Here is a 230,686-nt window from a genome sequence, read left to right as displayed (position 1 = left end):
GCATGATCAGGACGATCTCGCGGGCATATTCACCGAGGTCAAAGTATTTGACGCGGCTGCGGATTTGCGGTGGCAGATTGTGCAGAAGCGAGATCGGCGCGTGGCAGGTCGCAAGGCCGGCCGCAACGAGATCCACCGAAGCCTGATGCGACATGCAGGTGAAAAATGGCGAGGCAAAGGGCAAGCGGTGACGATACCAGTCATCGCTCCAGGCGCTCCAGGTCAGAGCGCTGTTGACCTTCACATAACGCGTCAGCGCCTCAAACTTGGGCGTCTTGAACTGTGCTCCGGCGAGGATGCGGCCAACCGCATCGTCGGGAGCATCCGCTGGAACGAGCCAGACGAGGCGATCGCACCACAGGTTTTCGACATGCAGCGACGAGCGTGAGCCTTCGATACTGGAAGCGCTGACGACGCCACAGTTCAACCGATGGGTGCTGACCATCTCGGCGACTTCGTCTGACGTTGCACCCCAGATATATTCAACGCGCGAAATCTGTCCGGTATCCAGCGCGGCCCTTGCCGTCAGTTCAGTGAAATGGCTGCGCAAAGACGGCGTGGTGCCGAAGCGCAGGCTGAGGTTCTTGTCATCGAAAAGAACCTTGTGCTGCTCGAAAGCTCCGCCAAGATCGCCCAGGACGTCGTTTGCGATGCGAAACCAGAATTCGCCGGCAGCAGTGAGCCGGATGGCGGTCGATTTTCCACGGACGATCAGCTGGGTGCCAAGCTCTTCTTCCAGCTTGGCCAGATGCTGGGACAGGGTCGGTTGAGATAAGCCGACGCTGCGCGTCGCCTGGCTGATGGAGCCTGCAACGACAACTGCCTGCAATATCTGCAACTGCTTGATGGTTAAATTCAATGTAGTTCACCTGGCCCGCCAGCGGCAATCGCTGGTCATCCTGAAACGTTCGTCAAAAATGTTTGAAAAATCAACTTGCAATGTAGGGCAAGGGGTTGAAAAATAAAAGGACTTTCAAAATGGCCTTGCCGGGCCATATTGGATCGCGATTGTTTTCTGCCGAACTGCTGGCGGGGGATATGGCATTGCGAATCCCAATGACTCGTATTGCCCTGATGCGCTGCCATATCGGTTGAAACTGCGAGCCGTTTGTCTGAAGCTTCCCAATGGGCTCGCATACAGAGATGCGGCTCCGAGAATAGTGTCACCTGCTCAGGCGGGGCCCGTGGTTGTGTGTCGTTGAAGTACCCACCGTTAGAACACAACCATGGCAGGTGTTACGCAGCGCAAAACGGGAGGAAGTGGATGGCGATCTCACTTAATATCAATGGCAAGGACATCTCGATCGACGCCGATCCGCAGATGCCTCTGCTGTGGGCAATCCGGGAAAAAGCCGGGCTCAACGGAACCAAATTCGGCTGCGGCATTGCGCAGTGTGGTGCCTGCATGGTGATCGTTGACGGCGCCGCCGTCCGCTCCTGCAACACACCCGTCGCTTCTGCCGTCGGCAAAGCGATCCGGACCATCGAAGGTATTTCGGAAAACAACGATCACCCGGTGCAGGTTGCCTGGCAGGAACTGACGGTGCCGCAGTGCGGCTATTGCCAGTCGGGCCAGATCATGTCGGCTGTCGCGCTTCTGGAGCGCACGCCGAATCCGTCGGACACCGAAATCGACAAATCCATGGCCGGCAACATCTGCCGTTGCGGCACCTATCCGCGCATCCGCGCGGCAATCCACCAGGCCGCCGAAGCGTCCAAAGACTAAGTGGGGGAGGTCATGAACGATATGAAATTCACACGTCGCAACTTCCTCAAGGTCAGCGCCACCGCAGCGGGCGGGCTGGTTATTGGCTTCCACATGCCGTCCAAGGCGCAGGCCGAGGGTCTGGCTTCGTCGACGGAAATCAACGCCTGGCTGAGCATTGATGCCGACAACATCGTCAGCATCGCCACCCCGCAGACCGAAATGGGCCAGGGCGCATTCACCGCGGTGCCGATGATGGTTGCCGAAGAGCTGGATGTTCCGTGGGAAAATGTGCGTCACGTGTTCGCCGACGCGAACCGTCACGTCAACAATGGTGATCTGTACACCACCACCATGACTGGTGGGTCGATGACGGTGTCGCGCCGCCATCCCTATATCATGCAGGCCGGTGCTTCGGCGCGTGAGCGTCTGCGGCAGGCTGCTGCGACTCGCTGGAACGTGTCGCTGGACCAGGTGGTCGCAAAGCAGGGCATGCTGTCGGCAGGCGACAAGCAGGGCACGTATGGCGAGTTTGCGGCTGATGCAGCTGCGGTCACGCTGGAAGAAGAGCCGAAGATCAAGCCATATGGCGATTGGTGGCTGCTGGGCACCGACGTAAAGCGCCTCGATGTAGCGCTGAAGACCAACGGCACCGCCGTGTTCCCGATCGACGTTGAAGTCCCCGGCATGGTCTATGCTGCGGTCGCCGCATGTCCGGTGCCCGAGGGCAAGCTGGTCAGCTTCGACTTCGACGCAATCAAGGACATGCCCGGCGTGATCCAGGCTGTCGAGTTGAAGCAGACGAAGGACACGCCGTCGTTCACCGATCTGCGCAGCGCGGTCGCAGTGGTTGCCGAGAGCTGGTATCAGGCCAAGAACGCCCTGTCGGCCATGCCGATCGTCTGGGATTTCGGTCGCGGCGCGTCGATCAGCTACGAAAGCCAGACGGCCGAGGCGCTCAGCCTGTTGGCCGGAACCGGCACAGTGCTGCGCGACGAAGAAGGCAACCCTGGCAAGGGCATCGACAAGGGTGTGAACCAGGACGACGTGCCGGGCCTGCTTGAAGCTGCCACCAAGCTCGTCGTTGGCGAAGTCTACTCGCGGCCCTTCGAGGCACATGCGACGATGATGCCGCCTGCAGCTGTGGCCGACGTCAAGGAAGACCGCGTCGACATCTGGACCTTTACGCAGGACATCGGTCGTTCGCTGCACGAAGTGGCCGATCAGCTGGGCCGCGACACTGCGAATGTGCACCTGCACCAGACCTATCTGGGCGGTGGCTTTGGCGGTGGCTTCAACATGGACGTGCACCGTCAGGCTGCGGCGATTTCCGCTGCGATCGGCAAGCCGGTGAAGGTGATCCGCAGCCGCGAGGAAGACATTGCGGGTGACTCGCAGCGTCCACCAGTCTGGGGCACCTACAAGGCAGCGCTGGGCGAAGACGGCCTGCCGACGGCTCTGATGACCCACTTCGTCGGCGAAGAGAAAATGCCGAACTTCGCGCGTTCCAGCGTCGCGAACATGCCTTATCTGGTACCAAACCTCCGGCATGAGCTGAGCATCATCCAGAACCACGTTCCGATCGGCTACCATCGTGCGCCGGGAGCCAACTCGAACGGCTTCATCATCGAGCAGATGGTTGACGAACTGGCGCAGGCCGGCGATTGGGATCCACTGGAGTGGCGCCTGAAGCTGACCGAGGGCAATGAGCCCTGGCAGCGCGTCCTTCTGGCAATGAAGGAAAAGTCGGGCTGGACGACGGATATGGGCAAGGGCGAAGGCATGGGCCTTGCTGTGGTCGAGTCACACGGCACGGTTGCCGGGTGCGTGGCCACCGTTTCCGTCAGCCGTCGTGGGCAGATCTATGTCGATAGGCTGCAGTACTTCCTGAACAGCGGCTATGTGATCAACCCGCTCAACGCCATCGAACAGGCGGAAAGCTCCGCGATCTGGGAGTTGAGCCATGCCATGTTCGGTGGGCTCGATCTGCGTGACGGACGTTTCGTCAACACCAACTTCGACTCCTATCCGATGCTGCGGATGCCCGACACACCGCCGGTCATCGAAGTCGAGCTGGTGAACTCCGAGGATCAGTGGTGGGGTGGTCTGGGCGAGCCAGCTGGTCCGCCAACGCCGCCGGCGATTGCCAATGCGATCTTCTACGCCACCGGAACGCGTGTTCGCACGACGCCGTTCACCAAGGCGGCGCTGTAAAGCACGCGAAGCCGTCTGGCTTCAATGAGATTTGGGAAAAGGCGCCTTCGGGCGCCTTTTTCATTTGTCGTCCGCGTCGCGGCCGCAGCTTGTCGTGCAAATGAGACGCCAGCGCAAAAAAAAGCGAAGCCCTTTCGGTCTTCGCTCAAGTCTGGATGAGATTGTGCCTTGGGCGCGTCGTTAGTGCATTGCGCTCCGTGCTGCCTCTGCCTTGGCGGACAGACCTTCCCAGGCGGGGAGATCGGTGAACTGCCAGCGCACAAAGGCTGCGAGAGCTGCCAGCTCTTCAGATGGCAGCTGCACCGGCTCCATCTTCCGATTGGGTGAACCGGAGCTCGGCGCAACACCCTGCAGCACCGCGTTGAAAAGGTTGGTCGGCTCGTGGGCGTTGACGGCATAGGTCAGCCCCAACGACAAAGGCTGGTTTTCGGCTGTCCGGTCCTTGTGGCATTTCACGCAGCTGTCGCGGAACACGGCTGCACCCTGTTGGATCAGGTCGGTGACGCCGTCGCCTTCGACCTTGCCATCGAAATTAGCGGGCACGTCCAGCGCCGCTACTGCCTTGAACTGCGCATCGCGCGTCGCCTGGTCCACTTCCGGCGTGATGCGAGCGAGCCATGCGGCAATCGCGAAAACATCATCCTCATCCGCTTCGAAGAGATGGTCAACGACCGGAGTCATCGGGCCGGCTGCGACGGCATGCTGTTCGCTCCAACCGTCGAATAGGTAGTTGGCGTAGGAATCAAGATCCCATGCCACTGGCGAGATTGAATGCGCGCCCAGCGGCGGCACGAGCCAGCCTTCGGCCTCGCCGCCCGCCATACCCTTGCTCCATTCGACCGCACCCAATGCGTTGCGAGGGCTGTGGCACGCCGAGCAGTGACCGAGCGTCTGGGCCAGATAGGCGCCACGGTTTTCCTCGTCGGTGAAGTCTGGGTTCGGTTCGAACGGCGCGGGAGAATGGAAGAGGAACTTCCAGCCGGCAAGGATCGGCCGCATCGAAAAGGGGAACGGCAGATCGTTGGCCTTGGCCTCGGCCTGCACTGCAGGTTCGGACATTAGGAAGGCATAGAGCGCTGCCATATCGGGTTCGGTAATGCCGGCGAAGTGATCGTAGGGGAACGCCGGATAGAGGTGGTTGCCGGCGCGGTCGATACCGTCGCGCATCGCGCGGTCGAACGCCTCAAGCGACCACGTACCGATGCCAGTCTCCACGTCGGGAGTGATGTTGGTGGAATAGATCGTGCCGAACGGTGTTGGCAGCGGAAAACCACCTGACAGGCCCTGTGCGCCGGGCACTGTGTGGCAGGCCGAACAATCCCCGAGCAGGGCAAGGTTCCTGCCCGTCTCGATGTCGTCGGCAGAGAAGCTGCTTGTATCGATTGCGGCGATCGGATCGAGTGCCCGTGGGAACAGGTTCACCGCCCAGGCTCCAGCGCCCCCAGCGACAACCGCCACAGCCACACCAGCCAACAGCCAATTTCTTAATCTCATAATTTCGTCCCTTAAAATTGTCGCATCGATGGCGTCACCGGCGCACGCCAGGTGACTCGATGGTTAGTCCTCTCCCGCGATCGGCAAGATAGAGTTCGAGTGCCAGATATTCCTCTGAACCGTATTCATAAGGTTCGGCGCGGACCGCTTCCATGCACCATGAGAACATGCGGTGAAGCGAACCGACCTCATCCCATATCAGACGGAAAATTGGAAACGCGTTGCTGTGACCCTGGCTGATCGTGTCTCCCCGCAGTTTTTGTCCCCAATGCTCGCCATGGCAATTCTGGCAGGAGAGGTTCAACTGCCCGCGGCGGGTTGTATAGATTTCCTCGCCTTGCGCCAGCCAGCCGGCGACCTTCTCCCCGGTTGGAACATCCAGCGGCATGCCGCGCGACTGGAATGCGATGAGCGCGGTCAACGCCAGCAGGTCGGCAGACTCATATTGTGGCGGTTCTGCCGAGAGCTTGCGCGCAATCTCGCTCTGGATTTTCAGCTCCAGATTGACCAGCTTGCCCGTCGCCGGATCCAGCGCCGGGTAGCGAGCTGACACACCGCGCATCGAACTTTCCGGCGCGCCATGGCAGGACTGGCAGGAGGCTGCGCCCTCCGGCGCACCAGGCCATGCTCCATCCCACAGCTGGCGGCCGCGTTCCACAAGAAAGAATGCCGGATTGAGGAAGTCGTCGTCCTGCAACTGGCGCGTCGACGGCTCCATGAATTGATAGCCCGATATCGGCTCCGAAAGTGCGGCAGCGGGAAACAGCAAGGCAAGGACCAGCACAAGACGTTGCATCTCAGTCCCCGAGCGTCATCAGAAACGCGACGACGTCCTCGACATCCTGCGCAGAATAGATCGTGCTTTGTGCCCAGCGGCTGCCGATACGCACCAGACCTTCATTCGAATAATAGGGCGGCATGATCGTGTCGGGCGCCAAGGTGCGGGCATCAACGATCCGTTGACGCAACTCTGCCTCGGTATAGCGCGTGGCAATGGCGTCGAGCGATGGCCCGAGCGTGCCCTGGTCGCGGTCCGGCATTGCCGAAATGGCGTGGCAGATCAGGCAACTGGCGCGGCCGGTATCGCGGACAATGTCCTGCCCGCGCGCCGGATCGCCTGGTGTCGAAGTCAAAGGAACGGACGAAACGTCCCCCGCATTTGCCGCCAGAGGCAGGAGACACATCAACAACACCGCCAATATCCGGGAAAGTGTCGTCATGGGATCAACGAAAAAGCCGGGAGGTCTGCGTTGCATACCAGTCGCGGGCATGGTCCGCTTCTGCCTGACGGAAGCCGTCAGCCACCTCAAGCGGGCTGTTGCCGCCTGAGCCTTCGACCGACTTGAGTAACCGCTCGTCATTCAAACGGTAGACGCCTGCGACAGAAATGCCGTAGTCGGGCGACACCAGACTATAGCAGGTGTTGAGCAAAACGCCCTGGGGCGGCTCTTCACCGCGCAATAGCGCCGCAACGACATGCGCGCAGACGCCACCCTGGACCGAGGCGGAGAAGCCGCTTTTCGGCATGTCCCCGACGATCGCCGCGTCGCCCAGGACATGAACATGCGGCACAATCAACGATTCAAAAGTGGCCTGGTCGATCTGGCACCATTCGCCGGTTCCCGTCAGTCCCGAGTTTGCGGCGACCGCAGCAGCCCTTTGCGGCGGGATGAAGTTGACCACGTCGCCTTTGAAGGTTTCGAACGGCGTGCGCACCTCGAGCGTTGCCGGATCGACCTCAGTGACCCCGCCGCTCTCAGCAAAAGGCACGTGGGTGATCATGCCGGGGTAGCGCTCTTTCCATGCCTGCTGGAACAGCGACTGCTTGGAGAATGTGTCCTTGCCGTCGACGATGACGATCTTCGCGGTGGGGTTGTGGCGGCTGAGATACCACGCCACCAGACTGGCGCGTTCATAAGGGCCGGGTGGGCAGCGATAGGGATTGTCCGGCACCGACATCACAAAGGTGCCGCCGGGGCGCATGGCGGCCAGCTGGTCGCGCAGCAACTCGGTCTGCGCTCCGGCCTTCCAGGCATGTGGCATGCGTGTTGCTGCCGCTTCATCATAACCCGGCACCGTGCCGTATTTCAGCTCGATGCCGGGCGAGACGATAGCCCGGTCGAAGGCAAGCTCATCGCCGTCTTCGAGCACAACCACTCGGCGGTCGGCGTCGATGCGCGTTGCCATACCTTGGCGGATCACCACCCCCACCGCCGCCAAGCCGTCATAGCCGAAGGTGATCGCGGACATCGGCTTTTCGCCGGCGATAACGAGGTTGGAGAACGGGCAGGTAGAATAGCTGTCGCTGTCCACGACCAGCGTCACTTCGATGGATGGGTCGATAGCCCTGAGTTCTCGCGCCGCTGAAACACCGCCGAAGCCGCCGCCGACAACCACCACTTTAGCCCTGCCGGTGGCCAAAGCTGGAGCAGCCAGCATTCCGCCGACGAAGGTCGAGGACAGCACGATAGCTTGGCGTCTGGTCACTGTGCTCACTGTCCATCTCCTTCAAGACCAGAGATGTAATGGGCCAGCGCGGTCAACTCATCCGCCGTGAGCCCAGTAGTGAACCTGTGCATGATGACGGTGTCGTGGGAATCCTGCGCGATATGGGAGAGGGCAGCGGAGAGCTCCGCTGATGGACGACCGGCTATCGCCGGGATCGTCGTGTCGCTGCCCGGGCCGGCATGGCAGGCCCGGCATGAAATGTAGATGATTTCCTCAGGCGAGGATCCGGCATGGGCTGGGACAGCCATGCAGGCGAGACCGAATATCGTCAGTATCCTGTACACGTAGGCCCGTTAGTCTTAGGTTTCTTGCACCGTATCCGCTGTAAGGTCGCACAGAGTGGTATTGGAAATACAAATCACTGATATTTATCGAAGCAATACGCCGGGCAGCTATATTCACCCAGGACTGGCTACGCAATTTCGTGGCATTTACCGTGGGCAGGCTGCCCGCACTGACGGGACTTGAACGCATGATCCTTACGCGGCGCTCATTGTGCCTCGGCGCGATTTCACTTGCCGCGCTGGCTGCGGCCAGCCCCGCTCTGGCAACCGAAGATCAGGTGCGCGCGGCAATCGCCGAGGATTTTGGGCAGGTTCCCGATCTCGCAGCACTATCTGATGGCGGGATTCGGACTGAGCTGCCGGAATTCTCGGACTCGGGAAAATCAGTACCTTTGACGGTTATAATCCCCGCCACGATGGAGGGGCAGGATTATCCTGAACTCGTCGCGGTCTATGCCGCGCGCAATCCCCGGCCGCGTGTCTGTCGCGTTTCCTTCACGCCAGCTTGCGCTGAGGCGAGCTTTTCGACCCGCATCCGCATCGATTCCTATCAGGACATCATCATCATGGTGCGGATGGCCAGCGGGATGATCTTTCGTGCCGTGCGCAAGGTGGATGTGACCTATGGCGCCTGCGAAGAGCCGATCGCCTATGACCAGTTTCCGCCGGGCTGGAAGCCGAATATCCGCGTCTCGGTGCCGGAAAGCGTTGCGCCGGGAGCGGCCGCTGAAATCCGCACCATCATAGGACACCCGATGGAAACCGGTTTCCGGCACGATGTCCACGGTCTGCTGATCCCGGTTCGGATCGCCGAGACGTTCCGCTGCATGGTCAACGGAGAGACAGCTTTCTCGGTTCAGCTCGAGCCGGCCGTAGCAGCGAATCCCTATTTCGCATTCAAGCTGCGCGGGGAGAAAAGTTCCGAGCTGCGGTTTGAATGGGTCGACACTTCCGGCGAGGTTTATTCCGCAGACTCCGAGCTTGTCGTTGGCTAGTCAGGGAGGCCGGTGATGAGTCAAGCCGCGGCGCCCTTAAGGGGCGGGGGGAGCCATCCTTCGGCGTTCTCTTGGGTCAAGGCTCTTGCTGGCGCAATATTCGCCTCTGTGATCGCTGCCGGCCCCGCTCTGGCCTGGGATAGCGGCGATCTTAACCAGTTGCGCAGATCCAATTCCTGTCCGGGTTGTGACCTGTCGGGCAGTTATCTGGCATGGTCCGATCTGCGAGCCGCAGATTTGTCGCGGGCGAACCTGAGCAAGGCAAGACTGGACCACACGATCCTGATCGGCGCGCAATTGTCCGGAGCTCAGCTTGCAGGATCGGATCTGCGCGGTAGCAATCTGTTCTATGCCGATCTGAGCGGGGTGGATCTGACGGGAGCTCGGCTGACCGGGGCAAACCTGACCGGAGCGATTCTGGCGGGGGCAAACCTGACGCAGGCCGACCTTGGCGGTGCCAACCTTTTCCGCGCCGATCTCACAAGTGCGAACCTGACCGGCAGCGACCTTGCAAATGCGAGCCTTGACGGCGCGGATTTGTCCGATGCCGGGATGGATGGCACGAAACTGGACGGAGCCGTTCTTTGCCGGGCCACAATGCCAGATCGCCAGGTGTTCGACGATGCGCAGTGTTGAGCGGCATGGTTGGCGTGGCTTTCACGCCATGATGGCAGGCACTATGCGGCTTGTGTTGTTGGCGGTGACGCTGTGGCTGTCGCTTCCTTTCCTCGCATATGCACAGTCCGATGGTTCAGGCGGTCCATTGCTGGATCGACTGACGACTGAAGTCATTAAAGCCGTTTTTCCAGGCATCACCCGCGTTGAAATGGTCGAGGACGAAGGCCCGACCGCGGCGGCTGCCTTCCGAAACGAGGAGATGGCCGGCTATATCTTTTCCACCCTCGATGTGTTGCGAGCGCCGGGCTATTCCAGCACGCCTTTTGATGTGGTGGCCGGGGTTGGGCTCGATGGTCGCATTACCGGCGCTGTCGTTCTGTTTCACCGCGAGCCTTATCTCCTGAACGATGACCGGCGCACGGGCCAACTAGTGACGTTTCTCGATGCTTTGTCTGGGCTGGAGGGTCGGCTGGGTGCTGCTGGCGGGATCGACCCCAGTTTTGTCGCCGGCGCGACGATCTCGGCCCGCGCCATGCGCAATGCAGTGCTGGAAAGCGCGGGAATGGTGCTTGGGTTCCGCACCGAACTCGTGGTCGTCACCGAGCCCACCATTGATACGGTCAATTTCAAGCCGATGAGTGCGGAAGAACTGGCCGCGATGGGCGCACTGGCGCGGGCGCGCATTACCAATGCCGATCTGGCAGTCGCTATGGAACGGGCCGGCCTTGGCGACTACCTGCCCGAAATTCCGACCGTTGGCGGACCTGCCGATCTCTATGCCGATATCGTTTTCGGCTATGCCAATCCGCCGAAGATCGGGCGCAACGGCGTCGCCGGCGAGACCTTCGACCAGCTGGTGAACGGCACCCCGGATGGAACCATGGCCATCTATGCCGGCTCGCTTGGCGGTCTGTTCGACCATCGCGGTGCGCGGTTTAACAATCTGTCGGCGGGGTTGTTGCTTGAACGGATCAGCGTTGCGCAAGGCGGGCAGACCTGGCGCTTTCACAAGCCGGACGTGATCTTTTCGCGCGGGCGCATTGCCGATCTGTTGCTGCTTCCCAGCGACGCGCAGTTTGATCCGATGCAGCCCTGGAGTGCGCAAATCCATGCGTCGGCGCGGCTTCCCGACGGTAGCCTGAAGCAATTTGTGCTCGCCGACCTCGATTATTCTCTGCCGCATCAACTGATCCTCATGCCACCGCCGGACCTGTCCTATGTCTGGGCGGAGCCTTGGATCGAGAGCAAAACCGAGATCGCTATTCTCTGTCTCGCGCTCTTGACGCTGACGGGCATTCTGTTCTTCCAAGGGGCGCTCTCCCGTCGTCGCAAACTGCACCGCTGGGTGCGCGACGGGTTCTTGCTGTTCACCCTGGTCTGGATCGGCTGGATCGCCAGCGCCCAGTTGTCGATCGTCCACGTGATCAACTACATCAAAGCGCCATTTTCGAATCTAGGGCTGGGCTTCTATCTGGCCGAGCCGCTGATCGTGATCCTCTCCGTCTATACCGCGATCTCTCTGATCCTGTTGGGACGCGGTGTGTTTTGCGGCTGGCTGTGCCCCTTTGGCGCGTTGCAGGAACTGCTTGCCCGTGTTGGCCGCGCGTTGCGCCTGCCGCAATGGAACCCGCCAGAGCGGCTGCAGCGTCACATGTGGCTGGGCAAATACGCCTCGCTGAGTCTGATTCTCGTGCTGGTTTTCACCGCACCGGATGCCGCTGCCGTCGCCCAGGAGATCGAGCCGTTCAAGACCGCGATCACGGCTATGTTCGTACGCGGATTGCCCTATGTTCTCTACGCGATGCTGCTGCTGGCCATCGGGCTGTTCACCGAGCGCGCATTCTGCCGCTTCCTGTGCCCGCTGGGCGCTACCCTTGCTATCCTCGACCGGCTGCATCTGATCGACATGCTGAAGCGCCGTCCTGAATGCGGCAATCCCTGCCATCTGTGCGAACGTTCCTGCCCGGTCCGCGCCATCGAGTCGTCGGGAAAAATCATCATGGCCGAGTGCTTCCAGTGTCTCGATTGCCAGGTTGAATATTATGACGACCGCCGCTGCCCGCCGCTGGCCAAGATGCGCAAGCAGCTCGAGCGCGCGAAAAAGGGTCCGGCTCCGGTGCGCCCGGCGGTGGTGACCGCAAAGGCGGCGCCATGAGGATAACGCGGCGTCATGCTTTGCGCATTCTTGGCGCTGGAGCCGCGCTGGGGGCAGGGGTCGTCGGCTTGCGTTCGATGCGCGACGCGCCGGCACCGGTGCAGTGGCAGGGCGAGGTGCTGGGCGCGCTGTCGGCCATGACGCTGTGGCATCCGAACCGCCGCGTTGCCGAACGCACCATCGCACGGATGCTTGTGGAAATTGACAGGCTTGACCGCATCTTCAGTCTCTACCGCGACGACAGTGAACTGGTGCGGCTCAACCGCGAGGGCGAGATCGCGTGGCCGTCGGACGATCTCGTACAAGTGTTTGACGAGAGCCTGCGCATCGCCGGGATCAGCGGCGGCGCTTTTGACCCGACGATCCAGCCACTGTGGCGGCTGACGGCGCAGGGCGGTGGCAGCGTAGCTGACCTGGAGCAGGCATTGGGCCTTGTCGACTTCGCTGCATTGGATGTCGGAACGCGCGCGATCGGCTTCAGCCGACCGGGCATGGCGGCAAGCCTGAACGGCATTGCGCAAGGATATATCACTGACCGGATTACCGATCTGCTGGCCAATGACGGGTTCGAGCAGGCGATGATCGAGCTCGGCGAGACCCGCGCGCTCGGTTCGGGGCCGAACGGGACGCCGTTCAGCGTCGGCCTTGTCGACCCGTTCGCACCGGCAACAATTGCGCGCAACCTACCGCTTTCCAGTGCGGCGCTCGCAGTCTCGGGCGGTTATGGTCTGAGCCTCGACGCGTCGGGAGGCAACCATATTCTCGACCCGACCACGGGGACCAGCCCGGATGGTCTGCGTCAGGTCGCGGTGATCGCACCACGTGCGGTCTGGGCCGATGCGCTATCGACCGCGATCAGCGTTGCCGGGGAAGCGGCCGCGCCCGGTCTTTTGAAGCACTACAAGGGCAGCCGCGCTATCCTTTGGCGCGCCGATGGTTCGGTGCACGAGGTCTGACGCGGAAGGCAACTGGCCCGAACACCGGCTATCCGGCAAACGGCGCAATGGTGGCGAGCGCGATGGCGCGAAAAAGGTCGTCCTCAATGGCGCGTGCGGTTGCTGCAGCGCCGTGCACATCGCCCGCCTTGGCCCGTTCCACTGCTATTGCGACCGCAAGGTCACCCCGGTCGCGCGGGCGGGCATGCTCATCTGCAACACTCAGAGCGCGCCCGACATCGCCTAGAACGGCGATCCGAATGGCAACGTCGCGGACGGCCAGCCCTCTGTCTTCATTGTCGTAGATCATGGCGGTGACGCGTAGCGCCTCGTCTGCACGCCCTGCGTCGACCATTGCAACGGCAAGCCCTGTCAGGGCCCGCGTGCGGTTGCCCGGATTGGGGATCAGGGCGATGGTTTCCAATGCATCGTCAAACAGGCCATGTTCCGCCCGGCGAAGCGCCACGGCCGCCAGTCCTCCCGTATCCGCATAAGCGGCGGCGATTTGTTGTGCCAGGTCCAGAGCCGCTTCGAAATTGCCTGCGTGGGCCCTGGAATCGACGATTGCGATCAGAACGTCGAGATCGCCATAGGCCATTTCAATGCGCGAAGCGGTGTTGAACGCGGCCTCGATGTTGCCTGCTGCCGCCTGCAAGGCACCGATCCGGGCCATGGCGCGCGAGCGCCCCGCAATGTCGGGGATCGCGGCAGCGGTTTGCAGCGCGCTGGCTGCGTCGCCCTCCAGCGCTTGCAAACGGGCGATATGGGCCAGCGCTTCATAGAACCAGAACTGGTCAAATTCGCCGGCGCGAGACACCAGACCGGAGGCGATCTTCAACTGGTGCTGGTCGGGGCTGAACCAATAATCGGTGGCGATGCGACTGGCAGCGCCGATAGCCAGCCGAAAATTACCGGTTTGTGCCACCGCGAGCGCGATCTCGGCCTGTGCCTGCGACCGCCGGAAAGGGTTGTCGATGGCCATGACCTGATCAAAAGCAGCATCGATATTGCCGCCTGCAGCGGTGGCGGCGGCGACGGCTTCTACTGTGCGCACCCGGATCCAGTCCTCGCGGGCATCGGGGATATCCAATGCGATCTCGTGCGCGCGTGCATAGGCGCCGGCCTTGGCCATGCCCATGGCGATCTCGCCGAGCACATCGGCGGCCACTCTCGTGTCCGAAATTTCCTTTGCTTTCACCAGTGCGTCGTCAAACCGGCCCATCCTGGAAAGCGCGGTTGCGATGGCAAAGGCGGCCTCGTCGCGGTCTCCCGCCCTCGACAGCGTCTCGGCGACCTGTCCGGCGTCTTCCAGCAAGCACGATGCCGTTGCCACCGCGCAGTCCGCGCCGGTGTCTTCGGCCTGTCCCGGCAAGCTCGAGGTCAGAAGAGCCGTGAACAGTGCGGCCGCGCGCAACGCAATCTTGCTTCTCATTCGATCACATCCAGCACTGGGGCATCAAATGTCTCTCGGTCGCGACCAATCGAAGCTGCAACCCTCGTTGTTGGTCTATGACAAGGTACGCTGGCGGGCAACGCACCAAGCCCGACAAGTTGTTGACCAGATGCACGGATCGGCAGCGCGAGTTGGGAAGTGAGGTGGAAGGATAAATGACGAATGCTGAGTTCGCCCAGAACTCATCGCCACATTCGGCGGGTGAACTGCATGAAAAGAGTCCGGTATAAGGTAAGTTCCATAACAATCCTTATGCGACTTTTACCCAGCAAAATGCTCCTCAACTCGGATCGAGATCGTCGCGGAATTCGTTGAGCCCTGCGTCTACTGAAGATGGCGCATCGATCCATTCCTGCATCGATTGGCCTGTCGCAGGATCGCGGGCCGGGATGGGAAGCGTCATGATACGCTTGGCCGCCGCGCGACGCATTTCTTCCGACAGGAATCTTTCCTGAACATTGTCCCAGTCCCGCCCCTCCGGGTAGCCGCCGACCATCATGATATCATCGGAGTTGGCGACCATGCAGTGCGATACGCCAGCCGGGATGACGAGGATGTCGCCGGTTTCCAAGCGGATGCGGGTGCCACCCTCGCCGAACATATCCACTTCCATCCACCCGGCGGCAACGCCAAGGCATTCATGGGTGGTCGAGTGAAAATGCGGATAAGTGTAGACGCCGGGATAGCGCCAATTGTTGAACCAGCCATTGGCGCGGAAGCGCGACATCACAGCTTCGACACCCCCGCCGGGTACTGCGTTGCGATGTATCAGCAGCGGAAATCGGCTGTTGGGCAGCATCCCATTTGGCTTTGACCAATGTAGCTCAGCAGGCATTTGTCGTTCTCCATCGCCATGAAGAATTTCCACGCATCAGCCTATATTACATCAAGCAGGTTCCGCTAGAAGGCCGAGATTGCACGATTGAAGATTTTTGCGTTGCAGATGATCCCTGCCATCAGCAGTCGGGCTTCTGAGCCGTTGCAGAGTTTTCCTCTGCTAGAGGTGGCGGAGGAGCCTGAGGCCCTGTGACAGCGGTTTCGCCGCTGATCGGGTCAAGGCCGCTGGCGACAGCTGGATGGTCCTGTTGTGGCGAGGTAGGCAGTTCTTTTGACTGGCTGGTGCCGATATCCGAGCCACCGGTTCCACCGGTCCATCCGCTCGATCCTGCGCCGCCGGGGGCGGTTCCGGCATCCGCGCCCTGGACAGGTTGTGTTTCGGAGGCAGACTTTCCATCGGCGGCAGCCACCTCACCAGATCCTTCGCTGCCGCCGGTCTTGGCGTCGTCCATCGACGCTGCCAGTTCTTCTGTGGTGCCGCTCCGGGTTTCGCTCGCGTCGATACAGTCAGCCGAGGTGTTGCCAACTGCGGCGGGCGCGGGCGTTTCCTGTACAGCGGGCGGAGCCACCTGAGCATAGGCGACGCCTGCCGTCATCATTGCTCCGGCCAGTGGCAGGACGAAAAACATGCGTGACATATCCAACCTCCATGATTGCTGATGGTTAGAACTGTTGGAACGCTGTTTCGTTGCGTCGATCCGCTAGCTCATTCAACGATCACCCGCGCAGGGCCGTTTTCGACCTGCCCTACCACGGCTGCAAGAGGATAGCCGCTGGCACGAATATGACGGACGAGTTCTTCAGCAGAATCCGGCGCGACAGCGACGAGAAGACCGCCGGAGGTTTGCGGATCTGTCAGCACATGCCGGCTTGCATCCTCAAGTCCTTCTGGAAGAACGACGCCGTCGCCATAGCTTTTCCAGTTGCGGTGCGAGGCGCCGGTGACGTGGCCCGCCTGTGCAAGCGCGCTTGCCTGCGACAGCAGCGGCAGAGCGTGAAGGTTGAGCCGGATGGTTGTCCCGGCACCTCTCGCCATTTCGAGCGCATGGCCGAGAATGCCGAAGCCGGTCACGTCAGTGAGCGCGCTGACTGCCGGATTCGCTCCAAGCTCGGTTCCGATGCGGTTGAGCAGCGTCGTGGAAGCGACCATTTCGGCGTAGGCGTCTTCGGATAGTTGCTCCTTCTTGATCGCGGCGGAGTAGATTCCGATGCCAAGCCCTTTGGTGAGGATGAGCATGTCCCCTGCCCGCGCCTGTGAGTTGCGCTTGATCTGCGCAGTTGCACATGTGCCGATGACAGCAAGGCCATAGACGGGTTCGGGGCAGTCGATCGAATGGCCGCCAGCGACCGGGATTCCGGCTTCCGCGCAGACCGATGCGCCGCCGGCGAGGATCTTGCGGATGTCGGCCGGGTCCATCTTGTCGATCGGCATCCCCACGATTGCCAGCGCGAAGATCGGCGTCCCACCCATTGCGTAAACGTCCGAGATCGCATTGGCGGCGGCGATGCGTCCGAAGGTGTGGGGGTCATCGACCATCGGCATGAAGAAATCGGTCGTCGCGATGATCGACGTCGTGCTGTCGAGATCCCAAACAGCCGCGTCATCGGCGGTCTCGGTTCCCACCAGAAGATTGGCGTAGGGGCCGGCCTTCGGCATTTCGCTCAACAGGTTCTGAAGCACTGAAGGCGCCAGTTTGCACCCGCAGCCTCCGCCGTGGGCAAGACTCGTCAATCGTGGTTTGATTGCCAGATCGCTCATTCCAACTCCCTCAGGCTTGTGTTATCGCTCACGCCTCCCGCAAAGGAATGAGCGCCTATTACCTCGCTTCAATAAAACATGACCAAAGCAATCATATTTATAAACTTCAAATGCTTGGATCAGTTCTTTGACAGTGGCGTTAAGCGACTGTAGCATCAACTTCAGGTCTGGTCATATCCGACTAAAACCCAAGCTGGGGAGGTTCTTATGAACATGGAAATCTCTCGGCGTAGCTTCCTGAAAGGGGCCGGCGCGGGCGTTGCTGCAACAACGATCGGCGCATTTGGCTTTGGGGAAGCGGAAGCCGCTTTCGTAGCAGAATTAAGACCTTACAAACTCGCCGGAACGACCGAGACGCGCAACACCTGCCCGTACTGCTCGGTTGCCTGCGGCGTCATCATCTATTCGAAGGGTGACATTGCGCAGGGCAACGCCGTTGCGATGCATCTTGAAGGCGATGTCGATCATCCGACGAATCGCGGGACGCTTTGCCCCAAGGGCGCTGCCCTTCTGGATTTCATCAAGTCGGAAACCCGCCTGACCAAGCCGAAGGTTCGCCGCGCCGGTTCTGACAAGTTCGAGGAGATTTCCTGGAACGAGGCTCTGGATAACATCGCCCGTCTGATGAAGGACGACCGCGATGCGAACTTCATCGAGCGCAATATGGATGGCGTCCAGGTTAACCGCTGGACGACAACTGGCTTCCTCGCTGCGTCGGCAACGACCAACGAAACAGCATTTCTGACTTACAAGGCCGTTCGTTCGACCGGCATCGTGGCTTTCGACAACCAAGCGAGAGTCTGACACGGCCCCACGGTGTCCAGTCTGGGCCCAACTTTCGGTCGTGGTGCAATGACAAATTCGTGGACGGATATCCGTAACACGGATCTGGTTGTGATTATGGGCGGCAATGCCGCCGAAGCGCATCCCTGTGGTTTCAAATGGGTCACGGAGGCCAAGGCCAATCGTGGTGCAAAGCTTATCGTCGTCGATCCGCGGTTCACGCGCTCGGCGTCCGTAGCCGATTTCTACGCACCGATCCGCCAGGGCTCGGACATCGCGTTTCTGCTTGGCGTCATCAAATATTGCATCGACAACGACAAGGTGCAGTGGGATTACGTCAAGGCGTTCACCAACGCTGCCTATATCCTCAAGGAAGGTTTCGCCTACAGCGACGGCCTCTTCACGGGATATGATGCTGAAAAGCGCGAATACGACCGCTCCACCTGGGACTACGAAATCGGTGAAGACGGTTACGTTCTCGTCGATGAGACGCTGCAGAACCCGCGCTGCGTCTGGAACATGCTGAAAGAGCACATCGCGGTCTACACACCCGAAATGGTCGAGCGCATCTGCGGCACACCCAAGGACAAGTTCCTGAAGGTTGCCGAGATGATCTCCGAATGTTCGGCCCGCGACAAGACGATGACGTCGATGTATGCCCTGGGCTGGACCCAGCATTCCAAGGGTTCGCAAAACATTCGCTCGATGGCGATGTTGCAGCTGATCCTCGGCAATATCGGCGTGCGCGGTGGCGGGATGAACGCGCTTCGCGGTCACTCCAACATTCAGGGACTGACAGACATCGGTCTGATGTCGAACCTGATCCCCGGATATCTCAACATTCCGACAGAGCGGGAAGTCGACTACGCCACCTATATCAGCTCGCGCGGGTTCAAGCCGCTCCGGCCGAACCAGATGAGTTACTGGCAGAATTATTCGAAGTTCTTCGTCTCGTTCCAGAAGGCGATGTGGGGGTCGGCAGCGACACCTGAAAACGACTTCGCATATCACTATCTGCCAAAGCTCGACCTGCCAGCCTATGACATTCTTCGGGCGTTCGAGATGATGGATCAGGGGCAGATGCATGGCTATTTCTGCCAGGGCTTCAACCCGCTCCTGTCCTTCCCTGATCGTGGCAAGATCACAAGATCGCTGGGCAAGCTGAAATTCCTCGTCGTGATCGATCCGCTGGAAACGGAAACCTCACGGTTCTGGGAAAATCACGGCACGTTCAACGACGTCGACACCGCTTCCATCCAGACCGAGGTCTACCAGCTTCCGTCCACCTGCTTTGCAGAGGACGAAGGCGCGTTGGTCAACTCCGGTCGCTGGTTGCAGTGGCATTGGGCGGCGCAGAATCCGCCCGGTGAAGCCAAGCACGACACCTGGATCATGGCGCAATTGTACCTGCGCCTGAAGAAGCTGTACCAGGAAGAAGGGGGCAAGTTCCCCGATGCAATCCTGAACCTGCATTGGCCCTATGCCGATCCTGAAGACCCCAAGCCGGACGAGCTTGCGCGGGAGATGAACGGCTATGCCGTGACCGATCTGCGCGATCCGAACGATCCGACAAAGGTTCTTCTGGAAGCAGGCAAGCAAGTCGCTGGCTTTGGCGTCTTGCGTGACGACGGCTCCACCGCGTGCGGTTGCTGGATCTATTCCGGCTGCTTCAACGAGAACGGCAACAACATGGCCCGCCGGGACAATACCGACCCCGACGCGACCGGTGCTTATCCGAACTGGACGTTCTCGTGGCCGGCCAATCGCCGTATCCTCTACAATCGCGCCTCCGCCGACCTTGATGGCAAGGCGTGGGATCCCACCCGCAAGCTCATCGAGTGGAACGGGGAGAAATGGGAAGGCTACGACGTGCCGGATATCGCGGTCACGGCCAAGCCGCGCGAGGTCGGACCGTTCATCATGAACCCGGAGGGGCAGTCGCGACTGTTCACCCGCGGCATGATGCGCGACGGGCCGTTCCCGGCTCACTACGAGCCGTTCGAGTCACCGGTGGTCAACGTTGTCGCTCCGGCGGTACGCGGCAATCCGGTGGCGCGGGTGTTCGAAAGCGATCGCCAGTCTTTCGGCGACGCGGAGGAGTTCCCGTATGCGGCGACGTCGTACCGTCTCACGGAGCACTTCCACTACTGGACGAAACACGTCTGGGTGAACGCTGTTCTCCAGCCAGAATTCTTCGTCGAGATTTCGGAAGAGCTCGCATCCGAGAAGGGCATCGACAAGGGTGGCTGGTGCCGGGTCTGGAACAAGCGTGGGTCGGTCCACGCCAAGGCCGTGGTCACCAAGCGTATCCAGCCTCTCATCTGTGACGGGAAGCCGGTCCACATCGTCGGCATCCCGCTGCACTGGGGCTTCACCGGAGCTGCCAAGAACGGCATGGGCCCGAATTCGCTGACCCCCTTTGTGGGTGACGCGAATATCGAGACCCCTGAGTTCAAGGCGTTTCTTGTCAACATCGAGCGGTCCGATGGACCGGCGTCGGCTTAAGGAGAGGATTGAACCATGACAATCAACGTCAATCCCCCCGTTGCCCCGGATACGCAGCAGCTGATGGGCCCGCAGGATTATATCCGGCGGTCTGCATCCTCTGTGCCGGAGCCGTCACGCAAGCTCGAGCAGGTTGCCAAGCTCATCGACGTGTCGAAGTGCATCGGCTGCAAGGCCTGCCAGTCGGCCTGTCTTGAGTGGAACGATCTGCGCGAGGAGGTCGGCATCAATGTGGGGGTGTATGACAACCCCCACGATCTGACCCCGAACACCCTGACGCTGATGCGCTTTACCGAGTGGGTGAACACCGAAAACAACAATCTCGAATGGCTCATCCGCAAGGACGGTTGCATGCACTGTGCCGATCCGGGCTGTCTCAAGGCTTGCCCCGCGCCCGGCGCAATCGTTCAGTACTCAAACGGGGTCGTCGACTTCGTCAAGGAGAACTGCATCGGCTGCGGCTATTGCGTGCAGGGTTGTCCGTTCAACATCCCGCGCATCTCGAAGGTCGACAATCGCGCCTACAAGTGCACGCTCTGTTCGGACCGCATCGCGGTTGGCCAGGGACCGGCTTGCGCCAAGGCCTGCCCGACCAAGGCAATCGTCTTCGGCACCAAGGAGGAGATGAAGGCTCACGCTGCTGAACGCATCGAGGACCTGAAATCGCGTGGCTTCAGCAATGCCGGTCTTTATGACCCGCCGGGCGTTGGCGGCACGCATGTGATGTACGTTCTGCATCATGCCGACAAGCCGTCGATCTATGCCGGTCTGCCGGACAATCCGCGCATCTCGCCGCTGGTCGAAGCCTGGAAAGGCGTGACCAAATATGCCGGTCTTGCGCTGATGGGCTTTGCGGCAGCTGCCGGTGTCGTCCACATGGCTGTCTCCGGTCGTAACCGGGTGACTGTCGAGGATGACGAGGAAGCAAGGCGTCTTGCCGCCCGCGCGCCGGGTGCCGAGCCGCTTGATCCGGGTAAGGAGCCGCTGGCATGACAGACAGCACGCTTCATCGCCATCGGTCCGAGCTGCCGATCAGCCGCAAGGACATCGATCGAGGCGACCGGCTTCTGGTCGGTCGCGATGTAGTGGTCAACCGCTACACGCGTTTGGCCCGCATCAATCACTGGATCACGGCGATCAGCCTGATCCTGCTGGCCCTCACCGGCCTCGCGCTTTTCCATCCATCGCTCTACTGGCTCACCGGCCTGTTTGGCGGCGGGCAGTTCACGCGGATGATCCATCCATGGATTGGCGTCGTGCTGTTCTTCTCTTTCGCGGGCCTGTTCATCCGGTTTTTCCGGTTGAACCTTCCGGCACGGGAAGACGCGCAATGGACAGCGCAGATTGGTGATGTCCTGAAAGGCAATGAGGACAAACTGCCGGAAGTTGGCAAATATAATGCTGGTCAGAAATTCGTCTTCTGGGCGATGTCGCTTCTGATCATCACGCTGATCGTGTCCGGTATTGGCGTCTGGGAGGGATATTTCTCGCAGATGCTGACGATCCCGCAACGCCGCATCGCTGTGCTCATCCATTCGATGGCAGCGGTGGCGATCATTTGCGTCTGGATCATCCATGTCTATGCTGCCTTCTGGGTCCAGGGTACGATCGGAGCCATGACCCGTGGAACGGTCAGCGGTGGTTGGGCATGGCGCCACCATCGCAAGTGGTTGAGAGCACTCGCGGCCTACGGAAAGCGTGGCGACGGCGACAACGTCGAACCTCGCTAGCAGGACTGATCTTCTTGATCCGGCGAATGGTTCGCCGGATCATCCATCGGAGAATGCCGCGTGGCCCGTGCGGCTCGTGGAGGTACGAATGTCTCGCAACATTCCCGTCAAGGGAGACATCACGGCGATCGGTGAAGTCAGGACGCCCCCGGTTGCGCGGGTGCCTGATCCTGCTGCCCTTTTTGATCGTCGCGCGCGGCGCTTCAGGGCGCTTTCAGGTCCAGATGGCATTGGTCCGTATCTGAGCTTTCTTGCCGATATTGCCGAAGCCCAGCACCAGCTGGCCAGCGAATTGGGTGAGCCGGAAGCACTTGAACCGGCGGGCGTCGAGCGCGCGCTTGCCTACGGGATGCCGCCGCTCGATCGCAACGCCTTCGCACCCGATGACGCCTTCATGTCGCTGAGCGAAAGGCTGTTCGGCGCGCTGGAGCCGATTGCAAAGCCGGATGCCGCGCAGGAAGCGCTGACTACGATCCGCAGTGCCGCGCCATCGGATATCGCTGCGATGGTTGCCGATTTGATGGCCGATTCCGTACCGGTCGAATACATGGCGCATTACGCCTATGTGGCAGCGGCGTTACAGTTGCATTTCGTGCGGCAAGCCTCGACGCTGCCTGAGAAGCAGCTGAAACATGTCGGCGATGGCGCCTGCCCCGCTTGTGGCGGACCGCCGGTCAGTTCGGTGATCGTGAACTGGCCGCAGGCCAACGGCTCGCGCTTCTGCTCTTGTGCATTGTGTGCCACGCTCTGGCATCACGTCCGCATCAAATGTGCCATATGCTCGTCGACCAAGGGCATCCGTTATCAGGAGATTGAGGACGGTCCAGGCTCGATCAAGGCGGAAACCTGCGACGAATGCGGGTGCTATGTGAAGATCTTCAACCAGCAGAAGGACGCATCTCTCGATCCGTTCGCCGACGATGTCGCAAGTCTGGGGATCGATCTTCTGATGAAGGACACGAATTTCCGCCGTGGTTCCTTCAATCCGTTTCTGCTCGGCTATTGACGGTTCACTGCCCATGAATGCCAGTTTTCGTGCGATTCCGTCTGTTGATGCCATTCTCCGTTCGCAGGCCGGCACGAAGCTGGTTGCCCGTTTCGGGCGCGTCGAGGCAATTTCGGCCATCCGCCATCAGCTTGAAGCCCAACGAGAGGCGGTACGTGTGGGCGCTGACATCGCGGATGCGGACAGCATCGGCCTGGCCGCTTTGGCGGAACTCGAAGCGAGCAGCGTCAACTCGTTGCGTCCGGTCTTCAACCTGACTGGCACTGTGCTGCATACGAATCTTGGTCGCGCCGTGCTGGCAGAGGCCGCGATTGACGCTGCTGCGGCGGCAATGCGCAGTGCCATCGCGCTCGAATTTGATGTGACCAGCGGCAAGCGTGGCGAACGCGACGACCATCTGCGCGCGCTGATCTGCGAGTTGACCGGCGCGGAAGACGCCACGCTGGTCAACAACAACGCCGCCGCCGTTTTGCTCGTCCTCAACACTCTTGCAGGACATGGCGGGGGTGCAATCGTCTCGCGCGGCGAACTGATCGAGATCGGCGGTGCGTTTCGTATGCCGGATATCATGGCGCGCGCCGGCGCGCGGCTGATCGAGGTCGGAACCACCAATCGCACCCATGAGAAGGACTATCAATCGGCTTTGGCCGAGGATGGGGTCGCGCTCATTCTCAAGGTGCATACATCGAACTACCGCATCGAAGGCTTCACCAGCGAGGTTGAGGCCCCTGCCCTCTCGCGGATCGCGAAAGCTGCCGGGGTCGCACTGGTCAACGATCTTGGCTCCGGCACGCTGGTCGACCTCGCCCAGTTTGGGTTGCGTCGTGAGCCGACCGTGCGCGAGGCGGTGGCGGAGGGCGCGGACATCGTCACGTTCTCCGGCGACAAGCTGCTTGGCGGTCCCCAGGCCGGGATCATCGTCGGTCGCAAGGAGTTGATCGCTGCGATCAACAACAACCCGATGAAGCGTGCGCTGCGCGTCGACAAGCTTCGGCTGGCAGCGCTGGAAGCCACCTTGAAACTCTATCGCGACCCCGACCGGCTGATGGAAAAACTGCCAACCTTGCGCCTGCTCGCCCGCACCCGCGACGACATTGCGGCGCAAGCCGATATGCTCTTGCCGCTGGCACGCCAGTCCGTCGGCGAGGAATTCACTGTCGAAGTCGTCGAGTGTTCCAGCCAGATCGGCTCGGGCGCATTGCCGCTCGACACCCTTCCTTCTGCGGGGCTCGGCTTTCGCGCGCGTTCCGGCAGTGGCCGCGCACTTGAGGCGCTTGCGGGCGCCTTGCGCGCCCTTCCCGCTCCGGTCATCGGGCGGATCTCTGATGGCACGCTGATCCTTGACCTTCGCTGCCTCGAAGACGTTGACGGCTTTGCGACCAATCTGGGTGGACTGCGCAATGCGATGGCTTGAACGCTTCCGCCCTACCCGCAAGGCTGACAGCGACATGGCGAGCGCCCTCGCCGCCGCGAGGTCTGGCGACTACGCCGTCGCTTTGGCAATCTGGGAGCCGTTGGCTCGCGCTGGCAATGCAAGGGCGCAAAACAATATCGCGGCGTGTTTTTCGGCTGGTCACGGCGTCGAAGCCGATCCGGCGCTCGCGGCAAAGTGGCTGCGATTATCGGCAGAGTCCGGTGATCCAGTTGGCCAGCGCAATCTGGCGACGCTGCATTTTCGTGGCGAAGGCGTGGCGCAGGATGATGCCGAAGCGATGCGCCTCTATCACCTCGCTGCCGATCAGGATGACGCGGTGGCGCTGGACATGTTGTCGTGGATGTTCGCCGAGCAAGGCGACTACGACGAAGCGCGCCATTTGGCCGAACGGGCTGCCGGGCACGGCGTTGCCGCCTCGATGACACGGCTTGGCAACCTTTATCACGATGCTCTTGGTGTTGAACGCGACCCCATCAGCGCTGTGGAGTGGTGGCAGAAGGCGGCGCAACTGGGCGACGCCGACGCGCAGGCGATGCTTGGTGCTGCCCATCACACGGGTTCCGGCGTTGCTCGCAATCCGGTCCTTGCACTGGCCTGGTTGCTTCGTGCTCGCGATGGCGGATCGAAGCTTGCCGGCAATTTCATTCCGGCAGTGCGTGAAGCGCTCACCGCCGAGGAGCGCGCCGAAGCCGAGCGACGTTCTTTGGCACAGCTCACCGAGCTCGCCTTGCCATGATTGTCGGGACGGCGGGCCATATCGACCACGGTAAGAGCTCGCTGGTTCGCGCACTGACAGGTGTCGAGACAGACCGCCTCAAGGAAGAAAAGGCGCGCGGCATCTCGATCGATCTCGGCTTTGCCTATCGCACCTTTCCAAACGGCGAGCGCATCGGTTTCATCGACGTGCCCGGACATGAGCGTTTTATCCATACGATGCTGGCCGGCGCCGGCGGTATCGATTTTGCATTGCTGGTGGTTGCCGCAGACGATGGTGTGATGCCGCAGACCCGCGAGCATCTGGCCATTCTCGATCTGCTTGCCGTGCGGCGCGGTGTGGTGGTGATCACCAAGGCGGATCTGGCAACCGATGAGCGTCTGCTTGCTGTCGAGATTGAAATCGAGGCACTCCTGTCCGGCAGCGCTCTGGCTGGATCGCCGGTCATTCCGGTTTCCAGCGCTACCGGCCTTGGCGTCGACACACTCGAAGCGCTGCTGTCGCAGGCCGCGCGGGAAATCGGCAAGCGGAGTGCGAAAGGGCGTTTTCGGCTTGCCGTCGATCGCGCCTTCGCGCTGCAGGGGGCCGGCACTGTCGTCACCGGTACGGTGCTGGGTGGAGAGGTTCGGATTGGCGACACGGTAAGGGTCAGCCCCTCTGGTCTTGTTGCACGAGTGCGCTCCATTCATGCCCAGAATGAAAAGGCACAGATCGGCAAAGCGGGCGACCGCTGCGCCCTGAACCTGACGGGCGAGCGTATCGGCAGGGACGCGATCAGCCGTGGCGATATGATCGTTGACGAGCATCTTCACGCGCCGACCGCGCGTATTGATGCGCAATTGTCTGTGCTGCCGTCGGAACCCCGTCCTCTCGGGCAGTGGTTTCCTGTTCACCTTCACCATGGCGCCGCCGAAGTTGCCGCGCGAATCGTGCTGCTGGATGACGTTCAGATCGCGCCCGGCACCAGTTCAGTGGTCCAACTGGTTGTCGACCGGCCGATTGCGGCGATGTCGGGAGATCGTTTCGTCATCCGCGACACTTCTGCCCAGCGAACCATCGGCGGCGGGCGGTTGCTCGACCTGCGCGCCCCTGCACGCAAGCGGCGTTCGCCGGAGCGCCGGGCCCTGCTTCAGGCGCTGGCGCTGGATACGCCACGAGCCATGCTGGCGGCACTCCTTGAAACCCCACCCTATTACGTCAATCTTGAGCAGCTTGCCCGCGATCTCGGCCTGGGATCAGAGGAAACGAGCACGCTCTACGACGATGTGATCCGCATTCCGCCTGACAGCGGCGATAATGTGATGGCGCCTTCGCGCTGGCTGCGGCTGCGTCAGGGCCTGCTTGCCGATCTTGAAAGCTACCACGCCGAGAATCCCGACCAGCCTGGCATAGGTCTTGAGCGCTTGCGGCTGATGGGCGAGATCCGGCCACCCGCGCCGCTCTTTCGCCTCATCCTGCAGGGGTTGCAACGTCAGGGCGTCCTGTCGCTCGATGGCGCATGGGTGAAGCTTGCAAGCCATGTCGTGCGATTTTCTCCCAAGGACGAGGTCCTTTGGGGGCAGGTGGAGCCGCATCTTCTGGGCGAGGAACGGTTCCGGCCACCACGAACCCGCGATTTTGCAAACATGCTCGAGGTGGATGAACCGCGCATGCGTTCGCTGCTGAAGCGGGCAAGCCGGATGGGGCTGGTCCATGAGGTCGCGCATGACAGTTTTTTTGCGCGGGTTGTCGTCGCCACGATCATTGAGATCTTGCAGGATGTGGCAGGCACGAAAGCGAAAGGCGAGTTTACCGCCGCTGACCTTCGCGACCGTCTGGACAATGGCCGCAAGGTCGCAATCGAGATTCTCGAATTTCTGGATCGGCACGGCGTGACCCTGCGTCGCGGCGATCTCCGACGTCTGAACCCACACAGGCTCGATCTGTTCGGCAACGCTGCTGGCGATGAACGAGAAGCGTCCCAGACGGACTTTCAGGAGGTCAATGCAGAACGCCGCGATCCCGTGCAGGCCCGTCCTGTCTCATAAGGCTCAGCAGTAGCAGTAGCGTGCGCTACCGGGCCGGCTATTTGTATGGTAGCCGTGGCGCTCGCCGATCGTACCTGACCAAGCCAATCCCGCAGACGACAGATTCAGCATTCATGACCATTGATCCGACCCAATTTGTCCTCGTTTTCATCTGTCTCGCGCTTGGAGGTGTCCTCAAGGGGGCAACCGGGGCCGGCGCACCGATTCTGGCAATCCCGGCGCTTGCCGCCATGTTCGACGTCAAGCTGGCGGTGGTAATCATGATGATGCCGAATCTGCTGACAAATCTGTGGCAGGGCTGGCGACATCGCGAGCACCGCCTCGCGGGGCATCTGGGCTGGATTTTCGCTGTGACCGGTGCGCTCGGCGCGCTTGCAGGAACCATCATGCTCGCCTGGTTGCCGCATGAAGCGCTGGCAATGATCGTCGCGTTCGCGGTGATCTGTTACGTGATCCTGCGCCTATGCCGGCCCGATTGGAGCCTGAGCCTTCAGGCTGGTGAGCGTCTTTCGGCCCCGGCAGGCCTTGTCGCGGGCATCCTTCAGGGGTCCTCCGGCATTTCGGCCCCCGTCTCGATAACGTTCCTCAGCGCGATGCGACTAGACCGTCAGGCCTACATCTTCACCATTTCGGTTTTCTTCGTCGCGATGACGGCGGTGCAGATCCCGACGCTTGGTATGGTTGGCCTGTTGTCAGCGCCGCTGCTCGCGATCAGCCTTGCCGCCGTGGTGCCGATCCTTCTTTTCATGCCCGTCGGCACGGCGCTCGCACAACGTCTCTCGCCAGCCGCTTTCGACCGGGCGATCCTGCTCCTGCTGATCGGCCTGGCGCTGAAGCTCGTCTTCGAAGCTGCCCCTTCAGTATTCGGGTGGTGAACGGATCGGGCGGTCTGTTTCGCCCTAGAGTATTTCCGATTTTCTTCGTATCGCGGAATCTTTTTAAGCAAGGTTACCTCATACTTTTACTGGAATTACTCGTGTCGGGAATGCTGGTGTGGTGCATTCGACTGCGACTGCCGGAGCAAGAGCCACAGCTTGTTACTGACTGACAGGGAGCCCTCCCTGTCGTTTTGGGTCGCTGTCGAAAAACAGTGTAGCTGAGACATTTTCCGAACAATTCTCGTCTCCGTGGCTTGCTATTGTTCAATGTCCAATGTGTAATCCTTGCCCTAAGGGTAAGCGATTTGAGCATTGGGGGTATGATGAAAGTCGCAGTGGTAGGCGCTGGAATTGCCGGGCTGTCAGTGGCTTGGGCGTTGCGCAAACGGGGGGTGGCGGTCGACGTGTTCGATCAGGGGCCGATCCCCAATCCCGGTGGGACATCGTTTGATGAGCACCGAATCACGCGCCACACCTATGCGGACCTGCCTGGCTACGCCGCGCTGATGCCAGCTGCTTTCGACGCCTATGACCGGCTCTGGAAGGACTTGGGCAAGAGCCATTATCTGCCGTTGCCGATCCTCTATATGATCCGCGGTGGGGTCGATCACTACGAACCGACCGTGACGGAACTCGACGCCGCTCGCATCGGCCATCGCCGGGTCAGCATTGCGGAAATCGAGCAGCGATTGCCGATGATTTCAGTCGACGGGGTTGAAGGTGCCTTCGAGGCCGAGGGCGCCGGCATCCTGTTTGCCGAGCGGATCGTCACCGATCTTGCTCGCTGGCTGACCGAGCATGGCGTTACGCTGCATCCGGGATGCCATATCTCCTCGATCGATACACGCAATGGCACGATCGTCGGCGATGGAAACGTCCATGACTTTGATATGGTAATTGTGGCTGCGGGGGCGTGGGTGTCCGAACTGCTCCCCGATTATGCCGCGCAGCTCGTCCCATCCCGCCAGTTGGTTCTCTACCTGAAGCCGCCTGCGGTTTTCGAGAAGGCTTGGGCGACTGCACCTGTGCTGACCGATGTCGGGCCGACCCATGGCGCTTACATCCTGCCGCCACGGCTCGGAACCCGCCTGAAGATCGGCGACCATCGCTTTACCAGGATTGGGCATGGCCGCGACGATCGCATTGCGACCGAGTTCGACGTCACACCAGTGCTCGCCGCGGCACAGACTGCATTTCGAGATTTCGACACCTATGAAATCACCGAGCGCAAGGTCTGCTATTACACGGTGACCGCCGACGAACGTTTCATGACACGGCCCGTCGATTCCTGCACGTGGCTTCTCAGTGCCTGTTCCGGTCATGGGTTCAAGCTGGGACCACTAGTCGGCGAACTGGTCGCCCGTGCCATCACAGGCAATATCACCCCACAGCAAGCGACGGAAATCACCGCCGGTCGCAACGCCTACATTTCCGAAAAAGCCTGATCACCCCGCACGAAGAGTGTCTTGACGAGTCAATCAGCATACGCAGCAAGGAACCCGACTAATGCAAGTTTCCAGAAATGTCTTTAAATCCATCAACGCCGCTGCGCTGGCGGGATTACTTGCTCTTTCTACGCCAGCATCGGCCGAAACCCTACGCTGGGTTCGCTCTGCCGACGCGGCCTCGCTCGATGTTCATTCGCGCAACGAAGGTACGACGCTTGCCTTTCTGAAGCATCTCTATGAACCGTTGGTAGATCGCGCCGTCGATGGCTCTCTGGTGCCGCTGCTGGCGACTTCGTGGCGCATGATTCCCGATGACAGCCGCACCTGGGAATTCAAGATCCGTGAGGGTGTGGTGTTCCATGACGGTAGCCCACTGACCGCTGAGGATGTTGCATTTTCACTGGAAAGAGCGCGCGCACAGGCCTCGGGAATGCGTTCGTTTCTATCCGGCGTCGAGGAAATCTCGGCCGTTGATGACCATACTGTTCACGTTCGACTGGTCGGAACCTCGCCAATCTTTCCGACCAACCTGACACCAATTCTCATCATGAGCAAAGCCTGGTCGCAAAAGCATGGCAGTGAGCAGCCACAAGACTATACGGCTGGCTCAAGCAATTATGCCACGCTCAACGAAAACGGCACCGGACGCTATCGGCTCGTTTCGCGTGATGTCGACGTCCTGTCAGTGATGGAGCATTTTCCAGACCACTGGTCCGACGAAACCCCTGACATCACCCAGATCCAGTACCGTACCATCACCGATGGCGCCACGCGTCTGGCTGCGCTTCTTTCCGGCGAAGTCGATCTCGTTCAGGACGTGCCGGTGCAAGATGTGGAACGTCTGCGCAGCGCCGCCAATATCCGGGTCGTCAACGGACCTGAAAACCGCATCATTTATTTTGGCTACGATCTGTCGTCAGAAAATCTGAAATCGTCCAATGTCGAGGGTAACCCGTTTCTCGATGCGCGGGTTCGCGAGGCAATGGCTCTGGCTACCAATCGCGATGCAATCCGCGATGTCGTGATGCGGGGTCTCTCGATCCCGACCGGAGTTCCGGTGCCGCCCTTCGTGGCAGGATGGACCGCCGAACTGGACGCCTATCGCCAGCCTGACATCGCGCGCGCCAAGGAACTGATGGCCGAGGCCGGGTATGAAAACGGCTTCTCCGTCCAACTCGACTGCCCGAACGACCGCTATGTCAACGATGAGGCCATCTGCCTCGCGCTGACCGGCATGCTGGCGCAGATCAACATCAAGATCGATCTGCACTCGGCTTCGCGCAACATTATCTTCCCCAAGGTGCAGGCCGACGAAAGCGACTTCTTCTTGTTCGGCGCCGGCGTGCCGACATTCGATTCTGCCTATCTGTTCGACGTCCTCTATCACTCCAAGGAAGGCCCTTACGGTGCCTATAACGGCTCGAAGCTCAAGGACGACGCAATCGATGCCCGCATCGAGGCGCTGGCCAGCGAAACCGATGTCGACAAGCGGCTGCAGGATTTGGTGGGAATCTGGAAGACGATCAAAGACGACTATCTCGTACTGCCGATCCACAACCAGACGCTGAGCTATGCAATGAACGACCGTTTCGACATTGCCGTTCATCCGGAAGACATGCCGAATATGGGCAGCCTCAAGGTTGTCAAATAACGCAGCGCTTCGTTACTTCCTCTTCGGCGGTGCCGGCTTGCAGCCGCCCGCCTCCCCCATTGCAGTTGATGGTAGAACATATGAAATTCGACGATCTCGAGATTGCTCATGAAGCGCAGAACGTTCATGTCGTTGTCGTTGGTGCCGGCATTGCAGGCTGCGCGGCAGCGTTTCATTTGCTGCGTTCCGGTGTCGGCAAGGTAACCATTATCGACCCGGTTGAACCTGGTGGCTCAACCACCAGCGCTGGTGCAGGCTTTGTGTCGCACTGGTCGGCAGGCATGATCGACATGGGGCCAGAAGGGCTGACGCTGCAGCAATACGGGCTCGACTTCTATCGCGCCCTCGCCGAGTTGGGCCAGGATATCGGCTATCGGGCACGCGGCACGCTGATGCTCTCGCTGACGCCGGAAGGACACGAGCAGCATGTGCGTCCCGTGCTTGAATCCGTGCATGCACCAAAGGAGATGCAGGCTCTTGACCCCGCCGGGATCGAGAAGCTGACCCAAGGTCTGGTTGACACCAGTCGCCTCTACTCTGCGGCCTACAATCCTCATGGCATCCAGCTTGAAACCGGCAAGGCTATTGCTGTCCTGGGAGATTTGATCCGGGAGGCAGGTGCAAACATGCTGATTGGCAGTTCGGTCACCGGCGTTGAAGAGCATGCCAGCGGTGTGCGTGTGACCCTGAGTGAAGGCGATGTCATTGAGGCGGATGCCGTGATCTTGGCGGCGGGAGCTTGGAACAATAGTGTTCTGGAGCAGACAGGCTGGAAATTGCCGTTGCTCCGTGTGGTTGCAACGCGGATTCTCACTGATAATCGCGGACTGCCCGGCGTTTCTCCCACCATCCAGTGCCGCGAGCTTCGGTTGTGGCTGCGCGAAAGCTATGGCTCGGTGTTATGGGGCACCGCCATGGGCTACCGGCCCTTCTACCAGCTTGTAGGGGATATCAAGCGGGAGCCACCAGCTGGGCATCAAAACTTTCCCGAGCTCGTGGAGGCGCTTCACGCGCACCAGAGAGATGTTCTGGAAGATTATTTCCCTTCTCTCGTGGGCTCGTCGGTACAGGAATGCGTTCAGGGAATCGCCTGCTATACACCGGATAATGCACTGCTGGTCGGGAGAGTCCCGGGCACGAAGCGCATCGTCGTAGCGGGCGGAGACAACGAGTCGGGCGTTACTCACGGGCCCGGTATGGGGCGCCTCGCGGCAGAGATTGCGACGGGGAGGAAGGTCATCGCCGACCCACATCGTTTCCGTCTCGATAGGTTCGAGCCAGCCGCTTTCCCGGATGAAGCTGCAGTCGCGGCGGCGTTGGAACAGCATCGTGTCCTGCGTTTTAGAGAGGAAGCTTGATCCTGCAGCAGGTAGGCGAGCGAGTTTTTCAATGGCGCGGTAAGTATCGCTCCTGAAAAGAAACGAGGCCGTATGCGCCAGCGATGCAAGGCTGGTGCAGCCGTCCAAGTTGACGCAGCGCTCAAACGCACGTTAGGTAAAGAATAAGGGTAGCAGAGTGGTAGCATAAGGATCATTCAGCATTGAGTGGATTGGACGATTGCCCAATGAGTTCAGCCCTTGGAGGAGAGGCAGGTCCGGTGATCTGTCCGGACTTCAAATCCGGGTGGGGCCGTGAGACGGTCCCAGGTGGGTTCGACCCCCACTCTCCTCCGCCAGCTTGTGGAAGCGCGAAGTGACCGACAGCCATCCGTTCATCACAGCGCTTGCCGATGATGCGAAATGTTGCGAGCAGGCCGAGCAGGAATTCCGGGCAACGATGAATGCACGGGTTGCCGAACTCGCTCAGTCGCGTGCGTTTGCCTATCGCCGGATGAACGTGATGCGCTCGCTGTTCGATACCGTGTCGTCCGGTCAGGAAAGGGATGCTACGGTGGCGCGTGCGGTCGTCATGCTGCGCGATCGTCTTGGCTGGCGCGAAGACAGCGACGCGCGTCAGGAAGTGCTCGTGGAATACGAAAAGGTCGCGCAGACGGCCTTTGATGCCGTACACCCGTCGGAGGATAATGCGTTAGAGCCCGACATCGGGGAAGCGCTTGCCGTGTTTGAAGCCTGGTATGCCGAGGCGCGGGGCAAGCCATTCTGGGTGCTTTTCGAGCATTACATGCCGGAGACGCAGCTTGTCGACTTCTGATCCCCGCCCTGCCCTCTTCGATCAGTGGCTGCCGGCAGAATACCGCCGTCGTGGCGACTTCACCGTCCTCGTGGTTCTGGTGGGGATCGATACGCGTTCGATCGAGCTGTTGAGCTCCACCTTCATGAACGTCATCGGCGATGAGACGCGTTGGCGCGAAGTGCGCCAACTGTTTCAAAGTTCCGAAACCGACTGGAACGGTGCTGCCTTCTTCCCCGTCGACAGCGTCATCGGGCCGGTCCCCAACGACATGGCGCGTACACAGCTACGTGCTCTTGAAGAAAAGGTACGTGCTGACCGACGTGTCCTGAATGGTGGGCATTTCTTCGACAGAAAAGGTCGTCGGTTGAAGGTCGAAGAAATAGTCCACTGATGTTGTATGCGGTCGGTTGACTTGGTCCTGATCGCGTCTAGACTTCGATCAAGCGCTTGTACCTGATACCTGTGATGCGCCGTGCGCGCTCCGGCCTTCGGGCCGACATTGGGTTGCTGCCAACGCTTTCGCTCCACTCATATCTATCGGGAGGATAGACATGCTTCGCCTTATCGGTGGGGCGGTCACTGCGGTTGGCCTTGTGCTGGCGACCGCTGCGACTGCCGTTGCGCAGGACAAACCAACCCTCTACTTCTCGGCCATTCCCGACGATGATGAAACGCGGCTGATGCAGCGATTTGCCAATGTCGCAGAATATCTGTCCAAGGAGCTTGGCGTGCCGGTGCAGTATGTGCCGGTCAAGAACTATGCCGCATCCGTGGTCGCGTTCCGCAATGACCAAATCCAGCTTGCCTGGTTCGGCGGCCTGTCAGGGGTGCAGGCACGTCTTGCGGTTCCCGGCTCCCAGGCGCTGGCGCAGGGCGATGAAGACATGAAGTTCATCTCCTATTTCATCGCTCATGAAAGCACCGGACTGGAGGAAGGCGAAGTCTTTCCGAAGGCTGCTGAAGGCATGACGTTCACCTTCGGGGCGCAAACATCGACCTCCGGTCGCCTGTTCCCGGACTATTACATCCGCGAGGAGACCGGGAAGGCTCCGGACGAATTCTTCTCGCAGGTCGGCTTTTCAGGCGACCATGGCCAGACGCTGAAGGTCGTCTCCACCGGCGCCTATCAGATCGGCGCGCTGAACTACACAGTTTACGATACTGCGGTGAAGGAGAACGCGCCCGAAGTCGCCACCACGCGGGTTATCTGGAAAACGCCGCCCTATCCGGATTACAACTGGACTATCCGGGGCGATGCCGACGCACGGTTTGGCGAGGGCTTTTCCGACAAGGTCAAGGCCGCGCTGATCGGCATGACCGATCCGGAATTGCTGGCGTCGTTCCCGCGCAAGGCCTTCGTTGCCGCGAGCAATGACGATTACGGCCCGATCCTCGACGTCGGACAGAAACTGGACCTGCTCGACTAAGGCGATCTGCATGTCGACCGACACCGCTATGTCCGGCGTGACACAGCCGCACGAAACGCTGCGCTTCTCGGGCGAGACGTTTTCCTATGGCCGCAAGGTCGTTTTGGTCGATGTCGATTTCAGCCTGCGTCCGGGGGAGCGTGTCGTTCTTCTTGGGCGTTCCGGCGCGGGCAAGTCCACCTTGCTCAATGCGGTCTACAAGAAGCTGGCGGAGGGCGGCGCACGCGTCTCCCTCGTGCCACAGGAGCACGGGCTGGTTCCGCAGCTCTCCATTTTTCACAACGTCTATATGGGTCGCCTCGATGACCGCGGGGCGGTCTACAATCTGGCAAATCTTGTCTGGCCGATGGGGTCGGAGCGGCGGCGCGTCGCCGAGCCGTTGAAGATCGTCGGGCTTGACGGTCTGGAGCGGCAATCGGTGGAAAGCCTCTCTGGTGGGCAGAAGCAGCGCACCGCCCTGGCGCGTGCGATCCATCGCGGCGGCAGCATGCTGATCGGCGACGAGCCGGTGTCGGCAGTTGACGTGCAGCAGGCAGCCGGGCTCATCGGCGAGGTCGCCCGGCGCTTCGACACGCTCCTGCTGGCGCTGCACGACGTCGAACTGGCGCGCTCGGTCGCCACGCGCATTGTCGGCATCGCCGATGGTCGCATCACGTTCGACCGATCTACCGATGTGGTATCTGATGAGGACATCGATGTCCTATATCGCGGTCGCTGAGCGCTCCCTGCCCCGTCTTGGCCGTGTCGGCACAGCGGCGGCCTTCGTTGCGCTCGCGATCGCTCTCATGCCCGTCGCGGATTTCCGCATTGCGTCGCACGATCCCTGGGCCGAGTTGGCCCGGATGGGGCGCGGATTGCTCTCGCCCGACTTTTCCGCCATCGGCAGCCTCTCCTACGCTGCGGCACTGACGATCTCGTTCGCCATTTGCGGTGTTGCCGCTGGCGCCACCGTCGGCTTTGCTCTCGCTCCATTCTACCACTACCGCCCCGTTCGCCTCTTCTGCATCTGCATTCGCTCGATCCATGAGCTGTTCTGGGCCATATTGCTGATGCAGATCACCGGCCTATCCGCCGCGACTGGCGTGCTCGCCATCGCGATTTCCTATTCCGGTATTTTCGCCAAGGTGTTTTCTGAATATCTTGACGAAGCCGACCCCCGCCCTGTCGCGGCGGTGCCTCCGAAGGCTGATCCGATCTCGATCCATTTCTTTGCGCGCCTGCCGCTGGCGTTGCGCGAAATCAGGATCTACGTGCTTTATCGCCTGGAATGCGGTCTGCGCTCGTCCGCCGTCTTGGGCTTTGTCGGCCTGCCAACGCTCGGATTCGAGCTCGACAGTTTCCTCAAGCAGGGCATGTATGGCGCGGTCGCGGCGGTGCTGATCATCTATTATGTGCTCATCGCAACGATGCGCTGGTGGATGCGCGGCGCGCTGGCGCCTGCTTACATTGCCGCGTCCATCGCCTTTCTGGCGACGCTTCAGACGCCGCCGATGGCGTCCGGCGCACTGAGCAGGTTTTTGACCCACGACATCGTCCCGGCTCCGCTGCGCAATGGCGACATTTCCGAGTTGGCGACCTGGGGGCGGTTCTGGAGCTGGCTTGAGAAACTGATGCTCAATCAGGCTCTGCCCGGACTTGCGGCAACGATGATCGTGGCGCAGATCGCGCTAGTCGTGGCGGGAATCGTCGCATTGCTGGGCTTTCCGCTGATCGTGCGCTCGCTCACCGGTCGAATCGGAGCCGTTTTCGGCCATATCGGGCTGGTGGTCGGGCGCTCGACGCCCGAATACATGCTCGCCTACATTCTGCTTCAGGTGTTCGGTCCATCGATGCTGCCAGCGGTGCTGGCGCTTGGCTTGCACAATGGCACGATCATCGCGCATCTTCTCGGACGACAGTCGACGGGTATTCATCAAGGTCTGCGGGCGGACGCGCCACGAGGGGCAAACCTTTATTTCTTCGAACTTCTGCCGCGCGTCTACGGTTCGTTCCTCGCGCTCTGTTTCTATCGCTGGGAGATCATCGTGCGTGAGTCCGCGCTTGTCGGCTTGCTTGGCATCAGCACGCTCGGTTTCTACGTCGGTGCGGCCATTCAGGAAATCCGCATAGATCGCGCCGTGGTCCTCTTGCTTGTCACCATGCTGGCCACAGTCGTCATCGATATCATCTCGCGGCGGTTGCGTGCTGCGCTGGGAATCGAGTCACTTGGCGCGCGCACGCCTGCTGGGCGGGAAGTTTGAAATTAGCTGAGAAGTGACTTGGTTAGCTACGCAATTTCCTTGCGGTATTGAGCGTTTTTCAGTGCGCAACCGTAGTTTGACAGTCTGATGACGTAATTTATCTTCCATTGTGCAGCCGGCGACGCTAGACTGTGGCAAATATTTGGCATCCGAGCCCCGTTTCGATCGCGTTTCCGCGCGAGTCGGCGCGGGGTTTTTCATATTGAGTGATCGATGAAGCGGGTCGTTGAAATAGGTGTTCTTCTCTCGCGCAGTGGCATGTACGCAGCCCTGTCGCGCGCCAGCCGCGATGGCGTGCTGCGTGGCGTAGAAGAAGTGAATGCCGACGACAGCCTCGACATCACTTTTCGTGTTCACGAGTCCGATCCCGAGGGCCGGCTTGATCGTTACGCCGCGCTCTGCCGCGAGATCCTGCGGGACACGCCTGCGCGTCACATCTTCGGGTGCACCACGTCGGCCAGCCGCAAGGAAGTAATCCCGGAGCTGGAGCGTTTCGACGGCGTCCTGTGGTATCCCGTGCCTTATGAGGGGTTCGAAGCTTCGGAGCGTGTTGCCTACACCCATTCGTGCCCCAACCAGCATTTGTTGCCATTGCTCGATTGGGCGCTTCCGACGCTTGGCACGCGGGCCTATTTCATCGGCTCCAACTACATCTGGGGCTGGGAGCTGGCGCAGATCGCGCGTGAGCGTGTGCTTGGCGCTGGCGGAAGTGTGCTCGGCGACCGCTATCTGCCCATCGGCGACACCGAAATCGACCACATCATTCATGATATCCGCGCCCTGAAGCCGGATTTCATCCTCAACTCTCTCGTCGGAGAAAGCTCCTACGCGTTTCTGCGCCGTCTGTCGGCGCTGAAGCAGGAGCCCGGTTTCGACAAGGGTTTCACCGTGCTTTCGTGCAATTTCACTGAAAGCGAGATTGAGGCTACCGGAGGCGCGGCGGAAGGGCTCGTTGCTGCGGGGCCATGGTTTGAGCCGAATGGCGGTTTTGGCGGTTCGTTCCATGAAGTCGCCCGCCAGTCGGTGCATGAACTCGCGCAGCTTCTCAATGGGCGTCCTGGTGCTGAGAAGATGCCGCTTTCGGAGCTCCTGAATACCGCGATCCGGGCAGGTCAGAAGCCGCGCCTTGATGCCACGCACCTTCATGCCCGTCAGCCCGCCATCATTGCCCGACTTGAAAATGGTAGATTCAACGAGATCAAGTGCGTGGCGCCGGTCCGTGCTGACCCGTACCTGACGCACCGTTCACGCGCGCCGAAGGGTGATGTTTTCCTCAAGGTGGTGCCATGAGTCATTTCCGAACGGAAAATGTCGGGGGCTCGGTCGCGTGGATTCTCCACCGCCCTCATCCCTCGATTCAGGGGCTGGTACGACAGCTTGAAGTCATTGGGCTGGTGGTTCGCGAGGCATGGCCGGAACTGCCCGCCGAGGCGCTTGGTGCCGACTTCATCTTTTATGATGCCGATACTGGCCATAACGAGCAGTTCCCCTGGGCTCCCGGTGCATCGCCGATGCCGATGATCGCGCTGATCGCCTCTGAAGCGCCCGGCAGGCTGCGCTGGGCGATGGAAATGGGCGCGCATGCGCAGCTTCTGAAGCCGCTGAGCGACAAGGGCGTCTATGCCGCGCTGCTGGTTGCGCGCAGCAATTTCGACCTCGCCAAATCATCGGCGGCGTTGATCGCCGATCTGCAGAATCGCCTGTCGTCGCGCCAGACAATTGTCCGCGCCGTCATGATCTTCGTCATGAAAGGCAAGACCGAGGCCGAGGCCTATGACCTTTTGCGCCAGACCGCGATGGCGTGGCGCGTGACGATCGAAACCGCCGCCGAGCGGCTGGTTGCAAACCACTCGAACGAAAGGGGCACCGACGATGGCAGACATTTCGATCTCGCCTGAGCCATTGGCTGCGCCGGAAAGCGGACCCTCCGTCCTGCGGCGTCTGGTGCAGCGCAAACTCGCGTTGCTCGGCCTGCTGATCATCGCGATCTGTGTCGGCGGCGCGGTCTTTGCCAGCTGGATTGCTCCGTTCAATCCCTACGAGCAGTTTTTCGATGGCCTCACCATCGAGGGTGCGCCGCTGCCGCCGGGCGATCAGTTCTGGTTCGGCACCGACCTTCTGGGTCGCGACCTGTTTTCGCGCATTCTCTATGGCGCGCAGACCTCGCTGGTGATCGGTCTTGTTGCCAATGGCGCGGCGCTGCTGATCGGAACGCTGGTTGGCGTTACCGCTGGCTATTTCCGTGGTGTCATCGGCGGCATTTTGATGCGTTTCACCGACCTGATGATGGCTTTTCCGGCGCTGTTGCTGGCGATCTGCCTTGCCGCGATCTTCGCGCCGTCGCTGTGGATCGTGGCCATGGTCATCGCCTTCGTGAACTGGGTGCAGACCGCGCGCGTGATCTTCACGCAGACCTCATCGCTTGCCGAGCGCGACTACATCGCCGCCGAAAAGACGCTGGGCGCGGGCCATGGCCGGATCCTGTTCAAGCACATCCTGCCGCATCTGATCCCGACGCTGATCGTCTGGGGCACGCTGGGGATCTCCACCACCGTGCTGCTGGAAGCGACGCTGTCGTTCCTCGGCATCGGCGTTCAGCCGCCGATCCCGTCCTGGGGCAATATCATCTTCGAGAACCAGACCTACTTCCAGTCGGCACCCTGGCTCGTCTTCATTCCGGGCGCGGCGATCCTGCTGCTTGCCCTTGCCTTCAACCTCGTGGGGGACGCCTTGCGCGACATCCTCGACCCGACGCAACAGGGGCGTGACTGATGGCCGCCTATATCCTGCGACGCCTGTTCCAATCGGCACTGATCCTGCTCGGCGTCTCCTTCATCACTTTCGTGCTGCTCTACGTGCTGCCGGCCGACCCGGTGCGCCAGATCGCCGGTCGTTCGGCAACGGCTGCGACGGTTGAAAGCATCCGCCAGCAGCTTGGGCTCGACCAGCCGTTCCTCGTCCAGTACGGCAATTATCTCTGGAACCTCGTGCAGGGCGATCTGGGGCGGTCCTACCTGCAAAAGACCGAGGTTGCCGAACTCATCGCCTCGCGCCTTCCGGCCACGCTGCTGCTGCTGGTCGCGGCGATCTCCTGCGAGCTTCTGATCGGCTTGCCACTGGGCATCGTCGCCGCGCTCAACCGCGGCAAGGCCATCGACAATGGCCTGATGCTGACCAGTTTCATGACCGTCTCGGCGCCGCAATTCGTGGTCGCGTTGCTGCTGCTCTTCATCTTTGCGGTCAAGCTCGGCTGGTTTCCGATCGGCGGTTACGGCACCTTCGCGCACCTGGTCTTGCCAGCAGTCACGCTCGGCATCCTTGGTTCGGGCTGGTATTCGCGCATCATGCGCTCGTCGATGATCGACGTGTTGCGCGCCGATTTTATCCGCACCGCGCGCGCCAAGGGGCTGGGTCGCGGCAAGGTGATCCTCGGACATGCCTTGCCAAACGCGATCCTGCCGATCATCGCCATGATCGGCATCGACATCGGCCTGTTCATGTCCGGCATCGTCGTCGTCGAAAGTGTCTTCGGCTGGCCCGGCATCGGGCAGCTGGCATGGCAGGCAATTCAGCGTGTCGACATCCCGATCATCATGGGCGTCACGCTCGTCTCAGCTTGCGGCATCGTTATCGGCAACCTGATTGCCGACCTGATTTCGCCGCTTATCGATCCGCGCATCAAGTTGCGCTGACCAATCAACCAACAGGAGGACTGTAATGAGAAAGCTAATCCTATCGACAGCACTGGCAGCCATTTTCGCTCTGCCTGCCTTTGCCCCGGCATCGGCAACCGAGCCGAGCTATGGCGGCAACATGGTGCTGACCTACAAGGATGACGTCGCGACGCTCGACCCGGCCATCGGCTATGACTGGCAGAACTGGTCGATGATCAAGTCGCTGTTCGACGGCCTGATGGATTACGATCCGGGCACCACGACCTTGCGTCCGGGCCTGGCCGAAAGCTACGAGATTTCCGAAGACGGCCTGACCTACACGTTCAAGCTGCGCAAGGGCGTCAAGTTCCACAATGGCCGCGAGCTGGTTGCCGACGACGTCGTCTACTCGATCAACCGCGTCGTCAATCCGACCACCCAGTCGCCGGGTCAGGGCTTCTTCGCCTCGATCGAAGGCTATGACGAAGCAGCCGAAGGCAAGGCGGACGCCGTGGCCGGCATTTCGGCGCCGGACGCCGAAACTGTCGTCATCAAGCTTTCGCGTCCCGACGCTACGTTCCTGCACATCATGGCGCTGAACTTCTCGTTTATCGTGCCGCAGGAAGCTGTCGAAGCTGCCGGCGCGGATTTCGGCAAGAAGCCGGTCGGCACCGGTGCATTCAAGCTCGCCGAATGGTCGCTGGGCCAGCGTCTCGTGTTCGAAAAGAACGCAGATTACTGGATTTCGGGCGTGCCTTACCTCGACAGCTTCACGGTTGAAGTTGGTCAGGAGCCGGTCGTCGCCTTGCTGCGTGCGCAGAATGGCGAAGTCGACATTCCGGGCGACGGCATTCCGCCGGCAAAGTTCGTCGAAGTGATGAAGGACGAAGCCCAGGCGAGCCTCGTCGTCGAGGGTGGCCAGCTCCACACCGGATACATCACCATGAATGTCACGCAGGCTCCGTTCGACAAGGTCGAAGTGCGCCGTGCCGTCAACATGGCGATCAACAAGGACCGCATCATCCAGGTCATCAACGGCCGTGCAGTTCCTGCAACCCAGCCGTTGCCGCCGTCAATGCCGGGCTACACCGAAGGCTATGAAGGCTACAAGTTCGACCAGGAAGGCGCCAAGAAGCTGCTGGCCGAGGCTGGCTATGCCGACGGTTTCGACACCGAAATGTTCGTCATGAACACCGACCCGAACCCGCGTATCGCCCAGGCGATCCAGCAGGATCTGAAGGCCATCGGTATCAATGTCTCGATCAAGTCGCTGGCGCAGGCCAACGTCATCGAGGCTGGCGGTGCTGGCACTGCGCCGATGATCTGGTCGGGCGGCATGGCGTGGATCGCCGACTTCCCGGATCCGGCAAACTTCTACGGTCCGATCCTCGGCTGCGGTGGCGCGGTTGAAGGCGGCTGGAACTGGTCCAAGTACTGCAACCCGGCGCTCGACGAGATGGCCGCGGCAGCAGACTCGATCGTCGATCCAGCCAAGGAAGGCGAGCGTCTGGCCAAATGGTCGGAAATCTACATGAAGGTCATGGAAGACGCTCCATGGGCACCGGTGTTCAACGAACAGCGCTTCACCATGAAGTCCGCCCGCATGGGTGGGGCTGACGAGCTGTACGTCGATCCGGTCTCCATCCCGGTCAATTACGACTACGTCTTCATCAAGGAGTAACATCCGGCATGTGCAAGCACTGTAATCACACGATCCACGCCCATCAGCACCATTTCGGCTGGGACAACTCGTTTGCCCCTGCCCTGACGGCTGCACCGGGCGAGACGATCCTGTTCCAGTGCCTTGACAGTTCTGGGGGCCAGCTTGGCCCCCAGTCCACCGTCGAGGACGTGAAGGCGCTGGACTTCGGCAAGATCAATCCGGTCTCCGGACCGATCTACGTTGACGGCGCCAAGCCGGGCGACGTGCTCAAGGTCACGATCGACAGCTTCACGCCGCAGCTGCGCGATGGTGCGGGCTTCGGCTGGACCGCCAACATTCCCGGTTTCGGGCTGTTGACCGACCAGTTCCCTGAGCCGGCCCTCAATGTGTGGAAATTCGACGCCAGCAGCATGGAGCCGGCCCTGTTCGGCAAGAATGGCCGCGTGCCGCTCAAGCCATTTGCCGGCACCATCGGCAATGCGCTGGCCGAAAACGGACTTCACTCGGTGGTTCCGCCGCGCCGTGTCGGCGGCAATCTCGACATTCGCGACCTTGCCGCGGGCACGACGCTCTACCTGCCGGTAGAAGTTGACGGCGCGCTGTTCTCGGTTGGCGATACCCACGCCGCACAGGGCGATGGCGAGGTTTGCGGCACCGCAATCGAAAGCCCGTTCGATGTCGTCCTGACGCTCGACCTGATCAAGGACCAGCCGCTGAAGACGCCGCGCTTCACGACGCCGGGACCGGTTACGCGCCACCTCGACGCGAAGGGCTATGAAGTCACCACCGGCATCGGTCCGGACCTGTGGGCTGCGGCCAAGGATGCCGTTGCCAACATGATCGATCTTCTTTGCGCAACGCAAAAGCTCGATCCGGTCGACGCCTACATGCTCGTCTCGACCTGCGGCGATCTTCGCATTTCCGAAATCGTCGACATGCCGAACGTCGTGGTCAGCTTCTACTTCCCGAGGGCCGTCTTCGAATGACCTCCGCTATGCTTTCTCCCGTGGTCGATACAGCTTCCGACGTCGTTTTGTCGGTTCGCGACCTGCAGGTTTCAGCCCGTTCGGATCAGGGGCTCATCCCCCTGGTCGAAGGGCTCAGCTTCGATCTTCATCGCGGCCAGACACTTGCGATCGCGGGGGAAAGCGGCTCGGGCAAGTCGATCACCTCGCTTGCCTGCATGGGGCTTTTACCAGCCCCGGCAGTGCGCGTGACCGGCGGTTCCATTCGCTTCGGCGAAACCGAACTGACCACCTTGCCTGAGAAAAAACTCCAGGAGATGCGCGGCGCGCGCATCGCCATGATCTTCCAGGAGCCGATGACAGCGCTCAATCCGGTGATGACAATCGGCCGTCAGCTGGTTGAAGCGATCCGGGCCCATGAACCGCTGTCGGTTGCGCAGGCTCGTGCGCGTGCGCTTGAGGCCGTGCGCTCGGTTCGCCTGTCACAGCCGGAAAAGCGCCTCGAACAATATCCGCATGAACTGTCCGGGGGCATGCGCCAGCGCGTCATGATCGCCATGGCGATTGCGCTACGCCCGGATGTGCTGATTGCCGACGAGCCGACCACTGCGCTCGACGTCACGGTCCAGCGCGAAGTGCTCGATCTGCTGCGCGATCTTCAGAAAGAACTCGGCACCGCCATCGTCCTCATTACCCATGACATGGGCGTCGTCGCCGAAATGGCTGACCGTGTCATTGTCATGCGCAAGGGCAAGATGGTCGAGACGGCCTCGACCATCGACCTGTTCGACGCCCCGCAGGAGCAATATACGCGTGACCTGCTCGCCGCTGTGCCGCGCCTTGGCGCAGGGGCGTCGCGTCCGCTGCATGAGGGGCGTGACGTGCTAGTGCGTTACGACGATGTTTCGGTGAATTTCCCGATCCGTCAGGGGCTGTTGAGCCGTGTCGCCGCGCGCGTGCACGCCGTCGAGCATGTCTCGCTGGAAATCTATCGCGGCGAAACGCTCTCTCTCGTCGGCGAATCCGGCTGTGGCAAGTCGACCATGGCCAAGGCACTGGTCGGCCTCGTGCCGCATACCGGCCGCATCGAAATCAACGGCAAGGCGTTCGACGATCTCAACACCGCCGGACGCAAGGAATTGCGCCGTGACCTGCAGATCGTGTTCCAGGACCCGATGGCGGCGCTGGATGCGCGCATGACAATTGGCGAACTCATCCGCGAGCCGCTCGTCATCCACGGCATCGGCACCGCGCAGGAACAGCGGGCGCGGGTGCATGAATTGCTGGAGCGGGTGGAAATGTCGCCCAGCGTCTACAATCGCTATCCGCATCAGTTCTCTGGCGGCCAGCGTCAGCGTATCTGCATTGCGCGCGCCCTTGCGCTGAAGCCGAAGCTGATCGTCTGTGATGAAAGTGTGGCCGCGCTTGACGTTTCGATCCAGGCCAAGGTGCTCGACCTGCTGCGCGATCTGCAGAAGGAAAGCGGCGTCACCTACCTCTTCATCAGTCACGACATGGCAGTGGTGGAAAACATCTCCGACCGCGTTGCCGTGATGTATCTGGGCCAGATCGTCGAGATGGGCACCCGCGCGCAACTGTTCGGCAATCCCCAGCACGACTACACCAAGCGCCTGCTGGCCGCGGTGCCGGTTCCCGATCCACGCCGCGAGCGCGCACCGGTGCTGCGTCTTTCCGGCGAGATTCCAAGCCCGGTGTGGAAGGTCGGGGAAGAGCCGGAGCGCGTGCGTCTGGTCGATATCGGCGACGGACACCTCGTCGCCCAATAAGTCGTCGCTGCGAGAGCGGTGGCTGAACCATCGCTTCCATCAATTGCGTGAATCGATACCGGCGGATTGATTCATCGAACTCGTTGGACGATTGTCCCATGGCGCGAGAGAATCGCGCCATGAAAACGCCCTCCCCCTCCCCCGTTTACCTTCACCGCGTTGACAGTGCCCGCAACATGGCACGGTTCTATCTGCTGTCGGTTCAGCCAACGCTGTTCGGTCAGCTCTCGCTGGTTCGCAATTGGGGTCGCATCGGCTCTTGTGGGCAGGCAAAAATAGAGACATTCGACACGCCGGACGATGTCCAGAACGCCCTTGCGCGCCTTGAGCGATCAAAACGCAATCGCGGCTATGTCGACCCTGGCAAACCTGCCACCTCGAACCCTACATAAGTGCATGGGTCGACCGGCGCGGTGCCGGCCGGCAGGAGCGTGATCGACCATGACATTCTTGCTGCGCGAACAGTTTGGCTTCACAACCATCCGGGCCATCGGCGACTATTTGCGAGCGCATGGCTCGGGGCACCATTGGATCGAGAAAGATCACGGTCAGTTGTTGATCCATGTCTGCGACCCGCGAGACGAGGCGTTCCTGCGGTCCCGCTACAGCGATCTGCTCGACCCGCTCCCACCGACGCCCGTCACGAAGATTGAAGCGAGCCCAGTCGCTGGGCAATGAGGTCGAACACCGCGACGCTGTCGGCCTGCGTGATGATCTTGCAGTTGATGTCGCGTCCGGCGCGATGCTTTTCGGTCATGTAGGCCAGCGAGCGGCCAAAGCTGATGCCTGCGCTGTGGTCGACCTCGACATAGGCGTCGACGCCGGAAAATAGTGAACTGTCGATCAGCCATGCGATGACGCACGGGTCGTGCATGCACGGATCGCCCTTTGCATAGACCTGCATCATGCGCGCCATGGTCGGCGGGATTTCGCCTCGCATCGCCTCGAGTTGCGCATACCAGCTTTGGTCCGCAGTCACGTTGCGTGTCACGTCGAGGCCGAACATCGTCAGCTTTGCCCCGCTCGAAACCATGATCTGTGCCGCGTGCGGGTCGACATAGAAGTTGAACTCCGCCGCCGGCGTGCTGTTGCCGGGGCTGAATGCAGCGCCGCCCATGAAGACGATCTCGCGCAAATTTTCGGCAAGGCGGGGTTCCTTCACCATCGCCAGCGCCACATTGGTCATCGGGCCAATCGGGCAAAGCGTGATCTCACCCGGATTTGCCATCACCGTCTCGATGATGAAATCCACGGCGTGCTTGTCACCCAGCGGTACCGCTGTGGGATCGAGCCTGACATTGCCGAGCCCGCCCTCGCCATGAACCGAGGCGCGAGGACCGGTTGCTTTCATCAGCGGTCGGGAACATCCCTGATAGACTGGAATGTCCGTGCGCCCGGCCAGCGCCAGCAACCCGCGCGCATTGCGCGTCACGTCGTCAATCGAGACATTTCCGGCGACTGTGGTGACGCCCACAAGCTCGATGGACTCAGGCGCTCCCAGTGCCAGCATCAGCGCCACGGCATCGTCGACGCCGGGATCGCAATCCAGAATGATCTTGTGTTTCATGAGATTTCTCCATCTGCGGGCGGCGACACATAGCTCTTTGCGAAGCGGATTTCATCCTCCCGGCAAGGTGAATACGGATCGAGGCATAGCTGCGAAACGATCTTTGGAGCCCTTGAAGATGTGTCGCGGACGATTACGAAAGCTGAAGTGCCCGCTCCGGTTCGATCGCGTATTTGGCAATCATGCCGCGCAGATAGTCGGCGGCATCGGTACCCTTGAGCGCGCTGTTCCACAGCCGGTCGGCAATCTCTTCATGCAGATCCATCGCCTCCGGAGCGGAGGTGATCAGGGCAACGCCAAGGCTGACATTCGGCTGTTCGCCAAGCCGGAACGGACTGATGGCCAGGACCGATCGGTCGGCTTGACGGAAAATCTGGAAGCTCGTCGCCGGCACTGCTTCACGGACGATTCCAATCTGGATGCCGATCGGCTGGTCTTCGAGGAGATGCAGGATATGCTCCGCCTCGCGGCGAGCAGCCAGCCGCCTTTCGGCTGCCACTGCCGTCGGCAGGTCGTGCCGCCCGATCATGCCGTGAAGCAGGAACCGCTCCAGGTCGACCGACGAGATCAGGCTGACGATTAGCGGCCGACGAAGCCGGAAGGCCGATTTTCGCGCGTGCAGGATCTCCAGCAGCGCATCGACGGCGCGAATGCCTTCGGCGTCGATTCCATCAGGTACTGATTCCTTGAGTACGCGTGAGAGCAGATCGTCATATCGATCTGAGGTCAGCAGATAGGAAACCGGACTGAAAAGCCCGACAATCTGGTTACAATCCTCTTCCAGTTGACGCATCCGTTCAAAGAAAGTGATTGCTGTATTGACGTATTCGACGCCGACGCCCATCAGGCTTGGCAGTGACACGCCCAGTTCTCCGGCAATGCTGGTCAGTGTCTCGATCTTGCGGATTTCGCCCTTTTCAGCGCGATAGAGTGCGGCGCGCGAGATGCCGAGTTTTGCGGCTAGCTGTTCTGCCGATAGGGACTTTCCCAACCTGTGAGCACGCAGACGGGCGCCGATATCGCTGAAACGTATTCCATCGGCTGTCTGATTGGTCACGTCGCGCCTCACTGATGCTGTTGAATGCGTCGTCAACGCATCCGGTTTGGTCGGATCATGTCAATGAAATTTTTAGCACGCGGATCAGTTGTGAGACAACCTGCCAATCTGTCTCATTTTTGAGAAACAAGATTGACAAGTTGAGAGATTGTCCGATACGAATTTTTCTCCGGATTCAACTAGCACCAAGTGGAGGTGGGGAATGAACAGCGTTGTTCGCGGGCTTAAGTCAATTGCAATGGCAGGTGTCGTCAGTGTGGCGGCAGTTTCCTCCGTCTGGGCAGCAGACTTCGTAGCGAAGATTGGTCACCTGGAGGCTGCACAGCAGTCGCGCCATGTGCACCTTGAAAAGGTTGCGGCTCTCGTCGCAGAGCGCACCAATGGCGCTGTCGAATTCCAGATCTTCCCGCAGGGCCAGCTCGGCCAGCAGCGCGAGATGACCGAAGGTGTCCAGCTTGGGACGCTTGAGGCAACGGTTGCCCCGGCGGCATTCCTCGGCGGCTTCAACCCGGTCGTTTCCATTCTCGACATTCCTTTCCTGCTGCCGGACAATGATGAGCAGGCTCAGAAAATTCGCAGTGGTGCGTTTGGCAAGGCGCTTTGTGATACGTTCACGAGCCGTGGTGTTCATTGCGTAACGCTGTGGCCGAATGGCAAGAAGCACTTCACGTCGAACCGCCCGCTGGCAAATGTTGGCGATTTCGCCGGACAGAAGTTCCGCGTCATGGATTCAAATATCCTGATCGAGCAGTTCAACGCACTTGGTGCGTCGGCTATTGCGATGCCGTTCGGTGAGTTGTACACCGCACTGCAGACTGGCGTCATCGACGCGCAGGAAAACCCGATGGATACCATCCAGCGCATGAAGTACTACGAAGTGCAGAAGCATCTCGTGGTCTCCGATCATGGCGCAATGGAAGACGTTGTCCTGTTCAACCCGACGTTCTGGAACAGCCTGCCGGCTGAGTACCAGACCGTTATTACCGACGCATTCGTCGAGGTGGTCCCGGAACTGATTGCTCATAAGGCTGAGTCGGTGAAGGCTGCCCTTGAAGAGATCAAGGCGTCGGGTATCGACGTTCGCGAAATGGAAGCTGCTGAGAAGGCAGAGTTTCGCGAGAAGATGTATCCGGCCACCCGCGCGGCATTTCTCAGCCGTACCGGTGATGAAGGCCAGAGCCTGATCTCGATCTACGAAGAAGAATACGCTTCCGTCACGAAGTAATGACGAATTGAACGGGCGACGTCTGCTTATGTAGACGTCGCCTTTTTTGTTTCAGGCCTCTGAAGATGTTGCAGGGCCTTGGGGGGAAAGCCGTATGAAGGCGCTCAATGCTTTGCGGATCATGGAAAGAGTCACTGTTGTGACGATCTTTCTGGTCATGGTCACTCTCTATTTCGTCAACGTGATGTCGCGCCAGGTTGGGGGCACTTTCGCCACCAATTTCGCCTGGATCGAGGAGGCCGTCCGTCTGATGAGCCTGTTCCTGGTGTTCTTTGGCCTTGGGCTTGCGCTCGAACAGGGCCGCCAGGTTGGCGTCTACAGCTGGCGTGACCGTATCGCCAAGCGCCTTGGGTTGCCAATTCGCAAGCTTATTGACGTCGTCGCTGTTCTGTTCTGCGTGTATCTCGCGTGGCTTGGCTATGGGATGACCGTTTTCGTCTATTCGACCGGCCAGATCAGCCCGACGCTGAACATGCCTATTTTCTGGATCTATCTGGCTCCGACCATCGGGTTTTTGTTGCTGGCGCTGCGCTATGCCCTGAGCCTTTTTGGCGTGATCGACCGCTATTCCGCACAGGACGGGGGACACTGATGCTTCTTTTGGTCGTTGCAGTCACAGCAGTGGCTATGCTGGTGCTGGGCTTCGAGATGCTTCTCGTGCTCGGCGTGCCGGCTCTCATGGTCAAGGAATTCTTCTACGGCTCGCTGCCGGACCCGGTAATCGTGCAGAAGATCGTTGGTGGCATCAACCACTCGACCCTTCTGGCCATCCCGTTCTTCATTCTTGCTGCCGAATTGATGGGCGATGGCCAGATCGCGCGTCGCTTGACCTCAACTGCTGACGCGTTTCTGCGCCATTTCCGCGGCGGTTCGGGCTACACTGCCATTGGCGGCTCGCTTGCATTTGGCTCCGTCTCGGGTTCTGCCCCGGCAACAGTTGCAGCAATGGGACGTATGGTGTTCCCGGAAATGCAGAAGGCCGGCTTCAAGGATAAGTTCAGCCTTGGTCTGATCGCGTCGAGCGCGGAAACCTCGCTGCTGTTGCCGCCGTCGATTACCTTCATCATCTATGGCTGGATGACCGGTACGTCCGTGGCTCGGCTGTTTCTTGCAGGTATCGTGCCAGGGCTGGTGCTCGCTCTCTCATTTGCCCTTCTCGTGTGGTGGGAAGCGCGCAAGCACGGCGTGGCTCGCGGCGAAAAGGCCAGCTGGCGCGAGCGGCTGCAGTCGATCTCCCGCGCCAAGTGGGCGCTCGGGATGCCTGTGATCATCCTTGGTGGCATCTACACCGGTTATTTCACGCCGACTGAAGCTGCTGCTGCTAGCGTTGTCTATGCAATCTTCGTGGAAAGCGTGATCTTCCGTACTCTGACGTTGAAGAAGCTGTTTGCCATTACGGAGCGTGCTGCTCTTTCGACCGCAATCATCTTCATCCTCCTCGCACTGGGCGGTCTGCTTTCCTATTTTGTGACGCTGGCGCAGGTTCCGCAGGCGATTCTGACGTTCATCAGCTACATTGACGCCGGTCCTTTTGTCTTCCTGATCGTGATCAACGTGATTTTCCTGGTTTTCGGAATGTTCGTTGACCCGAATTCGGCATTGCTGATCCTCGTTCCGCCGCTTTATCCGGTCGCGATGGCGCTTGGCATCGACCCGGTCCACTTTGGCGTCATCGTGACACTGAACATTACCGTCGGCATGATCACGCCGCCGTTTGGACTGGACCTGTTTGTCGCTTCGTCGACGCTGTCCAAGCCGGTGATGCTGATTATTTCCGGCATCGGACCGTTCATCGTCGCCAATCTCGCGACGCTGATGATCATCACCTACATCCCGCCGGTATCCACCTTCCTGCCAAATCTCGTAATGGGTTGATGGAAATATGAATGCTGTAGTGAGAAGCAGCGCGCTCGAACCAACCAACCCGGTTGCCTTCGAGCGTGATCTGCCCGTTATTTCCAATGAGCCGGTCAACGGCGAGTACCGACTGATGATCCTTTCGGCTCCGGTTGAACTGCTCGAACAGTGCCATGCCGGCCAGTTCTTTCATCTGCTTTGCCCGCAGATCGGCGGCGAGACGCCATATCTGCGCCGTCCGATGAGCATTTACGGCTTCTACCCCGAGAAGGGTGAACTGCACTTTCTCTACAAGGTGACGGGCGAAGGCACGCGCGCTCTGTCGCATTTGAAGACAGGCGACACGCTGAACGTTCTCGGTCCGCTGGGGCGCGGATTTACCATTGAAGATGACTGGGACCATTTGGTGTTGGTGGCGCGTGGCGTTGGCCTTGCAACGCTTGCCCCCCTGGCGCTCGAAGCCAAGCGGCTTGGTCGCAAGCTGACGGCAATCTGCAGCGCGCGTAGCGCTGACGTTCTGATGTCAGTGGAGTATTTCGAGGCGCTCGGCGCACGCGTCATTACGGTTACCGACACGGATGGCACGTCGAGCATCGAAAACCTAGAAGCGGTAATCGAGCAGCTCGTCGCGCTGGATGGCGTCGATGCGTTTTATACCTGTGGATCAAACCGCATCCTGCGCCTCTTGCAGAAAATCGGCGAGCGCCACGATATTCCCGGTGAAATCGCGCTGGAACAGCAAATGGCCTGCGGCCTTGGCATGTGCCACTGCTGCGTCCGCCCGTTCCGCAAGGATGGCGGCCAGGTCAATCTTCGCGTTTGCCGCGAAGGCCCGGTCTTTGACATGCAGGAGGCCATGCCATGGTAGATCTTGGTGTCGACGTCGGCTCGCTGAAGCTGAAAAATCCGATCATGCCTGCCTCGGGAACGTTCTCTGAGGAGTTGGCGGACGTGTTCGATCTCGATCTGATCGGCGCGCATGTGACCAAGACCATCACGCGCGGTCTGCGAGATGGCAACCCGACGCCGCGCGTGTGCGAAGTGTCGGGCTCGATGCTCAATTCCATCGGCATCCCCAGCAAGGGCGTCGGTTACTTCATCGAGAAGGTTGTCCCCTTCTACCAGCAGTACAAGACACCGTTGGTCGTCAGCATCTCCGGCAACACCGCCGATGAGTTTGCGACCTTGTGCTCGGAAGTCACTGTCGAGGGTGTTGACGCCATCGAAGTCAACATTTCCTGCCCGAATATCGAGGAAGACGGCAAGGCGTTCGCGATACGCCCCTCCTCCACTTACGATGTGATGTGCAAGCTGCGCCAGGCGACGCATCTCCCGCTCTGGGCCAAGCTGACGCCAAACACTGGCGAGACGCCAGAAGTCGCGCGTGCTGCGGAAGAAGGTGGTGCTGATGCATTGGTGGTGGCCAACACCATTCTGGCCATGGCCATCGACATTCGCACGCGCAAGCCGAAACTCGGCAATCTGATGGGTGGCCTGTCCGGCCCGTCGCTGAAGCCGATCGCTCTGCGTATGGCCTATCAATGTGCCCGCGCCACCAATATTCCAGTGATCGGCTGCGGTGGCATTTCCAATGCCGAGGACGTGCTGGAATTCCTGATTGCCGGGGCCACAGCTGTGCAGGTAGGGACCGCCACCTTCATCGATCCGGCAATCATGCCCAAGATCGTCACCGATCTTGAGGCTCTGCTGGCGAGCGGCGGCTACAGTTCGGTCCGCGACGTCATCGGCAGTGTCATCGACGAGGAACAGGACCCCGGGGTCGTCTTCATGGAGGCTGCTCCATGACAGCCCTGCGCGAGCGCCTCGACGAAACGTCCGACATCGAAATCGCGCGTTACCTCTTCGAGGAGATCGCCGCGCAGACACGCGATGTCGAGGGGGTCAGCCGTCCGGCCTTCTCGTCCATCGAAACTGCGACGCTGCAGTTTCTGGAGAGTTTCGCGCGCAAGGAAGGTCTGGCCGTCTGGTATGACGCCGGTCTGAACGCAAGGTTCAGCCTTCCCCATGACAAGGACGCCGAGCGTTACGTGCTCGTTGGTTCCCACGTCGACAGTGTGCCGTTCGGCGGCAATTTCGACGGGCTGGCTGGTATTGTCGCCGGGCTCGTCTGCCTCCTGCGCGCCCATCGCGCGGGCGAGCGTTTTGCGCGACCGGTTCATGTGCTGGCGATGCGCGGCGAGGAAAGCGCCTGGTTCGGCCCCTGCTATATCGGCTCGAAGGCTCTGACCGGGACGCTGGCCGAAGGCGAACTGAAAGCGACCCACAAGGGTGATGGGCGCTCGCTCGACGATCATATGGCCGATACCGGTCTGCCGATGGACCGGATCCGCTCCGCTGTTCCTCTCATGGATCTCTCGCAGGTCGAGGCCTATATCGAGCTTCACATCGAGCAAGGCCCCCTCCTCGTCGGCAAGGGAATTCCTGCAGCGGTAGTTTCCGGTATTCGTGGCAATTTCCGCCACCGTCACGTGCGTTGCATTGGTGAAGCAGGTCATTCCGGCGCCGTTCCGCGCGCGTTCCGCCGCGATCCGGTTTTTGCCATGGCCGACCTCTTGGGGCGACTCGACGAAAGCTGGTCGACCATCCTCAACATGGGTGATGACCTGGTGCTGACCAGCGGCATGGTGGGAACCGATCCTGCCCAGCACGCCATGTCGCGTATCCCGGATGAAATCACCTTCAGCCTCGATGTGCGCAGCCAGAGCCCCAAGACGCTGAACGACATGCGCCGCCTTCTGCATGCCGAGATGCAGCAGGTCGAGAAGGAGCGTCGCATTCGCTTTGAGCTTGACGAAGAGATGAGCGTCGAGCCGGCCTTATGCGCGCCGCATCTTGTAGAAGGGCTCAAGGCTGCTATGGAACGTGTGGGGCAAGAGCCCTTCGTGATGCCGTCGGGTGGCGGCCACGACGCCGCTGTCTTTGCTGCCGCTGGCGTTCCTTCGGGAATGGTCTTCGTGCGCAACGCCAATGGCTCGCACAATCCGCAGGAAGCGATGGAACTGGACGATTTCATCGCCGCCACAGATATCGTTCACGAGTTTCTCAAGAGGCACGAATGACGACCCTGACGATCCGCCGACCGGATGACTGGCACCTTCACCTTCGCGATGGCGCGGTGTTGAATGCGGTCCTGCCGCATACGTCTGAACATTTTGGGCGTGCGATCGTCATGCCCAACCTGGTGCCGCCCGTGGTCACGACGGCGCAGGCCAACGCCTACCGCGAGCGGATCATGGCCGCCCTCCCCGCGGGCCACGATTTCACGCCCCTGATGACCCTCTATCTGACGGAAGCGACCGACGCCGCCGATGTCGTGGCCGGTTTTGAGAGCGGCGCAATCACCGCAGTGAAACTCTATCCGGCAGGTGCGACCACGAACTCGCAAAGCGGCGTTCGCAACTTCGAGAATGTGCTGCCGGTTCTGGAGCGCATGGCCGAAGCTGGCGTGCCACTCTGCGTCCATGGCGAAGTCACCGATCCTTCCGTGGACATCTTCGATCGTGAGGCGGTGTTCATCGAGAAGGTTCTCGAGCCGCTGCGCCAGCGCATCCCGCAATTGCGCGTGATCATGGAACACGTCACCACCAAGGACGGCGTTGATTATGTCAGTGGCGGCGGTGACAATATCGGCGCGACGATCACCACGCATCATTTGATCATCAACCGCAACGCGCTGTTCATGGGCGGCATCCGTCCACATTATTACTGTCTGCCGATCGCAAAGCGCGAAGTCCACCGGCTGGCCCTGCGCAAAGCTGCCACCTCCGGAAACTCCCGTTTCTTCCTTGGCACCGATTCGGCACCGCATGTTGATCCGCTGAAGGAAAGCGCGTGTGGGTGTGCCGGCGTCTTTTCGTCGACCAATACGCTGGGTTGCCTTGCGCATGTCTTCGAAGAGGAAAACGCGCTCGACAAGCTGGAAGCCTTTGTTTCGTTGAACGGGCCGGCGTTCTACCGGCTTCCGGTGAGCGAACAGATGGTGACGCTTCGGCGTTATGATGAGCCGGTAGCCTTCCCTGCGAAGATCGAAACTGGCGATGGTCAAGTCACACTGTTCGATCCAATGTTCGCGATCCACTGGAATCTCGAACACTAGGCTGGCGAGAAAGCGGCTAAGTTGATAGCGAGAGGCGCGGTCAACAGAAGGATGCAGCCATGTTCTCAAACACATTCCCGGATCGCGCGGTAATTTCTGAGACAGTAGCCAAGATGCTGCTCGAAATTAATGCCGTGCACTTCCGTACCGATCAGCCCTATACGTTCACTTCCGGCCTTGCGAGCCCGGTCTATATCGACTGCCGGAAGCTGATCTCCTACCCGCGCATCCGCTCGGCCATCATGGACTTCGCCGCGTCGGTGATCTTCCGCAACGTTGGCTTCGAACAGTTCGACGCTGTCGCCGGTGGCGAAACGGCGGGGATCCCCTTTGCAGCATGGCTGTCCGATCGTCTCGGCTTGCCGATGGTGTATGTGCGCAAGAAGCCTAAGGGCTTTGGACGTGACGCGCAGATTGAAGGTTCGCTCGCCGAAGGCGCGCGGGTTCTTCTCGTGGAAGACCTGACCACCGATGGCGGCAGCAAGATCAAGTTTGCCGAAGCGGTTGCCAAGACAGGCGCGACGGTCACCGATACCTTTGCCGTGTTCTATTACGACATCTTCCCCGACACGCCGCAGAAGCTCGAGGCTGCGGGGATCCGTCTTCATTATCTTGCGACTTGGTGGGACATCCTCAAGGTTGCCAAGGAACAAAAGCGTTTCTCGAACGAAACCATTGAACAGGTGGAAAGCTTCCTTTCTGCACCCGTGCAGTGGTCGGCCAACAATGGCGGTATTTCGGAGTTGCCGCGCTAGCATGTAAGGAATGCATGATGTTTGACGTTTTCATGAAGGACCTGAACGAGCATGGTGGTGGCGTTCGTGCCTACGATGCGGTCGTTCGTGCTGCTCGTGCCCGTGTTGCCGGTGAACCCGACAATGCGGCGGCACTTCTGATGATCTCATACGCTGCCCAGCATTTCGTGGACGCTTACGACGATCAGCCGCTGACGGCCGACGAAGCTGCCGAGGAGTTCCAGCTTTTCAGCACGTTGCTGACTTCGCTCGACAAGGCATATGCCGGTGGCGCTTCGGCTGAAGAAAAGCTGGCTGTGCTCAACGCGGCCGCTGCAAAGCTGGTCGACCCGAGCTGATTGTTCGGCTGGCTTCTTGGGCCGGTCCGTAAAATTCCTGTTGCCGTCACGAACCGGTACCCGCAAGGGTCCGGTTCGTTGTCCGGCGGGGGGATGGAAATCAAAAAATTGCGAGGCGATCAGTGTCGCCTTTTTTCATGTCCGCGCCCCTGGTCGCGGACATGTCTTTTTGCGAGCCGGAGCTCTGAAAGCCGAGGCGTGGTCAGCGCACATCAGCCGATAGGGATGGCCTAGCGATTATGCCAGGCCTTCGGCCTTGAGGCTCTTCTGCACGGCCGGACGTGCAGCCACTGTGCCCATGAACTTCTGGATGTTCGTAAAGGGCGACAGGTCGAAACCTGTAAATCTGGTCCAGCCGAGGATCGTCCACAAATACGCATCTGCCGCTGTGAAGGTGTCACCGGTCAGATAGGTCTTGCCGGCCAGCTGTGCGTCAACATGGGTGAAGCGTTTGGTGAGGTGCGCGCTCGCAGCTGCCTTGGCCTCGTCCGTGGCGCCCGGCTTGAAGAAGACTCCGAAGCTCTTGTGCAGTTCCGATGAAATGAATGCCAGCCACTGCTGGACACGGTAACGGGCCATATTGCCTCCCGCCGGCATCAGGCCACTCTCCGGCTTTTGATCGGCAAGGTACTGCACGACCAGCTGCGCTTCGGTCAGGACGTCACCGTCTTGAGTAACCAGCGCCGGGACATAGCCATGAGGATTGATGGCGAGGAAGTCGTCGTTGTTGTCCGTCTGCTTGGTCTTCCCGTCAACCTTGACGAGTTCCGGCGAAAGCCCTGCTTCGTTGGCAACGATATGCGCTGCGAGCGAGCAAGCGCCCGGCATGTAATACAATTTCATAAGGTGAGCTCCATTCGAAATAAGGGCTGGCGGGGTCACCGATTGAAGAGACGGTGGAGACGCAGCCGCCTGATAGATGTTTATCCTCTGTCGATTCTTCAAGAGGTACATCGCGGATGTCGAAGCCTAGGCAATTGATATTGCGGGTGAAATTCTTTAGGGCCATCGACCCTCCCCTCCCCCTTTGCTTTCTCTTCGCAGGAAAGAGAGTGGAGGAGTGACTGTAGGGGTATCGATCTGCCATTCATTGTGGGCGTTGGACCCGACGACGCCGCGAAGTGAAGGTATCAAACTTAATTCGCATTTTCGTAGTTGACTGCGGTCAACCTCAGCGTAAACACTTGTGACTGTTAACCTCTCGTTAACTTTAAAATCCTTGCTGCAAACTGAGAATCAGAGCTAGATGCGGTTGTACGGCTAAAATAGCCTTCAAAACGCATGTGCGAGATTTTTCAGTGAATATGCAAGTGAAAGCCCAGAGGGAAATTGATGACGTTGATCTGCTTGTAACACAGCAGGCCAGCGACCTCTCTGCGATGTTGCACGAGCATCGGCTGGAGATGTTTCCCCCCAACGCGCACAAGACGCTGCGCCCGTTCCAGATCGCCGAAGTCGCCTCCTATCTTGGTGTCAGCGCCGGTTATCTGAAGAACCTGTCGCTTGAGGGCAAAGGGCCCCTCCCCGCTGTGACGCCGACCGGTCGCCGGTCCTATACGGCTGAGCAGATGCTGGAGATGCGTCATTTCCTCGACAAGAGCGCGCGCATTCCTAAATATGTGCCGCACCGTCGCGGAGCCGAACACCTGCAGATCTTGTCGGTGGTCAACTTCAAGGGCGGCAGCGCCAAGACGACGACCACCGCTCACCTCGCCCAGCATTTAGCGCTTGAGGGCTACCGGGTGTTGGCGATCGACCTTGATCCGCAGGCGTCATTGTCTGCGCTGCACGGCTTCCAGCCCGAGATCGACCACAATGAGTCGTTGTACGAAGCGCTGCGTTATGACGATCAACGCAAGTCGCTCAAGGATCTGGTGCGTCCGACCAATTTCCCCGGCCTGCACATTGTTCCGGCCAATCTGGAACTGCAGGAATACGAATACGATACGCCGCTGGCGCTCGCTCGCAATGACGGGTCGATGGGGCGGATCTTCTTCGGTCGTCTCGATGACGCGCTCGCCGATGTCGCGGACGATTACGACGTGGTGGTTATCGATTGCCCACCGCAGCTGGGGTATCTGACGCTGACGGCGCTATCGTCGTCGACGAGCGTTCTGATTACCGTCCACCCGCAGATGCTCGACGTCATGTCGATGTGCCAGTTCCTGATGATGATGGGCGAGGTGATGGGCACGCTCAAACGCGCCGGCGCAAATATGCAACTTGACTGGCTGCGCTATCTGGTGACGCGTTACGAGCCCACCGACGGGCCGCAAAGCCAGATGGTCGCGTTCATGCGTGCGATCTTCAAGAGTCACGTGCTTGTCAATGAAATGCTCAAGAGCACAGCGATTTCGGACGCGGGCATCACAAAGCAGACGCTTTACGAGGTCGACCGTTCCCAGTTCACCCGGGCGACCTATGACCGTGCGATGGAATCACTACGGCTCGTCAATGGGGAGATTGCTGACCTGATTAATGCTGCATGGGGACGTCGGTGATGGCTCGGAAGAACCTCCTTGTTTCGTTGACCGAGAGAAAGTTGACTGCGGTCAACCCGGCCGAAGAAGCGCCGGAGGCTTCGCTGTCCCCCGCAATGGAGCGCAACCGCGGACGCGGTGCGTTCGGTGCAATCACGCGCTCGATCGACGAACTCGCCGAGAAGGCGCAAGCGGTCAAGGAATTTGAAGCCAGGCTCCTCGACGGCGAAACAGTGATCGATCTCGACCCGGGATTGATCGACGTGTCGTTCATCGCCGACCGATTGGATGATGACAGCGAGGCGTTCGAGGAGCTGCTCGCCGCCATCCGGGAGAGGGGGCAGGACAGTCCCGTTCTGGTGCGTCCGCATCCGCAAGCCGAAGGTCGCTACATGACCGTTTTCGGCCACCGTCGCGTCCGGGCTGCCAAGGCACTTGACCGCAAGGTTCGCGCGGTCATCAAGCAGCTCGACGACCGGGCGCACGTCATCGCCCAGGGCCAGGAAAACAGCGCACGCGCGGACCTCTCCTTCATCGAGAAGGCTGTCTTTGCCCATAGCCTGGAAACGCGCGGCTACGATCGAGACGTTATCATGTCTGCGCTTTCCGTCGACAAGACGGTGGTGTCAAAGATGTTGTCGGTCGCAAAGGATATGCCGACTGACCTCGTGGCGTCGATCGGCGCCGCGCGCGCCAGTGGTCGCGACCGGTGGTACAGGCTGGCAGTGAAACTGCGCGACGATGATGTTGCATCCCGCGCGCGCAAGATTGCCCAGACTTCCGATTTCGTGGCGCTCGATAGTGATCGCAGGTTGGAGTTTCTTGCTGCCGAGCTTGATCGCGCCGAGGTGAAGCCAGGACGGCGGGCGCAGGACGCTCACACGTGGCGTGCGGCTGACAAGACCGTGGCGGTGGCAACCAAGGTTGGCCGTCAGGGGATGACGCTGCAGCTCACAGACAGGGATGCGAAGCCGTTTGGTACGTGGCTGTCCGACAATCTGGACAACCTCTACGACGCCTTCCGCAAATCAAACCAGTAAGTCTAACGGAGAACTGAACCGCAAAAGAAAAAGGCCCCCGAAACAGTATCCCGGAAGCCCTTCTCGTAGTGTGGTAGCTAGAGAATCGCATTTCCTGGAATCAGCGTCAAGAGTCTTTTTGGCTCCATCGCGCCGTTTTGGCGAGCGGATTTCTTTTGCCTGAAAGAAGGTGGGAGAAAAATGCAGACGCATTTCGTAGCGACGCCCTTTGGGCGGCGAGCGATGTCGCTTGGCATGATCGCAAGTCAGGCAGCTGCGCGGGATATCCCGGCCGGCACGCGTGCGAACAAATGGGAAGTGTTTCGTCACATCCGCGAGGCAAGGGATCTCATCGGCGCGACCGATCGGGGCCTGGCAATCCTCAACGCGTTGCTTTCTTTCCATCCAGAGCCCGAGTTGGCCGGAGACGGCGAGCTTGTCGTATGGCCGTCCAACGAACAATTGATGGCACGCGCCAATGGCATGCCGGCGACGACCTTGCGCCGCCATCTCGCCATTCTTGTTGATTGCGGTCTCATCATCCGCCGCGACAGCCCCAATGGAAAACGATTTGCCCGCAAGGGACGTGATGGCGAGATCCAGCAGGCCTATGGCTTCGATCTGTCGCCGGTGCTCGCCCGTGCGGCCGAGTTCGGGGCGCTCGCAGAAAGCGTTCAGGCTGAAAAGAAAGCGCTGCGTGTTGCCAGGGAACGGCTGACGCTTCTGCGTCGTGATATCGTCAAGATGATCGACACGGCGATCGAGGAGAAGGTGCCCGGGAATTGGGGGAGGGTGCTGCTCACCTACCAGGAGATCATCAGCAGGCTGCCGCGCAACGCTGGAAGGCTGGTTGCCGAGGACGTAGCCACTGATCTCCACGGACTTTGGACGGAACTGCGTGAGGTGTTGGAATCATTTGCAAAAACTCAGATTTCGGTTGCCAATGAGTCCCATTCCGGTCGCCACATACAGAATTCAAAACCAGACTCTAATCTTGAATCTATAGACTCAGAAAAAAAGAAGTCGGCCGCAGCGGTAGATCCCACGACCAACAACGTACACGTTCTGCCAGAGCGAGAGCTTCCGTTAACCATAGTTTTGGACGCTTGCCCCACTATCGGTTGGCTCGCAAAGGGCGGTGAGCCAATCCGGAGCTGGCGGGAATTGCTGGCGGCGGCGGGAATAGCGCGTTCAACGCTCGGCGTGAGCCCCAGCGCGTGGGAAGAAGCGCGCACGGCCATGGGCGACAAGCAGGCTGCGATCACGATTGCCGGGATTTATCAACGTTCAGAGCAGATCAGCAGCGCGGGCGGTTATTTGCGCAGCCTCACCGACAAGGCGCGTGAGGGCAAATATTCTGCGCTGCCGATGATCATGGCGCTGCTGCGGGCACGGTTAGACGATGCCCGGAAACCAGACGGCGGGGGAGGGGAGGGGGCTTCACCAAAAAATGAAGTCCCGCAATCATCGTCGCGGCCGCTCGAGATCAGCGAAGCTCTGAAGCGAAGCTTCGGCAAGCCTAAGGGTAGCGCCTGATGGGCAGGGAGACTGGCACGGCCATGCAGATGCGGACGACCGTGCCAGTCGCGTCACAGATTATATTGCTCGCGGGCGTAGCCACCCAGTCCAACGGCATCAAGCTTTGCCAGCGGCGCAAGGAACGTCACCTGGATGACGCCTGGCGCACGCCCAATCTCGATCGCGCCATTGATCGTTGCGCGGTTGCGCACTTCTGGCACGCTGATGCCAAGCAGTTTTGCGGCGCGCTCCAGCCCATTATCGATGGCAGCGTTCATGTTGGGTGCGGTGCCGATGACCGAGATCGGGGCCAGTTCCTCGACGGCAGCGAGGCCCCAGCTGCGCGCAAGCTTTTCAGCTCGCGCCCGCTCATCCGCCGAGAATGGTCGGGCCAGTGGCGGCAGGTCTTCCAGCAGCGGGAACAGGACGGGCCCATCGATCGGGTAGTTCTTGACCACCTCTACTTGCAACGTGACGCTGCCGGCGACGTCCATCGTGTGGCCGGCGATCTCGCCGTCTCCCTGCGCCGCGTGCATGTCGCCCATATAGACGCCGCCGCCCTTTACCTTCACGGGTGCAATGAGGATGGCGCCGGGCCTGACAGCATCGATGTCGAGATGTCCGTCGGTCTTGTGCTCAAGCAGTTCCTCCGGCGTCAGCCCGTAGGCATGGGGTGCGCCGACAAGAAATGCGCCGAAATCACCCGCATTGTGCGAATCTGGCATTGCGCGGGAAGGGGTGGTGCCGAGTTGGCCAAGGAACGGGCGCATGCGCACCATCACGCCGGGCATGTCAGAGGGCGCAAAGGCGAGGATCGGATGCTGCACGGAACCGTCCGGCAGCGCGGCGTAGTGGTAGGGATCGCGCGCAATTGTCTCGGCGGCGGCGCGTGGAACGGTCACACCGACACGTCGCGTCTCATCGAAGACGACCGTGTAACCGTGGACGATTTCGAACGGCGTGACCGCGTTCCCGCATTTGTTGCATTTGACTGCATCCTGCCCGATGCCCTCGAGATGCGTCTCCGGCCAGACTTCGTCACAGGAGGGGCACCTCGCGGCTACATATGGATCGCCGAGGCAGAAACCTTCCGGCGAGGAATCGTGTCCCGAGGCCGTCGCAATCGCCGTCACGGTCACGTCGCGGATCCTGATCGCAATGCCGTCGCCCGGTTCCGCACCATCGACATAGACAGGTTGTGTGACTTCATGCCCGCCGCGCAGACTTGGCGTGATCATCGGGCCCCAGCATCCCGGCGCCGTATTGGCGATGATCGTGCCGCCGTTTTCGACCGGACCCAACATCGGGGCGTCAGGGTCCAGAACGGCGTTGGTGTAACGGTCGACAATCACACTGCGCCTCGGCGCAGTCGAAGCAATCCCTGGCTTGTTCATGGTGTTTCCTCCCTTGATTCAACGTGTGCGCTGAATGCCTGAATTGAGCCTACTTCCCACTACGCCTGCGCTATCGCAGTGCCCGCACACCCGCACGGCGCCACCATGCATGCACGAGGCATGACCGTAAAGCCGTCATGAGAGCGCGCCAATTGTTTCAGACGAGGCCAAGCTGCGCAGTGGATTGCCTTGACTGACGCCAAGCGATGTCATGGCCGACGCTGTTGGCCGATTTTAATGAGACGACGGGCGGTGCGCTTTTGCTTCTCAAAGCGCAATAATTCGCACTTGATGCTATTCAATTTCGGCCTGCAACGTCTGGGCGATTTGCAATGCCTGATCGTGTTTCACGCTGCAGTTAGGGAATATGGGCGCGCTTCAGACCTTCGCGCCACGATACGACAAGTAGATAGTGGAGCGGCTGTGCGCCAGATGACGGCACGGTTGAATGTTTCTTGGAACTGGCAATGCAGCGCAGGTACTTCTCTCCAGCGAGTTGTCACTTGTGAGCTGATGATGCGGGAGTCGGCGAATCTGCTATGAGACCGCTTCCCTTTGTTTTTTCCATGCAGGCAAGATTGACCGCAGATCCAGTTCATATTCTCAAGACGGTCTATGGTTATGATGCGTTTCGCGGCCCACAGGCTGAGATCGTCAATCATGTCATGACTGGGAACAACGCCTTCGTTCTGATGCCTACCGGCGGAGGCAAGTCGTTGTGCTATCAGATCCCGGCATTGGCGCGTTCCGGTGTGGGGCTGGTGATCTCGCCGCTGATCGCCCTGATGGCAGATCAGGTCGAGGCGCTTCGTCAGGCCGGCGTTCGCGCCGCCGCCCTTAACTCCGACCTCGCATTAGAAGAGCGACGTGCTCTGTGGAACGAGATTTTTTCGGGACGGCTCGATCTGTTGTATGTTGCGCCTGAAACGCTCCTTAGAGCGGATGTCGTGGAGCGCCTGCGATCCGTGCCTCTGTCGTTGATCGCCATTGATGAGGCGCATTGTCTGTCACAATGGGGGCATGATTTTCGGCCGTCTTATCGTCAACTTAATATTCTGGCCGCGCAATTTCCTGACACTCCACGCATGGCTTTGACGGCCACCGCTGACGAGCCGACTCGCACAGAGATTCTGGAGCTTCTGCAGATCTCGCCACGCGACGCTTTCATCGCGGGCTTTGATCGTCCCAATATTCGCTACGCCATTGAGGAGAAGGATAATCCGAGGGCGCAGCTGAGCCGCTTTCTCAAGCGGCACCCGGGCGAAAGTGGCATCGTCTATTGCCTGTCGAAGCGCAAAACGGAAGAGACAGCAGAGTGGTTGTGCGCACAGGGCTATGACGCACTGGCCTACCATGGGGGAATGGACAAGGATCAACGCGCCTCGAACCAGGCACGTTTCCAGCATGGCGAAGCGGTCATCATGGTGGCGACCATCGCGTTCGGGATGGGGATCGACAAGCCGGATGTGAGGTTTGTCGCGCATCTCGATCTGCCGGGCAGTATTGAAGCCTATTATCAGGAAACGGGGCGAGCGGGGAGGGACGGGCTGCCATCCGATACGTTGATGCTCTACGGCACCGACGATATCGCGCTACGCGCCAGGTTCATCGAGGACTCAGATGCGCCGGACTTGCGTAAACGCACAGAGCGGCAAAAGCTGGATGCGTTACTTGGCTTGGCGGAGACGGCCGAGTGTCGGCGCAGGGTACTGCTGTCCTATTTCGGCGACGATTGCGATCCCTGCGGCAATTGCGACACGTGCATTGAGCCACCGCTTTTGTTCGATGGCACTGTCGCGGCGCAAAAGGCACTGTCCTGCATCCACCGTACCGGCGAGAGGTTCGGACAGGGCTATATTGTCGACGTTCTTCTGGGCGTTGAGGATGACCGCATCACCCGCATGGGGCACCATCAGATTTCGACCTATGGCATCGGACAGGAACATGACAGTCGAAGCTGGCGTGCGATCCTTCGCCAGTTGATTGCGTTGAGGCTGATTGATGTAGACCTTGGCGGCCATGGCGGGCTGTCGATCTCGGAGAGCGGCCGTCAGTTTCTCCGCGACAAGGCGACACTCCAGCTTCGCAAGCCTGCAAAGCGGGCTTCGCGGGGGAGAGTTGCGGGCACCGTTGCAATCGAGTTGCCGGAAGCCGATCAGGCACTGTTTCAGGCATTGCGCGAAAAGCGCTCGCAAATCGCCCGAACGCAAAATCTGCCGCCTTACGTGATCTTCCACGACAAGACGCTGATCGAACTGGCGTCTGCGCGCCCGGCGTCGCGGGCTGAAATGGCAAATGTACCCGGTGTTGGCGAAACCAAGCTCGAGCGCTACGGGCCGGCATTTCTTGCAGTTATCGCGGGGCACTCCACCTGACGCCAACCGGCTCGCGTGTCTGGTGGCCTGCCTTCACGATGCAAGTGATTTCAGGGTATCGATCAATTCCTCCACCGCCGTGCTGCGCGGTCGAAAACGACACCAGTAAAGATATGCTGGAATTTCAACGCTGTCTTCCACCGGCACGGCGACCAACCCCATCCGTTCGCAATCCATCGCCGAAAACTCATCGACGATAGATACGCCGATCTCCTCGGCAACAAAGGAGATCGCTGCCTCGACGAAATGCACGAAGACATCGATTTTTCGTTCGAAACCTGCGCGTGCATAGGTGGCGTCGATATACTTGCCGTGCGGCGTCTCCGGGGCAAACGAGATGAGCGTTTCACCCGCCAGCATTTTGGGCGAAATGGACGGTAGTCTGGCAAGCGCATGCGTTTGAGGCATGAGACAGACCAGTTTTCCGCGTGCGACGATCGTCGTTTCCAGTGTCGGGTCATCAGCCTTGGCGATGGTCGTGACACAGGCGCCCTGTCCGAACAAAAGATAGTCGCGGACGTCCTTCTGGGCGAGGAAGTCGCAATAGAAAACCCGAGCGGGATGATTGTCGCGCATACGCTTGAGCGCCTTGGGTATCAGGCGCATTCCGATGCTTGGCGTCGTTCCGAACCGGAACCTTGCGCCGTCGCCAGCGACGATGGATGAGATCGCCTCGGATAACCGGTCGAACTGGCCATACACCCGCTCGACCTCAACAAGGATCAGCTTGGCTTCCTCGGTTGGAACGAGGCGACCCCCTATGCGTTCGAACAGCGTCGTGCCCAACTCGTCTTCGAAGCGCTTGATAGTCATGGTCACACTGGGTTGCGAAACGCCCAGTTGCTGCGACGCGGAAGTGAGCGAGCCGGTCGCCATCACGGCCCGAAATACCTCGATTTGCCGATCCTTCAGTCGCGGCCTAGCCATTACCTGTCCACTTGAAATGCTTCATCTGCATAACTTTCAGTTATGATGTGTCGTGCTTAAACTATTGGTGTCCCCATTGGAAGCGCGCCATGCTTCGCTCAGGTGGCAGTTGCTGCCGGTGGTGGAGACATAGAATGATCAAGGGCAGCACCCGCCTCGTTGCGATTATTGGTTCCCCTGTTGTGCAGGTGAAGTCGCCCGAGAATTTCAACAACGCTTTTGCGCAGGCTGGCAGCGATGTTGCGATGATCGCGATGGACATTCCCAGCGATGGCATCGACGCGTTCCTTTCTTTGGCCCGAACCTGGCAAAACCTTGATGGTTTCGTGGTCACGATCCCTCATAAGCAGGCCATCGCCTCCGGGATTGATAGTGTCACACAGCGTGCGGCTTTGCTTGGCGCGGTCAATGTGGTGCGACGCGGTGCCGACGGGCAGCTGATCGGCGACATGGTGGACGGGTTGGGTTTTGTGCGCGCTGCGGAAAGCCACGGCTTCACGCCCAATGGCCGCGAGGCGCTCGTCATCGGCTGCGGTGGTGCCGGCAGTGCAATCGCTCATGCGTTGTGTGAAGCAGGCGTCTCGGTTCTGGCGATCTGCGATCCGGATGCGCAGCGTGTAGGCCGGCTGGCGTCCGCGTTGGCGGCGGAATTTCCTCAAATTTCGATCGCGACCGAGATCGGGGATCACTCGCGCTACGATCTTGTCGCCAACGCCACGCCACTTGGGATGCAGGCTGGCGATCCCCTCCCGCTGTCTGCGCCGGCAATCGCACTGCTAAAGCCGACGGCTCATGTCGCTGATGTCGTCACCTCACCGGAGGTGACGCCGTTCCTTGCAGCAGCACGCGCGCGCGGTTTGTCCATTCAAACCGGACCGGAGATGGCCAGAGCGCAGCTTGGACTGCTGGGAGCTTTCATGGGCGTGCTGTCGCCAGGCGATTGAAACAATCACGGTTTGAAGAAGACGGAAAGCGGTATGGACAGGGCAGTGGAGAAGTATGACGTCGTGGTCGTCGGCGCTGGCGCGGGTGGTATAGCCGCTGCCGTCGGTGCTGCGCGTACCGGCGCGCGCACACTTTTGATCGAGCGCTATGGCTTCATGGGCGGCGCGGCGACCAATTCGCAGGTACTGGCATATTGCGGCTTTTATGCCTGTGGAGATACCGCGCGGCAGATGGTGTATGGCGTCGGGCAGGAGCTTCTTCAGCAGCTGAAGAGCCTCGGCGTCGACATTCAGCCGATCGTCTCAAAAAGTGGTTACTGGATCATCATGCTCGATCCGGAAGCGACGAAGCTCGCCTTTGATCGGCTCGCGCTTCAGAACAACGTTGAAATTGCGCTGCACAGCCGCGTTGTCAGCGCGCAGGTTTGCGACAACCGCATTCGTTCTGTGACCTTGGCCGATCATGCCGGACTGGTCACTGTTGAAGCCGGGGCGTTCGTGGATGCCAGCGGCGAAGCGACATTGTCGGTCTTGGCCGGTGTGCCGTTGACGCTTGAAGGCGGGGCCGACGCGCATCTGCAGCCGTCGTCATTTCCTGTGCGGATTGGCGGTGTGCCGGATGGCGTCGAGTTTGACCGCGAAATCATGGCCGGGCTGATCGCCCAACATAATGAGACGGCTGAAATGCCGATCCTGCGTGCGGATGGAGGCGTTATGTCTCGTCTGCCGTTGACGGACCAGTTCTGGTGGATGGCAATCGACCTTGAAACTGACGGGATTACCAATAAGAGCCTCAGCGCGGTCGAGACAACTGCGCGAGAACTGGCTTGGCGTAATCTTGAAGTGTTGCGCCGCCATCCCGGATTTGAGCGTGCATATCTCGTTTCCACCGGTCCACAGATCGGTGTGCGTGAAACAAGGCGGCCACTCTCGCGCGCCGATGTCCAGGAAGTCGATGTGATTGAAGGCAGGCGTTACGATGACGGCATTGGCCGGGGCAGTTGGCCAGCTGAAGTTCACGAAGCTCCAGGCCGCGCGCGTTTCGTCGATATTGGCGGCGATGGCTTCTTCGACATTCGCGCAGGTGCGCTCGAAGCTGCACAGGTGGACAATCTGCGTCTTGCTGGCCGTGTGATCGGTGCCGACAGCCGCGCTTATGGCTCTGTGCGCGTCATGGGCACTGCATTTGCCTCTGGCCACGCAGCCGGTGTGTCTGCGGCCCTGGCCTCGCAAGACGGCGCAGCCGAAATAGGGCTGTTGAGGAAAACGCTTTTGGAGCAAGGCGCACTTGTCTGACCGCTTTGGAGAGAAAACGATGGAGCCTGCGGCTGCGGTTTCAGACAATTACGATTTAATCGTGCTGGGAAGTGGAGCCGCAGGCCTGGCCGCTGCAGCTACCGCCGCCAGCCACGGATTCAGGGTTCTTGTTGCAGAAAAAGACCGGCACTTCGGTGGCGCTTCGGCAATTTCAGGTGGAACAATCTGGATTCCGGGCACGGCCCAAGCCATCGAAGCGCAACTGGATAGCTCGCTTGAGACAGCGCGTAAATTTCTGATGAAGCTCGCTGGCGACGGTGCCCACACCCATTTGATTGACGCATTTCTTGCGCGCGGTGCAGAGGCGCTGGCCTATCTGGAACAAAACACCGAGCTGGAATTTCGAGTGAGACCAGTTTCGCCTGACTACCATATGGAGATCGATGGTGCGTCGGAGGGTGGTCGGGCACTCGAGATTGTCGAATATGACGGCAGTTGGCTGGGCGCGCGTTTCGCTGAACTTCGCAAGCCGCCGGAAGGAATGCTGCTCTTCGGCGGCATGATGGTCAACCGTGTCGATATTCAGCATTTTCTCAACATGCGTCGCTCATTCACGTCGTTGGCGCACTGTACCAGACTGATCCTCGGCTATCTCAAAGACCGGATCTCCCATTCTCGCGGCACGCGACTTGTTGTCGGCAACGCACTGATGGCGAGGCTGGCGCGTTCAGTGATGGACCTTGGAGTGGATCTGCGCACGAATGTGTCGACACACAGGTTGATCGTCGACGATGGCGTGGTGCGGGGCATCGTCATTGCCTCCGAAAATGGTGAGCGCGAGATCCGCGCTCGGGCGGGTGTGGTGTTGGCGACTGGTGGATTTGGTGCTTCCGGCGATGCTGGGAAATGGCGCCCGGCGACCAGCAATGATCATCGCTCGATGTCACCGCAGGCGAATGTCGGGGAAGGGCTTCGTTTCGCGGCGCAGGCCGGGGCGGCCATGGGCGAGGGGCTGGTCTCGAATTTCTATTGGGCGCCCATCTCGGTGATGGTCAAACCCGACGGGACTGAGGAAAAGTTTCCGCATCTGGTGACGGATCGCGCCAAGCCGGGCCTCATTGCCGTGAACAAGGAGGGACGCCGTTTCGTGAACGAGGCGGATTCCTATCATCGTTTTGTGATGGCAATGCAGAGTGATCCGCAACGAAACTCGCCTTGCTACCTGATTTGTGATGCCAAGGCGCTGGCGGCATATGGAATGGGGCTGGCTCGACCGGCTCCCGGGTCGAACACTGCGCTGGTCAGGAACGGCTATCTCATCAAGGCCGATACCATCGAAGAACTGGCGAGACATATCGGCGTTCCAGCCGCCGCGCTTGCGGACACGGTTACCCGTTACAATTCTGCGGCGGAAACAGGCGTCGATGGCGAGTTCGGCAAGGGCAGCAGTTCGTACAACCGCTCGATGGGCGATGCAGGCCATCGGCCCAACCCGTGCCTTGCACCGGTTGCACAGGCGCCGTTTTATGCCGTGAAATTGATGACAGGAGATCTTGGGTCGGCGCGCGGAATCTGTACAGACAGTGCGGCACGCGCGATTGATCTCGAAGGTCGGCCGATTCCCGGGCTTTACGCTGCAGGCAACGACATGAATTCCATCATGAATGGAACCTATCCTGGCCCCGGCATTACGCTCGGGCCTGCACTCACATTCGGTTACATCGCCGCGAAGGACGCAGTCGCGCGGCTACAAGATCAAGTTCAGGAGGGATGATCAGATGATCTACGAAATGAGAACCTACACGCTGCGGCCGACCCGGATGCCCGACTGGCTGGCGCTCTACAAGAACCATGCTCTGGCGGTGCAACAGGAATATCTTGGCAATCTGGTCGGATTTTTCACCACAGAGTTTGGAACAGCCAATCAGGTGGTCCATATCTGGGCATATGAAAGCCTTGATGACCGTGCAGAGCGTCGCGCGCGCATGGCTGCAGACCCACGCTGGGCCGAGTTTGGCGCAAAGAACAAGGAACTCGACGCAGTTGTCGAGCTGAAATCAACAATTCTCAAGCCAACCGATTTTTCGCCCTTGGCGTGAAGCAACTTGAAACGGACAGCATGAACGCCGCAGAAACTCTCTTCCCGAATTTTCGCTCTGTCGAGGTCGAGACCTCCGGTGCACGCCTGTCCGCGGTCGTGGGTGGGGCGGGCGCACCGGTGCTGCTGCTTCATGGCTATCCACAAACCAAGGCGGCATGGCATCGTGTCGCCGGGCCGCTCGCTGAAAAATTCACGGTCATTGCACCGGATCTTCCGGGCTATGGTGACAGCCGCGTTATCGACCCTCCGCAGGATTGGGGCAGCAAACGCTGGATGGGTGCCCAGCTCCACGAGCTGATGATGTCGCTGGGATATCAGAATTACGCAGTGGTCGGGCACGACCGTGGTGGCCGGGTGGGCTATCGCATGGCGTTGGACTTGCCCGATTCCGTGCGCGCATTCGCTTCCCTTGCGGTTGTTCCCACCTCAGAGATGTGGAGGGGGGCCGACAAGAATTTCGGCATGGGTGCATTCCATTGGTACATGCTCGCGCAGCCTCACGACCTGCCAGAAAGGCTGTTGTCTGCCGACCCGGACTATTTCCTCGACCTTACGCTGGAAAAAATGAGCGGTGGCCTCGAACGGCTGCATCCTGTCGCGCTTGCCGAATATCGGCGGGCATTTCGGGAGCCGTCAGTGCGCCATGCAATGTGTGAGGACTATCGGTCCGGTGCGGGTAGTGACGAGCGCCTGGATCTGGATGACCGCAGCAGCGGCAGAATGCTGGCTCAGCCGGTGCTGGTGCTGTGGGAAGAAGGCAGAACGTTCGGCGGCGGCCGAATCCCGATTGATATCTGGCGACAGTGGGCTGCCGATGTCTCGGGGCGTGGTTTGGCAGGGGGCCACCTGCTAGCCGAAAATGCCGCCGCCGACGTTCTTGCTGACCTCATTCCGTTTCTGGAGCGAAACTGAGATGAAGCAGGAAGCTCGGGACGAACCATCTTCAAATGGGGCCGAACCGGCACTGAGCCTGCGACAAATCGAGGTGTTTCACGCGGTTGTTCTGGCCCGCTCGATCACGGCGGCGTCCAAGGTTCTCAATGTATCTCAGCCTTCGCTGAGCCGCACCATTCGAAGAATGGAGGATCTTCTTGGGATCGAACTGTTTGCACGAGAACGAGGCGGGTTGATCCCAACCTCGGAAGCGCTGCTGATTTTCGCTGAGATTGACGGGATCGTACGACAGATTTCTGGTCTTTCGGGACAGATTTCGCGCATTATCGGCGGAGAAGCGGCGGTTTTTCGCGTCGGTGCAACGGCAAGTCCCGCCCGTGCGCTGGTGCCCCAGGCGTTGAAGGCGCTTTCCGTCAGAGTTCCCTCGCTGGAGCTGTTTTTCGATGTTCTGTCGGTGGACCAGATGGATGACTATCTGGTGAGCGGACGCGGCGAAGCGATTGTCACGATCGCTGAGGTCGACCATCCCCTGATCGGCAGCGAGCGGGTCGGAACAGCACGGCTTGTTGCGGTCGTACCAAGCTCGCATCCTCTTGCAGATCGCGAGACGCTTTCAGCGGCCGATCTGGAAGGTGTTGATTTTATTGCTTTTCCCGATTTTGGCGCGCATCACGCCGTGATCGACAAATATCTCAAGACGACCTCGGTTAACGTGAACATCAAGGCCGTGGTACGCTTTTCTGACACGGCACTGGCGCTGGCCAATCAGGGGATGGGTATCGCCCTTGTCGATGCGCTCGCCGTGATGGGGCCGATCGGCGACGGGGTCGTCGTCAGGCCCCTGCTGGATCCGCCATCTTTTCAGGTTTCTGTTCTCTGGAACCGCATGCGTCCGCGTTCCAATAATTTGAAGAACCTGATTCATATTCTGCGAAAAAGGCTGGAGGAGAAGACACCGGGAGATGAATGCCAAAGCTATGCCTTGAGGGCATGACAAGTAAGCAATTCGGTTATTGATGGTGCGCGTTGTAACTGGCAACAACGCCGTCTAATGACCCAAAGAGGTTAAACTTAGGAAGGAAAGTTACATGAACAAGTTCACATTGACTCGTCGTCAGGCTCTTCTGAGCGCCGGTGCTGCCGCTGCGGTGGTCGGGTTTGGCGTGCCTGCCCGTGCAGAGATGAAAGTCAATCTGGGCGTGATCCGGCTGGCCAGCCATGCGCCCAGCTTCATTGCGTTCGAGCGCGGATACTACAAGGACGAAGGTCTGGATGTTGAGCTGAAGTACTTTGAAGCAGCTCAGCCGATGGCCGTTGCCATCGCCTCGGGCGATGCTGACTATGGCGTGACCGCGATGAGCGGCGGCCTGATCAGCCTCGCTGAAAAAGAGGTCATCAAGGTTATCGGCGGCGCTCTGACCGAAGAGAAGGGTCTCGTCGGTGCGATTATTCTCGCCTCGAACAAGGCTTATGAAGCCGGTCTGACCTCGCCTAAGGAGCTGGCAGGCAAGTCCTTCGGCATCACCACGACCGGTTCGTCCTTCCATTTCATGGCGCACAAGATCGCACAGGCCAACAACATTCCGTTGTCCGAGATCAGCCTGCGTCCGTTGCAGAAGGTCGGCGCAGTTGTTGGTGCACTGTCGTCGGGTCAGATCGACGCCTGGGCGATCCAGCCGAGCATCGCCAAGAAGCTCATTGCTGACGGCGCAGCCAAGCAGATTGGTCTGGTTTCCGATTACGCACCTGACTACCAGGTGACGACGGTGTTCACGTCGACCAACAACGCGGCCAATGAGCGTGAGAAGACCGAGGCCTTCATCCGCGCTTATTCGAAGGCCGTCGCCGACTACAACGCGGCGTTCGTCGACAAGACCGCTTCAGCCGAAGACGTCGATGCACTCGCCAAGATCGTTCACAAATATGTCGAGGCGGATCTCCCATTCGAGCAGGCCAAGACAAATCTGGTTGAAGGCTCGATGCGCATCAACAACAACCTGGCAATGTCGCTAGGCTCGGTCACCGAGCAGCTGGACTGGTTCAAGTCGGAAGGCATGGTCAAGGACACCATTACGCCAGAGATGCTTTTCGACACTTCCTACGTCGAAATTCTCTGATCTTTCGACATTATTGAAAATCGCGGGAGGCCCGTAACGGGCCTCCGCTGGAGTTCGCCATGGATTTGCGGATCGACAAAGTCAGCCATACTTATGGTTCAGTAGAGGTCTTGCGTGATATTTCGCTCGACATCCCTCAGGGGCAGATTGTCTGTCTCATCGGCCCTTCCGGTTGCGGAAAGTCGACGCTGTTGCGGTTTCTCGGGGGGCTCGAACAGCCAACATCCGGTTCCGTCCTTCAGATTGGTGAGCCCGATAGCGACTCGCTCAATCCTTTGACCTATGTCTTCCAGCACTTCGCTTTGCTGCCCTGGCGTACGGTTGAGGGCAATATCAAGCTGGTGCTGGAAGACCATGGCATCAGCGGCAGCGAGATGGACAAGATTGTGACGGATGTGCTTGCCCGCACAAGGCTGTCTGATTTCCGCACGGCGCTGCCAAAACAGCTGTCCGGCGGCATGAAACAGCGCGTGGCGATTGCCCGCGCTCTTGCCGTGCGCCCGGCTGTCATGTTGATGGACGAGCCCCTGTCGGCGCTGGATAGCCAGACGCGCGAATTGCTGATGGATGATCTTGTCGGGTTGTGGACGCGCCAGCCATTCACTGCCGTCTATGTCACGCACAATCTTGCCGAAGCTGTCCGCCTTGGCCATCGCATTGTTGTTCTGTCGCGCCGTCCGGGCCGTATCCGCGCTATTGTCGATATCGACATGCCGCTCGATGAACGAGCGCTTGCGAATGTCGAGCTTGAAGCCAAGCAGCAGGAACTGTGGGAGCTGATGCGCGAAGAGGCTGCGGCTGCAGATCAGGAGTTGCTCAATGTCTGATGCCGTGGTGCGTAAGGTTAAATTCCGGGGCCGTGGCTTCGAGCCGACGCATGTGCGCGGCGTGGGCCTTGTTGTGTTCATCATGCTGATTGCCATCGCAGAGCTTGGAACCCGCAGCGGTTTCATCTCTTCCCTGACACTGCCGCATCCGTCGGCGGTTCTGGAGACGCTGGTCCAGCTTTACAACACCGGTCTGCTCTGGAAGCATCTGTTGCCGTCGCTGAATCGTCTGGTTGTTGGCGCGTCTCTGGGGATTGCCGCCGGCATTGGCCTGGGTGTGCTGATTGGCTTGTTCAGTCTCGTGCGCGCTGGGCTTGTCCCGCTGGTCGCCGCGCTGTTCCCGATCCCGAAGATCGCGCTGCTGCCGCTGTTCGTCATCTGGTTTGGCATCGACGAAACGTCCAAATATGCGCTGATCGCATTTGGAACCTTTACGCCGACCGTCGTGGCGACCTATGGCGCGGTCGACAATGTGGATCGCAGCCTCATCCGCATGGGGCAGAGTTTCGGCCTGTCGTGGTGGTCGATCGTACGCAAGATCGTGCTCCCCGGTGCGTTTCCGGCAATCTTGTCCGGTCTGCGCGTTTCGATCTCCATTGCGATCATCCTGCTCGTGGCCGCCGAGATGCTTGGCGCGGAATATGGCGTCGGCTCCTACATTCTGGAGGCGGGGGCGCTGTATGATCTTGAGCGCCTGTTTGCCGGCGTGACGATCCTGTCCGTGATGGGTCTGGTCACGAACTGGCTTATCGGATTGATCGAGAAACGTTTCCTGGGCTGGCGCTGATCCGCGGTAGTCCCGGACACCTGTCGGGCGGCTCCTTGCCAGTCGAAGAGCCGTCCGCTTAACAAACCGAAAGTACCAAGATGCTGGCCTTGCAGAAAATGCAGCCTGGCGCTGGCTTTGAATTGCGCCAAATCCCCGAAATTTCCACGCTGTCACCCGACGAAGTTCTGGTGCGTGTTCGGGCGACGGGAATTTGTGGAACGGATCTGCACATCGCGGCCTGGACGCCTGGATATGAATCGATGCAGTCCGCCATGCCGGTGACCCTCGGTCACGAATTTGCCGGTACGATCGTCGCCGTTGGCGCGAATGTTGACCACGGCATGGTTGGCATGAACGTCACCGCGCGCCCTTCCGTTCTGTGCGGAACCTGTGCGGCATGTCGCGCCGGCGATGAGGACAATTGTACCGGCCGGCGTGGGATAGGTATCGGACGCAACGGTGCGTTTGCCTCCCATGTCGCTGTGCCAGAAGCCAACTGCGTGCCACTGCCGTCCGGATTGGATTTTGAGATCGCGGCGCTGACGGAACCAATGACGGTGTGCGCGGAAGCTGTCGATACAGGCGAAGTGGCGACGGGCGACCGGGTACTGGTGCTTGGGCCTGGTTTCATCGGCCAGGGCATCGCGCTGTTTTGTGAGGCGGCGGGAGCCTCCGAGATCGTGATTTGTGGCCACAATGACGGGCCGCGCTTGGCAACGCTCAACGCGATAGGTTTCAAGAATACCGTCGACACTGCCGGATCGTCTCTTCGCGATGCGCTGGCTTCATATCTGGAGCGTGGCGGCTTTGATGTTGTGATCGAGGCGACCGGAGCGCCGCACGTGGTGCCCGAAGCCCTTTCATGTCTGAAAAAGCGCGGCATCATGGTGATTGCCGGGATTCATCCCCGCCCGGCTTCCGTCGACCTGACAGTCCTTGTCCGTAACCACCAGCAGTTGCGTGGCTCCTATCGCTCGCCATTGGCAACTTGGGGTCGCGTGGTCGATTACTTGGCTGCCAATCAGCAGCGCGTTCGAGGTTTGATCACCCACCGGTTTGATCTTGGGGATGCAGCAAAGGGGTTTGATCTGGCGCAGTCCAAGACAGCCTCGAAAGTCGTCATTCAACATCCGCAGGATTGATACGAATGACTGCATTTCTTCCATTGTGGAATAAATTCGATCCATCACTGCTTGACGAGTATGAGTGCTGGCACACATTTGAGCATGTGCCCGAGCGGGTCAGTGTTCCCGGATTTCTGGGTGCCAGACGCTACGCGCGCGGGGAGGGAGGAGAGCGTGTCTTTTTCACGCTCTACGAAATCGAGTCGCTGCAGGTGCTTGAGACAACCGCCTACAGGGAGCTTGTCGATCAGCCGAGCGACTGGTCGGCGCGCATGCGCCAGTATTTCAGCGATTTTCGTCGCTATCCGTGCGAGCTTGTGGCCTCTGGCGGACGAGGTATTGCGGGTAAGATCGCAACGTTGATCCTGCCGCTGGAACGGGCTTCCGATGCCGAACAGATAGTCGAGCCGCTTCAGGACCAATTAAAGCGAGGCGCCCTGACATCGTTCAGGCTCGGACTGTCGACGCCCAGGCCGCAATACAAGGTTTTTCACCAGAATTCAGTCGGCGGCGATGCTTGTGCGGTTGCTGTTGTCGTCGTCGAGGCGACCACGGTCCAGCAATTGAACGATGTGGTGCGAGCGCTGGGCGCGCCGATATTGCGGCTTGCTCCGAAAGTGAAGGCCGAATGGGAGGTCTTCGACCTGCTTTGTGCCATCACCAGTGAAGACCTGCCGCAGCGGGAAGGGTGGAGAATGCCTCCGCGCGCCGATCTACAAGCATCATACCTGTGACATTGACCGCTCAGGCGCGGTCGAGCGCTTGGTTGCTTCCGTCCGAATTCGCACTTTGGGCAGGCGTGAAACGCGCCACCAGCGTGTGAAGCTCGCCGGGGTAGGTGAAGCGCACAAAGGTTACCGCACCCGTCATACTCCAGGTTCTGCGTTCAATGACGAGACAACTGGTTCCCGCCGGCTTGTCGAGCAGCCTTGCAGTTTCTCTTGAGGCACTGATGGCGCTGATGCGATGCTCAGCCGTTGTCCATGGCACTTGGGCGATCAGCCATGGGCCGGGCGGTGTTTGCTCAAAATCGACATCGGCAGCTTCGGCCACAACGGTCGTGTTGATCAGCCGCTCTTCCAGACAGAAGGGTTTTCCGCCGCCCATATGTACGGCGACGATCCTGCGCAGGAGAGTGCCGCGCGCGATTTCCATCTGCAGTCGCTCGTCGGCAGTCGTTTTGCCTTGCGACTGAGCTTTCAGGACATAGGCATAGGGCAGGCCGAGAGATCGGACCTCGCCCTCGACATCGTGAATTTCCAGGATCGCGGATTGCGCGCGAGGTGCCGTGACAAAGCTTCCTGCCTTGCGATGACGTTCGATCAGGCCAGCTTTGGCCAATTGGGTCATCACCTTGTTCACAGTCATGCGCGAGCAGCCATATTGCTCGGCAAGATTGACCTCGAACGGCAAGCGATGTCCGGGAGGCCATTCGCCGGACACGATCTTTCCTTCGATCTCTCGCAGTATCGTCTGGTGAAGCGTCGTCGTCTGGCCGGGTCTAGTCACAGATTTCTCATCGCGCATCGGCGACTTATGTCCTGCGCAGCGCTAGTCGGCAAGGTGTGACATTGTCTTGCGGAAACGCGCGGAGATCCGATCATGGTCGCGGTGTCGCCCGCTTTCGACCAGTTTCCTGCCGCGCACCCAGACACAATCAACGCCGATATCGCGGGCAAAGACGAAATGGTCGAGCACCTTGTGTGCGGGAAGATATGCAGCCGGTGAGGTGTCGAGTGCCAGGAGGTCGGCGGGTGCGCCCGCGAGGATGCCGCCGACCGCGCCTGTGGCCTGCGCGCCCCCTGCCAGCGCATGTTGATAGAGCGAGACGCCAGTCGACTGGCCGGGCTCGGCGACGACATTGCGCGAGCGGCGCAAGAGACGCTGCGAATATTCCAGCGTCCGCAGCTCTTCCGGCAAAGAGATCAGAATATTGCTGTCCGATCCCACGCCAAAGCGACCGCCATTGGCGATGAAGCCAGGCGCATTGAAGACACCGTCGCCAAGATTCGCTTCCGTGATCGGACAGAGACCGGCGATGGCACCGCTTCGCGCCATCCCTGTTGTTTCATCGTCGCTCATATGCGTGGCGTGGATCAGGCACCAGTGCTCGTTGACGTCAGCGTTGTCGAGCAGCCATTCCACCGGGCGCTTGCCCGACCATGCAACGCAGTCCTCAACTTCCTTGATCTGCTCGGCGACATGAATATGCACCGGCTTGTTCGGAAGCAGCTGCGTTACGGTATCCAGTTCCTGCGGCGTCACCGCACGAAGGCTGTGCGGAGCGACGCCCAATACCGAGCCTGAAACATCGGAGAAAATCTCGGAGGAGCGCTCGATCAGCCGCGCAAACCCGTCGAGATCATGAATGAAACGCCGCTGTCCTTCGATCGGTGCAGCCCCGCCAAAACCCGAATGCGCGTAAAACACTGGAAGCAAGGTCAGCGAGATGCCGGTTTCAACGCTCGCAGCCGCGATGCGCACCGCCATCTCGGCAGGATCGGCGTAAGGCGCGCCGTCCTTGTCGTGGTGGAGATAGTGAAACTCGCCGACGCGGCAAAATCCTGCTTCCAGCATCTCCATGTAGAGCTGCGCCGCGACCGCCTGCACATCGTCTGGGCTCATCGACAGCGCCAGACGATACATCTCAGTGCGCCAGCTCCAGAAACTGTCTTCCGCAGGGCCGCGGGTTTCGGCGAGCCCCGCCATCGCCCTTTGAAATGCATGGCTGTGCAAGTTCGCCATTGTCGGCACCACGAAAGAATGGCGCTCGTCGCCCGCCTGCGCCGTCGCTCCCGGCGTGACGCTTTCGATGCCTGTCGCTGAAAAAACGATGCGCACATCACGGGCCAGCCCCTCGGGCAACAGCGCGTTTTCAGCGTGAATCGCAGCCATCAGCAAATCTCCTCCGCAATCGGGCTTGACATTTTGGCCCGCGAGCCATTTGATTAAGTATATACATATTAACGTCGCAGACGCAACGGCTTGTCGGGAGGTAGCAGTGGCAAAGGGCGATCAGATCTGGACCAACGCGCGTCTCATGACGCTCGATCCTGCCTCGCAGGGCCTTGGGCTTGTCGAGAGCGCTGCGATTGCCGTGCGTGAGGGAAAGATCGTCTTCGCGGGCCCTGCCGCTGATCTGCCGTCATCAGAACTGTCCGGCGCGACGACGACGGATTGCGAGGGGCGCTGGATCACGCCCGGTCTCGTCGACTGCCACACCCATCTCGTCCATGCCGGCAACCGCGCCCGTGAATTCGAGATGCGGCTCGCAGGCGCTTCCTATGAGGAGATTGCGCGTGCTGGCGGTGGCATCGTCTCGTCCGTTCGCAATGTTCGTGAAGCCTCCGAAGCCGATCTTGTGGCAGAAACCCTGCCACGGCTGGATGCGCTGATCGGCGAGGGCGTCACCACGGTTGAGATCAAGTCCGGCTACGGCCTCACTGTCGCGGACGAGTTGAAGATGTTGCGCGCGGCACGCCAGCTGGCCGATGCACGCGATGTCGCGATCACCACCACCTATCTTGGCGCCCACGCAACGCCCGCCGAGTACAAGGGCCGCAATGTCGATTTCATCCGCGAGGTTGTGCTGCCCGGTCTTGAAGCCGGTCACGCCGAAGGCCTTATTGATGCGGTAGACGGCTTTTGCGAGGGCATCGCCTTTTCGCCCGACGAGATGAAGCTCGTCTTCGACGCCGCGCAGCGTCTAGGCTTGCCTGTCAAGCTGCACGCCGACCAGCTTTCCAACCTCCACGGCGCAGCGCTTGCCGCCGGCTACGGCGCTCTGTCCGCCGATCATCTCGAATATACCGACGATGCTGGCGCTGCGGCGATGGCCAAGGCAGGCACGGTCGCCGTGCTGCTTCCGGGCGCATTCTACTTCATCCGCGAGACGAAGAAGCCGCCGGTCGAGCTCTTCCGCAAGCACGGCACGCATATGGCGCTTGCCACCGACAACAATCCCGGCACCTCGCCGCTGACCTCGCTGCTCCTGACCATGAATATGGGCGCGACGCTGTTTGCCATGACGGTCGAGGAGTGCATCGCCGGGACTACCCGCGAGGCCGCCCGGGCGCTGGGCAAGCTCGACCGCATCGGCACGTTGGAAGCCGGCAAGGACGCCGATTTCGCTCTCTGGTCGATCAGCGAACCCGCCGAACTCGTCTACCGCTTCGGATTCAATCCGCTGCACGCGCGCGTTCGCGCCGGCCGCACCCATATCACCGCCTAGTCTGGAACATTCTCATGACCATTACGCTCCATCCCGGTTCTGTCCCGCTTTCGCAGCTCGCCGACATCTATTGGAACGGCACCAATGCCGTGCTCGACCGCAGCTTTGATGCTGGCATCGAACGCGCGGCTGCGCGCATCGCCGCCATCGCTGCCGGGAATGCTCCCGTCTATGGCGTCAATACCGGCTTCGGCAAACTCGCCTCGATCAAGATCGACAGTGCCGATACAGCGACGCTGCAGCGCAACCTCATCCTGTCGCATTGCTGCGGCGTTGGCGCACCGATGCCCGACAATGTCGTGCGCCTGATCATGGCGCTGAAGCTCGTTTCGCTCGGCCGCGGCGCGTCCGGCGTGCGGCTCGAACTGGTCCGTCTTATCGAAGCGATGCTGGAAAAGAACGTCCTCCCGGTGATCCCCGAAAAGGGTTCTGTCGGTGCGTCGGGCGACCTTGCCCCACTGGCGCATTTTGCCGCCGTGATGATGGGCGAAGGCGAAGCCTTCTTCAACGGCGAGCGCCTGCCGGGTGCCGATGCGCTTTCCCGCGCCGGTCTGTCGCCAGTCGTGCTCGCTGCCAAGGAAGGCTTGGCGCTGATCAACGGCACGCAGGCATCCACTGCGCTTGCACTGGCCGGTCTCTTCCGTGCCCATAGGGCGGCGCAGGCGGCCCTCATCACTGGCGCGCTTTCGACCGACGCGGCGATGGGCTCGTCCGCGCCGTTCGTGGAAGACATTCACACGCTGCGCGGTCATCGCGGCCAGATCGACACGGCTGCCGCGCTGCGCGCATTGCTTGACGGCTCGGTGATCCGCGAAAGCCATATCGAGGGCGACGAGCGCGTTCAGGATCCGTACTGCATCCGCTGCCAGCCGCAGGTCGACGGCGCCTGTCTCGACCTGCTGCGTCAAGTTGCACGCACGCTGGAGATAGAAGCCAACGCGGTGACCGATAATCCGCTCGTCCTGTCCGATGACAGCGTCGTTTCGGGAGGAAATTTCCACGCGGAGCCAGTCGCCTTTGCCGCTGACCAGATCGCGCTTGCCGTCTGCGAGATCGGTGCCATCGCGCAGCGCCGTATCGCGCTTCTGGTCGACCCGGCGCTGTCCTACGGACTGCCGCCGTTCCTTGCGAAGAAGCCCGGCCTTAACTCCGGCCTGATGATCGCCGAGGTCACGTCTGCCGCGCTGATGAGCGAAAACAAGCAGATGTCGCACCCCGCATCGGTCGATTCGACGCCCACTTCGGCCAATCAGGAAGACCATGTGTCGATGGCCTGCCACGGTGCGCGCCGCCTGTTGCAGATGACCGAAAATCTGTTCGCCATCATCGGCATCGAGGCGCTGGCCGGTGCGCTGGGCGTCGAACTGCGCGCACCGCTGATCACCAGCGCCGAACTGCAGAAGGCGATTGCCTGCGTGCGCAATGTGGTGCCATCGCTTGAGGAAGATCGCTACATGGCCAACGACCTTGAAGCCGCGACCCGTCTCATCGCAGATGGCGCGCTGGTTGGTTCCGTATCCGCCAACATCCTGCCGGCGCTGGAAGCCTGAGGATGAGCGATCTTTACGAAATCTCGCGTGGGTCGTCGCCGGTCATTCTCGCATTTCCGCACACCGGAACCAACGTTCCCGCCGATATCTGGGACCGTCTCAACGACAATGGCCGTCTGCTCGCAGACACCGATTGGCACATTCACCAGCTCTATGCCGGCCTCTTGCCCAATGCGACGACCGTGCGAGCCACGTTTCATCGCTATGTCATCGACGCCAACCGCGACCCATCCGGTGTCAGCCTCTACCCCGGCCAGAACACCACCGGTCTGGTCCCCACCAGCGACTTTGACGGCAATCCGATCTGGAAGGACGGCGAAGAGCCGTCCGAGGCCGACATCGCACTTCGCCGCGACAATTTTCACCGCCCGTATCATGCTACCCTTGAGGCGGAGATCGAGCGTGTGCGCGCCGAACATGGCGTTGCTGTGCTCTATGACTGCCATTCGATCCGCTCGCTGATCCCGTTCCTGTTTGAGGGCCGACTGCCCGATTTCAACATCGGCACCGACGGTGGCATGACCTGCGATCCGGCCATCGAGCAGGCTGTGGTCGATGTCACAGCGGCAGCTGATGGCTATTCGTCGGTGCTCAACGGCCGCTTTCGTGGTGGCTGGACGACGCGGCACTACGGCAAGCCGGGGACCGGCGTCCACGCCATCCAGATGGAACTCGCGCAGATCAACCATCTCGCCACCGAAGCCCCGCCCTTTGCCTATGACGCGGCGAAAGCCGACCGCCTGCGCATCCACCTGAAACAGTTACTTGAGCGCATCGAGACCATCGCGCTCGGCCTGAAACGCTGAGGAGACAGATCGATATGACCAATCCCCGTCACAATGAACGCGAAATTCGCGCCCCACGCGGCAACGAGCTCACCGCCAAGAGCTGGATGACCGAAGCGCCGCTGCGCATGCTGATGAATAATCTCGACCCGGATGTCGCCGAGCGTCCAAACGAGCTGGTCGTCTATGGCGGCATTGGCCGCGCCGCGCGCACCTGGGCAGACTTCGACCAGATCGTCGCGAGCCTGAAGACGCTCACCGAGGAAGAGACCCTGCTGGTCCAGTCCGGCAAGCCGGTCGGCGTTTTCCGCACCCACAAGGACGCCCCGCGCGTCCTGATCGCCAATTCCAATCTCGTGCCGCATTGGGCAACCTGGGACCATTTCAACGAGCTCGATAAGAAGGGTCTGGCCATGTACGGCCAGATGACCGCGGGGTCGTGGATCTATATCGGCGCGCAGGGCATCGTGCAGGGCACCTACGAAACCTTCGTCGAAGCCGGTCGCCAGCACTATGGCGGCAACCTCAAGGGTAAGTGGATCCTGACCGGCGGCCTCGGCGGCATGGGCGGCGCGCAGCCACTTGCTGCGGTCATGGCCGGTGCCTGCTGCCTTGCGGTCGAGTGCGACGAAACCCGCGCCGATTTCCGTCTCCGCACCCGCTATGTCGATGAAAAGACCCACAGCCTCGACGAAGCGCTGGCGCGGATCGAGGAGTGGACCAAGGCTGGCGAAGCAAAGTCCATTGCGCTCATCGCCAATGCCGCCGACATTTTCCCGGAACTCGTTCGCCGTGGCGTCAAGCCTGACATCGTCACCGATCAGACCTCGGCCCATGACCCTGTCCACGGCTATCTGCCGCAGGGTTGGACCGTTGCCGAATGGCGCGCCAAGCAGGAGAGCGATCCGAAGGGCGTCGAGAAGGCCGCGCGCGCATCAATGAAGGTGCATGTGCAGGCGATGGTCGACTTCTGGGACATGGGCGTTCCGACCCTCGATTACGGCAACAACATCCGTCAGGTCGCGCTTGAGGAAGGGCTTGAAAACGCCTTCGCGTTCCCCGGCTTCGTTCCGGCCTATATCCGCCCGCTGTTCTGCCGTGGCATCGGCCCGTTCCGCTGGGCGGCCCTGTCGGGTGATCCGGAGGATATTTACAAGACCGATGCCAAGGTGAAGGAGCTGCTGCCCGACAACAAACACCTGCACAACTGGCTCGACATGGCACGCGAGCGCATCTCGTTCCAGGGCCTGCCGGCGCGCATCTGCTGGGTCGGGCTTGGCGATCGCCACCGCCTCGGCCTTGCCTTCAACGAGATGGTCAGAAACGGCGAGCTCAAGGCGCCAATCGTCATTGGCCGCGACCATCTTGATTCAGGGTCGGTCGCCTCGCCAAATCGCGAGACCGAAGCGATGAAGGACGGTTCGGACGCCGTGTCCGACTGGCCGTTGCTCAACGCGCTTCTCAACACCGCGTCGGGCGCGACATGGGTGTCGTTGCACCATGGCGGCGGTGTCGGCATGGGTTTCTCGCAGCACTCCGGCATGGTGATCTGCTGTGACGGCACCGACGACGCGGCCCGCCGCATTGAGCGCGTCTTGTGGAACGATCCCGCCACCGGCGTCATGCGTCACGCCGATGCCGGCTACGACATCGCGCTCGACGTCGCCAGGGAAAAGGGCCTTCGCTTGCCCGGCATCCTCGGCAACTGAGATGCAGATCCTGCGCCGCGCCGGCTACCGGCAAATGCCATGGAAGAACGGACAGGGCCTCACCGAAGAGGTCCTGACCTTTCCTGAAGGCAGCACTGTTGATGCGTTCGACTGGCGCATCAGCATCGCCCATGTCGGCGCGGATGGTCCGTTTTCGCTCTTTCCGGGCATCGACCGGACCATCGCACTGCTTGAAGGCGCAGGGCTTATCCTTGATCTGCCGGACGAGAGCGAACACCTGCTTTCGCCCGGCGGAACACCTTTCCCGTTTCCGGGCGAATGGCAGATCTCCAGCCGCAATGTGAATGGCGGCACGATGGATCTCAACGTCATGACGCGGCGCGGTCGCTTTGCGCACCGGATGGAGCGCCGTGTGTTTGAGGCGGAGAGCAAAATCACGGCAAAGTCGATCCGGTTTCTCGTTCCGGCATCTGCGGGCAGCATCATGACGCAAACCGAAGAAGTGAGGTTCGGTCCATTCGACTGCCTGATGATCGAGGATGGGGAGAGCTTTACTCTTGGCCCGGTTTCGGTGTCGATGCTTGACATTGAGCTGTGGGCTGTGGCGTAAGCCCGACAGAGCGGCGAAAGTACATTTTCGGATGAAAGCATGACCGCCGCAGATTGCAGCGACCTCTATGGAATCAGCCATGCCCAATCCAAATTTCATCCATCACATCCACATCAAGTGCGACGATCCTCAGGCCGCTGCCGCATGGTATGGGCAGGTGTTCGGCGCTTCGGTCGTGATGGATGCAACGCGCCCGTCGGGAGAGCGGCTCATTCGCTGTGCGCTGGGTGGCAAGGACGGCCCGTTGCTGATCTTCTCAAATCCTGCGCCGGGTTTGAAATTGCCAAAGGGCCAGACCGAACTGACGCTGGGCCTCGAGCATTTCGCTATTGTCACCGACAACCTTGAGAAACTGATCGAGAAGGCTTGCGCTCATGGCGCGACCTTGATCGGCGAGCAGGCCGAGCTCGCCGACGGCACCCTCATCGCATTTGTCGCGACACCCGAGGATGTTCGCATCGAACTGATGCAATTGCCGAGCTGACGGCCTTGCCGTCAACCGTAGCGGCTGACGGCAAGATCTGTCGCGTCGATCTGCGGCTTGCGTCCACTGACGAGATCGCTGATCACGAGCGCGGATCCGGTGCTCATGGTCCAGCCCAGGGTGCCATGGCCGGTGTTGAGATAAAGCCCGTCGATCTTGGTCGGGCCGATCACCGGCGTCCCGTCCGGCGTCATCGGGCGCAGACCTGACCAGAACGTGGCCTGGTCCATATCGCCGCCCGGAAACAGATCTGTCACCGAATGAGCGAGCGTCCGCTTGCGGGCTTGTCCCAGATCGTTCGTATAGCCTGAGATTTCTGCCATTCCGCCCACCCTGATCCGGTCGCCGAGACGGGTGATCGCGATCTTGTAGGTTTCGTCCATGACCGTCGATTCAGGTGCGCGGGAGGCATCGACGATTGGGAGCGTGAGCGAATAGCCCTTCACCGGATAGACCGGCAGAGCGATGCCATAGCGCTTCAGCAGCAGCGGAGTGTAGCTGCCGAGTGCGACAACCACCTTGTCGGCTGCAATCCGTTCCTGTTCGCAGATAACTCCGCGAACCTTGCCGCCCTCGATATCCAGGCCGTTGACGCCGGTATTATAGCGGAACTTTACGCCCAGAGCTGCGGCCTTTTCCGCCAGCGAATTGGTGAACTTGAAGCAGTCGCCGGTCTCGTCTTTCGGCGTCAGAAGACCGCCGACGAATTTATCCGAGACATGGCGCAGAGCTGGCTCGACCGCCAGGCAAGCGTCGCGGTCCAGCACCTCATAGGGGATACCGTCCGCTGCGAGCGCCTTGACGTCCTTGCCTGATGCATCCAGCTGCTGCTGGGTGCGGAACAATTGCAGCGTGCCTTGCATCCGGTGGTCGTAGTCAATCCCGGTCTCGGCCCGCAGATCGGCAAAGGCGGTTCGGCTGTAATCGGCCAGTTGCAGCATTCGGCTCTTGTTGATGGCGTAGCGCGATGACGTGCAGTTGGACAGCATCCGGAGCATCCACGAGATCATCGTCCAGTCGAGCTTTGGACGCAGGATCAGCGGAGCGTGTTCCATGAACACCCATTTCAGCGCCTTCATTGGAATGCCCGGTGCAGCCCAGGGCGAGCAGTAGCCGAACGAGACTTCGCCTGCATTGGCAAAGCTGGTTTCCAGCGCCGGTCCGGGCTGCCGGTCGATGACGGTGACCTCATGTCCCGCCTTTGCAAGCTGATAGGCGGTGGTGACACCGATGATGCCTGCCCCGAGAACGATGACTTTCATGTTGGTTGCCCCTGGGTCCGAATTGTTCAGCAGTAGGTGCGCCGGTAGCGCGTGCCGAGACGTGTTAGGATTTCGTATGAAATGGTATCGGCTGCGCTGGCGATGTCGTCGATCGTCTGGTGTTGCCCGATAACTTCGACCAGACTGCCAAGTTGCAGCGCATCCGGCGCCAGCGCCGAGACATCGACGATGGTGCTGTCCATCGACACTCTGCCGACGATCGGAAGGCGCACGCCCCCATGGTAGAATGCACCGCGGTTGCTGAGGCTTCGGGGCAACCCATCCGCATAGCCAATGGCCAGTGTAGCCAGGCGCATCTGAGATGCCGCAATGAAGCTGCTGCTGTAACCGATGGCCGCGCCGGGCGGGACCGTCCGTGTCTGCACAACCGCGACGTCCAGTTTCACCACGGGCTCCATCGGGTTCTGACGCCCGCCCGTGGGCGCGCCGCCATAAAGGGCAATGCCTGGGCGCACCAGATCTGCGTGGTATTGCGTGCCAAGGAATACGCCGCCGGAATTGGCGAAGCAGACAGACATGCCTGAAAATTCCTCCGAGACCTGCTGCATTTCGACAAGCTGGGCCGGATTCTGATCGCTTTCATTGTCGTCGGCTGAAGCCAGATGGCTCATGACATAAAGAAGGTCGAGACTCTCGCTCTCGGCTGCAAGCGCTTTTGCTTCCGGTCTGTCTTCAGGCGGGATGCCAAGCCTGCTCATGCCGGTGTCGAACTGAAGGATGACAGGGAGTTTCCTGCCGAGTTTAACTGCCGTGGCATGCCAGCGCTTCAACTGTTCGAGCGAATTGGCCACCGGGACAATGTTTGCTTGCGCGCACATCACCTCGTTTCCGGGTTGAAGGCCGTTCAGAACATAAAGCGTTGCGCCGGGCAGGTCAGCGTGAAGCTCCATTGCTTCAACGAATTCTGCGACGAAAAAATCGCGGCATCCTTGGGTAAGAAGCGCACGAGAGATCTGCAATGCGCCCAATCCATACGCATTTGCCTTGACGACGGCGGCGGCGCGCGCCGGTGCTGCCTGCGCAGCAATCCGTTCATAATTGCGCTGAAGCGCTGCAAGGTCGATCGCCAGGTAGCCGGACGCTGCAACCTCGCTCTCGTCAGCGACGATGTGTTTCTGGCGCAGCCCTATGTTCACTTCAATCTCCGTGATCGGCCGGATGTTCCCTCTGGGCAAGATCATATTGAATTTTCGGTGAAATTTCTTACTGTGAGATGAAAGAGACGTGCGCGGAAAGATGATTTTCCGCATATTCAATCAATGGAACGAATATTCTGCCATGCCAACATATGATCGTACGGACCGTGAAATTGTCAGGCTACTTCGGCTCGACGGGCGCATGACGAATGCCAGGCTGGCAGAAGAGGTCGGACTGTCGCCTTCTGCCTGTTTGCGGCGTGTGAAGCTGATGGAAGAAGCCGGTATCATTCGTGGCTACACGGCCATCGTCGATTCCTCCAAGGCGGAAGCGATGATTGCTGTCATCATCAACATCACGCTGGAGCGGCAGACGGAAGAATATCTCGACCGCTTTGAAGCAGCGGTTCGAAAATACCCGGAAATCCGGGAGTGTTTTCTGATGACCGGCGGCGCTGACTATCTTCTGCGTGTCGAGGTCGCGACTGCGGGGGACTTTGAGCGCATTCACAAGGAGATACTCTCCGCGATGCCCGGCGTTCTGCGCATTCACTCAAGCTTCTCGATCCGCAATGTGCTGGCTTCTAGGCGGCGGTGATACCTCTGACATGAAGTTGTGCGGTTTGGTGAGGGTTTGTGGTGGAAGGCGCACCGTTGCACTAGTTTGCCTTCATGGGGAAGAAACCTGATTCGTTGCGTCGGCCGGCTGCGCCTTTGCCCAAGGTGCCTGCCTGGGCGATGCTGCGTGGAACGGACGCATCTGACATTGATGCCGCCTATGCTGCCGGGGCAGCTCTCACTGCCGTTGATCAACTGGTGCGAACCGATGCGATCTGGCTTGGTGCGTGGCGTCATCGCCTTGCGTTGAAGGCTGCGGCGCAAGCGTCAAGACTTGCCGGCCGCCGGGAAGAGGAGCCCGACCTGCGGGACGCCTGGCACCTGCGGCAAGCCAATGATGCGTTGGGGCCTGCCGGAGAAATCTTCCACGCCTGGCGACGGCTGGCAGCGCGCTCGAGCCCCCCTGACGCCCAATTGATGCAGAAGGTAACCGCACAATTGGGCATTTCCTGGCTTGCCGATTTCGGTGAGTTGGGAGAGAGGCTCACTGAATTGGTAGACTTCGGACTGCCGGCGCCGCTGGTTGCGGCCGATGCTGCCGAACTGGTCGTGAAGATCGACCCCAAAGCGGAATTGTTGGCGTGGTGGGTTGCAGATTGCGCATTGTCGATGCGGATGCGCTGGCCGGTCTATGTGCCGTTTTTTGCGACGCAGATCCATGCGCCAATGTTGCGTCTCGGTGAGGAGCGCCAGCGTGCCAGACCGGGCAGTGCGCAGTTCCGCCGCGCGCTTCTTGTTGCATCGGTGCTTGCTGGCGCTCACGCCTGCACGCTTGGAGAGGAGTTGGCGGCACAGGCTGAGAAACTGCTGTCGGCAGAACCGAAATTGCGTTCGAAATCGGCCCCCTTGGTGATCGCGCAGTTGCTGGGCGATGATTCCGTCTCCGGATCGCTCACCACCAGCACATTGTCACGCTGGGCCAGCAGGAGATTGTTTGACCGTCTGCTTCAGCTGGGCGCGGTGCGCGAATTGTCGGGTCGCGACACTTTCAGGCTCTATGGTCTATAGCCATGGCCAAACGTGCGCATATTCCGCAGTCGTCGCTGTTTGATACAGAACTGGCAGACCTTCCCGCGCAGTCACGATGGCGGGAGTGGATGAGCCGGGTCGAGGCCGTCCTGTTTGCTGCCGCCGAGCCGGTTTCGCTTGAAGTCCTGCGGCGGGTGGTCGGTCGTGACTGCAACCTTGATCTTCTGATCGACGATATCAGCGCCGAACTTGCGGCAAGGCCATACGAAATCGTCTTCGTTGGCGGTGGTTGGCAGTTTCGGACGCGACCGCGACATGCAGATGTGCTGCACGCTGCTGCGGCGCGCAAGAAGTCGGCAGCAAAGCTGAGCGCGACGGAAATGCTTGTGCTGGCGGCGATCGCCTATCACCAGCCGGTGACGCGCGCTGCATTGTCTGAAATCACCGGGCGCGATGTCAGCCGGGATATCATTGCCCAATTGCGGGACCAGGCTCTCATCGCGGCGGGTCCGCGTGCCCCGCGGCCGGGCGCACCGTACTCCTATGTCACCACCAGGCGTTTTCTGGAGTATTTCAGCCTCCAGACCCTTGGTGATCTTCCGGCGATCGAGATGATGGAGGATGCCGGCCTGCTGGACGAGCCCGGTCTGCGAAAAGACGATCCTGCTGCCATCCCGCGCATGGGCGACGACCCTGATCTCGACTGATCATTTTCAGAGCGGCAATTGGCTGGTGAGCTTGATGACCTTGAGGACAAGGTTCGTGCGCACATGCGCAATGCCCGGCAGCTTGAACATGAATTCCTCGAGAAACATGTTGTAGGCTTCCTTGTCGCGGCACACCACGCGCAAATGGTAGTCAGCCTCGCCCGTCGTTGAAAAGCACTCGACCACTTCCGGTCGCGAGGCGACTTTTTCGATGAAGGCTTCGACGGGCGTGAGTTCGTGGCGTGCGAGGCTGACATGGACGATTGCCTCGAACTGGAACCCCGCCTTTGCGGTGTCCAGAACCGCCGGATATTCGACGATGACACCGTTTTCCTCGAACGTCTTGATCCTGCGCCAGCAGGCTGACGCCGACATGCCGACGCTCTCCGCAAGCTCCTGATTGGAGATTTGAGAGTTTCTTTGAAGTTGCCGGAGAAGCCGCTTGTCTGCTTCCGTGATGTCCATGGAAAAGATCCGTATTGAATGAAATTGCCACAATAATGCATCTTTTCGGAATGAATCTCCATATGAACTCGAAATATCGGGAATTCTGGTGAGTTTCGCCGGCGAGGCTGACGTAATCTGAACGGACCTGAACAGACGAGGGAGGTTCGTCATGCTTCACGTCGCAAAGAGCCCTGACCTGGCGGATTATCGGCTGGAGGATCGCTACACGCTGGGCGAGGGGCGTGTATTTCTCACTGGCACACAGGCGCTCGTGCGCGCGGTTCTGGATCAGGCGCGTCGCGATCGCTCAAGCGGGTTGAACACGGCGGGTTTCGTGTCGGGTTATCGCGGCTCGCCGCTTGGCTCCGTCGATCTGGAGATGTGGCGCGCGTCAGCCTTGCTGCGCGAGAACAACATCGAATTCTTGCCGGCGGTCAATGAAGATCTGGCAGCCACGGCCGTGCTGGGATCCCAGCAGGTCGAGACCAACCCGGACCGGACGGTGGAGGCTGTTTTCGGTCTCTGGTACGGCAAGGGACCGGGGGTCGACCGGGCCGGGGATGCATTGAAGCATGGCAATGCCTATGGCTCATCTGCGCATGGCGGCGTGCTGGTCGTCGCGGGCGACGATCACGGCTGCGTCTCATCCTCCATGTCTCACCAGTCCGATGTTGCGTTCATGGCCTGGCTCATGCCGACGCTGAGCCCGTCGTCAGTCGCGGAATATCTGCCCTTTGCCGAATTTGGCTACGCATTGTCGCGATATTCGGGGATGTGGATTGGTTTCAAGGCGATTTCCGAGGCGGTGGAATCGGGTGCCTCGGTGAAATTGTCTGCGCCGCGCCAATTCCTCCCGCCAGATTTCACGCCACCGCCCGGCGGATTGCACTATCGCTGGCCGGACCTTCCGGGGCCGCAGATCGAAGAGCGGCTTGAAGCCAAGAAACACGCAGTGCGGGCTTTCGTCGAGGCAAACCCGATTGATCGCAAGATCTACGATCTGCCCGATGCAAGCTATGGCATCGTCACCACCGGAAAGGCTCATCTCGATACGATGGAGGCGCTGCGCCTGCTTGGCCTGGACGAGCGCGAGTGCCGCCGCATCGGCCTTGATATCTACAAGGTCGGCATGGTCTGGCCACTTGCCCGCCGCGATGCGCTCAATTTCGTGCGGGAGAAAGTCGAGGTTCTGGTCGTTGAAGAGAAGCGCGGCATCGTTGAAAGCCAGCTGAAAGAATATTTTTACGACTATCCCGGCCACAAGCCGCGGGTGATGGTCGGCAAGAATGATGAGGCGGGTCAGCGTCTGGTGCCCTGGACGGGCGAATTGTCGCCCCGCTTGCTCGCACCGCTGATCGCGAAAAGGTTGGCACGCCTATTCCCGCAGCTCGATCTGCCAGCGCGCGTGCACGCACTCTTTCCTGATGCTGAACGTCTCATCCAGATTCCCGGCGCGACGCGTACCCCGTATTTTTGTTCTGGCTGTCCGCATAATACGTCGACCAAGGTTCCAGAAGGATCCAAGGCGCTGGCCGGCATCGGTTGCCATTTCATGGCGAGCTGGATGGATCGGGAGACAAGCTCTCTGATCCAGATGGGCGGCGAGGGGGTGAATTGGGCTGCGTCCTCACTTTTCACCGGGCGTGGCCATATTTTCCAGAATCTCGGCGAAGGCACGTGGTATCATTCCGGCTCGATGGCGATCCGCCAGGCGGTCGCGGCCCGAACCAACATAACCTACAAGATTCTCTATAATGACGCGGTGGCGATGACCGGCGGCCAGCCGGTCGACGGACCGGTCAGCGTGCAGGCGATCGCACATGCGGTGCGGGCCGAGGGCGTCGAACGGATTGCGCTCGTTTCAGACGAACCGTCCAAATTCTCGCTTGCGGATTTTCCAGCGGGCACAACGCTCAATCGCCGCGATGATCTGGATGCGGTCCAGCGCGAGTTGCGCGATGTCGCGGGTGTTTCTGTGCTCATCTATGAGCAGACTTGCGCAACGGAGAAGCGTCGTCGACGCAAGCGTGGCACGCTCGAGGATCCGGGCCGTTTTGCGGTCATCAACGATCTGGTCTGCGAGGGGTGCGGCGACTGTTCGGTGGAATCCAATTGTCTTTCGGTCGAGCCGAAGGAAACACCTTTCGGGCGCAAGCGGCAGATCAACTTGTCGAGCTGCAACAAGGACTTTTCTTGCCTGAACGGTTTTTGCCCCTCCTTCGTCACCGTGGAGGGGGCTACGCGTCGCAAGAAAGAGACGCCGACAGCGGCCTTGATCGAACATGCGCGCCAGCTGCCAACGATCCCCTTCAGGGATCTGGAAAGGCCCTACGATCTTCTCGTCACGGGCGTCGGCGGCACCGGCGTCATCACCGTTGGTGCCGTCATTGCAATGGCAGCGCATCTGGAAGGCAAGGGCGTCTCGGTTCTCGACTTTACCGGCTTTGCGCAGAAATTTGGCCCGGTTCTGAGCTATCTGCGGATCGGTGCATCGCCTGACGACATCAATCAGGTGCGTATTGATGAAGGCTCCGCCGATGCCCTGATCGGCTGTGATCTGGTGGTATCCTCTTCCCCCAAGGCATCCTCTGCATATCGGTCAGGCACGAGATGTGTCGTCAATACGGCGGAAATGCCCACGGGTGATCTCGTGCGGCATCGCGATGCCGAGCTTGCCGCGCCGCGGCGCCTCGCGGCCATTGGGCGGGTTGTCGGCGAGCGCGATCTGCAGACACTTGACGCAAATGCACTGTCGGAGCTGCATTTTGGCGATGCCGTCTATGCCAACATGATCATGCTTGGCTTTGCGTGGCAGGCGGGACTGGTGCCTGTCTCGCTCGACGCTCTTCACCGAGCTGTGCAGCTCAATGGGGTGGAAATCGAAAAGAATCTGGCTGCTCTGGCGGTCGGGCGTCTGACGCATGAAAGAGAAATCGGAGGCGAGGCGGATGTGTCCGCAGCGCCTGAAACGCTTGACGAGGTCATCGCGCGGAGAGAGGCGTTTCTGGTCGACTATCAGAACAAGGCGTGGGCCGCACGCTATCGGCGCGCGGTCGACAGGGTGCGCATTGCGGAAAGCGCCTACGGAACGGAAATCGTGACGGATGCCGTGGCCCGTTCGCTCTTCAAGCTGATGTCCTACAAGGATGAATATGAAGTCGCGCGCCTGCATACGCAAACCGGCTTTCACGACGAGCTGAAGCAAAAGTTCGAAGGCGATTTCCGCGTGCGCTACCACCTTGCGCCGCCGCTTCTGTCTGCGGGACAAGATGCAAGAGGACGTCCGCGCAAGCGCGAATTCGGGAGCTGGATCCGCACGCCGTTTCATGTTCTGGCGCGGATGAAGCGACTGCGAGGAACCGCGCTTGACGTCTTCGGCTACACCGCAGAGCGGCGCATGGAGCGGGGCTTGATTGCTTGGTACGAAGGATTGATCGAAGAGATATTGTCGAAGCTGGACATTCAGGATCGTGGCAAACTTGCCGCTATTGCGAACGCGCCGATGCAGATCCGTGGCTATGGTCCGGTGAAGGAGGAAGCGGTTCGCAAAGTGCAGGCCGAAGTTGCGGCGCGTCTGGAAGAGCTCGATTGGGTAAGGGTTACAGCCGCTGCGTGACGCGAACCTTGCCGCTGGTCAGATCGGCGATGAACTGATCCACTTCCACCAGATGCCCTTCATGAACCAATAGATCGAGGGTTGCGCCATTGCCGGTAAATGCCTGATCGATGATCTCGACCGTTGAAAGGGCGGCAAGTCGCGACTGGACGAGTGCAAGATCGCTGAAGCCGCACTCGGCAAAGGCGCTGACTCGGGCGATCAGAGGTTCAGTCTCGGCTTCTCGCAGACATTGAGCGGCGGTGCCCCCATAGGCGCGGATCAGGCCGCCGCTGCCAAGCAGGACGCCGCCGAACCAGCGGGTTACAACGACAGCGACCGCATCCAGCGATTGCCCGTCGATGGCTTGCAAGATTGGCTTGCCGGCGGTTCCGCTTGGTTCACCATCGTCATTGAAACGATAATTCTGCCCGATACGCCAGGCCCAGCAATTGTGGTTGGCTGACGGGTCCGAATGCGAGGCAATGAAGGCTTTCGCTTCCGCCTCGGTGGATACCGCGCCCGCGACAGCAACGAAACGGCTCTTCTTGATTTCCTGTCGAGCGGTTTCGACGTTGATGAGAGTTCTGAGCGCGACCATGCCGTCGTTTACCACGTCCCGGCGCAGTGCCAAGTCTGTGCCCGTTCGTCTCGCAATGTGGTCACCAGAAATAAGCTTCGGACGGCGGTTTTCCGCTTGCATCAAGTGTCAGCCCGGCTTTCGTCCCTGCCCATCCATGATGAGGAACACTGGCCGTGTGGTGCCGTCCAAATTTAGTTTAAGAATAAAATATTATTCGTGCGTCCGTACTTGATGTGCAATAGAAAGGTAAGGCGGCCAATCTGCTGCCGCATTGCCACCGATGTCTGAGGATGACCAATATGTCTGCGATGCTTGACCTTGCCGCGATTGATGCCCGTGACGCGAGTGACCCGCTGCGGCCGTTCCGCCAGCGCTTCATGCTCCCGGAGGGGACAATCTATCTCGACGGCAATTCGCTTGGCGCAGCATCGCCATCGGTGCTTGCCGAACTTGAGCATGCCGCCAAAGTGGAATGGGCGGACGACTTGATCCGAAGCTGGAACACTGCGGGCTGGTTCGACTTGCCGGTCGTGCTTGGCGATCGGATCGGACGGCTGGTAGGAGCGGCGGCAGGTCAGGTGGTGGTTGCGGACACGACATCGATCAATGTCTACAAGGCGCTTCATGCAGCGCTCAGCCTGCGGCCGGACCGCAAGGTGATCGTTGCGGAAAGCAGCAGCTTCCCGACCGATCTGTACATGGCTGAAGGTGTCGTTTCGACCATGCCCGGCGCGTCCCTGCGTCTGGAAGAGGCGGGTGGGCCCGCACTGGAAGAGCTTATCGACCAAAGCGTCGCCGTCGTCCTCGTCAATCATGTGAACTACAAGACCGGCAAGTTACGCGACATGGCGGCGGTGACGCGGCGCGCGCACGAGGCCGGTGCGCTTGTCGTGTGGGATCTTTGTCATACGGCCGGAGCGATGCCGATTGCTCTCGATTCTGCCCAGGCGGATTTCGCTGTCGGCTGTACCTACAAATATCTGAATGGCGGTCCCGGTGCTCCCGCGTTCATCTATGTCGCTCAACGCCATCTCGGCAAGGCCACCCAGCCTCTGAGCGGATGGTGGGCGCATGCACGCCCCTTCGCGATGGAGCCGGGCTTTGCGCCGGACGCCGGCATCCGCCGCTTCCAGTGCGGCACCCAGTGCATCCTGTCGATGCGTGCGCTGAAGGGGGCTCTAGATATCTGGGAAGATGTCGATCTTGAAGCCGTCCGCAAAAAGAGCGTGGAACTGACTGAATTGTTCATCCAGCTTGTCGAGGAAAAATGTGCCGGGCTTGGGCTGACACTGGAAAGTCCTCGCGACAGCGACTGTCGCGGCAGCCAGGTTGCGTTTCGACATGCCAACGCGTTTGAAGTGATGCAGGCGCTGATCGATCGCAAGGTGATCGGTGATTTCCGCGCGCCCTCGACCCTGCGTTTCGGGTTCACACCGCTCTACATTGGATATCGTGATGTCTGGGACGCTGCTTCAGTTCTGGCGGACGTGCTGCGTACCGAGGTCTGGAAGGACCCGCGCTATGCAGTGCGGACTGCGGTCACCTGACGGTGCGGTAACAAAAAGCTGATCCAGTCACGGCCGCCGCTTGGGCGGCCGTTGCTTTTGTTGGTTAATATTTTGCTGATGACAAAAGGTTAACAGAGTGCTTACCTAAGGTTACTTCGGGGTTAAATCTGGGGCGGTAGTAACCGGCGTGACATGGTTCAGCGTGGGGCTGTTTCTGGTATCTCTGCTATTCATCCTTTTGTTCGCGCTGGTGATGGTGCGACAAGGCTGAGCGCGGCACCAGATTTCCGCGTAACGCATCAGTCAGGTCTTTCGCTCGTCCTTTTGGCAGATGTTCCTCTTGTCCCAGAGTTCAGCCACAGCTTCAGGTTGAGATTGGCGCTGAAGCGGATGCTGGATATTGCGGTCAGCCTCTGCGCCTTGCTGCTGCTGGCGCCGTTTTTTCTTTTCATCATGGTGCGCATCAAAGCGGAAAGCGCAGGTCCGGCCCTGTTTTGGCAATGGCGTGAGGGGCTGCGTGGACGGCCGTTTGAAGTGGCCAAATTCCGCTCGATGTATGCGTGCTTTTCAGATCATGGCGGGCGCCAGCAGGCCACTGCGGATGATTTTCGCGTCACGCCGCTTGGTCGCGGATTGCGCCGCAGAAGTATCGATGAATTGCCGCAGCTGCTCTGTGTCTTGAAGGGGGAAATGTCGCTTGTCGGACCACGGCCGCATGCTTTCGGGATGCTGGCGGGCGGCGTGAGTTACGACCAGCTCGTGCCTTACTACAGCAAACGCCATCGCCTGATGAAACCCGGAATAACCGGCTGGGCACAGGTCAATGGCCTGCGGGGGCGCACTGACGATGCGCGCCTGGCGCATATGCGCATCGATCATGACATGGCCTATATCCAGAATTTCTCGCTATGGCTGGACCTGGTCATCCTCGCTCGTACGGTTCGACAGGAGATCCTGTCGGGTTCCGGGATCTGATGATGTCGGGCGGATTGCGCATTGCGATTGTCGGCACGGGATATGTCGGCCTGGTCAGCGGTGTGTGCCTTGCCGAGATGGGGCACTTTGTGACCTGCGTTGATCAAGATGCAGCACGAATTGCATTGCTTGGTGACGGGATCATTCCGATCCATGAGCCGGGTCTTGGCCTGCTTGCCGCGAAAAACAGGGTGGCAGGCCGCTTGCAGTTCTCCAAAGATCTTGCCGGTTCGGTGGCGAACGCCGATGTGGTGTTCATCGCGGTGGGGGACTCCATCGCGTCGTGGCGACGGACATGCCGATCTGGCTTACGTCTATCGTGCTGCTGAGATGATCGCCGCCGCGTTGCGTGGCTTTACCGTCATCGTGACCAAATCGACAGTGCCTGTCGGAACAGGCGATGAGGTCGAGCGCATCGTCGCGCGGGTCAATCCGGGCGCAGAGTTTTGCGTTGTGTCCAATCCCGAATTTCTGCGGGAGGGCGCAGCAGTCGAAGACTTCAGACACCCGGACCGGATCGTGATTGGGGCGGAGGACATGCGCGCGCGCGTGGTGATGGACAAGGTCTACGCGCCGCTTCAGTTGCGCGACGAGCAGGTCTTGTTCACGGGGCGGCGCACCGCCGAGGTGATCAAATGCGCGTCGAACGCATATCTGGCGATGAAGGTCAGCTTCATCAACGAGATTGCCGATCTGTGCGAGAAGGCCGGTGGGGATGTTCTGGATGTAGCCAAAGCTATTGGCCTCGACCCTCGGATCGGCCCGGATTATCTGGAGCCGGGGCCGGGTTTCGGGGGCAGTTGCCTGCCGAAGGATACGCTCGCGCTGTTGAAGACTGCGCAGGACCATGATGTGTCGTTGCGGCTCGTCGAGGCGACGGTTGCGGTAAACGAAGCGCGAAAGCGTGCGATGGGACGGCGGGTGATTGCGGCCTGTGGCGGGTCGGTCCGTGGCAAGACGATTGCCGTGCTGGGACTGACGTTCAAGGCCGGCACCGATGATATGCGTGAAGCACCCTCACTGGCGATCATCCGGACATTACTGGATTTCGGGGCGCGCGTTCGCGTTTACGATCCGGTGGGCATGCCCTCTGCCCGAAAACTTGTCAGCGATGTCGAATTCGCCGCAGATGCCTACGCCGCGGTGAGAGATTCTGACTGTGCGGTGGTGGTGACGGGATGGAACGAGTTCCGTTTGCTCGATCTCGCGCGCCTTGGAGCATCGATGCGCAGCGCCCTACTCGTCGATTTGCGCAACCTTTTTGCCGCCGAAGAGGCGGAGCGGGCGGGATTTGTCTATTCGGGCATCGGGCGTGGTCTTCCGGCAAAAGAACGGCGACAGCTGGACGCGGCCGAATGAGGTTCCTGGTGACCGGGGCGGCGGGCTTCATTGGATTTCATCTGGCGCGCCGCCTGCTCGACGACGGCCATGCCGTTCTCGGCGTTGACGGCATGACGGACTACTATGATGTGGGCCTGAAGCGCCGCCGAAATGCAATGTTGCAGGCCTATGATCGCTACGAGTTTGCGCCGGTGATGTTGCAGGACCGTCCAGAGCTGGAGGCTTTGGTTGCCGCATTCGCTCCGGAGGTTATCTTTCATCTGGCGGCGCAGGCTGGTGTGCGACACAGCCTTGCTCATCCAGATACCTATGTTTCAGCGAACATTCTGGGCACGCATCAACTGTTGGAAATTGCGCGCAAATATCGACCTCAACACCTTTTACTGGCCTCCACTTCGTCCATTTACGGCGGAAATGAAGTCTTTCCTTTCGAAGAAGGGCAACGAAGCGACTTCCCCTTGTCGATCTATGCTGCAACCAAGAAAGCATGTGAGGGGATGAGCCATGCCTATGCTCATCTGTGGGAAATTCCGACGACCTGCATCCGCTTCTTCACCGTTTACGGCCCATGGGGACGCCCGGACATGGCGTTGTACCGGTTCGTTGACGCGGCTGTGCGCGGTCGTACGGTGGAGATTTACGGCATGGGAGGGATGCTGCGTGAAGTGACTTATGTGGGCGACCTTGTCGAGGCGATGACGCGCCTCGTGTCGGTTGTGCCGCGTGCCGGCGCCCCGATGTCCTCACATGGTGTGGTGGATTCGCTGTCGCCGGTGGCACCGTGGCGTGCCGTCAATATTGCCGGTGGAAATCAAGTGAGCGTCCTGGAGATGGTCGACACGGTGGAGCGTCTGACCAGATGCAACATCACTAGACGCTTTCGTTCCGATCATCTTGGCGAAGCGGTTGAAACGCGGGCGTGCTCGAGATTGTTGCACGCACTCACGGGGATCATGCCTGCAACCGGCTTTGAGGAAATCGTGCGCGAATTTGTCAGCTGGTACCATGATGAGGGATATCGGTGGGCACGCAATGCAGTGCCCACCGTTCCGGAGACATGCTGAACTCAGACGAGACCGACAATATGCGCTGCGGTGGTGCCGGTCGCCAATAGCCGACAGGCTCGAAGCGGCAATATTGTCCCGCTGGCCACGCCTTCAAGCGTAACTGTCGTGCCGGAGGCGAGCGTTACGGACAGGCTGCCAGAGCCACCGACATAGATGGCCCGCGTCATTTCTGGCAGATCGGCATCGTCGTCGGGGATGATCTCAAACCCGTCGATCACCGGCGATTCCAGGCCTCTCGCGAATGTCGTGTAGCGGTCATGCATGGCTTTGCTTCCCATAATATCTCAATTCGGCTCAAGCCTAAGTGAGTTGCGGCACAGGTGGATGAAACCAGCTGTGCCGCGGGGAAGAGACGCTTTGCGTTTGCAACTGCGTAGAAACGCGAATCCAAATGCACTACTCGGCGGAAATAACATCCGTTGGGGCGTCGCGACGACCCATCAGGATTTCTCGCTTGCCGACATGGTTTGGTGCGCCAACGAGGCCTTCCTGCTCCATGCGCTCGACCAGCGACGCAGCCCTGTTGTAGCCGACGCCGAGGCGACGCTGGATGTAGGAGGTGGAGCACTTCTTGTCGCGCATGACGACTTTCACCGCTTCCTCGAACAGGCCGTCGCCCTCTTCAGCGCCCATGGAGCTTTTGTCGAAAACCGGGCTTTCGTCGATCTCCTGGACCTCTTCCTCCTCATCGGCGGTGACGTTATCGAGATATTCCGGGCGTCCCTGGGTTTTCAGGAAAGCCACGACCTGCTCGACTTCTTCGTCAGAGACGAAGGGGCCGTGGACGCGTGCAATCCTGCCGCCGCCAGCCGTGTGCAGCATGTCGCCCTGACCCAGCAATTGCTCAGCGCCCTGTTCGCCCAGGATGGTGCGGCTGTCGATCTTGGAAGTGACCGCGAAAGAGATGCGCGTCGGGAAATTGGCCTTGATCGTGCCGGTGATCACGTCGACCGAGGGCCGCTGCGTCGCCATGATCAGGTGGATGCCCGCCGCGCGTGCCATCTGCGCCAGACGCTGGATCGCCCCTTCGATCTCTTTTCCGGCCACCATCATCAGGTCAGCCATCTCGTCGACGATGATGACGATATACGGCATCGGCGACAGGTCGATCTCCTGTTCCTCGAAGGTCGGCTGGCCAGTCGAGCGATCGAAGCCGGTCTCGACCTGCATCACGACCGTTTCGCCCTTCTCACGCGCTGCCGCAGCGCGCTGGTTGTAACCGTCGATGTTGCGCACGCCGAGCCTTGCCATCTTGCGATAGCGGTCTTCCATTTCCCGGACGGCCCATTTGAGCGCTGTTACCGCCTTCTTCGGGTCGGTCACGACCGGGGTGAGAAGGTGTGGAATGCCATCATAGATCGACAATTCTAGCATCTTCGGATCGACCATGATCAGGCGGCACTCTTCCGGCTTCAGCCGATAGAGCAGTGACAGAATCATCGTGTTGATCGCGACGGATTTGCCCGAGCCGGTGGTACCGGCAACCAGCAGATGCGGCATCTTGGCGAGTTCCGCGATGACCGACTCGCCACCGATGGTCTTGCCGAGGCAAAGCGCCAATTTGTAGTTGCTGTCGCGATAGCCGTCAGATTCGATCAGTTCGCGGAAATAGACTGTTTCACGCGTCTCGTTGGGCAGCTCGATGCCGATCACATTGCGACCGGGCACCACGGCGACACGCGCCGAAATGGCCGACATTGAACGCGCGATGTCATCCGCCAGATTGATGACCCGGCTGGATTTGACGCCGGGTGCAGGCTCGAATTCGTAGAGCGTCACCACCGGTCCGGGCCGAACGTGGATGATTTCTCCACGCACGCCGAAATCTTCCAGAACGCCTTCGAGCAGGTCGGCATTCTGCTCCAGTCGCTCCTGCGACATGTAGAAGCCCTGGCTTTCCGGTGGAAGTTGAAGAAACTCCGCCGTGGGCAACTCATAGCAATCGGAGGAAGCAAGCGGCAGTGGCGCTGTCATCGGCAAGGATGGCGCCCGCAGAACGGGTGGGGTGACGTCAATTCGACGGCCCGACGCGGACGGCGACGTCGCGGTCGCTTCAACGGCTGGCGCGGAGGGCGCCTCTGCAACTTGCGGCGCTGCAACGTCCTGCGTCGCCTCTGCCTCGACGGGCTTTTCTTCACTCGGAGCGGCAAAGGGCACCTGAGCGGCGGCGCATTCGATGATCCGGTAGAGTGTCGTTATGTCGACCGGCTGCGGAGCCGGTTTCGCTGCGATCGCCTCTACCGGCGAAGCGACGACCGCTTCCGGCTTGATGTTGGCAGCGGGAGCAATCGGTGTCTGCACGCGAGGCGCGGGCTCGACGCCGTCAAGAATGCCAGGACCGAATTCGAAGAAGGCATGGTCGGACAGGTGGCTCCATTTCCCGATCCGCACAGGCTGCTTGACCTGTTCTGGCGTAGCGACAACGGGTGCCGCAATCACCGGTGCGACGGGACGGACCGGTGCTGGCCGCACGCTTTGCAGCTGCGGAGCCGTCACGGTCGCAGTTGCCGGAACAGTCGGGCGCGCGATGGGGGCTGCAACCGGCGTGATCTTCGGTGCGATCGGCGTTGGTGCGGCCAGGGCTTCGGGGCTTGGCACTGTGTTTGCGGGAGCAGCCGGCGCGGCTGTGATTGCCGGTGTCTGGGGCTTTGCAGGCGGGGTCGCAGGACGTTCGTCCTCACCACGCTGCTTGCGGATATCGGCTTCCGGTGTGCGCGTAAACCGTACATTCGGAGCCATATAGAAATGGTTCTGCCACGCAGGCCGATTCGCTTCGTCATCGTCTGCTGGCGCGCGGGCAGCGGCCTGGGGGGCAGGGCGTGCGAGTGCCGCCTCGGCAGCTCTCACCGCCTCAAGATAGCTGCGCACGGAATGGTCACTACCATGACGGGTGAGAGGCTTCTGCTCTGGTGCAGACGTGTCCGAACCATGATCCTGGGAAGCAGTGCCCTGAAAATTTGTCTGGGAGAGACGCGTGGATGACATACTCAAGACTCACAAATTGACGACCACCCAGCAATAGGAAGCGTTGGTTAACAGGTCCTTCAAATGCGAGACGATGGTAAGTGATTATCCACCATGCCGGGCTGATGCCATGAGATATGCGGCTCTTTCGACACAGGGGCAGCTGGCCGTGTCAGCCGGATCGAAGGCTCTGATTCGACGCTCGCCGCGCGCAGCGCCGGCAAGCGCCGCGATTCGAGGTCATCGGAAAATCGAACCGGAAATCCGTGGCTTAGCCTGTTCACTTTTTATTAATGCCGTCCCTTTGGGGCGTTCGAGGCTGGGTCTGTTAACTACTTGTTAACCATTTCACCCCTAAAGCTGGACAACCAAAAATTAACAAAGATGACCGAAGTGTTAAGTCAACCCCGGCCGATCCGTCTGAAGGGTCGCTCATTCCTTGCCCTGTCACTCACCCCGGAATTGCCCTTCAACGAGTGGCTTGCAGGACTGGATGATCTGGCAGCGCGCTCTGCTGGTTTCTTTCTGCGCAAGCCGGCCGTTCTGAATCTCGAGGGACTGAACATCGACCGTGCGCAACTGCGCGGGTTGGTGGACGAACTGTCAAAGCGCAACGTTCGGATCATGGGCCTGGAAGGCGCAAGGGCATCCTTGCTCGATGCCGATTTGCCGCCTGCGATGTTCGATGGCCGGCCGGCCGCCGATTTCGAAGCGCCAGCGGTGAAGGAAGGGCAGGAGCCTGCTGCCGCGACGGTCGACGAGACGCCCGTGGCAGTCGAACGCGGACAGCCCGTCCCGTCGATGGTTGTGACGCAGCCGGTGCGGTCGGGCCAGTCGCTGATCTTTACGGAGGGCGACGTGACCGTTGTCGGGTCGGTCGCTTCCGGGGCGGAGATCGTGGCGGGCGGTTCGATCCACGTCTATGGCACGCTTCGCGGACGGGTTATGGCGGGCACGATGGGGAATTCTTCGGCCCGGATTTTCTGCAGCAAGCTCGAAGCCGAGCTGATTGCAATCGACGGTTTTTACAAGACTGCTGAGGACCTGGACCCAGGGCTGCGGGGGCGCGCAGTGCAGATGTGGCTTGAGGGCGACAAGATTGAAGCGGAACAACTTGGCTGAGCCGGGCTCACGCGCGCAAACACAGGAGAGAAAGATGGGCAAGGTACTTGTAGTCACATCGGGCAAAGGCGGCGTGGGCAAGACCACGTCCAGCGCCGCTTTGGGAGCTGCTCTGGCGCAGGGCGGTGCCAAGGTGGTCGTCGTCGACTTTGACGTTGGCTTGCGCAACCTTGATCTGGTCATGGGCGCAGAGCGCAGGGTCGTTTACGATCTTGTCAACGTGATCAAGGGCGAGGCCAAGCTGACGCAGGCCCTGATCCGGGACAAGCGTCTCGAGAACCTCTACCTGCTGCCGGCGTCGCAGACGCGCGACAAGGACAATCTCACCGAAGAAGGTGTCGAGACAGTCATCACGGCGCTCAAGAAGGCGTTTGACTGGGTCATCTGCGACAGCCCTGCCGGCATCGAGCGCGGCGCGACCCTTGCCATGCGTCATGCCGATGTTGCGATTGTCGTCACCAATCCGGAAGTCTCTTCGGTCCGTGACTCCGACCGGATCATCGGGTTGCTGGATTCCAAGACGTTGAAGGCGGAAGCCGGCGCGGAAATGGAAAAGCACCTGCTTCTGACCCGTTACGATCCTGCGCGTGCCGATCGTGGCGACATGCTGAAGGTCGATGACGTCCTCGAAATCCTTTCGATCCCGCTTCTGGGGATCATTCCGGAAAGCATGGATGTGCTGCGCGCGTCAAACCTTGGGGCGCCGGTGACATTGGCCGATGGTCAGAGCGCGCCTGCAAAGGCATATTTCGACGCGGCGCGTCGCCTCAACGGCGAAACCGTTTCGGTGTCAGTTCCAGGGGAAAAGCGGGGCTTCTTTGGCAAGCTTTTCGGGAGGAAAGCGGCATGAGCATCTTCCGTTTCTTTACCAGAACACCATCGGCACCCGCAGCGCGCGAGCGCTTGCAGGTTCTGCTCGCCCATGAGCGTACCAATGGTGACGAATCCGATCTCGTGACGGCATTGCGCGACGAGATCATGGCGGTCATCGCCAAGCACATGCAAATCGACAGGGAGAAAGTCAGCGTCAAGATGGAACGCGGGGCTCAGGTCTCCACCCTCGCTGTCGATATCGAGATTCCATTTGATGGAAAAAAGCGGGCCGCCTGACAGCGCCCACCGACAATGCGGTCGAAGAAAGAAAGGAAGGTCTCAATGAGCCGACTCACACTCCTCGAACGTCTCAAGGAACTGCAGCAGACGCCGACCCATAGCCAGCGCGACATCACGACCGTGAGTGCGATGCTGTCTACCGCGGCTCTGGCAAAGCATGTGGAAGTATGCGAGGGCGCCGTTCGCGCCGCCGCAGCCAGGCAAGCAGGTGAAATCGGGCGATAGCTCCGGAAGCGTTCTCTCGTCTCGATCAGGACGCGGTTGTTCGCGGATCGGGTGCTTGTCTTCCGCCTGCGACGATCATGATGTGCTCACCACGGCGTATTCTGCCGTGGTGGCGCAGCGAAGTGAAACCGTCAGGTGTTGCGTTTCGACGCAACCGGCGACGTCGCCATCACGTCTGGCTTCTGTCCGATCTGTAATGCAGGCATTCCCATGCCGAGCGGATCGGGCGTTTCTTTCCGAACCTACACCATCTGACTGACCGCCCGAACGGGAGGCGCATCATCGCAATTTTGCGCTGGCCAAAAAAAGCCCGGCGTTCGATGGCCGGGCTTTCTTCGTCAGATTCGCAATCCGATCAGAACTCGAGCGCGCGGTCGCCGTTCTCGTCCTTGATGCGGGTCGGCAGGCCGATCTTGTTCAGAAGGCCAAGGAAAGGCTGCGCCGGCAGCTCTTCGACGTTGGCCATCTTCTTGACGTCCCACTCGCCGGTTGCAATCAGCATCGCAGCAGCGACGGCCGGGACGCCGGCAGTGTAGGAGATGCCCTGCGAGCCGACTTCCTCGAACGCTTCCTTGTGATCCGCCACGTTGTAGATGAAGACTTCGCGTTCCTTGCCGTCCTTCACGCCCTTCACCAGATCGCCGATGCAGGTCTTGCCGGTATAGTCTGGCGCGAGCGAACCCGGATCGGGCAGCACCGCCTTGACCACTTTCAGCGGGATGACTTCCTGGCCTTCCGCCGTCAGGACCGGCTGCTCGGACAACAGGCCGAGATTTTTCAGAACGGTGAAGACGTTGATGTAGTGATCGCCGAAGCCCATCCAGAAGCGCACGGTCGGAACCTTGAGGATGTGCGACAGCGAATGCACTTCGTCATGGCCGGTCAGGTAGGCCTTGCGCTTGCCGACGACGGGTAGGTCCCATTCCTTGCCAACCTCGAACATCTTGTTGGAGGTCCATTCATTGTTCTGCCACGTCCAGACCTGACCGGTAAATTCGCGGAAATTGATTTCCGGGTCGAAGTTGGTGGCAAAATAGCGGCCATGATCGCCGGCGTTGATATCGACGATGTCGATGGACTCGATCTTGTCGAAATATTCGTCATAGGCGAGCTTGGCATAGGCATTGACGACGCCCGGATCGAAGCCGGCGCCGAGAATGGCGGTGACGCCTGCCTTCTCGCATTCCTCGCGGCGCTTCCACTCGTAGTTCGCGTACCATGGCGGCGTCTCGCAGATCTTCATCGGATCTTCGTGGATCGCCGTGTCGATATAGGCCGCACCGGTTTCGATGCAGGCCGACATCACCGACATGTTGAGAAACGGCGAGCCGACATTGATGACGATCTGCGCGCCGGTCTTGGTGATCAGCGCCTTGGTTGCTTCCACATCCATCGCGTCGAGCGCATGAGCTTCGAGCTTGCCATCGACCTTGAGCGCATTCTTCTCACGGACGGAAGCGACGATTGCCTCGCACTTCTCAAGCGTACGCGACGCGATAGTGATATCGCCGAGCACGTCGTTGTTCTGTGCGCATTTATGCGCGACGACCTGCGCCACACCGCCGGCGCCGATGATGAGGACATTCTTTTTCATTCCGTGGGGATACTCCGTGTCTGTGATGATGGGATGAAACTCAGGAAAGGCTGCTTTCATAGTCGTCGTAACCGAACTCGCGAACCGTGCGGATCGATCCATCAAGTTCGCGAATGGCGATGGCGGGCATCGCGACGCCGTTGAACCAGTTCTTCTTGACCATGGTGTAGCCGGCGGTGTCCTGCACCGAGATGCGGTCGCCGACTTTCAGCGGTTCGGGGAAGCGGAAGGTGCCGAAAATATCGCCGGCGAGGCACGACTTGCCGCAGATCATGATTTCATGGTCGCCGGAATTGGGCAGGATCCGCGCGTTCTCGCGGTAGATCAGCAGGTCCAGCAGATGCGCTTCGATTGACGAGTCGACGACCGCAAGATGCTTGCCGTTGAACAGCGTGTCGAGGACCGTCACTTCCAGCGTCGTCGAATTGGTGATCGAAGCCTCACCCGGCTCCAGATAGACCTGTACGCCGAATTTTTGCGAAAACGCCTTCAGGCGGGCGCAGAAATCGTCGATCGGGTAATTGTCGCCGGTAAAATGGATGCCGCCGCCAAGGCTCACCCATTCGGCGCGCTTGAGCAATTCACCGAAACGCTCTTCGATCTGGCTGAGCATGCGGTCGAACAGCGCAAAATCCGAATTCTCGCAGTTGTTGTGGATCATGAAACCGCTGATCTGGTCCATCACCGGCAGCACCTTTTCCTGATCCCATTCGCCGAGGCGGCTGAAGGGGCGGGCAGGGTCGGCAAGATCGAAGGTCGAGGAGCTGACGCCCGGATTGAGGCGCAGGCCACGCACGATGCCGGACGCATTGTCCCCGAAACGTTCAAGCTGCTGGATCGAGTTGAAGATGATCTTGTCGGCGTAGGACACCGCCTCGTCGATTTCATGGTCGGCCCAGGCAACGGAATAGGCATGCGTTTCCTTGCCGAAGCGCTGGCGACCGAGGCGGACCTCGTTCAGCGACGACGATGTGGTTCCGTCCATGTGCTCGCGCATCAGGTCGAACACCGACCATGTCGCAAAACATTTCAGCGCCAGCAACGCCTTGGCACCGGATTTTTCGCGGACCTGATCGATCTTGCGCATATTGTCGAGCAGCTTGCTCTTGTCGATGAGATAGTAGGGCGTGCGCAGTTCGTTGTGCTGAGACATCGTTGTACCGTGGTTACTGCAGGCCGTGGCCGGCGATAGAGAACAAATCAGTGTTTCGTCGAGCCGATCATGCTCGCAAGCGATGTAAAGCTGATGGCAATTAAAGCGTCATCCTCACAAGGGGATGACAATCAGGCTTCCGCCGAAGTCATCAGCACTTGCGTGCCGTACCGTTTTCGACGTCTGGTGAATGGCGGCATTGTCACGCGCATCAGAACACCCGCGCGGTGATCGCGCGTACGGAAATTGACATCACGTGCCCATAGGGGCCGTGTGCCTGAATGATCTTCCGTTTGGGTGGCGTCCAGTACGACTGGGCCCATCCCCAATTGGAAGAGGCCGTCGCACATCATGGCGTCCTCCCCAACCAGCAGATGAAACCTGCATCAGTAACACAGGCTGGCCTTATACCATCCCGCTCAGGAACCTCAACACCCGCAACATCGTTTTCGTATCGCCAATTTCGCCCTTGGCGGTCGGCAGAAGGCTGGTCGCGTGCATCGGCAAAACGATCTGCTTTTTTGCAGATGGTATCACCGCGGCGTAATCCCCTGATCCAAAAGATGTGATCCATTTGGGCTATCACGTTTGTGTCACGCTCTGAGTGTTAGGGTCGATCGAATACTAAACGATTTATTACCAAGAGGGGTCGGGGCAACGATCTAGACGTGTAAAGTGGGAGTAGTCGCATGAGCGTAGAAGGAGGCGTCCGGGGGGGCATCCAGAGCGAAGGGCGGACATTAAAGGTACTGATTGTGGTGTCAAAAAGCGGGACGCTTTATCAAAGTCTCGCAAACACGCTTGAAGAACGGCTGCGGGGATGCATCGCGCAAGTGCGTGAAAATTCGCGCGGCACAGCCGAAATAGAACCAGACGTTCAACTGGTGCTGTTTCATGAAATGGCGGAAGTCGACGCTCGCGATGAGATCGAAGCGTACCGCGCTGCAAACCCCGAAATCGCGATAGGACTGCTTGTCGACGATTGTGAGTCGATTACCAGCCGCTGCAATGATCTGTTTGCCACCCAGAAGATCCAGGGGATTTTGCCGCTTACCCTCAAGCTGGATATTTGGCTTGCTGCGGTGTCGCTTTTGATCAGTGGAGGCGAATACTATCCGGTCAGCACTCGCAGGCCTTCGCCCGAAGCCTCGGTTTTCAACAGTAACGCCGAGAGCCTGACGCTCTCCGACCATGCGCCTGACAGCGAGTGCCAAGCCTATCTTTCGCTCCTGACTGCTCGGGAACGTGAGACGCTGGAGTTGCTGTCCGAGGGTTATCAAAACAAGCTGATCGCGCACAAAATGGCACTTTCCGAACACACCGTGAAAGTGCATGTGCACAATCTTTTGGCGAAACTGCGTGTCAGCAACCGAACGCAGGCAGCCGCAACCCTGCGTCGGGGAGGGCGATCGCCGTCGCTGCTTCCATCCGGCAACAGGTCACATCTCGCCGCGCCATAAAGGTCGGCTGCTGAGACAGGCTGCGATGCAGTTGAGGGGAAATCCCGACTGACACAATAGACAGCGCTCGTTGCGTAACCGGAAAACTTCGCAACGAGCGCTGCCGTCGCGGCCCAATGTGGCGCTCATCAGGGGAGCAGGCCAATGGATTGATCCATCGCAGCCATGGCTGCGATGGCATATCCGCATTTGTGGCCAGTGCAGCCCTCGCATCGGACATCAGGACGTCTCGAGAGAGCAATGAGTCAGGCTGTCTTCGTCTCGATTGAAGCTGCCATTGAGGGTGGGGTGAGGGGTAGGCATGATCTGTTCTCATGTTGAGTTAAGAAATGAAAATGTTTCACTTGAAGGAACCACTTTGCAAAACGCAGAGAAGATCAAGTATTGTTGGAATTTGTTTCCTGAATTTCACAAAACAAGGTATAGTGGAGAACTAATTATCTACTCGAACGTTTATAGGAGAGGCTGGGGGCAGCGCTGAGTTGGTGACAAGGCATGACAGAGATTGAAGTCGCTCCAGTTGGTGAACGGGTCATCTTCTCGACTTTGGGAGTTTGCAGCGTTGAGGTTCATGGAGGAGTCGCGTCAGCCATTCCATCCAATCTTTTTCGCACGGCAACCTTCATCCTGCTGTCTGGAAATAACGTGACTATTTCCCGGCAACGTCTGGCAGCGCTTTTCTGGCCGGATGCGCATCACGAACAGGCAGCCGCCAATCTGCGCCAGAGCCTTGCTCGTATCCGCCGCTTTCAGGATGAGCATCGATTTCGCCTTGTGGAAGCGAGTTTCACCCTGGTCCGTCTCGATGTGAGCGGTATTGAGTGGGATCTGTATGAGTTGCTCAAGGCGCTCTCCCGGGAGGGGGAGGTGGCGCTTGCAGATGTTTGCAGGCTCTACAATGGAGACCTGCTCGCAGACATTCCGGAATCAGGCGCGGAATTTGAGGATTGGCTGACCGAACAACGGGTTCTTCTGCGCGAAAGTGTCATTGCCAAGCTTGCAGAATCTCTTGGTGCTGGCGGAACATTGTCTTCGCAGCTGCGGAGCAAATGCGCGCGCAAGCTGCTGTCGATTGACCCCGGCAACGAACAGGCTTTCCAGACCTTGATGAGGGAAGCGGCCGATAATGGCGATTACGCCCGATTGCGTCAGATCTACGCCAAATGCGAGCAATATCTGATGAAGGAGTTTGGCGTGGCGATCTCGCACAAGACACGGTCTCTCTACGCGCAATTGCTGGCGGATCAGGCGCGTTCGTGATCGAGGCGACGTAGCGCTGGCCCGATCCAGTGCTGCTGCTTCCAATCCTGCGGCGGCAGCTCGCTGGCGCGTCAGAAGCCTTGTTTTCCAGATCCCGACCGACCGATCCGCATGTCTTTCACCGGGAGAGCCCATCGCGATCGTAAGGGTTTGTTAACTACGAATGCTGTTAGGCAAGAGGGCAGCTACCGTAGTTGAAACGCCATGATTCGGGAATTTTCCTACAACACATCGCCCAGTCTTTTCGGTTTGTCGCCTGCTGGGGCCAAGCCGTCTTCCGTGAAGGCTCAGACCGGGCTAGAAGTTGAGTCGGGGGCCGAAACTGATTTGCGGGGATGGCCAAGACCGATGCCGACGCGATCTGACATATCCATTTGCCGCGCTTTCGCCGGAAAAGTGATAGCGTTGGCGGCTGCTGGTTTGCTACTGACCGCCTGTGCCCAACCGGTCGCCAAGCTTGAGCGATCGTCGCTGTCGTTGGAAACAGATGCACAGGATGCGCTTGCGCTACCGCCTCCCGGTGGACCGTCTGTCGTCAGTGTCGTTGAACGCCGCTTCGCCAACGCAATCCAGCAGGACATCATCCTGTCCACGGTCGCCACCACAGCAGGCCAAAACACGTTGCGGGTTCAGTTTTTCGGGCCGGTCGGTGCGGATGGTGGCGAGACGACGCTTGCCGATCTGCAGCCCACAGAGGGATCGATCGCGCGCGAGATGCGCCGCGTTCTGCCGGGCATCGCAATGGCCCGCTCACCGCTTTTTGCACAAAACAGTTACGGCCCGTTCGGCTATGCCACCGGCAGGAGCGGTACGAACGATCTTTGTCTCTACGCGTGGCAGCGCATCGCACCGATGCGTACCGAGGGCACGTTCCGCGCGCGGGGCTCGGTACAGGTCAGGCTGCGTCTGTGCCAGACAAACGCGACGGAGGAAGGGCTTCTCGCGATCATGTATGGCTATACGATCAACGCGGCGATGGGCGGCTATGGCTGGAACCCTTATGGCGTGTTGCCGGCGGCCGATTCGCGCCTTGGCATGACAGGCCAGCCGATCCATCCATATGGCCTCGCCGGTTCGGCGGTGCTTTCCGCATCGTCCCCCGTTGAGGTTCTGCCAACGGCAAGGCCGGCTGTCCCGCGCCCGACTGTGGCTTCAGCGCCGGAAGTGCGCGTGGCTCCGCCACCTGTTCCCGCTAACGCGCCGATCGTCCCGTTGCCACCTTCTTCTGCCGCATCATCTTCACAGGCGACACCGGTTGTGCCGCCGCCACCGTCGGACTGAGAGCGAGAGGGCGTACGAGATATTTACCAGCCGTTCAGGTTTGAGTGACTTAGGCCATTAGCCAGACGAACTTCGCGGCCGACAAATTATTTAGATAGCGGTCGTTCGGCGATCCAACGCTGCAGGTGAAGAGGCGGAAATGGGAAAACTTTTTGCTGGTGTGATTTGGGCGATTTTGGCGATCGGCACTATCTTGATCGTGTCGCTGCCAATCAACCTGCAGACTCATCTCGTCGTTGGTGGCGTTGTCCTGACGCTCATGATCTTTGTTAAACTCCTGGGGCTGGATGGCGCGTGGCGACTGGTCGGTCTTGCGCTGGGAACCGCACTGGTCCTTCGTTATGTCTACTGGCGCACGACCAGCACCATTCCGCCGGTCACGCAGCTGGAGAATTTCATTCCTGGCCTGCTGCTTTATCTGGCTGAAATGTACAGCGTGTTCATGCTGTTCCTCAGCCTTTTCATCGTCGCAAAGCCGCTCCCGTCTCGCACGCCTGTGATTGTCGGCGATGAAGATCTGCCCCATGTTGACGTGTTCATTCCCAGCTATAACGAGGAAGCATCTCTTCTGGCCGACACGATCGCCGCGGCCCGAGCCATGGACTATCCTTCAGACCGCCTCACGGTCTGGTTGCTCGACGATGGCGGCACGGTCCAGAAGCGCAATTCACAGGATGTTCTGGCAGCGCAGGCCGCTTTGCAGAGGCATGTCGAGTTGCAGCAGCTTTGCGCTGATCTGGGCGCAAATTATCTAACCCGCGAACGCAATGAACATGCAAAGGCCGGAAACCTCAACAACGGGCTTGCCCATTCTTCGGGCGAACTGATCGCCGTTTTTGACGCTGACCATGCTCCAACGCGTAGTTTCCTGCGGGAAACCGTCGGCTATTTCAAGGAAGACCCGAAGCTTTTCCTGGTGCAGACGCCGCACTTCTTCCTCAACCCCGATCCGCTTGAGCGAAATCTGCGCACCTTCGAAACGATGCCCTCCGAGAACGAGATGTTCTACGGCATCATTCAGCGTGGTCTGGACAAATGGAACGCTTCGTTCTTCTGCGGCTCCGCTGCGGTTCTGAGCCGTGAAGCGCTCGGCGACACGAATGGGTTTTCCGGCATCTCGATTACGGAAGACTGTGAGACGGCGCTGGAATTGCATGCGCGCGGCTGGAAGAGCGTTTATGTCGACAAGCCGCTGATCGCGGGTCTGCAGCCGGCATCGTTTGCAAGCTTCATCGGCCAGCGCAGTCGCTGGGCGCAGGGCATGATGCAGATCCTTCGCTTCAGATTTCCGCCACTCAAGCGCGGCCTCACCCTGCCGCAGCGTCTCTGCTACATGTCTTCGACGCTGTTTTGGCTTTTCCCCTTTCCACGCACGATCTTTCTGTTTGCACCGCTTGGTTATCTGTTCTTTGGTCTCCAGATGTTCACGGCATCCGGCGGCGAGTTTTTCGCCTACACGCTGAGCTATATGGCTGTGAACCTGATGATGCAGAACTACCTCTATGGTCGTTTCCGCTGGCCGTGGATTTCTGAGCTTTACGAATATATCCAGTCGGTTCACCTGCTTCCGGCCATCGTTTCGGTGGTGCTCAATCCGCGCAAGCCCACCTTCAAGGTGACTGCCAAGGACGAAACGATGTCGACCAGTCGCCTGTCGGAGCTCAGTCGGCCGTTTTTCGTCATCTTCGCGGTTTTGCTGTTTGCCGTGGGGGTTTCGGTCTGGCGGCTTTATTCGGAGCCGTGGAAGGCCGACGTGACACTTGTCGTTGCGGGCTGGAACCTGCTTAACCTCATTCTTGCCGGCTGTGCGCTGGGCGTCGTGTCGGAGCGGCGCGAATGGTCCAGCACACGGCGTATCCGGATCAACCGGCGTTGCGAATTCGGCGGTGGGGATCGTTGGCTGCCGGCGATGATCGAGGACGTTTCCGTCAACGGGGCGCGGATCCGGGTTTATGGCGGCGAGGCCGACCAGATGATTGCTGACGGCCATTCTTCGATCCGCATCCAGCCGCTATCCGGTGGAGCACCCGGCACGCTCCCGGTGTCGGTGCGAAGCAAGGTCAAGGAAGGCGATTCCCTGACGCTTGGATGCCAGTATGTTCGATCGGCGCCGGAACATCATCGGCTTGTCGCTGATCTGATCTTTGCCAATGCAGATCAGTGGTCGCAGTTTCAGCAGTCGCGTCGACGCAATCCGGGCGTGGTCGTCGGCACCGTCTGGTTCCTGCGGCTGGCATTTTATCAGACATGGCGTGGTCTTGTGTATCTGGTGCGCGATATCCGCACGCCGGAGAAAAAGGCCGGAGCACAGCCAAGCGGGGCGCGGCCATGATCCGCTCCTTGCTTGCGTCCCTTGTGCTGATTTTGTCGCTGACCAATCTATGCGCGCAGTCGATGCCCTTCGATATGGCGCCGGAGCGGCCAGCGCCCGCTGTCGTTCCAGAAGCATCCGAGGGTGTTGCGCAGCCGGCTGCGGAAGCCCCGTCAGCTCTGCCGAAAGAATTCCGTCGGGGCTTGCTTCCCAGTGGAGATCTTTCCTTGCGCGGCGAAAACGCGTCCCGCAGCTGGATCATCCACCTCACTGAACAGCAGGCTGCGGCTCCCGTTCGTCTGCACCTTGGTTACAGCAATGCCGTCGTCGTTGCGCCGGAGGCGTCTCGCCTGCAGGTGCTGCTCAACGATGCGACGGTTATCGAGACGTCCATCCGGTCTGCGGAGGGGGTTACCAATCTTGAAGCGGAGATCCCGTCAGGGCTGCTGCGCGCCGGGCGAAACGAATTTTCCCTGCGCGTGAACCAGCGCCACCGCACTGACTGCACGATCCAGTCAACCTATGAATTGTGGACCACGATCAAGGCGGCACAGACATTTCTGACCAGCACTGACGAGAATTCGCAAAAGCTCTCGACCGTTGATGATCTGCGCACGATTGCGCCTGATCCAACCGGCAAGGCGACGATCGCGATAGTTGCGCCAGGCATGGCGCGGGGCGATATCGGTGCCGACATCATGAAACTTGCGCAGGCGATTGCACTTCATGTCCCATTGCCGGACCTGAACTATGTGGTCGAAGCTGCCCCGTCGTCGGCGCAGGACAACGCCTCCCTTTTTGTTTTCCTGGGTACGAACGAAGAGCTTGAGCCGCTGGGTATCAATCTCCGCACTAAGGGTGAGGACGGGCCGGTCGCCGGGTTCACCGAGCGCCGCGGAGGCGCGCCGACCTTTGTCATCAGTGGACGCAGCCGTTCCGAATGGCTGTCTGCGCTTGATCAGCTATTGGCGCCTGTCGACCGGGTCGCGGGTACGCAGCGTCAGGCTCTCGTCACCGAGACATGGCAGACACCGAACGCGCCGATGATCTATGGCGCGCGCGAATTGACGTTCAGCGAACTGGGTGTGCAGTCGCAACAGTTTTCCGGCCGACGCTTCACGACGGGTTTCCAGTTCGCTATTCCGGCCGACTACTACGCGGACTCCTACGGTGAAGCCAAGATCCTGCTCGACGCTGCGTATGCGCCCAACGTGCTGCCCGGAAGTCTTGTCAACGTCTACATCAACGGTTCCATCGCCGTGTCGATGCCGCTCAACGAGACACGCGGGGCGCTTCTCAAGCAGGTGCCGATCCGTCTGACGACACGTCATTTCAAGCCTGGTCTCAACGAGGTGGCCATCGTTGCCGATCTTGCCAGTGCGGAAGATGAGGCTTGCCTTGCTGTGGCCGGTCCCGGTGATGAGCCGCGCTTTGCAATATTCAGCACGTCGCGTTTTGTGGTGCCGGCCTTCGCCCGTATCGGCCAGCGTCCGAACCTCGCTGCGCTGGGCGGCACCGGCTATCCATTTGGCCAGTCGAAAGATCACGTACCGATCTTCCTGGAGCGCAATGATGCGGCGAGCCTTTCGGTGACGGCTGATCTTCTGGCGCGCATGGCAATCAGCGCCGGGCGCGCCTTCCCGGTTACCTTCACCAACTCGATCGATGCAACGCGCGACCGGGATGCAATCTTTGTCGGTTCGATCAGTGCAATCCCGTCTACAGTGCTGGGGCAGGTGAATGTTTCCGAGGAAAGCCGCAGCTTCTGGGGAACGTCGCACGGACGCGCGCCGGGTGGTGCGGATGCGACCCAGATCGATGCGGAAGCATGGCGACGCCAGATGGAACAAAGCACCTGGATGAGCGAAATCGATGACTGGCTGCAGCGAACGTTCGACCTCAACTTGCGCAGCTTGCGCTTTGCGCCGCTGAGCGAGGCGGCTTTTGTTCCGTCTCAGCCCGCTCAGGTGCTGCTTGCGCAGGGGTCAAATCCGGCGCGCAACGGGGTCTGGACTTTGGTCACCGCTCCGGACAGCGCCATGTTGCGCGATGGCGTCAACGCGTTGACCAGGCTTCCAAACTGGAACCAGCTTTCGGGTCGGCTCGCAACGCTGGACACAGATCTTCAGACGATCAGTGCCCTGCCGGTAACGTCGCAAAGCTTCATCGAGACGCAGCCTTTTTCGGTTGGCAATTTCCGTTTGATCATCGCCAATTGGCTGTCTGCCAATATCCTGTCTTACTCCCTTGTCTTGGTAGGTGCTTGCACCTTGCTGGGCATTGCGACTTCTATGCTGCTGTCGCGTTTGGGGAGGCGGAATTGAGTGTACGGGCAGCTGTAGCAGCGTTCTTTTTGGTGTCGGGTGCAATGGTCTGTGGTGCACAAGCGCAAATCACCGCGAGCGAGTGGTCGGATTATTCCAACCGCTTCGTTTCCGATGAGGGGCGCGTCATCGATGACGGAAATGGGGGGATCTCGCACAGCGAAGGTCAGGGCTATGGGCTGCTATTGGCCTTTCTTGCCAGCAACAAGCCTGATTTCGCGCGTATCTGGTCGTTCACGCAGCGTGAGTTGATGATCCGTGACGATCATCTGGCCGCATGGAAGTGGGATCCGAACGGCACGCCGAAGATCACCGACGTCAATAATGCTTCCGATGGTGATATTCTCATCGCCTACGCGCTGGCGCTTGCGGGCAAGGATTGGGACGAGCCGCGTTTCACCCAAAGCGCCAGATCGATAGCCGACGCGCTCGGAACGTCTGCGCTGTTCTCCCATAAGGGCGAAACCCTTCTTTTGCCGGGGGTGCATGGCTTCGGTGCGGATGATCAGCCCGACTGGCCGGTCGTCAATCCTTCCTACTGGATTTTCGAAGCCGTGCCGGTTCTGGCCGGTCTTGCACCCGATAATCAGTGGACACGGCTTTCGGAAAGCGGAACCGCGCTCATCAGCAAGGCTGCATTCGGCAAGAACCACTTGCCCGCGGACTGGGTGTCGGTCGCTGGAACGACACCGCGTCCGGCCGAAGGATTTCCCGTCGAATTCGGCTACAATTCCGTGCGCATTCCGCTTTATCTGATGCGCAGCATGGATAGCGACATGAACCTGCTGCGGCGCCTGCGAGACGGCATGACAGGCCCCCAAGGTGCCGTGACCCTGATTGATCTCACGACGGATCAGGTGACGGCGGAACTCGAAGATCCCGGCTATCGCATCATTTCCGCGCTGGCGACATGCGTCCTTGATGGCACCAGGATTCCGCAGGATCTTCGTGTTTTCGTTCCGACGCTGTACTATCCCGCCACCCTTCAGCTTCTTGCTTTGGCGCATATCAGGAAGGATCGGCCCGAATGCCTATGACGTCGATCAAGACGGTCGCACTGGGTGCTGGAACGCTGCTTCTGGGAACCTTCGTGGTGGCGCAGGAGCGCTACTTCCCCGCTGCAGGATCGCAGGAGATCTGGCACGAGATCACCGGATCGGCCGAGCCGACGCCGGAGCTGGATGTGCCGCAGCCGATGCCGACGATGCTGGCCCAGACGTCCGAGGTCGAGACGAAGCCGAGTCAGCCAGTCGAAACGCAAAACGGAGTTGACGAATCCGCGTTGCGTTATTTCGCCCGCAAAGGCGATACGCGCAGGCTCGAGATCGAGATTGCCCGTCTTCGCGCACTCTATCCCGGCTGGACACCACCCGCAGATCCCCTTGCGACGCCCCCGGTGACGGATGCGGCGCTGGAAGAAATATGGGAGTTGTACTCACAAGGGCGTCTGAGCGAGGCGCGCCACAAGATCGCCGAGCGACAGGCGAGCGTTCCCGGATGGCAGCCGCCGGCAGATCTGACGGATCGTCTGGCGCTTGCTGAATCGCGCGAGCGGCTGATCAACGCATCGGATCTCGATCAGTATGCGACAGTTATTTCGGTTGCCTCGCAGAACCCGCAGCTTCTGACGTGCAGCGAGGTGGATGTCCTTTGGCGCGTTGCCGAAGCTTTTGCCCGAACCGACCGTGATAGCCGGGCCTATGATGCCTATCGCTATATTCTGAGCACCTGTGACGATGCGGAAGAGCGTTTGGCAACGATGCAGAACGCGCTGCAATTTTTGCCCATGCCTTTGGTTGATGATTTGCTGGCGCTGGAGCGATCGGACGGGGCTGTCGGTGAGTTTGCAGAAATTCGTGACACGCTGGCTCGCAACGCTGTTGCCAAAGCAGGAGAGGACAAGTCCGCAACCGTGCCGGCCACCACCCTTGATCGGCTGAAAAAATTGGCCGAGACGGAGAAATTGCCGACCGATGCGCGGCTGCTTGGCTGGTACTACTACAACCGGCAGGACATCGAGGCAGCGGATAAATGGTTCCGGATGGCGCTCAGCGCCGAGCCGTCCGCCGATGCGGCCGAAGGGCTGGCGCTCGTTCTGATCCAGCGAGAACTGTATGCCGATGCGGAAGAGCTGATGTATCGCTGGCGCGACGACAGCGATGATACGCGTGTGGTCTATCTTGCCGCCGTTGCCAATCTGCTGGGTCTGGAGCCACGTCCGCTCCTGTCTGGCGAGGTTCTGAGCCGGATCGTTGCCGAGGTTGCCCGCAGCCGTAATGTCGAAGCGGCGCGTCAGTTGGGCTGGTATGCCCGCGCCTTTGAGCAGCATGCAACGGCGAAAGCCTGGTTCACGAGCGCGCTGGGCTGGGGACCGGACGACGAGCCATCGGCCTATGGTCTTGCGCTGACCTATCAGCTTCTCGGCGAAACGGCACAGCTTGATCAGCTCAAGCAGCGGTGGACGGGACGTTCGGAACGCATCCAGCTTGTTGGAGTTGCGGAAACCGAACCGGCCCCTGCCGGTGCTGCTGGCCGGAGTGTCGGGACCGCCGCCCCTGTGACCCCGCCTGCGATTGCGCGGATCGTTGAGCCGAATACTGCTCCCGCTGCATCTTCCCGTCGGGCCAACGAAGGCAGCGGCGCGAAACGCGGTACGGGTTCAGCGCGAGGTTGCTCGAACTACACCAATCCGGAACGGTTGCAGCCGTCAGCTGCGCTCAGCCATGGCTGGTGCCTGATGGATGCCGACCGGCCTCTGGAAGCCGCGAAGGCGTTCGAGGTTGCGTTGCGCGGCGGTAACGAGCGTACACGGCGTGATGCGGCCTATGGCCAGAGCTTGGCCTATCTGCGGGCAGGGCTGGTCGACAACGCCGCAGTTGCCGCTATCAAGGCACCACAGAGCGGCAAACGTGCCGTCGAACTGCAAACCAACATCCTTGATGAGCGCGCGCGGGGCGCATTCGAAAGAGGGCGTTATGCCGAGGCGATCATGGCGCTGGATCGACGGGCGCAGATCGCGCCGGAACGCATCGATCTGATGGTTCTGAGAGGCTATTCATATATGCGCCTGAACCGCTTTGGTGATGCGCGTCGGGTTTTTGAGGCGGTGGCCCGAACAGGTAGCCGCGATGGCATCAAGGGTCTTGCAGAGCTGAATAATCTGGAGACCTACTAAAGCATGCCTCCCGACGGTGGGCACCGGTCGGGAGACATGCTTAAAAATAGGCAGCTAATGCGCCGCGAGCGAATCTGAAAGATCGCGACGCGCTTTAGAACGGAAGCGGGTTGATCGCGTGCGTCAGCACGGCGCCCGTCTCGTAGTAGGCGGCACGCGGACCGGCGAGACGCTCGTTATGATTGTCCACCGGCGCTACCGGCAAGTCATCTTCGCGGTTTTCCAGCAATGCGATTGCTGCCAGCTTGCCAAACATCGTGCCGGGCCCGATGCCGCGACCGGAGTAGCCGAAGCAGGCATAGGCCGACGGACCAAGGCTCAGGATCTTCGGAATATGATCGTTGGTCATGGCAATTCGCCCGTGCCAGGCGTGTTCGAACTCCAGACCAGCCAGTTGCGGATAGATCTTTCGCAGTTTGCGTCGCGCCCATCCAGCATGGATGGCAGCGCCCGCGCCGCCGGCATCTCCGATGCCGCCGACGATCATGCGGCCTGCCTTGTCGGTACGAAATGACGACATCACCAATGCGGTGTCCCAGCAACCTTCCCCGCCTGCCAGAATCTGCGAGCGCAGATGCTCGGGGATCGGCGCGGTGGCGAACTGGCAATAGCTCACTCCGACAAATTGCGGGCGAACCGCAATGTCGAGGCCATCGAAATAGGCATTGGTGGCCAGAAGCAGCGATTTGGCAGTGACGGTGTGCCCATTGGCCTTGACCTGCCAGCAATTGCCGTCGTGCATCACGCTGCTTACGCGCGAGCGCTCATGAAGGCTTGCACCTGCCTTGATGGCAGCGCGTGCAAGACCGCGCGCATAGGACAATGGCTGGATCGTCCCGGCGCGCGGATCGAACAGCGCGCCGTGGAACGCGCTGGTTCCGGTTCGCCGTGACGTTTCTTCGGCGTCCAGAAGCAGCAAGGGTGCGCCAAGCTGCACGCCTTGGCGATGACGCTCCTGCAAATCGCGGAAGCCCGAGGCGTTGTGGGCAAGATGCAGGGTGCCGTTCGGTGTCGCCTCGCAGTCAATCTGTTCGCGTTCGATCAGCGACCACACCAGTTCAGGTGCGCCGGCGAGGCGATTGACGAGGCTCAGCCCCGCGGCTTCACCCATTTGCTTCATCACGTCTTGCGGGGGCAGCCACAGGCCTGCATTGACCAGTCCGACATTGCGTCCGGAGCCGCCATGTCCGAACGTTTCTGCTTCCAGCAGCACGACGGAAGCGCCGCGTCGTGCTGCTTCAAGCGCCGCTGAGTTGCCGGTGAAGCCACCGCCGATGATGACGAGATCGGCCGTGACGCTCGACGCCAGTGGCTGTGCCTCTACCATTATCGAGCTTGAAGCCCGCCACAGATTGCCGCTTGCTTTGGATGCCACGTTTTTGGTCCTGCTTTAGAACACCAGATTGGGAAGAAATGTCACCAGCGCCGGCACGTAAGTGAGCAGCAACAGGACAACGATTGAGGAAAACAGGAATGGAACAGAGGCTTTCGCAAAATCCTCGACGGAACAGCGTGTGATCGAGCAGACGGTAAACATGACAGTTCCTACCGGCGGTGTCATCGAGCCGATGGCCGTGTTGAACACCAGGACTACGCCCAGATGAACCGGGTCCACTCCCAGACTTTGCGCTACCTGCACCAGGAGAGGGCCAAGGATCACGATGATCGCGAGCCCCTCGAACACGGTGCCTAAAATCAACAGTGCAATATTGATGATGAGCAACACAACATATTTGTTCTCAGACAAGGTCAGCAGGAAGGTAATCAGCTGCTGGGGCACTTGTTCGAGGCTCAGGATCATCGAAAACACCGAAGCCGACGCGATAATGAACATGACGCCTGCCGTGGTCATCGCCGACTCGGAGAAAAGTGTCATCGTTTCGCTAAGGCTCAGGCCGCGATAGACGAAGACGCCCACCACGAAGGCGTAGACTGCGGCGACAGCGCCGAGTTCTGTCGGCGTGAACCATCCGCTGCGCAGCCCCAGCAACAGCATTGCCGGCATCGCCAGAGCCCACAACGCGGCGCGCCCTGTGCTGAGGATTTCGCGCGGCCCTGCACGCTTCTTGCTTTCTGGTGCAAGGTTCATGCGGATCGCGGTCCAGCGCACCGTCAGCATCAGCGAGATTGCGATGAGAATCGCCGGGATCACACCGCCGACAAACAGCTTGCCGATCGAGGTGTTGGTCAGAAGGCCGTAGATGATGAGCGCGATGCTGGGGGGCATGATCGGGGCGATCAGCGAGGATGCCGCGCTCACGGCCGAGCCGTAGGCATTGCTGTAGCCGCGCTTGCGCATCACCGGCACGATCGTGCGCGCATCAATGGCGGCATCGGCGTTTGCCGATCCCGACATGGCGCCCATGAACACCGAATTCAGCACCGCGATCTGCGCCAGGCCGCCGCGCCAGTGCCCGACCAGGGTTTCGCAGAACGCGTAGAGACGATCCGCGATGCCGCCGCGCGCCATTGCCGCGCCGGCAATCACGAACAGTGGAATCGCCAGCAGCGGGAAGGATTCAAGCGCTGATGACATGCGCTGTGCGACCAGGCTGGCCATCAGCGGATTGAGGGTGAAATAAGCCATGGACGCGCCGAGCATGACAAAGCCGACCGGCAAGCCCAGCACAAGAAGAAGAACGAATACAATGGCGACGATGGTCACGAGCGTACCTTCCTGAAACTCTCAGCCATATCAAGAAGGCGACCGACGATGACGAGCATCATGCCTGTCGCGAGCATTGCGGCGACGATCCATTTCGGCCAGCCGAGGACGAGAAACGTGGTGAAACGCGCCGTTGTTATCTGCGCGAAGGCAGCGCGGATCACTTGCGATGCGATCAGGAGCACCAGCAAGTCGGCGACAAGCCGCGCCAAGATTGCAAGTCGCGCAGGCAGGCGATCGACAAATAGCGAAATGCCGAACAATTGTCCGTGCATTGCAGCGCCTGAAAGACCAAACCAGACAGCGGCTGCCATGAGGATCACGGCAAGTTCTTGTGCCCACATGATCGACATGGCGAAGAAATTGCGCGCCACAACGTCTGCCATGACAATGGTCACAAGTGCGGCCAGCAGAAGTGCCGGGACGGTCACGCCGACAAATTCGAGTATCGTACGCAGAACTTTCATTGCTACGACGTGCCTCCACGATGAACAACGGCCGGGCAAATCAGAAGATTCACCCGGCCACGCTTGGATTATTCGCCGGTTGCTGCTGCCCGGACCTGATCATAAAGCCCCGCAGGCCATGCAGGGAAGCTCGTATAGAAGCTTGCCGTGGCTTCGCGATAGGCATCAAGGTCCGCCTCGTGGAACGTCACGCCCTGTGCCTCGAATTCGGTGCGGATTTCGGTCTCCAGATCCGCCGATACCTTGGTCAGATCCTGGCCGCCCTTGCGGAATTCTTCAAGCAGGATCGCCCGGTCTGCATCGCTCATCTGCTGGAACGCGGCCTCGCTCATCACCCAGCCGGTGAAGAGGTTGAAATGACCCGTGAGGGTGATTTCCTTGGCAACTTCCTGCCAGCCCGAGGCGCGCAGGCCTGTGAGCGGGCTTTCTGCGGCGGTGACGACGCCCTGCGACAGCGCCGAATAGACTTCTGCGGCTTCCACGGTTGTGGCGACTACGCCGAGCGGCTGAAATGTCTTCAGCCAGGTTTCGACCGGCGGCACGCGCATGCGCACGCCCTTCAGGTCAGCTGGCTCAGGATAGCCGGCAGTGCCGATCATGTGACGCGGCCCGTCGAACCAGTTGATCGCGACCACACGAATGCCCGCCGTTTCGGCAAGACGGTCATAATAGCCCTGCAGCAGGTCGGAAAATGCCAGCTTTTCAGCTTCGTCTGTGTTGGAAACGACGAAAGGGCCCTCGACAATCGACAGCTCGGGTACGCCGAACGACGACAGGAACGAGGCCGAGGTGAAGGTCATCACCGGCAGACCCTGGCTGGCCTGCTCGATCGAGTCGGTCGTGCTGCCAAGCTGGCCCGACGGGAAGCCTTCAAACTTCACGCGACCGTCTGTGCGGGCGGTGACGCGCTCTGCGGTGGCCATGACGCCCTTCCAGGATTCGCTGGTCGGCGAATTCACGGTCGCAATGCGGATCGTCAGGTCCTGCGACAGGGCAACCCCGGTCAGCATGGTCGACATTGTTGCGGCAGCAGCCAGCAGGCGAAGTGGTGACGCGAAATAGTTCATTGATAGTCCTCCAGTTTGTCCTCTATCTGCACAATATGTGCAGGGTGCTTCAGACGGACAGCGCATTTTGTGAGAGCGCTTTCCTATCCATTCCTCATGCGTCGACAGGCGATCCGTCGATCTTGGGTGCAGCCACCGGCCGGGTGGTCGCATAAATCTCTTCAAGGCTTTGCATCGTCGAAAGATCGACATCCATCGCGACGCCATGACCAAACGCACCCAGGGCCAGGCAGGTCTCTGCCGCGGCCTTTGCAGCCGCACCCAGAATGGTGCTCGGCGCTTCGCCGCGAAGAAGTCCGACCAGGGTCCGCGCAATAAAAGTATCGCCCGCGCCCAGCGTGTCGACCGGATCGACGGGCACGGCTGGCGCTTCGTGGGTACCGTCACGGCTTGACAGAAGCGCCCCTTCCGCGCCGCGCGTGATCACCACCCACTGCGCACCATAACGGTGGGCCATTGCTGCAAGTTGCATGGCATCTTCGCGGTTCAGATCGCCACCGGAAAATCCGACCAGAAAGCAGTGAGGCGCAATGCTGGCAACGCGTGCCTCGTCGCGAACGGTCGCAAGATCATATGAAACCCGTGTCACGGACGCGAAATGCGGCAACCACGCATCGACATGGCTTGAGCGCCCGGTGTGGATCGCATCGGCGCTCGCAAGCCATTCAAGATCCGCCTCTGACGGTGCGATAATCGACACGCCGAGATTGGCGCCGACAAACACCCGCTCGCCATCTTCGTTGGCGATCACGCAATAGGCGGTTTGTCCCGGCACGGTGCGCAGCAATGAAGTATCGACGCCTTCCTTGATGAAAGCGTCGCGAATGGCGCGCCCTGCTGCATCGTCGGCGACCGCGCCGGCATAGGCTGCGACCGCCCCGAAGCGGCGCGCAAACACCGCATGATTGACGCAATTGCCGCCTGGGTACATGCGGCCCTGATCGCGATAGCAGTCGACGACGTTGTCGCTAAAGGCAAGGATCTTAGGTGCAGTTTGTGACACGTGTATCTCATTTCTGTGGCATTGTGAGAACGTTCGCAATATTTTGCACGACTTGTCAATCCTGCTTGACACCCAGCCAGAGAAATTAATATGTCTTATGTCATCTTATCAGAAAGGTGATAGCAGATGACTCTTCCAGATCGCTTCCACCCGGCCGTTTCGGCCGCTCTTTCCTCCATTGACGCGAGCGCGCTGCGCCATGTGTTTTTCGTCGCTTGCGGCGGTTCGCTGTCGATCATGCACCCGGCGAAGTTCATGCTCGACCAGCATGGCGCGCTGCCGTCCGACGTCTACAACGCCGCAGAATTTGTCGCCCGTGCCCCCAAGCGTCTTGGCGCCGACTCGCTCGTCATCCTGTGCTCGATGACCGGCACCACCAAGGAAACCACCGCTGCCGCCAAATATGCGCGCGAAAAGGGTGCAACCACCATCGGTCTGACCGTCGAGCCAGGCTCGCCGCTCGGCACCGCTGTGGATTTCCCGGTCAAGTTTGAAGCGCCTTACACCACCGGCACGCCGATCGATGCGCGCGACAGCAACTATTCGATCATCTACCAGATCGTGATGGGCCTGGTTGCCGCAACCGGTGGCGAAGACCTGACCCAGCCGCTGATCGACAGCCTGTGCAATTTGCAGGCCGCCATCGACCGCGCCCAGGACACCTATGCGCCGCTGTGGGATCGTTATGCCGAGCATTTTGCCAAGCAGGATGTCGTCTACACGATGGCTTCCGGCGCTGCCTATGGTGCCGCCTATTCCTTCGCCATCTGCGTGCTGATGGAAATGCAGTGGATCAACAGCCAAGCGATCCACTCCAACGAGTTTTTCCACGGCCCATTCGAAGTGCTCGACGAAACGCGCTGCTTCGTGCTGATGAAGGGGCTCGATTCCACGCGCGAGCTGGATGAGCGCGCCGACACCTTCCTGCATCGCTTCGGCAAGGCCGAGAACATTCTCGTGCTCGACGCCGCCAAGCTGGACCTGACCGGCATCGACGAGCGCTTCCAGGGCAATGTCGTGCCGCTGATCTTCTTCGACACGCTGTGGCGCTTCATCTATAAGGTCGCCGCGTTCCGCGAGCAGGTGATGCTGGATGGCCGCCGCTACATGAAGAAGCTTTCCGACTACTGAGGCGATTAATGGCGCAAGACGATCTTCTGCCGCTTTACGAACAGGTCCGCCGCAAGCTCCTGTCCGAGATGGAAGCCGGTCGTCTTGCCGAAGGCAGTTTCCTGCCGCCGGAATTCGAGCTGTGCGCCACTTATGGCGTCAGCCGGATCACCCTGCGGCGCGCAGTTGGTGAATTGTGCGCCGAGGGTCTGCTGGTGCGCCAGCAGGGTAGGGGAACCTACGTTGCGCCGCGCAAGGTGCAGCAGACGATCTCGCTTTCGGGTTTCGCCGACGTTGCCCAGGGCAGCGGCCACAAGGCAGGTCATCGCGTCCTCAGTCGCGATGACCATATCGATGCGCCGGACATTGCCGCGCGACTGGCGGCAGACCGGCTTGTCCGCTTCCTGCGCCTGCTCGAAATCAACGACCGGCCGATCACGCTGGAGACGCTGTTTCTCGATCCCCGGCGCTTTGCAGCTGTCCTTGAACCTGTCGCAGTCGGGAAGAGCTTCTTTGGCGCATTGCGTGAAGCCTATGGCATCGAGCCAGCCGGCGCTGAACGCAGCATTGATGTCGGCTTTGCCCGCGCATCCGAGGCCGAAGTTCTGGGTGTCTCCACTACCGAGCCGGTCTATCGCATCGAAAAATGGATACTCGACGCGCAAGGCGAGCCGCTTGCCTTGTCGCAGACCGTCACTCCCTGTCATCTGGTCACGCTGACCGTTAAGACCTGACCCCTTTGCCGGGTTGCCTTGAGGAACGCCATGAAAGTTTTCGACGCCGCAGCTGTCCACGCCGCCTTGCCCTGGACCTATCTCATCGAGGCCTTGGCGAAAGCCCATCGCGAGGCGATGCCGGTGTCCGATGTCGTCGTCCAGCAGGATCCTGCCGGCAGCGGCAACCAGTTCATCACCTTGCCGGGCTGGGTGCCGAATGGCCCGATTGCCGTAAAGATGGTCGGCGTTTTTCCCGGCAATGAGAAACTGACCCCGCCGCAGCCCAATGTTCAGGGTCTGGTGGCGATGTTCGATGGCACGACCGGCGCTCCGCTTCTGGTTGCCGATGGCGCGGCGATGACGGCGCGCAAGACCGCCGGCGATTCAGCCCTTGGCGCGTCGCTGTTGGCGCGCGATGACGCGCAGGTGCTGCTCGTCGTCGGCGCAGGCGCGCTCGCGCCGCATTTTGCCGCCGCCCATATGGCCGCGCGCCCCTCGCTGAAGCGCGTTCTGATCTGGAACCGCTCTGCTCCGAAGGCTGAAACCGTTGCCGCCGGGCTGCGTGGCGATGGCGTCGACGCACAGGCCGTCGCCGATCTTGACGCCGCGGTGCAGTCGGCCGACGTCATCACCTGCGTGACCATGTCGGACCGCACGCTGGTCAAGGGGGCGCTCCTGAAGCCCGGCACGCATCTCGATCTCGTCGGAGCCTACATGACGAGCCTGCGCGAAACCGACGATGAAGCGTTGCAACGCGCGCGCATCTATGTCGATACAAGGCGCAACATGGAAAACACCGGCGATCTTGGCAGCGCGCTGGCATCAGGGCTGATCGCAGCCGAAGCAATTGTCGGCGATCATTTCGATCTCGCCCAGGGCAGGGTGCAGGGCCGCCAATCTGCCGACGAGATCACCATTTTCAAGAATGTCGGCGGGGCACATCTCGACGTGTTCACCGCCATCGCGCTGAACAACGCACCATGATCTGACATCGGGGCCGCGGGTCGGCCCCAACAGGGGCGGGGAGGATACGTAACGCAGTGGCCAAGAAATCGAACGCCACCATCGCAGATGTCGCACGACTTGCCGGGGTTTCAACCGCGACGGCCGGCCGGGTTCTCGGCCGCTATGGCTATTCGAAGGAAGAAACCCGCGCCCAGGTGATGGAGGCAGCCAAGAAGCTTGGCTATCGCACCAATGCGCTGGCCCGCAGCCTCATCACCGGCAAGACCCGCACGATCGGAGTTGTCGCCGGCGATATCCAGAACCCGTTTTACGCGTCGATCCTGCGCGGCATTGCCGATGTGGTGGAAAGCCATGATTTCGGCTTGCTGATCGTCAATTCCGACGAAAACCTGCAAAAGGAGATCGGCGCCGTCAATCTTCTCCTGGAAAAGCAGGTCGATGGCCTGATCGTCTCGCCCTGCGACACGCGCAACGCGCAGCATTTGCGCGATCTGCACGCCGATGGCCTGCCTCTCGTTTTGTTGGACCGCACCGTCTCCGGCCTCGACGTCGACCGCGTGACGGTTGACAATATCACCGCCGCCGAGCGCGGCGTGCAGGCGCTGATTGCCGCCTCGCACCACCGCATCGGATTTGTCGGCGAATTGCTCGAAGACCTTGAAGGTGGGCTGGACGGTTTCGTTAAGCGCGGTCTTGAAGGTGACGTGTTGTCGACGGACACGCTCTATCCCAGCTGGCAGCGCCTGCTTGGCTATCTTCGCGCCCATCGCCGGGCAGGACTGCCGGTTGATTGCTCGCTGATCTGCCGCGTCGGTGCCTATTCGGCCAAGGCAGCCGAGAAAGTCGTCGGCGAATTCATCAACAAACCGGATCGGCCCACGGCGCTGTTTTCGAATGACGGCACGATGTCTGAAGGCGTCATCCGCGCGGTGTCGGCTGCCGGACTGACAGTGCCCGACCAGCTTTCGCTTGTCTGTTTTGACGACCTCGACTGGATGGACTTTCTTTCGCCCGGCATTTCGACCGTCGCCCAGCCGCGCAGCGCCATGGGCGAATCCGCCGCGACGATGCTCTTGGAGCGCATCAATGGCAGCGAAGTCGCTGCCCGCCCCGTCATGATGCCGGCGGAGTTCATCGAGCGCGGTTCCATCGCCATCTGCCAATAAACTCATGGAAGCAGGACCAGAATGACCATCAGCCAGGCCGATATTTGCGGCATGAACTTTCATTATTTCCGTCACAGCTTCGATCGCTTTCTGGACGACGCCGAAGCGCTGCAATTGCCGTTGGTGGAGATATGGGGCGCCGCCCCGCATTTTTATCTGGGCGACCGCACGCTTGCCGACGCGAGAGAGTTGGGCGCATCGGTCAGCCAGCGCGGCATGAAAATCGCCTGCTTCACGCCGGAACAATGCGTCTATCCGATCAATCTCGGTTCGCCGCAGGCGGCGTTGCGGGATCGCTCGATCCGCTACTTTCTCGAAAGCCTCGAAATGTCGGTGGAGATGGGAAGCCCGGCAGTCTTGGTCACGCCCGGCTCGGGCTTTGCCGATCAGTCGGCGAGAGATGCTTTCGACCGCTGTGCCGATGCGCTCGGGCTGATTGCCGATCGCGCCGACAAGCTCGGCCAGAAGCTCTTTCTGGAAGCGTTGCCGCCGGCCTGGTCCAACATCGCGGCCACCGCCAGGGAACTCGGCGCATTGCTTGATGCCGTTGGCTCGAAGGTGATGTTCGGCATGCTGGATACGGCAGGCGCACTTGGTACGCGCGAAAGCGTCAAGGACTACATTTCAGTTCTTGGAGATCGTCTCGCCCACGTCCATATGATCGATTCCGAACCGTCGGGAAGCCATCTGGCGTGGGGTGACGGTGTCTTGTCGGCTGGCGAAATCATCGCCGAGCTGAATGCGTCGGGCTACACCGGTGCATTGTCGATCGAGATCACCAATGCGCGCTATTATCTCGATCCGAATGCCGCGCTTGCGCAGTCGGTGACAGCCTTGCGCAATGTGCTGCCAGCCAGCTGATACAAAAAGCCAGCTGATACAAAAAAGGGGGCCGCTTGAGCCCCCTTTTTCGTATTGTCAGCTCAGTTTTTCACACGCTGCCGCAATGCGGTCGAGCGCTTCTTTCAGTTCCGCTTCCGAAGTCGCATAGGAAATGCGGAAATAGGGCGACAAGCCGAAAGCCGATCCTGGCACCACGGCGACATGCACCGTTTCCAGCAGATAGTCGGTGAAGTCGGCATCCGTCGCGATGGTCTTGCCAGCCGGCGTCGTCTTGCCGATCAGCCCCTCGCACCCGGCAAAGGTATAGAACGCGCCTTCCGGCGTGCGGCAGTCGATGCCCGAAATGGCGTTCAGCCGTGCAACCACCAGATCGCGCCGCGCCTTGAAGCTCTGCTGCCGTTCCTTCAGGAAATCCTGCGGCCCGTTGAGCGCCTCGACGGCTGCCGCCTGGCTGATCGACGACGGACATGACGTCGCCTGGCTCTGGATCACCGCCATCGCCTTGATCAATGCCTTGGGGCCACCGGCATAGCCGATGCGCCAGCCGGTCATCGCATAGGCTTTCGACACGCCATTGACGGTGAGCGTGCGCGACTTCAGCCGTGGCTCGATGGCAACTGGCGTGACGAACTCGAAGCCGTCATAGACGATGTGCTCATACATGTCGTCGACCATCAGCCAGACATGCGGATGCCGCAGCAAGACGTCGATCAGCGGCTGATAGTCAGCAGCGCTGTAGGCTGCTCCCGACGGGTTGGACGGCGAGTTGAGCAATACCCAGCGTGTCTTTGGGGTGATCGCCGCTTCCAGCTGTTCGGCCTGCAGGCGAAAACCGCTTTCGGCGGGGCAGGCGATCAGCTTCGACACGCCGCCGCAGATCTCGACGATGTCCGAATAGGACGTCCAGTACGGCGTCGGGATAATCACTTCGTCGCCCGCATTGAGCGTCGCCATGAAGGCGTTGAAGAGGATCTGCTTCGCCCCGGTCGCGACTGTCACCTCGTCGGTGGCATAGTCGACATTATTTTCACGGCGAAACTTGGCGACCACGGCAGCCTTCAGATCGGGCGTGCCGTCAAGCGCGGTATATTTGGTGTCGCCACGGTCAATGGCGGCCTTGGCGGCTGCCTTGACATTGTCGGGCGTGTCGAAATCCGGCTCGCCCGCACCCAGAATGATGACCGGCAGGCCATCGCGCTTCATCGCCGCCGCACGCGCGCCGATCTGCAGGATCTTGGAGACCCCGACCGTTGCGATGCGGGAAGCGGGCTCGAAGCCCGCCTCCGTCGTTTGAGAAAGTGCGTTCATGCGATTTACTCGATATCGAACGAGACGCCCTGCGCGAGCGGCAGCGCCTTGGAATAGTTCACGGTGTTGGTGGCGCGGCGCATATAGGCCTTCCACGCATCCGAACCGGATTCACGGCCGCCGCCGGTTTCCTTCTCGCCACCGAACGCACCACCGATTTCTGCACCCGACGTGCCGATATTGACGTTGGCGATGCCGCAGTCGGAGCCATCCGCAGCCAGGAAGCGCTCGGCCTCCTGCACGTTGAGCGTGAAGATCGACGACGACAGACCGGCTGCCACCGCATTGTGCTCTTCCAGAACCGCGTCGAAATCTGAGTATTTCATCACGTAGAGGATCGGCGCGAAGGTCTCTTCCAGAACCGGGCCGGCCTGCTTCGGCATCTCGACCAATGCTGGCTTGACGTAGAAGGCGGTGTCCTTGCCGGCTTCGACCACACGCGCGCCACCGGTGACGGTGCCGCCCTCGACCTTTGCCGCAGCCAGCGCCGCCTGCATGCCGTCGAACGCTGCCTTGTCCACCAGCGGACCGACCAGTGCCGAGGTTTCAAGCGGGTTGCCGACCGAAACGCTCTCATAAGCCTTCTTCAGGCGCGGGACCAGCTGGTCATAGACGCTGTCGTGGACGAACAGGCGACGCAGCGTGGTGCAGCGCTGTCCGGCGGTGCCCATTGCGCCGAAGGCGATGGCGCGCAACGCCATGTCGAGATCGGCGGACGGGCAGACGATGCCGGCATTGTTGCCGCCGAGTTCAAGGATGGCGCGGGCAAAGCGCTTGGCCAGACGCGGACCGACTTCGCGGCCCATGCGGGTCGAACCGGTTGCCGAGACCAGCGCGACCTTCGGATGATCGACCATGGCTTCGCCGATGAACCGGTCGCCGATCAGCACGGTCGACAGGTTTGCCGGGGCATCCGAGCCGAAGCGCGCCAGCGCCTTGTCGAGGATCGCCTGGCAGGCCAGCGCCGTCAGCGGGGTCTTTTCGGATGGCTTCCAGACGATGGAATCGCCAGCCACCAGCGCCAGCGCCGCGTTCCACGACCACACCGCGACCGGGAAGTTGAACGCCGAGATGATGCCGACGACGCCGAGCGGGTGCCAGGTTTCCATCATCCGGTGACCGGGGCGCTCGGTGGCGATGGTCAGGCCGTAAAGCTGGCGCGACAGACCGACAGCGAAATCGCAGATGTCGATCATTTCCTGGACTTCGCCCAGACCTTCCGACGTGATCTTGCCGGCTTCGATCGAGACGAGGCGGCCAAGGTCTGCCTTGGCGGCGCGCAGTTCTTCACCGAGCAGGCGCACCAGTTCGCCACGGCGCGGGGCCGGCACCAGACGCCAAGCCTGGAACGCTTCATGCGCGGCGTCGATTGCCGCGTTTGTATCGGCAGCCGACACGCTCTTCAGCTGACCGATCGCTTCACCCGAAACCGGGCTGTACGATACCATGTCGCCGCCGGTCCATGCGTCGCGAGCAACGCCCAGCTTGTCCAGAAGGGCTGCGGTTTCCTGTTTCACGTCGACGGAATTGCTCATCGTCAGTTCTCCATGGTTCCAAAATCGACCGATCCAAGCGGACCGGGTGAGGTGATTGTTTTCAACGCCGCGCCGAGTTTTCGAAGCTCCTGCGGCGTGTAGCGGTCGTAAAATGCCTGGTTCTTGCGGCCGATGGCATGTTCGGCACTGAAGCTGCCCTGAAACTCGTTGACGCAGACCGCAAAGACCCAGTCGCGCAACGCCAGTTCGAAACGCTCGTCGGCAAGGCGCGGATCGTCGCTGGCGACCACCAGATTGAAGTGCACGCCGCCATCGCCAATATGGCCGAAATCGCAGATCGTCACGCCGGGGAAATGATCCGGCAGCTGCGCCTTCATCTGATCGAGAAAGCGCATGACGTCGCCGCGCCGGAATGCCAGATCGAAGGCGATCAGGCGGCCGGAATGCTTGACGCCTTCCGACAGCGCGTGGCGCAAGGCCCACAATTCATGGGGCGGGCCGACGAACGCATCGTCAAGCAGGCCTTCTTCCTGCTCCCAGATCAGCGCGAGCACTTCTTCCAGCATCGCATCGAGCGGCTGTTCGCCTTCCCGTGGCGCGTTGACCCGCGAAATTTCAAGCAGGATGGCAAATTCCGGCGCTGTGCTGGCCTGAAACGGATTGCGCAGCGACGGGACATGGTCGAGCGCGGCGCGCAACGCATTGCCCGACATGCCTTCCAGTGCCGACAGATAGGAACCAAATGCATCTTCCAGCGCCAGCAGCAGGGCCGGCACCTTCGACGTGTCGGACGGCACCAGCAGCGCCGTCGCGCTCTGGCGCGGCAGCGGTACGACGTTGAGCACGCATTCGGTGATGATGCCGAACGCGCCCGACGTGCCGATGAAGATCTGTTTCCAGTCGACGCCGGTATTGTTCTTGCGCAGCGCATTGGACAGGTCGAGGACCGTCCCCGCCTGATCGGCCAGCACGGCCGTCAGACCCAGCACATTGTGCCGCACGTCGCCATAGCGCAGAAAGCGCGAGCCACCCGTATTGGTGGCCAGCATGCCGCCGATGCGCGGGTCTGCGCCCAGATCAATCGGGAAGAACAGGCCATGCTCTTCCAGCCGGGCGTTGAGGTCCGACAGGCGCATGCCAGCGCCAACCTTGACCGTCCGGTTGACTGGATCGAGCTCGAACAGATCGGCCAGCCGGTCAAGGCTGAGAACCGCTTCATTCCCGCTTGCATCGGGTGTCGAGCCGGACACCAGCCCGGTATTTCCCGACTGCGGGATCAGCGTGATGTCATGCTCAACGCAATAGGCGACCACCGCAGACACCGCGTCGGTCGAAGCCGGGCGCGCGACAAAGGCAGCTTTTCCCTTGTCGTAGCGCGCGCCGGTTTCATAGGCCTCCATGTCGGCACGCGCGGCGAGAAGACCCTTCTCGCCGAGCATCGTCTGCAGCGCCTGTATGTGAGTTGCAAGCATCGAAAAGTGCTACTCAGCTGCGATGGCGTTGTCGATCACTGCAAGGCAGCTTTCAATCGAAGTCTGTTCGATTTGCGCATAATGCGCAAATTCGTCGACGACCTTGGCGCCGAGATCGCGCTCGAACATGACCTGGTTCGGGCTGGCGACAAATTCCTGTGCCGCGTGATCGCCCAGATTCGACTGGAAGATTCCGGCGGCGCTGACCGGCAGGAAGTCTTCATAGACAATAGGGTCGAAGGTCACGAGACCGTCGGCAATCGCCGTCTCCAGTGTGGCGCTGCGGATGCTGGCGTTCTGTCCCTTGGCGGTCAGGCTATAGCGGAAGTAGCCTAGACCGGCCTGACGAATGCCATTCCAGTCGTCGGGAAATGCTGCAAACACTTCGCCCAGCGTGGTGACATAGGCAGCCGCGTTCGAGCCATCGGCGGCCGGGCGCACCAGCGCGCGGGTGTCGTTGAGCAGCTTGTCGTAAAGCGCGCGGCCTTTCGGCGTCAGCGCCACGCCGCGCTGCTCGATCTCGCCAAAACGGGCGGTGTGCGAGCCGGCCTTCCAGCTGCCGTCGCCGGACTGGAACGACACCGGTTCTTCCAGCGCCTTGAACGAGGTCTGGCGCAAGAGGATCGGGCATGCGCGCGTCGGTGGTCCTTCGACCACGGCCTTTGGCGCGATGTTGTGCGCGGGCATCTTGTCCTGCACGGCATCGATATCCAGCGTGCGCGGCGTCAGATGGTTGATGTGCGGTCCCTTGAACGACACCACGTCGGCAATCAGACGGTGGGCGTCGTGCAGACGCGCATACATCTGCGTGTCGACAATGGCCTGGTCGTGCCAGCGGAACGTCTCGAGCAGCTCACGGACAAACTGCTCGGCATCTGCAGTACCCAGACCGCCATCGCGCTCGGCTTTTTCGATCAAGAGCACGGCGTTGTCGGTGAAGATCTTGCGTCCGGCCAGCACGGCTGCGGCCTCGGCGCGCAAGCCTTCGTCGGCGATCAGATCGAGCCGCAGCAGCGAGGTGAACACACGGAACGGGTTGCGCTTGAGGCTTTCATCGGAAATCGGACGGAACGCCGTCGAATGGACCGGCACGCCCGCCGTCGACAGATCGTAATAACCGACCGGGAACATCCCCATCACGGCGAAGGCGCGGCGCATCATTGCCAGTTCCGCCGGTGTGCCGAGACGAATGGCGCCGTGCCGCTCTTCGGAAATACGCGCCAGCGAGTCGGTCGCCTCAAGACGATCCTTCAGCGCCGGATCAGCGGCGAGGGTTGCAGCGTTGACGTCCGCGACCAGCTCCATGAGCGTTCCATAGGCGGGAACCTCGTCGCGATACATGGCGGACATCGCTGCGGAAAAGGCAGAGCGGATATCATCGGGAGATGTAAGGTGAGCTTCGGTCATGAGGGTGGCGTTCCATGCAATATTGCAGCTAATCATTCTGAATTGATATGATATAGCGATCAAAGTGTGATATCTCATGCTTAGTCGGACTATTTTGATGCGGAAGTAGAATGAACCTCAGTCGCACATCGATCCCTGACCTTGCTGTCCTGCAAGCCTTCGAGGCTGCGGCGCGCCATGAGAATTTCACCAAGGCGGCGGTTGAGCTGAACCTGACGCAAAGCGCCATCAGCCGTCAGATCCAGACCCTTGAGGATCAGCTCGGCGTGCCGCTGTTCGAGCGTGTGCGCAAACGGGTCCTGCTATCGACCGCAGGACGGCGCATCCTGCCGGATGCCCGGCGTCTTCTGGCACAATCGGAAGCTCTGGTGATGCGGGCACGGGCGGTGGTTGATGGCGGCGACGTGCTGTCGATTGCCACTTTGCCAACTTTTGGCAATCGCTGGCTGATGCCGCGTTTGCCCGGTTTCATGGATCATTATCCGACGCTGTCCATCGATTTGACGTCGCGTTCGCAGCCCTTCGATCTTGCCCATGAGAATGTCGATCTGGCGATCCACTATGGCCAGCCGGTCTGGGCGCATGCGATCTGCACCTATCTTTGCGGCGAGATCATCCTGCCGGTCGCCGCGCCCAGCCTGCTTGCGCGTCATGAGATCGGTGAGCCGCACGAGATCTGCCGCTTGCCGCTGCTGCATCTTGCGACCCGTCCCAAGCAATGGGCCGAATGGTTGCAGTTGCAGGATGTCGACGATGGCGACGCCTATCGCGGCAGCCGTTTCGACCAGTTTTCGATGGTCATCGAGGCGGCGACGCGGGGAATGGGCGCGGGCCTGCTGCCCCTCTATCTGATCGAAGAAGAACTCGCATCGGGTACGCTTCAGATCATTTTCGACCGCCCGATGTCGACCGACAACAGCTACTATGTCGTCCTGCCAGAAGGAAAGATTGAAAATCCGCTCGCGCAGGACTTTCAGAAATGGTTGATCGGGCAGGTTAGCTAAGGCATGTCCCCCGAAAGTGGGAACCGGTTTCGGGATAAGGACATGCGTGAAAACGAGCAGCCAAAGCGCGCTTTGGGACGGCGATCAGTTTTGATCTGTCGTCGTCCCCCTCTCGCTGCGGTCAGTCGGTGACAGGCTGGCTTTCTCGTGTCCCGGACGGCAATTGCGCCGATGCAGCCGGCCGTGAAGTCCGACGGGCGGCAGGTTGCGCGAAGACATGCTTCAGCCACGCGCCAAATTTCTGCACGTTGACATCTTCGGCAGAGCGGGGCGGAAAGGCGAAATAATAGGCCTCCTCACATTTCATCCTGGTGCCGAGTGGCACGACGAGCTCGCCATTGCGCAGTTCTTTCTGGATCAGCAGATCGGAGATCAGGGCAATCCCGACGCCTGCCATTGCTGCGCCGATGACGTGCGAGAAGAACTCGAAACGTGGCCCGGTTTTGAAGTCAGTCGCTTCGATCTCATGCGCAAGACACCAGTTCTTCCACAGGTTCGGTTGGGTCGTGTGGTGCAGAAGCTGGCATTTCATCACGTCTTTTGCATCGGTGATCGAATTGTTGGCCAGAAATTCCGGCGAACAGACAGGCAGGACATAATCATCGGTGAGGAAGTTGAGATGGGCTCCCGGCCATTTCGCGTGGCCCAGATAGATCGCGACGTCGATTTTCTCCTGTTCGAAATCGAACGGTCTGATCTTCGAAACAAAATTGATATCGATCCCCTGATGCTGTGCGATAAAGTCGTTCAGTTTCGGGATCAGGCACCGCGAGCCGAAGGTGGGCGGCATGGCGACAGTCAGAAGCCCGACATCGTCGCGCTCGGCAATAAACCGGCTGGTTGCGGTCTCCAGTTCGCCAAGAATGCGCTCGACCTCCCTGGCGTATCGAATGGCTGCCGGCTCGGGGATCAGGCGTCGATGCTCTCTTTGAAACAGCGGTTTGCCGAGCAATTCCTCCAGCGAGAGGATGCGGCGGCTGACGGCGCTCTGTGTCAGGTTCAATTCGTCGGCTGCAGCCGAGACGCTGTTCAGGCGAAAAGCGGCCTCGAAGCATGCCAGCGCGCCGGTCGAAGGCAGGGTGCGCCTCATCTCAATCCCTCCTTTGTATGAGTTTTCGGCATGTGTTGTCGCCAAAACAGCATTGTACGTGAATGCGAGAGTTTCCTATAAATGGCTTGATATTGAATGTCATGGTAGGGAACAGGCCAAAAATCGCATAAAATTGAGAGGAAATGAAACGGTATCGGTGCTTTCTTTTGCGGCGCATGCGTCGTCACCGGTTTCAGTGTCTCATCGACGGCGACCTGTTGGAGCGAAAAAGTCATGATAACCGTAAATGGTCTGGCGAAGCATTATGCTTTGCCGGAGCGCTTTTTGAGATTTAACCCCTTTCGCAAGAAAGGGGCGTCGCCGCGTGTTCTGCGTGCCGTGGATGGTGTCGATTTCAGCATTCTGGAAGGGGAGGTTCTTGGCCTCGTCGGAGAGAGTGGCTGCGGCAAGTCCACGATGGCGCGGCTGATGGTCGGCCTGGAAAGGCCGACGGATGGTGACGTCATGTTCGGGTCTGCCAGTGCGCATGACCTCAAGGAACAGGATCGGCGCGCCTTTCACCGTCGTGTGCAGATGGTGTTTCAGGATCCGTATGGTTCCCTGAACCCTCAGCACAAGGTTGGCGAGCTGATCGCGCGGCCTTTGCTCTATCAGCGGATGAAGCTGACCGCAGCGGAGCGACAGGAGGCGGTTGTCCGCGCGCTCACCGAGGCTGGTCTTACGCCGGTTGAGCAATATCTGGACAAATTTCCGCACCAGCTTTCCGGTGGCCAGCGCCAGCGTGTCTGCATTGCGCGTGCAATCGTGCTTCAGCCTGAATTGCTGGTGGCCGACGAGCCGATTTCGATGCTCGACGTCTCGATCAAGTGGGGCATCATCCAGCTGTTGAAGAAGCTGGTGGCGCAGCGTCGGCTGGCGCTGCTCTATATCACGCACGACCTGTCGTCGGCGGGCGCCATCTGCGACAAGCTGGCGATCATGTATCTGGGCAAGATTGTCGAGTACGGACCGGCTGCCGAGATCCTGAAGTCACCACGGCATCCCTATACGCGCGCTCTGTTGGGGGCGACGCCTTCGATAGATCCGAAGGGCAAGCGGCCGTCGATCGAGATCAAGGGTGCGATCCCGAATGCCTCCAATTTGCCTACCGGGTGCCGCTTCCATCCGCGCTGCCCGATCGCGCAGCCGATCTGCGCGGTTTCAGAGCCGCAGGCGGATGCCAGCAATGAGCATCGGGTGATGTGCCATTTCGCCGATGCCGCACCAGTTGAGCAGGAGTGACAGCCGATGCCCTGTTGCGTGAGCCGTCGCGAGACGTTTGACGATTGCCGCCTCGCACGATGTGCGGAGCGTTCTGCAGCGATTTGGGGAGAACGTTGATGTCGTCATTCTGGCTGCGCCGCCTCTGGCATTCGGCGCTGACGCTTTTCACCATGCTGACCCTGATGTTCTTCATGTTCCGGATGCTGCCAGGCGACCCGACGGCGACGGTCATCAGCCCTGCACTTTACCCCAAGGCGCAGGAGGCCCTGAAAATCCAGTTCGGCCTCGACAAGCCTTTGTGGGAGCAATATCTGCGCTATCTGGGAAATCTGGCGACACTTGATTTCGGCCTGTCGTTCCATACCGGAAGGCCGGTCGCCGAAGAGATCGGCGGGCGCTTGCTCAACACGATCCTGCTCGTGTTCCCGTCCATGATCGCGGCCTATGTGCTCGGCAGCTTCGTCGGTGCCATTCTTGGCTGGAAACGCGGCTCCAAGACCGAGGCGATCCTTGTGTTCGTGTCCACCGCGCTTCAGTCCGCGCCGGTTTTCTGGCTGAGCATGATCGCGATCCTGTTTTTCTCAATCAAGCTGGATCTGTTTCCGGTTGGTCATATCGTGACGCCTGGCATGTTCCCGGATGAAGACTGGCGAATGTATTTTTCGCTCGATTTCCTTCATCACCTGGCGCTGCCGTTTCTGATCAACACGATCTACAATTTCTGCTTCCCGTTCCTGCTGATGCGCTCGAGCATTCTTGCCACCGTGGGCGAGGAATATATCGAGCTGGCGCGGATGAAGGGTCTGACGGAGAAGGCGGTCCTCTATCGCCATGCGATGCGCAATTCGCTGCTGCCGATTGCCACCACGCTGCCGATGACGCTGGGCTGGGCGGTTGCCGGATCGGTTGTCATCGAAACCGTGTTCTCGTGGCCGGGCCTCGGCCTGCTGATGGTCGAAGCCGTTGGTCACTCGGACTTTCCGATGGTGCAGGCTGCCTTCTTGCTGATCGCGGCGCTGACCGTGGCGGGCACGCTGATGGCTGACCTTCTCTACAGCATTCTTGACCCACGTATCGTCAACCATTGATGGCTGTCATGGATATTTTGCGAAAATTCTATCAGGCAACATGGGCGACGACAGGTGGCCGCATCAGCCTTCTCGTGTTTGGTTTCTGCGTCATCCTGGCAATCGTCGGTCCGTGGATTGCGCCTTTCGATCCGATGGCGCGTAATTATGATGCAGCCGGCAAGCTGTTGCGCCTTGCGCCGCCAAGCTCCGAGCACTGGCTCGGTACGACGGTCTTTGGTCGTGACGTTTTCAGCCAGATGCTGTGGGGCGCGCGCCCTGCGATGATCATCGGCGTGCTGACTGCCGTCGGCTCGGTCATCATCGGGCTCAACTTCGGGCTGATCGCCGGATATTTTGGCGGACGCATCGACTCGTTGCTGATGCGCATTACCGACATCCTGTTGGGGCTTCCGTTTCTGCCCTTCATCATTGTCGTGTTGTCGCTGAGCGGGCGCAGCATCTGGACGATTGTCCTGGCGATGGTGGTGGTCTTGTGGCGTTCCACGGCACGCATTGTGCGCGCCGAGGTGATGTCCCTGCGTGAACGGCAATTCGTTGCTGCGGCGCGGACCACTGGCGCGAGCGACTTTGACATTCTCTATCGCGAGATCGCGCCGAACGTCCTGCCGCTGGCGATGACGTCGATCACCTTTGCTCTTGCCTGGGCGATCATCACGGAAGCCAGCATCGGCTTTCTCGGCTTCGGTGATCCGGACGTCGTCAGCTGGGGCTCGATCATCTACGAGGCCTACGCATCGCAGATGATGTACCGCGCGCCCTGGTGGGTCGTGCCCCCCGGCGTCGCGATCATGGTTCTGGTGACTTCGGTCTACTTCATCGGCCGCGCCTACGAAGATGTCGTCAACCCGCGTCTACAGGAAGGCAGATAATGCGTGAACAGCAAGAAAACGCCGCTGTGCTGCGTGTGCGCGGCCTGAACGTCGACTACCAGACCAAGAAAGGTGCCGCAAAGGCGCTGAAGGACATCGATTTTGCCATCCATGCCGGTGAGCGTGTCGGTCTGGTGGGTGAGTCCGGATGCGGGAAAAGCACCCTGCTGAAGACGATCATGGGCGTGTTGCCGAAAAACGGTGATGTCACCTCCGGTCGTATCGAGCTGGATGGGGTCAACCTGCTTGAGGTCGACGACGAAACGCGGCGCAAGGCGCGTTGGGCCGAAGTGGCGATGATCACGCAAAGTGCGTTGAACGCGCTCAATCCGGTGCGTCGTGTCGGCGACCAGATCATCGAAGCCGTCCGCGCGCATCGTCCCATCGACAAGCAGGAAGCCAATGCGCTTGTCCATCGCCTGTTCGAAATGGTCGGCGTTGCGCCGGAGCGCGCCCGCGACTATCCGCATCAGTTTTCCGGGGGCATGCGCCAGCGCGCCGTGATCGCAATGGCGCTCGCCCTGTCTCCGAAAATGATCGTGGCCGATGAGCCGACAACGGCACTCGACGTCATCGTTCAGGATCAGATTTTCGCGCGTTTGCGTGAGCTTCAGGCTGAAAATCAGTTCGCTCTGATCCTGGTGACCCATGATCTGGCTCTGGTGGCGGAGAACTGCCAGCGGGTAATGGTGATGTATGCCGGTACGCTGGTTGAATCGGGGCCGACCGAGGAGGTCATTGCGGCGCCGAAGCACCCTTACACGATCGGCCTGATCAACGCCGTTTCGGTTCTGGGAAGCGACAAGCAGCCGATCTCCATTCCGGGCTCCCCGCCTGACCTGATGGAAAAGATCGACGGCTGCCGATTTGCCCAGCGCTGCCCGCTCGCGACGTCGATCTGCAAGGATCAGATGCCCGAAGCCGTCGTCATCGCATCTCCCGGCGGAGAGCGGATGGTGCGCTGCCACCATTGGCAGCAGGCCGAGGATTTCGCGTTGCGCGCAAGCAATCCCGACGTCTGGCAATCGGTGTCAGCCGTCTGAGGTCTGTCGAAAACAACCTGCAATCTGGAAAAAACGCTCCGCGATGCGGGGGTTACAGGAGAATATCATGCACTATTTTGCCTATGGAACATTGCTGGTCGAAGACGCCATGCGTAGCGTTTGCCCGTCAGCGCGCAATGTCGGCTTCATGCGTCTGGAAGGTTTCGAGCTGAGCTTCGGAAAATGCAGCATGGACGGCGTTGCCGGCTGCACCTTGCTGCCGAAGGAAGGCGCCGTCACCTATGGCATCCAGTATGAGCTGACCGACGAAGACATGGCCAAGATGGACGGCGCTGCGCATGTTGAAGAAGCGCAGTGGGTTCATGTCCCGGTGACACTCGTCGATGCAGAAGGCCGCAGCGTTCCTTCGAGCACCTATTTCATCCCCGGTGAATTCCGCCCCTGGGCTCCGACCGACGCCTATGTCGCACCGATCCTGAAGGGCCTCAACGAGTGTGACTTCCCCGAGGAATACAAGACACGCGCGCGTGAGATCATCGCCACCGCGCAGAAGAACCACTGATCGTTGGATGACGAGAACTGGGCACAAGCCGCGCTTTGCGGATTTGTAAATTAGGAGGAATGAATGAAATATCTACGTAGCCTGCTGCTTGCCACGAGCGTACTGGCGGTGCCGCATGTGGCGCTGGCTGAAGGCAAGGTCGTGCCGGAAATCGATTTCCTGACCTGGCCTTCGACCAAGTATCAGCATTATTTCGAGACCACCCGCTATCTGGCGGACTCCTGGGAGGAGCTCGGGATCAAGGTAAAGCTGAACCCGCAGCCATTCCCGGCTCCCATGCTCGGAATGTGGTTCAACGAACACAAGTTCGACGTGGTCCTTTCGGTGCTGTCCGGCTCTTCGGCGCGATTTGAGCCGGAATTCTATTCGAACGGACAGTTCAATTCGGCCAACTCCACGCCGGGCAACATGAATGTCGGCTCGTTCTCGTCTGCAAAGATTGACGAGCTGGGCGACAAGCAGCTTCGCATCTACGATGCCGAAGAACGCCGCAAGGTCATCTACGACCTGCAGGCAGCCATCTATGAAGAGCAGCCGGAAGCGCTGATCGCCTATGTGATCAACACGACGGCCTACAACAAGACGACGACCGAGCTTGAAGATTACATCGACACGCCGGAAGGCCTGCGCTCGATCTGGAACCTGTCGCGCCTGAAGCCGATTGGTGGACAGCCGGCCGTGCGTCTTGGCTGGACCATCGATCAGGAGAGCTGGAATCCCCTGACCTTCAAGATCGGCGAGGATCTGGACCGTCTCGGGCTGGTTTATGACCGTCTGATGCTGGTCGGCCCCGATGGCAGCCCGCAGCTGTCCGCAGCCTCGGCCCTCGACGTCATCGACGAGACCACGCTCGATGTCAGCCTGCGCGATGACCTGAAGTTCAGCGACGGCGAGCCTGTCACGATTGAAGACGTCGTGTTCACCTTCAACTATTTGAAGGAAAACAACGCCATCTACTTCAAGCAGTATCTCGACAATGTCGAGAGCATTGCAGTTGTGGACGGCAAGGCACGCTTCAAGCTGGTCAAGCCATCCGCGCCGTTCGTGGCGACGCTTCTGGCACAGGCACCGATCCTGCCGGAGCATGTCTGGAGCGGTATCCTTGAAGAGACCGGTCTGGAGAAGCCCCAGGACTACAAGAACGTTCCGCTGGTTGGCAGCGGGCCCTACCGTCTGAAGTACTGGAAGGAAGGGCGTGAAATCTCCATGGAGCGCAATCCTGAGCACTTCATGAAGCCTGCCGCAGATCTCCTGTTCATCCAGTTCGGTTCCGCTGAGGTGCTTTCCTCGGCGCTGACCAAGGGCGACATCGACGTGACCTTGCAGCCGCTGGTCCCGACCGTTGTCGAGGAGTTCCGCACATTCGCTGACCTGCAGATTATTCAGGCCCAGTCCAACGGCTACATGTCGGCACGCTACAACATCAACAATGAGTTCCTCGCCAACAAGGCGGTGCGTCAGGCCCTGTCCCACGCCACGCCTTATGAGAGCATCATTGAAGAGGTTCTTGGCGGTGACGCGGCTCCAACCGCATCGTCGATCGTTCCGTCGAACACCTTCTGGCACAATCCGGAGCTCAAGCTGCCGGAATATGACCTCGAGAAGGCGCGCGAAATCCTGAAGAGCGCCGGCTTCACATGGGGCCAGGACGGACGTCTGCGTTTCCCGGAATAAGCAGTTGCATCATGGCCGCCAGTTCGCTGGCGGCCATGACTTTCTCATGAACACTCCCGCCCATCGTCGGCCAAGACCGATGATGTGTCGGATGAAGGACTTGCGACCGACATGAACATCCTTCCCCAGATTCAGGCGTTCCATTCGGACATTGCCGAGATACGCCGTGACCTTCACCGCCATCCGGAGCTGTTATTCGACTTGCATCGCACAGCCGAAATCGTTGCCCGGACTTTGCGTGACTATGGCGTCGATGAGGTTCATGAAGGAATTGGCCGCATCGGCGTCGTCGGCATTATCCGTGGTCAGCAAAAAGCCGAGGGGCATGTTGTCGGATTGCGCGCCGATATGGACGCATTGCCGATGCAGGAAGAGGCGGATCTGCCGCACGCATCCTCCATTTCAGGCAAGATGCATGCCTGCGGTCATGACGGGCATACCGCCATGCTTCTGGCGGCCGCGAGATATCTGACGCAGACGCGCAATTTTCGCGGTTCCGTTGCTGTCATCTTCCAGCCCGCTGAAGAAGGCGGCGGTGGTGGGCGCGAAATGGTCGAGGATGGCCTGATCGAACGCTTTGGCATCACCGAAGTCTTCGGCATGCACACATTTCCCAATGTGCCGGTCGGCGAGTTTCGCATTCGCAGCGGCGCAACGCTCGCCTCCGTCGACAATATTCGCATCACCATCACCGGCAAAGGCGCCCATGCAGCCAAGCCCCAGGTTTCCATCGATCCGCTGATTATCGGTGCCACCGTCATTCAGGCTGTTCAGACCGTCGTGTCGAGGGCGGTTGATCCGATGGAAGCGGCGGTCGTCTCGCTGACCACGTTCAACGCCGGAACGGCCAACAATGTCATTCCGCAGAGCGCGGAGCTGACGGGCACCGTGCGCACATTGTCGCCGGCGGTGCGTGATCTGGCCGAGAAGCGCTTGCGCGAATTGCTGGCGGGAATCGCGTCCATGTACGGCGCGCAGATCGATCTGGACTATGATCGCGCCTATCCGGTGATGATCAACGATGCAGCGATGGCCAAGGTCTGCGCGGATGTTGCCGCGACCATTGTCGGTGAGGACAACGTTGTGCGCGATACGGCGGCAAGTCTTGGCGGCGAGGACTTCGCGTTCATGCTGGAACGCTGCCCCGGTGCGATGATCTATATCGGCCAGGGGCCATCGGCAGAACTGCATCACCCCCAGTTTGATTTCAACGACGAGATTATTCCGCTTGGCGCGACCTATTGGGCTCGCCTTGTCGAAACTCGTTGATCGCCTTCGAATTTCCAGAGCAATTCCAGCAAAAGTGCGAAGCGGTTTTGCGTCTGGAATTTCGTAAAAACAAAGAGTTAGAGAAGTTTCGCGGATGAAGAAGCGCGAAATTGATCTAGGTAAAAAGAACCGACATCCATGAATATTGAACAGCGTCTTTCGAGCCTTGGCATTGAACTGGAATCGATTTCGAAGCCGATGGGAAATTACATTCCCGCAGTGGCGGCGCACGGGCTGGTCTTTTGCGCTGGTGCGTCCTGCACGATCAATGGCGAGATCCAGTATCGCGGCATCATCGGTGCCGATCTCACGCCGGAAGACGGCTATCATGCTGCACGCCTTGCGGCTATTTCCTCATTGGCCAAGCTGAAATACGCGATTGGGGATCTTGATCGCATCGACCGGATCGTCAAGGTCGTCGCCCATATGCGCACCACCGCCGACTTCGTCGATCATGCGTCGGTTACCAATGGCGCATCGGATCTTTTCGTTGAAGTCTTCGGCGATGCTGGCGCGCATGCGCGTCTTTCTCTCGGTTGCGCGACCCTGCCGGTCAACCTTCCGCTGGAGATCGAAGTGGTGGCTTCCCTGAAGCACTGACGGCGCCATACGCAGCGGACATGCGTGAATAGACCAATCCTGAAGCGTGTGATCTGAAAGATCGCGACACGCTTCAGGTAGACGCCTTGTCGTTGCTTCAGAACACAGCGCCGATGTCGCTGCTGCAGCGTGAGAGGGTGGCGATGACCTTCTCATGCAGCTGTTTTTCGTCATATTGTCCCTGTGGGAAGATGATCGAGACTGCGCCGTTGACCTGCGAATCGCGTCCGAATACGGGCAGGGCCAGCGAGCTGACGCCTTCGACATATTCCGATTCCGTGAACGAGAAGCCGCTCAGGCGTATGGCGCTGAGCAGGTCGCCGAAACCGTTGCGCTCCACCAGCGTGTGGGGCGTATAGGGGGCAAGGCCGAGCCGGTCGAGCAGCGCGTCGCGTTCGTTCTTTTCCAGGAATGCCAGAATCGCGCGTCCGATTGCGGTCGGTGCCAGCGGCACGCGGCTGCCGACCGTCACCATGTTGAGCGTGAAGCGGCTCGGAACGAAAGCGTGCGCGACATAGACGGCCTCATCGCCATCGAGCATGGCGAACGAAACCGATTCGCCGATTTCATGCGATGCTGCCCGCAGCACTGGCTGGATAACCTGCGGAATGCTGCGCGTTTCCATGAAGCCACGTGTCAGGCGCAGCACGCGTGGCGTCAGCTGGTAACGCCCCCGGTCGTGCGAAACGAAGCCGAGTTGTTCCAATGTGCGCACCAGACGACGCGTGACGGCACGGTTCAGGCTGACCTTGCTGGCGATTTCCGAGATCGTCAGCTCGCTGTTGCGGCCCTCGAAGGCAAGGAGGACAGAAAGGCCCTTGCCGAAAGTCAGAGAAACTTCCTTGTCTTCCTTGTCTAGCAGGTCATACAAATTCATGTCGTGATCATATCCGGCGGCATCGTTGTGGGCCTGGCGTCATCTTCGCATCGGGTCAGCCCAGTTCGATGCACGCGTTCTGTCGGTCATGATGGCATTTCCGTTGCAGCGATGCCATAGCCTGCGCCGCCGCAACTCTCGACGATCAAACGGTCTCCGGTGTTCAGCACGGGAACCGAGCGGGTGCCGAGGTTTTCCACAGAACCATCGCTGCGAACCACGGTGGCGGCAGAAGGTTGTGGCGAGCCACCGCCCAGAAGGCCGAGCGGCACCGAGCGGAAGCGCTCTCCGCGCAGCGATACCTGGATGCCGTCCTGCAGGGCGAGATAGCTGCGCCTGATCCCGTCGCCACCACGCAATTGTCCCGTGCCGCCGGACCCGCGCCGCACGACGGCTTCGACAAGCCGCACCGGGATTTGCGATTCCAGCGCTTCAGCGGGCATGTTCATGGCGTTCCCGACATCGGTTGAAATCCCCGGCGCTCCGTCGCTGTCCGGCCCGCCGCCAGCGCCGCCGGCGATGATCTCGGTGACGATGAAGCGTTTGCCATCGACGCCGTTGCCGGAGAAGGCGAGGACATAGGACATGCCGGAATTGGCTGCCGGCATCTTGGCTGGCAAGGCTTTGGCCAAAGCCTGCAAGAGGGCGGAGGTGGTGGCGCGCACGATGCCCATGCGCGCATTGACCGCTGCCGGTGGCGAGGCGTTGATCGCGCAGCCCTGTGGCAGTTCGAGATGGATGCGGCGTACGACGCCGCCATTGCGAAATACGGTCGGCCCGAGCGCGCTCAGCAGGCTGTAGAAGGAGGCCGCAAACGGGCCGGAGCGCACGCAGTTGATCGGCGCGGCCACCTGGGGCGAGGTGCCGGTGAAGTCGGCGTGGAGTTTGCCATCGCCGCATGACAGGGCGAGGTTGATCGTCACCTGCGGCAGGCCGGGTGTGGGGTCGAGGTTTTCGCGCGCGGCATGTGGTCCGGGGGCCATGGAAGCGATCGTCTCATGGGCCAGAGCCTCGCCCCGGTCGAGACATTCCCCGATCCCATCCACCAAGACGTCGGTCCCGCATTCTGTGGCCAGGGCGGTCAGCGATTGCGCGGCTTCGGCAGCGGCGCGGACCTGTGAGCTGAGATCGCCGAGCACCGTTGCCGGTGCGCGCGAATTTGCGTGGATGAGGTCGACGATATGCTGGTCGATCTGGCCGTTTCGTCCCATCAGAACCGGCGGCAGCCGCAGCCCTTCCTGAAAGATTTCGACCGCATCCGGCGGCACCGAACCGGCGCGCATGCCGCCAATGTCCTGATGGTGCAGAATACTGGCCGCAAAGGCGATCAGCCGGCCCCCGGAAAAGACCGGGCGGACGACAGTCAGGTCGGGCAGGTGGGTGCCGCCGAGGAACGGATCGTTCATCAGGTAAAGATCGCCCTCGCGCATGTCCTGTGCGGGAAAGCGGGCGAGAATTGCGCGGGTCGATCCGTCGAGCGCTCCCAGCAACAAAGGGATTGCGTCCGAAAGGGCGATCAGCTCACCGTCGGGAGACAGGAGTGCAGCGGCGGCGTCATTGCCTTCCCGCACCACGGCGGAAACTGCGGTCCGAAACAAGGTCTCCTGCATCGACTGGGCAATGGCGTTGAGCCGCATCTGCAGCGTCTCGATGCGCAGTGAGGTCGCTTCGCTGGTGCGCTGGAAGCGAAAGAAGCTGCCGCTGTGCCTTGATTGCCAATGTGCAGGTGCTGCGGGTGCTTGCGATGCCTTGCTCTCGTGGTCATGGCACATAGGTGCCGCACCATAGACCCGCCTTGCGATGGAAAAGACATGGCCGGGCTCGCGTGAGGCGGCGCCAAAGCGGTCGATATGATAGGCGTCGAAGGCGGCGCGCAGGTCTGCGCCGGTAGGAGCTGGCGGAAGTGGCAGTTCCACCGGATGCATGAAGGCGTTGGGGGCAAGCGTTGCGACGAGCTGTGTCTGCGCACCGGACGCCGGGCTGGCACCGGCAAAGCCGCCCAGGTCGGTTTCGTCGATCTGCGCCAGAGGCACGTTGAGGATGCGCACCTCCTCGGCAAGCGTGCGCGCGCTCAGCAAGCCGAGGGCTCCGGCAACCTCGCCATGGTGACCGATCACGACGTCGCGTGCGCCGGTGCGGTCGGCAATATCGCAGGCAAGGATCTTGCCGAGTCCGCCGGAAGCGACCAGCGCTGTGGCGGCAGGGTCGATATTGCGTCCTGCCGCGTAGCGGATGACGGCATCGGCGATGCGGTCAGCGGCGGCGTCGCGGATCGCTTCACACAGTGAAGCGGGCGTCGTGTTGGCGGCGCTGGCTGCTCGCGCGATACGCTCATGGCTGCCTTGTGCCAGCGCACTGTCCAGCAGCCCCAGTCCGATCAGCGCGTCGGTGATGGTCGGGCTGTCTTTGTCGGCATCTGCGGCGAATGTCGTTTGCGGCGACAGGCTTTTGAGTCGCGAACTTCCGCCCAGCGCGATGCTTTCGATGTCCGCCATGGGAATGCGCACCGGCACCCCGGCGACAACGCCATGTGTGGTGGTGCTGGCCCCGGCGCGGGTCAGCGCGACGATGTCGGTGCTGACCGAGCCGGCATCGATGGCAATGGCTTGTTCGATCTGCGCATCGTTCATCAGCTGTGTGGCGGTGAGTGTGGCCGCGGCGGGACCACCCAGAATAGTCGAGGTGACGTGCTTCTTTGCGACTTCAGGATCCTGCAGCGCGCCACGCGATTCTGCAAAAGCAAGGCGCCCGCGAAAGCCTTGGTCGCGCAAACTGTGCTCAAGCGCATCGAGCGAGGCGCGCTGCGAGGGCACCAGCGCCGCTTCCAGACAGGCTGAAACCATGCGCTCATATTCGCGTGCGTAAGGATCGCACTGATGCGAAAGCACAACCGGCAGGTCGGGAACGGCCTTCGCAAGCGCTGCCGCGCAGGCGTTCTCATGTGCCGGGTCGAGATAGGAGAAGAGGAAGCAAACGGCGATTGCCTTTGCGCCAGCGCGCTGCAAGGCGAGCGCGGCGTCGCGAATCTGGTCGAGCGCCAGCGGATCGATTTCGCGTCCGTCCGGGCCGATCCGCCCGTCGATTTCATGGATCGCGGCGCGGTCCACGAGAAAATGCGGCGAGGGGGAACGCGCGACCGGGTCATAAAGGTCGACCCGGTTCTGGCGCGCCAGGGCCAGCGTGTCGGCAAAGCCGCGTGTCGTCAGCAGCCCAATCGGCGAGACGTTGCCCGACAGCACATGGTTCAGCGCGCCTGTCGAGCCGACCCGGATCTCATCGAGCGCCGTCAGCGACACCGACCAATGTTCACTTGCAAAGCCGATGGCCTCGAGGATCGCCGTGCTGGACTCGGTGCCTTTGTGCGGCAGCTTCATCTTCCGCACCGTTCCGCCGGTGCTCAGTGCGAGGTCGATGGTTGAAGCGCCGATGTCGATTCCGAGCAGGTTCATGCGGGCAGTTCCTGCAGCGGGAGTGCGAACGGTTCGGGGATCTGCAGGAATTCGACGTCTGTTCCGCCGCGCGTGCGCCACATGGTCGAGGCGAACAGCCCCTGCCGGTCGAGCGAGATGATGCCATGATGCCAGACACCCGGCTTGTAGATCACAACGTCGTCGGGCGCGCCGACGAAAGCGCGGACCTTGCCTCCGCGCTCCGGGTGGTCGTCCCAGACGATCACCAGATAATGCTGGCCGGACATCGGCACGAACATTTGCGAACTGTGTTCATGGCGCTCGGCGATGCTGATCTGCATCGGGTCGGCTGCGGCTTGCACGTCATAGAAGTCCAGCGCGAGGTCGAGCGCCGTTTCATCGTGGCTCAGCGCCGCCGGTGACTTGCTCAGCAGCACCGATCCGTCGCGGATGGCCTTGGTGATGCCGGCACCGGAACGGCCAACATAGCCGAACTCGCTGAAACTATCTTCGGTGAGGCGCTCGAATTGGATCACGGTCGGGTCTCGCTAATTCGTTTATCGAACAATTGGTCTATTATCATAACAGCACGAGGGTTTGCACTGTCAATTGATGCTGGCTGTCGAAGTTTTGATTGCCGTCACCTGTGTACGCTCCATGTGGAAGGCGTGGGTTTTGCCGCTGGCGGATGACAATAGGTGTTGACCTCGTTCGGCATCCTTGTCATGATTAGCGAACAGTTGCTCGATAATCGGATTTAATATGGCGTGGCACCTTTGGAGCGAATTGCGGGCCGACCAGCTTCCCGCGCTCGTTGACGACGAGACGGTAGCGCTGCTTCCGGTCGGCGCCATCGAGCAGCACGGGCCGCATCTGCCGCTGTCGGTGGACGCGACGCTTGCGGAAGGCATGGCGCTGGAAGCTGCCCGCCGTGTGCGCAATGCGACCGTCCTCGTGCTTCCGACCGTCAGCGTGGCCAAGTCCGACGAACATGCCGGTTTTCCCGGTGTCCTTACCCTGGATGCATCGACGTTGCAGGCCGTTCTGACCCAGATCGGCGAGAGTGTAGCCCAGTCCGGCGTGCGCCGCCTCGTCTTTCTCAATGCGCATGGTGGCAACGTTCCGGTGTTGCAGATCGTGGCGCGTGCGCTGCGCTTGAAGGCGCAGATGTTGTGTGTGTCCGCCGGCTGGATGAGCATGGGCTACCCGGCGGGGCTGCTGCCTGAAAACGAGGCGCGTGACGGCATTCATGGCGGCTTCGTCGAAACCGCTGCAATGCTGCATTTCCGCAGCGATCTGGTCGCGATGGAACGCGCGAAGAATTTTGTCCCGACCTCAGCCGCTGTTGCCGAAACCAATGAAGTATTCCGGATTGTAGGGCCGGTCGGAACCGGCTGGATCATGTCGGATCTCAATGCCGACGGTGCAGCCGGCAATGCGGCGCTGGCGACGCCGGAGGCCGGGCGCGCCATCGTCGAACATGCGGCGGCGCGCTATGCCACGCTGCTTGAAGAAGTCGCACGCCATCCAATTTCCTTCGGTCCCGTCGCCTGATGAGCACCGGGGGGATGCCAAATCAGATGCGGTCGGGCTGGTATGTGGGGGCACGCGTCCCGGTCGAGCTGGTCGAGGGGCTGGCGCTGCGCGACATCGACGCGACGCAGGGCCTTGCACTGGCGGATTTCGGCGTCACGCAGGACGGCCTCATCACCGCAGAGCAGGCAGACGGCCCGGTGGTGGATCTGGATGGGCGTCTGGTTCTGCCGACCTTCACCGATTCTCATGTCCATCTCGACAAGGCGTTCATCGTCCGGCGCACCGGCCTGCCGCAAGGCTGTCTGCTCGATGCTGTCAGGCTTTCGGGGGCGGATGCGGCCAACTGGACCGAGGCCGATCTGGAAATGCGGATGACAAGGGCGCTGGAGCGTGCCTTTGCCAATGGCACCGCAGCGATGCGCACCCATCTCGATACTCCAGATATGCCTTGCGACAGTGCGTCGTGGCGGACCTTTGATCGCATCAGAGCCCGCTGGGCAGGGCGGGTCGAACTGCAGGCCGTCGCGCTGATGGCGCTTGATCGTGTCGAACATGCCGAGTTTGCCGAGCGCTGCCGCCAGATTGCCGGTTTCCGCGGAATTCTGGGAGCTTTCATCGTCCCTGGATCGGCAACGCCAGAGCGGCTGGATGCGCTGTTTGCTCATGCAACACGGGCCGGGCTTGATGTCGATTTCCATGTCGACGAAACGCTTGATCCGGCAGCCAATGCGATAGAGCTGATCTGTGACAGCGTGTTGCGCACCGGGTTTTCCGGCGCGGTGATGGCGGGGCATTGCTGCTCGCTCAGTTCCAAGGCTGACGCGGATCGCGACCGCATCGTCGGAAAGATTGCAGCGGCAGGCGTTCACATCGTGTCGCTGCCACACTCGAACCTCTTCTTGCAGGATCGCTCCGCAGGGGCAACGCCGCGGCGTCGGGGCATCACCCAGGTGCGTGAATTGCGCGCCGCTGGCGCGAAGGTGCACTTCGCCTCGGACAATGTGCAGGACCCGTTCTATCCATATGGTGATTTCGACATGGTCGACGTGCTGCGCTCGGCCATCCGCACGGCGCATCTGGATGTTGATCTTGGCGCTTGGGCGACGATCCAGCTTCGCGATCCGGCGCTGGCCTGTGGTTTCGACACGTCTGGACGCATCGAGGTCGCAGGACCGGCGGATCTCATAATATTTGACGCGCGCGACTGGCATGACCTTGTCAGTCGCCCACAGGTTGACCGCATCGTGCTGCGCGGCGGAGCCCCGCTGCGGGCGACGAACGATTTGCACGAGCTTTTCGGGATGGAAGATTGATGACTTCAAATATTGAGGCTTGCCGTGAGGCGCTGGCGCATCTCGATCTGGACTGCAACGTCAACACGGTGCAGCAGAAGAGCCGCGATTTCTATTGGTACAGCCCGATCCTCAAGGAGCAGCTGGGCCACATCACGGCGGATTTCGTTGTCGCGCCGCGCAATGAAGCCGAGGTCGTCGAAATTCTGGCGACCTGCTACAAGCACAATGTGCCGGTGACGACCCGTGGTGCCGGCACTGGCAATTACGGTCAGGCCATGCCTTTGTTTGGCGGCGTCGTGCTGCACATGAAGCATCTGGGCAATGTGGTGGCGATCAACGACGATCACTTCATCGCCCAGGGTGGCGCTGTCATCGAACATATCGAGACATCGCTGCGTGCGGTCGGCAAGGAAATCCGTCTGTTTCCCTCGACAATGAGTTCTGCGACGATTGGCGGCTTCATTGCCGGCGGTTCGAGCGGGGTCGGGGCCATTCGTTGGGGCGGTCTGCGCAATCCTGCCAACATTCGTCGCCTGCGACTGGTGACAATGGAAGAGACGCCGCGCGTGCTCGATCTCGTCGGCGAAGACATCAGCAAGGCCGCGCACGCTTATGGCGTCAATGGCGTGATCGTCGAAGTCGAGATGCCTGCCGACCCGTCGACCGACTGGGTCGACGTGATGATCGGCGTCGACAGTTTTGACAATTCCTGCCGTCTCGCGCTGCAGATCGGTGAAGATGCGACGATTGACAAGCGGATGCTGTCAAATTTCGAATCCGCGATCCCGATGGCTTATTTCCTGCGCCATCGCCGCTTTTTCGTTGAAGGCGAGGCGTTGCTGGCGGTGACCGTCTCTCGCGCCACTGTTGAGCGTCTGGTCGAGGTTGTCGAAGCTTACGAGGGCGCGCGGATTGCGCTGCGCTACGATCAGCTCGAAGAAGGACTGAAACTGCCGGCGGCGTTCGAACTGGCATGGAACCACACCACCTTGCGTGCATTGCGCGTCGACCCGACCATCACCTATCTTCAGATGCTGGTGCCGCGCCCGGTGATGTTCGAGAAGCAGGCAGAGGTGAAGGCGCGCTTCGGTGATGAGCTTCTTCTGCATTATGAGTTCACGCGCTTTGACGGTGTCGTCGCTCCGGTCGCGCTGCCGATCGTGCGTCACACGACCAATGAGCGGCTGGAAGAGATCATCCAGATCCTTGAGCAGGAGCTCGGCTTGCCGGTCTTCAACCCCCACCGCGTGACGCTCGAGGAAGGCGGTATGAAAAAGACCAATCCGGTGCAGCTTGAGTTCAAGAAGCAGGCCGACCCGAAGGGGCTCCTCAATCCCGGCAAGATGATCGCGTGGGACAATCCCGACTGGGTGCCGGTTGCCGGCAAGACCTATTTGTTTGCCGAGTAGGTTCTGCGCGTCGGTAGCGACGCTGCAAGCCTTTGTTCCACAAGTGGATGAATGACTGAAATGACTGGTCAAAACGGACACGTAACGATCATCGGTGCGGGCATTGTCGGTGTCAGCTGCGCTGCGTTCCTGCAACGCCAGGGCTATGGGGTGACGATCATCGATCGTCTTGAGCCTGGTCTTGGCACGTCGTTCGGCAATGCTGGTTCAGTGTCGCCGAGCGCGATCTTGCCCGTTGCGATGCCGGGGATGATGAAGAAGCTTCCCGGCTGGCTGCTCGATCCGCTGGGACCATTGACCATCCGCTGGTCCTATCTGCCATTTTTGACGCCCTGGCTGCTGCGCTTTTTGCGCCATGCAAGCCGCGACGAGTGTGTGCGGGTGGCGACAGCGATGCGCTCGCTGATGGAAACCGTCTTTGACGATTACAATGAAATCCTCGAAGGTGACACGTTTCGTCAGTTGATCCGTCGCAATGGCTGTCTCTACGTATATGACAGCAAAGAGGAACTTGCGGCGGCGAAATGGTCGCTGGATGTGCGCCGCAACCTTGGCGCCGCCATGGACGAGATCGGCGAAAGCGAAATCCGTCAGCTCGAGCCTGCGCTGAACCGGCGCTTCCAGCACGGCATTTTTGCACCCGACAACGGCTCGACGATCGACCCGCATCTGCTCGTGCGTGCGATTGCGGATCAGGTTCGCGCCAATGGCGGCACGATCCTTCAGGCTGAAGTCAATGACGTCGAGATCGGCCCGGAAGGTCCGGTGGCGCTGCAGACGACACAAGGCAGGGTGCCGGTGGACCGTCTCGTTCTGGCCGCTGGCGCATGGTCTGGAAAGCTTGCCCGCAAGCTTGGCAGCAAGGTGCCGCTGGAAACCCAGCGTGGCTATCATGTCACCTACGCCCAGCCGGATATCGAAGTGCACCGCACGGTGATGTGGAACACCAGAAGCGTGTTCGTGAACCCGATGGATTGTGGCTTGCGCATTGCAGGCACAGTCGAGCTTGCAGGCCTGTCGGCCGCGCCGAACTATGCCCGCGCCGACCGGCTCAACGAGATTGCGCAGGAGCTTTTCCCCGATCTCAACACGGCGACGAAGTCGAAATGGATGGGGCACAGGCCGTGTCTTCCGGACAGTCTGCCGGTGATCGACCGGTCGCCAAAATATTCCAATACAGTGTTCGCCTTCGGGCATCAGCATGTCGGGATTTGCTCGGGCGGGCCCACGGGCCGCCATGTGGCCAATCTTGTGAGTGGCCGTCCGGCAACGATAGATCTGTCGCCATTTTCGGTTAATCGGTTCTAGGCAGCGACGCGTCGTCAGGGCGAAGTGAATTTTCAGGGAGGTGAGTTGATGACGGTTTCAGCAGGAGCGCCAGAACCGGCAGCTATGGAGGATACGCGTCCCGCCGCGTTGACCTTCGACAAGGTCAGCATGCGGTTTCCGGATGGAACGCAGGCAATCGGCGAGGTTTCGCTGACGATCCGTCAGGGCGAGTTCGTCTCGATCGTCGGTCCGTCCGGCTGCGGCAAGTCGACCTTGCTGAAGATTGCCTCGGGGCTTTTCCCTCAGACGACCGGAACGGTGACTGTTGATCGCAGCCATCTTGGCTACACTTTCCAGGACGCGACCTTGCTGCCGTGGCGCAAGGTGCTCGGCAATGTCGAATTGCTGATGGAACTGCGCGGCTATCCCAAGGAAGAGCGTCGCCGCATCGCGCTTGAGCAGATCAGCCTTGTCGGGCTGGACGGCTTTGCCAATCATTATCCCAAGCGTCTGTCCGGCGGCATGCGCATGCGTGCGTCGTTGGCGCGCTCCTTGTCGCTGAACCCGACCGTGTTCATGTTCGACGAGCCGTTCGGTGCGCTCGACGAGATCACGCGTGAGCGGCTCAACGACGAATTGCTCTCCCTCTACATGCGCAAGGGCTTCACCGGGCTGTTCATCACCCACTCGATCTCGGAAGCCGTCTATCTGTCGAGCAAGGTGATCGTGATGTCGCGCCGTCCCGGCACGATCCTCAACGTCTACGATATCCCGTTCGGTTTCCCGCGTTCACCCGAACTGCGTTACGATCCCGTGTTCACTGAGCTGTGCGGCGAGATTTCGGTGTCGTTGCGCGAAGCAACGGAGGGCGGCGCGTGAGCACGATTTCTCCAACCGCCAAGGGTATCAATTCCGGAGCAGGCTCCATGTCCAATAGCACCCCGACCATGAACACCACGACGTATCAGCCGGTCCCGTTCTCCAAGCCTCGCGGTCCGCTGAGCCAGGTCGCGATGGTTGTCATCCCGCCGCTGGTAGTGTTCGCCCTGTTTCTCGTTCTCTACACATGGGTTCGCAGCGGGCTGGAGCCGCATCGCCAGTTCCTGATGCCAAGCGGTTCCGAATTGTGGCACAATGCATTCGCTCTGCCGGAAATCCGCTATGAATTGCTGACGCGCGCGCTGACCACCATCGGCATTGCGCTGACCGGTCTGGCCGTGTCGATTCCGATCGGCATTTTGCTGGCCGTCATCATGTTCCGCGCGATGATCCTGGAACGGGCGCTGTTTCCCAACATCGTTGCGATGCAGTCGATCCCGACCCTCGCCATCATCCCGCTGATTCAGACCGCGCTCGGCTTTGGCATGCTGCCAAAAGTCCTGATCGTGGCGAAGTTCACCCTGTTTGCGATCCCGATCACCCTGCTTCTTGGCCTCAAGAGCGTTGATCGCGGCATCATCGACCTGTTCCGGCTTCAGGGCGCGCGCTGGCACACGATCCTGTTCAAGGCCTGCTTCCCTTCGGCTGCGCCGTCGCTGTTTGCCGGGTTGCGCATTGCCGCCAGCCTTGCGGTCATCAGTGCGATCGTGTCGGAGCTGTTCTTCCTCGCCGGTCGCGGCGGTCTGGGGCAGATGATCATCAACTCCAAGATCGATTTCAAATATGAGCAGATGTATGCCGGGCTCATCACCGCGACGCTGCTGTCGGTGAGCGTCTACATCATCTTCACCTGGCTCGGGAATCGGTTCTTTGCCGGCTGGCATGAATCGGGCGCACCTCAGACCTGAGGACGTCTTCAAGACCAGATCGTGCGGCGGTTCTGCTTGTCAGGGCCGCCGTATTTTTTTAGCTGCATGTCCTTCCGAAAGTGGGAACCGGTTTCGGGATAAAGACATGCGTGAAAACAACGAGCAAAAGCGCAAGGAGCGAATCTGAAAGATCGCGACGCGCTTTAGCTCAGCGTGACCAACACGACCGCGATGGAGGAAACATCATGAACAGGCCGATCAATCCCGTTGCCATGCCGGCGCCGCTCTCGAATTACAGCCACGCCATGGCGGTGCCTGAAGGTGCACGGCTGCTGGTCTGTTCAGGCCAGCTTGGCGCGCGCGCCGATGGCTCGATCCCTGAAGGCGCCGAGGAACAGGCACGGATCTGTTTTGACAATGTGCGCGCCTTGCTGGCTGAAGCCGATATGGATTTCGGCGACGTCGTGCGCATCAATGCGTTCGTCACCGGGCGCGAGCACATGGCGCCCTATATGGAGGTGCGCAACGAGTTGTTCGCAGCGCAGCCCTGGCCGGCTTCGACATTGCTGATCGTCAGCGGCTTCTCGAAGCCAGAATTCGTCGTCGAGGTCGAGGTGATCGCGGCCAAAGTTGGCTGATCAAGACCGACGACAAGAAGTCGATAGCAAAACAGCCGCGCAATGGATTTGCGCGGCTGTCTCTTTTTGCGGGTCTGTCACCACACTTACATGTGTGGCAGCTTCAGCGCGATCTCTTCGGGGACAGGAGCTGCCCATGGCGCCGAGCGGCGACGCTTGACGTCGACTTCCATCCAGTAGATTTCCCAGCCGCGTGTCGGCCCGATGCCATCCATCGTCGCCGGGCCCTGGATCGAGCGGGCATTGGCTTCGTCAAGGAACAGCAGCGGCTTGCCGCCATTGACGGCCTTCTCGATTTCCTGGCGCAGCAGGCGGCGATACTGGACGATTGCCTTGTCGGAGGTGCCCAGGTGCTCTCTGGTGCGATCCTGGATCGCGCCCATCGATTCCACCGCCCACTGGTCGTGGACGTTGATGTCCAGGCCCATGCCGGTATAGGTCGAGGTCGACTGCTCATGCGGGTCGAAACCGTAGTCGTTGGTCTTGTTGCGGCGCGACGTGTAGAGCGGCAGTTCATAGAGCTGCAGGCGCTGCTCACGCATTTTCTTCTTGTCGACCGGCTCGTTGTAGCTGGTGAAGATCGCGTACCAGTAGCAGTTCTCGTCATCCACCGGCACGTGCCACTGGGTGATGGTCATCTCGGCGCTCATCGGAATGACGAAGCCGTGCGGGAACAGCTGGTTGGTGACGCGGACATGGGTGCGCTCGTCGTCGATCTGGCGCAGCGCGATCAGGCGCAGGCCATATTCAGTGCGCTCGACATTGATGATCGGGCGATCATATTCGCGCAGGATCTTGGTCATCGGCAGGTCGCTGTCGGCGGAGGCCGCACGGAACTGCTTGCCATAGGACTCGGACGTGTCCTCGTCTTCGAAGAAGCGATGCAGGAACGAGGCGTGCGCCGGGTCGATGCCGACTTCAAGCGCCTGCAGCCAGTTGCAGTTGATCAGGCCCTTGAACGCGAATGTGTGGGTGCCGGGTGCAACGAAGCAGTCAAGCTCCGGGAATGCAGGGGGCTCGTCACCGCCAAGATAGGCCCACAGGATGCCGCTCTTCTCGACCACCGGATAGGCGCGCTGCTTGATGTTCTTGCACAGGTTCGAGTTTTCCGGCTCGGCGGGCGTTTCAAGGCAGTTGCCCTCGACGTCAAACAGCCAGCCATGGAAGGAGCAGCGCAAGCCGCCATTCTCGAGACGGCCAAATGCCAGGTCGGCGCCGCGATGCGGGCAGTCGCGATCGACCAGGCCGTAGCGGCCCTGCTCATCGCGGAACAGCACGAAATTCTCTCCGAGCAGGCGGACAGGAACGATCGGGCGATCACCTTCCAGCTCGTCGACCAGCGCGGCAGGCTGCCAATATTTGCGCATCAGCTTTCCTGCGGGGGCATCTGGCCCGATCCTCGTGATCAGGTCGTTCTGCTCTTGGCTCATCATGGCATTGTCTCTCCCTATAGCCGCATTCGACGGCTCAGATCACATTGTGTGGCCTTACAGCTCACGCACCCAGGCGCTGTCGCTAGCCACAGACCTGAAACTGCCTTAATCGTGGCTCGATAATCGAGCGCATGTACGATTATAAGTGAAATTTCGCAGCCATCAAGGCCAAACTGTCAGCGGGTGGAATCGCCTTGTGTAATAATATTGTAGGAAACCCCCTTGTTTCTGGCATTCCCGCGATTGACAGGCAGCCCAGTTCGATCAATGCTGTGGTCGATAAGTGAGATAAAGTTCGTTAATCGACCAGTTGGAGCAGCGTGTGAGCGATACGATCACCATCAAGTTCAGGAACGGCAGCGGCGAGCCCGTCGAGGTTCGGGCCCGTGCAGGTGTCAGCGTCATGGAAGCCGCTGTCATGAATAACATACATGGCATTGAGGCTGAATGCGGCGGTGCATGCATCTGTGCGACCTGTCATGTCTATTGCGACGGACTCGACGCGAGCGTGCTGCCGGAGATGTCGTCCGAAGAAGATGACATGCTCGACATGGCAACGGCTGAGCGCCGCCCCGGCAGCCGCCTGTGCTGCCAGTTGCGGGTGAGCGACAATCTGGAAGGTGCCGTGTTCACCATTCCGGAGAGCCAGTTTTGACAGCCGCGGTCATTGTCGGGGCGTCGCATGGCGGCGTGCAGGCGGCTGCGTCGCTGCGGCAGGCTGGCTGGCAGGAGCCTATTGTCCTGCTGTCGGCTGAGGCAGATTATCCCTATCACCGTCCGCCGCTGTCGAAAGCCTATCTGGCCGGTGAGAAGGACGAGGAGCAGCTTTTGCTGCGCGCGCCCGATTTCTACCGCGATCAGGGCATCGATCTGCGCCTGAGCGACGCTGTGTCCGACATCGACCTGCGCCAGCGCACGGTGTCCAGCGCGTCAGGCGTCACCAGCTTTTCAAAGCTGATCCTGGCAACGGGATCACGTGCGCGCGCCTTGCCGCTGGCCGGAGCTGATGCGGCTAATGTCTTCACCCTGCGTTCGATCGGCGATGCGCGTTTGCTGCGCAACGCGATGGCGTCGGCGTCGAGCGTTGTCGTGATCGGTGGGGGCTTCATCGGTCTTGAGTTCGCATCGACGGCGATCAAGAACGGCCTTCCGGTGACCGTGCTGGAAACCCAGTCGCGGCTGTTGTCGCGCTCGCTGCCTGCCGTTCTGGCGGATCATCTGCGCGACTATCATGCCGCCAAGGGTGTCCAGTTTCGCTTCGGCAGCCAGATCGAGGCGCTCGATGTCGAAAATGGCGCGGTGAAGGGCGTCCGGCTTGCCGATGGCACGACCTTGGTCGCCGATCTGGTGCTGGTCGGCATTGGCGGTCAGGCCGAGGCTGGCCTTGCAGGCTCGATCGGTCTCGATCTCGTCGCTGGCGGCATTCATGTCGACGGTCATGGCCAGACCAGCGCGCCGGACATCTACGCGCTGGGGGATGTGGCAACGTTTCACAACGCCTATGCGGATGCGGCGATGCGACTGGAATCGGTTCAGAACGCGGTCGATCAGGCGAAGGCGGCTGCTGCCCACATTGTCGGCGGCAACGCGCCGCTGACATCGGTGCCGTGGTTCTGGACCGATCAGTATGATCTGAAGGTTCAGATGGCAGGTCTTGGCAAGGCCGGTTGCCGGGAGGTCGTGCGCGGCGATCCGTCGAGCGGCGCTTTCAGCGTGCTGCAACTGGATGGTGAGCGTCTGCTTGCGTCCTACACAGTCAACCGCGCAGCCGACCATATGGCGTCGCGCAAATTGATCGGCGAGGGCATCGCCCTCGATCTGGCGCAGGTCACCGACATTTCGGTGCCGCTCTTGCGCGCGGTGAAAGGCTGATCCCGACGTCATGCGCCCGCGATTTTGGGCGCAACCTTGTGCAAATACCAACATGCAGGTTCGGATCGGACCGCTAATGAATGGCCAGAGGGAACTAATGGACAAGTCGTCACACGCGTGGAACCTGCGAAACGGGTTGGTGGAGGCACGCGGTCTGCTCAACGATGACCAGTTTGCGCTTGCCGAAGAGGTCTTGTCGCAGATCAAGGCATCGGGACTGGAAACCGTACGTCTGGCATTTGCCGACCAGCACGGCGTGCTGCGCGGCAAGACCATCGTTGCCGACAAGGTCGATTCCTTGTTCCGCAATGGCATGGCGATCACCTCGACCCTGCTCCTGAAGGACACGTCGCACCGCACGGTGTTTTCGGTGTGGAATGAAGATGGCAAGGGTGGCGCCGGCGAGCTGACCGGGGCCGGCGACGTGCTGCTGGTGCCGGACCCGGCGACGTTCAAGGTGCTGCCATGGTCGGAACATAGTGGCTGGCTGCTCTGCGACGTGTTCTTCAAGGACGGTCGTCCCTATCCGTTCAGTTCGCGTGGTATCCTGCGCGACGCAGTCAACCGCCTCGGCAAGCGTGGGCTGGATCTGGTGTGCGGCCTTGAAGTCGAGTTCTACGTTTTCCAGATGGATCAGGAGAACCTGGCGCACAGCGACGGTGGCATGCCGGCAACCCCGCCGCAGACCAGCCTGTTGTCGCATGGCTACCAGTATCTGACCGAAACCCGTTATGACGCGCTGGAGCCGGTAGCTGATGAACTGCGCCGCGCCTGTCAGCAGCTGGGCATGCCGGTGCGCTCGGTTGAGGCGGAATTCGGCCCGAGCCAGTTCGAGTTCACCTTCGAGCCGGACAGCCCGATGAACCATGCCGACACGATGATGCTGTTCCGCTCGACGGTGAAGCAGATGTGCGCGCGCATGGGACTGCACGCCACGTTCATGTGCCGCCCCAAGGTCGACAATGGCATGGCCAGCGGCTGGCATCTGCATCAGTCGATCGTTGATCGCGCTACCGGTCGCAACATGTTCATGCCGGAGCCGGGACAGGATCTGACGCCAACCGCAAGCGCCTGGATCGCCGGTCTTCTCGACAATGCGGCGGAAAGCTGCCTGCTGACGACGCCGACGGTTAATGGTTACAAGCGCTATCAGCCGTTCCAGCTTGCGCCCGACCGCGTCCAGTGGGGTCGTGACAATAAGGGCGCGATGATCCGTGCGCTGATCGGTGAAGGCGACAAGGCGAGCCGGATCGAAAACCGCATCGCGGAACCTGCCGCCAACCCGTATTACTACTTTGCCTCGCAGATCCTGTCCGGACTGGACGGTCTGGAGCGTGGTGCGGTGGCACCAGCGCCGATCGAGCGGCCTTATGACAACGATTCGCAGATCCTGCCCAAGAGCCTGATTGCCGCCATCGAGCGTTTCGAGGGTGGCCAGTTCTACCGGCGCGCCATCAGTTCCGAATTCGTCGACTATCTGACCCACATCAAGCGTGCGGAATGGGACCGCTATCTGATGACGGTTTCCGAGTGGGAACAGCGGGAATATTTCTCGCTGTTCTAATGCATGTCTCCCGAAAGTGGGCACCGGTTTCGGGATCAAAGACATGCACGAAGACCGCATGTCTCCCGAAAGTGGGCACCGGTTTCGGGATCAAAGACATGCACGAAGACCGCATGTCTCCCGAAAGTGGGCACCGGTTTCGGGATCAAGACATGCACGAAGACCGCATGTCTCCCGAAAGTGGGCACCAGTTTCGGGATGACGATCGCCAGGCGGTTCTGCGTTGGGCGTTGCGCAAGCAAAAAGCGTTGGAGCATTTCCGCAATTCGACGAAAAGCGGAAGTGCTCCAGTCATTTGCACTTGACCTGAGGGCCGAAAAAGGGAGTTTCGGCGCTCCTGGCGGGTGGCCTTGCGCGTCCGGCGGGCAGCTTTCCGGGCGCGGAACTTTCGCTGTCCTGCGTCACGAAGATTTGCGGGGCGGGCGGCGGATTGGTTCTTGACGATGGGGAACAATACTGCAACGATGAACGAACTATTGCTCGATAATCGTACTTTTGGGAGCTTGCAGGATGTTGAGCGGGATCCCGGCCCTTGCCGGTCAGCCAGAACATCATTTGCGCTGCGATTGTCCGCAGGTTTTTCCCGCGTCGATGCCATGACGCAAACCTGCGTTTGCCCAACCCGTTTGCGAAGCTGCAGAACAAGGCGCGTGCCCTAGGCACCGGCGCTGCGCTCGCACGATTTCATCAACTATCTAAAAGGGGAACCACGATGAAATTTCTCAAATACGCTTTGTTGGCAGGAGCCGCTGCCATTGCACCGATTGCGGCCAATGCTGCCGAGCCGGGCGAGCGCGCGCGCCAGGCCTACACCACGCCGTTGGCTGACGTGTGCCCCAATCCGTTCATCATTCAGAAGGACTGGCTGGCGCAGGCGGAGCAGGGCGGCCTCTACAACATGATCGGTGCAGGCGGCACGATGGAAAGCGGCCGCTACACCGGTCCTCTTGGCAGCACCGGCATTGACCTCGTCATCCTTGAAGGTGGCGGCGGCATCGGGCTGGGTGACGGCGAAACCGCTTATTCCGCCTTGCACATGGGCAACTCGAAGGCGGGTCTGCGCCCGCATCTGGGCTATCAGGAACTCGACAACGCCTTCACCTTCTCCAAGCGTTTCCCCGTCGTTGGCGTGATCGCGCCGCTGGACACCGCGCCGCAGGGCCTGTTCTGGGACAAGGGCACCTATCCGGACGGCTTCAAGAGCGTCGATGATCTGAAGGCGTTTGCCGCATCCGGCAAGGGCATGATCTATGTGTCGACCATCCAGCGCACATTCGGTCTGTTCCTTCTGAAGTCAGGCGTACCGCAGGAAGTGTTCGTTGAAGGCTACCGTGGCGATGGCGAGAATTTCGTCACCAATAACGGCACCTGGCTCAACCAGGGCTTCGTGACCTCGGAGCCGCACACCTTTGCCACTGGCAAGAACTGGAACAAGCCGATCGATTCCATCACGGTGGGCGAACTTGGCTATCCCAACTATACGGGCATGCTCTCGGTTGCGACCAATCGCATGGATGAATTGGCCCCGTGCCTGGAGAAGCTTGTGCCGGTGATTCAGCAGTCGATGGTCGACTACATCACCGATGGCACCGAAGTTCTCGAATTGCTGCATGAGTTCAACGAGAAGGGCTATGCCACCTCGTGGTGGAAGACCCCGATGGCTGATCTTGAATATGCCTGGAAGGTCATGGGCGAGCGGATCGTTCACAACGGCACCAATGACACGGTTGCCGATTTCGACATGGAGCGCGTCGCGCGCATGTACGAGATCGTCAAGCCATGGCTCGACGAGCGGGCTGCGGAAGACGTGTCGCCGGAAATGGTCGTGACCAACCGCTTCATCGATCCTTCGATCGGTTTCAAATAATAGTCGGTTGAAGCCCCGCGTCTGTCTTGATCAAATGCCCATCCTGAACAGCGCCAGCGCTGGCTCAGGGTGGGGAAGTTGGACGCGGGGCACTTTTTATTGATGACGACGGATCAGCTTGCAGATGTGAAGTTTAGGCTCAGCGAGGTGTTGCCGCAGATCGCTGCGCATTTGAGCCAACGTTCCGAGCGTGGTCAGGTCGCGCAATATATTCCGCCGCTGGCCAGGATCGATCCCGGAAAATTCGGGATGGCGATCGTTCTCAACGACAACAGCGTGCATGCAATTGGAGATGCGCAGGAAGCGTTCTCCATCCAGAGTATTTCGAAGGTTTTCGCGCTCACCCTGGCGCTCGGCAAGCTGGGCGACGGTCTGTGGCGGCGTGTCGGACGCGAGCCGTCAGGCGATGCGTTCAATTCCATCGTGCTGCTGGAGCACGAGAAGGGAATCCCGCGCAATCCCTTCATCAATGCCGGTGCCATCGTCACGTCCGATGTTCTTCTGGCTTCTCATGAGCCCAGGGAGACCATCGGCGAAATCCTCCGCTTCGTGCAGTTCCTCGCCGAAGATAGCGACATTTCGATTGATCCGTTCGTTGCCCAGGCCGAGACGGCGACCGGGTTCGGAAACTTCGCCCTCGCCAATTTGCTGAAGGCGAATGGCAATCTGCAAAATCTTCCCGAGCAGGTGCTGGGGGTCTATCATCATCAATGCTCGATCGCGATGACGTGCCGGCAACTGGCGCAGGCCGGGGCGTTTCTCGTCTCAGAGGGCAGGAATCCGCTCAATGGGTTTCAGATCGTTGCACCGGAGCGGGCGCGGCGCATCAATGCGCTGATGATGACCTGCGGCCATTACAACGGATCGGGCGACTTTGCCTATCGCGTCGGCGTGCCTGCCAAGAGTGGGGTCGGCGGGGGCGTGCTTGCAATCGTGCCGCGCATTGCCTCGATTGCCGTCTGGTCGCCGGGTCTCAACCAGCACGGCAACTCGCTTCTCGGCACCGAGGCGCTCGAAATGCTCTGCAAGGAAATGCGCTGGTCGGTGTTCTGATCCGCGCGCCGGCGTATCGTATCACTTGGGTTTCGAGATGGTCTGCGGATCGAATTCGGGCTGGCTGGCCTGCGCTACCGGCTGCTTCGTAAAACCCTCGCGTCCCGAAATCTCCTGAAGATCGCGCGAAATCCGGACCGGGCTGGCGGCATAGGCGGCAATCAGCGATGCAACCGAAAACAGCGCATGCGCGTGGATACGCTCATAGCCATGCGAGGCATCGATCCCGAAAGCGGCCAGCGCGGTTCGCACGTCATGTCCGGCTTCGATGGCCGACGCTGAATCCGAGCGGTAATAGCGAAAGATGTCTTTCTGGAACGCGATGTCGTTTTCGCGGCACAGATCGACCAGCTTCTTGGTCAGATGGTAGTCGAATGGCCCGGTCTGATCCGCCATCGCAATGGTCACGCCGAACTCTTTCGAATTCTGCCCCGGCGCGGTGGTGCCATTATCGACCGTCACCATGGCGGCAATGTCTGGCGTGACGATTGCCGCCGCGCCGACCCCGACTTCTTCCGCAATCGTGAACAACCAGTGCGTGTCGACTTCGGTGCGAACTTCATGGCGTTGCAGCGCCTCGATCGCCGCCAGCATGATCGCGACGCCCGCCTTGTCGTCGAGGTGACGGGCGTTGATATAACCATTGTCCAGAAACTCGGCATTGGTGTCGAACGCAACGAAATCGCCGACATCGATGCCCAGCGCCCTTGTCTCCGCCTTTGACTGCGTCAGCGCGTCGATGCGCAGTTCGACATGGTCCCAGCCGACCGGAAGCGTGTCGACGCCCTCGTTGAATGTGTGACCCGAGGCCTTGAGCGGCAGGACGGTGCCGCGAAAACTGCCTTGCTCGCTATAGATCGTCACGCGCCCGCCTTCGGCAAAGCGGGCCGACCAATGGCCGATGGAGACCAGTTCGAGACGGCCACATTCCTTGATCAGTTTGACCTGCGCCCCGAGCGTGTCCAGATGGGAGACGATGGCGCGGGCGCCCATCGGGGTGCCACCCGGCCGCAGCGCCCGGATCGCGCCGCGCCGGGTCAGCTCCGGTGTCAGCCCGAGACGTTCAAGTTCGCGCGAGCAATAATGCACGATCCTGTCGGTATAGCCGGTCGGACTGTCGATCGACAGAAGCTGTTTCAGCTGGGCGGCGAGATAGGCCTGATCGATCCTCATGCCGGCATCTTTCCCGAAGCGTGGGCGCTTGCCCGATGGCCGGAAAGCGGAAACAGAAGGTCGAGAAAGCGTTCCGCGGTTGGCTGTGGCTCGTGATTGGCAAGGCCCGGCCGCTCGTTTGCTTCGATGAAGACATAGTCGCTTTGCGTGGGCGAGCGAACCATCAGGTCGATGCCGACGACCGGGATGTCGATTGCGCGCGCCGCCTTGAGCGCCGCTTCGACAAGGCGTGGATGAGCGATTGCGGTAACGTCATGGATGGATCCGCCGGTGTGCAGATTGGCGGTCTTGCGCACGGTGATCTCCACCCCCTCGTCGGGCACGCTGTCGAGCGTGAAGCCGGCAAGCCCGAGACACCGTTCCGTTTCGGCATCGAGCGGAATGGTGCTTTCGCCGCCCGTGGCGGCGGCGCGTCGACGCGACTGCGCGGCGATCAGGCTGCGCACCTTGCGCCGTCCGTCGCCGACGATGCAGGGCGGGCGGCGCACTGCGGCGGCCACCAGCTCGAAATCGATGACGAGCAGGCGCAGATCTTCTCCCGCGAAACATTCCTCGACAAGCACCCGCTCACACAGGTCATTTGCGGTTGTGATGGCGTTTTGCAGATCGTCCATATTGTCGATATCGACTGCCACGCCACGGCCTTGTTCGCCCCGTGCGGGCTTGACCACCACGCGCTCATGGCGTTGCAGGAAGGCCGCCAGTTGCTCCGGGTCGTCCCCCGCCGTCATTTGCGCGGGTACGGCAAGACCGGCTCGCTCCACCACGCGCCGTGTCACCGCCTTGTCGTCGCAGATCGACATGGCCACGCCTGAGGTCAGGTCGGAAAGGCTCTCCCGGCAGTGAACGGAACGCCCGCCCTGTGACAGCCGGAAAAAGCCGGCCTGCGCGTCGGTCAGTTCGACATGGATGCCGCGCCGATGCGCCTCATCGACGATCAGCCGGGCATAGGGATTAAGCTCGTCATAGGCTGCCAGCGGCGGGGCGAAGAGCTTTTCGTTGATCGGGTTCTTGCACTTCACGGCAAAGACCGGGACGCGCCGGAAACCAAGCTTTTCGTACAATGCAATCGCCTGCTCGTTGTCGTGCAGGACCGACAGGTCCATATGCGCCGCGCCCCTTGCGGAAAAATGTTCCGCCAGGCGACGCACCAGACCTTCGCCGATGCCGGGATGGCGCGCTTGCGGCTCCACGGCAAGGCACCACAGCGATGCGCCGCGTTCCGGGTCGTCGAAAGCGCGGTCGTGATCGATGCCGGTCACGGTGCCGATGATCTCGCCGGTAATCACGTCCTCGGCGACGAAATAGGTGATCGCGCGGTTGTCCCGGTTGGACCAGAAGAAGTCCGGGTTGACCTGGACCATGCCGCGTGATGCGTAGATGCGGTTGACGGCGCGCGCGTCCGCCTCGGAGGAGAGCCGCCTGATGAAATAGCCCTGCGGCTGGCGGCGGCTGGGACGATAGGTCGAAAGTTCGAGCCGGAACGTATGCGACGGGTCGAGGAAGACGTGCTGCGGCGCTGCGGCAAGCAGCACATGCGGGTCTCGGACATAGAGCGCGATGTCGCGTCGTTCCGCGCCCTCATTGCGCAACAGTTCCAGCAAGTCCGCCGGGTCGGAAAATGTCTGCGCGAAGATGAGGCGACCCCAGCCGCAATCGACGAACGCCGCCTCGCGAGCCGGGTTGTGGTCGCCGGTCGAGGCCGACGACGGCTGCATCGCTTCCGCACGCATGCGCTTAAGGCGATGCGCCAGCGCTTTTTCCGACCGCGGCCGAGCCATTGTGTGATCCTTGCTCATGTCGTCAAATTCCGTGCGTTTGCAGCCACATTTCCAGAAGTCCGGCCTGCCAGAGCTCGGACCCTTGCAGGGGCGTGATGTGTTTTGACGGTTCCGCGAACAATGTCTCAAGGTAGCTGTCGCGGAAGATGCCGCGGTCGCGGGCCGCCTGCGACGTCAATGCGTCCCGCACCATTTCCAGATAGGGGCCATCGATATATTTCAGCTCAGGGACCGGGAAATAACCCTTCTTCCGGTCGATCACCTCGTGCGGGATGATCAGGCGGGCTGCGTCCTTGAGAACGCCCTTGCCGTTATCCCGCAGCTTTTCTTCCGGCGGAATCTTCGCCGCCAGTTCAGCCAGTTCATGGTCGAGAAAGGGAACGCGGGCTTCAAGCCCCCACGCCATCGTCATGTTGTCGACGCGTTTGACGGGATCGTCCACAAGCATGACCTGGCTGTCGAGCCGGAGCGCCGCATCAACGGGTGTCTGTGCGCCGGGCTGGGTCAGATGTGCGCTCACCAGTGCCAGGCTCGGGTCTTCCTGCGGCAGCCATTGCGGGTTGATCTGCGTCTTCAGTGTCTCGTGCGAGCGATCGAAGAACACGGTCGCATAGTCATGAACCACATCGGTCGAGCGGCTGAGCGGCGGATACCAGTGGTAACCGGCGAAGATTTCGTCGGCGCCCTGTCCGGATTGAACGACCCTGACCTGTTTGGAGACTTCCTGAGCCAGCAGATAGAAGCCGACATTGTCATAGGACACCATCGGTTCCGACATCGACGCGATGACGCCGGGCAGCGCGTCCATCAGACGATCCGACGGCACGAAAATCTGGTGATGATCCGTGCCATAGTGACGGGCGATCAGGTCAGAATAGACGAACTCGTCGCCTTTTTCGCCGTTCGCTTCCTGAAAGCCGACCGAAAATGTCTTGAGGTCTTGCTGGCCTGCTTCGGCGAGCAGGCCCACGATCAGGCTGGAATCGACCCCGCCGGACAGAAGGACGCCGACAGGCACGTCGGCGACCATCCGGCGCTTGACGGCGGTGCGCACGGCGTCGAGCACGGCATCGCGCCAGTCTTGCGAGGACATTCCCGCCAGCGCAGGATCGCGTTCGTGGGCGGGTGCCCAATAGACGAGATCTTTGCTGCGGCCGTCCGGCTCGATGGTGCGGATCGTCGCCGCCGGCAGTTTGCGCACACCGTTGATGATCGTGCGCGGGGGCGGTACCACAGCGTGAAACGACAGATAATTGTGAAGCGCATAGGGGTCGATCGACGTGTCGACATCGCCGGCTTTCAGCAGGGCCGGCAGCGAGGAGGCAAAACGCAGCGCTTGCGGTTTCTCGTTCAGATAAAGCGGCTTGATCCCGAAACGGTCGCGCGCCATCACGACGCGCCCGGTGTCGCGCTCGTGAAGGACGAACGCGAACATGCCGTGGAAGCGCGTGACACAGTCGATGCCCCAGGCATGCCATGCCTTCAGGATCACCTCAGTATCTCCTTGCGAGAAGAACCGGTATCCTTGGCCTTCCAGCTCGGCCCGTAATTCGGCGTAATTATAGATGCAACCATTGAAAGCGATTGTCAGACCCAGTTCGGGGTCACTCATCGGCTGCTGTGCCTTTTCGGACAGGTCGATGATGCGCAGACGCCGGTGCCCGAGGGCGACATTGCCATGAATGACAAGTCCCGCTCCGTCCGGACCGCGCGGTGCGAGCGTGTCCATCATCTTGTTTTGAACTGTTGCCGATGGTTGCGTTCCATCGAACCGAATTTCTCCGCAGATTCCACACACGGTTGGGTGGTTCCTTCCTGTGTTATTGTTCGAATGACCATGAACCCTATATATCTAATCATTAGATGTCGAATTAATGGCGCCTGAAATGATCCTCGATCTGAATGTTGTCCCCGCACTTGTCGAAGCCGACGAAGCCAAGGCTCTTGAAAAGGCCATCCGCCGCGTGGTGCGGGCGCATGACCTTCAGTCGCGCGCGCTGGTCAAGGCGAGCGGACTGACATCAGCACAACTCATCATCCTGAAAGGGGTTGCAGAGATGGGCGAAGTTACTTCGTCTGCTCTGTCGGAATATGCGGATATCAGCGCGGCGACGGCGGTGACGGTTCTCGACAATCTGGAAGCGCGCGGGCTGGTTGCGCGCTATCGTTCCGGCCGCGACCGGCGGATTGTGCATGTGCGTCTGACGGAACGGGGAATTGCCAGCCTGACAAGCGCTCCACCGGCGCTGGGCGCAGCGTTTGCCGAGCGTTTCGGGCAACTTTCGGCTGAAGAGCGACAGCTGGCTGTGGCGGCGGCGTCCCAACTGGCAGATCTGCTCTCCGGCGCGGGCGTCTACAAGGCGGAGGCGTCTGTCGAGACGCTGGAACTGCCCTGAAACCAAAACGGCTCCGGATGATGCCGGAGCCGTGATGGCGGGAGGGGGAGTGCGGCGTGCCTAGGCAGCGCGCCGGGAAGCGAAATCTGCGAACCAGTCCAGCGCGCCTGGGTCTTTCATCGAACCGGTATTGGCGGCCTTGTCGAGCGGGATGCCCATCATGAGTTTGCGCACCGGCACCTCCATTTTCTTGGACGTCAATGTGTAGGGGATCGCGGGAACCGCGATGATCTCGTCCGGAACGTGGCGCGGGCTGCGTTCGGTGCGCAGCTTTTGCCGCAGGCGCGCGATCATGGCGTCGTCCAGTGCCGTGCCTTCACGCATCTGCACGAAGAGCGGCATGTAGAAGCCCCCGTTCTTGTCCTCGACGCACACGATCAGGCTGTCGACGATTTCCGGCATCGTGTCGAGCGTGCGATAGATTTCCGCCGAGCCGATCCGCACCCCGTAGCGGTTCAGCGTTGCGTCCGAGCGCCCATGCACGAAGCAGGTGCCACGCGCATTGAGGGTGAAGGAATCGCCGTGGCGCCACCACTGCGGGTAAATGTCGAAATAGGCGTCGCGATAGGCGGCGAAATCCTTGTCGCCCCACAGCTGGATCGGCATCGACGGCATCGGGCTGCGAATGATCAGCTCTCCCGGCTCGCCGATGATTTCCTTGCCGTCCTCATCGAGCGCGACAATGTCCGCACCCAGCGTGCGGGCCTGAATCTCCCCGGCGTTGACGGCAAGGGTGGGCGAGCCGCCGACGAGGCCGGAGCAGAATTCGGTGCCACCCGACTGGGATGTCACCCAGAGTTCGGCTTTGACGTTTTCATAAAGCCAGCTGAAGGATTCCGGCGTCGCCGGCGAGCCGACAAGGAAAATCCCCTCAAGCGCCGACAGGTCATATTTTTCGCCCGGCCGGATCCCCAGTTTCTGCATTGTCAGCACGAGCGTCGGGCTGATGCCGATCTGTTGCGCCTTGGTGCGCGCTGCGATGTCCCATACCGCGTCGGGTCGCGGATGGGCTGGATCGCCGTCGTAGAGAACCGCGATGCCGTTCATTAGCGGTCCCCACATCAGCGTGTTCCAGACCATCCAGCCGGTGGTCGTGTAGAAATAGACCGAGCGTCCGGGCTTGATGTTCATGTGGAACGCAGCCGACTTGTAGTGTTCCAGCAAGACGCCGAGATGTCCGTGGACGATCGCTTTCGGCAGTCCGGTCGTGCCCGACGAGAACAGCACCCAGAGCGGGTGGTCCGAAGGGACACGCTCGAATTCGAACTCCGCCGCCGGCACCGGAGCGCCGGAGAGTGCTTCCTCCCAGCCCAGCACAGCGGGACGCATGGCCGCCACTTCGCTGTCCGGCTGCAGATAGTTCATCCAGATGACCGTCTTGACCGAAGGCAGCGCGGCGATGATCGTTGAAATGTCATCGCGCCGGTCGAAATTCTTTCCGCCATAGCGGTAGCCATCGGCCACGAACACAATGGTCGGCTCGATCTGGCTGAACCTGTCGATCACCGTGCCGGCACCAAATTCCGGCGCTGCCGAGGACCAGACCGCGCCGATTGCGGTCGTCGCGAGCATTGCGATCACCGTCTCGGGAATGTTGGGCATGTAGGCCGCGACGCGATCTCCCGGCTTGACGCCGAGGGCGCGCAGGCGCGTCGCCAGAATTCGCGTTTTCTGCGCGACCTCCTGCCAGCTCATTTCGCCAAGCGGTCGCAGTTCCGAAAGATGATAGAGAAACGGGCGCGATGGATCGCCGTTGACCTCATTGCGCAGGACATGCTCGGCATAGTTGACCGTTGCGCCGGTAAACCATTGCGCGCCCGGCATGCTGCGAGACGACAGCACCTTGTCGTGGGGCGTCGGCGAGTGAAGCTGGAAATAGTCCCAGATCGCCTGCCAGAACGCTTCGATGTCGGCCACCGACCAGCGCCAGAGCTCATGATAGTCGGCAAAATGATGGCCGCGCTCCGTGGCGAGCCATGCCATGAACTGGCTGACATTAGAGCTGGCCACGAAATCTTCGTCGCCCTGCCACAGGAAATCACCGGCCTCGACCATTACGCCCTCCATCCAAACGCCTTGCTAGACAATGTACAATAAGCCCTGTACGTTGTCCAATAAAGTTCGTTTTCCACTATGTCCGAAGGGCGGAGCAAAGAAATGGGATCTGCAGGTACGGAAACGCACAACGGTGATGCAATCGCGGTAGCCCTCAAGGCTGTCCGTGACGACTATGTGCTGAGAAATCCAAAAAGCAGCGCGCAGCTGGCGCAGGCGGCCAAGTCCATGCCGGGCGGCAACACCCGCACAGTGCTCTATTACGATCCGTTCCCGCTGGCGATGGCGCGTGGCGAGGGTCAGCACCTGTTCGACGTCGATGGCCACCGCTACGTCAATTTTCTCGGCGAATATACTGCCGGCATCTATGGTCACACCGACCCGCACATTCGCGAAGCGGTTCAGAACGCGCTCGCCAATGGCGTCAATCTTTCAGCCCATAACACGCTGGAATCGCAGCTGGCGGCGATCCTGTGTGATCGCATCCCGTCCTGGGACATGGTGCGGTTTACCAATTCGGGCACCGAAGCAAACCTGGTCGGCATTGCGCTCGCCAAGGCATTCACCGGCCGGTCGAAGATCATGGTGTTCGACGGCGCCTATCATGGCAGCGTGATCGCGTTTGCCGGTGGCGCATCGCCGATCAACGTGCCGCATGATTATGTCGTCGCCACCTACAACGACCCGCAGGGCGCGCGCGAACTGATCGCGCAGCACAAGGACGATCTTGCGGCCGTGCTGATCGAGCCGATGCTCGGCGCCAGCGGATGCATTCCCGCCGACAAGGAGTTCCTGCAAGTTCTGCGCGAGGAAACCGAAAAGGTCGGCGCGGTTCTGATCTTCGACGAAGTCATGACGTCGCGCCTTTCGGCGGGGGGACGTCAGGCGCTGCTGGGCATCATGCCGGACATCACGACTGCCGGAAAATATCTCGGTGGCGGCATGTCGTTCGGTGCAGTGGGTGGTCGTGCCGACATCATGGGTCTGATGGACCCCGGCAATCCGAAGGGCATTCCCCATCCCGGAACGTTCAACAACAACGTCATCACCATGGCGGCAGGCATTGCCGGTCTTACCAAGGTCTACACCGCCGATGTCGCCGTCGCATTGACCAAGCGTGGCGACCGCATGCGCGATGGCCTCAATGCCTTGGCGCGCGAGAAAAATGTTGCAGTCCAGTTTACCGGGCTTGGTTCCCTGATGAACATGCACCCGGCAGTCGAGCCGGTCAAAACGCCTCAGCAGGCTTTGGGCTGCGATGGCCGCCTGCGCGACCTGTTCTTCTTCCACTTGATCGAGGAAGGTATCTATCAGGCGCGTCGCGGTCTTGTCGCGCTGATGCTGCCGGTGCAGCAGGAGGACATTGATCATTATCTCGCCGCGTCCGGTCGCTTCTTCGACAGATATGGCGATTTGCTGAAGGGTTGAGGCTGAAGGGTTGAGGGAGGAAGCCATGAGGGACAATTTTGGCGACGCCGGAGGGCCGATCCAGGTCTTCTATGCGCCAAAGGATGCGGCACGCTTGCCGATGATCTCACATGCCGAAGGCATCTATATGTGGGATACGAGTGGCAAGCGCTACATTGATGCGTCTTCCGGGCCGGTCTGCAGCAATCTCGGCCATGGCAATGCACGCGTCATCGCAGCGATGACCGAGCAGGCCACGAAGGTTGCCTTTGCCAGCCGTGCGTTCTTCGAGAACCAGGCCAATATCGATCTGTCAGACTTGCTGGCAAAGTTGGCCGGGCCGGGCTTCGAACGCGCATTTCTGGTGTCAGGCGGCTCTGAGGCGGTGGAGGCCGCGCTCAAGCTGGCGCGTCAATATGCGGTGGCGAACGGTCAGCCGGAGCGCTGGAAGGTGCTGTCGCGTGTTCCCGGCTATCATGGCGGCACACTGGGTGCCGTCGGCATCACGGGAGATCCTCAAAGTGAGGAGATCTTTGCCGGGATCGCGCGCGTCATGCCGAAAGTTCCTGCGCCGATCACCTACCGGGTTCCCGACGGGTTCGATGCCGACAGCTATGTCGATCATTGCGCGGATGCGCTGGAGCAGGCGATCGTGGCCGAACAGCCCGGCACAGTGCTGGCGTTCATCATGGAGCCGGTGGGCGGGCTTGCCACCGGAGCGCTGGTCGCGCCGGAGCGTTATTACAACCGCGTGCGCGAGATCTGCACCCGGCATGGCGTCATCCTGATTTATGATGAAGTCATGAGCGGCGCAGGCCGGACCGGAAAGTTCCTGTCGGCTGCCCATTGGCCTGATGCCCAGCCGGATATCGTCACCATGGCGAAGGGGATCTCGTCCGGATACACGCCGTTCGGCGTTGTCCTGGCGTCGCGGGAGATGGTTGATACGCTGCGTGAAAGCGGCGGCTTTCTTCACGGCCATACCTACTCGGCCAACCCGCTCTCCTGCGCCATCGGCCATGCGGTGCTGAGCGAGCTGGTGGAGCGCGACCTGATGGCGAATGCGTCCAGGATGGGCGACATCCTGAAGGCGCGGCTGGAAGGGCTGAAGCTTCGCAATGCCCATGTCGGCGATGTGCGCGGCAAGGGATTGCTGCTCGCGGTCGAGATTGTTCCCGACAAGAACAGCGATCGGACTTTCGCGCCAGACGATCATGCGATCAACCGCGTTGTCGATCTGGCACGCGAGCGGGGGCTGATGCTGTACACCCGCCGCACGGCGGAGGGGCGCTATGGTGACTGGGTGATGATCGCGCCGCCGCTGATCATTACAGAGCCGCAGGTCGGGGAGCTGGTGGACTTGCTGGAGCAGTCGCTGGCAGCATTCGCCGAAGAGCGGGCGCAATCGCGTCAAAGCTAAGTGTTGGAGCGGGCGGCGTCAGTCCTGATTGCCGCCCGCTTTGACCAGATCCTGCTGCAGGGATTCGAGCCCGCGGATCGTCACGTCAATATACATTTCGAACGACGCGTCCATCGGCGCATCGACGCCGTTCTGCCAGCGCATGATGAAGCTGCGGTTCTTCATCTCGTCGAGATGCTCGACCAGCAGCGGATGTGCCGTAGCGTCGACCTCGCTGAGCATTTGCTGCATGCCGTTGGCCCATTCCTCGGCTTCTTCCTTGGGCGCCAGGGCGAATTCTTCGGTGGTAAAGCCGACCATTGCCGACTGGACCACATTATAGGCTACCGGAAGCGTGTGCTTTGGAAAGCCCGCACTGACGAGCGCCTGCAGAATGCCCTCGATGAGGTCAAGATCCACGCTCGCATTCGACACCAGTTGCACGCCGATCAGCGGCGAGATGTTGGGGTGGCGCTTGATGATCGCCCGGTAGCGCCGGAACAGCGTTTTCATCCACGCCTTCCAGTCCTCCGACGGGGGCGGGGTGAGATCGTCCATGATCGTCGAGATCACGGCGTTGATGACGGCGTTGCGGCTTGGAATGTGCCAGTAGATCGCTGTCGGATAGACGCCGAGCTCCTTGGCAAGATTGCGCATGCTGAAATTTTCGAGGTCGCTGCTGTCGAGCAGCTTGATGGCGGCTTCGACGATGGCCTCGCGAGTCAGAGCCGGCGCATCCTGACCTTTGTCCGCTTTCTTGGAGCGACGTCGTTGTCGCCCGACCAGTACCTGGTTCATGGTTAAGCTCCTTCGCGCATCCGGTTATCGCGACCGATACTTGTTAGGACAGTAAAATGCTGGTTTGTGCTGTATGTCGCGACTGGTCAACCCTGCTGCTGTTCTTATCCCGTTCTGGAGGGCGCCTGTTGTGCTTGCCCAGTGCCAGCGCGCCGTTGTGGATCATGATCGCGCCCCTTGCCAAATCTGCGCGCCGTGCATATTGTACGCCGTAATTGTACGCCGTATAACAAGGGGATGGAGATGCGGACTACTATTTCAGCAATCGCATTGTCGATGGCGCTTGCCGCGCCGGTTCATGCCGATGAAGTCAAGCTTGGCTTGCTCAACGGCTTCACCGGTCCGATCGAGTCTGTTGCAGGCAACATGGCCCGCGCATCGGAGCTGGCCATCGAGGAAATCAACGCCAGCGGCTTGTTCCTTGGCGGCAGGAAGATCACCAGCGTGCGCGCTGACTCGACCTGCATTGACGCTGCTGTGGCAACTGCCGCTGCCGAGCGTCTGGTGCATTCCGACAAGGTCGATGTGATCATCGGCGACGGCTGCTCGGGTTCTTCCGCTGCTGTCCTGCAGAACGTCGCCATGCCGAACGGCATTTTGATGATTTCGCCGGCAGCGACGTCGCCGGCGCTGTCCACAATTCCCGACGATGGCCTGTTCTTCCGCACGTCGCCGTCCGATGCCCGTCAGGGCGAGGTGCTGGCGACGGTGATGATCGACCGTGGCCTGAAAGAAGTCGCGATCACCTACACCAACACCGACTATGGAAAAGGTCTGAGCGACAGCATCAAGAGCGCGTTCGAGGCCAAGGGTGGCAAGGTCACGCTGGTCGTTCCGCATGAGGATGGCAAGGGCGACTACAGCGCCGAGGTTGGTTCGCTGGCGTCCGCTGGCGGCGAAGCGCTGGTCATTGCCGGCTTCCTCGACCAGGGCGGCAAGGGCATGCTCCAGGGCTCGCTCGACGTGGGCGCGTTCGACCTCTTCGTTCTGCCCGACGGCATGATCGGAGACAGTCTTGCTGAAGCGATCGGGCCGGCTCTCGATGGTTCGTTCGGAACGACTCCAGGCTCCGACTCGGATGGTGCCGTGACGTTTGCCGAAGTGCTGAAGACGGTTGATCTGGTGCCTGGGCCGTATATGGCCGAATGGTACGATGCGGTTGCTCTGGCGGCGTTCGCCATGCAGGCTGCCGGTTCGACCGAAGGCGCGCTCGTCAAGGAGAAGGTGTTCGACGTTGCCAATGCTCCGGGCGAAAAGATCATGCCGGGCGAACTGGCAAAGGGTCTGAAGATTCTCGCCGAGGGTGGGAAGATTGACTATGTCGGCGCATCGGCTGTGGAGCTGATCGAGCCGGGCGAGAGTGCAGGTACGTTCCGCGAGATCGAAATTCGCGGTGGCGTCACCGAAACGGTCAGCTTCCGTTGATTGAAGGCAGGCCATCGTGATTGTTGTCGACGGGCTTAGCAAGAAGTTCGGTGGCCTGGCTGCCTTGCAAAACGCCTCCCTTACTTTGGAGACGGGCAAGATTACCGGTCTTATCGGTCCCAATGGGGCCGGTAAGACGACCTTGTTCAATGTCATTGCCGGGCGCTATCGCCCGACGTCGGGCCGGGTTTTTCTCGACGGAAAAGATATTACCGGGCTGGAGCCGCATGAGCTGTTCGCCATGGGGCTGCTACGCACCTTCCAGATCGCGCATGAGTTTTCGACGCTGACCGTGCGCGAAAATCTGATGGTCGTTTCGGCAGATCATCCCGGTGAAAGTCTGCGCAATGTCTGGTTTCGGCCGGGCCGTGTGCGGGCGTTTGACCGTGCGCGACGCGAAAAGGCCGAGGAAGTCATCGACTTCCTGAAGCTTGGCCACGTTGCGGATCTGCCTGCGGGCAATCTGTCCGGCGGTCAGAAAAAGCTCGTCGAACTGGGTCGCACGATGATGGCCGATCCCAAGATCGTCTTCCTCGATGAGGTCGGCGCGGGCGTCAACCGCACGCTTCTTTACGAAATCGGCGATGCCATCGTCCGGTTGAACAAGGAACGTGGCTATACATTCTGCGTCATCGAGCACGACATGGATTTCATCGCGCAGCTTTGCGATCCGGTGATCGTCATGGCGCAGGGGCAGGTACTGGCGACCGGAACGGTCGACGAGATCAAGAGCAACCCGGAAGTTGTGGAAGCCTATCTCGGGACCGGTCTGAAAAACAGGGTCGCGCAGGCATGACGGCGTTTCTTTCTGGAACCAATATGGTTGGCGGCTATGGCGTCGTGGACATCCTTCGCGGGTGCACCATCGAGGTCGAAAGCGGTCAGGTCGCGGTGATTGTCGGTCCGAATGGCGCTGGCAAGTCCACCGGGATGAAGGCGCTGTTCGGGATGCTCAAGCTGCGCCAGGGAACGGTCACGCTTGCCGGCGAGGACATTACCGCCCTGACGCCGCAGGCCCGCGTAGCCAAAGGCATGAGTTTCGTCCCCCAGACCGACAATGTGTTCGCGTCGATGACCGTCGAGGAAAACCTCGAAATGGGCGGGCTGACACAGCGCGAAGGCGTTCAGGACACGATGGCGCAGATCTACGATCTGTTCCCGGTCCTCAAAGAGAAGCGTTATCAGCCCGCAGGTCAGCTTTCCGGTGGCCAGCGCCAGCAGGTGGCCGTGGGCCGGGCGATGATGACCCGCCCGAAGGTGCTCATGCTGGACGAGCCGACTGCCGGCGTTTCGCCTGTCGTCATGGATGACCTGTTCGACCGGATCATCGATATTGCCCGTTCCGGTGTCGCGGTGTTGATGGTCGAGCAGAACGCCCGGCAGGCGTTGCAGATCGCCGACCGGGGCTATGTTTTGGTGCAGGGTGAGAACCGTTACAGCGGTTCTGGTCCCGAACTTCTGCGCCAGGAAGACGTGCGCAAGTCATTTCTGGGAGGATAGGCGTGGAAAACCTTGCGAACGCGCTCGTCGTACTGTCCAACTTCGTAATCATTCCCGCTCTGGCCTATGGCTCACAGCTGGCGCTCGGTGCGCTGGGCGTGACGATCATCGTTGCCGTGCTGCGGTTTTCGAATTTCGCGCATGGCGAATTGATGTCGTTCGGTGCGATGTCCGCCGTGTTCGCGGTCTGGGTGCTGCAATGGCTTGGCATCAGCATTGCGCCGCTCTCGACGGCGCTGCTTGCGCTGCCTGTCGCCATTGTCATGACGGTGGCGATCGCATTGCTGACCGATCGTTTCGTCTACCGCTTCTATCGCGTCCGCAAGGCGGACACTGTCGTGTTGCTGATCGTGTCGATTGGCGTGATGCTGGCCATGGCCGGGATCATCCGCTTTGCAATCGGTCCCGATGATCGCGTCTTCGACGATGGCGTCCGGTTCATCATTTCGGTTGCCGACTTCAAGGCTCTCACGGGCCTCAAGGAAGGGCTGGCGATCCGCACCTCGCAGGCGATTACCATTGTCATGGCGGTTCTGTGCGTTGGCTTCGTCTTCTGGCTGCTGAAATATACCCGCATTGGAAAGATGATGCGGGCCTATTCCGACAATGAGGATCTGGCCCTTTTGTCGGGCGTCAACCCCGATCAGATTGTCCGCTGGGCATGGGTGCTGGCCGCAACATTGGCCGCCATCGCCGGAACGCTTTACGGGCTCGACAAGAGCTTCAAGCCGATCGTCTTCCAGCAATTGCTGCTGCCGATCTTCGCGGCGGCGATTGTCGGCGGTCTGGGCAGCCCCGTGGGCGCGGTTGCCGGCGGCATGATCGTCGCGTTTTCCGAGATCGCGCTGACCTACTCCTACAAGAAGGTGGCAACCTATCTGCTCCCCGAGGCTCTTCAACCGGACGGGATGCTTCAGCTCCTGTCGACCAATTACAAATATGCCGTTTCGTTCATCATTCTCGTCGCGGTGCTGCTGGTGAGACCGAACGGCCTGTTCAATGGACGTCCGTCATGACCCAGCGCTGGCAAGGTATTTTGATGTACGCCATCATGGCGGTGATGCTGGCGCTGGTCGGCATCATTCAGGGCTGGTCGAACGCGCTGGGCATTCTCAATCTGTGCCTGATCTCGGCGATCATGGCACTGGGCGTGAACATCCAGTGGGGCTATGCCGGGCTTCTCAATGTCGGCGTGATGGGGTTTGCCGCACTTGGCGGGCTTGCGGTAGTGCTGGTGGCAGCTGCGCCAGTGCCCGAAGCGCTGGCCGCCGGCGGCGCGGGTGTGATGTGGGCCGCACTCATCATGGCGGTCACTGTCGTGGTGGCCTATGGCGTCTGGAAGCTCCTGCCGCCTTCTACAGCGCGCGCCTGGGCGCTCGTCGCGGTGGCAGCGGTCGGCAGCGTTGTTGCAGGTGGTTTTTATTTCCCGGCGACAGACGCGATTGAAGCGGTCGACCCGTCGTTGCAAGGTTATCTCGGGGGTCTCGGTCTGCCGGTGCTTGTCGCCTGGGTTGTCGCGCCCTTGCTTGCCGCAGCTGCGGCGTGGTTCATCGGCAAGATCGCTCTTGGCCTGCGTGCCGACTATCTCGCTATTGCCACGCTCGGTATTTCCGAAATCGTCGTCGTCACGATCAAGAACGAAGAGTGGCTGACACGCGGCGTCAAGAATGTGGTTGGCCTGCCGCGCCCGGTTCCGACCGAGATGGAAGTGCGGGTCATGTCCGGGTTCGACCGTCTGGTGGCGTGGACCGGGCTGTCGGTCAACGAGCTTTCGTCGATTGTGGTCAAGCTTGGCTACACCGCACTCTTTGCCGCCATTCTTTGCGCGCTGCTTTTCCTGTTTCAGCTTGCGCTTCATTCGCCCTGGGGCCGGATGATGCGTGCGATCCGCGACAATGAGATCGCGGCCAGTGCGATGGGCAAGAACGTCACGCGGATGCACCTCAAGGTGTTCATCATCGGGTCGGCGATTGTCGGTCTTGCCGGCGCCATGCTGGTGACGCTCGACGGCCAGTTTACCCCCGGTGGCTACCAGCCGTTGCGATACACATTCCTGATCTGGGTGATGGTGATCGTGGGTGGTTCAGGCAACAATTGGGGTTCGGTGTTTGGCGGCTTTCTCATCTGGTTCTGCTGGGTGCAGGCCGAGCCGGTCGGCGTCTGGCTGCTTGAATCGGCAACCGCATGGCTGCCCGATGGCAGCGGTCTGCGCGCGCATCTTCTCAACAATGCCTCGCAAATTCGTCTGGTTCTGATGGGGGCGATCCTGCTGGTCGCGCTCAGGTTCATGCCCAGAGGGCTGTTCCCCGAAAAAACCGGGGTCTGACAATCACAAGGCCGGAAGCCACGAGGGCTCCCGGCCTTGTTGAATCGATCAATTATTCCTGCAGAAGCTTGACCTGTTCCGGCATGAAGGCTTCGCCATGGCCGCGTGCGATCAGCTCGTTCAGCGTGTCCGCGACGCCGTCCGCAACCCGCGTTGCGCCTTCCATGTCATTTGCAAACTGACGATAATAGGTCAGATCCTTGGCTGCATTTGCGATCGAGAAGCGCATTTGCGAGGGGTCGCCGCTTTCGATAAAGCCGCGCAATCTTTCAAGCGCGACACCGCCGCCGCCGCCCTTGGCGAGGCATTCGACGAGGGCGCTCATCGAGACGCCGCCTTTTGCGGCGCAGGCTGCAGCTTCGGCGATCAGCGTGACCGAGCCGAGCGAAACGAAATTGTGCAGCAATTTGAGCTGATGGCCGGTGCCGACGCCGCCGGCGTCGAAAATGTTCTCAGCAAAGGTGCTGAGCAGCGGACGCAATTTCGCGACGAGGTCAGCATCGCCGCCGACCAGAAGATTGAGCCGGCCTTCTTCCGCCTCTTTCGGTGTGCGGGTCATTGCTGCGTCGATGAAATGCGCGCCCTTTTCGGCAACTATTTCCGCCATGCGGACGGTCGACATCGGATTGGCGGTGGAGCAGTCGACGATCGCCATGCCGGGCCGCAAAGCCGCCAGCAACGCGCCGGAACCGACCAGAATGTCTTCCACCTGAGGCGTGCCCGTCACGCACAGAACGATGATATCGCTCGCGTCTGCCAGTTCCGCTACGCTGTCACATCCTTGCGCGCCTGCGTCGTCGAGATCCGTTGTCGGCTGGTTGCCGGGATGACGAAGATAGGTGAGGGGCCATCCCTTGGTGACAATGTTCTTGGCGATCCCGTGGCCCATCAATCCGACGCCAATGACGCCGATTCGCTGCTTCATATGCATGCTCCGGTAGTGAGCGGAATCCCGCTGGACGCCGCTGTTTCATGACGGGTGGCACCCTATTCGGATGCGTCTGGCTTGCCAACTGCGATTGAAAGGGGCGCAGGGCTGTATTCAACGCTCTGTCGCATCGTGAAGGGTCGGACCCGGCGGTGCGGGCAGACGCTGGGGATTGCCGACCTTGTGAACCTGTCGGCAATCCCTTCATTCATTGCTAAAGCGATGCGGCCGTTACTGGACGCGGACGGCGCTGTGGACCTTCATCGGCTTGGTCAGGTAGTCGCCGTCTTCCGCGCGGGCAAACAGGCGCAGGAGCGTGTCCTTGCCATCAAGCAGCCGTCCAAAGGCGGCAAAGCCGGCGCGGTCAGGATTACGTCTGCCGCCTTCATTCAGTTCCGGCTGGTCGCCGAGGCAGACAAAGAAGCCCGGACCTGCCGTTCCCGGCTCCCAGCGCGCCATCGAAAGCGTTCCATCGACATGGGACAGGCCGGTCTTCGATGTCGGCTCATGCGGAATGGGCGGGAATGGCGGTTCCGGCTTGTCCTCGCTTGGACGCCAGCCCCACTGGACGACCTCGATCTTGTGCTCAAGGTCAGCCGGCTGGTTCTGCATCGTGACGATCCGGTAGACGGAGGAGTCGACCAGGTGTCCGCCATCGACATAGGCGAGAAAATTCGCCGCCGTGATCGGGGCGTTCTTTTCATCGATTCCCAGAAGGAACTCGCCTTCCTCAGTGCTCACGAGGACCTTGGTCAGTGTTTCGGCAGTCATTCTATATATTCCTGTAACAGTGTTGCGGAATTTCGGCGCCGTCGGGCGGCAGGTCCGCCACGAGGCTGTGGTGGTATGGTGGGATCTAGCCCTGGATGAATTCGATGATCGCGCCGCTTGCCAGCGACGGGTCCACGGCAATGCCGTTGCTGGTAGGCTGGAACGGGGTCTGGGACGCGTCAAGAACAGCGCGCGTCACTGCCAGATCCTGGACAAGAATTTGCAGCACCGCAAAGCCGCTTGCAGGTGTACGCGCGGTTTCCAGCGTGCCATAGCGGTGTTGCAACGCGTCCGCGTCAAGGAAGATAACCGGGACATTTCCGGTGTCGACGGACCAGCCGCCGGCAACCGCTGCGACGCTTCCAGCGGCAAAAAGCTTGGCGTAGTCGTTTGCCGCCTTCTCCGGTTCGTCATAGCGCGCGACCATCCCTGCAAGCGCCACCGCGCCGTTTTTGTGCGTCATCAGCTCCGGCAACCAGACGGTTTCGCGGGTGTGATGCTGGCAGACAAATGCGATTCCGACGGGCACTTTTTCGGCAGGAAAGCTGAAAATCGAGAATGCGGCGACCCCTTCGGAGCCATCCGGCAGCGTTACCGGCCTGTCGAAACGCTGAACATTGCTGACCTCGACGCCCAGTTCCTTGAGCTGCTTTTTGCCTTCCTCGGCGTCCTCGATACGGCCAGCCATTGCGTAAAGACCTTCCCCGTCCTTCTGCAAAAGCGCGCGTCTGGGGGCGTTCTCAGGTGTCGGGTTGGCAACCCCAAGTAATTCGAAATAATCATTATGTGAGAGCATAATGGTGTGGTTGGCGGTGCCCTTCGAGGCGCTGTGCAAACCTCGCGGAGAGATCGTGAAGCCGAGGCGCTGAAATTGCGCAAGGCTGGTGTCGAGGTCATTTACCAGCAGGTAGCAATGGTCGATGCCTGTAACGGGATGGCTCATATGGTCTCCTGTCGACGGGGGGTGCTGTGGCTAGATTGCGACTCAGTCTGAAGCCAATCCATTGAAATCGCTGGATTGATTCGTCGCAAACCTGAGCATGAGCTTGTCCTGATTGGAATATGGGTCGTGAATTATTGTTGACTGAAAAGTCGCTCGCTGCAATCAAGCGCTGCGGTGGACCCAAAAATGCGGGGACGGCTTTCCGTCTGAAGCTGGATGGGCGCTCATTTTTTTTCCCGCCGAGATGATGGCGGGGTTTTGTCTCAAACTTCTGGCTCAGAGAAAATTCATGACATATGCTCATCAATGGCCGGCCTCGCTTTGGTCTGCTGCGACAGCTGCGCGAGCGGCATCCCCCCAGTTGCTTGGCACGGTCGATCACGACGCGGTTGTCATCGGGGGCGGTCTGTCAGGGCTTTCGACCGCGCTGCATCTGGCCCGGCGCGGCATCCGCACGGCTTTGATCGAGGGGCTTGAAGTTGGCTGGGGCGCATCGGGTCGCAACAACGGCCAGGTGATTCCGACACTTTCGGCGGTTGAGCCCGGCGCGCTGGTCAAGCGCTTCGGCGAAACCGGCGAGCGGCTGGCGACGCTGGTCGGCGCCAGCGCCGAATATTTGTTTCGTCTTGCCGAGAGCGAGGGGATCGATTGCGAGGCAGAGCAGGTTGGCTGGTTTCAGCCGGCGCATTCGCCGGGGCGTCAGCGTTTGTCCGAGCAGCGCGTCAATGCCTGGAACAAGTTCGGATCGACAGCCGAATTGCTGGATCGCGCCGAAACAGCGCGACTTCTGGGAACGGATTTTTGGCACGGCGGCATGTTCAACCGTTCGGGCGGACACATCAATCCGCTGGCATTGGTGCGCGGTTTGGCGTCGGCGTGCGAGCGTGCTGGCGTCACGATTTACGAGAATTCGCCGGTAACGGATTTTACCCGGCGCGATGAAAAATGGCACGTCGCCACCGAGCGGGGCATGGTTCGTGCGAAGAGCGTGGTGTTGGCGACCAACGCTTACTCCGATCTGCTTCATCGCAAGCTGGCGCCAACAATTGCACGCTCGATTGTGCCGATCACGTCATGGCAGATGGCCACGCCGCCCTTGAGCGAAGAGGTCAGGGCGCAGGTGCTCCCCGGTCGTCAGGCTGTTTCGGATACCCGCGCCGATCTGCGCTATTTCCGCTACGATGCGCGAAATCGTCTGATCACGGGCGGTTCGGTTCTGGGCGCTTTCAATGCCCGTCAACGCGTGGCCGATCACACCGCCAAGCGTCTGGCCGAAGCCTTTCCGCAGCTGGGTTTGCAGCAATTCACCCATGTTTGGAACGGCCGGATCGGCATCACCTATGATCGCTATCCGCGGGTTCATCGCCTTGCGCCGGATGTCTGGAGCTGGGTTGGCTGCAATGGTCGCGGCGTTGCCCTGTCGGTTTCGCTCGGCCGCGAACTTGCAGCTGCGATCGACGGAGTTTCGCTGAACGAACTGGCCTTGCCGGTCACCGAGCCGTCGACGATGCCGTTCTACCCGATCGCGCGCCGCGTCGCGCCGTTCGTTCTGGCCTGGTACAAGCGCCGGGACCACCGCGAGATCAAGCTCGGCTGATCTCGGAATCTTCACACGAAATCACTGGTGAGTAAGGGGAAATTGCGGGTTGTGGTCGGTCAAAGTGTTGCGCTATAATTCGAACACGAAAGATCACGTAGGTCCGCGTTGATCCCCTCTCGTTCCGGGATTCCGATGAAAGCTGCTGTGAGCACCGACACGTCCGATCCAATCCAGCGCAGCGCCACCATGCAGGATGTGGCGCGGCTGGCGGGCGTGTCGCCGATGACGGTGTCGAACGCTTTCAGAAATCCCGAGAAAGTGTCGCCGGCGACGCGGGAGAAGATCGCTGCGGCGGCGAAGATGCTGCGCTATATCCCGAACATGGTGGCCGGCAGCCTGGCTTCCGGGCGCAGTCGTCTGATCGGCGCCATCGTGCCGTCGCTGGCCAACTCCAGCTTCTCCGGTCTGCTGCGCGGATTGAGCGAATATGCCGACAGGCATGGCTATGAATTGCTGGTTTCCGTTGCCGGAAGTCCCGAGCGCGAGCTGGTTGCAATCCGCACTTTCATGGGGCGTCGGGCCGACGGAATTGTCCTCATCGGCACCGATCGTCTGCCTGCGGCGCGGCGTATGTTGCAGGAGGCCGGGGTTGCGGTTGTCGAGGCATGGGCCGAAAGGGCCATGGTCGACATGAGCGTTGGTTGCAGCGATTTTGAGGTCGGCGCGGCGATGACGCGCGCGCTGGTCGAGCGCGGCTACCGCAACATCGCGTTCATCGGTTCGGAAGAGAAGCTGGCGCGATTTGAGGCGCGTAAGGCCGGGTTTCGCTCGGTTCTGGCGGAGGCGGGGTTGCCGAGCGATCTGCTGGTCAACGTGCCGGGATCGCTGGATATGTCGTGTGGCGTCAGGGCGCTCGAGCAGATGGATCAGATGGGGCGTCCGGTCGATGCCGTGTTCTGCGTCACCGACGTGGTCGGTGTCGGGGTCATCTTCGAATGCATGCGAAGGGGCTGGGCCGTGCCGGAGCGTCTCGCAGTGGCGGGGTACGGCAACTACGAGGTGGCGGCGCAGCTGCCGACGGGTCTGTCGACCATCGATTCGCGCAGCCGGGATATCGGCTATGCCGCCGCCGCGCTGATCGCCGAGAAAGTCGAGAAGGGCGTGGTCTCGGCGACGCATGTCGATGTCGGATTTGATCTGATCCTTCGCAACAGTTTCTGATCGGATGATGTCGGTTTTTTCGACGAACTGTTGACAACAAGAGTGTCGTATTATAGCGCTAAAATATTGATAGCCGCGCTTGGCGGGAGTGTCGCTCCTGCCTGCCGTCCGGGAGACGGGCAAGCGTTCAGGCTGCGAAGCGTGTCAGGAGGAAATCGTCGTATGGATCAGCTGTCCCGCATTGAGGGTCTGCGCGCGGCAATGCGCAACGAGGCGCTGGACGCAATTGCGTTCATTCCCGGTTCGTCGTTCCGGTATCTCACCGGCGGAACTTTCCATGTCATGGAGCGTCCGACGGTTCTGATCGTGCCGTTGCAGGGTCGTCCGGTGGTGGTTCTTCCCGATCTTGAGGCGGAATCCTGGGACGTGCTGGGCTTTGATGCCGAGGTTCTGCGCTGGCGCGACGAGGAAGGCTATGCCGGTGCCTTTGCGCAGGCCGCCCGGTTGCTCGATCTGCCGGTGATCGGCGTTGAAGGTCTGAGCATGCGCGTCATCGAGCGCAATGCACTTCAGGCTGCGTTCCCGCGCTCCGAGTTGAAGGACGTTCAGGCAGCGACCCTTTCGCTGCGCGCCGTCAAGGATGCCGGCGAGATCGAGCATCTTCGCCGTGCGGTGAAGATGGCGGAGGCTGCGCTGACGCTGACGCTCGCAGAAGTTCAGATCGGCATGAGCGAGCGCGAGATCCAGCTGGCGATGATGGCGAATGTGCTGAAGCAGCCGATCACCGGTCCGGTATCGCCGCCGCTGGTGCTGGCGGGCGCCAATTCTGCGCTTCCGCATGGCCATGCCGGCGAATACCGGCTCAAGTCCGGTGACGCGCTGCTGTTCGACTTTGGCGTCGGCTCCGGCGGCTACCGTTCCGACATCACCCGCACCGTCTTCATTCACGACGTTTCGGCCGAGGATCGCGAACTTTACGACGTCGTGCTGGAGGCCAACCGCAAGGGGCACGAAGCTGCCCGTCCGGGTCTGAGCTGCCATGCTCTCGATGATTTGTGCCGTGGCCATCTCGAGGCGAGCCGTTTTGCTCCCTATGTGGTTCACAAGACCGGTCACGGACTTGGGCTCGATGTGCATGAATCGCCGATGGTGATGCGCGGCAACCACGCCTTGCTGGCCGCCGGCAACGTCATCACCATCGAGCCGGGTCTTTATTGGCCGGGCCGTCTCGGTGTCCGCATTGAAGACGATGTTCTGATTACCGAAGCAGGGTGTGAAAGCCTGAGCACCCTGCCTCGCGAACTGCTGGTGCTTGCGTAGCCAGTCATCGCCAAGAAACTGCGCCTGGAGGACTAAAACATGTTTTCACTGACTCGCCGCGGCTTGCTCGTCGGAGCTTCGATTGCCGCATTATCGTTCGGTCACATTCCCGCCTTTGCCGCGAACCAGACGGTGCGCATCGGCACGGACGTTGATGCAGCGTCGCTTGACCCGAGAACGCTCCGCAACACCACCGACTACCGCGTTCTGGATCTGCTTTATGATGGGCTCGTCCGTCTGAATGGCGATCTTCTGCCGGAGCCCAACCTTGCAACCAAGCTGGAGCAGGTTGACCCGACGACGCTTCTCGTCACCTTGCGCGAAGATGCCAAGTTTCATGACGGCACGCCGCTGACCGCCGAGGACGTTGTCTTCACCTACACCTCGATCCGCGACCCCAAGCTGGCATCGAATGCCGCGTCGCTGTTCGCACCGATCGAGACCGTGGAGGCCGTGGGCACCCATCAGGTCAAGTTCACGCTCAGCAAGCCGAACGCACCGCTGCTCAGCTACATGGATATCGGCATCGTCCCGAAGCATGCCGTCGAGGCCGGCCAGGATCTTTCCAACAAGCCCGTCGGCACCGGCCCTTACAAGCTCGCCAGCTGGACCAAGGGCAGCGAGATCGTTCTGGAAGCCAATGCTGATTATGCAGGCGGCGCGCCGGCAACCGACAAGATCGTCTTCGTCGTGCTTGGCGACAACACCGCGCGTGCACAGGCGCTGGAAGCTGGCGATCTGCAGATGATCATGACGCCGCTGTCGCCGGACGATGTCACTCGTCTGGCAGCTGACGACCGTTTCACCCACACGAAGCTTCCGGGTCTGACCATGACCTATCTGGGCTTCAACACGCAGAGCCCGGCAATTGCCGATCCGGCCGTGCGCCGTGTGGTTGGCATGCTGATCGACCAGGACGTGATCGTCGACCAGATCTATGGCGGTCTCGACATTCCGGGCACCTCGGTGCTGATGCCGTCGAACAGCTGGGTCTACAGCCCGGATATCCGCCAGCCCACATTCGATATGGAGGGTGCTGCCAAGGCGCTCGCCGATCTCGGCTGGACGGCAGGCTCGGATGGCATGCTGCAGAAGGACGGTCAGAAGCTGACCATTCGCCTGAGCACCAACTCTGAAGATTCGGCCCGTATTCAGACGATCGAATATATCCAGAACGTGATGCAGCAGGTCGGCATCGACGCGCAGATCTCGATCGCTGATTTTCCGGCATGGATCGCCGACGTTCGCGCCGGCAATTACGACATCGCTCTGTTGAGCTGGGTCAATCTCGTGGATCCGGATCGCGGCACCTATTCGCACTTCACGACGACGGGTGCGACGAACTGGGGCAAGTATTCCAATCCTGTGGTGGACGAGGCGCTTGAAAAGGGCCGTACCTCGCTCGATCAGCAGGAGAGAATCGAGGCTTACCACCAGGCAGCGCGCGCGCTGGCGGAAGATCTGCCTTACTATGTGCTGTCCTACACCGGCTTTGATGCATTCGCTTCCAAGCAGATCACCGGTGGCGAGCCTGACGATGCGCGTGGTTACCTGCGTAATCTGACCAAGTAACAAGGCTGGTTTGGCATGGGCGTTCTGATCCATCTAGTAAAGCGCGTGATGTTGTTCCTGCCCATGCTTGTGGGCGTGACCATCGTGTCGTTTGCATTGCTGCAACTTGTGCCGGGTGATCCGGTCGCCGTGTTGCTGGGTGACAATGCGACGCCGGAACAGATCGCCCATATGCGCACCCAACTCGGACTGGATCAGCCATTGCTGATCCAGTTCACCACCTATGTCGGAAATCTCCTGCATGGGGATCTGGGCGTCTCGATCTTCAAGAACGAGCCGGTCTTCGATCTCATTACCTCCAGATTGCCGGCAACGCTTGAGCTGGCTTTCGGGGCGATCACCGTGTCGGTGGTTCTGGGCATTCCGCTTGGCGTTGTCGCCGCGATGCGCCAGGGCACCGTGATCGATCTGATCGCACTGGTTTTTGCCCAGCTCGGCGTGGCGCTGACCGTGTTCTGGCTGGCGATTCTGCTGATGTATGTCTTCGCCGTTCAGCTGACCTGGCTTCCGGCCATTGGCCGTGGCGAGCCGATCGTCAGCGCTGTGCAGATATTGTTGTTTGAGGGACGCGCCGGACCTCTGCTCGACTCGCTATCGCATCTCATCCTCCCTTCGATAGCGATGGGCCTTCAGGGCGCGGCAATGATTTGCCGCCTGGTGCGTGCCTCCATGCTCGAAGTGCTGAACAGCCACTTCGTGCGTACCGCCCGGGCCAAGGGCGTGAAGGAGCGGCGCGTCGTATGGAGCCATGCTCTGTCGAACGCGCTGCTCCCTGTGGTTACGATGATCGGGCTCCAGTTCGGCAATCTGCTCAGTGGCGCCGTGTTGGTCGAGGGCATCTTCGGATGGCCAGGCCTTGGCCAGCTCACCGTCGGCGCGATTTCCCAGCGCGACTTCCCGCTGGTGCAGGGTGTCGCCATCAGTTTCGCGGTGCTTGTCGGGCTGATCAATCTGCTGACCGATCTCACCTACGCTTACATTGATCCGCGGATCAGGATCTAGATGATGAAATTCATTCGTCAGAACCCTCTTTTCGTCATCGGCTTCGTCATGGTCGTGATCCTGCTCGGTGTGGCCGGGATCTATGATTGGGTGTCGCCCTACGGCCTCGAACAGATGGACATGCGCAACCGCTTTGCGCTGCCGAGCGCAATTCACTGGCTGGGCACCGATAATTTCGGTCGCGATCTGGCCACCCGTCTTGCCGCCGGTGCCCGCATATCGTTGACAATCGGCATCGGAACGGTCGCGATCTCGGCGCTGATCGGCACCGCTTTGGGGATCATCTCCGGCTACTATGGCGGCTATGTCGATACCATCCTCATGCGTGTCGTCGACGTGTTCATGGCGTTCCCCGCTTTCGTGCTCGCTCTGGCGATCATTGCGGTGTTGGGGCCTGGCCCGCTCAATCTGGTGATATCGCTCGCCGCGATCTACTGGACGCAATATGCCCGTGTCGCGCGCGCCATGACGTTGACCGAGCGTGAAAAGGACTACGTCGCTGCGGCGCGCGGGATCGGCGCGTCGGCAACGCGGATCATCACGCTGCACATTTTGCCCAATATTCTGGGCCCGCTGATCGTGCTGGCCACCTTCGGCATGGGCACGGCGATTGTCGCTGAAAGCGGCATGAGCTTTCTCGGTCTTGGCGTGCAACCGCCGACGCCGACCTGGGGCTGGTCGCTGGCCTATGGCCTCAAATATCTGCGTGCCGAGCCCTGGATGTCGACTGCCGCTGGCCTGTCCCTGATGTTTGCCGTTCTGGCCTTCAATCTGCTGGGCGATGGCATCCGCGACTATCTCGATCCCAATCGCGTGACGACGAAAGCAGTGAAGAAAGCCGTGCGCACCAACGTGAAACGCGCTTGACCCACCCTCAGTATGACCGCCCGCTAAACGGAAGACTCTACGATTATGCAGCTTGACCCAGTCACACTCGAGATCATCAGCCGCAAACTGATCGCGTTAACCGACGAGATCTATTTCACCGTGCAGCGCACGGCGCGATCGAGCTATGTCAATGAAGTCGCCGATTTCGCGGTGGCATTGCTGGACACCAATGGCGATGTCTTTGCCTATCCGCCGTCGGCAAGCTTCAACTTCCTGATCGACACCAACTTCAAGACCGCGATTGAAGCGGTTCCTGATCTTGAGCCGGGCGACGTGATCATCACCAATGATCCCTATACGTCCGGCGGCTTGTCGACCCATCTGCCCGACGTGCATCTGATCCAGCCTTATTTCCACGAAGGCCGCATCGTCGGCTATGGCTGGTCGTTCATCCACTCGCTCGACTTTGGCGGCAATGTTCCGGGCAGCGTGTCGGCGGCAAGCCACGAAATCTTCCAGGAAGGTTTCCGTATTCCGCCGATGAAGCTGCGCAAGGGCGACGCGCTCAACGAAGAGCTGTTGTCGCTCATCCGTCTCAACACGCGCGTGCCCGATGTCACCATTGCCGATTTCAAGGCGATGATGGGCGCGCTGGAGACCGGAAACCGGCGCTATGGCGACGTGATCGAACGCTTCGGCGTCGACACGGTGCTGCAGGCGCAGGTGGATTTGCTGAACTACACCGCCGCTCGTGCGCGTGACGTGCTGCGCCGTATTCCCGATGGCGTCTACGATTTCTGGGATTACCTCGACGATGACGTGGTCACCAATATCCCGCTGCGGGTGCGGCTGCGGATGGAGGTGAAGGACGGCCAGGTGCTGCTCGACCTGACGGGTACCGACCCGGAGACGCAGTCGGCGTTCAACGTTCCCTCGCTTGGACGGCGCATGTACTGGCTGTCGTTCCGCCTTACCGGGATCATCACCACCTTCGACCCCGATATCCCGCGCAATGCCGGTCTTTATCGCGGCATCAGCGTGCGCAATCAGCCGGGCTCGGTTTTCGACGCCCGTCCGCCGATTGCAGTCGGGCTGCGCCACAGCGCGCCCTATCGTCTGTTTGATTGCGTCACCGGTGCGGTGTTGCAGGCAAATCCTGAAATCATGTCGGCAGCGATGGGTGGCTCGATGGCCACTTTCCGTTTCACCGAAAAGATGCCGGATGACACGCTGCGCGTGGAAGTGGTCGAGCCATTGCGTTCGGGCATGGGCGCGCTGGATGGCCGCGACGGCGTCGATGCGCGGGACAACAGCATCAACAACATGCGCAACCGTCCGCTCGAGCTCGTCGAGATGGAGCAGGGGCTGCGCGTCCTTCGCTACGACATCAATCCGGACTCCGGTGGCGCGGGCAAATATCGCGGTGGCGTCGGCCAGTCGCTGACGGTCGAGCTGACCGGCGAAAATGGCGGCGATATCCAGATCAGCGGTCTGGAGCGTTCGCGCATGGCGCCTTGGGGTTATGCCGGCGGCAAGTCCGGGGCTCTGGTCAGCGCGGTCATCAATGAAGGGCGGCCTGATGAACGGCCGGTTCCGAAAGGCATGCCGGTCCGTCTGAAGCGCGGCGACACGGTGACGCTACGCATGCCTGGCGGTGGTGGCATTGGAAACCCGATGGAGCGCGATCCGGCGGCGGTGGAAACCGACGTGCGGCGCGGCTTTGTCAGCGCCGAGGCGGCCCGCGCCGTCTACGGTGTTGTCATCAGCGATGGCGCTGTCGACGCGGATGCAACAGCGCAGCTGCGCAGCACGGCGCAGGAACAGGCCGATGAGTTGTTCAGCTTCGGCACGCAGCGTCTGGCGTGGGAAAGCGTGTTCCCTGACGAGGTGATGCTGGACATCAACCGGCGTCTCTACGCGCTGCCACGCGCGCGCCGCCACGATGTTCGCAAGGAAATATTCTACAGCGCGCTGCCGGCGCTGCGTGAGGGAACCAAGATACCGCTTGATCAGCTGATATCCGACCCGTCTGAAGCACGTGCGCGGCTGGCCGAGGCACTCGACCGGCTGTTGCCGGCGCACGCGCCCGCATGACCGCTGATCCAATCAAAGAAAAAGGCGCTTCCATGAGTACTGGATTCGAGCAGGCCTATTGCCGCGTCGGAATTGACGTTGGCGGCACTTTCACCGACTTCGTGCTGGCTGACCAGCGCACCGGCGCGATCCTTCGTTTCAAGGAGCCGAGCGTTCCGGACGATCCGTCATTGTCGGTCGAACGCGGCTTGCCGCAATTGCTGGCACTGGCCAATGTCGAGCCGCGCGATATCGCGCTGATCGTGCATGGCACCACCATCGGCCTGAACGCGACGATCCAGCGCCGGGGTGTGAAGCTCGGCATGGTGGTCAGCAAGGGCAATCGCGGCATTCTGGAAATCGCCCGCTCGCAGATGCCAAGCGCGTTCGACTTCATCGCGCCGCGCGAGGAAGCACTGGTGCCGCGCGATCTCGTGCTCGAAGTGTCGGCGCGCGCTGCCCATGATGGCACGATCCTCAGCCCGGTCTGCGATGCCGAGCTCGACCAGCTTGCGGAAAGCTTCCGCGCTGCCGAGGTCGAGGCGGTGACCGTGGTGCTGATGCACTCTTTCGCCCATCCGCAGCTTGAGGCGGAAGTGGTTGCAGGCTTGCGCCAGCGCATGCCGGGGATCTCGATTGCCGCTTCCAGCATCGTCTGGCCGGAAAAGCGTGAATATGAGCGCGCGATCATCGCGTTGCTGAATTCTTACACCCAGCCTTTGATGGAAAGCTATTTCGACCGGCTCGACCATCGCATTTCGAATCTGGGCATTACCGCGCCGATCTATATCACCGCCAACAATGGCGGCATTCTCAGCCTTGAAACGGCAAGAGAACGGCCGATCGACACGATCCTGTCCGGGCCTGCCTCCGGTGTGGTGGCGGCGGCCAACGTCGCTGCGCTCACCGGGATCGATCAGCTGATCACCGTCGATGTCGGCGGCACGAGCGCCGATATGGCGCTGGTCCATGGCAGCCATCCGGCCAACACGACGCGCGCGCAGATCGGCGATTTTCCGCTGGTGCTGCCGGTGATCGGCGTGACGGCAATCGGTGCCGGCGGTGGTTCGGTGGTGTGGGTCGACAAGCACGGTCTTCTCAAGGTCGGTCCGCAAAGCGCCGGCGCTTATCCGGGGCCGATCTGCTACGGGCGCGGCGGCACCGAGCCGACGATCACGGATTGCTATCTCGTCGCCGGCCTGCTGGACGCGGAACGCTTCCTTGGCGGACGTATCAATCTCGACCTTGGACTGGCGCGCAAGACCCTTGAGGAAATTGGCCGCCGCCTCAAATTCACGGGCGACAATGTCGCCGAGCAGGCTGCCGAAGCCGCGATCCGCGTGGCCGCCGCTGTCATGGCGACCGAGATGGGACGTGAGCTGGCGCATCGCGGCGATGACGCGCGCGACTATTCGCTGCTCGCCTTTGGCGGCGCGGGGCCAACCCACGCCAACCTCGTTGCCGACGAAGCGATGATGGGCACCGTTGTGGTCCCCGGTCTTCCGGCGACCTTCTGCGCACTGGGTGCAATCCTGGCCGACGTGAAGCGCGACTATGTCGCGTCGAACCAGGTCGAGGTCAGCGATCAGTCCGCTGCCCGGTTGACGGAAATCTTCACCGAACTGACCGGGAAGGCGCGCGACTGGATCGCCGGTGAGGGCGAGTTCCTCAGCGAGATCACCTATGAGCACATTCTCGACATGCGCTATCGCGGGCAGGGCTTCGATCTCCAGGTCAAGCTGCCTGAAGATCTGCAGGCTGCGCTCGATCCGGCGGCGCTGACAGCATTGTTCCATGCCTGCCATGATGAGAATTACGGCTATCGCGATGGCGAGAGCGACGTGATTGTCATGGCGCAGCGTGTGCGTGTGGTGGGCAAGATGCCGGCGCTGACCCAGGCTCGTCTGGCCGGTGAGGGCGAACTGCCGACACCAATTGCGCAGCGCCGTGTGTTCCATGACGGTCGTTTCATCGACGCGCCGGTGTTTGACAGGGCCGACTTCACGGGTGGACAATCCTTTGCCGGGCCGGCAATCGTCGAGCAGGGAGACACCACCATCTGGATTCTGCCGCAATGGGCCTGCACTGTCGATCATTGGGGCAATCTGCTGATCCGTCGTGGTGAGGCGTCCGTATCGCCATGAGCGCGCTGCTTGAAATCGACAATCTGAGCACTGCATTTGCGACCGACCACGGCGCGGTCACGATCGTGGATCGCGTCACGCTGTCGGTCGAAAAGGGCCGCACCTTGTGCATCGTTGGCGAGAGTGGCAGTGGCAAGTCGATCCTGTCGCTCTCCCTGATGGGGCTGCTTCCGGCCTCCGGCATGATCTCGGGCGACGGCGTTCGGCTTGCCGGCGAGGATCTGCTCGTCCTGGACGACGAGGAGATGCGCTCGATCCGCGGCCGCAGGATCGCGATGATCTTTCAGGAGCCGATGACCAGCCTCAATCCGGTGTTCACGATTGGCGACCAGCTGGTCGAGGCCTTGCGCTCCCATGACCGCAAGACCCCGACCCGGCAGCTGCGCCAGCGTGCGCTCGAAGCGCTCAAACAGGTCGAGATGACCGATCCGGAGCGCCGGCTTGGCCAGTTTCCGCATGAATTGTCGGGCGGTATGCGCCAGCGCGTGATGATCGCGATGGCGCTGATCATGCAGCCGGAAGTTCTGATTGCCGATGAGCCGACAACGGCGCTGGATGTGAGCGTGCAGGCGCAGATCCTGGCGCTGATCAAGCGCCTTCAGCGCGACACGGGTATGGGCATCATCTTCATCACCCATGATCTTGGCGTCGTCTCCGAAATCGCCGACGAGGTCGCGGTGATGTATGCGGGGCGCGTGGTCGAGCGGGCATCGGCCGAGGAAATATTCCGCAATCCGCAGCATCCCTACACGATCGGTCTTCTGGCCAGCGTGCCACGGCTCGATGGCGGCGAGGAGCGGCTTCATTCGGTGGATGGGATCGTGCCGACGCCGGATCGTTTCCCGACGGGGTGCCGCTTTCATCCGCGCTGTGTGTTTGCCGATGAGTCTTGCGCGCAGACCGACCCACAATTGCTGGAACTCGTGCCAGGCCATCAGGTCGCCTGTCTGAAGGTTCCGCTGGAAGGGTGCGAAAAATGACCGAACCTTTGTTGCAGGTTGAAAACCTGTCGAAGTTCTATCCCGTCAAAAGCGGCAATCTCTTCGGCAGCCGGGTGATGCGGGCCGTTGACAGTGTCAGCTTCAATCTGCGCCGTGGTGAGACAATCGCCGTGGTCGGCGAAAGCGGTTGCGGAAAGTCCACCACCGCGCGCATGGTCTCGGGCCTTCTGGCGCCGACCGCCGGTTCGATCCGCGTCAACGGCAAGAACATCGCTGGCGTGAAGGGGCGCGAAGCATTTGCGTTGCGCCGTCAGGTCCAGATGGTTTTTCAGGATCCGATGGCCTCGCTCAACGCGCGCATGAAGGTCGGGGCCATTCTTGAGGAGCCGCTGATCATTCATGGTCACGGCAACCGCGCCGCCCGACGCCAGCGCGTCGAGGAATTGATGGGTCTGGTCGGACTGCGCAAGGAGCATCTGGATCGCTACCCGCACCAGTTCTCCGGCGGCCAGCGACAGCGCATCGGCATTGCCCGCGCGCTTGCGGTGGAGCCTGAGCTGCTGGTTCTGGATGAGCCGGTGTCGGCACTCGACGTTTCCGTGCAGGCGCAGATCATCAATCTATTGAAAGACCTTCAGAGCAAGCTGGGTCTTTCCTATGTCTTCATCGCCCACGATCTGGCCGTGGTGAAGCACATGGCGGATCACGTCGCGGTCATGTATCTGGGACGGATCATCGAACAGGGTCCAAAGGCGCAGATATTCGACACGCCGCGCCATCCCTACACGCAGATGCTGTTCTCGGCGGTGCCGCAGATCGGTCTTGGCCGCGCCAATCCCGACCGCGCCGTCAAGGGCGAGATGCCGAGCCCGGTCAATCCGCCGAGCGGGTGCCATTTCCATCCGCGCTGTGCCTATTCGACGGATGCCTGCCGGACCACACGGCCCGAGCTGGCTGATTTCGGCGCGCAGCAGGCCGCGTGCATCCGGGCTGATGAGATCCCCGCCTATGCGACGACGCAAAGTGCGCCGGGCTATAAGGAAGCTGCCGCGCAGCGCATGAAGATCTACCACGAGATGATCGGTTCAAGGCAGCAGGCGGAAGCCTGAACTGCCGTTCCTGAAGTCAAGAAAAAGCCCGCAGCGACCAGCTGCGGGCTTTTTTGTTGCAGACGAGCAGGGCTCGCTCAGAGCTTGGGCAGCGCGCGGGCAAAGGCCGCGATGATGTCGTCGATGTCGTCGAAGGTCATCGCCGTCGAGAAACACACCAGCCCGTTTGCCGCAATGATGACGCCTTCATCGAAGAGCAGCCGCGACAGGGCAGCGACCTTGGCAGCGCCATCGCCACCGGCTAGCACCGTCGAACGGAAGTCGGTGAGGCTGGCGCGGTTGAGATGGATGCGGCGCAGCGAGGCAAGGCCGGTGACCTGCGCGTCGATGCCCATTTCGTCGAACAGGGCGGTGATGCCGGTCTGGAAGCGCTCGCCCAGCGCTTCGAGATGGTCGTAGGCTTGCGGCGTCAGCGCCTCGAGCGCGGCGATGCCGGCGACCATCGACATCGGGTTGGCGCTGAACGTGCCGCCATGCTGGACTCGCGGCGCGCCATTGGTCGGATCGTAGACCGCCATCACGTCCTTGCGTCCGGCAACCGCGCCGATCGGGAAGCCGCCGCCGATCACCTTGCCAAGGGCGGTCAGGTCCGGGTCGATGCCATAGCGCCCTTGCGCGCCATTGTAGCCGAGGCGGAAGGTGATGACTTCATCGAGGATGAGCAGGGCGCCGATCTCGCGGGTGACGCGGCGCAGCATGTCGAGAAATTCCTGCGTGGCGGGCACCAGACCGGCGCGGTTGGGCATCACGTCGACGAGCACTGCGGCCAGATCGTTGCCCTTGGCGCGCAGGATCTTCTCGCCCAGCTCGACATTGTTGAACGGGATCACCACGACATCGTCAAGAACGCCCTGCGGCGTGCCGGCGGCGGTGGGAACGGAGTTCGGTGCGTCCGGCTCGCCCCAGTTTTCGGGGCGCGCTTCCTGGCTGGTTTCCACCACGTCATAGGTGCCGTGATAGGCGCCTTCGCATTTGGCGATCTTGGCCCGGCCGGTATAGGCACGCGCCACCTTGACTGCGTTCATCACTGCTTCGGTGCCCGAATTGCAGTAGCGCACATGCTCCACCGAGGGCAGGCGTTCGGCAAGCATCTCCGACAGGCGCACTTCACCGGGCGTTGCCATGCCGAAGCACAGGCCGTTCTCCAGCTGTTCGCGCGCCGCCACCCGGATCGCCTCGCAGCCATAGCCGTGAATCAGCGACGTGAAATTGCCGACCGCATCGATGCGGCTGTTGCCGTCGATGTCGATGATGCGGCAGCCTTCGCCGCGCGCCGCATAGACCTGATAGGGCTTGCGAAACACGGTGTGGCGGGTGTTGCCACCGGGCATGACCTTCTTGGCGCGTTCATAGAGCGCTGCGGATTCAGGGGTTTGTGATGTGCTCATGGTTTTCTCGCATGTTCTGCAGATGCCCGATAAAAAGACCGGGGCGCACGATGACGCCCCGGCAAACAGTCTCAGCCGTGATAACCCAGCCTTTCATCGGCGGTGCGCGCCTGCGGGTCGCGGTCTTCGGCTGCGCCATAGCCGCCGCCGCCGGGCGTGCCGACGTCGATGTAATCGCCTTCCAGCAGACGGAAATTCTCGCCCTTGGACAGGTGCTCGGGTTCGAATTCGCGGCCCTGAATATTGAGGCGGATGCGGTTCGGCTGGCCGTCTTCACCGCCCAGCACGCCGGGCGGTCCGAAGCGACCATGTTCCATCAGGAAGGATGCCGTGCCTTCGCCGCGCAACAGCCGCATGCGATAGTCGACACCCATGCCGCCGCGGAACTGGCCGGCGCCGGCCGATCCCTCGCGCAACGCATAGCGTTCGAACAGCAGCGGATAGCGTTGTTCGAGAATCTCGACCGGCTGCGATTTCGAAATGCCGATGGTCGAGCAGCCATTGGAAATGCCGTCACCATCCCACCAGCCGCCATACCCGCCGCCGGAGAAATAATACATGATGTAATGTTCGCCGGTTTCCGGGTCGAAACCGCCGAGCGACAGATTGCCGGAGGTGCCGGCGGGTGCGGCGAACAGCTTGCCCGGAATGGCCTTGGCCAGCGCCAGGAACACCGCTTCCATGATCCGCTGCGAAACTTCTGCTGAACAGCCGGCGACGGGGCGCGGATATTCGGCATAAAGGAAGGTGCCCTTTGGCCGCAGAACGGTGAGCGGCGCAAAGCAGCCGGCGTTCATCGGCACGTTGGGGAAAATGTGCTTCATGCCGATGAACACAGCGGACTGGGTGGTGGCCCACACCGAGTTGAGCGGCCCGCGACAGGGCTTGGACGAGCGCGAGAAGTCGAAGGTGATCCCGGTGCCGCTGACGGTGACGTCGAGGGCGACTTCGAGCGGTTCATTGACCACGCCGTCGCTGTCGATGAAGGCGGAGGCCGAATAGACGCCGTCTGGAATGTCGGCGATATGGGCGCGCATCATCGTTTCGGCGCGGCTTTCGATCTCGGCGACGCAATCGTTGACCACGTCGAGCCCGTAGCGGTCGATCAGCGCCGTCAGCGCGCGCTCGCCGGCGCGCAGCGCGGCGATCTGGGCATGGATGTCGCCGATGCGCTCTTCCGAGACGCGGATGTTGGCGAGCACGAAATCGACGATGTCCTGAACCAGAACGCCGCCTTCCATGATCTTGACCGGCGGAATACGCAGGCCTTCCTGATGGATTTCCGTCGCGGTCGTTGAAAAGCCGCCCGGCACCATGCCGCCGGTGTCGGGCCAGTGCCCGGCATTGGCGAGATAGCACCACAGCTTGCCCTTGTAATAGAACGGCATCACCATCTTGACGTCCATCAGATGCGTGCCGCCGCGATAGGGGTCGTTGACGATGATGACATCGCCCGGATTCAGGTGCTCGGCGCGTTCCTTGATGACGGAATGAACGCATTCCTGCATGACGCCGAGAAAGATCGGCAGGCCGGTTTCGCCCTGCGAGATCATGCGCCCGTCCTGAATGCCATAGATGCCGTTGGAGCGATCATAGGCTTCGGAGATGACCGGCGAGAACGAGGTTTTCTCGTGCACGAGGTCCATTTCGGTGCAGACCTGCTGCAGGCCCTTTTCGACCACGGTCAGCGTGACCGGATCGATGGCCGCCACGGTGGAAGTTTGCGCAATCGCATTCATGCCGCGCGCTCCTCGAATGTGATGATGATATTGCCGAGCGCGTCGACTTCGCCGCGCGTGCCCGGATCAAGGATGAGGGTGGTGTCGGACTGCTCGACGATGGCCGGGCCATGGAAGACGAAACCGATCGGCAGCTGTTCGCGGTCGAAGATCTTGGTTTCGCACCAGGCGCCGTCGAACCATGCGCGCCGCGTGCCCTTGAACGCCGCGTCTTCATTGCCGCCCTTGGGGGTGAAGTCGGCAAGGCTGATGCGGTCGCGGCGACCGATGATGGTGGTGCGCACATTGACCAGCACCGGGATCATCGTCGGCAGCTCGATGGCAAAGCGCGCCAGAAACGCCTCGCGGAAGGCAAGACGGACCTTTTCGGCGTCGAATGCGCCTTCAGGGGCCGGGATGCGCAGCACATGCGACTGGCCGCGATAGAGCAGCTCGAATTCGTGCTGCAGCACCACCTCGTTGACGACGACCTTTTCGCGCGCCAGCAGATCCTTGCCTGCCTGGATCTGGCTGGCGACGATCTCGTCGACCTGTCCTGCCGGGATCTGCGCGAGCGGCAGGTTGATGGTCTGGACGAAGTCATGGCGAACATCGGCCAGAACGCAGCCGAGCGCCGAGTTGAGGCCCGGATAGCGCGGCACCAGCACGCGTGGCAGGTTCAGCATCCGCGCAATGGCGACCGCATGGAGTGGTCCGCCGCCGCCATAGGGAATGTAGGTGAAGTCGCGTGGGTCGATGCCCTTTTCCACCGAGATCAGGCGGATCGCGCCGGCCATGTCGGCGACGGCGACGTCGATCACCGCCTGTGCCGCTGCCACCGCATCAAGGCCGAGCGGCGTACCGATCTGCGTTGTGAGGGCGGTCTCGATCTCGGCCAGCGGCGCGTCGCCGGAAGCGCCGGTCACGGCGTGGGGGTTGAGGCGGCCCAGCATGTAGTTGCAGTCGGTGATGGTGACGCGGTCGCCGCCGCGGCCATAGCCGATCGGGCCGGGATAGGATCCCGCGCTTTCCGGCCCGACCCGCAACATGCCGGCCTTGTCGATATGCGCAATCGAGCCGCCACCCGCGCCGATGGTCGAAATGTCGATCATCGGAATGCGGATCGGCATGGCGTAGGCCAGCTCTTTTTCGGAGGTGATGAGGGGGACGCCGTTGGTCACCAGCGCAATGTCGAAGCTGGTGCCGCCCATGTCGCCGGTGACGACATTGTCATAGCCGGCAAGGCTCGCCAGTTCGGCGGCGGCGAGCACGCCGGCGGCCGGGCCGGACATGATCGTGTGGACGGCGTGTTCGGCGATGACCGGCGCAGCGGCCATGCCGCCATTGGCCTGCATGATTAACAGGTCGTGGTCGAAGCCCTGCGCCTTCAGCGCGCTGTCGACCTTGTCGATATAGCTCGAAACGATCGGCGCAATGGAGGCGTGGATGGCGGCGGTCGAGCCGCGCTCGAATTCACGCATCTCGCGCACGATTTCATGCGAGGCGACGACATAGGGGTTGGGCCAGATCTCACGCACCGCGCGCGCGGCGGCGATCTCATGCTCGGGATTGACGTAGGAATGCAGGAACTGGATCACCAGCGACTCGACGCCCTCAGCCAGCAGCGCCTTGGCTTGCGCGACCACTGCCTCGATGTCGACCGGGGTGATGACCCGGCCCTTGGCGTCCATGCGCTCGCCAACCTCGCGGCGCAGGTCGCGCGGGATCAGTGGCGTGAACGTGCCTGACAGCCCATAGGCGTAGGGGCGCGTGCGGCGGCCCAGTTCGAGCACGTCGCGAAAACCTTCCGTGGTGATCAGGCCGGTCTTGGCGCCCTTGTGCTCCAGCACGGCATTGGTGCCGGCGGTGGTGCCATGCACCAGCCAGCGAATCTCGTCCGGCTTGATGCCGAGCCCGGCAATGCCATCGAGAAAGCCGCGCGCGCGGTCATCGACTGTGGTCGGAACCTTTCCTGTCCGGATTTCGCCCGTTTCGGTGTCAACCAGCAGAAAATCCGTGAACGTTCCGCCGACATCCACCCCGATCGTGACGGCCATGCGTCAATCCTTTTTCATTTAATGGAACTTAGTTATGATAATCGGTATTATTTTCGCGTCAGAATGGATTGTCAAGCGAGAATGCCGAGTCCGCCGCTTCTCACAATCCGGAATGTCCGATAGGATTCATCAATGAATGAAGCTGAGGCGAATCAAGCTCGGATGCAGAAGCCGAAACCCACCAGGACCAGCAGCGACAGCCCGCTGGAACGCTATTTTTCGATCATCGAGGCGGTGGTCACGTCAGGCGGCGGGGTGACGCTGACCGAAGTGGCCAATCTGACGTCGCTGGCAAAGCCCACGGCGCACCGGCTGCTCAATTCGCTCACCGAAACCGGCCTGCTGGAAAGCGACATGCAGGGGCGCAAGACCTTTTCTGCCGGACCGCGCTTGTGGCGCATCCTGCAACTGGGGATCAATCCGTCGCGGCTGTTGCGCTTTGGCCAGCTGGTTTGTGCCGAGCTGTCGCAGCAACTGAACGAAACCTGCTATCTGGTGCGTTATGACGGCCAGAAGGTGCTGTCGATCGCGCAGGAAATTGCGCCGTCGGGCCATCGGTTTCATGTCATTCCAGGTGATGTTCTGCCCTTTCATGCCGCGGCGACCGCGAAGGTGATTCTGGCGTCGCAGCCCGATGAGAGGATCGACGAGCATCTGGCTGGCGAACTGGTTGCCTTCACGTCGCAGACCAAGACCAGCCGCATCGACATCTATTCGGAACTCGATGATGTGCGTCGCAACGGATTTGCGGTCTGCGACCGTGAAATCGACGAGAACATCATGGCCTATGCGGTGCCGCTGCATTTCATGGATGAGCCGGTGGTGTTTGCGCTTGGCGTCACCGGCCCGGCGACGCGGATGGCGCCGCGCGATCCTGCCGATTTCATTGGGCCGCTGAAGCTGGCTGCGGAACGTCTGGTGCAATTGCTGACCGGAATGCAGAACGCCTGATCGCGACCCGTCGCGCAATTGAAAAGGCCGGCCCTGCAGCCGGCCTTTTCAGGTTCACATGATGGTCTGTGGCAGCCACAGGATGATCTGCGGAAACAGCATCATCAGTCCAACCGCTGCAATCATGATCAGCACGAAGGGGATGATCGATAGATAAAGGTCGTTCATCGTCACGTCCTTCGGCGCAACGCCCTTCAGATAGAACAAATTGTAGCCGAAAGGCGGGGTCAGGAAGCCCATCTCCATCAGCACGATGAAGAGGATGCCGAACCAGACCGGATCAAAGCCGAGCTGCACCGCCACCGGCGCGAAGATCGGCGCGGTGATCATGATGATGCCCGTCGTCTCCAGCACCATGCCCATGATCGCCAGGATGACGAACATCAAGGTGACGATGACCCAGCGATTGACCTCCAGATCCAGGATCAGTCCCTCGATCATGCGCGTGGCGCCGATCGCGGTGTAGAAGGTCGACAGCGCCGACGAGGCGATGATGATCCAGAAGATCACCGCCGACAGGATCAGTGTCTCGCGCGAGGCGGCAAACAGGTTCTCCCAGGTCAGCCGCCGTGCGATCAGCGCCGCAAGCACCGCCCCGCCTGCACCGACCGCGCTTGCTTCGGCAACGGCCGCCGTGCCGGTCAGGATCGAGCCCATCACCGCGACGGTCAGCGCGATTGGTGGCAGCACCATGCGCAGGCTGCGCAGCTTTTCACCCCAGCTATAGGTGGTGGTGTCGACCGCGACGCGCGGATCGAAGGCCGAGCGCAGATAGGCATAGAGCCCGAACAGGAATGCCAGCAGCAGTCCCGGCAGGATACCGCCCATGTAAAGGCCGCCGATGGAGGTGTTGGCCACCAGGCCATAGACGATCATCGTGACCGATGGCGGGATCAGGATGCCGAGCGAGCCGCCGGCGGCAATCGAGCCAAGCGTCATGTGGCGGTTGTAGCCGCGTGAGAACATCGCAGGAATGGCCACCATGCCCATGGCGATGGTCGCTGCGCCGGAGATGCCCGCCATGGCGGAAAACAGCGTACAGATCAGGATCGTGCCGATGGCCAGCCCGCCGCGAATTCCGCCCATGAACTTCTGCATGGTGTCGTAGAGATCGTCGGCGATCCGCGATTTCTGCAACATCGAGGCCATGAAGATGAACATCGGGATCGACAGATATTCGAAACTGGTCGCCGTGGCGAAAGCCCGCATGGGGATCATGCTGAGCGCTGCCGGGCTCCAGAAGAAGTAGATCATCGCGACCGACAGGCCGCCCAGCGCAAATGCGATGGGAACGCCAAGTCCGAGGAAGAAGAACATTCCCCCGAACAGCAGGATTGAGGGGATCGTGGGATCAGCCATGGATCTGCAGCTCCTCCGGGGCGGTGACGGCGTCTTCGGGGTGCAGATAGGCGTGCCATTCGACCAGCAAATAGTGTGCCCAGCCAAGCACCATCAGCCCGGCGCCAGCCGGGATCAGGGCCTTGAACGCCCAGATCGGCGCCGGCCAGTTGGCCGAGGCAGGACGTTCGCCGGCGATGAAGGCGCGTTCGGCAAAGGTGTAGCCGTGCCGGATCAGCACATAGGTGAGGAACAGCAGCAGAGCGCTCGAAACGACGCTGTCGATCAGCAGCCGGTTTCTTGGCGAGAACCCGGCATAAAGCGCATCGACGCGGACGAATTTGCCGGTCGATACCGCCCACGGGCCGCCAAGCATGATCAGGGCGCACATCAGCCAGGATGCAACGTCCGCAGCCCAGGGAAGCGACACCCTGAAGAACAGGCGTGACAGGATTTCAATGAGCACCACGACCGTGATGGCCAGAACCGAAAGGGAAACCACCTTTCCGATGGTTTCCAGCAGTCGGCCTATCATATCTGACAGGAACTTCATTCAGCGCTCTCCGCAGTGTGCGAGAGACGCGACTTCATTCGCCACGGCCCAGTTCGGTGAGGTATTCCGAGAGCATGTTGACTGCGCGCTCGTGAATGCCGCCCTGATCCGCATAGGCGACCCACAGCTTGCGGGCTGCCGCTTCCATCTTGGCGAATTCTTCCGGCTCGATGGTGACGAGCTCGACGCCTGCCGCCTGCATGTCGACGAGCGCCTGGGCGTCATTCTTCATGCCGGTGGTGAGGTATTCGAGCGAGGACAGCATCGCCGCTTCGCGCAGCATTGCCTTCAGATCGTCCGGCAAGCCGTTCCAGGCGTCGAGATTGACCGCGAAGAAGTTGTTCGGCGCGGGCATCGGCGAAGGCTGGATGTAGAACTTGGCGACTTCATGCAGCGAAAGGCTCTTGTTGGCCGAAGGGCTGGCCCAGCGCGCAGCTTCAAGCGCACCGGTGGCAAGCGCGGTGTAAAGCTCGGAGCCGGCCATGAACACCGGCGATGCGCCCATGCTTTCGAACCAGTTGGCCTCAAGGCCGAACGCGCGGATCTTCAGACCGTTGAAGTCGGCGACCGTGCGCAGCGGCTTGTTGGACACGATATCCCATTGCGGCGACACCTGGGGCCCAAGATAGAACACATTGTAAGGCGAGTACGCTTCGCGGGCGATCTCGATGAAGCCCTTCTTGTAGAAGAAGTCGAAGCTTTCCAGCGGGCTGCGCAGCGCACCTGGCACACCGTTCTCGATCGAGGCGACCGGACCGATCTTGCCGGAGAAATAGCCGCCCGTCAGCATGCCCATCTCGGCGACGCCAGCGCCGACCGCGTCCAGACCGTCAGCGACCGGGAACAGCGCGCCGACCGGAAAGACTTCGAACTTCATGCGGCCGTTGGACATTTCCTCCACCAGCTTGGCGAAGCGCTTCTCGACGGCGACATGGCCCGGATCGCCGGGGTTGAGATTTGTCTGCAGACGCCAGACGAAATCCTGTGCAGCCGCCGGCAACGCCATCAGCCCTGCAATACCGAGCGCCAGACCGGCGATCAGCGATTTACGAATTCCCATTTGTACCTCCGAATTTCAATTTCCAGAACTTTTTCACGAATACTGAAATTCTTTTGTCAGAGTTTGTCAACTCCTGTTTCTCCACCGCCCGCCGCCAGGAGCGAATCTGAAAGATCGCGACGCGCTTTAGGCGGTGCGGCGGCGGCGTGGATGATTGCGTGTCAGGCGGCAGGACATGCGACCAGGGTGCGGCGGGACGTCAGCTCATCCGGCAGGTCATGGATGCAGCATCGTCACCCATTGCAGCGTGTCTTCGGCGTGACTGATCATGGCGTTGCGTGCGGCTTCGCCATCGCCCTTTGCGATTGCCTCGATGATCGGGGCGTGGGCGAACGCAATCAGGCGCTTGTTCCCCATCGGCTTTTCGACCGCCAGGATGACATCGGTCAGGGCCAGCTGGATTTCCGTCTCCGCGCGCGCCAGCGCCGTCGAGCCGGAAATTTCCGCAATAAGGCCGTGAAATTGCGCATCGGCAAAGCGCAGATCGGGAAATTTGTGCAGCAGCCGGTCGAAGTTCAGGCCGGCAGCGCGGATCTGGTGAACCTGTTCTGGCGTTGCCCGTTGCGCCGCGAGGAAACAGGCTTCGCCGGAAATCCCGCGCCGCCAATCCGTCAGGTCGCGCAATTCCTGCCGGCTCAGCGGCACCCGGCGCGCTGCTTCGGCCAGACGCTCGCCGACATCGCTGGCAACGAAATTCCCGCCATTGCGTCCGCGCACCGTGACCAGAAGGTTCATGTCCCGCAATGCCGCCAGCGCCGACCTGACCGTCATCGGCGCAATGCCGAATCCCTTCGCCAGTTCCGCTTCGGGCGGCAGGCGGGCGCCAGGTCGCAATTCTCCGGTCACGATCGCTTCATGAAGGCGACGGGCCACGCGATCCGGCGTCGACGCATCGTCGAGCGGTGCAAGGAATTTCATTTGATCTCTAAATTCTAGATGTTAGATGTCAATTATCTCAGAACACGAAAGCTCATGTCAAACCTGTTCAATTCTGCCTCGGATCGACCGTCTTGCGGCGGTGCTGTCAACATTCTTGTCGTCGGGTCGCTCACGCCGCCGGGTGTCAGTGACGATCTGAAATCGATACTTGTCGGCCTGTCGGCGAATGTGACTGCCGCGCTGCATCGCGCCGGTGCGCAGGCCCGTTTCGTCGAGGCGTCGAACCCCGAACGCGACGCAAGCGCGGTGCTCGCCGACATGCACGGTCTGCTGATTCTGGGTGGCGCGGATGCCGATCCAGCCTGCTATGGTCAGAAGGCCGAAGCGGACACGATGTATGGCATCAACCCGGCGGCGGATGATTTCGAGCTGCAGCTGATTGGTGATGCGCGCGCGCAGGCGCTGCCCATTCTTGGCATCTGTCGCGGCATGCAACTGCTGAACATCGCCCATGGTGGCGATCTGATCCAGGAAATCGGCCCCGGCACGATGCACAATGGCGCGTCCGACAATGCGCTGATGGTGTGTCATGAAGTGTCGCTCGAACCCGGCTCGCGGCTGGCCGCGATCTATGAAGAGCGCGCCCTCACTATTCGTTCCGGCCATCATCAGGCGGTCGGTCGTCTTGGCGAGGGGCTGGTCGTGACCGCATCTGCCGCTGACGGCATCGTTGAAGCGGTGGAATCGCGCGATGCGGCATGGGTGGTCGGCGTCCAGTGGCACCCCGAGGATCCGGCCGCGCCGGTGCGCGACCTTGATCGTCTCGTGGCGGGTTTTATCCAGGCCTGCTCGTCGTAAACGCCGCCAGTTCCGGGTCCGGTTCGGTCCCGACCGCGTCCATGAAGGAATTGGTTGCGACCATGATCCCGGCAAGGGCGGTCAGGTCGACCAGCGTCCTTTCCGGCAATTTTTCGCGCAGCCGCGCCCAGACATCCGCCGGGATCGTTTTCGGGTCTGCCGCGAAAGCCGTGCCGAATGCCGCCATCGCATCGAGATCGACCGGCTGCGTGGGCGCATCACCTTCGGCCAGCCCCGCAAGGCCCCGCCGCATGAAGCCGATCCCGACCGTATTGTCCATCTGCGTGCTGATCGCAAGACACAGCGTCAGGATGGCGCGGTCGCCGATCACCGGCGCGAGTTCGTCGCGCAGTGCGAACCACTCGCCATAGACCCGCAGCGCAACCGGCGAGTGCATCAGCGTGCGCTTCATGTTGGTCATCCGGCCGCGCAGGCGCAGTTCCTCGTCATGCGCCGCCCGCTGCTCCGCGCTGGCATCGGCAAGGTCGAGTTGCGAAATCTGCGCCATGCTCATTTCGCTTCGATGTCGGAAATCGCCGGGCTGCTGGTGAAGGTGTTTCCGACCGTGCACAGGACATGGGATTCGTCGATCAGCTGCTGGCGCTCTGCGGCGGAAAAATCACCGTCGATCTGGAACTCGCAGGTGAATTCGCCAACCCGCGACGGCGCGTCTTCGGCCTTGATATGGGTGACGTCGACCTTCACGCCGGTCAGCCGCTCATGCCAGCCGAATTTGCGCGCGGCGATGCGCACGCTGAGCACGAGGCAGCCGGCGAGCGCGGCGTCCATCAGCTCCAGCGGCGTCATGCCCTCGTCGCGCGCCATGGCCGCCAGCGCGAGCTTTGCGCCCGAATGCGCTTCCACGCTCGCCTTGCCGTCTGCGTCCAGTGAAGCTGACACCGTATTGGAGCGAGTGACTATGCTGACCATGCTGTGTTCCTGTCAGGTAAATTGAGAGACCATTGCATTTTAGGCGATTGTCACCGCCAATCACAGTCCATAGCTTACAACGATAGTTACGCGGCACGCCTTCATCTTCGCCGTACTCTTCAAGGAGCAGGTTCCATGCCTTACATCACCGCCGTTTCCCGCCTGCATCACGCGCTCACCGGCGCCGTTGCCGTGCTGGCGGTTTCCGCAGCAATGGCGTCGTCCGCCGCTGCGCAGCAGGCCGGCCCGGATGCCATCATCAATATCGGCTCGCTCTATGAGCCGCAGAATCTGGACAACACCGCAGGTGCCGGGCAGGGCGTCAGCGAAGCTTTCAACGGCAATGTCTATGAAGCCCTGTTCCGGCTGGCTGACAGTGGCGAGGTCGAGCCGGTGCTGTCGGAAAGCTACGAGGCCAGCGAAGATGGCCTGACCTACACATTCAAGCTGCGCGAAGGCGTGACCTTCCATTCGGGCGATCCGCTCACCGCTGCCGACGTCAAGTTCTCGATCGAGCGCGTGATGGCGCCGGAATCCAAGAGCTCGCGCCGCAACAGCCTTTCGACGATCGCCAATATCGAAACGCCCGACGACAAAACCGTCGTCATCACGCTCAAGCAGCGCTCGATCTCGCTGCCTTACAATCTGAGCTATGTCTGGATCGTCAACGACGCGGCCAAGGAGCTGACCTCGTCCGCCGATGGCACCGGCCCTTACCGCCTCGAAAACTGGCGGCGCGGCACGTCGCTGACGCTGACCCCGTCTGACAATTACTGGGGCGAGGCCCCGCGCAATGGCGGCGTCGTGTTCACCTACTTCACCGAAGCCACAGCGCAGAACAATGCGCTTCTGACCGGCGCGATCGACATCATCCCGTCGGTGCAAAGCCCGGATTCGCTGGCGATGTTTGAAGGCAATCCGCAGTTCACGGTCACGGAAGGCGTGTCCACCACCAAGGAATTGCTCGCCTATAATGACCGCGTCGAGCCGTTCAGCAACGTCAAGGTGCGCAAGGCGCTGGCCCGCGCCATCGACAAGAAGCGCCTGCTGGCGTCGATCTGGGGCGAACATGGCACGCTCATCGGTTCGTTCGTGCCGCCGACCGACCCGTGGTATGTCGACCTCACCGGTGTCGATGCCTACGATCCCGACAGCGCGCGCCAGCTGCTCGAAGAAGCCGGCCTGAAGGATGGCTTCAGCTTCAGCCTCGACACGCCGAATTATGATCCTCACCCGCTGGTGGCGCAGTTCATCCAGAACGAGCTGGGCAAGATTGGCGTGAAGGTCGACATCAACCTCATCACGTCGAACGAGTGGTACACCAAGATCTATCAGGCGCAGGATTTCCAGGCGACGCTGCAGGAACACGTCAATCACCGCGACATCGTGTTCTACGGCAATCCCAATTTCTATTGGGGCTACGACAATCCGCAGGTGGTGGAGCTGATCGCTTCGGCCGAGGCCAGCGCGACCGTGGACGAGCAGGTCGAAAAGCTGACCGAGGCCAACAAGATCATCGCCGAGGATGCGGCAAGCAACTGGCTTTATCTCTATCCGCAGATCGTGGTATCGAGCGCCAAGGTGAGCGGCTATCCGGTCAACGGGCTGAACTCGCAGTTCTTTGCCTATACGATCGAAAAGAGCAGATAAGACTACGCTGAAAAGGAGCGTCACATTCTCGTTTATCTTCTGCGCCGCTCCGTGATTCTTGTTCTGTCGCTGGCGATTGCCGCAGCAGTGCTGTTTGTGCTGCTGCGGTTGTTGCCGGGCGATCCGGCCAATGCTCTCGTTTCGGTGGGGGCGGACCCCGAGCAGATCGCTGCGGCACGGCGACAGGTCGGCTCGGATTTGCCGTTGGTCCAGCAATTCTTCCAGTTCGTCTCCAGCCTGGCGCGCTTTGATCTGGGCACCTCCTTCGTCAGCCGCACTTCGGTGGCGGCGGACATCGCGGACCGCCTGACCGTCACCGTGCCGTTGACGCTGATGGCGTTTGCGCTTGCCGTCGTCATCTCGGTGCCGCTTGGCATCATCGCTGCCGTCAAGGCCGACCGCTGGTATGGCGCCGCCATTTCGGTCGTCTCCCAGCTTGGTATCGCCGTGCCGGTGTTCTGGGTCGGCATCCTTCTCGTCGCGCTGTTTGCGGTCAATCTGCGGATTTTCCCGTCCGGCGGCTTTCCCGCCAGCGGCTGGGCCGATCCTGCCGCTGCCCTTCGCGCTCTGGCGCTGCCCACGCTCACCATCGCCATCGTGATGGGCGCGTCGATGCTGCGCTATGTTCGCTCGGCCACGCAGGATGTTGTTGACAGCGACTATCTGCGCACCGCGCGTGCGCTCGGCTCCGGCTTTGCCGAAGCGCTTGCCCGGCATGGTTTGCGCAATGGCGCAGTGCCGGTCATTTCCATTTTGGGCATCGAGCTTGCCACCACTTTCCTGGGCGCGGTGGTGGTCGAGCGTGTCTTCACCCTGCCGGGTCTGGGGTCGATGCTGCTTCTGGGCATCGAGCAGCGCGATTATCCCAATGTTCAGGGCGTGTTGCTGGTAACGACCTTGGTTGTCCTTGTCGTCGGGTTTCTCACCGACATCATCCAGCGCCTTGTCGATCCGCGTCTGAGATACAGCCGGCGGGGAGACGGCAAATGAGCGTCGCAACACAAGACGATCTGTCGGGCGGCCAAAAGCGCAGGCTCCCCCTGACGCTGATCGTCGGCTTGATCCTCGTCGGGCTTCATGTGGCGATCGCCGCGCTGACGCTGTTCTGGACCCCTTACGGCCCGAACGACATGGCCGGCATGCGGCTCGAAGCGCCGTCCTTTGCCCACTGGGCGGGAACCGACCGGCTCGGGCGCGACCTCTTCACCCACATCATGATCGGCTCGCGCATCGCCATTCAGGTCGGGGCAGGGGCCGTCGCCATCGGCGCGCTGATTGGCGTGAGCCTCGGCATCCTCGCCGCTTTCGCCACGCGCACGCTCGACGATGCGCTGGCCGCTACCTTCGACATCCTGATTGCCTTCCCGACCCTGCTTCTGGCGATGCTGGTGGTCGCCGCCAGCGACGGCGCGAGCCTCAGTTCCGCGATCATCGCGCTGGGCGTCGCCATTTCCGCCATCGTCGCGCGCCTGACCCGCATTCTCGCCAAGCGGGTTCTGGAGATGGACTACATCACCGCCGCGCGCACGTCCGGCACCTCATGGCTGCAGATCGTGTTCATCCATCTGCTGCCGAATATCTGGCCGACGCTGATGGTCAATTTCGCGCTGCAGTTTGGCCTCGCAGTGATTGCCGAAGCGTCGCTTTCCTATCTCGGCCTTGGCGCACCGCCGCCAAACGCATCGTGGGGGCGCTTGCTTCAGGAAGCGCAGGGCACGGTCTACACGGCACCGTTCGGCGCCGTTGCCCCCGGCATCGCGCTGGTCATTCTGGTCATCGGCGTCAACCTGCTGGCCGACGGCTTGCGCGACTATGCTGATCCGACGCGGGGGCGGCGCTGATGGGTCCGATCCTTGAAATAAGCGGCCTGACCATCAAGGCCGGCGATCGGCCACTCGTTTCCAACCTCGATCTTGTCATCGAGCGCGGCGAGCGCTGGGGCGTGATTGGCGAGTCCGGTTCCGGCAAGTCCCTGACCGCGCTGGCCAGCATCGGCCTGTTGCCGTCCGCCCTGTCCGCCCATGGCAAGATCATGCTCGACGGCCAGCCGGTCCTCGATCTGCCGGAACGTGCCTTGACGCAACTGCGCGGTCGCGCCGCCTCGGTGGTGTTTCAGGAGCCGCTGACCGCGCTTGATCCTCTGATGCGCCTTGGCCGCCAGACCGCAGAACCCGTCGCGCGGCGGTTGCGCCGCGAAGGCAAGCCTGCGGACCGAAAGGCGGTCGAGGCGGAAGTGCTCGCCCTGTTCGAGCGTGTCGCCCTGCCCGAGCCCGCCCGCATTGCGCGCGCCTATCCGTTCGAGATTTCCGGTGGCCAGCGCCAGCGCGTCGCCATCGCCATGGCGCTCGCCTGCCAGCCGCAATTGCTCATCGCCGACGAGCCGACCACCGCGCTGGATGTCACGACGCAGGCCGAGATCCTCGCGCTGATGAAGGATGTGGTCGCTGATATGGGCATGGCGCTCTTGTTCATCAGCCACGACCTTGCGGTGGTCAATTCCATTGCCGAGAAGATCGTCGTCATGCGCAATGGCGAGATTGTTGAAACCGGCGCGGCGCAGGCCGTTCTTTCCCGGCCTGAGCACGCGTACACAACGGCGCTGCTCGCCGCCGCGACGAAGTTCGAAGACGCCTTGGAGGGCCGCCCATGACCCTTCTTTCGCTCGAAAATGTCGGCTTTTCCTACCAGAAGTCCCGTCCGGTTCTCCATGACGTGTCCTTCTCGGTCCGTCAGGGGGCCAATGTCGGCCTCGTCGGCGAATCCGGGTCAGGCAAGTCGACCATCCTGCGGCTTTTGCTCGGGCTTGCCCGGCCCGACACGGGCACGATCAATTTTTCCGGCGACGAGCTCCAGTCGCGCGACAGCGACTTCATGCGCCGCTACCGCAAGTCGGTGCAGCCGGTGTTTCAGGATCCCTATTCCTCGCTCGACCCGCGCCAGCGCATCGACCGCATCATCGCCGAGCCGCTGCGCTCGCTGAAGATCGAGGGCGATCATGACGCCGCCGTCGATGCGGCGCTGGAGGCGGTCGGGCTGCCGCGCGACGCCCGGAACCGCTATCCGCATGCGTTTTCCGGCGGCCAGCGCCAGCGCATCGCCATCGCCCGCGCCATCGTCTCGCGCCCGCAATTGCTGCTTGCCGATGAAGCGGTCAGCGCGCTCGATCTTTCAACCCGTGTGCGCATTGTCGATCTGCTGAAACAGCTTTCCGGCTCGCTGACGGTGCTTCTTGTCTCGCACGATCTGGGCGTCGTCGCCGCGCTATGCGAGGACATCGTCATTCTGGAGCGCGGACGGGTGGTCGAGATGGGCAAGACGCAGGACGTCCTAGCCAATCCGCGCCATCCCTACACCCAGAAGCTGCTGTCGAGTATTCCGCGCTTGCGCTAACGCATGTCTCCCGAAAGTGGGGACCGGTTTCGGGATAAAGACATGCGTACAAACAAGCATGTCTCCCGAAAGTGGGGACCGGTTTCGGGATAAAGACATGCGTAGTTCAAGAAGAAGGCGACACGCTCCAGTCGGTCCCTTCCTTCGCCAAGGAACCAGATCCACCTGTGATGGTTATGCCATCAGTCGCAGGAGGACATGATGGCGAGCGAACAGCAGATACTTACCGATCACGAGGCAATTCGGAACTGGGCGGCGGCGCGCATGGGTGTGCCGGCGGTGGTGGACTCTTCGGCAGCGTCCGGCGTGCAGCCGCTGTTGATGATCGTATTCGACCAGATCGCCTATCAGGATCAGGACCGGGCTGAGCGTCCGCAAAATGCCGGAGGCCGCGAACTGGTCGAATGGGACGAATGGTTCGACTTGTTCGATCAGGCGCAGCTCGCGCTTGTCGTGCCGCCTGAGCGTCCAGGCGTGCGCGACAGCACGCACCAGCTGGTCCGTCGTGATGAAGCCTAAAGCAATTCCAGCAAAAGTGCGCAGCGGTTTTGCGTCCGGAATTGCGTGAAAAGATCTGGAGCAATTCCAGCAAGAACGTGAAGCGCAATTGTGCCTGCCCATGCGGCTTGCCCCACGGCTATGTGCGCGCCAATCTGCAAGCTCTGGAAAATCCGCAGGTCTGGCAGCTTCGTCGCACCCCCCTTAATCCGGGCGAAGTTCGCTTGCTCGTCGGTCGGCATATGTTAGATTCCGGCCCATGTGATCGGAGGACGATATGTTCGACAGCTTCGACGCCTTGATTCTGGCACGGTTCCAGTTCGCGTTTACCGTGTCCTTTCACTTCATCTTCCCTGCGCTCACCATTGGTCTGGCCAGCTATCTTGCGGTGCTGGAGGGCTTGTGGCTGTGGACCGGGCGCAGCGTCTATCTCGATCTGTTCCACTATTGGGTCAAGATTTTCGCCATCAATTTTGCCATGGGCGTCGTCTCCGGCATCGTCCTGTCCTATCAGTTCGGCACCAACTGGTCGGTGTTTTCCGACCTTGCCGGGCCGGTCGTCGGGCCGCTGATGGCCTATGAGGTGCTGACCGCGTTCTTTCTTGAGGCGGGCTTCCTTGGCATCATGCTCTTCGGCCTGACGCGGGTCGGCAAGGGGCTGCACTTCACCGCCACGCTGGCCGTCGCGCTTGGCACATTGCTGTCGTCATTCTGGATTCTGGCGGCCAATTCCTGGATGCAGACGCCGGCTGGCCACGTCATGAACGAGGTCGGCCAGTTCGTCCCGCAGGACTGGTGGCAGATCATCTTCACTGCCTCGTTCCCCTATCGTCTAGTCCACACCGTGCTTGGCTCGTATCTCACGACCGCGCTGGTGGTCGGTGCCGTTGGCGCATGGCACCTGCTGCGCAACCGCAACAATGAAGGCTCGCGCGTCATGTTTGCGATGGCGATGGGCATGCTCATCGTCACCGCGCCGATCCAGATTTTCGTCGGCGACCAGCACGGGCTCAACACGCTTGAGCATCAGCCGGTCAAGATCATGGCGATGGAAGGGCATTTCGAGAGCCACCCGGATGGCGCGCCGCTCTATCTCTTCGGCCTGCCGGATCAGGAAGCCGGAACGATGCGCTATGCGCTGGCGATCCCCAATCTCGGCTCGCTGATCCTCAAGCACAGCCTGACCGCGCCGATGGATGGCCTCGACACCGTGTCGCGGGAGGACTGGCCCCCCGTCGCCATCGTGTTCTGGTCGTTCCGCATCATGGTCGGGCTTGGCATGCTCATGCTGACGCTGGGCGCGGTGGCGCTGCTGGCGCGCATGCGTGGCAAGCTTTATGACTGGCCACTGCTCCATCGTTTTGCCATCGTCATGGGGCCGGCGGGTTTCGTGGCCGTCATCGCCGGCTGGGTGACCACCGAGGTCGGACGGCAGCCCTACACGATCTATGGCCTGTTGCGCACTGCCGATTCGGTATCGCCGCTCGACGCGCCGGCGGTTGCCGCCTCGCTCATCGCCTTCATCGTCGTCTATTTCGCCGTGTTCTCGGTCGGTGTCTGGTACATTTTGCGGCTGATGGCCCATGCGCCCGCGCCACATGAGTCCGGGCTGGAAAATGACACCACGCCGATCCGCACCGCCGGCACCACGCCGGTTGCCGCAATCGCTCCGGACCGTACGCTCGGCGCCGAACACAGGGGGGAATGAACATGGATCTTCCGGTTCTCTGGGCTTTCATCCTTGCTTTCGCGGTTTTTGCCTATGTCGTTCTCGACGGCTTCGATCTGGGCATCGGCATCCTGTTCCCGCTGCTCAGGCGCGGACAGCAGCGCGACCAGGCGATGAACTCCGTCGCGCCGGTCTGGGATGGCAACGAGACCTGGCTGGTGCTGGGCGGCGGCGGGCTGATGGCGGCGTTTCCGCTCGCCTATGCGATCATCATGCCGGCGCTCTATGCGCCGATCATTGCGATGCTGCTGGCGCTGGTTTTTCGCGGTGTCGCCTTCGAGTTCCGCTGGCGCGACAAGGCGCATGAGTGGTTCTGGGATCTTTCTTTCGCAGGCGGCTCGCTTTTGGCTACCTTCGCACAAGGGGTGACGCTCGGCGCGCTGCTCCAGGGCATCAGCGTGGAAGGCCGCGCCTATGCCGGTGGGTGGTGGGATTGGCTGTCGCCTTTCAGCCTGCTCACCGGGGCCAGCCTCGTGGTCGGCTATGCGCTGCTGGGCTCGACCTGGCTGATCATGAAGACCGAGGGTGCGTTGCAGGCGCGGGCGTTCCGCTATGCGCGTCTTGCCGGCATCATCACCATCGTCTGCGTCGCCGCCGTCAGCCTCGCCACGCCCTTCCTTGAGGAAGCCTATTATGAGCGCTGGTTCGCCTGGCCGCATGTCCTGTTCACGGCGCAGGTGCCGCTTCTCGTCGTGGTCGCGGCGGCCGCCTATTTCTTCAGTCTCCACCGCCGCTACGAGCGCTTGCCTTTCCTGCTTTCGCTCGGGCTGTTCGCCCTCAGCATGCTGGGTCTGGGCATCAGCATCTTCCCGGACATCGTCCCCGGCGCGGTGACCATCGAGAAGGCCGCAGCGCCTGATGAGAGCCTGATCTTCATGCTGGTCGGCGCGGTGGTGCTGATCCCGATCGTCCTGTCCTACACCGCCTATTCCTACTGGGTGTTCCGTGGCAAGGTCGGCGAAGAGGGTTATCATTGAGCGCCGCCGCTCCCGGACCGGTCTGGCGACGGCTGCTGTGGTTCGTCGGGCTGTGGCTGGCGGGCGTCGCCTGCGTTGCAGCGGTGGGTTATCTCATCCGCTACTGGCTGATCTGAGCCGAGAGGTTGCCAAAGCTTCCGTTGTGGCAACAAATCGTGATGGGCTGTGACGTGCGTCAAACCGCCCGATATGCGATGATGCCCCATCGCCAGCCATTGTTAAGGGCGCTGGCGATGAATGCGTCGAAAATGGTGCCTTCGCCCCTACCTCCGGAAAGGAGGCGGCAAGTGCCTGATCCCCAAGCAATGATCCGCACCGTGGAGTCGCTGGCTGAAAGCTATGCGCGTTCACGAACCGAGCGGCTTCGTCCTGTTTCCATGGCCCATGCGTTGCGTACGTTTCGCGCTGCGCTGCCGGATTGCGACTGGCCGGATGGCCGGCTGATCAACCTTCTGGCGGCGAAGGTCGTCGACAGGGGGCATGCCGTCGAGTTCGATGTCTTGCGCGCAGCGCCACCTCCCGATCCGAGCTGATTTGAGCTTTTCTCATGGGTGAAAACAGCCGACTGACCCCGGCTGTTTGTCATGCTATGAGCGTTCGCGATGAACAAGCTCACTGTGCCGGCGAAATATCGACGCCAACTGATTCATGCGTCCCGGATGACGGCGGCGGCCCTCGGCGCGTATGCGCTGGTGCATCTTCTGGGCATGTCGGGAGGCTTGTGGGCGATGATCACGGCCATCGTCGTCACCCAGAGCAGCGTCGGCGGATCGCTCAAATTCGCGCTCGATCAGGCGATCGGGTCGATGGTCGGGGCGATCTATGCGACGGCGGTGGTGATGCTCATCAGCCCGGTCGGCCATGTCGAAAGCGTGATCGCCTTTGTCGTTGCGCTGGCGCCGCTCGCCTTTCTGTCGGCGCTTTATCCCGGCTATCGCGCTGCCCCCACCACCGGCATGATCATGTTGCTGGCCGGCGCGGGGCTGGGGCTGGGGCCGGTCGATCTTGCAACCGGGCGTGTGATGGAAGTCGCGCTGGGCTGTCTCGTCGGCGTGGTGATTTCCGTGCTGATCGTTCCCGCCCACGCGTCGCGCTCGGTCGTCGAGGCGACGGCCAAGGTGGCCGATCTGATGGCGTTGCAGTTGCGTGCCATCGCGGCGCGGCCCGACAGCCCGCAGCGCGACCTTGGCGCGATTGCGCGACGGGTTCGCGAAACCATGCTGCAGCTGGAGCGTCTGGTCGTCGAGGCCGCGCGCGAGCGGCGTGCTTTGCTGACCAGCATTCCCGATGTCGAGCCTCTGCTGCGGACCACCAGCCGCCTGCGTCTCGACGTCAACATGCTGCGCCGTGCCGCGCGCGAGGCGGAAGACGATCTGGTCGATGACCAGCTCCTGAAGGCGTTTCACCGCGCCATGCTGATCGCGGCGCAGCGGCTGGAGCGCATCGGCGCGACGGCTTCCGGCGCGGAGGAGCCGCAGTCCGGCAATGAACTTCAGGATGCGGTGCGGCAATACCGTCATGCGCTGGAGGCAATGCGCGAAAGCGGCGCGACGCGGCCGCTGTCGACCTCGGCACTGACGCGCCTGTTCGGGATCAATTTCGCGCTGGATCAGTTTCGGCGCAATCTGGCCGATCTGGAAGCGCGCTATGAGGAAGTCACCCAGAACAAGCCGTCGCGCGCCCGATTCTAACCCCAACATACCCAGTGCCGGAACGAGTCTGCCACATCTTCATTCTTCCCTTACGGGGCAGAAAGGCAGGCCGATATGACGAAATATTCCGTCGGTGACCATGTCAGCTGGAATTCGGAGGCCGGGCGCGTCAGCGGGACGATCATCAAAATCCATCACGCGGACTTCGACTATAAGGAGCATTGCCACCGCGCCTCGCGCGATGACCCGCAATATGAAATCAAGAGCGACAAGACCGACCACATCGCCGCCCACAAGGAGGGCGCACTGACGAAGCTCGACTGATGGCGCAGTTCATGACCATCGGTCACTCCAGCCGCAGCCTGTCGGAATTTCTGGATATGCTGCGCGAGGCGGGAGTGCGGCTTCTGGTCGACGTGCGGTCCTTTCCGCGCTCGCGCGCCAATCCGGTTTTCAACATCGACACGCTGCCCGACGCCCTCGCGCAGATCCAGATCGCCTATCGCCATTGCCCGCAATTGGGCGGCCGACGCAACAAGCAGCCCGATGTCGAGGAAAGCGTCAATGCGTTCTGGCGCGTGCAGGCGTTCCACAATTATGCCGATTATGCGCTGGGCACTGATTTTGCCGCCGCTTTTGCGGAGCTGCTGGATCTTGGCCGCGCCACGCCGCTGGCGCTGATGTGTTCGGAGGCGGTGTGGTGGCGCTGCCATCGCCGCATCATCACCGACTATCTGCTTCTGAACGGTCATGCCGTCGATCATTTGATGGGGCCGGGGCAGGTCGAACATGCGACGCCGACGCCTGGCGCAGTCAAAAGGGCGGACGGAAAGATCATCTATCCTGCCGTCTGAATTCGCGTCGAAGAAGCCCGCGACACGTTTTAGCGCATCGCGAATTTCTGTTGGGGACAGGTTAGCGGGAACGTCACCGTCACCTTGGTGCCGTCGGAAGCATCCACCGCCAGAGTGCCGCCCACCTGCATGGCAAAGCCGGCGATCAGCTTCGTGCCCATGCCTTGCTTGACCTCTTCGGGCGCAAAACCGGCGCCGTCGTCGTGGATGACGAGTTGTCCCTGCTCGCCGTCACGTTTCAGGCTGATGATCAGGCGGCCCTTGCGCCCCTTAAAGGCATATTTGAACGCATTGGTGACGACCTCGCTGACCAGCAGGCCGAAGGCCACGCCCCGTTCCCGTTCGACGCTGAGCGGCGCGAGGTCGAATTCGACTTCGACGTCCTCGGGAAAACCCTTGGCAATGTCGCTCACCAGCCGGCGGACATAGGGCACGAGGTCGATGCGATCGAACTGGTCGGAGCCGTAGATCTGCTCGTGAACGGCCACCATCGACTCGATCCGCCGCGAAATGTCGGCCTTGAGATCTGCGGGGATTGGCTGGAGGCGGATCAGGGACGCGACCGCCTGCAGATTGTTCTTGACCCGGTGGTGGATTTCCCTGAGCAGGAAGCTGTTGCGCTCTACGGCAATTTCCAATTGCCCGCGCCGGTCCGCATCCTTGTGCAGCAGCGATGCGATCCACAGCGTTCCTATCGCCATGGCGAGCGCGGTCGGCAGGCCGACAGTCAAGCCCCCGATCAGATTGGCCCTAAATCCGGCCAGCGCCTCGTGGCGCTCCACGCCGACGGTGGCAATGATCGGCCAGCCGTCGATCTTCTGATAGCCGACAATGCGCGGGATGCCGTCGGCGACCGAGGCTTTGGCGTGATAGACACCGCTCGATGACGAAGGCAGAAACCTCGTGAACAACGGGGAAGTGCTGAAATCGACTGCATGGGTCAGTTGGGGATGGCGCGCGACCATCAACCCGTCTGTTCTAATCACGGTCACGGTGGACAGCGGTCCAAGGCCGAACTTGCTCCAGAACTCGTCCATGGCCGCTGTCGGGATGGCGATACTTGCAGCGCCGTGAAACTGCTGGTTTCTGGAAATGCGCCGGGCGACGACAAACACCTTTTCACCACTCAACCGTTCATCCAGTTGAGGTGAGATCATCACCGTTTCGCCCGCCTTCAGCTTGCGGAAGTAGTCGCGGTCGGAAACGTCGATTCCGATGGCCTCGGGCACGCTCGACAGCCGCAGGCGGCCAGCTTCATCATAGACGGAATATTGAAATCCTTCCGGCAGATCGCCGACGGCGCTTCTGATGTCCCAGATGGTGGTCCAGGTACTGCGGATCGGCTCGGGTCCGAGGGCGGAATCGATCCGGCGCAGCGCCTGATCGCTGGCTTCCATCATCCATTCAAGATGGGCCGCGACAATCTGTGCCGACGACTCGGCTTTGGCTTCTCCGGTTCTCAGCGCAGATGAATAGCTTTGCCAGATCATGAAGCAAGCAAGAAGCACGAAGGCAAAAAGGAGAAATGCTCCGTAGCCAATCGCGGCATGTGGCGTGCTGATGCGATCAGCAAGACTTTGTACTAACCGGCGTCCCTGGATCTGCAAGGGGCCCTCGACACTTTGCAATATTGACTGCTGGACAGCATAACTGATTGTGCTCACAGCGGTAGCGGTTTCCCTTGCGTCTCATGATTTCGCAGTGGATCGGGCAACCGCCGGGGTGCGATGGTTCGCGGAACTCTAAGTGCGTGGCCTGCGACGCTCGCGACGGCCCCCTGTTTCCCCGGCGCTGGCACCGCTGTCTTTGGCCTGCTTGTTGCGCAGCGGCCCGATCCGCGCGACGATGTCATCGACTGTTGGCCGGTCGGCCCGCACATGGCTGTCGAGCGCAGCGCGCATGGCGGCAAGGTGCTCGCCCGAGGTGCCGCAACAGCCACCGATGATGCGCGCCCCACCGTCCATTGCCAGCCGGACATAATCCGCCATCAGTTCCGGCGTTCCGGAATATCTGATCTGGGTGCCGTGAAATTGCGGAATGCCGCAATTGCCCTTCACGATCAGCGTTGCGCTGGAATTGGCCGCGCTCATGTCGAGCAGCGAGGCAAGGATGTCGGAAGCGCCGACGCCGCAATTTGCGCCGATGCCGGCGGGAAGCGCATCGAGCCCTTCCGCAACACCATGAATATCTCCCGGCGCCAGCCCCATCATCGTGCGTCCCGCCGTGTCGAACGAGGCGGTGAACGTGTAGGGCAGCCCGACCCTTGTCGCCGCCTCGGCTGCAGCGCGGATTTCCTGCGGGGCCGACATCGTTTCGATCCACGCCACATCCGCCCCGCCAGCTTTCAGCCCCTCGATCTGTTCGGCAAAGGCGTCGACGGCTTCATCGTAAGTCATCGCGCCAAGGGGTTCGAGCAGTTCGCCGGTCGGGCCGACCGAGCCTGCCACGATCACCTTGCGATTGGCAGCATCGGCGGCGCTGCGGGCGATCTGCGCAGCACGCTTGTTCAGTTCGTGAACCCGGTCCTGCGCGTGATGCAGCTTGAGCCGGTGACGGGTGCCGCCGAATGAATTCGTCAGGATGATGTCTGCGCCGGCCTCGATAAAATCATCGTGAAGTTTGCGAATCCGGTCGGGATGGGTTTCGTTCCACAATTCGGGCGCTTCGCCCGATTCCAGCCCCATCGCAAACAGGGTGGTTCCAGTCGCGCCATCGGCGAGCAGATATTGTTTTTCCGCGAGAAGAGCTTCGAGTGGGTTGGGCATCGCTGGAGACTTTTCACTGGTCACAATAGTCATTGTCTAAAGTCGTACTTGTGGTGCCGCAGTTCCAAAAACGACGCCGATGACGCTTCGTTTTGCGGTTTTGGATCAATTTCAGACAGGAAACATCGTCATTGCCGGCAAGCTGCTGAAATGATGCACGATCTCGTCGGAGAGCAAAAAAAAATCTGCTCACCTTATCCGTTTTTATGGGTTGACAATGCCTGGCGCCTGATTCGTAGCCATGTCATGATTTTGTCAATAATTTCGGGCACTTAATCGGTGGAACCAATCCGGCTTTCGGGTGTTACAAGCCCGCAAGAACATGGAGTTTGGCAGTGAAGAAACTATCGGTCGCAGCTTTTGCCGAAAAGGCAATTGCGAGCCGGGGCGCGAAACTGGTTTCGGTTCCGGAACTGGTGTCGGAAATCAGGGCCGCTGTTCCACAATGTGAGCATACCGACGACGAATTGGCCCATCTGGTCTCGGTGATCGCGGTCAGTCAGGGGCGCAATCTGTCGTTCGTCCGTCCGGTCGGATATGATTTCGTCGGCTAACGCGAAGATGAACCGAAAGATCACGGCGCGACGGCACGCGGTCCTCCGCGTGCCGCAAAGTCTTGAAATCAAATCAAGATCTTACTTTGCCGTGGCAGTGTGCCACGCGCCCCCCATGCCCTCGCCAGTCATGTCTCCGGCCTTCTTGTCGCCCTCATATGTGTAGAGCGGCTTGCCGTCATGAGCCCACATCTTGGTGCCGTCGGTCCTTGTGACGACCGTCCACGCGCCTTCGGCCTTGGCATCTTCAGCGGCTTTCAGCGGCGGCCATTTGACGGCGCAGTCGCCATCGCAATTCGATTTCCCAGCCGCATCCTTGTCATAAGTGTAAAGGGTCAAGCCATTGGAATCAGTGTAGACTTTGCCGTCTTCGCTGACCTTGACGCCTCCCGGTTCTGCAGCATAAGCGGCCGTCCCGGCCAGAAGCAGGGCGGCGAATGCACTTGCGAGAATTTTCATGGGACTGCTCCTCCTTCGGAGCGTGGCCGAGGGTTTCAGCTCGACCGCTTCCATAACGCGGCGATGACCTCCGTGTTCCATTTCTAAGGTTCTTGTCGGGAAGCCGGAAGCCGCGTTACACTCCCGTCATGGCAAGGCACCATATTCATGAACGCATGACCGCGATGAAGCCGTCGCCGCGAACCCGGCACACGGAACTCTTGCGTCTGTGCGCGCGGATCGGATATTCGCCACCGTCACGCTCCTGATCTCGTCCCGGCACAATTGCCGGACTGGTTTATCTGGAGACCGTAACATCATGACCTATCAGAATTTTTCGCTCAAGCAGCTTCAGACAATGGACGCTGCGCACCACCTGCATCCCTTCACCGATCACAAGGATCTGCGCGAAGCGGGAACCCGTATCATCACCCGTGCCGATGGCCCGTTCATCTATGACTCGGAAGGCCACGAACTGCTCGACGGCATGGCTGGCCTGTGGTGTGTCAATGTCGGCTATGGCCGCAAGGAACTGGCCGAAGCTGCCTACAGGCAGATGCAGGAACTGCCTTATTACAACTCGTTTTTCCGCTGCACGACGGCAACGCCGGTGCTTCTGGCGCAGAAACTGGCGCAGATTGCCCCTGAGGGGATCAGCCAGGTTTTCTATGGCTCGTCGGGCTCTGAATCCAACGACACCGCGCTTCGCCTTGTCCGCCACTATTGGGCGCTTGAAGGCAAGCCTCAGAAAAACATCATCATTTCGCGCCACAATGCCTATCATGGCTCGACCGTCGCCGGCACTTCGCTGGGCGGGATGTCGGCGATGCATGACCAGTTGGGTGGCGCTGTTCCGAATATCGTCCACGTCATGATGCCTTATGCATTCGAACTGGCGATGCCCGGCGAAAGCGATCACGAATTCGGCATTCGCGCGGCCAAGGCGGTCGAGGATGCGATTCTTGAGGCTGGTCCTGACAATGTCGCCGCCTTTATTGGCGAGCCGATCATGGGCGCTGGCGGCGTCAAGATTCCGCCGGAAAGCTACTGGCCGGAAGTCCAGCGCATCTGCCGCCAATACGATGTGCTTCTGATGCTGGATGAAGTGATCACCGGTTATGGTCGCACCGGCGCGTGGTTCGCGTCACAATCGATGGGAATTCAACCGGATACGATCACCACGGCCAAGGCGCTGACGTCCGGCTACCAGCCGCTTTCGGCATTGCTGGTCGGTGACCGGATCGCCGCGCGGCTGGTTGAAAGCGGTGGTGAATTCTATCACGGCTACACCTATTCCGGTCATCCGGTCGCCTGCGCCGTCGCGCTCGCCAATCTTGAGATCATCGAGCGGGAAGGGCTGATCGAGCGTGTCCGCGACGACACCGGTCCCTATTTCCGCCAAGTTCTGACCGAGCGTCTCGCCGGCCACGGCATTGTCGGTCAGGTTCGTACATTCGGCCTGATGGGCGCCATCGAGATCGTCAAGGATCGTCAGACCCGCGAACGTTTTCCCGGCGATGGCGCGGCTGCCGTTGTGGTGCGTGACCATGCGATTGCCGGCGGCATGATGATGCGCGCGACGGGCGACACGATGATCCTTTCGCCGCCGCTGATCTGGACCCGCGAAACCATCGACATGGCGGCCGACCGCATCTTGCGCGCGCTCGATCTCGCGGAAGCCGATTTGCGCAAGTAATTGGCGTAAATAGCAGATTGCCGCTTCCCGTGCCGCATGTGCGGGAGGTGGCGACAGGGCCAGCCTCAGAAGGTCTGATGAGCCGATCGCCAATGCAGGGGGCTTGACAGCGGGACGCGCAGACAGCAAAACCGCGTTCTCCTGGCGGGAGGAACGCGGTGATTGCCATAGATACGCATGGCGTTTCGCATACTCGGTACACGGCGAAACTGACAGCTCCGGTACGCAGTACCTGATCCGGAGCGCGAGGTGGTTGCGACGACCGCCTCGCTCACCGTTCTAGCGCCACATCGTTACCACGTGGTTATCGAGAGCTTAATCAAATCTAAATTGCGCGTTTTTCGCATTATTTGCGTAAAATTTCTGCGGCCCCGGAAACTCACGCCTCGCCGCGCAAGAAGCGGATGATGCCGGAGAAATCGGTGCCGCCATGTCCGGCTGCCTCGAACAGCGAATAGAGCTGTGCGGCTTGCGCGCCAAGCGGTGTCGGTGCGCCGGCGCTCTGTGCGGCCTCCTGCGCCAGCTTCAGGTCTTTCAGCATCAAGGCGGCGGCAAAGCCGGGTTTGTAGTCGCGGTTTGCCGGTGAGGTCGGCACCGGGCCGGGGACCGGGCAATAGGTGGTCAGCGACCAGCATTGGCCCGATGACGTCGAGGCGACGTCGAACAGCGCCTGATGCGAAAGGCCAAGCTTTTCGGCCAGCACGAAGGCTTCGCCGACACCGATCATCGAGATGCCGAGGATCATGTTGTTGCAGATCTTGGCTGCCTGGCCTGCACCCGCATCGCCGCAATGGACGATCTTGCCGCCCATCGCCTGAAGGATCGGTTCGGCCTTCGCGAAAGCCTCTGGCGATCCACCTGCCATGAAGGTCAGCGTGCCTGCCTCCGCGCCGCCGACACCGCCGGAAACCGGCGCGTCGACGGACATCATCCCGGCATCGCGGGCGAGCGTGTGCGCCTTGCGCGCGGATTCAACGTCGATGGTCGAGGAATCGATGAACAGCGCGTTGCCCGGTGCGGCGGTGATGATGTCGCCATAGACCGCAAGCACATGCTTGCCGGCTGGCAGCATGGTGATGACAATGTCAGCATTGCGGACCGCATCGGTGGCGCTCTGCGCCACCTGAAGACCGTTCGCCTCGGCAGTGGTCAGGTTTGACGCAACGAGGTCGAAGCCGTGGACCTTATGTCCCGCCTTGACCAGATTGGCCGCCATCGGGTTGCCCATGTTGCCGAGGCCGATGAATGCGATTGTGCTCATGGCGAATTATCTCCCGATCAGATGGCGTGCGACGATGACGCGCATGATCTCGTTGGTGCCTTCGAGAATCTGGTGCACGCGCAGGTCGCGGACGATTTTTTCAATGCCGTATTCGTGCAGATAGCCGTAGCCGCCATGGATCTGCAGCGCCTGATTGGCGATGTCGAAGCAGGTGTCGGTGACGAAGCGCTTGGCCATCGCCGACCATTTGCCGGTGTCGGCGGCCTTGCGGTCGAGCTTGGCGGCGGCGGCATAAAGGAACAGGCGCGAGGCCTGCAACTCGGTTTCCATGTCGGCGAGCTTGAACTGCAATGACTGGAACTGGTCGATGGTCTTGCCGAATGCGCTGCGCTCGCCGGCATAGGCCAGCGCCTTGTCGAGCGCGCTTTGTGCGCCACCGAGCGAACAGGCGGCGATGTTGAGGCGGCCACCGTCAAGCCCCGCCATGGCAATGCGGAACCCCGCACCCTCGCCAGACAAGAGGTCGGCCGCTGGCACGCGGCAGTTTTCGAAGATCACCTGACGGGTCGGCTGCATGTGCCAGCCCATCTTGTTTTCGGCAGGGCCGAAGGACAGGCCCGGCGTGTCCTTGTGGATGACGAAGGTCGAGATGCCCTTGGGGCCGTCCTCACCGGTGCGCGCCATGACGAGGTAGATGTCGGATTCGCCCGCACCCGAGATGAACTGCTTGGTGCCATTGAGAACGTAGTGGTCGCCATCTTTCGTGGCGCGGGTGCGCAATGCGGCGGCGTCGGAGCCTGCGCCCGGCTCGGTCAGGCAATAGCTCGCCAGCCATTCCAGCGCGGTCATTTTCGGCAGGAAGCGTTCGCGCTGCTCCTGCGAGCCGAACTGGTCGATCATCCATGCCGCCATGTTGTGGATGGAGATCATCGAGGAAAAGCCGGCGCAGGCGGTGGAGAGCGCTTCGAAGATCAGCACCGCATCCATGCGGCCAAGGCCGGAGCCGCCGACATCCTCGCGTACATAGATGCCACCGAAGCCGAGAGCGCCGGTTTCGCGGATCACATCGGAGGGGAAGTGGCGCTCACGATCCCATTCCAGGGCGTTGGGGGCGACGCGGTCGGCGGCAAAGCCCTGCGTCATCTCCTGGATGGCGCGCTGGTCTTCGGTAAGCTCGAACTGGCTGGTGGTCGCGCCGGCTGCAGCGTCCATGACATCCTCCCTGGCACATTTTAGACGTTGAACTTCAATTTATCTCATCGCGAGGGCGACGCAATGTTCTGTCGCTGCACAGGCGTTGTGCATGGATACGCGCGCAAATGTTGCCGCGCGTGACGGATCAGTCACCAAGCTTTGGCCAATAGGTGCCGAAACACCACACATTGCCTTCAGGATCGGCGCAGATGAACTCGCGGCTGCCATAGTCGCGGTCGGTCAAGCCTTCGACGATGGTGGCGCCGGCCTTGCGCGCCCGCTCGAACAGCGCGTCCGCGTCATCGATGGCGATGTAGATCGACTTGCCGCCCTGGTTGCCCGGCTCGCCGACAAGCTTCCCGTATTCATCCGGACGGCTTTGCGCCATTGGTCCTCCTGTTGCGTCAAACGATACCAGAAAGTCCCTCCATTTTTTCCGGGTAAGTCCAAAATGGTCATGGATGCTTTATCAGGGGGGGGCTGGTGGGTCAGTGGCGGTCGGAGAGCGCCACACGTACTTCGAGGAAAGCTTGCCTGCGCTCGTTGCGTATAACAGATAATGCGCGCGCGAGTGCTGCGGGCAGATCGTCTCCATGTTCGACGCGTTCTACATGTGCGCGGCTGGCGGCTGCGATCATGCCATAGTCTGGAGCGGGCTCGAGCGAGACCAGCGGCATCGCATTGGCCTTGGCGGCAGCTCCGTCCGGGTAGCTGTTGAGTACCGAGCGCCGGACGGCGTTCCACACACCGTTGTTCTTGACAATGGTCAGAATCGGCAACTCCAAGGCTTCCGCAATTTGGTGGCAGGCAGTGGGGTTGGCGAACATGTAGGAGCCGTCGCCGATGCAAGCGATAACGAGACGTTCGCGGTCGGCGAGTTGCGCGCCAAGTGCTGCGGGTAAACCCCAGCCCAGTCCGCCGGAATGAGGGTTAATGAAGACGCGGTTGGGGGAGCGCAGCCGCATCGCGCTGGGCACCACGCCGAGCTCGCCGAAGACCACGGCGTCGTCATCCATGATGTCGGAGATACACGGGCTGAGCCATTCCGCACTCATCGGGCTGGCACGCCCCTGAAGGGCGAGTTCGTCGGCTGTCGCGAGCCGTGCCTTGCAAAGTTGCTCGGCTCTTGCGCCCCGCTCGGGGACGTCCGGACTGGGCTCGCCCATGGCGCGCGCGAGCGCGCTGATGCCGGCCGCCGGGTCGCTGGTGATGGCAAGGTCAGCCTGATAGCCGCGTATCGGCATGCGCTGAAAGGTCGGATCGGTTCCGAGATGGATCACCCTGGTCGTATCTGCAGGGCGATGAAGCGCCTCGATCCAAGGCACACCGCTGTCCACGACGAGGACGACATCTGCTTCCTTCAGGGCGGCTGCGGCGTCGTAGCCGAGGAACATCGGGTCGTCCGATGCCATCAGGTTACGAATCGGAAAGGGTTCGGCGACAGCAATGGCATGGGTGTTTGCGAGTGCTGTCAACGCTGCGGCCAACCGGCCCTCGGTGTCGCCGCGCTGGCAGAGGATCAGCGGCCGTTTCGCTTCCGCAAGCCAAGCCGCGGCTAGCTTGATCGCCTCTGGATCGGGGTAGGGAACAGAGGCAGGGGACTGGTGGGCGGTGGGTCGCGCGGCCTGCACCGCGACTTTTTCCATGAGCGGCTCGCGGGGCAAACTGACGTAAACCGGCCCGCGCGGTTCGCTCATGGCAAGGCTGGTCGCCCTCATCGCCAGCATGTCGCCCTGCTCGGGGTAGCGCATCTCGTAATTGAACTTGGCCACGTTGCTGACCAGCGAACTCTGTTCGTACATTTCTTGGCCGTACTGGATCGGGGTCATCCGGGAGCCGAGCCGGCCACTTTCGGTGATCGGTGTGCGTCCAGACATCATCAATACGGGAATGTTGTCGCTTGCGGCATTGATGATGCCCATGGCCGAATTGGCAAGGCCCACATTGACGTGGACCATAACCGCCTGGAGGCTGCCACTGACGAGATAATAGCCATGCGCCATTGCTACGCCGGCGGTTTCGTGCGGCACCGTCACCGGCTGAGGGACGCTGTCAGCGTCGAGCGCGACGAACGCTTCGATGATGGGCGGGAAGTCGGTACCGGCATTGGCAAAAATGTAATCGATGCCTGCGCGCTTTAGGCCCAGTAGTAGTGTTTCAGCCCCGGTCTGTCAATGACCGTGGAAACGGGACCCCGCCTTTTCGTGTAAAAGGGACCCCGGTTAGAGCTTGTGAAGGGCACGCCGGTTAGCGCCCGATCAGGCGAAGCTGGTCGGGGTTGCACAGCCTGATCGGGCGCGGCTGATTGGCTTTTCGGCTTTAGCTTTGAGAGCGGCTTTTGAAGCGCCAGGATTCGTTTCCGGTCTCGACGATTTCGCAGTGGTGCGTGAGCCTGTCCAGCAGTGCGGTCGTCATCTTGGCGTCGCCGAAGACGCTCGGCCATTCTGCGAAAGCGAGATTGGTGGTGATGATGACGCTGGTGCGCTCGTAAAG

At 60.8% G+C, this 230,686-nt stretch carries 203 protein-coding genes, 1 tRNA gene and 3 pseudogenes (1 of these 207 cut by a window edge); 142 read left to right on the top strand and 65 right to left on the bottom strand.

Annotation, left to right across the window (positions count from 1 at the left end):
* Positions 1–859, bottom strand: partial view of a LysR family transcriptional regulator gene (locus tag BMZ42_RS02675; RefSeq protein ID WP_091518267.1) — the 5' portion only. 146 nt of this gene lie to the left of the window's left edge; the window shows 859 of its 1,005 coding nt (coding positions 1–859); its start codon is at positions 857–859; its stop codon lies beyond the left edge, outside the window.
* A gap of 405 nt (positions 860–1,264) precedes the next feature.
* On the opposite strand from BMZ42_RS02675, the gene BMZ42_RS02670 reads away from it, so the two are divergent.
* Together BMZ42_RS02670 and BMZ42_RS02665 are read left to right on the top strand one after the other, a co-directional pair.
* Positions 1,265–1,726, top strand: a complete 462-nt coding sequence (locus tag BMZ42_RS02670) for a (2Fe-2S)-binding protein (RefSeq protein ID WP_091518265.1) — start codon at positions 1,265–1,267, stop codon at positions 1,724–1,726.
* Between the two features lie 12 nt (positions 1,727–1,738).
* Positions 1,739–3,919 (top strand): xanthine dehydrogenase family protein molybdopterin-binding subunit, encoded by a 2,181-nt coding sequence (locus BMZ42_RS02665; RefSeq protein ID WP_091518262.1) that lies wholly within the window; start codon positions 1,739–1,741, stop codon positions 3,917–3,919.
* A 180-nt stretch (positions 3,920–4,099) separates the two neighbouring features.
* On the opposite strand, the gene BMZ42_RS02660 is transcribed toward BMZ42_RS02665, so the two are convergent.
* Genes BMZ42_RS02660 through BMZ42_RS02640 form a run of 5 tightly spaced genes read right to left on the bottom strand, consistent with a single transcriptional unit; the run spans position 4,100 to position 8,169 of the window.
* Positions 4,100–5,413: a c-type cytochrome gene (locus BMZ42_RS02660; protein ID WP_091518258.1), complete on the bottom strand. Its 1,314-nt coding sequence runs from the start codon at positions 5,411–5,413 to the stop codon at positions 4,100–4,102.
* 34 nt (positions 5,414–5,447) lie between these two features.
* Entirely contained in the window at positions 5,448–6,209 is a 762-nt protein-coding gene (soxA, locus tag BMZ42_RS02655) for a sulfur oxidation c-type cytochrome SoxA (protein WP_091518255.1), read from the bottom strand.
* A gap of 1 nt (position 6,210) precedes the next feature.
* Entirely contained in the window at positions 6,211–6,633 is a 423-nt protein-coding gene (gene soxX, locus BMZ42_RS02650) for a sulfur oxidation c-type cytochrome SoxX (RefSeq protein WP_175556614.1), read from the bottom strand.
* Between the two features lie 4 nt (positions 6,634–6,637).
* Positions 6,638–7,909: an NAD(P)/FAD-dependent oxidoreductase gene (locus BMZ42_RS02645; protein WP_244523126.1), complete on the bottom strand. Its 1,272-nt coding sequence runs from the start codon at positions 7,907–7,909 to the stop codon at positions 6,638–6,640.
* Entirely contained in the window at positions 7,906–8,169 is a 264-nt protein-coding gene (locus BMZ42_RS02640) for a c-type cytochrome (RefSeq protein WP_139207827.1), read from the bottom strand. The genes BMZ42_RS02645 and BMZ42_RS02640 overlap by 4 nt, the downstream gene beginning before the upstream one ends.
* Before the next feature lie 176 nt (positions 8,170–8,345).
* On the opposite strand from BMZ42_RS02640, the gene soxZ reads away from it, so the two are divergent.
* From soxZ to BMZ42_RS02620, 4 genes are read left to right on the top strand one after another with little or no spacing between them, the layout of a single operon-like run.
* Positions 8,346–9,200, top strand: coding sequence for a thiosulfate oxidation carrier complex protein SoxZ (gene soxZ, locus BMZ42_RS02635; RefSeq protein WP_139207826.1), 855 nt, complete (start codon positions 8,346–8,348; stop codon positions 9,198–9,200).
* A gap of 15 nt (positions 9,201–9,215) precedes the next feature.
* The gene (locus tag BMZ42_RS02630) at positions 9,216–9,836 is read left to right on the top strand and encodes a pentapeptide repeat-containing protein (protein WP_091518245.1); all 621 of its coding nucleotides are present in this window, start codon (positions 9,216–9,218) and stop codon (positions 9,834–9,836) included.
* Positions 9,823–11,973 carry a 4Fe-4S binding protein gene (locus BMZ42_RS02625; protein ID WP_175556613.1) on the top strand — a complete coding sequence of 717 codons (2,151 nt, stop codon included), beginning with the start codon at positions 9,823–9,825 and terminating at the stop codon, positions 11,971–11,973. The genes BMZ42_RS02630 and BMZ42_RS02625 overlap by 14 nt, the downstream gene beginning before the upstream one ends.
* A complete protein-coding gene (locus BMZ42_RS02620; protein ID WP_091518239.1) occupies positions 11,970–12,929 on the top strand; it encodes an FAD:protein FMN transferase in 960 nt (319 codons plus the stop codon). Before BMZ42_RS02625 ends, BMZ42_RS02620 begins: the two co-directional genes overlap by 4 nt.
* Positions 12,930–12,957: 28 nt before the next feature.
* On the opposite strand, the gene BMZ42_RS02615 is transcribed toward BMZ42_RS02620, so the two are convergent.
* The 4 genes from BMZ42_RS02615 to selD form a co-directional block, all read right to left on the bottom strand.
* Positions 12,958–14,340 (bottom strand): hypothetical protein, encoded by a 1,383-nt coding sequence (locus BMZ42_RS02615; protein WP_091518237.1) that lies wholly within the window; start codon positions 14,338–14,340, stop codon positions 12,958–12,960.
* Between the two features lie 301 nt (positions 14,341–14,641).
* Positions 14,642–15,196 (bottom strand): cupin domain-containing protein, encoded by a 555-nt coding sequence (locus BMZ42_RS02610; protein ID WP_091518235.1) that lies wholly within the window; start codon positions 15,194–15,196, stop codon positions 14,642–14,644.
* A 121-nt stretch (positions 15,197–15,317) separates the two neighbouring features.
* A complete protein-coding gene (locus tag BMZ42_RS02605) occupies positions 15,318–15,836 on the bottom strand; it encodes a hypothetical protein (protein WP_091518232.1) in 519 nt (172 codons plus the stop codon).
* Positions 15,837–15,904: 68 nt separating this feature from the next.
* Positions 15,905–16,957, bottom strand: a complete 1,053-nt coding sequence (gene selD / locus BMZ42_RS02600; RefSeq protein ID WP_091518229.1) for a selenide, water dikinase SelD — start codon at positions 16,955–16,957, stop codon at positions 15,905–15,907.
* Positions 16,958–17,164: 207 nt separating this feature from the next.
* Between selD and fdnG the strand changes: the two genes are divergently transcribed.
* From fdnG to BMZ42_RS02470, 26 genes are all read left to right on the top strand, one after another.
* Positions 17,165–20,245, top strand: a complete 3,081-nt coding sequence (gene fdnG, locus BMZ42_RS02595) for a formate dehydrogenase-N subunit alpha (protein ID WP_091518226.1) — start codon at positions 17,165–17,167, stop codon at positions 20,243–20,245.
* A gap of 15 nt (positions 20,246–20,260) precedes the next feature.
* Positions 20,261–21,238: a formate dehydrogenase subunit beta gene (gene fdxH, locus BMZ42_RS02590; RefSeq protein WP_091518224.1), complete on the top strand. Its 978-nt coding sequence runs from the start codon at positions 20,261–20,263 to the stop codon at positions 21,236–21,238.
* Positions 21,235–21,975, top strand: coding sequence for a formate dehydrogenase subunit gamma (locus tag BMZ42_RS02585; protein ID WP_210185194.1), 741 nt, complete (start codon positions 21,235–21,237; stop codon positions 21,973–21,975). The genes fdxH and BMZ42_RS02585 overlap by 4 nt, the downstream gene beginning before the upstream one ends.
* A gap of 88 nt (positions 21,976–22,063) precedes the next feature.
* Entirely contained in the window at positions 22,064–22,981 is a 918-nt protein-coding gene (gene fdhE / locus BMZ42_RS02580) for a formate dehydrogenase accessory protein FdhE (RefSeq protein ID WP_091518222.1), read from the top strand.
* A gap of 13 nt (positions 22,982–22,994) precedes the next feature.
* The gene (gene selA / locus BMZ42_RS02575; protein WP_091518219.1) at positions 22,995–24,395 is read left to right on the top strand and encodes an L-seryl-tRNA(Sec) selenium transferase; all 1,401 of its coding nucleotides are present in this window, start codon (positions 22,995–22,997) and stop codon (positions 24,393–24,395) included.
* A complete protein-coding gene (locus tag BMZ42_RS02570) occupies positions 24,382–25,152 on the top strand; it encodes a tetratricopeptide repeat protein (RefSeq protein WP_091518217.1) in 771 nt (256 codons plus the stop codon). Before selA ends, BMZ42_RS02570 begins: the two co-directional genes overlap by 14 nt.
* Complete coding sequence (gene selB / locus BMZ42_RS02565; protein WP_091518214.1) at positions 25,149–27,158, top strand: selenocysteine-specific translation elongation factor; 2,010 nt, start codon at positions 25,149–25,151, stop codon at positions 27,156–27,158. Before BMZ42_RS02570 ends, selB begins: the two co-directional genes overlap by 4 nt.
* Before the next feature lie 113 nt (positions 27,159–27,271).
* Positions 27,272–28,033 carry a sulfite exporter TauE/SafE family protein gene (locus BMZ42_RS02560; protein ID WP_091518213.1) on the top strand — a complete coding sequence of 254 codons (762 nt, stop codon included), beginning with the start codon at positions 27,272–27,274 and terminating at the stop codon, positions 28,031–28,033.
* Between the two features lie 326 nt (positions 28,034–28,359).
* Positions 28,360–29,481 carry an NAD(P)/FAD-dependent oxidoreductase gene (locus BMZ42_RS02555; RefSeq protein ID WP_091518445.1) on the top strand — a complete coding sequence of 374 codons (1,122 nt, stop codon included), beginning with the start codon at positions 28,360–28,362 and terminating at the stop codon, positions 29,479–29,481.
* Between the two features lie 61 nt (positions 29,482–29,542).
* Positions 29,543–31,135: an ABC transporter substrate-binding protein gene (locus tag BMZ42_RS02550; protein WP_091518210.1), complete on the top strand. Its 1,593-nt coding sequence runs from the start codon at positions 29,543–29,545 to the stop codon at positions 31,133–31,135.
* An 80-nt stretch (positions 31,136–31,215) separates the two neighbouring features.
* Positions 31,216–32,493: an NAD(P)/FAD-dependent oxidoreductase gene (locus tag BMZ42_RS02545; RefSeq protein WP_091518208.1), complete on the top strand. Its 1,278-nt coding sequence runs from the start codon at positions 31,216–31,218 to the stop codon at positions 32,491–32,493.
* 221 nt (positions 32,494–32,714) lie between these two features.
* Positions 32,715–32,810, top strand: a tRNA-Sec gene (locus tag BMZ42_RS02540).
* A gap of 17 nt (positions 32,811–32,827) precedes the next feature.
* Positions 32,828–33,286, top strand: coding sequence for a hypothetical protein (locus tag BMZ42_RS02535; RefSeq protein WP_091518206.1), 459 nt, complete (start codon positions 32,828–32,830; stop codon positions 33,284–33,286).
* Positions 33,273–33,659: a hypothetical protein gene (locus BMZ42_RS02530; RefSeq protein ID WP_091518202.1), complete on the top strand. Its 387-nt coding sequence runs from the start codon at positions 33,273–33,275 to the stop codon at positions 33,657–33,659. Before BMZ42_RS02535 ends, BMZ42_RS02530 begins: the two co-directional genes overlap by 14 nt.
* Before the next feature lie 160 nt (positions 33,660–33,819).
* Complete coding sequence (locus BMZ42_RS02525) at positions 33,820–34,695, top strand: putative selenate ABC transporter substrate-binding protein (RefSeq protein ID WP_091518199.1); 876 nt, start codon at positions 33,820–33,822, stop codon at positions 34,693–34,695.
* Positions 34,696–34,705: 10 nt separating this feature from the next.
* Complete coding sequence (locus BMZ42_RS02520) at positions 34,706–35,413, top strand: ATP-binding cassette domain-containing protein (protein WP_210185193.1); 708 nt, start codon at positions 34,706–34,708, stop codon at positions 35,411–35,413.
* Positions 35,391–36,935 carry a PhnE/PtxC family ABC transporter permease gene (locus BMZ42_RS02515; RefSeq protein WP_091518196.1) on the top strand — a complete coding sequence of 515 codons (1,545 nt, stop codon included), beginning with the start codon at positions 35,391–35,393 and terminating at the stop codon, positions 36,933–36,935. The genes BMZ42_RS02520 and BMZ42_RS02515 overlap by 23 nt, the downstream gene beginning before the upstream one ends.
* A gap of 213 nt (positions 36,936–37,148) precedes the next feature.
* Positions 37,149–38,225: a transporter substrate-binding protein gene (locus BMZ42_RS02510; protein ID WP_091518195.1), complete on the top strand. Its 1,077-nt coding sequence runs from the start codon at positions 37,149–37,151 to the stop codon at positions 38,223–38,225.
* The gene (locus BMZ42_RS02505) at positions 38,222–38,833 is read left to right on the top strand and encodes an ANTAR domain-containing response regulator (protein WP_091518192.1); all 612 of its coding nucleotides are present in this window, start codon (positions 38,222–38,224) and stop codon (positions 38,831–38,833) included. Before BMZ42_RS02510 ends, BMZ42_RS02505 begins: the two co-directional genes overlap by 4 nt.
* A complete protein-coding gene (locus tag BMZ42_RS02500) occupies positions 38,808–39,707 on the top strand; it encodes an ABC transporter permease (protein ID WP_091518188.1) in 900 nt (299 codons plus the stop codon). The genes BMZ42_RS02505 and BMZ42_RS02500 overlap by 26 nt, the downstream gene beginning before the upstream one ends.
* On the top strand, positions 39,707–40,627 hold the full coding sequence (locus tag BMZ42_RS02495) for an ABC transporter permease (protein WP_091518185.1): 921 nt from the start codon (positions 39,707–39,709) through the stop codon (positions 40,625–40,627). The genes BMZ42_RS02500 and BMZ42_RS02495 overlap by 1 nt, the downstream gene beginning before the upstream one ends.
* Before the next feature lie 25 nt (positions 40,628–40,652).
* On the top strand, positions 40,653–42,269 hold the full coding sequence (locus BMZ42_RS02490) for an ABC transporter substrate-binding protein (RefSeq protein WP_091518180.1): 1,617 nt from the start codon (positions 40,653–40,655) through the stop codon (positions 42,267–42,269).
* Positions 42,270–42,277: 8 nt separating this feature from the next.
* The gene (locus BMZ42_RS02485; RefSeq protein WP_091518175.1) at positions 42,278–43,237 is read left to right on the top strand and encodes an acetamidase/formamidase family protein; all 960 of its coding nucleotides are present in this window, start codon (positions 42,278–42,280) and stop codon (positions 43,235–43,237) included.
* Between the two features lie 8 nt (positions 43,238–43,245).
* Positions 43,246–45,003, top strand: a complete 1,758-nt coding sequence (locus BMZ42_RS02480) for an ABC transporter ATP-binding protein (RefSeq protein WP_244523125.1) — start codon at positions 43,246–43,248, stop codon at positions 45,001–45,003.
* A 119-nt stretch (positions 45,004–45,122) separates the two neighbouring features.
* The gene (locus BMZ42_RS02475; protein ID WP_091518441.1) at positions 45,123–45,395 is read left to right on the top strand and encodes a WGR domain-containing protein; all 273 of its coding nucleotides are present in this window, start codon (positions 45,123–45,125) and stop codon (positions 45,393–45,395) included.
* 49 nt (positions 45,396–45,444) lie between these two features.
* Positions 45,445–45,681, top strand: coding sequence for a hypothetical protein (locus BMZ42_RS02470; protein WP_091518169.1), 237 nt, complete (start codon positions 45,445–45,447; stop codon positions 45,679–45,681).
* Here the strand turns inward: BMZ42_RS02470 and BMZ42_RS02465 are convergent.
* Together BMZ42_RS02465 and BMZ42_RS02460 are read right to left on the bottom strand one after the other, a co-directional pair.
* A complete protein-coding gene (locus tag BMZ42_RS02465) occupies positions 45,644–46,570 on the bottom strand; it encodes a nucleoside hydrolase (protein ID WP_091518166.1) in 927 nt (308 codons plus the stop codon). The genes BMZ42_RS02470 and BMZ42_RS02465 overlap by 38 nt on opposite strands.
* 133 nt (positions 46,571–46,703) lie before the next feature.
* Positions 46,704–47,627 carry a helix-turn-helix domain-containing protein gene (locus BMZ42_RS02460; RefSeq protein ID WP_091518163.1) on the bottom strand — a complete coding sequence of 308 codons (924 nt, stop codon included), beginning with the start codon at positions 47,625–47,627 and terminating at the stop codon, positions 46,704–46,706.
* 202 nt (positions 47,628–47,829) lie between these two features.
* Here BMZ42_RS02460 and BMZ42_RS02455 point away from each other — a divergent pair, with 202 nt between their 5' ends.
* The 9 genes from BMZ42_RS02455 (at position 47,830) to BMZ42_RS02415 (ending at position 55,919) form a co-directional block, all read left to right on the top strand.
* Positions 47,830–48,852: a TRAP transporter substrate-binding protein gene (locus BMZ42_RS02455; protein WP_091518161.1), complete on the top strand. Its 1,023-nt coding sequence runs from the start codon at positions 47,830–47,832 to the stop codon at positions 48,850–48,852.
* A gap of 94 nt (positions 48,853–48,946) precedes the next feature.
* Positions 48,947–49,444: a TRAP transporter small permease gene (locus tag BMZ42_RS02450; protein WP_091518159.1), complete on the top strand. Its 498-nt coding sequence runs from the start codon at positions 48,947–48,949 to the stop codon at positions 49,442–49,444.
* Positions 49,444–50,727: a TRAP transporter large permease gene (locus BMZ42_RS02445; protein ID WP_091518157.1), complete on the top strand. Its 1,284-nt coding sequence runs from the start codon at positions 49,444–49,446 to the stop codon at positions 50,725–50,727. The genes BMZ42_RS02450 and BMZ42_RS02445 overlap by 1 nt, the downstream gene beginning before the upstream one ends.
* Positions 50,728–50,734: 7 nt before the next feature.
* Complete coding sequence (locus BMZ42_RS02440; protein WP_091518155.1) at positions 50,735–51,577, top strand: dihydroorotate dehydrogenase electron transfer subunit; 843 nt, start codon at positions 50,735–50,737, stop codon at positions 51,575–51,577.
* Positions 51,571–52,515, top strand: coding sequence for a dihydroorotate dehydrogenase (locus tag BMZ42_RS02435; protein ID WP_091518153.1), 945 nt, complete (start codon positions 51,571–51,573; stop codon positions 52,513–52,515). The genes BMZ42_RS02440 and BMZ42_RS02435 overlap by 7 nt, the downstream gene beginning before the upstream one ends.
* Positions 52,512–53,789 carry a Zn-dependent hydrolase gene (locus BMZ42_RS02430; RefSeq protein WP_091518151.1) on the top strand — a complete coding sequence of 426 codons (1,278 nt, stop codon included), beginning with the start codon at positions 52,512–52,514 and terminating at the stop codon, positions 53,787–53,789. Before BMZ42_RS02435 ends, BMZ42_RS02430 begins: the two co-directional genes overlap by 4 nt.
* Complete coding sequence (gene pyrC, locus BMZ42_RS02425) at positions 53,786–54,826, top strand: dihydroorotase (RefSeq protein WP_091518147.1); 1,041 nt, start codon at positions 53,786–53,788, stop codon at positions 54,824–54,826. Before BMZ42_RS02430 ends, pyrC begins: the two co-directional genes overlap by 4 nt.
* A 59-nt stretch (positions 54,827–54,885) precedes the next feature.
* A complete protein-coding gene (locus tag BMZ42_RS02420) occupies positions 54,886–55,581 on the top strand; it encodes an orotate phosphoribosyltransferase (protein WP_091518144.1) in 696 nt (231 codons plus the stop codon).
* A gap of 17 nt (positions 55,582–55,598) precedes the next feature.
* Entirely contained in the window at positions 55,599–55,919 is a 321-nt protein-coding gene (locus BMZ42_RS02415; protein WP_091518142.1) for a hypothetical protein, read from the top strand.
* 237 nt (positions 55,920–56,156) lie between these two features.
* Here the strand turns inward: BMZ42_RS02415 and gstA are convergent, their stop codons facing one another.
* Entirely contained in the window at positions 56,157–56,762 is a 606-nt protein-coding gene (gene gstA, locus BMZ42_RS02410) for a glutathione transferase GstA (protein WP_091518140.1), read from the bottom strand.
* Positions 56,763–57,223: 461 nt separating this feature from the next.
* On the opposite strand from gstA, the gene repA reads away from it, so the two are divergent.
* The 3 genes from repA (at position 57,224) to repC (ending at position 60,954) form a co-directional block, all read left to right on the top strand.
* Positions 57,224–58,420, top strand: a complete 1,197-nt coding sequence (gene repA / locus BMZ42_RS02405; protein ID WP_420492435.1) for a plasmid partitioning protein RepA — start codon at positions 57,224–57,226, stop codon at positions 58,418–58,420.
* Positions 58,420–59,439, top strand: a complete 1,020-nt coding sequence (gene repB, locus BMZ42_RS02400) for a plasmid partitioning protein RepB (protein ID WP_175556612.1) — start codon at positions 58,420–58,422, stop codon at positions 59,437–59,439. Before repA ends, repB begins: the two co-directional genes overlap by 1 nt.
* Before the next feature lie 180 nt (positions 59,440–59,619).
* Positions 59,620–60,954 carry a plasmid replication protein RepC gene (repC, locus tag BMZ42_RS02395; protein WP_091518130.1) on the top strand — a complete coding sequence of 445 codons (1,335 nt, stop codon included), beginning with the start codon at positions 59,620–59,622 and terminating at the stop codon, positions 60,952–60,954.
* A gap of 53 nt (positions 60,955–61,007) precedes the next feature.
* Here the strand turns inward: repC and BMZ42_RS02390 are convergent, their stop codons facing one another.
* Complete coding sequence (locus tag BMZ42_RS02390; protein ID WP_091518127.1) at positions 61,008–62,330, bottom strand: acetamidase/formamidase family protein; 1,323 nt, start codon at positions 62,328–62,330, stop codon at positions 61,008–61,010.
* A gap of 578 nt (positions 62,331–62,908) precedes the next feature.
* Between BMZ42_RS02390 and recQ the strand changes: the two genes are divergently transcribed.
* Positions 62,909–64,705, top strand: a complete 1,797-nt coding sequence (gene recQ, locus BMZ42_RS02385) for a DNA helicase RecQ (RefSeq protein ID WP_091518436.1) — start codon at positions 62,909–62,911, stop codon at positions 64,703–64,705.
* A gap of 33 nt (positions 64,706–64,738) precedes the next feature.
* Here the strand turns inward: recQ and BMZ42_RS02380 are convergent, their stop codons facing one another.
* Positions 64,739–65,632 carry a LysR family transcriptional regulator gene (locus tag BMZ42_RS02380; RefSeq protein ID WP_091518124.1) on the bottom strand — a complete coding sequence of 298 codons (894 nt, stop codon included), beginning with the start codon at positions 65,630–65,632 and terminating at the stop codon, positions 64,739–64,741.
* A 134-nt stretch (positions 65,633–65,766) separates the two neighbouring features.
* Between BMZ42_RS02380 and BMZ42_RS02375 the strand changes: the two genes are divergently transcribed.
* From BMZ42_RS02375 to BMZ42_RS02325, 11 genes are all read left to right on the top strand, one after another.
* Positions 65,767–66,576: a shikimate dehydrogenase family protein gene (locus BMZ42_RS02375; protein WP_091518122.1), complete on the top strand. Its 810-nt coding sequence runs from the start codon at positions 65,767–65,769 to the stop codon at positions 66,574–66,576.
* A gap of 33 nt (positions 66,577–66,609) precedes the next feature.
* A complete protein-coding gene (locus tag BMZ42_RS02370; RefSeq protein ID WP_091518119.1) occupies positions 66,610–67,872 on the top strand; it encodes an FAD-dependent oxidoreductase in 1,263 nt (420 codons plus the stop codon).
* A 19-nt stretch (positions 67,873–67,891) separates the two neighbouring features.
* On the top strand, positions 67,892–69,607 hold the full coding sequence (locus tag BMZ42_RS02365; protein ID WP_091518117.1) for an FAD-dependent oxidoreductase: 1,716 nt from the start codon (positions 67,892–67,894) through the stop codon (positions 69,605–69,607).
* A 4-nt stretch (positions 69,608–69,611) separates the two neighbouring features.
* The gene (locus BMZ42_RS02360; protein WP_175556611.1) at positions 69,612–69,932 is read left to right on the top strand and encodes an NIPSNAP family protein; all 321 of its coding nucleotides are present in this window, start codon (positions 69,612–69,614) and stop codon (positions 69,930–69,932) included.
* A gap of 20 nt (positions 69,933–69,952) precedes the next feature.
* The gene (locus BMZ42_RS02355; RefSeq protein ID WP_091518115.1) at positions 69,953–70,846 is read left to right on the top strand and encodes an alpha/beta fold hydrolase; all 894 of its coding nucleotides are present in this window, start codon (positions 69,953–69,955) and stop codon (positions 70,844–70,846) included.
* A 1-nt stretch (position 70,847) separates the two neighbouring features.
* Positions 70,848–71,822: a LysR family transcriptional regulator gene (locus tag BMZ42_RS02350; protein WP_175556610.1), complete on the top strand. Its 975-nt coding sequence runs from the start codon at positions 70,848–70,850 to the stop codon at positions 71,820–71,822.
* Between the two features lie 94 nt (positions 71,823–71,916).
* Positions 71,917–72,945: an ABC transporter substrate-binding protein gene (locus tag BMZ42_RS02345; protein WP_091518109.1), complete on the top strand. Its 1,029-nt coding sequence runs from the start codon at positions 71,917–71,919 to the stop codon at positions 72,943–72,945.
* Between the two features lie 59 nt (positions 72,946–73,004).
* Positions 73,005–73,772 carry an ABC transporter ATP-binding protein gene (locus tag BMZ42_RS02340; protein WP_091518107.1) on the top strand — a complete coding sequence of 256 codons (768 nt, stop codon included), beginning with the start codon at positions 73,005–73,007 and terminating at the stop codon, positions 73,770–73,772.
* Complete coding sequence (locus BMZ42_RS02335; protein WP_091518105.1) at positions 73,765–74,559, top strand: ABC transporter permease; 795 nt, start codon at positions 73,765–73,767, stop codon at positions 74,557–74,559. The genes BMZ42_RS02340 and BMZ42_RS02335 overlap by 8 nt, the downstream gene beginning before the upstream one ends.
* Before the next feature lie 80 nt (positions 74,560–74,639).
* Positions 74,640–75,683 carry a zinc-dependent alcohol dehydrogenase gene (locus tag BMZ42_RS02330; RefSeq protein WP_091518102.1) on the top strand — a complete coding sequence of 348 codons (1,044 nt, stop codon included), beginning with the start codon at positions 74,640–74,642 and terminating at the stop codon, positions 75,681–75,683.
* A 5-nt stretch (positions 75,684–75,688) separates the two neighbouring features.
* Positions 75,689–76,399 carry a hypothetical protein gene (locus tag BMZ42_RS02325; RefSeq protein WP_091518100.1) on the top strand — a complete coding sequence of 237 codons (711 nt, stop codon included), beginning with the start codon at positions 75,689–75,691 and terminating at the stop codon, positions 76,397–76,399.
* Positions 76,400–76,409: 10 nt separating this feature from the next.
* Here the strand turns inward: BMZ42_RS02325 and hutC are convergent, their stop codons facing one another.
* Both hutC and BMZ42_RS02315 read right to left on the bottom strand, forming a co-directional pair.
* Positions 76,410–77,174 (bottom strand): histidine utilization repressor, encoded by a 765-nt coding sequence (gene hutC, locus BMZ42_RS02320; RefSeq protein ID WP_244523124.1) that lies wholly within the window; start codon positions 77,172–77,174, stop codon positions 76,410–76,412.
* A gap of 42 nt (positions 77,175–77,216) precedes the next feature.
* Complete coding sequence (locus tag BMZ42_RS02315) at positions 77,217–78,560, bottom strand: formimidoylglutamate deiminase (protein WP_091518096.1); 1,344 nt, start codon at positions 78,558–78,560, stop codon at positions 77,217–77,219.
* Between the two features lie 145 nt (positions 78,561–78,705).
* Here BMZ42_RS02315 and hutI point away from each other — a divergent pair, with 145 nt between their 5' ends.
* The 6 genes from hutI (at position 78,706) to BMZ42_RS02285 (ending at position 84,995) form a co-directional block, all read left to right on the top strand.
* A complete protein-coding gene (hutI, locus tag BMZ42_RS02310; protein ID WP_244523134.1) occupies positions 78,706–79,896 on the top strand; it encodes an imidazolonepropionase in 1,191 nt (396 codons plus the stop codon).
* 14 nt (positions 79,897–79,910) lie between these two features.
* A complete protein-coding gene (gene hutH / locus BMZ42_RS02305; protein ID WP_091518093.1) occupies positions 79,911–81,446 on the top strand; it encodes a histidine ammonia-lyase in 1,536 nt (511 codons plus the stop codon).
* A 2-nt stretch (positions 81,447–81,448) separates the two neighbouring features.
* On the top strand, positions 81,449–82,252 hold the full coding sequence (gene hutG, locus BMZ42_RS02300) for an N-formylglutamate deformylase (protein WP_091518091.1): 804 nt from the start codon (positions 81,449–81,451) through the stop codon (positions 82,250–82,252).
* 14 nt (positions 82,253–82,266) lie between these two features.
* Positions 82,267–83,940, top strand: coding sequence for a urocanate hydratase (gene hutU / locus BMZ42_RS02295; protein WP_091518088.1), 1,674 nt, complete (start codon positions 82,267–82,269; stop codon positions 83,938–83,940).
* 1 nt (position 83,941) lies between these two features.
* Positions 83,942–84,511, top strand: coding sequence for a HutD/Ves family protein (locus tag BMZ42_RS02290; protein ID WP_175556609.1), 570 nt, complete (start codon positions 83,942–83,944; stop codon positions 84,509–84,511).
* 79 nt (positions 84,512–84,590) lie between these two features.
* Positions 84,591–84,995 (top strand): VOC family protein, encoded by a 405-nt coding sequence (locus tag BMZ42_RS02285; RefSeq protein WP_175556608.1) that lies wholly within the window; start codon positions 84,591–84,593, stop codon positions 84,993–84,995.
* 11 nt (positions 84,996–85,006) lie between these two features.
* On the opposite strand, the gene BMZ42_RS02280 is transcribed toward BMZ42_RS02285, so the two are convergent.
* Together BMZ42_RS02280 and alr are read right to left on the bottom strand one after the other, a co-directional pair.
* A complete protein-coding gene (locus BMZ42_RS02280; RefSeq protein ID WP_091518081.1) occupies positions 85,007–86,257 on the bottom strand; it encodes a D-amino acid dehydrogenase in 1,251 nt (416 codons plus the stop codon).
* A 26-nt stretch (positions 86,258–86,283) separates the two neighbouring features.
* Complete coding sequence (gene alr, locus BMZ42_RS02275) at positions 86,284–87,414, bottom strand: alanine racemase (RefSeq protein ID WP_244523123.1); 1,131 nt, start codon at positions 87,412–87,414, stop codon at positions 86,284–86,286.
* 142 nt (positions 87,415–87,556) lie between these two features.
* Between alr and BMZ42_RS02270 the strand changes: the two genes are divergently transcribed.
* From BMZ42_RS02270 to scpB, 3 genes are all read left to right on the top strand, one after another.
* The gene (locus BMZ42_RS02270) at positions 87,557–88,012 is read left to right on the top strand and encodes an Lrp/AsnC family transcriptional regulator (RefSeq protein WP_091518431.1); all 456 of its coding nucleotides are present in this window, start codon (positions 87,557–87,559) and stop codon (positions 88,010–88,012) included.
* A 140-nt stretch (positions 88,013–88,152) separates the two neighbouring features.
* Positions 88,153–89,040 carry a DUF1403 family protein gene (locus BMZ42_RS02265; RefSeq protein ID WP_244523122.1) on the top strand — a complete coding sequence of 296 codons (888 nt, stop codon included), beginning with the start codon at positions 88,153–88,155 and terminating at the stop codon, positions 89,038–89,040.
* Positions 89,041–89,042: 2 nt separating this feature from the next.
* Positions 89,043–89,708 carry an SMC-Scp complex subunit ScpB gene (gene scpB / locus BMZ42_RS02260; protein WP_091518074.1) on the top strand — a complete coding sequence of 222 codons (666 nt, stop codon included), beginning with the start codon at positions 89,043–89,045 and terminating at the stop codon, positions 89,706–89,708.
* Positions 89,709–89,714: 6 nt separating this feature from the next.
* On the opposite strand, the gene BMZ42_RS02255 is transcribed toward scpB, so the two are convergent.
* Positions 89,715–90,173, bottom strand: coding sequence for an Lrp/AsnC family transcriptional regulator (locus tag BMZ42_RS02255; protein ID WP_091518070.1), 459 nt, complete (start codon positions 90,171–90,173; stop codon positions 89,715–89,717).
* Between the two features lie 151 nt (positions 90,174–90,324).
* Here BMZ42_RS02255 and BMZ42_RS02250 point away from each other — a divergent pair, with 151 nt between their 5' ends.
* On the top strand, positions 90,325–93,771 hold the full coding sequence (locus BMZ42_RS02250) for an indolepyruvate ferredoxin oxidoreductase family protein (protein ID WP_091518068.1): 3,447 nt from the start codon (positions 90,325–90,327) through the stop codon (positions 93,769–93,771).
* Here BMZ42_RS02250 and BMZ42_RS02245 read toward each other — a convergent pair.
* The gene (locus BMZ42_RS02245; RefSeq protein ID WP_091518428.1) at positions 93,755–94,351 is read right to left on the bottom strand and encodes an IMPACT family protein; all 597 of its coding nucleotides are present in this window, start codon (positions 94,349–94,351) and stop codon (positions 93,755–93,757) included. The two genes, BMZ42_RS02250 and BMZ42_RS02245, sit on opposite strands and share 17 nt — an antisense overlap.
* Before the next feature lie 281 nt (positions 94,352–94,632).
* Here BMZ42_RS02245 and kynU point away from each other — a divergent pair, with 281 nt between their 5' ends.
* The 4 genes and pseudogenes from kynU (at position 94,633) to BMZ42_RS02225 (ending at position 99,221) form a co-directional block, all read left to right on the top strand.
* Positions 94,633–95,880, top strand: coding sequence for a kynureninase (gene kynU / locus BMZ42_RS02240; protein WP_091518065.1), 1,248 nt, complete (start codon positions 94,633–94,635; stop codon positions 95,878–95,880).
* Between the two features lie 351 nt (positions 95,881–96,231).
* On the top strand, positions 96,232–96,816 hold the full coding sequence (locus BMZ42_RS02235; RefSeq protein WP_175556607.1) for a sugar transferase: 585 nt from the start codon (positions 96,232–96,234) through the stop codon (positions 96,814–96,816).
* A gap of 14 nt (positions 96,817–96,830) precedes the next feature.
* A pseudogene (locus tag BMZ42_RS02230) lies at positions 96,831–98,175 on the top strand (UDP-glucose dehydrogenase family protein).
* Entirely contained in the window at positions 98,172–99,221 is a 1,050-nt protein-coding gene (locus BMZ42_RS02225) for an NAD-dependent epimerase/dehydratase family protein (protein ID WP_091518061.1), read from the top strand. The pseudogene BMZ42_RS02230 and the gene BMZ42_RS02225 overlap by 4 nt, the downstream one beginning before the upstream one ends.
* Positions 99,222–99,223: 2 nt before the next feature.
* Here the strand turns inward: BMZ42_RS02225 and BMZ42_RS02220 are convergent, their stop codons facing one another.
* Complete coding sequence (locus tag BMZ42_RS02220) at positions 99,224–99,487, bottom strand: spike base protein, RCAP_Rcc01079 family (RefSeq protein ID WP_091518425.1); 264 nt, start codon at positions 99,485–99,487, stop codon at positions 99,224–99,226.
* A 133-nt stretch (positions 99,488–99,620) separates the two neighbouring features.
* Positions 99,621–102,209, bottom strand: coding sequence for a DNA translocase FtsK (locus BMZ42_RS02215; protein ID WP_091518060.1), 2,589 nt, complete (start codon positions 102,207–102,209; stop codon positions 99,621–99,623).
* Between the two features lie 363 nt (positions 102,210–102,572).
* Between BMZ42_RS02215 and minC the strand changes: the two genes are divergently transcribed.
* From minC to BMZ42_RS02195, 4 genes are read left to right on the top strand one after another with little or no spacing between them, the layout of a single operon-like run.
* Positions 102,573–103,310 carry a septum site-determining protein MinC gene (gene minC / locus BMZ42_RS02210; RefSeq protein ID WP_091518057.1) on the top strand — a complete coding sequence of 246 codons (738 nt, stop codon included), beginning with the start codon at positions 102,573–102,575 and terminating at the stop codon, positions 103,308–103,310.
* Positions 103,311–103,344: 34 nt separating this feature from the next.
* Complete coding sequence (gene minD, locus BMZ42_RS02205) at positions 103,345–104,160, top strand: septum site-determining protein MinD (RefSeq protein ID WP_091518055.1); 816 nt, start codon at positions 103,345–103,347, stop codon at positions 104,158–104,160.
* A complete protein-coding gene (gene minE / locus BMZ42_RS02200; protein WP_091518052.1) occupies positions 104,157–104,420 on the top strand; it encodes a cell division topological specificity factor MinE in 264 nt (87 codons plus the stop codon). Before minD ends, minE begins: the two co-directional genes overlap by 4 nt.
* Positions 104,421–104,465: 45 nt before the next feature.
* Entirely contained in the window at positions 104,466–104,648 is a 183-nt protein-coding gene (locus BMZ42_RS02195) for a hypothetical protein (RefSeq protein WP_091518424.1), read from the top strand.
* 355 nt (positions 104,649–105,003) lie between these two features.
* Here BMZ42_RS02195 and BMZ42_RS02190 read toward each other — a convergent pair whose 3' ends face one another.
* Positions 105,004–106,242: a saccharopine dehydrogenase family protein gene (locus BMZ42_RS02190; RefSeq protein ID WP_091518050.1), complete on the bottom strand. Its 1,239-nt coding sequence runs from the start codon at positions 106,240–106,242 to the stop codon at positions 105,004–105,006.
* A 40-nt stretch (positions 106,243–106,282) separates the two neighbouring features.
* Positions 106,283–107,395: a carboxynorspermidine decarboxylase gene (locus BMZ42_RS02185; RefSeq protein ID WP_091518048.1), complete on the bottom strand. Its 1,113-nt coding sequence runs from the start codon at positions 107,393–107,395 to the stop codon at positions 106,283–106,285.
* 689 nt (positions 107,396–108,084) lie between these two features.
* On the opposite strand from BMZ42_RS02185, the gene BMZ42_RS02175 reads away from it, so the two are divergent.
* The 7 genes from BMZ42_RS02175 (at position 108,085) to BMZ42_RS02145 (ending at position 119,206) form a co-directional block, all read left to right on the top strand.
* Positions 108,085–108,855, top strand: coding sequence for a helix-turn-helix transcriptional regulator (locus tag BMZ42_RS02175; protein ID WP_091518043.1), 771 nt, complete (start codon positions 108,085–108,087; stop codon positions 108,853–108,855).
* A gap of 495 nt (positions 108,856–109,350) precedes the next feature.
* Positions 109,351–110,115 carry an AfsR/SARP family transcriptional regulator gene (locus BMZ42_RS02170; RefSeq protein WP_091518040.1) on the top strand — a complete coding sequence of 255 codons (765 nt, stop codon included), beginning with the start codon at positions 109,351–109,353 and terminating at the stop codon, positions 110,113–110,115.
* 405 nt (positions 110,116–110,520) lie between these two features.
* The gene (gene bcsN / locus BMZ42_RS02165; protein WP_175556606.1) at positions 110,521–111,396 is read left to right on the top strand and encodes a cellulose biosynthesis protein BcsN; all 876 of its coding nucleotides are present in this window, start codon (positions 110,521–110,523) and stop codon (positions 111,394–111,396) included.
* Positions 111,397–111,535: 139 nt separating this feature from the next.
* Positions 111,536–113,728: a UDP-forming cellulose synthase catalytic subunit gene (bcsA, locus tag BMZ42_RS02160; protein WP_091518034.1), complete on the top strand. Its 2,193-nt coding sequence runs from the start codon at positions 111,536–111,538 to the stop codon at positions 113,726–113,728.
* The gene (locus BMZ42_RS02155; RefSeq protein ID WP_175556605.1) at positions 113,725–116,031 is read left to right on the top strand and encodes a cellulose biosynthesis cyclic di-GMP-binding regulatory protein BcsB; all 2,307 of its coding nucleotides are present in this window, start codon (positions 113,725–113,727) and stop codon (positions 116,029–116,031) included. The genes bcsA and BMZ42_RS02155 overlap by 4 nt, the downstream gene beginning before the upstream one ends.
* A 44-nt stretch (positions 116,032–116,075) precedes the next feature.
* Entirely contained in the window at positions 116,076–117,068 is a 993-nt protein-coding gene (locus tag BMZ42_RS02150) for a family 8 glycosyl hydrolase (protein WP_091518030.1), read from the top strand.
* Positions 117,059–119,206 carry a tetratricopeptide repeat protein gene (locus tag BMZ42_RS02145; protein ID WP_139207825.1) on the top strand — a complete coding sequence of 716 codons (2,148 nt, stop codon included), beginning with the start codon at positions 117,059–117,061 and terminating at the stop codon, positions 119,204–119,206. Before BMZ42_RS02150 ends, BMZ42_RS02145 begins: the two co-directional genes overlap by 10 nt.
* Before the next feature lie 94 nt (positions 119,207–119,300).
* On the opposite strand, the gene BMZ42_RS02140 is transcribed toward BMZ42_RS02145, so the two are convergent.
* The 5 genes from BMZ42_RS02140 to BMZ42_RS02120 form a co-directional block, all read right to left on the bottom strand.
* Positions 119,301–120,581, bottom strand: coding sequence for an NAD(P)/FAD-dependent oxidoreductase (locus BMZ42_RS02140; protein ID WP_210185192.1), 1,281 nt, complete (start codon positions 120,579–120,581; stop codon positions 119,301–119,303).
* Between the two features lie 15 nt (positions 120,582–120,596).
* Positions 120,597–121,871 (bottom strand): TRAP transporter large permease, encoded by a 1,275-nt coding sequence (locus tag BMZ42_RS02135; protein WP_091518023.1) that lies wholly within the window; start codon positions 121,869–121,871, stop codon positions 120,597–120,599.
* Positions 121,868–122,338, bottom strand: a complete 471-nt coding sequence (locus BMZ42_RS02130; protein ID WP_091518021.1) for a TRAP transporter small permease — start codon at positions 122,336–122,338, stop codon at positions 121,868–121,870. The genes BMZ42_RS02135 and BMZ42_RS02130 overlap by 4 nt, the downstream gene beginning before the upstream one ends.
* Before the next feature lie 68 nt (positions 122,339–122,406).
* Positions 122,407–123,405, bottom strand: coding sequence for a TRAP transporter substrate-binding protein DctP (dctP, locus tag BMZ42_RS02125; protein WP_091518018.1), 999 nt, complete (start codon positions 123,403–123,405; stop codon positions 122,407–122,409).
* A 94-nt stretch (positions 123,406–123,499) separates the two neighbouring features.
* Complete coding sequence (locus tag BMZ42_RS02120) at positions 123,500–124,408, bottom strand: PfkB family carbohydrate kinase (RefSeq protein ID WP_280139829.1); 909 nt, start codon at positions 124,406–124,408, stop codon at positions 123,500–123,502.
* Positions 124,409–124,534: 126 nt separating this feature from the next.
* Between BMZ42_RS02120 and BMZ42_RS02115 the strand changes: the two genes are divergently transcribed.
* The 5 genes from BMZ42_RS02115 to BMZ42_RS02095 are packed head-to-tail and all read left to right on the top strand — an operon-like array spanning position 124,535 to position 129,227.
* Positions 124,535–125,539 carry an SIS domain-containing protein gene (locus BMZ42_RS02115; RefSeq protein ID WP_091518016.1) on the top strand — a complete coding sequence of 335 codons (1,005 nt, stop codon included), beginning with the start codon at positions 124,535–124,537 and terminating at the stop codon, positions 125,537–125,539.
* A gap of 8 nt (positions 125,540–125,547) precedes the next feature.
* Positions 125,548–126,252: a GntR family transcriptional regulator gene (locus BMZ42_RS02110; RefSeq protein WP_091518013.1), complete on the top strand. Its 705-nt coding sequence runs from the start codon at positions 125,548–125,550 to the stop codon at positions 126,250–126,252.
* 30 nt (positions 126,253–126,282) lie between these two features.
* Positions 126,283–127,218, top strand: a complete 936-nt coding sequence (locus BMZ42_RS02105) for an ornithine cyclodeaminase (protein WP_091518010.1) — start codon at positions 126,283–126,285, stop codon at positions 127,216–127,218.
* 56 nt (positions 127,219–127,274) lie between these two features.
* Entirely contained in the window at positions 127,275–128,366 is a 1,092-nt protein-coding gene (locus BMZ42_RS02100) for a LacI family DNA-binding transcriptional regulator (RefSeq protein WP_091518009.1), read from the top strand.
* 21 nt (positions 128,367–128,387) lie between these two features.
* Positions 128,388–129,227, top strand: a complete 840-nt coding sequence (locus tag BMZ42_RS02095) for a sugar phosphate isomerase/epimerase family protein (RefSeq protein ID WP_091518006.1) — start codon at positions 128,388–128,390, stop codon at positions 129,225–129,227.
* Positions 129,228–129,284: 57 nt separating this feature from the next.
* Here the strand turns inward: BMZ42_RS02095 and BMZ42_RS02090 are convergent, their stop codons facing one another.
* The 4 genes from BMZ42_RS02090 to hglS are packed head-to-tail and all read right to left on the bottom strand — an operon-like array spanning position 129,285 to position 134,892.
* Positions 129,285–130,517 (bottom strand): pyridoxal phosphate-dependent aminotransferase, encoded by a 1,233-nt coding sequence (locus tag BMZ42_RS02090; protein WP_091518004.1) that lies wholly within the window; start codon positions 130,515–130,517, stop codon positions 129,285–129,287.
* Positions 130,518–130,522: 5 nt separating this feature from the next.
* On the bottom strand, positions 130,523–132,052 hold the full coding sequence (amaB, locus tag BMZ42_RS02085; protein ID WP_091518002.1) for an L-piperidine-6-carboxylate dehydrogenase: 1,530 nt from the start codon (positions 132,050–132,052) through the stop codon (positions 130,523–130,525).
* A gap of 2 nt (positions 132,053–132,054) precedes the next feature.
* A complete protein-coding gene (locus BMZ42_RS02080) occupies positions 132,055–133,485 on the bottom strand; it encodes an FAD-binding oxidoreductase (RefSeq protein ID WP_091518000.1) in 1,431 nt (476 codons plus the stop codon).
* Between the two features lie 9 nt (positions 133,486–133,494).
* Positions 133,495–134,892: a 2-oxoadipate dioxygenase/decarboxylase HglS gene (gene hglS, locus BMZ42_RS02075; RefSeq protein ID WP_091517997.1), complete on the bottom strand. Its 1,398-nt coding sequence runs from the start codon at positions 134,890–134,892 to the stop codon at positions 133,495–133,497.
* Positions 134,893–135,002: 110 nt separating this feature from the next.
* Between hglS and BMZ42_RS02070 the strand changes: the two genes are divergently transcribed.
* Positions 135,003–135,896 (top strand): LysR family transcriptional regulator, encoded by an 894-nt coding sequence (locus BMZ42_RS02070; protein ID WP_091517995.1) that lies wholly within the window; start codon positions 135,003–135,005, stop codon positions 135,894–135,896.
* 121 nt (positions 135,897–136,017) lie between these two features.
* Here BMZ42_RS02070 and BMZ42_RS02065 read toward each other — a convergent pair whose 3' ends face one another.
* Positions 136,018–136,986 (bottom strand): LysR substrate-binding domain-containing protein, encoded by a 969-nt coding sequence (locus BMZ42_RS02065; protein ID WP_091517992.1) that lies wholly within the window; start codon positions 136,984–136,986, stop codon positions 136,018–136,020.
* Positions 136,987–137,220: 234 nt separating this feature from the next.
* Here BMZ42_RS02065 and BMZ42_RS02060 point away from each other — a divergent pair, with 234 nt between their 5' ends.
* The 8 genes from BMZ42_RS02060 (at position 137,221) to BMZ42_RS02025 (ending at position 145,279) form a co-directional block, all read left to right on the top strand.
* On the top strand, positions 137,221–138,228 hold the full coding sequence (locus tag BMZ42_RS02060; RefSeq protein ID WP_091517990.1) for an oligopeptide/dipeptide ABC transporter ATP-binding protein: 1,008 nt from the start codon (positions 137,221–137,223) through the stop codon (positions 138,226–138,228).
* A gap of 98 nt (positions 138,229–138,326) precedes the next feature.
* Positions 138,327–139,298 (top strand): ABC transporter permease, encoded by a 972-nt coding sequence (locus BMZ42_RS02055; protein ID WP_175556604.1) that lies wholly within the window; start codon positions 138,327–138,329, stop codon positions 139,296–139,298.
* 8 nt (positions 139,299–139,306) lie between these two features.
* The gene (locus BMZ42_RS02050) at positions 139,307–140,170 is read left to right on the top strand and encodes an ABC transporter permease (RefSeq protein WP_091518419.1); all 864 of its coding nucleotides are present in this window, start codon (positions 139,307–139,309) and stop codon (positions 140,168–140,170) included.
* Positions 140,170–141,213 carry an ABC transporter ATP-binding protein gene (locus BMZ42_RS02045; RefSeq protein WP_091517985.1) on the top strand — a complete coding sequence of 348 codons (1,044 nt, stop codon included), beginning with the start codon at positions 140,170–140,172 and terminating at the stop codon, positions 141,211–141,213. Before BMZ42_RS02050 ends, BMZ42_RS02045 begins: the two co-directional genes overlap by 1 nt.
* A 67-nt stretch (positions 141,214–141,280) precedes the next feature.
* Entirely contained in the window at positions 141,281–141,736 is a 456-nt protein-coding gene (locus BMZ42_RS02040) for a gamma-glutamylcyclotransferase family protein (protein WP_175556603.1), read from the top strand.
* A gap of 63 nt (positions 141,737–141,799) precedes the next feature.
* Entirely contained in the window at positions 141,800–143,410 is a 1,611-nt protein-coding gene (locus BMZ42_RS02035; RefSeq protein WP_091517981.1) for an ABC transporter substrate-binding protein, read from the top strand.
* A 111-nt stretch (positions 143,411–143,521) separates the two neighbouring features.
* Positions 143,522–144,679, top strand: a complete 1,158-nt coding sequence (locus BMZ42_RS02030; RefSeq protein WP_091518416.1) for a M20 aminoacylase family protein — start codon at positions 143,522–143,524, stop codon at positions 144,677–144,679.
* Positions 144,680–144,817: 138 nt separating this feature from the next.
* Positions 144,818–145,279, top strand: a complete 462-nt coding sequence (locus BMZ42_RS02025; RefSeq protein ID WP_091517978.1) for a RidA family protein — start codon at positions 144,818–144,820, stop codon at positions 145,277–145,279.
* Positions 145,280–145,376: 97 nt separating this feature from the next.
* Here BMZ42_RS02025 and BMZ42_RS02020 read toward each other — a convergent pair whose 3' ends face one another.
* From BMZ42_RS02020 to BMZ42_RS02010, 3 genes are all read right to left on the bottom strand, one after another.
* Entirely contained in the window at positions 145,377–146,156 is a 780-nt protein-coding gene (locus tag BMZ42_RS02020) for an IclR family transcriptional regulator (RefSeq protein ID WP_091517976.1), read from the bottom strand.
* Between the two features lie 86 nt (positions 146,157–146,242).
* Positions 146,243–149,605: a hydantoinase B/oxoprolinase family protein gene (locus BMZ42_RS02015; RefSeq protein WP_091517974.1), complete on the bottom strand. Its 3,363-nt coding sequence runs from the start codon at positions 149,603–149,605 to the stop codon at positions 146,243–146,245.
* Entirely contained in the window at positions 149,602–150,102 is a 501-nt protein-coding gene (locus BMZ42_RS02010; RefSeq protein ID WP_091517972.1) for an ureidoglycolate lyase, read from the bottom strand. Before BMZ42_RS02010 ends, BMZ42_RS02015 begins: the two co-directional genes overlap by 4 nt.
* Before the next feature lie 226 nt (positions 150,103–150,328).
* Here BMZ42_RS02010 and BMZ42_RS02005 point away from each other — a divergent pair, with 226 nt between their 5' ends.
* From BMZ42_RS02005 to BMZ42_RS01975, 7 genes are all read left to right on the top strand, one after another.
* Positions 150,329–151,120, top strand: a complete 792-nt coding sequence (locus BMZ42_RS02005) for a creatininase family protein (RefSeq protein ID WP_091517971.1) — start codon at positions 150,329–150,331, stop codon at positions 151,118–151,120.
* 14 nt (positions 151,121–151,134) lie between these two features.
* A complete protein-coding gene (locus BMZ42_RS02000) occupies positions 151,135–152,415 on the top strand; it encodes a cytosine deaminase (RefSeq protein ID WP_175556602.1) in 1,281 nt (426 codons plus the stop codon).
* A complete protein-coding gene (locus BMZ42_RS01995; RefSeq protein ID WP_091517967.1) occupies positions 152,415–153,806 on the top strand; it encodes an FAD-binding oxidoreductase in 1,392 nt (463 codons plus the stop codon). The genes BMZ42_RS02000 and BMZ42_RS01995 overlap by 1 nt, the downstream gene beginning before the upstream one ends.
* A 60-nt stretch (positions 153,807–153,866) precedes the next feature.
* The gene (locus tag BMZ42_RS01990) at positions 153,867–155,114 is read left to right on the top strand and encodes an NAD(P)/FAD-dependent oxidoreductase (RefSeq protein ID WP_091518415.1); all 1,248 of its coding nucleotides are present in this window, start codon (positions 153,867–153,869) and stop codon (positions 155,112–155,114) included.
* 48 nt (positions 155,115–155,162) lie between these two features.
* Positions 155,163–155,954, top strand: a complete 792-nt coding sequence (locus BMZ42_RS01985) for an ABC transporter ATP-binding protein (RefSeq protein WP_175556601.1) — start codon at positions 155,163–155,165, stop codon at positions 155,952–155,954.
* Positions 155,955–156,001: 47 nt separating this feature from the next.
* Positions 156,002–156,862, top strand: coding sequence for an ABC transporter permease (locus tag BMZ42_RS01980; protein ID WP_091518410.1), 861 nt, complete (start codon positions 156,002–156,004; stop codon positions 156,860–156,862).
* A 206-nt stretch (positions 156,863–157,068) separates the two neighbouring features.
* Positions 157,069–157,461: a RidA family protein gene (locus BMZ42_RS01975; RefSeq protein WP_091517964.1), complete on the top strand. Its 393-nt coding sequence runs from the start codon at positions 157,069–157,071 to the stop codon at positions 157,459–157,461.
* Positions 157,462–157,547: 86 nt separating this feature from the next.
* Here the strand turns inward: BMZ42_RS01975 and BMZ42_RS01970 are convergent, their stop codons facing one another.
* Positions 157,548–158,894 carry an aromatic ring-hydroxylating dioxygenase subunit alpha gene (locus tag BMZ42_RS01970; protein ID WP_091517962.1) on the bottom strand — a complete coding sequence of 449 codons (1,347 nt, stop codon included), beginning with the start codon at positions 158,892–158,894 and terminating at the stop codon, positions 157,548–157,550.
* A gap of 334 nt (positions 158,895–159,228) precedes the next feature.
* Between BMZ42_RS01970 and BMZ42_RS01965 the strand changes: the two genes are divergently transcribed.
* The 5 genes from BMZ42_RS01965 to BMZ42_RS01945 all read left to right on the top strand — a co-directional run bounded on the left by BMZ42_RS01965 (position 159,229) and on the right by BMZ42_RS01945 (position 165,250).
* On the top strand, positions 159,229–159,549 hold the full coding sequence (locus tag BMZ42_RS01965) for a 2Fe-2S iron-sulfur cluster-binding family protein (RefSeq protein WP_244523133.1): 321 nt from the start codon (positions 159,229–159,231) through the stop codon (positions 159,547–159,549).
* A complete protein-coding gene (locus BMZ42_RS01960; RefSeq protein WP_175556600.1) occupies positions 159,546–160,766 on the top strand; it encodes an NAD(P)/FAD-dependent oxidoreductase in 1,221 nt (406 codons plus the stop codon). Before BMZ42_RS01965 ends, BMZ42_RS01960 begins: the two co-directional genes overlap by 4 nt.
* 97 nt (positions 160,767–160,863) lie before the next feature.
* On the top strand, positions 160,864–162,330 hold the full coding sequence (locus BMZ42_RS01955) for a glutamine synthetase family protein (protein ID WP_091517956.1): 1,467 nt from the start codon (positions 160,864–160,866) through the stop codon (positions 162,328–162,330).
* Between the two features lie 712 nt (positions 162,331–163,042).
* Positions 163,043–164,197, top strand: a complete 1,155-nt coding sequence (locus tag BMZ42_RS01950) for a hypothetical protein (protein WP_091517953.1) — start codon at positions 163,043–163,045, stop codon at positions 164,195–164,197.
* Between the two features lie 102 nt (positions 164,198–164,299).
* A complete protein-coding gene (locus tag BMZ42_RS01945; protein WP_091517952.1) occupies positions 164,300–165,250 on the top strand; it encodes a glutaminase in 951 nt (316 codons plus the stop codon).
* A gap of 21 nt (positions 165,251–165,271) precedes the next feature.
* Here BMZ42_RS01945 and BMZ42_RS01940 read toward each other — a convergent pair whose 3' ends face one another.
* The 3 genes from BMZ42_RS01940 to BMZ42_RS01930 are packed head-to-tail and all read right to left on the bottom strand — an operon-like array spanning position 165,272 to position 170,002.
* The gene (locus tag BMZ42_RS01940) at positions 165,272–166,423 is read right to left on the bottom strand and encodes an osmoprotectant NAGGN system M42 family peptidase (protein ID WP_091517949.1); all 1,152 of its coding nucleotides are present in this window, start codon (positions 166,421–166,423) and stop codon (positions 165,272–165,274) included.
* Positions 166,420–168,222 (bottom strand): N-acetylglutaminylglutamine synthetase, encoded by a 1,803-nt coding sequence (gene ngg, locus BMZ42_RS01935; RefSeq protein WP_091517947.1) that lies wholly within the window; start codon positions 168,220–168,222, stop codon positions 166,420–166,422. The genes BMZ42_RS01940 and ngg overlap by 4 nt, the downstream gene beginning before the upstream one ends.
* Positions 168,223–168,226: 4 nt before the next feature.
* On the bottom strand, positions 168,227–170,002 hold the full coding sequence (locus tag BMZ42_RS01930) for an N-acetylglutaminylglutamine amidotransferase (protein WP_091517944.1): 1,776 nt from the start codon (positions 170,000–170,002) through the stop codon (positions 168,227–168,229).
* Positions 170,003–170,090: 88 nt separating this feature from the next.
* On the opposite strand from BMZ42_RS01930, the gene BMZ42_RS01925 reads away from it, so the two are divergent.
* Positions 170,091–170,600 carry a MarR family winged helix-turn-helix transcriptional regulator gene (locus tag BMZ42_RS01925; RefSeq protein WP_091518405.1) on the top strand — a complete coding sequence of 170 codons (510 nt, stop codon included), beginning with the start codon at positions 170,091–170,093 and terminating at the stop codon, positions 170,598–170,600.
* A 60-nt stretch (positions 170,601–170,660) separates the two neighbouring features.
* Here BMZ42_RS01925 and BMZ42_RS01920 read toward each other — a convergent pair whose 3' ends face one another.
* Positions 170,661–172,655, bottom strand: coding sequence for an acetoacetate--CoA ligase (locus tag BMZ42_RS01920; RefSeq protein ID WP_091517941.1), 1,995 nt, complete (start codon positions 172,653–172,655; stop codon positions 170,661–170,663).
* A gap of 102 nt (positions 172,656–172,757) precedes the next feature.
* Between BMZ42_RS01920 and BMZ42_RS01915 the strand changes: the two genes are divergently transcribed.
* On the top strand, positions 172,758–174,083 hold the full coding sequence (locus BMZ42_RS01915) for an aspartate aminotransferase family protein (RefSeq protein ID WP_091517938.1): 1,326 nt from the start codon (positions 172,758–172,760) through the stop codon (positions 174,081–174,083).
* A gap of 25 nt (positions 174,084–174,108) precedes the next feature.
* Positions 174,109–175,482, top strand: a complete 1,374-nt coding sequence (locus BMZ42_RS01910; RefSeq protein ID WP_091517935.1) for an aminotransferase family protein — start codon at positions 174,109–174,111, stop codon at positions 175,480–175,482.
* Between the two features lie 18 nt (positions 175,483–175,500).
* Here BMZ42_RS01910 and BMZ42_RS01905 read toward each other — a convergent pair whose 3' ends face one another.
* Positions 175,501–176,259 carry a TetR/AcrR family transcriptional regulator gene (locus tag BMZ42_RS01905; protein ID WP_091517933.1) on the bottom strand — a complete coding sequence of 253 codons (759 nt, stop codon included), beginning with the start codon at positions 176,257–176,259 and terminating at the stop codon, positions 175,501–175,503.
* Positions 176,260–176,502: 243 nt separating this feature from the next.
* Between BMZ42_RS01905 and BMZ42_RS01900 the strand changes: the two genes are divergently transcribed.
* From BMZ42_RS01900 to BMZ42_RS01880, 5 genes are read left to right on the top strand one after another with little or no spacing between them, the layout of a single operon-like run.
* Positions 176,503–177,684, top strand: coding sequence for an ABC transporter substrate-binding protein (locus BMZ42_RS01900; RefSeq protein WP_091518402.1), 1,182 nt, complete (start codon positions 176,503–176,505; stop codon positions 177,682–177,684).
* Between the two features lie 16 nt (positions 177,685–177,700).
* Complete coding sequence (locus BMZ42_RS01895) at positions 177,701–178,480, top strand: ABC transporter ATP-binding protein (RefSeq protein ID WP_091517931.1); 780 nt, start codon at positions 177,701–177,703, stop codon at positions 178,478–178,480.
* Positions 178,477–179,184 carry an ABC transporter ATP-binding protein gene (locus BMZ42_RS01890; protein WP_091517929.1) on the top strand — a complete coding sequence of 236 codons (708 nt, stop codon included), beginning with the start codon at positions 178,477–178,479 and terminating at the stop codon, positions 179,182–179,184. The genes BMZ42_RS01895 and BMZ42_RS01890 overlap by 4 nt, the downstream gene beginning before the upstream one ends.
* 2 nt (positions 179,185–179,186) lie before the next feature.
* Entirely contained in the window at positions 179,187–180,200 is a 1,014-nt protein-coding gene (locus BMZ42_RS01885; protein ID WP_091517926.1) for a branched-chain amino acid ABC transporter permease, read from the top strand.
* Complete coding sequence (locus BMZ42_RS01880; protein ID WP_091517925.1) at positions 180,197–181,510, top strand: branched-chain amino acid ABC transporter permease; 1,314 nt, start codon at positions 180,197–180,199, stop codon at positions 181,508–181,510. The genes BMZ42_RS01885 and BMZ42_RS01880 overlap by 4 nt, the downstream gene beginning before the upstream one ends.
* Before the next feature lie 52 nt (positions 181,511–181,562).
* On the opposite strand, the gene BMZ42_RS01875 is transcribed toward BMZ42_RS01880, so the two are convergent.
* The 3 genes from BMZ42_RS01875 to BMZ42_RS01865 all read right to left on the bottom strand — a co-directional run bounded on the left by BMZ42_RS01875 (position 181,563) and on the right by BMZ42_RS01865 (position 184,152).
* Positions 181,563–182,435 (bottom strand): NAD(P)-dependent oxidoreductase, encoded by an 873-nt coding sequence (locus BMZ42_RS01875; RefSeq protein ID WP_091517922.1) that lies wholly within the window; start codon positions 182,433–182,435, stop codon positions 181,563–181,565.
* Positions 182,436–182,669: 234 nt separating this feature from the next.
* A complete protein-coding gene (locus BMZ42_RS01870; RefSeq protein WP_091517921.1) occupies positions 182,670–183,209 on the bottom strand; it encodes a peptidylprolyl isomerase in 540 nt (179 codons plus the stop codon).
* An 85-nt stretch (positions 183,210–183,294) separates the two neighbouring features.
* Positions 183,295–184,152, bottom strand: coding sequence for a VOC family protein (locus BMZ42_RS01865; protein WP_091517918.1), 858 nt, complete (start codon positions 184,150–184,152; stop codon positions 183,295–183,297).
* Between the two features lie 289 nt (positions 184,153–184,441).
* Between BMZ42_RS01865 and BMZ42_RS01860 the strand changes: the two genes are divergently transcribed.
* The 10 genes from BMZ42_RS01860 (at position 184,442) to BMZ42_RS01820 (ending at position 197,842) form a co-directional block, all read left to right on the top strand.
* Positions 184,442–185,749, top strand: a complete 1,308-nt coding sequence (locus tag BMZ42_RS01860; protein ID WP_091517915.1) for an NAD(P)/FAD-dependent oxidoreductase — start codon at positions 184,442–184,444, stop codon at positions 185,747–185,749.
* Positions 185,750–185,896: 147 nt separating this feature from the next.
* Positions 185,897–186,913, top strand: coding sequence for a LacI family DNA-binding transcriptional regulator (locus BMZ42_RS01855; protein ID WP_175556599.1), 1,017 nt, complete (start codon positions 185,897–185,899; stop codon positions 186,911–186,913).
* A 162-nt stretch (positions 186,914–187,075) separates the two neighbouring features.
* A complete protein-coding gene (locus BMZ42_RS01850; protein ID WP_091517911.1) occupies positions 187,076–188,173 on the top strand; it encodes a M24 family metallopeptidase in 1,098 nt (365 codons plus the stop codon).
* A 39-nt stretch (positions 188,174–188,212) separates the two neighbouring features.
* On the top strand, positions 188,213–189,745 hold the full coding sequence (locus BMZ42_RS01845) for an ABC transporter substrate-binding protein (RefSeq protein WP_091517909.1): 1,533 nt from the start codon (positions 188,213–188,215) through the stop codon (positions 189,743–189,745).
* A 15-nt stretch (positions 189,746–189,760) separates the two neighbouring features.
* Positions 189,761–190,747 carry an ABC transporter permease gene (locus tag BMZ42_RS17910; protein WP_175556598.1) on the top strand — a complete coding sequence of 329 codons (987 nt, stop codon included), beginning with the start codon at positions 189,761–189,763 and terminating at the stop codon, positions 190,745–190,747.
* 3 nt (positions 190,748–190,750) lie between these two features.
* Positions 190,751–191,614 (top strand): ABC transporter permease, encoded by an 864-nt coding sequence (locus BMZ42_RS17905; protein ID WP_175556597.1) that lies wholly within the window; start codon positions 190,751–190,753, stop codon positions 191,612–191,614.
* Between the two features lie 45 nt (positions 191,615–191,659).
* Entirely contained in the window at positions 191,660–193,669 is a 2,010-nt protein-coding gene (locus tag BMZ42_RS01835) for a hydantoinase B/oxoprolinase family protein (RefSeq protein ID WP_091517907.1), read from the top strand.
* Between the two features lie 32 nt (positions 193,670–193,701).
* The gene (locus BMZ42_RS01830) at positions 193,702–195,792 is read left to right on the top strand and encodes a hydantoinase/oxoprolinase family protein (RefSeq protein ID WP_091518400.1); all 2,091 of its coding nucleotides are present in this window, start codon (positions 193,702–193,704) and stop codon (positions 195,790–195,792) included.
* Positions 195,783–196,772: an ABC transporter ATP-binding protein gene (locus BMZ42_RS01825; RefSeq protein ID WP_210185196.1), complete on the top strand. Its 990-nt coding sequence runs from the start codon at positions 195,783–195,785 to the stop codon at positions 196,770–196,772. The genes BMZ42_RS01830 and BMZ42_RS01825 overlap by 10 nt, the downstream gene beginning before the upstream one ends.
* Positions 196,769–197,842: an ABC transporter ATP-binding protein gene (locus BMZ42_RS01820; RefSeq protein WP_091517903.1), complete on the top strand. Its 1,074-nt coding sequence runs from the start codon at positions 196,769–196,771 to the stop codon at positions 197,840–197,842. Before BMZ42_RS01825 ends, BMZ42_RS01820 begins: the two co-directional genes overlap by 4 nt.
* Before the next feature lie 77 nt (positions 197,843–197,919).
* Here the strand turns inward: BMZ42_RS01820 and BMZ42_RS01815 are convergent, their stop codons facing one another.
* The 3 genes from BMZ42_RS01815 to BMZ42_RS01805 form a co-directional block, all read right to left on the bottom strand.
* Complete coding sequence (locus BMZ42_RS01815) at positions 197,920–199,230, bottom strand: aspartate aminotransferase family protein (RefSeq protein ID WP_091517901.1); 1,311 nt, start codon at positions 199,228–199,230, stop codon at positions 197,920–197,922.
* 71 nt (positions 199,231–199,301) lie between these two features.
* Positions 199,302–200,969, bottom strand: coding sequence for a hydantoinase B/oxoprolinase family protein (locus tag BMZ42_RS01810; RefSeq protein WP_091517898.1), 1,668 nt, complete (start codon positions 200,967–200,969; stop codon positions 199,302–199,304).
* On the bottom strand, positions 200,966–203,005 hold the full coding sequence (locus BMZ42_RS01805; RefSeq protein WP_091517897.1) for a hydantoinase/oxoprolinase family protein: 2,040 nt from the start codon (positions 203,003–203,005) through the stop codon (positions 200,966–200,968). The genes BMZ42_RS01810 and BMZ42_RS01805 overlap by 4 nt, the downstream gene beginning before the upstream one ends.
* A gap of 162 nt (positions 203,006–203,167) precedes the next feature.
* On the opposite strand from BMZ42_RS01805, the gene BMZ42_RS01800 reads away from it, so the two are divergent.
* On the top strand, positions 203,168–203,956 hold the full coding sequence (locus tag BMZ42_RS01800) for an IclR family transcriptional regulator (RefSeq protein ID WP_175556596.1): 789 nt from the start codon (positions 203,168–203,170) through the stop codon (positions 203,954–203,956).
* Positions 203,957–204,010: 54 nt separating this feature from the next.
* Here the strand turns inward: BMZ42_RS01800 and BMZ42_RS01795 are convergent, their stop codons facing one another.
* From BMZ42_RS01795 to BMZ42_RS01780, 4 genes are all read right to left on the bottom strand, one after another.
* Positions 204,011–205,315, bottom strand: a complete 1,305-nt coding sequence (locus tag BMZ42_RS01795) for a TRAP transporter large permease (RefSeq protein WP_091517894.1) — start codon at positions 205,313–205,315, stop codon at positions 204,011–204,013.
* Entirely contained in the window at positions 205,308–205,847 is a 540-nt protein-coding gene (locus BMZ42_RS01790; protein WP_091517891.1) for a TRAP transporter small permease subunit, read from the bottom strand. Before BMZ42_RS01790 ends, BMZ42_RS01795 begins: the two co-directional genes overlap by 8 nt.
* 34 nt (positions 205,848–205,881) lie before the next feature.
* Entirely contained in the window at positions 205,882–206,907 is a 1,026-nt protein-coding gene (gene dctP, locus BMZ42_RS01785; protein ID WP_091517889.1) for a TRAP transporter substrate-binding protein DctP, read from the bottom strand.
* Between the two features lie 216 nt (positions 206,908–207,123).
* Positions 207,124–207,825, bottom strand: a complete 702-nt coding sequence (locus BMZ42_RS01780) for a FadR/GntR family transcriptional regulator (protein ID WP_091517886.1) — start codon at positions 207,823–207,825, stop codon at positions 207,124–207,126.
* Between the two features lie 54 nt (positions 207,826–207,879).
* On the opposite strand from BMZ42_RS01780, the gene BMZ42_RS01775 reads away from it, so the two are divergent.
* Positions 207,880–208,644 carry a gamma-glutamyl-gamma-aminobutyrate hydrolase family protein gene (locus BMZ42_RS01775; protein ID WP_091517884.1) on the top strand — a complete coding sequence of 255 codons (765 nt, stop codon included), beginning with the start codon at positions 207,880–207,882 and terminating at the stop codon, positions 208,642–208,644.
* On the opposite strand, the gene BMZ42_RS01770 is transcribed toward BMZ42_RS01775, so the two are convergent.
* Positions 208,622–209,152 (bottom strand): carboxymuconolactone decarboxylase family protein, encoded by a 531-nt coding sequence (locus tag BMZ42_RS01770; RefSeq protein WP_091517882.1) that lies wholly within the window; start codon positions 209,150–209,152, stop codon positions 208,622–208,624. The genes BMZ42_RS01775 and BMZ42_RS01770 overlap by 23 nt on opposite strands.
* Before the next feature lie 2 nt (positions 209,153–209,154).
* Positions 209,155–209,574, bottom strand: a complete 420-nt coding sequence (locus BMZ42_RS01765; RefSeq protein ID WP_091517880.1) for an OsmC family protein — start codon at positions 209,572–209,574, stop codon at positions 209,155–209,157.
* A 135-nt stretch (positions 209,575–209,709) separates the two neighbouring features.
* On the opposite strand from BMZ42_RS01765, the gene BMZ42_RS01760 reads away from it, so the two are divergent.
* The 6 genes from BMZ42_RS01760 (at position 209,710) to BMZ42_RS01735 (ending at position 215,133) form a co-directional block, all read left to right on the top strand.
* The gene (locus BMZ42_RS01760) at positions 209,710–211,224 is read left to right on the top strand and encodes an ABC transporter substrate-binding protein (protein ID WP_091517878.1); all 1,515 of its coding nucleotides are present in this window, start codon (positions 209,710–209,712) and stop codon (positions 211,222–211,224) included.
* Between the two features lie 39 nt (positions 211,225–211,263).
* Entirely contained in the window at positions 211,264–212,214 is a 951-nt protein-coding gene (locus BMZ42_RS01755; protein ID WP_280139835.1) for an ABC transporter permease, read from the top strand.
* Positions 212,211–213,065, top strand: a complete 855-nt coding sequence (locus BMZ42_RS01750; RefSeq protein ID WP_091517874.1) for an ABC transporter permease — start codon at positions 212,211–212,213, stop codon at positions 213,063–213,065. The genes BMZ42_RS01755 and BMZ42_RS01750 overlap by 4 nt, the downstream gene beginning before the upstream one ends.
* A complete protein-coding gene (locus BMZ42_RS01745) occupies positions 213,065–213,874 on the top strand; it encodes an ATP-binding cassette domain-containing protein (RefSeq protein WP_091517873.1) in 810 nt (269 codons plus the stop codon). The genes BMZ42_RS01750 and BMZ42_RS01745 overlap by 1 nt, the downstream gene beginning before the upstream one ends.
* Positions 213,871–214,614 (top strand): ABC transporter ATP-binding protein, encoded by a 744-nt coding sequence (locus tag BMZ42_RS01740; protein ID WP_091517871.1) that lies wholly within the window; start codon positions 213,871–213,873, stop codon positions 214,612–214,614. Before BMZ42_RS01745 ends, BMZ42_RS01740 begins: the two co-directional genes overlap by 4 nt.
* Before the next feature lie 201 nt (positions 214,615–214,815).
* Entirely contained in the window at positions 214,816–215,133 is a 318-nt protein-coding gene (locus tag BMZ42_RS01735) for a hypothetical protein (protein WP_091517869.1), read from the top strand.
* Here the strand turns inward: BMZ42_RS01735 and BMZ42_RS01730 are convergent.
* A complete protein-coding gene (locus BMZ42_RS01730) occupies positions 215,130–215,354 on the bottom strand; it encodes a hypothetical protein (protein WP_091517867.1) in 225 nt (74 codons plus the stop codon). The genes BMZ42_RS01735 and BMZ42_RS01730 overlap by 4 nt on opposite strands.
* A gap of 35 nt (positions 215,355–215,389) precedes the next feature.
* Between BMZ42_RS01730 and BMZ42_RS01725 the strand changes: the two genes are divergently transcribed.
* The 7 genes from BMZ42_RS01725 (at position 215,390) to BMZ42_RS01695 (ending at position 220,324) form a co-directional block, all read left to right on the top strand.
* Positions 215,390–216,820 carry a cytochrome ubiquinol oxidase subunit I gene (locus tag BMZ42_RS01725; protein WP_091517866.1) on the top strand — a complete coding sequence of 477 codons (1,431 nt, stop codon included), beginning with the start codon at positions 215,390–215,392 and terminating at the stop codon, positions 216,818–216,820.
* A gap of 2 nt (positions 216,821–216,822) precedes the next feature.
* A complete protein-coding gene (cydB, locus tag BMZ42_RS01720; protein WP_091518396.1) occupies positions 216,823–217,818 on the top strand; it encodes a cytochrome d ubiquinol oxidase subunit II in 996 nt (331 codons plus the stop codon).
* On the top strand, positions 217,815–217,934 hold the full coding sequence (locus tag BMZ42_RS01715) for a DUF2474 domain-containing protein (protein ID WP_091517864.1): 120 nt from the start codon (positions 217,815–217,817) through the stop codon (positions 217,932–217,934). Before cydB ends, BMZ42_RS01715 begins: the two co-directional genes overlap by 4 nt.
* A 171-nt stretch (positions 217,935–218,105) precedes the next feature.
* Complete coding sequence (locus BMZ42_RS01710; RefSeq protein ID WP_139207823.1) at positions 218,106–218,351, top strand: hypothetical protein; 246 nt, start codon at positions 218,106–218,108, stop codon at positions 218,349–218,351.
* 69 nt (positions 218,352–218,420) lie between these two features.
* Complete coding sequence (locus BMZ42_RS01705; protein WP_091517860.1) at positions 218,421–219,509, top strand: FUSC family protein; 1,089 nt, start codon at positions 218,421–218,423, stop codon at positions 219,507–219,509.
* A gap of 75 nt (positions 219,510–219,584) precedes the next feature.
* Positions 219,585–219,794 carry a hypervirulence associated TUDOR domain-containing protein gene (locus tag BMZ42_RS01700; protein WP_091517858.1) on the top strand — a complete coding sequence of 70 codons (210 nt, stop codon included), beginning with the start codon at positions 219,585–219,587 and terminating at the stop codon, positions 219,792–219,794.
* The gene (locus tag BMZ42_RS01695; protein WP_091517855.1) at positions 219,794–220,324 is read left to right on the top strand and encodes a DUF488 domain-containing protein; all 531 of its coding nucleotides are present in this window, start codon (positions 219,794–219,796) and stop codon (positions 220,322–220,324) included. Before BMZ42_RS01700 ends, BMZ42_RS01695 begins: the two co-directional genes overlap by 1 nt.
* Before the next feature lie 29 nt (positions 220,325–220,353).
* On the opposite strand, the gene BMZ42_RS01690 is transcribed toward BMZ42_RS01695, so the two are convergent.
* On the bottom strand, positions 220,354–221,988 hold the full coding sequence (locus BMZ42_RS01690) for a sensor histidine kinase (RefSeq protein ID WP_139207822.1): 1,635 nt from the start codon (positions 221,986–221,988) through the stop codon (positions 220,354–220,356).
* Positions 221,989–222,066: 78 nt separating this feature from the next.
* Positions 222,067–223,089, bottom strand: a complete 1,023-nt coding sequence (gene bmt / locus BMZ42_RS01685) for a betaine--homocysteine S-methyltransferase (protein ID WP_091517852.1) — start codon at positions 223,087–223,089, stop codon at positions 222,067–222,069.
* A 335-nt stretch (positions 223,090–223,424) separates the two neighbouring features.
* Between bmt and BMZ42_RS01680 the strand changes: the two genes are divergently transcribed.
* Entirely contained in the window at positions 223,425–223,643 is a 219-nt protein-coding gene (locus BMZ42_RS01680; RefSeq protein ID WP_139207821.1) for a hypothetical protein, read from the top strand.
* 81 nt (positions 223,644–223,724) lie between these two features.
* Here BMZ42_RS01680 and BMZ42_RS01675 read toward each other — a convergent pair whose 3' ends face one another.
* Positions 223,725–224,102, bottom strand: a complete 378-nt coding sequence (locus tag BMZ42_RS01675) for a COG4315 family predicted lipoprotein (RefSeq protein WP_091517849.1) — start codon at positions 224,100–224,102, stop codon at positions 223,725–223,727.
* Between the two features lie 298 nt (positions 224,103–224,400).
* Here BMZ42_RS01675 and BMZ42_RS01670 point away from each other — a divergent pair, with 298 nt between their 5' ends.
* A complete protein-coding gene (locus BMZ42_RS01670; protein WP_091517847.1) occupies positions 224,401–225,777 on the top strand; it encodes an aspartate aminotransferase family protein in 1,377 nt (458 codons plus the stop codon).
* Between the two features lie 379 nt (positions 225,778–226,156).
* Here the strand turns inward: BMZ42_RS01670 and mmsB are convergent, their stop codons facing one another.
* The 5 genes and pseudogenes from mmsB to BMZ42_RS01645 form a co-directional block, all read right to left on the bottom strand.
* A complete protein-coding gene (gene mmsB, locus BMZ42_RS01665) occupies positions 226,157–227,038 on the bottom strand; it encodes a 3-hydroxyisobutyrate dehydrogenase (protein WP_091517846.1) in 882 nt (293 codons plus the stop codon).
* Between the two features lie 6 nt (positions 227,039–227,044).
* Complete coding sequence (locus BMZ42_RS01660) at positions 227,045–228,211, bottom strand: isobutyryl-CoA dehydrogenase (protein ID WP_091517844.1); 1,167 nt, start codon at positions 228,209–228,211, stop codon at positions 227,045–227,047.
* Between the two features lie 127 nt (positions 228,212–228,338).
* A pseudogene (locus tag BMZ42_RS01655) lies at positions 228,339–228,569 on the bottom strand (VOC family protein); the annotation flags it as partial.
* Positions 228,570–228,681: 112 nt separating this feature from the next.
* Positions 228,682–230,349 (bottom strand): annotated as a pseudogene (locus BMZ42_RS01650) (thiamine pyrophosphate-requiring protein); the annotation flags it as partial.
* A gap of 163 nt (positions 230,350–230,512) precedes the next feature.
* Positions 230,513–230,686, bottom strand: a 174-nt coding sequence (locus tag BMZ42_RS01645) for an ATP-binding protein (protein WP_175556594.1), incomplete at its 5' end; no start/stop codon positions are given.

The organism is Aquamicrobium aerolatum DSM 21857 (assembly GCF_900113935.1).
Classification (GTDB): domain Bacteria; phylum Pseudomonadota; class Alphaproteobacteria; order Rhizobiales; family Rhizobiaceae; genus Aerobium; species Aerobium aerolatum.
The sequence above is the reverse complement of the archived record's forward strand: the minus strand, read 5'-3'. Positions and strand labels throughout refer to the sequence as shown.

Excerpts from the sequence above, each read along its gene's own strand:
- BMZ42_RS02615 (WP_091518237.1), bottom strand. The coding sequence starts at position 14,340 with ATGAGAAGCAAGATTGCGTTGCGCGCGGCCGCACTGTTCACGGCTCTT.
- BMZ42_RS01695 (WP_091517855.1), top strand. The coding sequence starts at position 219,794 with ATGGCGCAGTTCATGACCATCGGTCACTCCAGCCGCAGCCTGTCGGAA.
- BMZ42_RS02370 (WP_091518119.1), top strand. The coding sequence starts at position 66,610 with ATGGACAGGGCAGTGGAGAAGTATGACGTCGTGGTCGTCGGCGCTGGC.
- BMZ42_RS01700 (WP_091517858.1), top strand. The coding sequence starts at position 219,585 with ATGACGAAATATTCCGTCGGTGACCATGTCAGCTGGAATTCGGAGGCC.
- hutI (WP_244523134.1), top strand. The coding sequence starts at position 78,706 with ATGACGCTCGATCCTGCCTCGCAGGGCCTTGGGCTTGTCGAGAGCGCT.
- mmsB (WP_091517846.1), bottom strand. The coding sequence starts at position 227,038 with ATGAGCACAATCGCATTCATCGGCCTCGGCAACATGGGCAACCCGATG.
- BMZ42_RS02315 (WP_091518096.1), bottom strand. The coding sequence starts at position 78,560 with ATGGCTGCGATTCACGCTGAAAACGCGCTGTTGCCCGAGGGGCTGGCC.
- amaB (WP_091518002.1), bottom strand. The coding sequence starts at position 132,052 with ATGAGCAATTCCGTCGACGTGAAACAGGAAACCGCAGCCCTTCTGGAC.
- BMZ42_RS01975 (WP_091517964.1), top strand. The coding sequence starts at position 157,069 with ATGAACAGGCCGATCAATCCCGTTGCCATGCCGGCGCCGCTCTCGAAT.
- BMZ42_RS02040 (WP_175556603.1), top strand. The coding sequence starts at position 141,281 with ATGCACTATTTTGCCTATGGAACATTGCTGGTCGAAGACGCCATGCGT.
- BMZ42_RS02435 (WP_091518153.1), top strand. The coding sequence starts at position 51,571 with ATGGTAGATCTTGGTGTCGACGTCGGCTCGCTGAAGCTGAAAAATCCG.
- cydB (WP_091518396.1), top strand. The coding sequence starts at position 216,823 with ATGGATCTTCCGGTTCTCTGGGCTTTCATCCTTGCTTTCGCGGTTTTT.
- BMZ42_RS02415 (WP_091518142.1), top strand. The coding sequence starts at position 55,599 with ATGTTTGACGTTTTCATGAAGGACCTGAACGAGCATGGTGGTGGCGTT.
- BMZ42_RS02340 (WP_091518107.1), top strand. The coding sequence starts at position 73,005 with ATGGATTTGCGGATCGACAAAGTCAGCCATACTTATGGTTCAGTAGAG.
- BMZ42_RS17910 (WP_175556598.1), top strand. The coding sequence starts at position 189,761 with ATGGGCGTTCTGATCCATCTAGTAAAGCGCGTGATGTTGTTCCTGCCC.
- BMZ42_RS02055 (WP_175556604.1), top strand. The coding sequence starts at position 138,327 with ATGTCGTCATTCTGGCTGCGCCGCCTCTGGCATTCGGCGCTGACGCTT.
- BMZ42_RS02095 (WP_091518006.1), top strand. The coding sequence starts at position 128,388 with ATGACCATCAGCCAGGCCGATATTTGCGGCATGAACTTTCATTATTTC.
- BMZ42_RS02470 (WP_091518169.1), top strand. The coding sequence starts at position 45,445 with ATGACATTCTTGCTGCGCGAACAGTTTGGCTTCACAACCATCCGGGCC.
- BMZ42_RS02450 (WP_091518159.1), top strand. The coding sequence starts at position 48,947 with ATGAAGGCGCTCAATGCTTTGCGGATCATGGAAAGAGTCACTGTTGTG.
- BMZ42_RS01745 (WP_091517873.1), top strand. The coding sequence starts at position 213,065 with ATGGGTCCGATCCTTGAAATAAGCGGCCTGACCATCAAGGCCGGCGAT.
- BMZ42_RS01705 (WP_091517860.1), top strand. The coding sequence starts at position 218,421 with ATGAACAAGCTCACTGTGCCGGCGAAATATCGACGCCAACTGATTCAT.
- BMZ42_RS02345 (WP_091518109.1), top strand. The coding sequence starts at position 71,917 with ATGAACAAGTTCACATTGACTCGTCGTCAGGCTCTTCTGAGCGCCGGT.
- BMZ42_RS01920 (WP_091517941.1), bottom strand. The coding sequence starts at position 172,655 with ATGGTCGAGGCCGGTGATTTCCTGTGGCAGGGCGACGAAGATTTCGTG.
- selB (WP_091518214.1), top strand. The coding sequence starts at position 25,149 with ATGATTGTCGGGACGGCGGGCCATATCGACCACGGTAAGAGCTCGCTG.
- BMZ42_RS02185 (WP_091518048.1), bottom strand. The coding sequence starts at position 107,395 with ATGTCTCAGCACAACGAACTGCGCACGCCCTACTATCTCATCGACAAG.
- BMZ42_RS02475 (WP_091518441.1), top strand. The coding sequence starts at position 45,123 with ATGAAAACGCCCTCCCCCTCCCCCGTTTACCTTCACCGCGTTGACAGT.
- BMZ42_RS02090 (WP_091518004.1), bottom strand. The coding sequence starts at position 130,517 with ATGAACGCACTTTCTCAAACGACGGAGGCGGGCTTCGAGCCCGCTTCC.
- BMZ42_RS01805 (WP_091517897.1), bottom strand. The coding sequence starts at position 203,005 with ATGGCCGTCACGATCGGGGTGGATGTCGGCGGAACGTTCACGGATTTT.
- BMZ42_RS02485 (WP_091518175.1), top strand. The coding sequence starts at position 42,278 with ATGTGCAAGCACTGTAATCACACGATCCACGCCCATCAGCACCATTTC.
- BMZ42_RS02365 (WP_091518117.1), top strand. The coding sequence starts at position 67,892 with ATGGAGCCTGCGGCTGCGGTTTCAGACAATTACGATTTAATCGTGCTG.
- BMZ42_RS02350 (WP_175556610.1), top strand. The coding sequence starts at position 70,848 with ATGAAGCAGGAAGCTCGGGACGAACCATCTTCAAATGGGGCCGAACCG.
- BMZ42_RS01875 (WP_091517922.1), bottom strand. The coding sequence starts at position 182,435 with ATGAAGCAGCGAATCGGCGTCATTGGCGTCGGATTGATGGGCCACGGG.
- BMZ42_RS02130 (WP_091518021.1), bottom strand. The coding sequence starts at position 122,338 with ATGAAAGTTCTGCGTACGATACTCGAATTTGTCGGCGTGACCGTCCCG.
- gstA (WP_091518140.1), bottom strand. The coding sequence starts at position 56,762 with ATGAAATTGTATTACATGCCGGGCGCTTGCTCGCTCGCAGCGCATATC.
- BMZ42_RS01765 (WP_091517880.1), bottom strand. The coding sequence starts at position 209,574 with ATGGTCAGCATAGTCACTCGCTCCAATACGGTGTCAGCTTCACTGGAC.
- BMZ42_RS01970 (WP_091517962.1), bottom strand. The coding sequence starts at position 158,894 with ATGATGAGCCAAGAGCAGAACGACCTGATCACGAGGATCGGGCCAGAT.
- soxX (WP_175556614.1), bottom strand. The coding sequence starts at position 6,633 with ATGACGACACTTTCCCGGATATTGGCGGTGTTGTTGATGTGTCTCCTG.
- BMZ42_RS01660 (WP_091517844.1), bottom strand. The coding sequence starts at position 228,211 with ATGGACGCTGCAGCCGGCGCGACCACCAGCCAGTTCGAGCTTACCGAA.
- minC (WP_091518057.1), top strand. The coding sequence starts at position 102,573 with ATGACCGAAGTGTTAAGTCAACCCCGGCCGATCCGTCTGAAGGGTCGC.
- BMZ42_RS02050 (WP_091518419.1), top strand. The coding sequence starts at position 139,307 with ATGGATATTTTGCGAAAATTCTATCAGGCAACATGGGCGACGACAGGT.
- BMZ42_RS01795 (WP_091517894.1), bottom strand. The coding sequence starts at position 205,315 with ATGGCTGATCCCACGATCCCCTCAATCCTGCTGTTCGGGGGAATGTTC.
- BMZ42_RS02550 (WP_091518210.1), top strand. The coding sequence starts at position 29,543 with ATGCAAGTTTCCAGAAATGTCTTTAAATCCATCAACGCCGCTGCGCTG.
- BMZ42_RS02115 (WP_091518016.1), top strand. The coding sequence starts at position 124,535 with ATGACTCTTCCAGATCGCTTCCACCCGGCCGTTTCGGCCGCTCTTTCC.
- BMZ42_RS01850 (WP_091517911.1), top strand. The coding sequence starts at position 187,076 with ATGGATCAGCTGTCCCGCATTGAGGGTCTGCGCGCGGCAATGCGCAAC.
- BMZ42_RS02420 (WP_091518144.1), top strand. The coding sequence starts at position 54,886 with ATGTTCTCAAACACATTCCCGGATCGCGCGGTAATTTCTGAGACAGTA.
- BMZ42_RS02190 (WP_091518050.1), bottom strand. The coding sequence starts at position 106,242 with ATGAAAAAGAATGTCCTCATCATCGGCGCCGGCGGTGTGGCGCAGGTC.
- BMZ42_RS01780 (WP_091517886.1), bottom strand. The coding sequence starts at position 207,825 with ATGAAATTCCTTGCACCGCTCGACGATGCGTCGACGCCGGATCGCGTG.
- BMZ42_RS01905 (WP_091517933.1), bottom strand. The coding sequence starts at position 176,259 with ATGAACCAGGTACTGGTCGGGCGACAACGACGTCGCTCCAAGAAAGCG.
- BMZ42_RS01860 (WP_091517915.1), top strand. The coding sequence starts at position 184,442 with ATGACATATGCTCATCAATGGCCGGCCTCGCTTTGGTCTGCTGCGACA.
- BMZ42_RS02505 (WP_091518192.1), top strand. The coding sequence starts at position 38,222 with ATGAGTCATTTCCGAACGGAAAATGTCGGGGGCTCGGTCGCGTGGATT.
- BMZ42_RS01835 (WP_091517907.1), top strand. The coding sequence starts at position 191,660 with ATGCAGCTTGACCCAGTCACACTCGAGATCATCAGCCGCAAACTGATC.
- BMZ42_RS02005 (WP_091517971.1), top strand. The coding sequence starts at position 150,329 with ATGGCGTGGCACCTTTGGAGCGAATTGCGGGCCGACCAGCTTCCCGCG.
- BMZ42_RS02035 (WP_091517981.1), top strand. The coding sequence starts at position 141,800 with ATGAAATATCTACGTAGCCTGCTGCTTGCCACGAGCGTACTGGCGGTG.
- BMZ42_RS17905 (WP_175556597.1), top strand. The coding sequence starts at position 190,751 with ATGAAATTCATTCGTCAGAACCCTCTTTTCGTCATCGGCTTCGTCATG.
- BMZ42_RS02110 (WP_091518013.1), top strand. The coding sequence starts at position 125,548 with ATGGCGCAAGACGATCTTCTGCCGCTTTACGAACAGGTCCGCCGCAAG.
- BMZ42_RS02605 (WP_091518232.1), bottom strand. The coding sequence starts at position 15,836 with ATGTCACGCATGTTTTTCGTCCTGCCACTGGCCGGAGCAATGATGACG.
- BMZ42_RS01925 (WP_091518405.1), top strand. The coding sequence starts at position 170,091 with ATGATCCTCGATCTGAATGTTGTCCCCGCACTTGTCGAAGCCGACGAA.
- dctP (WP_091518018.1), bottom strand. The coding sequence starts at position 123,405 with ATGAACTATTTCGCGTCACCACTTCGCCTGCTGGCTGCTGCCGCAACA.
- BMZ42_RS01820 (WP_091517903.1), top strand. The coding sequence starts at position 196,769 with ATGACCGAACCTTTGTTGCAGGTTGAAAACCTGTCGAAGTTCTATCCC.
- BMZ42_RS01770 (WP_091517882.1), bottom strand. The coding sequence starts at position 209,152 with ATGGCGCAGATTTCGCAACTCGACCTTGCCGATGCCAGCGCGGAGCAG.
- BMZ42_RS02660 (WP_091518258.1), bottom strand. The coding sequence starts at position 5,413 with ATGAGATTAAGAAATTGGCTGTTGGCTGGTGTGGCTGTGGCGGTTGTC.
- BMZ42_RS02285 (WP_175556608.1), top strand. The coding sequence starts at position 84,591 with ATGCCCAATCCAAATTTCATCCATCACATCCACATCAAGTGCGACGAT.
- pyrC (WP_091518147.1), top strand. The coding sequence starts at position 53,786 with ATGACGACCCTGACGATCCGCCGACCGGATGACTGGCACCTTCACCTT.
- BMZ42_RS01725 (WP_091517866.1), top strand. The coding sequence starts at position 215,390 with ATGTTCGACAGCTTCGACGCCTTGATTCTGGCACGGTTCCAGTTCGCG.
- BMZ42_RS01980 (WP_091518410.1), top strand. The coding sequence starts at position 156,002 with ATGTCCAATAGCACCCCGACCATGAACACCACGACGTATCAGCCGGTC.
- BMZ42_RS01995 (WP_091517967.1), top strand. The coding sequence starts at position 152,415 with ATGACTTCAAATATTGAGGCTTGCCGTGAGGCGCTGGCGCATCTCGAT.
- bcsA (WP_091518034.1), top strand. The coding sequence starts at position 111,536 with ATGGGAAAACTTTTTGCTGGTGTGATTTGGGCGATTTTGGCGATCGGC.
- BMZ42_RS02665 (WP_091518262.1), top strand. The coding sequence starts at position 1,739 with ATGAACGATATGAAATTCACACGTCGCAACTTCCTCAAGGTCAGCGCC.
- BMZ42_RS01990 (WP_091518415.1), top strand. The coding sequence starts at position 153,867 with ATGACTGGTCAAAACGGACACGTAACGATCATCGGTGCGGGCATTGTC.
- BMZ42_RS02155 (WP_175556605.1), top strand. The coding sequence starts at position 113,725 with ATGATCCGCTCCTTGCTTGCGTCCCTTGTGCTGATTTTGTCGCTGACC.
- BMZ42_RS02335 (WP_091518105.1), top strand. The coding sequence starts at position 73,765 with ATGTCTGATGCCGTGGTGCGTAAGGTTAAATTCCGGGGCCGTGGCTTC.
- BMZ42_RS01750 (WP_091517874.1), top strand. The coding sequence starts at position 212,211 with ATGAGCGTCGCAACACAAGACGATCTGTCGGGCGGCCAAAAGCGCAGG.
- BMZ42_RS02080 (WP_091518000.1), bottom strand. The coding sequence starts at position 133,485 with ATGCTTGCAACTCACATACAGGCGCTGCAGACGATGCTCGGCGAGAAG.
- BMZ42_RS01800 (WP_175556596.1), top strand. The coding sequence starts at position 203,168 with ATGCAGAAGCCGAAACCCACCAGGACCAGCAGCGACAGCCCGCTGGAA.
- BMZ42_RS02630 (WP_091518245.1), top strand. The coding sequence starts at position 9,216 with ATGAGTCAAGCCGCGGCGCCCTTAAGGGGCGGGGGGAGCCATCCTTCG.
- BMZ42_RS02195 (WP_091518424.1), top strand. The coding sequence starts at position 104,466 with ATGAGCCGACTCACACTCCTCGAACGTCTCAAGGAACTGCAGCAGACG.
- hutH (WP_091518093.1), top strand. The coding sequence starts at position 79,911 with ATGACCATTACGCTCCATCCCGGTTCTGTCCCGCTTTCGCAGCTCGCC.
- minD (WP_091518055.1), top strand. The coding sequence starts at position 103,345 with ATGGGCAAGGTACTTGTAGTCACATCGGGCAAAGGCGGCGTGGGCAAG.
- BMZ42_RS02355 (WP_091518115.1), top strand. The coding sequence starts at position 69,953 with ATGAACGCCGCAGAAACTCTCTTCCCGAATTTTCGCTCTGTCGAGGTC.
- hutU (WP_091518088.1), top strand. The coding sequence starts at position 82,267 with ATGACCAATCCCCGTCACAATGAACGCGAAATTCGCGCCCCACGCGGC.
- BMZ42_RS02290 (WP_175556609.1), top strand. The coding sequence starts at position 83,942 with ATGCAGATCCTGCGCCGCGCCGGCTACCGGCAAATGCCATGGAAGAAC.
- BMZ42_RS01670 (WP_091517847.1), top strand. The coding sequence starts at position 224,401 with ATGACCTATCAGAATTTTTCGCTCAAGCAGCTTCAGACAATGGACGCT.
- BMZ42_RS02255 (WP_091518070.1), bottom strand. The coding sequence starts at position 90,173 with ATGGACATCACGGAAGCAGACAAGCGGCTTCTCCGGCAACTTCAAAGA.
- BMZ42_RS02625 (WP_175556613.1), top strand. The coding sequence starts at position 9,823 with ATGCGCAGTGTTGAGCGGCATGGTTGGCGTGGCTTTCACGCCATGATG.
- BMZ42_RS02065 (WP_091517992.1), bottom strand. The coding sequence starts at position 136,986 with ATGAGGCGCACCCTGCCTTCGACCGGCGCGCTGGCATGCTTCGAGGCC.
- BMZ42_RS02455 (WP_091518161.1), top strand. The coding sequence starts at position 47,830 with ATGAACAGCGTTGTTCGCGGGCTTAAGTCAATTGCAATGGCAGGTGTC.
- BMZ42_RS02225 (WP_091518061.1), top strand. The coding sequence starts at position 98,172 with ATGAGGTTCCTGGTGACCGGGGCGGCGGGCTTCATTGGATTTCATCTG.
- BMZ42_RS02325 (WP_091518100.1), top strand. The coding sequence starts at position 75,689 with ATGACTGCATTTCTTCCATTGTGGAATAAATTCGATCCATCACTGCTT.
- BMZ42_RS02670 (WP_091518265.1), top strand. The coding sequence starts at position 1,265 with ATGGCGATCTCACTTAATATCAATGGCAAGGACATCTCGATCGACGCC.
- BMZ42_RS02235 (WP_175556607.1), top strand. The coding sequence starts at position 96,232 with ATGCTGGATATTGCGGTCAGCCTCTGCGCCTTGCTGCTGCTGGCGCCG.
- BMZ42_RS02020 (WP_091517976.1), bottom strand. The coding sequence starts at position 146,156 with ATGAATTTGTATGACCTGCTAGACAAGGAAGACAAGGAAGTTTCTCTG.
- BMZ42_RS01735 (WP_091517869.1), top strand. The coding sequence starts at position 214,816 with ATGGCGAGCGAACAGCAGATACTTACCGATCACGAGGCAATTCGGAAC.
- BMZ42_RS02060 (WP_091517990.1), top strand. The coding sequence starts at position 137,221 with ATGATAACCGTAAATGGTCTGGCGAAGCATTATGCTTTGCCGGAGCGC.
- BMZ42_RS01870 (WP_091517921.1), bottom strand. The coding sequence starts at position 183,209 with ATGACTGCCGAAACACTGACCAAGGTCCTCGTGAGCACTGAGGAAGGC.
- repB (WP_175556612.1), top strand. The coding sequence starts at position 58,420 with ATGGCTCGGAAGAACCTCCTTGTTTCGTTGACCGAGAGAAAGTTGACT.
- BMZ42_RS02030 (WP_091518416.1), top strand. The coding sequence starts at position 143,522 with ATGAACATCCTTCCCCAGATTCAGGCGTTCCATTCGGACATTGCCGAG.
- BMZ42_RS01730 (WP_091517867.1), bottom strand. The coding sequence starts at position 215,354 with ATGCCGACCGACGAGCAAGCGAACTTCGCCCGGATTAAGGGGGGTGCG.
- BMZ42_RS02175 (WP_091518043.1), top strand. The coding sequence starts at position 108,085 with ATGAGCGTAGAAGGAGGCGTCCGGGGGGGCATCCAGAGCGAAGGGCGG.
- BMZ42_RS02560 (WP_091518213.1), top strand. The coding sequence starts at position 27,272 with ATGACCATTGATCCGACCCAATTTGTCCTCGTTTTCATCTGTCTCGCG.
- BMZ42_RS02430 (WP_091518151.1), top strand. The coding sequence starts at position 52,512 with ATGACAGCCCTGCGCGAGCGCCTCGACGAAACGTCCGACATCGAAATC.
- BMZ42_RS02250 (WP_091518068.1), top strand. The coding sequence starts at position 90,325 with ATGCTTCACGTCGCAAAGAGCCCTGACCTGGCGGATTATCGGCTGGAG.
- hglS (WP_091517997.1), bottom strand. The coding sequence starts at position 134,892 with ATGACCGAAGCTCACCTTACATCTCCCGATGATATCCGCTCTGCCTTT.
- BMZ42_RS02510 (WP_091518195.1), top strand. The coding sequence starts at position 37,149 with ATGAAGCGGGTCGTTGAAATAGGTGTTCTTCTCTCGCGCAGTGGCATG.
- BMZ42_RS02220 (WP_091518425.1), bottom strand. The coding sequence starts at position 99,487 with ATGCATGACCGCTACACGACATTCGCGAGAGGCCTGGAATCGCCGGTG.
- BMZ42_RS02555 (WP_091518445.1), top strand. The coding sequence starts at position 28,360 with ATGAAAGTCGCAGTGGTAGGCGCTGGAATTGCCGGGCTGTCAGTGGCT.
- BMZ42_RS02570 (WP_091518217.1), top strand. The coding sequence starts at position 24,382 with ATGCGATGGCTTGAACGCTTCCGCCCTACCCGCAAGGCTGACAGCGAC.
- BMZ42_RS02515 (WP_091518196.1), top strand. The coding sequence starts at position 35,391 with ATGTCCTATATCGCGGTCGCTGAGCGCTCCCTGCCCCGTCTTGGCCGT.
- dctP (WP_091517889.1), bottom strand. The coding sequence starts at position 206,907 with ATGGGAATTCGTAAATCGCTGATCGCCGGTCTGGCGCTCGGTATTGCA.
- BMZ42_RS01790 (WP_091517891.1), bottom strand. The coding sequence starts at position 205,847 with ATGAAGTTCCTGTCAGATATGATAGGCCGACTGCTGGAAACCATCGGA.
- BMZ42_RS02025 (WP_091517978.1), top strand. The coding sequence starts at position 144,818 with ATGAATATTGAACAGCGTCTTTCGAGCCTTGGCATTGAACTGGAATCG.
- BMZ42_RS01940 (WP_091517949.1), bottom strand. The coding sequence starts at position 166,423 with ATGAGGATCGATCAGGCCTATCTCGCCGCCCAGCTGAAACAGCTTCTG.
- BMZ42_RS02330 (WP_091518102.1), top strand. The coding sequence starts at position 74,640 with ATGCTGGCCTTGCAGAAAATGCAGCCTGGCGCTGGCTTTGAATTGCGC.
- BMZ42_RS02105 (WP_091518010.1), top strand. The coding sequence starts at position 126,283 with ATGAAAGTTTTCGACGCCGCAGCTGTCCACGCCGCCTTGCCCTGGACC.
- selA (WP_091518219.1), top strand. The coding sequence starts at position 22,995 with ATGAATGCCAGTTTTCGTGCGATTCCGTCTGTTGATGCCATTCTCCGT.
- BMZ42_RS02215 (WP_091518060.1), bottom strand. The coding sequence starts at position 102,209 with ATGTCATCCACGCGTCTCTCCCAGACAAATTTTCAGGGCACTGCTTCC.
- kynU (WP_091518065.1), top strand. The coding sequence starts at position 94,633 with ATGTCTGCGATGCTTGACCTTGCCGCGATTGATGCCCGTGACGCGAGT.
- fdhE (WP_091518222.1), top strand. The coding sequence starts at position 22,064 with ATGTCTCGCAACATTCCCGTCAAGGGAGACATCACGGCGATCGGTGAA.
- BMZ42_RS02585 (WP_210185194.1), top strand. The coding sequence starts at position 21,235 with ATGACAGACAGCACGCTTCATCGCCATCGGTCCGAGCTGCCGATCAGC.
- BMZ42_RS02280 (WP_091518081.1), bottom strand. The coding sequence starts at position 86,257 with ATGAAAGTCATCGTTCTCGGGGCAGGCATCATCGGTGTCACCACCGCC.
- BMZ42_RS02520 (WP_210185193.1), top strand. The coding sequence starts at position 34,706 with ATGTCGACCGACACCGCTATGTCCGGCGTGACACAGCCGCACGAAACG.
- BMZ42_RS02045 (WP_091517985.1), top strand. The coding sequence starts at position 140,170 with ATGCGTGAACAGCAAGAAAACGCCGCTGTGCTGCGTGTGCGCGGCCTG.
- BMZ42_RS02170 (WP_091518040.1), top strand. The coding sequence starts at position 109,351 with ATGACAGAGATTGAAGTCGCTCCAGTTGGTGAACGGGTCATCTTCTCG.
- BMZ42_RS02545 (WP_091518208.1), top strand. The coding sequence starts at position 31,216 with ATGAAATTCGACGATCTCGAGATTGCTCATGAAGCGCAGAACGTTCAT.
- BMZ42_RS01945 (WP_091517952.1), top strand. The coding sequence starts at position 164,300 with ATGACGACGGATCAGCTTGCAGATGTGAAGTTTAGGCTCAGCGAGGTG.
- BMZ42_RS02145 (WP_139207825.1), top strand. The coding sequence starts at position 117,059 with ATGCCTATGACGTCGATCAAGACGGTCGCACTGGGTGCTGGAACGCTG.
- BMZ42_RS02445 (WP_091518157.1), top strand. The coding sequence starts at position 49,444 with ATGCTTCTTTTGGTCGTTGCAGTCACAGCAGTGGCTATGCTGGTGCTG.
- BMZ42_RS02380 (WP_091518124.1), bottom strand. The coding sequence starts at position 65,632 with ATGGCTAGGCCGCGACTGAAGGATCGGCAAATCGAGGTATTTCGGGCC.
- BMZ42_RS01950 (WP_091517953.1), top strand. The coding sequence starts at position 163,043 with ATGAAATTTCTCAAATACGCTTTGTTGGCAGGAGCCGCTGCCATTGCA.
- BMZ42_RS02265 (WP_244523122.1), top strand. The coding sequence starts at position 88,153 with ATGCTGCGTGGAACGGACGCATCTGACATTGATGCCGCCTATGCTGCC.
- BMZ42_RS02610 (WP_091518235.1), bottom strand. The coding sequence starts at position 15,196 with ATGCCTGCTGAGCTACATTGGTCAAAGCCAAATGGGATGCTGCCCAAC.
- BMZ42_RS01830 (WP_091518400.1), top strand. The coding sequence starts at position 193,702 with ATGAGTACTGGATTCGAGCAGGCCTATTGCCGCGTCGGAATTGACGTT.
- BMZ42_RS01910 (WP_091517935.1), top strand. The coding sequence starts at position 174,109 with ATGAGGGACAATTTTGGCGACGCCGGAGGGCCGATCCAGGTCTTCTAT.
- BMZ42_RS02465 (WP_091518166.1), bottom strand. The coding sequence starts at position 46,570 with ATGAAACACAAGATCATTCTGGATTGCGATCCCGGCGTCGACGATGCC.
- BMZ42_RS02270 (WP_091518431.1), top strand. The coding sequence starts at position 87,557 with ATGCCAACATATGATCGTACGGACCGTGAAATTGTCAGGCTACTTCGG.
- BMZ42_RS02480 (WP_244523125.1), top strand. The coding sequence starts at position 43,246 with ATGCTTTCTCCCGTGGTCGATACAGCTTCCGACGTCGTTTTGTCGGTT.
- BMZ42_RS02490 (WP_091518180.1), top strand. The coding sequence starts at position 40,653 with ATGAGAAAGCTAATCCTATCGACAGCACTGGCAGCCATTTTCGCTCTG.
- BMZ42_RS01760 (WP_091517878.1), top strand. The coding sequence starts at position 209,710 with ATGCCTTACATCACCGCCGTTTCCCGCCTGCATCACGCGCTCACCGGC.
- BMZ42_RS01915 (WP_091517938.1), top strand. The coding sequence starts at position 172,758 with ATGGGATCTGCAGGTACGGAAACGCACAACGGTGATGCAATCGCGGTA.
- BMZ42_RS01675 (WP_091517849.1), bottom strand. The coding sequence starts at position 224,102 with ATGAAAATTCTCGCAAGTGCATTCGCCGCCCTGCTTCTGGCCGGGACG.
- BMZ42_RS02070 (WP_091517995.1), top strand. The coding sequence starts at position 135,003 with ATGAACCTCAGTCGCACATCGATCCCTGACCTTGCTGTCCTGCAAGCC.
- BMZ42_RS02015 (WP_091517974.1), bottom strand. The coding sequence starts at position 149,605 with ATGAACCTGCTCGGAATCGACATCGGCGCTTCAACCATCGACCTCGCA.
- BMZ42_RS02495 (WP_091518185.1), top strand. The coding sequence starts at position 39,707 with ATGGCCGCCTATATCCTGCGACGCCTGTTCCAATCGGCACTGATCCTG.
- BMZ42_RS02390 (WP_091518127.1), bottom strand. The coding sequence starts at position 62,330 with ATGAACAAGCCAGGGATTGCTTCGACTGCGCCGAGGCGCAGTGTGATT.
- BMZ42_RS02000 (WP_175556602.1), top strand. The coding sequence starts at position 151,135 with ATGCCAAATCAGATGCGGTCGGGCTGGTATGTGGGGGCACGCGTCCCG.
- minE (WP_091518052.1), top strand. The coding sequence starts at position 104,157 with ATGAGCATCTTCCGTTTCTTTACCAGAACACCATCGGCACCCGCAGCG.
- bmt (WP_091517852.1), bottom strand. The coding sequence starts at position 223,089 with ATGCCCAACCCACTCGAAGCTCTTCTCGCGGAAAAACAATATCTGCTC.
- scpB (WP_091518074.1), top strand. The coding sequence starts at position 89,043 with ATGGCCAAACGTGCGCATATTCCGCAGTCGTCGCTGTTTGATACAGAA.
- BMZ42_RS01845 (WP_091517909.1), top strand. The coding sequence starts at position 188,213 with ATGTTTTCACTGACTCGCCGCGGCTTGCTCGTCGGAGCTTCGATTGCC.
- fdxH (WP_091518224.1), top strand. The coding sequence starts at position 20,261 with ATGACAATCAACGTCAATCCCCCCGTTGCCCCGGATACGCAGCAGCTG.
- BMZ42_RS02245 (WP_091518428.1), bottom strand. The coding sequence starts at position 94,351 with ATGGTCGCGCTCAGAACTCTCATCAACGTCGAAACCGCTCGACAGGAA.
- BMZ42_RS01985 (WP_175556601.1), top strand. The coding sequence starts at position 155,163 with ATGACGGTTTCAGCAGGAGCGCCAGAACCGGCAGCTATGGAGGATACG.
- BMZ42_RS01900 (WP_091518402.1), top strand. The coding sequence starts at position 176,503 with ATGCGGACTACTATTTCAGCAATCGCATTGTCGATGGCGCTTGCCGCG.
- BMZ42_RS01815 (WP_091517901.1), bottom strand. The coding sequence starts at position 199,230 with ATGAGCACATCACAAACCCCTGAATCCGCAGCGCTCTATGAACGCGCC.
- BMZ42_RS02525 (WP_091518199.1), top strand. The coding sequence starts at position 33,820 with ATGCTTCGCCTTATCGGTGGGGCGGTCACTGCGGTTGGCCTTGTGCTG.
- BMZ42_RS01740 (WP_091517871.1), top strand. The coding sequence starts at position 213,871 with ATGACCCTTCTTTCGCTCGAAAATGTCGGCTTTTCCTACCAGAAGTCC.
- BMZ42_RS01955 (WP_091517956.1), top strand. The coding sequence starts at position 160,864 with ATGGACAAGTCGTCACACGCGTGGAACCTGCGAAACGGGTTGGTGGAG.
- hutG (WP_091518091.1), top strand. The coding sequence starts at position 81,449 with ATGAGCGATCTTTACGAAATCTCGCGTGGGTCGTCGCCGGTCATTCTC.
- BMZ42_RS01865 (WP_091517918.1), bottom strand. The coding sequence starts at position 184,152 with ATGAGCCATCCCGTTACAGGCATCGACCATTGCTACCTGCTGGTAAAT.
- repC (WP_091518130.1), top strand. The coding sequence starts at position 59,620 with ATGCAGACGCATTTCGTAGCGACGCCCTTTGGGCGGCGAGCGATGTCG.
- soxA (WP_091518255.1), bottom strand. The coding sequence starts at position 6,209 with ATGCAACGTCTTGTGCTGGTCCTTGCCTTGCTGTTTCCCGCTGCCGCA.
- BMZ42_RS01890 (WP_091517929.1), top strand. The coding sequence starts at position 178,477 with ATGACGGCGTTTCTTTCTGGAACCAATATGGTTGGCGGCTATGGCGTC.
- ngg (WP_091517947.1), bottom strand. The coding sequence starts at position 168,222 with ATGAGCAAGGATCACACAATGGCTCGGCCGCGGTCGGAAAAAGCGCTG.
- selD (WP_091518229.1), bottom strand. The coding sequence starts at position 16,957 with ATGAGCGATCTGGCAATCAAACCACGATTGACGAGTCTTGCCCACGGC.
- BMZ42_RS02640 (WP_139207827.1), bottom strand. The coding sequence starts at position 8,169 with ATGGCTGTCCCAGCCCATGCCGGATCCTCGCCTGAGGAAATCATCTAC.
- BMZ42_RS01810 (WP_091517898.1), bottom strand. The coding sequence starts at position 200,969 with ATGAATGCGATTGCGCAAACTTCCACCGTGGCGGCCATCGATCCGGTC.
- repA (WP_420492435.1), top strand. The coding sequence starts at position 57,224 with ATGCAAGTGAAAGCCCAGAGGGAAATTGATGACGTTGATCTGCTTGTA.
- BMZ42_RS02360 (WP_175556611.1), top strand. The coding sequence starts at position 69,612 with ATGATCTACGAAATGAGAACCTACACGCTGCGGCCGACCCGGATGCCC.
- BMZ42_RS01775 (WP_091517884.1), top strand. The coding sequence starts at position 207,880 with ATGTCAAACCTGTTCAATTCTGCCTCGGATCGACCGTCTTGCGGCGGT.
- BMZ42_RS02620 (WP_091518239.1), top strand. The coding sequence starts at position 11,970 with ATGAGGATAACGCGGCGTCATGCTTTGCGCATTCTTGGCGCTGGAGCC.
- BMZ42_RS02150 (WP_091518030.1), top strand. The coding sequence starts at position 116,076 with ATGGTCTGTGGTGCACAAGCGCAAATCACCGCGAGCGAGTGGTCGGAT.
- BMZ42_RS02375 (WP_091518122.1), top strand. The coding sequence starts at position 65,767 with ATGATCAAGGGCAGCACCCGCCTCGTTGCGATTATTGGTTCCCCTGTT.
- BMZ42_RS02440 (WP_091518155.1), top strand. The coding sequence starts at position 50,735 with ATGAATGCTGTAGTGAGAAGCAGCGCGCTCGAACCAACCAACCCGGTT.
- BMZ42_RS01880 (WP_091517925.1), top strand. The coding sequence starts at position 180,197 with ATGACCCAGCGCTGGCAAGGTATTTTGATGTACGCCATCATGGCGGTG.
- BMZ42_RS02500 (WP_091518188.1), top strand. The coding sequence starts at position 38,808 with ATGGCAGACATTTCGATCTCGCCTGAGCCATTGGCTGCGCCGGAAAGC.